Origin of the sequence: Pseudoalteromonas sp. DL-6 (assembly GCF_004328665.1) — a bacterium.
Classification (GTDB): Bacteria; Pseudomonadota; Gammaproteobacteria; order Enterobacterales; family Alteromonadaceae; genus Pseudoalteromonas.
Genome location: NZ_CP019770.1, coordinates 807402 through 1038087 on the forward strand (window position 1 = coordinate 807402; position 230686 = coordinate 1038087).

At 40.3% G+C, this 230686-nt stretch carries 225 protein-coding genes and 2 riboswitches (2 of these 227 only partly in view); of the genes, 152 read left to right on the forward strand and 73 right to left on the reverse strand.

Going from position 1 to position 230686, the window contains the following annotated elements; translation table 11 throughout:
- Window positions 1-76 carry the final stretch of an SIS domain-containing protein gene (locus B1F84_RS03700; RefSeq protein ID WP_008115583.1) on the forward strand. 515 nt of this gene lie to the left of the window's left edge, so 76 of the gene's 591 nt are visible here — the last part of the coding sequence; the start codon falls outside the window, past its left edge; its stop codon occupies window positions 74-76.
- On the forward strand, window positions 76-1515 hold the full coding sequence (gene hldE, locus B1F84_RS03705; RefSeq protein ID WP_131690607.1) for a bifunctional D-glycero-beta-D-manno-heptose-7-phosphate kinase/D-glycero-beta-D-manno-heptose 1-phosphate adenylyltransferase HldE: 1440 nt from the start codon (window positions 76-78) through the stop codon (window positions 1513-1515). The genes B1F84_RS03700 and hldE overlap by 1 nt, the downstream gene beginning before the upstream one ends.
- A 67-nt stretch (window positions 1516-1582) precedes the next feature.
- Here the strand turns inward: hldE and B1F84_RS03710 are convergent, their stop codons facing one another.
- Entirely contained in the window at window positions 1583-3130 is a 1548-nt protein-coding gene (locus B1F84_RS03710; RefSeq protein ID WP_131690608.1) for a capsule assembly Wzi family protein, read from the reverse strand.
- 189 nt (window positions 3131-3319) lie between these two features.
- On the opposite strand from B1F84_RS03710, the gene B1F84_RS03715 reads away from it, so the two are divergent.
- On the forward strand, window positions 3320-4393 hold the full coding sequence (locus tag B1F84_RS03715; protein ID WP_131690609.1) for a glycosyltransferase family 1 protein: 1074 nt from the start codon (window positions 3320-3322) through the stop codon (window positions 4391-4393).
- The gene (locus B1F84_RS03720) at window positions 4390-5475 is read left to right on the forward strand and encodes a glycosyltransferase (protein ID WP_131690610.1); all 1086 of its coding nucleotides are present in this window, start codon (window positions 4390-4392) and stop codon (window positions 5473-5475) included. The genes B1F84_RS03715 and B1F84_RS03720 overlap by 4 nt, the downstream gene beginning before the upstream one ends.
- A 3-nt stretch (window positions 5476-5478) precedes the next feature.
- On the opposite strand, the gene B1F84_RS03725 is transcribed toward B1F84_RS03720, so the two are convergent.
- Window positions 5479-6201, reverse strand: coding sequence for a 3-deoxy-D-manno-octulosonic acid kinase (locus tag B1F84_RS03725; RefSeq protein ID WP_131690611.1), 723 nt, complete (start codon window positions 6199-6201; stop codon window positions 5479-5481).
- 123 nt (window positions 6202-6324) lie between these two features.
- Between B1F84_RS03725 and B1F84_RS03730 the strand changes: the two genes are divergently transcribed.
- The 6 genes from B1F84_RS03730 (at window position 6325) to glpG (ending at window position 11592) form a co-directional block, all read left to right on the forward strand.
- On the forward strand, window positions 6325-7386 hold the full coding sequence (locus tag B1F84_RS03730) for a glycosyltransferase family 9 protein (RefSeq protein WP_131690612.1): 1062 nt from the start codon (window positions 6325-6327) through the stop codon (window positions 7384-7386).
- Window positions 7383-7952 carry a D-glycero-beta-D-manno-heptose 1,7-bisphosphate 7-phosphatase gene (gmhB, locus tag B1F84_RS03735; protein WP_131690613.1) on the forward strand — a complete coding sequence of 190 codons (570 nt, stop codon included), beginning with the start codon at window positions 7383-7385 and terminating at the stop codon, window positions 7950-7952. The genes B1F84_RS03730 and gmhB overlap by 4 nt, the downstream gene beginning before the upstream one ends.
- Window positions 7953-8115: 163 nt before the next feature.
- Window positions 8116-9312, forward strand: a complete 1197-nt coding sequence (locus B1F84_RS03740) for a glycine C-acetyltransferase (RefSeq protein ID WP_131690614.1) — start codon at window positions 8116-8118, stop codon at window positions 9310-9312.
- 52 nt (window positions 9313-9364) lie between these two features.
- Window positions 9365-10390, forward strand: coding sequence for an L-threonine 3-dehydrogenase (gene tdh, locus B1F84_RS03745; RefSeq protein ID WP_008115593.1), 1026 nt, complete (start codon window positions 9365-9367; stop codon window positions 10388-10390).
- Window positions 10391-10456: 66 nt separating this feature from the next.
- On the forward strand, window positions 10457-10774 hold the full coding sequence (gene glpE, locus B1F84_RS03750) for a thiosulfate sulfurtransferase GlpE (protein WP_033104018.1): 318 nt from the start codon (window positions 10457-10459) through the stop codon (window positions 10772-10774).
- Window positions 10771-11592, forward strand: a complete 822-nt coding sequence (glpG, locus tag B1F84_RS03755; RefSeq protein ID WP_131690615.1) for a rhomboid family intramembrane serine protease GlpG — start codon at window positions 10771-10773, stop codon at window positions 11590-11592. Before glpE ends, glpG begins: the two co-directional genes overlap by 4 nt.
- On the opposite strand, the gene B1F84_RS03760 is transcribed toward glpG, so the two are convergent.
- Window positions 11589-11987 carry a flagellar basal body-associated protein FliL gene (locus tag B1F84_RS03760; protein WP_008115596.1) on the reverse strand — a complete coding sequence of 133 codons (399 nt, stop codon included), beginning with the start codon at window positions 11985-11987 and terminating at the stop codon, window positions 11589-11591. The genes glpG and B1F84_RS03760 overlap by 4 nt on opposite strands.
- A 248-nt stretch (window positions 11988-12235) precedes the next feature.
- Here B1F84_RS03760 and B1F84_RS03765 point away from each other — a divergent pair, with 248 nt between their 5' ends.
- Both B1F84_RS03765 and ubiA read left to right on the forward strand, forming a co-directional pair.
- A complete protein-coding gene (locus B1F84_RS03765) occupies window positions 12236-12781 on the forward strand; it encodes a chorismate lyase (RefSeq protein WP_131690616.1) in 546 nt (181 codons plus the stop codon).
- A complete protein-coding gene (gene ubiA / locus B1F84_RS03770) occupies window positions 12778-13656 on the forward strand; it encodes a 4-hydroxybenzoate octaprenyltransferase (RefSeq protein ID WP_131690617.1) in 879 nt (292 codons plus the stop codon). The genes B1F84_RS03765 and ubiA overlap by 4 nt, the downstream gene beginning before the upstream one ends.
- Here ubiA and B1F84_RS03775 read toward each other — a convergent pair.
- From B1F84_RS03775 to B1F84_RS03785, 3 genes are all read right to left on the reverse strand, one after another.
- Window positions 13653-14273 carry a 2OG-Fe(II) oxygenase gene (locus tag B1F84_RS03775; RefSeq protein ID WP_131690618.1) on the reverse strand — a complete coding sequence of 207 codons (621 nt, stop codon included), beginning with the start codon at window positions 14271-14273 and terminating at the stop codon, window positions 13653-13655. The genes ubiA and B1F84_RS03775 overlap by 4 nt on opposite strands.
- A 94-nt stretch (window positions 14274-14367) precedes the next feature.
- Window positions 14368-15246 carry a LysR family transcriptional regulator gene (locus B1F84_RS03780; protein WP_131690619.1) on the reverse strand — a complete coding sequence of 293 codons (879 nt, stop codon included), beginning with the start codon at window positions 15244-15246 and terminating at the stop codon, window positions 14368-14370.
- 243 nt (window positions 15247-15489) lie between these two features.
- Entirely contained in the window at window positions 15490-15939 is a 450-nt protein-coding gene (locus tag B1F84_RS03785) for a DUF2721 domain-containing protein (RefSeq protein WP_131690620.1), read from the reverse strand.
- Between the two features lie 75 nt (window positions 15940-16014).
- Here B1F84_RS03785 and B1F84_RS03790 point away from each other — a divergent pair, with 75 nt between their 5' ends.
- Genes B1F84_RS03790 through tsaD form a run of 3 tightly spaced genes read left to right on the forward strand, consistent with a single transcriptional unit; the run spans window position 16015 to window position 18009 of the window.
- Window positions 16015-16377: a DUF2007 domain-containing protein gene (locus tag B1F84_RS03790; RefSeq protein ID WP_010391010.1), complete on the forward strand. Its 363-nt coding sequence runs from the start codon at window positions 16015-16017 to the stop codon at window positions 16375-16377.
- Window positions 16361-16951 (forward strand): YjaG family protein, encoded by a 591-nt coding sequence (locus B1F84_RS03795; RefSeq protein WP_008115608.1) that lies wholly within the window; start codon window positions 16361-16363, stop codon window positions 16949-16951. The genes B1F84_RS03790 and B1F84_RS03795 overlap by 17 nt, the downstream gene beginning before the upstream one ends.
- Window positions 16952-16995: 44 nt before the next feature.
- Window positions 16996-18009 carry a tRNA (adenosine(37)-N6)-threonylcarbamoyltransferase complex transferase subunit TsaD gene (gene tsaD / locus B1F84_RS03800; protein ID WP_008115610.1) on the forward strand — a complete coding sequence of 338 codons (1014 nt, stop codon included), beginning with the start codon at window positions 16996-16998 and terminating at the stop codon, window positions 18007-18009.
- Between the two features lie 23 nt (window positions 18010-18032).
- Here the strand turns inward: tsaD and plsY are convergent, their stop codons facing one another.
- Entirely contained in the window at window positions 18033-18638 is a 606-nt protein-coding gene (gene plsY, locus B1F84_RS03805; RefSeq protein WP_131690621.1) for a glycerol-3-phosphate 1-O-acyltransferase PlsY, read from the reverse strand.
- 207 nt (window positions 18639-18845) lie between these two features.
- On the opposite strand from plsY, the gene folB reads away from it, so the two are divergent.
- The 8 genes from folB (at window position 18846) to B1F84_RS03845 (ending at window position 24982) form a co-directional block, all read left to right on the forward strand.
- Complete coding sequence (gene folB, locus B1F84_RS03810; protein WP_076920180.1) at window positions 18846-19205, forward strand: dihydroneopterin aldolase; 360 nt, start codon at window positions 18846-18848, stop codon at window positions 19203-19205.
- On the forward strand, window positions 19206-19694 hold the full coding sequence (gene folK / locus B1F84_RS03815) for a 2-amino-4-hydroxy-6-hydroxymethyldihydropteridine diphosphokinase (protein ID WP_131690622.1): 489 nt from the start codon (window positions 19206-19208) through the stop codon (window positions 19692-19694).
- Window positions 19691-20491, forward strand: a complete 801-nt coding sequence (locus B1F84_RS03820; protein ID WP_131690623.1) for an undecaprenyl-diphosphate phosphatase — start codon at window positions 19691-19693, stop codon at window positions 20489-20491. Before folK ends, B1F84_RS03820 begins: the two co-directional genes overlap by 4 nt.
- A 145-nt stretch (window positions 20492-20636) precedes the next feature.
- On the forward strand, window positions 20637-21992 hold the full coding sequence (mpl, locus tag B1F84_RS03825) for a UDP-N-acetylmuramate:L-alanyl-gamma-D-glutamyl-meso-diaminopimelate ligase (protein WP_131690624.1): 1356 nt from the start codon (window positions 20637-20639) through the stop codon (window positions 21990-21992).
- Window position 21993: 1 nt separating this feature from the next.
- Window positions 21994-22617 (forward strand): flavin prenyltransferase UbiX, encoded by a 624-nt coding sequence (locus B1F84_RS03830; RefSeq protein ID WP_036956751.1) that lies wholly within the window; start codon window positions 21994-21996, stop codon window positions 22615-22617.
- The gene (locus B1F84_RS03835) at window positions 22614-23543 is read left to right on the forward strand and encodes an ABC transporter ATP-binding protein (RefSeq protein WP_010391021.1); all 930 of its coding nucleotides are present in this window, start codon (window positions 22614-22616) and stop codon (window positions 23541-23543) included. Before B1F84_RS03830 ends, B1F84_RS03835 begins: the two co-directional genes overlap by 4 nt.
- Complete coding sequence (locus tag B1F84_RS03840) at window positions 23544-24311, forward strand: ABC transporter permease (protein WP_010391022.1); 768 nt, start codon at window positions 23544-23546, stop codon at window positions 24309-24311.
- Window positions 24311-24982 carry an SAM-dependent methyltransferase gene (locus B1F84_RS03845; protein WP_131690625.1) on the forward strand — a complete coding sequence of 224 codons (672 nt, stop codon included), beginning with the start codon at window positions 24311-24313 and terminating at the stop codon, window positions 24980-24982. Before B1F84_RS03840 ends, B1F84_RS03845 begins: the two co-directional genes overlap by 1 nt.
- 1 nt (window position 24983) lies before the next feature.
- On the opposite strand, the gene B1F84_RS03850 is transcribed toward B1F84_RS03845, so the two are convergent.
- A complete protein-coding gene (locus B1F84_RS03850; RefSeq protein ID WP_131690626.1) occupies window positions 24984-26846 on the reverse strand; it encodes a GGDEF domain-containing protein in 1863 nt (620 codons plus the stop codon).
- A gap of 259 nt (window positions 26847-27105) precedes the next feature.
- Between B1F84_RS03850 and panP the strand changes: the two genes are divergently transcribed.
- Window positions 27106-28731, forward strand: coding sequence for a pyridoxal-dependent aspartate 1-decarboxylase PanP (panP, locus tag B1F84_RS03855; RefSeq protein WP_076920185.1), 1626 nt, complete (start codon window positions 27106-27108; stop codon window positions 28729-28731).
- Between the two features lie 251 nt (window positions 28732-28982).
- Here the strand turns inward: panP and argE are convergent, their stop codons facing one another.
- Window positions 28983-30128, reverse strand: a complete 1146-nt coding sequence (argE, locus tag B1F84_RS03860) for an acetylornithine deacetylase (RefSeq protein ID WP_131690627.1) — start codon at window positions 30126-30128, stop codon at window positions 28983-28985.
- 221 nt (window positions 30129-30349) lie between these two features.
- Here argE and argC point away from each other — a divergent pair, with 221 nt between their 5' ends.
- From argC to B1F84_RS03910, 9 genes are all read left to right on the forward strand, one after another.
- Window positions 30350-31363, forward strand: coding sequence for an N-acetyl-gamma-glutamyl-phosphate reductase (gene argC, locus B1F84_RS03865; protein WP_131690628.1), 1014 nt, complete (start codon window positions 30350-30352; stop codon window positions 31361-31363).
- Window positions 31360-32127 (forward strand): acetylglutamate kinase, encoded by a 768-nt coding sequence (argB, locus tag B1F84_RS03870; protein WP_131690629.1) that lies wholly within the window; start codon window positions 31360-31362, stop codon window positions 32125-32127. Before argC ends, argB begins: the two co-directional genes overlap by 4 nt.
- Window positions 32128-32134: 7 nt before the next feature.
- A complete protein-coding gene (locus B1F84_RS03875; protein ID WP_036956759.1) occupies window positions 32135-33067 on the forward strand; it encodes an ornithine carbamoyltransferase in 933 nt (310 codons plus the stop codon).
- Complete coding sequence (locus B1F84_RS03880; protein ID WP_076920188.1) at window positions 33064-34266, forward strand: argininosuccinate synthase; 1203 nt, start codon at window positions 33064-33066, stop codon at window positions 34264-34266. The genes B1F84_RS03875 and B1F84_RS03880 overlap by 4 nt, the downstream gene beginning before the upstream one ends.
- 52 nt (window positions 34267-34318) lie before the next feature.
- Complete coding sequence (gene argH, locus B1F84_RS03885; RefSeq protein WP_131690630.1) at window positions 34319-36184, forward strand: argininosuccinate lyase; 1866 nt, start codon at window positions 34319-34321, stop codon at window positions 36182-36184.
- 250 nt (window positions 36185-36434) lie between these two features.
- A complete protein-coding gene (locus B1F84_RS03890) occupies window positions 36435-36635 on the forward strand; it encodes a hypothetical protein (protein ID WP_010391035.1) in 201 nt (66 codons plus the stop codon).
- Between the two features lie 15 nt (window positions 36636-36650).
- Window positions 36651-37187 carry a hypothetical protein gene (locus B1F84_RS17990; RefSeq protein WP_131690631.1) on the forward strand — a complete coding sequence of 179 codons (537 nt, stop codon included), beginning with the start codon at window positions 36651-36653 and terminating at the stop codon, window positions 37185-37187.
- 641 nt (window positions 37188-37828) lie between these two features.
- A complete protein-coding gene (locus tag B1F84_RS03905; RefSeq protein ID WP_346427239.1) occupies window positions 37829-38197 on the forward strand; it encodes a hypothetical protein in 369 nt (122 codons plus the stop codon).
- Complete coding sequence (locus B1F84_RS03910) at window positions 38197-38718, forward strand: hypothetical protein (RefSeq protein ID WP_131690634.1); 522 nt, start codon at window positions 38197-38199, stop codon at window positions 38716-38718. Before B1F84_RS03905 ends, B1F84_RS03910 begins: the two co-directional genes overlap by 1 nt.
- Window positions 38719-38738: 20 nt before the next feature.
- Here B1F84_RS03910 and coaD read toward each other — a convergent pair whose 3' ends face one another.
- Window positions 38739-39230 carry a pantetheine-phosphate adenylyltransferase gene (coaD, locus tag B1F84_RS03915; RefSeq protein ID WP_024601870.1) on the reverse strand — a complete coding sequence of 164 codons (492 nt, stop codon included), beginning with the start codon at window positions 39228-39230 and terminating at the stop codon, window positions 38739-38741.
- Between the two features lie 177 nt (window positions 39231-39407).
- On the opposite strand from coaD, the gene B1F84_RS03920 reads away from it, so the two are divergent.
- Window positions 39408-40061: a TetR/AcrR family transcriptional regulator gene (locus B1F84_RS03920; RefSeq protein WP_131690635.1), complete on the forward strand. Its 654-nt coding sequence runs from the start codon at window positions 39408-39410 to the stop codon at window positions 40059-40061.
- Window positions 40062-40161: 100 nt separating this feature from the next.
- Window positions 40162-41619, forward strand: coding sequence for a tRNA uracil 4-sulfurtransferase ThiI (gene thiI / locus B1F84_RS03925; RefSeq protein ID WP_010391044.1), 1458 nt, complete (start codon window positions 40162-40164; stop codon window positions 41617-41619).
- Window positions 41620-41645: 26 nt separating this feature from the next.
- Here the strand turns inward: thiI and B1F84_RS03930 are convergent, their stop codons facing one another.
- Together B1F84_RS03930 and B1F84_RS03935 are read right to left on the reverse strand one after the other, a co-directional pair.
- On the reverse strand, window positions 41646-42548 hold the full coding sequence (locus tag B1F84_RS03930) for a 2-dehydropantoate 2-reductase (RefSeq protein ID WP_131690636.1): 903 nt from the start codon (window positions 42546-42548) through the stop codon (window positions 41646-41648).
- Window positions 42541-42891, reverse strand: coding sequence for a VanZ family protein (locus B1F84_RS03935; RefSeq protein ID WP_131690637.1), 351 nt, complete (start codon window positions 42889-42891; stop codon window positions 42541-42543). Before B1F84_RS03935 ends, B1F84_RS03930 begins: the two co-directional genes overlap by 8 nt.
- 151 nt (window positions 42892-43042) lie before the next feature.
- On the opposite strand from B1F84_RS03935, the gene B1F84_RS03940 reads away from it, so the two are divergent.
- Together B1F84_RS03940 and B1F84_RS03945 are read left to right on the forward strand one after the other, a co-directional pair.
- Complete coding sequence (locus tag B1F84_RS03940; RefSeq protein ID WP_008113183.1) at window positions 43043-43525, forward strand: YajQ family cyclic di-GMP-binding protein; 483 nt, start codon at window positions 43043-43045, stop codon at window positions 43523-43525.
- 350 nt (window positions 43526-43875) lie between these two features.
- A riboswitch (cobalamin riboswitch) is annotated at window positions 43876-44041 on the forward strand.
- Between the two features lie 36 nt (window positions 44042-44077).
- Entirely contained in the window at window positions 44078-45925 is a 1848-nt protein-coding gene (locus B1F84_RS03945) for a TonB-dependent receptor (protein ID WP_131690638.1), read from the forward strand.
- Window positions 45926-45999: 74 nt separating this feature from the next.
- Here the strand turns inward: B1F84_RS03945 and msrA are convergent, their stop codons facing one another.
- The 3 genes from msrA to B1F84_RS03960 form a co-directional block, all read right to left on the reverse strand.
- Window positions 46000-46536, reverse strand: coding sequence for a peptide-methionine (S)-S-oxide reductase MsrA (gene msrA, locus B1F84_RS03950; RefSeq protein WP_054202003.1), 537 nt, complete (start codon window positions 46534-46536; stop codon window positions 46000-46002).
- Window positions 46537-46612: 76 nt separating this feature from the next.
- Window positions 46613-49711, reverse strand: coding sequence for an efflux RND transporter permease subunit (locus B1F84_RS03955; protein WP_131690639.1), 3099 nt, complete (start codon window positions 49709-49711; stop codon window positions 46613-46615).
- 3 nt (window positions 49712-49714) lie between these two features.
- On the reverse strand, window positions 49715-50767 hold the full coding sequence (locus tag B1F84_RS03960; RefSeq protein WP_131690640.1) for an efflux RND transporter periplasmic adaptor subunit: 1053 nt from the start codon (window positions 50765-50767) through the stop codon (window positions 49715-49717).
- Between the two features lie 247 nt (window positions 50768-51014).
- On the opposite strand from B1F84_RS03960, the gene B1F84_RS03965 reads away from it, so the two are divergent.
- The 6 genes from B1F84_RS03965 to B1F84_RS03990 all read left to right on the forward strand — a co-directional run bounded on the left by B1F84_RS03965 (window position 51015) and on the right by B1F84_RS03990 (window position 56435).
- Window positions 51015-51719: a DUF2982 domain-containing protein gene (locus B1F84_RS03965; protein WP_008110912.1), complete on the forward strand. Its 705-nt coding sequence runs from the start codon at window positions 51015-51017 to the stop codon at window positions 51717-51719.
- 35 nt (window positions 51720-51754) lie between these two features.
- Window positions 51755-52087: a hypothetical protein gene (locus tag B1F84_RS03970; protein WP_131690641.1), complete on the forward strand. Its 333-nt coding sequence runs from the start codon at window positions 51755-51757 to the stop codon at window positions 52085-52087.
- 67 nt (window positions 52088-52154) lie between these two features.
- Complete coding sequence (locus B1F84_RS03975) at window positions 52155-53798, forward strand: DUF1566 domain-containing protein (RefSeq protein WP_131690642.1); 1644 nt, start codon at window positions 52155-52157, stop codon at window positions 53796-53798.
- Between the two features lie 9 nt (window positions 53799-53807).
- Window positions 53808-54323 carry a DUF1566 domain-containing protein gene (locus B1F84_RS03980; protein ID WP_131690643.1) on the forward strand — a complete coding sequence of 172 codons (516 nt, stop codon included), beginning with the start codon at window positions 53808-53810 and terminating at the stop codon, window positions 54321-54323.
- Window positions 54324-54477: 154 nt separating this feature from the next.
- Window positions 54478-55398, forward strand: a complete 921-nt coding sequence (locus B1F84_RS03985) for an AAA family ATPase (protein ID WP_131690644.1) — start codon at window positions 54478-54480, stop codon at window positions 55396-55398.
- An 11-nt stretch (window positions 55399-55409) separates the two neighbouring features.
- Window positions 55410-56435, forward strand: a complete 1026-nt coding sequence (locus B1F84_RS03990) for a general secretion pathway protein GspB (protein WP_131690645.1) — start codon at window positions 55410-55412, stop codon at window positions 56433-56435.
- Between the two features lie 7 nt (window positions 56436-56442).
- Here B1F84_RS03990 and B1F84_RS03995 read toward each other — a convergent pair whose 3' ends face one another.
- Both B1F84_RS03995 and putA read right to left on the reverse strand, forming a co-directional pair.
- Window positions 56443-57636 (reverse strand): HD-GYP domain-containing protein, encoded by a 1194-nt coding sequence (locus tag B1F84_RS03995; protein ID WP_131690646.1) that lies wholly within the window; start codon window positions 57634-57636, stop codon window positions 56443-56445.
- 109 nt (window positions 57637-57745) lie between these two features.
- Window positions 57746-61549 (reverse strand): bifunctional proline dehydrogenase/L-glutamate gamma-semialdehyde dehydrogenase PutA, encoded by a 3804-nt coding sequence (gene putA / locus B1F84_RS04000; protein WP_008110901.1) that lies wholly within the window; start codon window positions 61547-61549, stop codon window positions 57746-57748.
- 169 nt (window positions 61550-61718) lie between these two features.
- Here putA and B1F84_RS04005 point away from each other — a divergent pair, with 169 nt between their 5' ends.
- The gene (locus tag B1F84_RS04005; RefSeq protein WP_016899359.1) at window positions 61719-62201 is read left to right on the forward strand and encodes a winged helix-turn-helix transcriptional regulator; all 483 of its coding nucleotides are present in this window, start codon (window positions 61719-61721) and stop codon (window positions 62199-62201) included.
- Window positions 62202-62290: 89 nt separating this feature from the next.
- Here B1F84_RS04005 and B1F84_RS04010 read toward each other — a convergent pair whose 3' ends face one another.
- Complete coding sequence (locus tag B1F84_RS04010; RefSeq protein WP_131690647.1) at window positions 62291-62896, reverse strand: TIGR04211 family SH3 domain-containing protein; 606 nt, start codon at window positions 62894-62896, stop codon at window positions 62291-62293.
- A gap of 212 nt (window positions 62897-63108) precedes the next feature.
- Between B1F84_RS04010 and B1F84_RS04015 the strand changes: the two genes are divergently transcribed.
- Together B1F84_RS04015 and B1F84_RS04020 are read left to right on the forward strand one after the other, a co-directional pair.
- The gene (locus tag B1F84_RS04015; protein WP_131690648.1) at window positions 63109-64629 is read left to right on the forward strand and encodes a CYTH and CHAD domain-containing protein; all 1521 of its coding nucleotides are present in this window, start codon (window positions 63109-63111) and stop codon (window positions 64627-64629) included.
- Entirely contained in the window at window positions 64629-65321 is a 693-nt protein-coding gene (locus B1F84_RS04020; RefSeq protein WP_131690649.1) for an START domain-containing protein, read from the forward strand. The genes B1F84_RS04015 and B1F84_RS04020 overlap by 1 nt, the downstream gene beginning before the upstream one ends.
- Window positions 65322-65369: 48 nt before the next feature.
- Here B1F84_RS04020 and B1F84_RS04025 read toward each other — a convergent pair whose 3' ends face one another.
- Window positions 65370-66887: a carboxypeptidase gene (locus B1F84_RS04025; protein ID WP_131690650.1), complete on the reverse strand. Its 1518-nt coding sequence runs from the start codon at window positions 66885-66887 to the stop codon at window positions 65370-65372.
- Between the two features lie 213 nt (window positions 66888-67100).
- On the opposite strand from B1F84_RS04025, the gene B1F84_RS04030 reads away from it, so the two are divergent.
- The 4 genes from B1F84_RS04030 to mrcB all read left to right on the forward strand — a co-directional run bounded on the left by B1F84_RS04030 (window position 67101) and on the right by mrcB (window position 72192).
- Complete coding sequence (locus B1F84_RS04030; RefSeq protein ID WP_010391069.1) at window positions 67101-67883, forward strand: response regulator; 783 nt, start codon at window positions 67101-67103, stop codon at window positions 67881-67883.
- A gap of 257 nt (window positions 67884-68140) precedes the next feature.
- Window positions 68141-68479 carry a P-II family nitrogen regulator gene (locus B1F84_RS04035; protein ID WP_010391070.1) on the forward strand — a complete coding sequence of 113 codons (339 nt, stop codon included), beginning with the start codon at window positions 68141-68143 and terminating at the stop codon, window positions 68477-68479.
- 9 nt (window positions 68480-68488) lie between these two features.
- Window positions 68489-69718 (forward strand): ammonium transporter, encoded by a 1230-nt coding sequence (locus B1F84_RS04040; RefSeq protein ID WP_054202014.1) that lies wholly within the window; start codon window positions 68489-68491, stop codon window positions 69716-69718.
- 140 nt (window positions 69719-69858) lie between these two features.
- On the forward strand, window positions 69859-72192 hold the full coding sequence (gene mrcB, locus B1F84_RS04045; protein WP_076919983.1) for a penicillin-binding protein 1B: 2334 nt from the start codon (window positions 69859-69861) through the stop codon (window positions 72190-72192).
- A 64-nt stretch (window positions 72193-72256) separates the two neighbouring features.
- Here the strand turns inward: mrcB and hemL are convergent, their stop codons facing one another.
- The 4 genes from hemL to B1F84_RS04065 form a co-directional block, all read right to left on the reverse strand.
- Window positions 72257-73537 (reverse strand): glutamate-1-semialdehyde 2,1-aminomutase, encoded by a 1281-nt coding sequence (gene hemL, locus B1F84_RS04050; protein WP_069440337.1) that lies wholly within the window; start codon window positions 73535-73537, stop codon window positions 72257-72259.
- Between the two features lie 38 nt (window positions 73538-73575).
- Window positions 73576-74592, reverse strand: coding sequence for an aspartate carbamoyltransferase (locus tag B1F84_RS04055; protein ID WP_008465459.1), 1017 nt, complete (start codon window positions 74590-74592; stop codon window positions 73576-73578).
- A gap of 112 nt (window positions 74593-74704) precedes the next feature.
- A complete protein-coding gene (locus B1F84_RS04060) occupies window positions 74705-75139 on the reverse strand; it encodes a CopD family protein (protein WP_008111866.1) in 435 nt (144 codons plus the stop codon).
- 16 nt (window positions 75140-75155) lie between these two features.
- Window positions 75156-76838 (reverse strand): chloride channel protein, encoded by a 1683-nt coding sequence (locus B1F84_RS04065; protein ID WP_010391078.1) that lies wholly within the window; start codon window positions 76836-76838, stop codon window positions 75156-75158.
- Between the two features lie 237 nt (window positions 76839-77075).
- On the opposite strand from B1F84_RS04065, the gene erpA reads away from it, so the two are divergent.
- Entirely contained in the window at window positions 77076-77414 is a 339-nt protein-coding gene (gene erpA / locus B1F84_RS04070; protein ID WP_002958911.1) for an iron-sulfur cluster insertion protein ErpA, read from the forward strand.
- A 56-nt stretch (window positions 77415-77470) separates the two neighbouring features.
- Here erpA and B1F84_RS04075 read toward each other — a convergent pair whose 3' ends face one another.
- On the reverse strand, window positions 77471-77659 hold the full coding sequence (locus B1F84_RS04075; protein ID WP_010391080.1) for a hypothetical protein: 189 nt from the start codon (window positions 77657-77659) through the stop codon (window positions 77471-77473).
- Window positions 77660-78027: 368 nt separating this feature from the next.
- Here B1F84_RS04075 and B1F84_RS04080 point away from each other — a divergent pair, with 368 nt between their 5' ends.
- Window positions 78028-78267 carry a helix-turn-helix transcriptional regulator gene (locus B1F84_RS04080; protein WP_008111877.1) on the forward strand — a complete coding sequence of 80 codons (240 nt, stop codon included), beginning with the start codon at window positions 78028-78030 and terminating at the stop codon, window positions 78265-78267.
- 65 nt (window positions 78268-78332) lie between these two features.
- On the opposite strand, the gene B1F84_RS04085 is transcribed toward B1F84_RS04080, so the two are convergent.
- The 4 genes from B1F84_RS04085 to B1F84_RS04100 are packed head-to-tail and all read right to left on the reverse strand — an operon-like array spanning window position 78333 to window position 82096.
- Window positions 78333-79712, reverse strand: coding sequence for an MFS transporter (locus B1F84_RS04085; protein ID WP_131690651.1), 1380 nt, complete (start codon window positions 79710-79712; stop codon window positions 78333-78335).
- Window positions 79713-79763: 51 nt separating this feature from the next.
- Entirely contained in the window at window positions 79764-80384 is a 621-nt protein-coding gene (locus B1F84_RS04090) for a peptidylprolyl isomerase (RefSeq protein WP_131690652.1), read from the reverse strand.
- A gap of 2 nt (window positions 80385-80386) precedes the next feature.
- A complete protein-coding gene (locus B1F84_RS04095) occupies window positions 80387-80947 on the reverse strand; it encodes a YajG family lipoprotein (protein WP_008111881.1) in 561 nt (186 codons plus the stop codon).
- Window positions 80948-82096 carry a methyltransferase gene (locus tag B1F84_RS04100; RefSeq protein ID WP_131690653.1) on the reverse strand — a complete coding sequence of 383 codons (1149 nt, stop codon included), beginning with the start codon at window positions 82094-82096 and terminating at the stop codon, window positions 80948-80950.
- A gap of 43 nt (window positions 82097-82139) precedes the next feature.
- Here B1F84_RS04100 and B1F84_RS04105 point away from each other — a divergent pair, with 43 nt between their 5' ends.
- The 17 genes from B1F84_RS04105 to cyoE all read left to right on the forward strand — a co-directional run bounded on the left by B1F84_RS04105 (window position 82140) and on the right by cyoE (window position 97903).
- Complete coding sequence (locus tag B1F84_RS04105) at window positions 82140-82739, forward strand: alpha-ketoglutarate-dependent dioxygenase AlkB (RefSeq protein ID WP_131690654.1); 600 nt, start codon at window positions 82140-82142, stop codon at window positions 82737-82739.
- Between the two features lie 69 nt (window positions 82740-82808).
- Window positions 82809-83120, forward strand: a complete 312-nt coding sequence (locus B1F84_RS04110) for a BolA/IbaG family iron-sulfur metabolism protein (RefSeq protein WP_131690655.1) — start codon at window positions 82809-82811, stop codon at window positions 83118-83120.
- 109 nt (window positions 83121-83229) lie between these two features.
- Window positions 83230-84423 (forward strand): enoyl-ACP reductase FabV, encoded by a 1194-nt coding sequence (gene fabV, locus B1F84_RS04115; RefSeq protein WP_131690656.1) that lies wholly within the window; start codon window positions 83230-83232, stop codon window positions 84421-84423.
- A 355-nt stretch (window positions 84424-84778) separates the two neighbouring features.
- The gene (locus B1F84_RS04120) at window positions 84779-86122 is read left to right on the forward strand and encodes a Na(+)-translocating NADH-quinone reductase subunit A (protein ID WP_076919990.1); all 1344 of its coding nucleotides are present in this window, start codon (window positions 84779-84781) and stop codon (window positions 86120-86122) included.
- A gap of 1 nt (window position 86123) precedes the next feature.
- Window positions 86124-87329, forward strand: a complete 1206-nt coding sequence (locus B1F84_RS04125) for an NADH:ubiquinone reductase (Na(+)-transporting) subunit B (protein ID WP_008111893.1) — start codon at window positions 86124-86126, stop codon at window positions 87327-87329.
- Window positions 87322-88071, forward strand: a complete 750-nt coding sequence (locus B1F84_RS04130) for a Na(+)-translocating NADH-quinone reductase subunit C (RefSeq protein WP_076919991.1) — start codon at window positions 87322-87324, stop codon at window positions 88069-88071. The genes B1F84_RS04125 and B1F84_RS04130 overlap by 8 nt, the downstream gene beginning before the upstream one ends.
- Window positions 88071-88703, forward strand: a complete 633-nt coding sequence (locus tag B1F84_RS04135; protein ID WP_006791491.1) for an NADH:ubiquinone reductase (Na(+)-transporting) subunit D — start codon at window positions 88071-88073, stop codon at window positions 88701-88703. Before B1F84_RS04130 ends, B1F84_RS04135 begins: the two co-directional genes overlap by 1 nt.
- A 10-nt stretch (window positions 88704-88713) precedes the next feature.
- Entirely contained in the window at window positions 88714-89322 is a 609-nt protein-coding gene (nqrE, locus tag B1F84_RS04140) for an NADH:ubiquinone reductase (Na(+)-transporting) subunit E (protein WP_006791490.1), read from the forward strand.
- 17 nt (window positions 89323-89339) lie between these two features.
- Complete coding sequence (nqrF, locus tag B1F84_RS04145) at window positions 89340-90563, forward strand: NADH:ubiquinone reductase (Na(+)-transporting) subunit F (protein WP_008111899.1); 1224 nt, start codon at window positions 89340-89342, stop codon at window positions 90561-90563.
- 99 nt (window positions 90564-90662) lie between these two features.
- Window positions 90663-91685: an FAD:protein FMN transferase gene (locus B1F84_RS04150; RefSeq protein WP_131690657.1), complete on the forward strand. Its 1023-nt coding sequence runs from the start codon at window positions 90663-90665 to the stop codon at window positions 91683-91685.
- A 97-nt stretch (window positions 91686-91782) separates the two neighbouring features.
- Window positions 91783-91995: a (Na+)-NQR maturation NqrM gene (gene nqrM / locus B1F84_RS04155; RefSeq protein ID WP_010391098.1), complete on the forward strand. Its 213-nt coding sequence runs from the start codon at window positions 91783-91785 to the stop codon at window positions 91993-91995.
- A 326-nt stretch (window positions 91996-92321) separates the two neighbouring features.
- On the forward strand, window positions 92322-92750 hold the full coding sequence (locus B1F84_RS04160) for a hypothetical protein (RefSeq protein WP_010391099.1): 429 nt from the start codon (window positions 92322-92324) through the stop codon (window positions 92748-92750).
- A 329-nt stretch (window positions 92751-93079) separates the two neighbouring features.
- Window positions 93080-94033 carry a ubiquinol oxidase subunit II gene (gene cyoA / locus B1F84_RS04165; RefSeq protein ID WP_076919993.1) on the forward strand — a complete coding sequence of 318 codons (954 nt, stop codon included), beginning with the start codon at window positions 93080-93082 and terminating at the stop codon, window positions 94031-94033.
- A 2-nt stretch (window positions 94034-94035) separates the two neighbouring features.
- Entirely contained in the window at window positions 94036-96024 is a 1989-nt protein-coding gene (gene cyoB / locus B1F84_RS04170; RefSeq protein ID WP_131690658.1) for a cytochrome o ubiquinol oxidase subunit I, read from the forward strand.
- Window positions 96021-96653: a cytochrome o ubiquinol oxidase subunit III gene (gene cyoC, locus B1F84_RS04175; RefSeq protein ID WP_008111916.1), complete on the forward strand. Its 633-nt coding sequence runs from the start codon at window positions 96021-96023 to the stop codon at window positions 96651-96653. The genes cyoB and cyoC overlap by 4 nt, the downstream gene beginning before the upstream one ends.
- Window positions 96653-97009 carry a cytochrome o ubiquinol oxidase subunit IV gene (cyoD, locus tag B1F84_RS04180; RefSeq protein ID WP_008111918.1) on the forward strand — a complete coding sequence of 119 codons (357 nt, stop codon included), beginning with the start codon at window positions 96653-96655 and terminating at the stop codon, window positions 97007-97009. The genes cyoC and cyoD overlap by 1 nt, the downstream gene beginning before the upstream one ends.
- Before the next feature lie 9 nt (window positions 97010-97018).
- Entirely contained in the window at window positions 97019-97903 is an 885-nt protein-coding gene (gene cyoE / locus B1F84_RS04185; RefSeq protein ID WP_131690659.1) for a heme o synthase, read from the forward strand.
- Between the two features lie 78 nt (window positions 97904-97981).
- Here the strand turns inward: cyoE and B1F84_RS04190 are convergent, their stop codons facing one another.
- The 4 genes from B1F84_RS04190 to ettA form a co-directional block, all read right to left on the reverse strand.
- Complete coding sequence (locus B1F84_RS04190; RefSeq protein WP_008465482.1) at window positions 97982-98650, reverse strand: hypothetical protein; 669 nt, start codon at window positions 98648-98650, stop codon at window positions 97982-97984.
- 60 nt (window positions 98651-98710) lie between these two features.
- Entirely contained in the window at window positions 98711-99619 is a 909-nt protein-coding gene (locus B1F84_RS04195) for a histone deacetylase (RefSeq protein WP_109875603.1), read from the reverse strand.
- 57 nt (window positions 99620-99676) lie between these two features.
- Window positions 99677-100039 carry a PilZ domain-containing protein gene (locus tag B1F84_RS04200; protein ID WP_054202042.1) on the reverse strand — a complete coding sequence of 121 codons (363 nt, stop codon included), beginning with the start codon at window positions 100037-100039 and terminating at the stop codon, window positions 99677-99679.
- 137 nt (window positions 100040-100176) lie between these two features.
- A complete protein-coding gene (gene ettA / locus B1F84_RS04205) occupies window positions 100177-101850 on the reverse strand; it encodes an energy-dependent translational throttle protein EttA (protein WP_008111928.1) in 1674 nt (557 codons plus the stop codon).
- Between the two features lie 225 nt (window positions 101851-102075).
- On the opposite strand from ettA, the gene metA reads away from it, so the two are divergent.
- The 5 genes from metA to B1F84_RS04235 all read left to right on the forward strand — a co-directional run bounded on the left by metA (window position 102076) and on the right by B1F84_RS04235 (window position 108597).
- Complete coding sequence (gene metA / locus B1F84_RS04210) at window positions 102076-103023, forward strand: homoserine O-succinyltransferase (RefSeq protein WP_008111930.1); 948 nt, start codon at window positions 102076-102078, stop codon at window positions 103021-103023.
- On the forward strand, window positions 103013-104083 hold the full coding sequence (locus tag B1F84_RS04215) for a homocysteine S-methyltransferase family protein (RefSeq protein ID WP_131690660.1): 1071 nt from the start codon (window positions 103013-103015) through the stop codon (window positions 104081-104083). Before metA ends, B1F84_RS04215 begins: the two co-directional genes overlap by 11 nt.
- Window positions 104084-104093: 10 nt before the next feature.
- On the forward strand, window positions 104094-106724 hold the full coding sequence (gene metH, locus B1F84_RS04220) for a methionine synthase (RefSeq protein WP_131690661.1): 2631 nt from the start codon (window positions 104094-104096) through the stop codon (window positions 106722-106724).
- A gap of 561 nt (window positions 106725-107285) precedes the next feature.
- Window positions 107286-107981, forward strand: a complete 696-nt coding sequence (locus tag B1F84_RS04230) for an aspartate/glutamate racemase family protein (RefSeq protein WP_131690663.1) — start codon at window positions 107286-107288, stop codon at window positions 107979-107981.
- An 85-nt stretch (window positions 107982-108066) separates the two neighbouring features.
- Window positions 108067-108597 carry an ankyrin repeat domain-containing protein gene (locus tag B1F84_RS04235; protein WP_131690664.1) on the forward strand — a complete coding sequence of 177 codons (531 nt, stop codon included), beginning with the start codon at window positions 108067-108069 and terminating at the stop codon, window positions 108595-108597.
- Window positions 108598-108707: 110 nt separating this feature from the next.
- Here the strand turns inward: B1F84_RS04235 and B1F84_RS04240 are convergent, their stop codons facing one another.
- The 5 genes from B1F84_RS04240 to flgA all read right to left on the reverse strand — a co-directional run bounded on the left by B1F84_RS04240 (window position 108708) and on the right by flgA (window position 112831).
- Entirely contained in the window at window positions 108708-108905 is a 198-nt protein-coding gene (locus B1F84_RS04240; RefSeq protein ID WP_008111942.1) for a CsbD family protein, read from the reverse strand.
- A 336-nt stretch (window positions 108906-109241) separates the two neighbouring features.
- Window positions 109242-110759 carry a DUF3360 family protein gene (locus B1F84_RS04245; protein ID WP_008464416.1) on the reverse strand — a complete coding sequence of 506 codons (1518 nt, stop codon included), beginning with the start codon at window positions 110757-110759 and terminating at the stop codon, window positions 109242-109244.
- 507 nt (window positions 110760-111266) lie between these two features.
- On the reverse strand, window positions 111267-111689 hold the full coding sequence (flgN, locus tag B1F84_RS04250; RefSeq protein ID WP_131690665.1) for a flagellar export chaperone FlgN: 423 nt from the start codon (window positions 111687-111689) through the stop codon (window positions 111267-111269).
- Window positions 111686-111976, reverse strand: coding sequence for a flagellar biosynthesis anti-sigma factor FlgM (gene flgM / locus B1F84_RS04255; protein WP_131690666.1), 291 nt, complete (start codon window positions 111974-111976; stop codon window positions 111686-111688). The genes flgN and flgM overlap by 4 nt, the downstream gene beginning before the upstream one ends.
- 93 nt (window positions 111977-112069) lie before the next feature.
- Window positions 112070-112831: a flagellar basal body P-ring formation chaperone FlgA gene (gene flgA, locus B1F84_RS04260; RefSeq protein ID WP_131690667.1), complete on the reverse strand. Its 762-nt coding sequence runs from the start codon at window positions 112829-112831 to the stop codon at window positions 112070-112072.
- Window positions 112832-112890: 59 nt separating this feature from the next.
- Between flgA and flgB the strand changes: the two genes are divergently transcribed.
- From flgB to B1F84_RS04465, 41 genes are all read left to right on the forward strand, one after another.
- Window positions 112891-113310, forward strand: coding sequence for a flagellar basal body rod protein FlgB (gene flgB / locus B1F84_RS04265; RefSeq protein WP_010391142.1), 420 nt, complete (start codon window positions 112891-112893; stop codon window positions 113308-113310).
- A complete protein-coding gene (gene flgC, locus B1F84_RS04270; RefSeq protein WP_010391144.1) occupies window positions 113310-113726 on the forward strand; it encodes a flagellar basal body rod protein FlgC in 417 nt (138 codons plus the stop codon). Before flgB ends, flgC begins: the two co-directional genes overlap by 1 nt.
- 4 nt (window positions 113727-113730) lie before the next feature.
- Window positions 113731-114384, forward strand: coding sequence for a flagellar hook capping FlgD N-terminal domain-containing protein (locus tag B1F84_RS04275; RefSeq protein ID WP_131690668.1), 654 nt, complete (start codon window positions 113731-113733; stop codon window positions 114382-114384).
- 18 nt (window positions 114385-114402) lie between these two features.
- Window positions 114403-115731: a flagellar hook-basal body complex protein gene (locus B1F84_RS04280; RefSeq protein ID WP_010391149.1), complete on the forward strand. Its 1329-nt coding sequence runs from the start codon at window positions 114403-114405 to the stop codon at window positions 115729-115731.
- A gap of 11 nt (window positions 115732-115742) precedes the next feature.
- Entirely contained in the window at window positions 115743-116474 is a 732-nt protein-coding gene (gene flgF, locus B1F84_RS04285) for a flagellar basal body rod protein FlgF (RefSeq protein WP_131690669.1), read from the forward strand.
- A gap of 14 nt (window positions 116475-116488) precedes the next feature.
- Window positions 116489-117274, forward strand: coding sequence for a flagellar basal-body rod protein FlgG (gene flgG / locus B1F84_RS04290; protein ID WP_010391154.1), 786 nt, complete (start codon window positions 116489-116491; stop codon window positions 117272-117274).
- 2 nt (window positions 117275-117276) lie between these two features.
- A complete protein-coding gene (locus tag B1F84_RS04295; protein WP_013464383.1) occupies window positions 117277-117999 on the forward strand; it encodes a flagellar basal body L-ring protein FlgH in 723 nt (240 codons plus the stop codon).
- Between the two features lie 18 nt (window positions 118000-118017).
- Window positions 118018-119127, forward strand: a complete 1110-nt coding sequence (locus B1F84_RS04300; protein ID WP_010391158.1) for a flagellar basal body P-ring protein FlgI — start codon at window positions 118018-118020, stop codon at window positions 119125-119127.
- Window positions 119128-119138: 11 nt separating this feature from the next.
- On the forward strand, window positions 119139-119600 hold the full coding sequence (locus B1F84_RS04305) for a rod-binding protein (protein WP_131690670.1): 462 nt from the start codon (window positions 119139-119141) through the stop codon (window positions 119598-119600).
- Between the two features lie 6 nt (window positions 119601-119606).
- Window positions 119607-120914 (forward strand): flagellar hook-associated protein FlgK, encoded by a 1308-nt coding sequence (gene flgK, locus B1F84_RS04310; protein WP_131690671.1) that lies wholly within the window; start codon window positions 119607-119609, stop codon window positions 120912-120914.
- A gap of 11 nt (window positions 120915-120925) precedes the next feature.
- A complete protein-coding gene (flgL, locus tag B1F84_RS04315; RefSeq protein ID WP_131690672.1) occupies window positions 120926-121822 on the forward strand; it encodes a flagellar hook-associated protein FlgL in 897 nt (298 codons plus the stop codon).
- A 26-nt stretch (window positions 121823-121848) separates the two neighbouring features.
- Window positions 121849-122874: a flagellin gene (locus B1F84_RS04320; RefSeq protein WP_131690673.1), complete on the forward strand. Its 1026-nt coding sequence runs from the start codon at window positions 121849-121851 to the stop codon at window positions 122872-122874.
- 234 nt (window positions 122875-123108) lie between these two features.
- The gene (locus tag B1F84_RS04325; RefSeq protein ID WP_131690674.1) at window positions 123109-123948 is read left to right on the forward strand and encodes a flagellin; all 840 of its coding nucleotides are present in this window, start codon (window positions 123109-123111) and stop codon (window positions 123946-123948) included.
- A 124-nt stretch (window positions 123949-124072) separates the two neighbouring features.
- Window positions 124073-125371: a flagellar filament capping protein FliD gene (gene fliD, locus B1F84_RS04330; protein WP_131690675.1), complete on the forward strand. Its 1299-nt coding sequence runs from the start codon at window positions 124073-124075 to the stop codon at window positions 125369-125371.
- A gap of 6 nt (window positions 125372-125377) precedes the next feature.
- Window positions 125378-125761 (forward strand): flagellar export chaperone FliS, encoded by a 384-nt coding sequence (fliS, locus tag B1F84_RS04335; protein ID WP_131690676.1) that lies wholly within the window; start codon window positions 125378-125380, stop codon window positions 125759-125761.
- Between the two features lie 229 nt (window positions 125762-125990).
- On the forward strand, window positions 125991-126326 hold the full coding sequence (locus tag B1F84_RS04340) for a hypothetical protein (protein WP_131690677.1): 336 nt from the start codon (window positions 125991-125993) through the stop codon (window positions 126324-126326).
- The gene (locus tag B1F84_RS04345) at window positions 126323-127603 is read left to right on the forward strand and encodes a flagellar hook-length control protein FliK (protein WP_131690678.1); all 1281 of its coding nucleotides are present in this window, start codon (window positions 126323-126325) and stop codon (window positions 127601-127603) included. The genes B1F84_RS04340 and B1F84_RS04345 overlap by 4 nt, the downstream gene beginning before the upstream one ends.
- Before the next feature lie 25 nt (window positions 127604-127628).
- Entirely contained in the window at window positions 127629-128060 is a 432-nt protein-coding gene (locus B1F84_RS04350; protein ID WP_131690679.1) for a flagellar basal body-associated FliL family protein, read from the forward strand.
- A 9-nt stretch (window positions 128061-128069) separates the two neighbouring features.
- Window positions 128070-128792 (forward strand): FliA/WhiG family RNA polymerase sigma factor, encoded by a 723-nt coding sequence (locus B1F84_RS04355; RefSeq protein WP_131690680.1) that lies wholly within the window; start codon window positions 128070-128072, stop codon window positions 128790-128792.
- 17 nt (window positions 128793-128809) lie between these two features.
- On the forward strand, window positions 128810-129673 hold the full coding sequence (gene motA / locus B1F84_RS04360) for a flagellar motor stator protein MotA (RefSeq protein WP_010391179.1): 864 nt from the start codon (window positions 128810-128812) through the stop codon (window positions 129671-129673).
- Between the two features lie 2 nt (window positions 129674-129675).
- Window positions 129676-130671, forward strand: coding sequence for a flagellar motor protein MotB (locus B1F84_RS04365; RefSeq protein ID WP_240702011.1), 996 nt, complete (start codon window positions 129676-129678; stop codon window positions 130669-130671).
- Window positions 130664-131077: a PilZ domain-containing protein gene (locus B1F84_RS04370; protein ID WP_131690682.1), complete on the forward strand. Its 414-nt coding sequence runs from the start codon at window positions 130664-130666 to the stop codon at window positions 131075-131077. Before B1F84_RS04365 ends, B1F84_RS04370 begins: the two co-directional genes overlap by 8 nt.
- An 18-nt stretch (window positions 131078-131095) precedes the next feature.
- Window positions 131096-132001, forward strand: coding sequence for a FliM/FliN family flagellar motor switch protein (locus tag B1F84_RS04375; protein WP_131690683.1), 906 nt, complete (start codon window positions 131096-131098; stop codon window positions 131999-132001).
- A gap of 3 nt (window positions 132002-132004) precedes the next feature.
- Window positions 132005-132337 carry a FliM/FliN family flagellar motor switch protein gene (locus B1F84_RS04380; RefSeq protein WP_055011667.1) on the forward strand — a complete coding sequence of 111 codons (333 nt, stop codon included), beginning with the start codon at window positions 132005-132007 and terminating at the stop codon, window positions 132335-132337.
- Window positions 132338-132341: 4 nt separating this feature from the next.
- Window positions 132342-133094 (forward strand): flagellar type III secretion system pore protein FliP, encoded by a 753-nt coding sequence (gene fliP, locus B1F84_RS04385; protein WP_131690684.1) that lies wholly within the window; start codon window positions 132342-132344, stop codon window positions 133092-133094.
- Entirely contained in the window at window positions 133091-133360 is a 270-nt protein-coding gene (locus tag B1F84_RS04390; protein ID WP_010391187.1) for a flagellar biosynthetic protein FliQ, read from the forward strand. Before fliP ends, B1F84_RS04390 begins: the two co-directional genes overlap by 4 nt.
- The gene (fliR, locus tag B1F84_RS04395) at window positions 133357-134136 is read left to right on the forward strand and encodes a flagellar biosynthetic protein FliR (protein ID WP_054202068.1); all 780 of its coding nucleotides are present in this window, start codon (window positions 133357-133359) and stop codon (window positions 134134-134136) included. The genes B1F84_RS04390 and fliR overlap by 4 nt, the downstream gene beginning before the upstream one ends.
- A 4-nt stretch (window positions 134137-134140) precedes the next feature.
- Window positions 134141-135271, forward strand: coding sequence for a flagellar biosynthesis protein FlhB (flhB, locus tag B1F84_RS04400; RefSeq protein ID WP_054202069.1), 1131 nt, complete (start codon window positions 134141-134143; stop codon window positions 135269-135271).
- A gap of 16 nt (window positions 135272-135287) precedes the next feature.
- Window positions 135288-137363 (forward strand): flagellar biosynthesis protein FlhA, encoded by a 2076-nt coding sequence (gene flhA / locus B1F84_RS04405; protein WP_131690685.1) that lies wholly within the window; start codon window positions 135288-135290, stop codon window positions 137361-137363.
- 140 nt (window positions 137364-137503) lie between these two features.
- Window positions 137504-137586: riboswitch (cyclic di-GMP riboswitch) on the forward strand.
- A gap of 97 nt (window positions 137587-137683) precedes the next feature.
- Window positions 137684-138556 carry an OmpA family protein gene (locus B1F84_RS04410; protein ID WP_131690686.1) on the forward strand — a complete coding sequence of 291 codons (873 nt, stop codon included), beginning with the start codon at window positions 137684-137686 and terminating at the stop codon, window positions 138554-138556.
- A gap of 20 nt (window positions 138557-138576) precedes the next feature.
- Window positions 138577-139890, forward strand: coding sequence for a sigma-54 dependent transcriptional regulator (locus B1F84_RS04415; RefSeq protein ID WP_131690687.1), 1314 nt, complete (start codon window positions 138577-138579; stop codon window positions 139888-139890).
- Window positions 139891-139907: 17 nt separating this feature from the next.
- Entirely contained in the window at window positions 139908-140231 is a 324-nt protein-coding gene (locus B1F84_RS04420; protein ID WP_010391195.1) for a flagellar hook-basal body complex protein FliE, read from the forward strand.
- Between the two features lie 8 nt (window positions 140232-140239).
- Window positions 140240-141967, forward strand: a complete 1728-nt coding sequence (gene fliF, locus B1F84_RS04425) for a flagellar basal-body MS-ring/collar protein FliF (protein ID WP_131690688.1) — start codon at window positions 140240-140242, stop codon at window positions 141965-141967.
- The gene (locus tag B1F84_RS04430; RefSeq protein ID WP_010391197.1) at window positions 141948-142967 is read left to right on the forward strand and encodes a FliG C-terminal domain-containing protein; all 1020 of its coding nucleotides are present in this window, start codon (window positions 141948-141950) and stop codon (window positions 142965-142967) included. Before fliF ends, B1F84_RS04430 begins: the two co-directional genes overlap by 20 nt.
- 2 nt (window positions 142968-142969) lie before the next feature.
- The gene (locus B1F84_RS04435; RefSeq protein WP_131690689.1) at window positions 142970-143602 is read left to right on the forward strand and encodes a FliH/SctL family protein; all 633 of its coding nucleotides are present in this window, start codon (window positions 142970-142972) and stop codon (window positions 143600-143602) included.
- The gene (locus tag B1F84_RS04440; RefSeq protein WP_131690690.1) at window positions 143595-144944 is read left to right on the forward strand and encodes a FliI/YscN family ATPase; all 1350 of its coding nucleotides are present in this window, start codon (window positions 143595-143597) and stop codon (window positions 144942-144944) included. The genes B1F84_RS04435 and B1F84_RS04440 overlap by 8 nt, the downstream gene beginning before the upstream one ends.
- Window positions 144937-145353, forward strand: coding sequence for a hypothetical protein (locus B1F84_RS04445; RefSeq protein WP_010391201.1), 417 nt, complete (start codon window positions 144937-144939; stop codon window positions 145351-145353). Before B1F84_RS04440 ends, B1F84_RS04445 begins: the two co-directional genes overlap by 8 nt.
- 48 nt (window positions 145354-145401) lie before the next feature.
- Window positions 145402-147828, forward strand: a complete 2427-nt coding sequence (hrpB, locus tag B1F84_RS04450; protein ID WP_131690691.1) for an ATP-dependent helicase HrpB — start codon at window positions 145402-145404, stop codon at window positions 147826-147828.
- Between the two features lie 220 nt (window positions 147829-148048).
- Entirely contained in the window at window positions 148049-148600 is a 552-nt protein-coding gene (locus B1F84_RS04455) for a heme NO-binding domain-containing protein (RefSeq protein ID WP_131690692.1), read from the forward strand.
- Entirely contained in the window at window positions 148593-149552 is a 960-nt protein-coding gene (locus tag B1F84_RS04460) for an ATP-binding protein (RefSeq protein WP_131690693.1), read from the forward strand. The genes B1F84_RS04455 and B1F84_RS04460 overlap by 8 nt, the downstream gene beginning before the upstream one ends.
- A 48-nt stretch (window positions 149553-149600) precedes the next feature.
- The gene (locus B1F84_RS04465) at window positions 149601-151166 is read left to right on the forward strand and encodes a diguanylate cyclase (protein WP_240702012.1); all 1566 of its coding nucleotides are present in this window, start codon (window positions 149601-149603) and stop codon (window positions 151164-151166) included.
- Here B1F84_RS04465 and B1F84_RS04470 read toward each other — a convergent pair.
- A complete protein-coding gene (locus B1F84_RS04470) occupies window positions 151163-151384 on the reverse strand; it encodes a hypothetical protein (protein WP_008108632.1) in 222 nt (73 codons plus the stop codon). The genes B1F84_RS04465 and B1F84_RS04470 overlap by 4 nt on opposite strands.
- A 192-nt stretch (window positions 151385-151576) precedes the next feature.
- Between B1F84_RS04470 and B1F84_RS04475 the strand changes: the two genes are divergently transcribed.
- Together B1F84_RS04475 and B1F84_RS04480 are read left to right on the forward strand one after the other, a co-directional pair.
- Complete coding sequence (locus tag B1F84_RS04475; protein WP_131690694.1) at window positions 151577-152290, forward strand: DUF1499 domain-containing protein; 714 nt, start codon at window positions 151577-151579, stop codon at window positions 152288-152290.
- 117 nt (window positions 152291-152407) lie between these two features.
- Entirely contained in the window at window positions 152408-153454 is a 1047-nt protein-coding gene (locus tag B1F84_RS04480) for an NAD(P)-dependent alcohol dehydrogenase (protein ID WP_131690695.1), read from the forward strand.
- A gap of 54 nt (window positions 153455-153508) precedes the next feature.
- Here B1F84_RS04480 and B1F84_RS04485 read toward each other — a convergent pair whose 3' ends face one another.
- Window positions 153509-154717 carry an MFS transporter gene (locus B1F84_RS04485; RefSeq protein WP_131690696.1) on the reverse strand — a complete coding sequence of 403 codons (1209 nt, stop codon included), beginning with the start codon at window positions 154715-154717 and terminating at the stop codon, window positions 153509-153511.
- A 341-nt stretch (window positions 154718-155058) separates the two neighbouring features.
- Between B1F84_RS04485 and B1F84_RS04490 the strand changes: the two genes are divergently transcribed.
- From B1F84_RS04490 to B1F84_RS04500, 3 genes are all read left to right on the forward strand, one after another.
- The gene (locus B1F84_RS04490; RefSeq protein ID WP_131690697.1) at window positions 155059-155481 is read left to right on the forward strand and encodes a hypothetical protein; all 423 of its coding nucleotides are present in this window, start codon (window positions 155059-155061) and stop codon (window positions 155479-155481) included.
- Window positions 155478-155675: a helix-turn-helix transcriptional regulator gene (locus tag B1F84_RS04495; protein WP_131690698.1), complete on the forward strand. Its 198-nt coding sequence runs from the start codon at window positions 155478-155480 to the stop codon at window positions 155673-155675. Before B1F84_RS04490 ends, B1F84_RS04495 begins: the two co-directional genes overlap by 4 nt.
- 87 nt (window positions 155676-155762) lie before the next feature.
- On the forward strand, window positions 155763-157889 hold the full coding sequence (locus tag B1F84_RS04500) for a TonB-dependent receptor (RefSeq protein WP_131690699.1): 2127 nt from the start codon (window positions 155763-155765) through the stop codon (window positions 157887-157889).
- Window positions 157890-157968: 79 nt separating this feature from the next.
- Here the strand turns inward: B1F84_RS04500 and B1F84_RS04505 are convergent, their stop codons facing one another.
- Window positions 157969-158850: a LysR family transcriptional regulator gene (locus B1F84_RS04505; protein ID WP_131690700.1), complete on the reverse strand. Its 882-nt coding sequence runs from the start codon at window positions 158848-158850 to the stop codon at window positions 157969-157971.
- Between the two features lie 108 nt (window positions 158851-158958).
- On the opposite strand from B1F84_RS04505, the gene B1F84_RS04510 reads away from it, so the two are divergent.
- Complete coding sequence (locus tag B1F84_RS04510) at window positions 158959-159939, forward strand: TDT family transporter (RefSeq protein WP_131690701.1); 981 nt, start codon at window positions 158959-158961, stop codon at window positions 159937-159939.
- Window positions 159940-159942: 3 nt separating this feature from the next.
- On the opposite strand, the gene B1F84_RS04515 is transcribed toward B1F84_RS04510, so the two are convergent.
- A complete protein-coding gene (locus B1F84_RS04515) occupies window positions 159943-160125 on the reverse strand; it encodes a DUF2986 domain-containing protein (RefSeq protein ID WP_055011686.1) in 183 nt (60 codons plus the stop codon).
- 162 nt (window positions 160126-160287) lie between these two features.
- Between B1F84_RS04515 and B1F84_RS04520 the strand changes: the two genes are divergently transcribed.
- Window positions 160288-161775 (forward strand): dipeptidase, encoded by a 1488-nt coding sequence (locus tag B1F84_RS04520; RefSeq protein WP_131690702.1) that lies wholly within the window; start codon window positions 160288-160290, stop codon window positions 161773-161775.
- 67 nt (window positions 161776-161842) lie between these two features.
- Here the strand turns inward: B1F84_RS04520 and B1F84_RS04525 are convergent, their stop codons facing one another.
- The 4 genes from B1F84_RS04525 to B1F84_RS04540 form a co-directional block, all read right to left on the reverse strand.
- Window positions 161843-162604: an EAL domain-containing protein gene (locus B1F84_RS04525; RefSeq protein ID WP_131690703.1), complete on the reverse strand. Its 762-nt coding sequence runs from the start codon at window positions 162602-162604 to the stop codon at window positions 161843-161845.
- A gap of 202 nt (window positions 162605-162806) precedes the next feature.
- The gene (locus B1F84_RS04530; protein WP_131691902.1) at window positions 162807-163235 is read right to left on the reverse strand and encodes an OsmC family protein; all 429 of its coding nucleotides are present in this window, start codon (window positions 163233-163235) and stop codon (window positions 162807-162809) included.
- A 124-nt stretch (window positions 163236-163359) separates the two neighbouring features.
- A complete protein-coding gene (locus tag B1F84_RS04535; protein WP_076921450.1) occupies window positions 163360-163494 on the reverse strand; it encodes a DUF2256 domain-containing protein in 135 nt (44 codons plus the stop codon).
- A 2-nt stretch (window positions 163495-163496) separates the two neighbouring features.
- On the reverse strand, window positions 163497-165005 hold the full coding sequence (locus tag B1F84_RS04540) for a deoxyribodipyrimidine photo-lyase (protein WP_131690704.1): 1509 nt from the start codon (window positions 165003-165005) through the stop codon (window positions 163497-163499).
- Window positions 165006-165110: 105 nt separating this feature from the next.
- Here B1F84_RS04540 and B1F84_RS04545 point away from each other — a divergent pair, with 105 nt between their 5' ends.
- Entirely contained in the window at window positions 165111-165719 is a 609-nt protein-coding gene (locus B1F84_RS04545; RefSeq protein ID WP_131690705.1) for a flavin reductase family protein, read from the forward strand.
- 41 nt (window positions 165720-165760) lie between these two features.
- Here the strand turns inward: B1F84_RS04545 and B1F84_RS04550 are convergent, their stop codons facing one another.
- The 4 genes from B1F84_RS04550 to B1F84_RS04565 form a co-directional block, all read right to left on the reverse strand.
- On the reverse strand, window positions 165761-167062 hold the full coding sequence (locus tag B1F84_RS04550; protein ID WP_131690706.1) for an MFS transporter: 1302 nt from the start codon (window positions 167060-167062) through the stop codon (window positions 165761-165763).
- A 172-nt stretch (window positions 167063-167234) separates the two neighbouring features.
- Window positions 167235-168077 (reverse strand): glutathione-dependent disulfide-bond oxidoreductase, encoded by an 843-nt coding sequence (gene yghU, locus B1F84_RS04555; RefSeq protein ID WP_131690707.1) that lies wholly within the window; start codon window positions 168075-168077, stop codon window positions 167235-167237.
- Between the two features lie 17 nt (window positions 168078-168094).
- Window positions 168095-168700, reverse strand: a complete 606-nt coding sequence (locus B1F84_RS04560) for a rhomboid family intramembrane serine protease (protein WP_131690708.1) — start codon at window positions 168698-168700, stop codon at window positions 168095-168097.
- A 113-nt stretch (window positions 168701-168813) separates the two neighbouring features.
- Window positions 168814-169497 (reverse strand): type 1 glutamine amidotransferase domain-containing protein, encoded by a 684-nt coding sequence (locus B1F84_RS04565; RefSeq protein WP_131690709.1) that lies wholly within the window; start codon window positions 169495-169497, stop codon window positions 168814-168816.
- Between the two features lie 147 nt (window positions 169498-169644).
- Here B1F84_RS04565 and B1F84_RS04570 point away from each other — a divergent pair, with 147 nt between their 5' ends.
- Window positions 169645-170565 (forward strand): LysR family transcriptional regulator, encoded by a 921-nt coding sequence (locus B1F84_RS04570; RefSeq protein ID WP_131690710.1) that lies wholly within the window; start codon window positions 169645-169647, stop codon window positions 170563-170565.
- On the opposite strand, the gene B1F84_RS04575 is transcribed toward B1F84_RS04570, so the two are convergent.
- From B1F84_RS04575 to B1F84_RS04595, 5 genes are all read right to left on the reverse strand, one after another.
- A complete protein-coding gene (locus B1F84_RS04575) occupies window positions 170545-171294 on the reverse strand; it encodes a dienelactone hydrolase family protein (protein ID WP_008108782.1) in 750 nt (249 codons plus the stop codon). The two genes, B1F84_RS04570 and B1F84_RS04575, sit on opposite strands and share 21 nt — an antisense overlap.
- An 84-nt stretch (window positions 171295-171378) precedes the next feature.
- Window positions 171379-172704 carry a glycerophosphodiester phosphodiesterase family protein gene (locus tag B1F84_RS04580; RefSeq protein WP_131690711.1) on the reverse strand — a complete coding sequence of 442 codons (1326 nt, stop codon included), beginning with the start codon at window positions 172702-172704 and terminating at the stop codon, window positions 171379-171381.
- A gap of 53 nt (window positions 172705-172757) precedes the next feature.
- Entirely contained in the window at window positions 172758-173618 is an 861-nt protein-coding gene (locus tag B1F84_RS04585) for a carboxylate/amino acid/amine transporter (RefSeq protein WP_131690712.1), read from the reverse strand.
- An 88-nt stretch (window positions 173619-173706) separates the two neighbouring features.
- On the reverse strand, window positions 173707-175137 hold the full coding sequence (locus B1F84_RS04590) for an amidohydrolase family protein (protein ID WP_131690713.1): 1431 nt from the start codon (window positions 175135-175137) through the stop codon (window positions 173707-173709).
- 150 nt (window positions 175138-175287) lie between these two features.
- Window positions 175288-177423 carry a M3 family metallopeptidase gene (locus B1F84_RS04595; RefSeq protein ID WP_008108778.1) on the reverse strand — a complete coding sequence of 712 codons (2136 nt, stop codon included), beginning with the start codon at window positions 177421-177423 and terminating at the stop codon, window positions 175288-175290.
- A 366-nt stretch (window positions 177424-177789) separates the two neighbouring features.
- Between B1F84_RS04595 and B1F84_RS04600 the strand changes: the two genes are divergently transcribed.
- The 5 genes from B1F84_RS04600 to yegD all read left to right on the forward strand — a co-directional run bounded on the left by B1F84_RS04600 (window position 177790) and on the right by yegD (window position 184170).
- The gene (locus tag B1F84_RS04600; protein WP_008108776.1) at window positions 177790-178662 is read left to right on the forward strand and encodes a mechanosensitive ion channel domain-containing protein; all 873 of its coding nucleotides are present in this window, start codon (window positions 177790-177792) and stop codon (window positions 178660-178662) included.
- Between the two features lie 349 nt (window positions 178663-179011).
- Window positions 179012-181291, forward strand: coding sequence for a TonB-dependent receptor (locus B1F84_RS04605; RefSeq protein WP_131690714.1), 2280 nt, complete (start codon window positions 179012-179014; stop codon window positions 181289-181291).
- A 115-nt stretch (window positions 181292-181406) separates the two neighbouring features.
- On the forward strand, window positions 181407-181706 hold the full coding sequence (locus B1F84_RS04610; RefSeq protein WP_008109576.1) for a hypothetical protein: 300 nt from the start codon (window positions 181407-181409) through the stop codon (window positions 181704-181706).
- 177 nt (window positions 181707-181883) lie between these two features.
- Complete coding sequence (locus tag B1F84_RS04615; RefSeq protein WP_131690715.1) at window positions 181884-182726, forward strand: DNA ligase; 843 nt, start codon at window positions 181884-181886, stop codon at window positions 182724-182726.
- Window positions 182727-182805: 79 nt separating this feature from the next.
- Window positions 182806-184170, forward strand: coding sequence for a molecular chaperone (gene yegD, locus B1F84_RS04620; protein WP_131690716.1), 1365 nt, complete (start codon window positions 182806-182808; stop codon window positions 184168-184170).
- Between the two features lie 4 nt (window positions 184171-184174).
- On the opposite strand, the gene B1F84_RS04625 is transcribed toward yegD, so the two are convergent.
- The 4 genes from B1F84_RS04625 to B1F84_RS04640 form a co-directional block, all read right to left on the reverse strand.
- Window positions 184175-184639, reverse strand: coding sequence for a methylglyoxal synthase (locus tag B1F84_RS04625; protein WP_008464686.1), 465 nt, complete (start codon window positions 184637-184639; stop codon window positions 184175-184177).
- Window positions 184640-184654: 15 nt separating this feature from the next.
- Window positions 184655-185287, reverse strand: a complete 633-nt coding sequence (locus B1F84_RS04630) for a LysE family translocator (protein ID WP_131690717.1) — start codon at window positions 185285-185287, stop codon at window positions 184655-184657.
- Between the two features lie 145 nt (window positions 185288-185432).
- Complete coding sequence (locus B1F84_RS04635; protein WP_131690718.1) at window positions 185433-187274, reverse strand: S8 family serine peptidase; 1842 nt, start codon at window positions 187272-187274, stop codon at window positions 185433-185435.
- A gap of 226 nt (window positions 187275-187500) precedes the next feature.
- Window positions 187501-188676, reverse strand: coding sequence for a multidrug effflux MFS transporter (locus B1F84_RS04640; RefSeq protein ID WP_131690719.1), 1176 nt, complete (start codon window positions 188674-188676; stop codon window positions 187501-187503).
- A gap of 184 nt (window positions 188677-188860) precedes the next feature.
- Between B1F84_RS04640 and B1F84_RS04645 the strand changes: the two genes are divergently transcribed.
- Entirely contained in the window at window positions 188861-189334 is a 474-nt protein-coding gene (locus tag B1F84_RS04645; protein WP_008464694.1) for a hotdog fold domain-containing protein, read from the forward strand.
- An 82-nt stretch (window positions 189335-189416) separates the two neighbouring features.
- Here the strand turns inward: B1F84_RS04645 and B1F84_RS04650 are convergent, their stop codons facing one another.
- The 5 genes from B1F84_RS04650 to B1F84_RS04670 form a co-directional block, all read right to left on the reverse strand.
- Window positions 189417-189899: a polymer-forming cytoskeletal protein gene (locus B1F84_RS04650; protein WP_008109555.1), complete on the reverse strand. Its 483-nt coding sequence runs from the start codon at window positions 189897-189899 to the stop codon at window positions 189417-189419.
- On the reverse strand, window positions 189889-191052 hold the full coding sequence (locus B1F84_RS04655) for a M23 family metallopeptidase (RefSeq protein ID WP_131690720.1): 1164 nt from the start codon (window positions 191050-191052) through the stop codon (window positions 189889-189891). Before B1F84_RS04655 ends, B1F84_RS04650 begins: the two co-directional genes overlap by 11 nt.
- 143 nt (window positions 191053-191195) lie before the next feature.
- Entirely contained in the window at window positions 191196-192509 is a 1314-nt protein-coding gene (fahA, locus tag B1F84_RS04660) for a fumarylacetoacetase (RefSeq protein WP_055011705.1), read from the reverse strand.
- 211 nt (window positions 192510-192720) lie between these two features.
- On the reverse strand, window positions 192721-193767 hold the full coding sequence (gene hppD / locus B1F84_RS04665) for a 4-hydroxyphenylpyruvate dioxygenase (RefSeq protein ID WP_131690721.1): 1047 nt from the start codon (window positions 193765-193767) through the stop codon (window positions 192721-192723).
- 512 nt (window positions 193768-194279) lie between these two features.
- Window positions 194280-195779: a peptide MFS transporter gene (locus tag B1F84_RS04670; RefSeq protein ID WP_008109550.1), complete on the reverse strand. Its 1500-nt coding sequence runs from the start codon at window positions 195777-195779 to the stop codon at window positions 194280-194282.
- Between the two features lie 742 nt (window positions 195780-196521).
- Between B1F84_RS04670 and tyrR the strand changes: the two genes are divergently transcribed.
- Both tyrR and B1F84_RS04680 read left to right on the forward strand, forming a co-directional pair.
- Window positions 196522-198078, forward strand: coding sequence for a transcriptional regulator TyrR (tyrR, locus tag B1F84_RS04675; protein WP_008109548.1), 1557 nt, complete (start codon window positions 196522-196524; stop codon window positions 198076-198078).
- Between the two features lie 112 nt (window positions 198079-198190).
- A complete protein-coding gene (locus B1F84_RS04680) occupies window positions 198191-198727 on the forward strand; it encodes a thioesterase family protein (RefSeq protein ID WP_008109547.1) in 537 nt (178 codons plus the stop codon).
- A gap of 52 nt (window positions 198728-198779) precedes the next feature.
- On the opposite strand, the gene B1F84_RS04685 is transcribed toward B1F84_RS04680, so the two are convergent.
- Entirely contained in the window at window positions 198780-199433 is a 654-nt protein-coding gene (locus tag B1F84_RS04685; RefSeq protein ID WP_131690722.1) for an OmpW family outer membrane protein, read from the reverse strand.
- 272 nt (window positions 199434-199705) lie between these two features.
- Here B1F84_RS04685 and B1F84_RS04690 point away from each other — a divergent pair, with 272 nt between their 5' ends.
- A complete protein-coding gene (locus B1F84_RS04690; protein WP_131690723.1) occupies window positions 199706-201124 on the forward strand; it encodes an MATE family efflux transporter in 1419 nt (472 codons plus the stop codon).
- Window positions 201125-201195: 71 nt separating this feature from the next.
- Window positions 201196-202386 (forward strand): succinyl-diaminopimelate desuccinylase, encoded by a 1191-nt coding sequence (dapE, locus tag B1F84_RS04695; RefSeq protein WP_131690724.1) that lies wholly within the window; start codon window positions 201196-201198, stop codon window positions 202384-202386.
- 67 nt (window positions 202387-202453) lie between these two features.
- Here the strand turns inward: dapE and B1F84_RS04700 are convergent, their stop codons facing one another.
- The gene (locus tag B1F84_RS04700; RefSeq protein ID WP_131690725.1) at window positions 202454-204184 is read right to left on the reverse strand and encodes a lysophospholipid acyltransferase family protein; all 1731 of its coding nucleotides are present in this window, start codon (window positions 204182-204184) and stop codon (window positions 202454-202456) included.
- A 161-nt stretch (window positions 204185-204345) separates the two neighbouring features.
- On the opposite strand from B1F84_RS04700, the gene B1F84_RS04705 reads away from it, so the two are divergent.
- Window positions 204346-205266, forward strand: a complete 921-nt coding sequence (locus B1F84_RS04705) for a glyoxylate/hydroxypyruvate reductase A (protein WP_131690726.1) — start codon at window positions 204346-204348, stop codon at window positions 205264-205266.
- A 259-nt stretch (window positions 205267-205525) separates the two neighbouring features.
- Here B1F84_RS04705 and smrA read toward each other — a convergent pair whose 3' ends face one another.
- The 3 genes from smrA to B1F84_RS04720 form a co-directional block, all read right to left on the reverse strand.
- On the reverse strand, window positions 205526-206107 hold the full coding sequence (gene smrA, locus B1F84_RS04710) for a DNA endonuclease SmrA (RefSeq protein ID WP_131690727.1): 582 nt from the start codon (window positions 206105-206107) through the stop codon (window positions 205526-205528).
- Between the two features lie 131 nt (window positions 206108-206238).
- The gene (locus B1F84_RS04715) at window positions 206239-206484 is read right to left on the reverse strand and encodes a hypothetical protein (protein ID WP_008114416.1); all 246 of its coding nucleotides are present in this window, start codon (window positions 206482-206484) and stop codon (window positions 206239-206241) included.
- A 106-nt stretch (window positions 206485-206590) separates the two neighbouring features.
- On the reverse strand, window positions 206591-207010 hold the full coding sequence (locus B1F84_RS04720; RefSeq protein WP_131690728.1) for a hypothetical protein: 420 nt from the start codon (window positions 207008-207010) through the stop codon (window positions 206591-206593).
- A 108-nt stretch (window positions 207011-207118) separates the two neighbouring features.
- Between B1F84_RS04720 and B1F84_RS04725 the strand changes: the two genes are divergently transcribed.
- Window positions 207119-207502, forward strand: coding sequence for a response regulator (locus B1F84_RS04725; RefSeq protein ID WP_008114419.1), 384 nt, complete (start codon window positions 207119-207121; stop codon window positions 207500-207502).
- Between the two features lie 67 nt (window positions 207503-207569).
- On the opposite strand, the gene rpsT is transcribed toward B1F84_RS04725, so the two are convergent.
- Window positions 207570-207830 carry a 30S ribosomal protein S20 gene (gene rpsT, locus B1F84_RS04730; protein WP_008114420.1) on the reverse strand — a complete coding sequence of 87 codons (261 nt, stop codon included), beginning with the start codon at window positions 207828-207830 and terminating at the stop codon, window positions 207570-207572.
- Window positions 207831-208083: 253 nt separating this feature from the next.
- On the opposite strand from rpsT, the gene murJ reads away from it, so the two are divergent.
- From murJ to B1F84_RS04785, 11 genes are all read left to right on the forward strand, one after another.
- Window positions 208084-209664 carry a murein biosynthesis integral membrane protein MurJ gene (gene murJ / locus B1F84_RS04735; protein ID WP_276319960.1) on the forward strand — a complete coding sequence of 527 codons (1581 nt, stop codon included), beginning with the start codon at window positions 208084-208086 and terminating at the stop codon, window positions 209662-209664.
- 74 nt (window positions 209665-209738) lie between these two features.
- Window positions 209739-210665: a bifunctional riboflavin kinase/FAD synthetase gene (gene ribF, locus B1F84_RS04740; protein WP_131690729.1), complete on the forward strand. Its 927-nt coding sequence runs from the start codon at window positions 209739-209741 to the stop codon at window positions 210663-210665.
- Window positions 210666-210694: 29 nt separating this feature from the next.
- Window positions 210695-213523 carry an isoleucine--tRNA ligase gene (ileS, locus tag B1F84_RS04745; protein WP_131690730.1) on the forward strand — a complete coding sequence of 943 codons (2829 nt, stop codon included), beginning with the start codon at window positions 210695-210697 and terminating at the stop codon, window positions 213521-213523.
- Between the two features lie 12 nt (window positions 213524-213535).
- Complete coding sequence (lspA, locus tag B1F84_RS04750) at window positions 213536-214036, forward strand: signal peptidase II (RefSeq protein WP_131690731.1); 501 nt, start codon at window positions 213536-213538, stop codon at window positions 214034-214036.
- Window positions 214033-214473, forward strand: coding sequence for an FKBP-type peptidyl-prolyl cis-trans isomerase (fkpB, locus tag B1F84_RS04755; RefSeq protein ID WP_010391275.1), 441 nt, complete (start codon window positions 214033-214035; stop codon window positions 214471-214473). Before lspA ends, fkpB begins: the two co-directional genes overlap by 4 nt.
- Window positions 214473-215402, forward strand: coding sequence for a 4-hydroxy-3-methylbut-2-enyl diphosphate reductase (ispH, locus tag B1F84_RS04760; protein WP_131690732.1), 930 nt, complete (start codon window positions 214473-214475; stop codon window positions 215400-215402). Before fkpB ends, ispH begins: the two co-directional genes overlap by 1 nt.
- Window positions 215403-215845: 443 nt before the next feature.
- Window positions 215846-216406, forward strand: coding sequence for a type IV pilus modification protein PilV (pilV, locus tag B1F84_RS04765; RefSeq protein WP_008114431.1), 561 nt, complete (start codon window positions 215846-215848; stop codon window positions 216404-216406).
- A gap of 1 nt (window position 216407) precedes the next feature.
- The gene (locus B1F84_RS04770; protein WP_131690733.1) at window positions 216408-217403 is read left to right on the forward strand and encodes a PilW family protein; all 996 of its coding nucleotides are present in this window, start codon (window positions 216408-216410) and stop codon (window positions 217401-217403) included.
- Window positions 217391-217876: a hypothetical protein gene (locus tag B1F84_RS04775; protein WP_008114436.1), complete on the forward strand. Its 486-nt coding sequence runs from the start codon at window positions 217391-217393 to the stop codon at window positions 217874-217876. Before B1F84_RS04770 ends, B1F84_RS04775 begins: the two co-directional genes overlap by 13 nt.
- A 1-nt stretch (window position 217877) precedes the next feature.
- Complete coding sequence (locus B1F84_RS04780) at window positions 217878-220985, forward strand: PilC/PilY family type IV pilus protein (RefSeq protein WP_131690734.1); 3108 nt, start codon at window positions 217878-217880, stop codon at window positions 220983-220985.
- Window positions 220986-220994: 9 nt separating this feature from the next.
- Window positions 220995-221414, forward strand: coding sequence for a type IV pilin protein (locus B1F84_RS04785; RefSeq protein WP_131690735.1), 420 nt, complete (start codon window positions 220995-220997; stop codon window positions 221412-221414).
- Between the two features lie 9 nt (window positions 221415-221423).
- Here the strand turns inward: B1F84_RS04785 and B1F84_RS04790 are convergent, their stop codons facing one another.
- Both B1F84_RS04790 and B1F84_RS04795 read right to left on the reverse strand, forming a co-directional pair.
- Window positions 221424-221957 (reverse strand): GspH/FimT family protein, encoded by a 534-nt coding sequence (locus B1F84_RS04790; RefSeq protein ID WP_076918952.1) that lies wholly within the window; start codon window positions 221955-221957, stop codon window positions 221424-221426.
- Between the two features lie 69 nt (window positions 221958-222026).
- Complete coding sequence (locus B1F84_RS04795; protein WP_131690736.1) at window positions 222027-222569, reverse strand: GspH/FimT family pseudopilin; 543 nt, start codon at window positions 222567-222569, stop codon at window positions 222027-222029.
- Window positions 222570-222725: 156 nt separating this feature from the next.
- Here B1F84_RS04795 and B1F84_RS04800 point away from each other — a divergent pair, with 156 nt between their 5' ends.
- Window positions 222726-223064, forward strand: a complete 339-nt coding sequence (locus tag B1F84_RS04800) for a P-II family nitrogen regulator (protein WP_008114445.1) — start codon at window positions 222726-222728, stop codon at window positions 223062-223064.
- Between the two features lie 58 nt (window positions 223065-223122).
- Here B1F84_RS04800 and B1F84_RS04805 read toward each other — a convergent pair whose 3' ends face one another.
- Complete coding sequence (locus B1F84_RS04805; protein ID WP_008114446.1) at window positions 223123-223887, reverse strand: outer membrane protein assembly factor BamD; 765 nt, start codon at window positions 223885-223887, stop codon at window positions 223123-223125.
- Window positions 223888-224028: 141 nt separating this feature from the next.
- Between B1F84_RS04805 and rluD the strand changes: the two genes are divergently transcribed.
- From rluD to clpB, 3 genes are all read left to right on the forward strand, one after another.
- Complete coding sequence (gene rluD / locus B1F84_RS04810; protein ID WP_008114448.1) at window positions 224029-225006, forward strand: 23S rRNA pseudouridine(1911/1915/1917) synthase RluD; 978 nt, start codon at window positions 224029-224031, stop codon at window positions 225004-225006.
- Window positions 225007-225008: 2 nt separating this feature from the next.
- Window positions 225009-225740 (forward strand): peptidoglycan editing factor PgeF, encoded by a 732-nt coding sequence (gene pgeF / locus B1F84_RS04815; RefSeq protein ID WP_131690737.1) that lies wholly within the window; start codon window positions 225009-225011, stop codon window positions 225738-225740.
- A 96-nt stretch (window positions 225741-225836) separates the two neighbouring features.
- The gene (clpB, locus tag B1F84_RS04820) at window positions 225837-228413 is read left to right on the forward strand and encodes an ATP-dependent chaperone ClpB (RefSeq protein WP_008114452.1); all 2577 of its coding nucleotides are present in this window, start codon (window positions 225837-225839) and stop codon (window positions 228411-228413) included.
- A 57-nt stretch (window positions 228414-228470) separates the two neighbouring features.
- Here clpB and B1F84_RS04825 read toward each other — a convergent pair whose 3' ends face one another.
- Window positions 228471-230018 (reverse strand): PAS domain-containing methyl-accepting chemotaxis protein, encoded by a 1548-nt coding sequence (locus B1F84_RS04825; protein WP_131690738.1) that lies wholly within the window; start codon window positions 230016-230018, stop codon window positions 228471-228473.
- 427 nt (window positions 230019-230445) lie between these two features.
- Between B1F84_RS04825 and gshA the strand changes: the two genes are divergently transcribed.
- Window positions 230446-230686, forward strand: partial view of a glutamate--cysteine ligase gene (gene gshA, locus B1F84_RS04830; RefSeq protein WP_131690739.1) — the 5' portion only. It continues 1337 nt past the right edge of the window; only the first 241 of its 1578 coding nucleotides appear in the window; it begins with the start codon at window positions 230446-230448; the stop codon falls past the right edge of the window.

Below are 230686 nucleotides of genomic sequence, written 5' to 3' on the forward strand. Positions count from 1 at the left end.
TATTCAAGAAGCTCATATGTTTATCGGCCATTGGTTGTGTGAAGCCATGGATATGGTTGTTGCGGAGCAGCAATAATGGATTTATCGCTATTAAAAAACTTATCAGCAGCACGTATTCTAGTGGTTGGCGATGTTATGCTCGACCGCTACTGGTATGGTGATTCTGGCCGTATTTCGCCAGAGGCACCAGTACCCGTTGTAAAAGTTAGTAAATTTGAAGACAAAGCTGGTGGTGCTGCCAATGTGGCTAAAAATATAGCCCGTCTAGATGGCAAAGTAGGTTTGCTCGGTCTAATTGGTGAGGATGAAAGCGGACAAATTTTAGAAAACATTCTAGAAGGTGAAAAAATAAATTCACAGCTTGTGAGTGTATGTGATTTGCCCACTATTTCTAAAATGCGGGTGATTAGTCGTCATCAGCAAGTTGTGCGTTTAGATTTAGAAGAGGCTTTCAATGAGTCTCATAGTCAGCTTTTATTAAATCGATTAGAGCTGGTGCTTGATAATTATGACTTTATTGTATTTTCTGATTACAACAAAGGGTCACTAGCGTTAATCAAAAAAATGATTTCGGTTGCTAAAAAAGCAGGTAAAACCGTGCTTGTCGACCCTAAATCATCTGATTTAGAGTTATACCGAGGGGCTGATTACATAACCCCTAATTTAAATGAGTTTAAATTGGCAGGTGGTCAAGTTGGTTCAGAAGAGTTACTAGCTAGCAGTGCGCGTACTCTGATTAGTGATGCGGGTATTAACGCCATGCTACTAACACGCTCAGAACAAGGTATGTCGTTAATTGATGCAACGCAAAAGTATGACTTTGCAGCGCAGCAGCTCGAAGTAAGCGATGTAACCGGTGCGGGCGATACTGTTATTGCTACCCTTGCTGTTATGCTAGGTGCGGGTATGACTGCTAAAGATGCAGTCGAAATTGCAAACTTAGCAGCCGGTATTGCAGTAAGTAAATTGGGAGCGGCTACCGTTTCTCCTGAAGAGTTGAGTCGCAAGTTAGGCCAATATTTACAAGCCACCGGCGAGCATTATCAAACACCATTTGATGATGTATTACAGCATATCGAATTTGCAAAGCAAAATGGCGAAACTATTGTATTTACTAATGGTTGTTTTGATATTTTGCATGCAGGCCATGTGCGCTATTTAGCGCAAGCTAAAGCGCGAGGTGATAGACTAGTGGTTGGTTTAAATAACGATGAATCCATTGCACGTTTAAAAGGCCCAGAGCGCCCAATTAACCCATTAGACGAGCGTGCTATGGTACTAAGTGCGCTTGCCTCCGTTGATTGGGTTATTCCGTTTGGCAGTGAGGATGAAAATGACACACCAGCAAAGTTAATTGAGCAAATTAGCCCAGATATTTTAGTCAAAGGCGGTGATTATACCGTTGAGCAAATTGCTGGTGCTGAGCATGTGTTGCGTCATGGTGGGAAAGTAGAAGTGCTTGAATTTTTAGATGGTTGCTCTACATCAAAAGTGATTAGCAAAATTAAAAGCTAGTTAGCTAGTTAGTGAAATAAAAAAGGGGATAAACGTTGGTTTATCCCCTTTTTTATTACTTGTAAAACTAAAAGTTATATTCGAACTTTGCAAATGCAGACGTGTCGTTTTCTGCTCCATCATTATTAGAGGCAAGGCCACCTAGAGTTAAACGCCCCCCCATGGCAAGCATTCTATAACGCACTTCAATTTGCTTCGAGTTAAACCCTGTTTTGGTAATCGAGTTACCTAAATCTGGGTTATTTGGGTATCTATCACGATTGTCGCTGTTGTAGTCAATATCACGCAGCTTTACTTGCCAGTCAGTTCCGCTTGAGAGTTGCCCAAGTACAGTTAGTACTAGCGACTGTGAGTCATTGTCATAAGTAGAGCCGATAGGGCGGCCATGGTAACGATATCCTGATTGGTAATCTGTGTGCTCATAATAGCAATTTTCGGTCGTTGACCCTGCAGAGCAAGACACACCTGTGTCAATATATTCTAAGTTGACTAGTAAATTCTGCTCGTAAACACGATGGGTTGTTTGTAAACCAAACAAGTAAGCTCTATCAGCTGGCTTAAATTGTGAACTCGCATCTTCACCAATGGTGCTGGCATATACCGCATAGGGTTGATTAAATAATGTATCTGACCAACGAATATCAATACCTGCTAATTGATTACCTATTTTTGACTCTAACTGGCTATCACAATTAGTAGTGCCATCAACACATTTTGTATCACCGGCAATCATATCAATAAAGTCACTAGCTGAATTTGGTTGTCCTTTACCAGCCCATTGTGCTGACCAGCTCAGTGCTATTTCTAATTGTTGAACGGGGCGAAAGTTGACCCGAGTGCTCCACAATAACGCATCAGGAATAACGCGGGTTGACTCAAGTTTAGCCATTTGTGCAGTAAAGCTCCACTGACCAATCCAGCTCAACCAAGGTGTTTCAAAGGCTGTGCTTTGTTCTCGAGAAATACTAATGGCAGGTAAAGGCTTTGCATTACCAGACATAATTAGGCTGTTATCTACACCAGGGCCCCAAAATTGCTCAACGGCACCCGCTCTTACAATCCAATTACCCATACGATAAGCTAAATAACTGTCATCGAGAGAGGTATCATTGCAGTCTGCTAATGCTTGCTCGTTTTGAGCTATGTCATCAGTTTTTTTACCTGCAACTAAGCAGTTTTTGCCATCACTACGATGATTAAGCGCAATCTTTGCGGCAAAGTTATGTCCTAAATAAGCGTAGGCGGCAGTTAACTCTGATTCTTGGCTATTGGTGGCTCCAAAGCTAGTGGCTGCAAGAGGATCTGAGCTGGCAAATGCCGAAAGCTGTACACTATGCGAACCACTATTCTCTGACTTATAACGATGTTTTACACGCAATAACGCATCTTGTAGGCGAGCAGGTAATTGTTCCAACGAAGTATTGTCTATATCGTTAATAAAGCTTTTCCACATTAATGGATACGTTGTTACTGGCGCTAAAATAATGCCTGCATCGGCAAGCTGTTGAATATCTGCTCTCAGAGCATAGTCATCAGGCTTTACCCAGGGTTCAGCATTCACAGTTGTGGTTACGGCACAAAAAAGCGAAGAAAGTATAAAAATTTTGTTTCGCAAAGCTCAGATCCTTGTGATTTAAATTGCGGCTAAGTTTAGCAATCTACGCTCTTTATTGCAGTAATTAAATCAAGTCATTAAAGAGGGTTTAATTATAAATTACATTATGAAACATATTAAAACACTGTGGCTCTATCGTAAAAAAGGTGGCGTTGATATACTCGCTGCAAAGGAAAAGCAGAGATAGTAATGAGTAACAAACGACTTTTATTTATTCCCGTGTCATCACCAGAAGGTATTGGTGAATATATGCGCTCGTTACAGCTGGCTCAGACTCTTAACACAGAGTACGGCAAGCAGTTAGATATACATTTCATTTTAAATAAGCATACTGCTTATGCCAAAAGCTGCCCGTTTCCTACTTTACTGTTAAATCAATCGGCAACAAAAGAAAATACCCTCGTGTGTCAGTTCATCGAGCAATACAAACCAGATGTGGTGCTATTTGATTGCGCAGGACGAGCAGAACAAATGAAAGCCGCAAAAAATGTCGGTGCTAAAGTGGTTTTTATTTCTCAACATACAAAAAAACGGGCAAAGGGTTTAAAGCTTAATCGAGTGGGGCTTATTGATACTCATTGGGTGGTTCAGCCTGATTACTGTATCGATCCTCTTTCATGGTATGAAAAGCTAAAGCTTAATATGCTGCCTTTAGCTTACCCTGATAATGTCGGGCCATTTACAGTATTTGCATCAGCGCAACAAAAGCGTGATGTACTGTCACGTTATAACTTGAAAGAAAAAGAATTTTTTATTGTGAATGCAGGCTCCGGTGGGCATACCCTTAATGGACAAAACTGTGCTGATATCTATTATAAAGCAGCACTGATTATTGCGAAAAAAACGGGTTTAAAAGGGGTTGTGGTGTTTGGTCCTAACTATACGAGCCCATTACCAGAAACAGATGAACTTACTTGTTTAGCAAGTCTTCAGGGGGAAGAGTTCTTAGCCTTACTAAGTCAGGCTAAGGTGGCATTATTAAGTGCGGGTGATACTTTACTCCAAGCCATTGCCTTGCAAACCCCCACTATTGCCTGTGCTATTTCAAAGGATCAAGGTGAGCGCCTTACTCGTTGTACTCGCACAGAAGTCGTTTATCACGCACAGCTTGATATTGCTGATATTTTTGCAAAAGTGCAAACATTACTTTCTGAACCACTTTATGAAAACACCGTTAAAAAATACTCAACACTGGAATGTATGCATAGCTTTAATGTCATAACAAATGGTGTAAAAGCGCTTTTGCAGGGAAAAATAATATGAATGTCATTATTGTTATCGATTCGCTTGTTGGAGGAGGAGCGGAGAAAGTAATGCTTACTTTGGCACAAGAAATGACCGATAAAAAGCATAATGTCTTGATTTTGTCATTAGCCGATAGTGTCGAGTATGATATTCACAAGAGTTTGACTGTTGATAGCCTATTTTCTGGGAGAGCATCAAAGGTCGATCGTTTTTGGCATAAAAAAAATAGTATTAGGGCATTAGAATCGTGGTTTGATAAAAAGCGATTACAACTTGGTTCTATTGATTTAGTACTTTCAAACTTAGATAGAAGCAATAATTTACTTGCCCAAAGTACGATTGAAAATGTTCACTTTGTAGTACATAACTCAGTTAATGCTGAACTTGCTAGGCAAAAAAAATTAGGTCCATTTTCTTATTTATATCTTAAAAGAAGCAAACAAAATTTAAATGGGAAGTCTTTGATCTGTGTTTCAAAAGGTGTTGAAGAGGAAATACGCCAGAGCCCTTTAATTACCCCCAGCGCAATGACAACTATTTACAATCCTTTTAATTTTAAAATTATGAATGAGCAAGCAAATGAGGTAAATATCAACATACCGACCTCTCCTTATCTTATTCATGTTGGACGATTTGCTAAGCAAAAACGTCATGATGTTCTATTTGCTGCATTTGCTAAATTAGATAAAAAATATAAATTAGTATTATTGTGTAATAAGAAAGAGAGAGCATTTAAGTTAGCCAAACAATACGGAATTGAAAATCAACTTATTGTTCCTGGATTCGAACAAAATCCTTATAACTGGATTAAGCAGGCTAAAGCTCTTGTATTAAGTTCTGACTTTGAAGGGCTACCAACCGTATTAATTGAAGCTATAGCCATAGGTACACCTGTGGTAAGTACTAATTGTAATTTTGGTCCTAATGAAATATTAACCGAAGAATTAAGCAAATATCTGGTACCAACAGAGCAAAGTGACTTATTAGCAAAGGCCATTGAAGACGTTTTAATTGATAGCCCCGATATGAAAAAGGCCACTATTTTGAAAAAGGTTTCTGCAGATGCTGTAGCAGACCAATATTTAGCAATGGCGCGCTGAATATTAGCATTCGAGCTCTTGGTTATAGTCATTATGTAATGTTTGCCAATCGTTTTGCTGCCAATGAAAGTGACTATTGCGGCTTTGCTCTTTTAAAAAGGAGCGCTGTAGGCGAGACATGTTGCTTTGTTGCCATTTTATATCGGGTGTTTTTATTTCGCCACGGTCAAAGTCGATAATGTAAACGTTACCAGAGTCATCAAATAAAATATTATTAATATTTAAATCAGCGTGATACACCCCTTTTTTGTGAAATTGGGCAATGGTTTGTGCTATTTTTTTTACCTCTGTTTCACTCAATGCGCGTTCAATCAGCACGTCCAATACGCTTTTAGCGCCGCTGACTGCTTCAGTAATAATATCACCTCGGTAAATAAAACCATATCGGCTCACTTTAGCTGCAATGGGTTTTGGTACATTTAAACCTAACTCCATTAATTGAGTCATTAAACTAAATTCTTGATAAACACGCGTATGCTCCAGTCCCCAATATAAATATTGGTCACTAAGTAGCTTGCCTATGAGGCCGCCACGCCAATAATGGCGTAACACAGCCGTTAAATCTGCGTGTTTAAAAAACCAAGCAGTTGCACGCCCTTTTTTAGCCCCGACAATTTTTTGCTGTTGTTGCCAGAAATCGGGGTCAAACCAATCTAACTCTATTTCGGTGCTATATTGAGGGTGGCTTAAAATGACATGGTTATTTTTGATGTGTTGATTAAACATAGCTCATAGGATTCGCTTAAATATGTGCACATATTAACGTGTTTTCAGGCTAAGGATAAGTACTTGCAATGACGCGATTATAATTTAAGATCGGGTTTTATTATTTTACTCCCAAGGAAACGTGTGACTTCAGCGCCTACTTACACTTCAATTTGTATTTTACGTCTTTCTGCTATTGGTGATGTATGCCATGCAGTGAGTGCGGTACAAGCAATTCAAAAAGCGCATCCAAATGCTAAGATCACTTGGGTGATAGGGAAGGTCGAGGCGATGTTGTTAGCAGATTTGCCTGGCGTTGAGCTTGTTGTATTTGATAAAAAACAAGGTAAAGCGGCACTGAAACAGTTAAAACAAACCTTTAAAGGACAGTGTTTTGACGTACTGCTTAATATGCAAGTGGCTTTAAGAGCAGGTTTTGTTGCTCGCTGTATTCCTGCCAAAGTTAAAATTGGTTTTGACTGGGCTCGTTCAAAAGAGCTACATAGTTTATTTATTAATAAACGCATTAAAGCCCAATCTCAGGCGCATGTTTTAGAGGGATTTAAAGGCTTTGCCCAAGCGATTGGTGTTGATGATTATGTCCCTGTATGGAATATGCCCTTTACCTACAAAGATCAAGCTAAAGCTGATGAGCTGTTAGGTGACGATTATTTATCAAATAAGTTATTTGTTATTTCGCCAGCGGCAAGTAAAGCACAGCGTAACTGGTTAGCCGAACGCTATGCCGTGCTTGCTGATTATGCCAATGCGCAAGGTTTTAAAGTAGTGCTAACCGGAGGGCCGACGGAACTGGAAATTAATTTAGCAAATAACATCATTAAACACTCTGATTCACCCATTCTGAACTTGGTGGGTAAAACAAAACTCAAAGAATTATTGTGCGTACTTAAGCGTGCAGACTTAGTACTGGCACCTGACACAGGGCCTGCTCATATGGCGGTGACTGTGGGCACACCGGTTATTGGCTTATATGCGCATTCAAACCCAGCGCGAACGGGGCCTTATTTATACCAAGATTACGTTGTTGAGGTTTATCACCAAAACTTATTAAAGCAAACAGGTAAAACCGCCGAGCAATTACCTTGGGGTACTCGGGTTAAGGGCGATGATTTAATGAGTCAAATAACTACGGATACAGTAAAAGAAATGTTTGACCATGTTGTTAAAAAAGAGTCGTTATTATGAATGGTAAACACACAAATAAGGCGCTTTTTTTAGACCGTGATGGTGTAGTAAATGTTGACCATGGCTATGTATTTAAAAGCGAAGAGTTTGAATTTATAGATGGTGTGTTTTCAACGTGTAAAGCATTTTATGACGCGGGCTATAAAATAATTGTTGTAACTAACCAATCAGGTATTGGTCGAGGTTATTACTCAGAAGCCGATTTTTTTGCCCTTAACACATGGATGAAAGCGCAGTTTAGTCATCATCAAATTGAAATTACTGATGTTTATTTTTGTCCACATCATCCTAAAAATGCATTGCCAGCGTATTTAACAGATTGCGATTGTAGAAAGCCAGCGCCCGGGATGTTGTTACAAGGAATAAAAGATCATCATATAGACCCTACACTGAGTGTCATGGTAGGGGATAAATTAGGTGATATGCAAGCTGCTATTAGTGCCAATATACGCACTAAAGTGCTAGTTCGTTCGGGGCAAACGTTTGACGAGCAAGCCGCAAAATCTGCAGACTATGTTTGTGACTCAATCAAGGAACTACCTGTTTTGCTTGCTGATCTCATTTAATATATATCTCATGCCTGTAAACTGGCAGCTTTTCCTGCCAATTAGCTAATTTGCGACGAATGACAAACAGTGCAATTTGGCGCTTAAACTTTTACAATACCCCCATTATAAATAGCAGCAACGCGTCTGCTGTTTAACCCGTTCAACCAAATGGAGATCACAGATGAGAGCATCTGCTTTTTTTAGCCAATTACAACAGCAAATTGAAGACGTTAAAGCTGAAGGTTTGTACAAAAATGAACGTGTTATCACTTCACAGCAGCAAGCTCAAATTGAAGTGGCATCAGGCGATAAAGTTATTAATTTTTGTGCTAACAACTACTTAGGTTTAGCTAACAGCCCAGAACTTATTAAAGCTGCGCAACAAGGCTTAAATGATCATGGCTTTGGTGTTGCCTCAGTGCGTTTTATTTGTGGTACCCAAGATATCCATAAAACGCTTGAGAAAAAAATCAGTCAATTCTTAGAAACTGAAGACACCATTTTGTATTCATCATGTTTTGATGCGAATACGGGCTTGTTTGAAACTATTTTAGGTGCAGACGATGCGATTATTTCTGATTCATTAAACCATGCATCTATTATTGATGGCGTGCGTTTATGTAAAGCAAAACGTTTCCGTTATGCAAATAACGATATGGCAGATTTAGAAAAGCAATTAATTGCAGCCGATGAAGCCGGTGCTAAAACTAAACTAATTGCTACTGATGGCGTGTTCTCAATGGATGGCGTTATTTGTAATTTAGAAGCAGTGTGTGATTTAGCCGACAAATACGACGCACTCGTTATGGTTGATGATTCACATGCCGTTGGTTTTGTTGGCGAAAACGGTAAAGGTACACCTGAGTACTGTAATGTACTCGACCGTGTTGATATTATTACTGGTACCTTAGGCAAAGCGCTTGGTGGAGCCTCTGGTGGTTATACCTCAGGTAAAAAAGAAATTGTTGAGTGGCTTCGTCAACGTTCACGTCCATACTTATTCTCAAACTCATTAGCGCCTTCAATTGTAACGGCATCAATCAAAGTGTTAGAAATGCTTGAAAATGGCGGTGAGCTTCGCGCTAAGCTATGGTCAAATGCTAAATACTTCCGCGAGCAAATGGAAGCGGCAGGTTTTACCTGTGCAGGTAAAGATCATGCGATTATTCCAGTGATGCTAGGAGACGCCAAAGTAGCGTCACTTATGGCTGATAAGCTATTGGCTGAAGGGATTTATGTAACTGGCTTTTCATTCCCTGTTGTACCAAAAGGTCAGGCGCGTATTCGTACCCAAATTTCTGCAGCGCACAGCAAGGAACAGCTTGATATAGCCATTGCAGCCTTTACCCGTATTGGTAAAGAGATTGGTGTTATTTAATTTTCTTGTTAAATCGCGGCTAAAGTCGCGATTTTTTAATTGAGTGTGGATTATGAAAGCATTATCAAAGTTAAAAGCAGAGCCAGGCATTTGGATGACAGATGCACCAAAGCCTGAAGTGGGTCATAACGATCTGTTAATTAAGATTCGTAAAACGGCTATTTGTGGTACCGATGTTCATATTTATAAGTGGGATGAGTGGGCACAAAATACCATTCCTACGCCTATGGTGGTTGGCCACGAATATGTGGGTGAAGTAATTGACATGGGCCAAGAAGTGCGCGGTTTCAATGTTGGCGACCGTGTATCAGGTGAAGGTCATATAACCTGTGGTCATTGTCGTAACTGTCGTGCTGGTCGTGTTCATTTATGCCGTAATACAACCGGTGTGGGTGTTAACCGTGAAGGTGCATTTGCTGAGTACTTAGTTATTCCAGCATTTAATGCATTTAAAATTCCAGATAACATTAGCGATGAACTTGCCTCTATTTTTGACCCGTTTGGTAATGCAGTACATACCGCTTTATCGTTTGATTTGGTGGGTGAAGATGTATTGATCACCGGTGCAGGCCCTATTGGTATTATGGCAGCCGCAGTAGCTAAACATGTGGGTGCACGCCATGTGGTTATTACCGACGTAAATGAATACCGCCTAGACTTAGCGCGTAAAATGGGCGCCACCCGTGCTGTTAACGTCGCGAATGAAAAGCTTGAAGATGTAGCTAAAGAGCTGGGTATGACAGAGGGCTTTGATATTGGCCTCGAAATGTCAGGTGTTCCGAGTGCATTTAATGCCATGCTAAATAACATGAATCATGGCGGCAAAATTGCTATGTTAGGTATTCCACCTTCAGATATGGCGGTCGATTGGAATCAAGTTATTTTTAAAGGCTTAGTGATCAAAGGTATTTACGGTCGTGAGATGTTTGAAACCTGGTACAAAATGGCCAGCTTGATTCAATCAGGACTTGATTTAAAACCAATTATTACTCATCAATATTCAATTGATGACTTCCAAGCAGGCTTTGATATGATGATTTCAGGCCAATCAGGTAAAGTAATTCTTAACTGGGATTAATTATTCCCTTGTTAAGAAAATTAAAGGCGGCATTTGTCGCCTTTTTTGTAATTATAAGAGAGTACTATGGCATTTAAACATATATCAATCGCACAAACCCTCGAACTACTAGACAAAGAGGATGTGGTGATTGCCGATATTCGCGATCCTAATTCGTATCAGGCAGGGCACATTCCTGGCTCTGAAGCACTTTCAAATGCAAATATCGCCCAATTTATGATGGAAAAAGAGTTTGACCAGCCGATTATTATTGTTTGTTATCACGGCATGAGTTCACAGGGCGCTGCAAGCTACTTAGTAGAGCAAGGCTTTGAAGATGTTTATAGCATGGATGGTGGTTTTACTGCATGGGAAGCCGCTTACAAGGATAAAGTAGCACGATGATAGAGCTAGGCAGCCTAACTAATCCCCGCGCTGCACAGGGCTTTATAGATTACCTAAAAAGCCAAGGGCTTTCAGGGCAAATTCGTACTGAGGATGGCCATACGCTTGTTATTAGTGTGGCACCTGAAGACTTTCATGCAGTGCAACCTTTATGGAACGAATTTGCTAAAAACCCTAATCATGAGCGTTATCAACAAGCATCATGGCAAGTGGGTACTACGCAGTCACCCTTAAAGTATCAGGGGCAGTCGCTTAATTTAGTCGCCCGTTTTAAAGCGTTAAGTTGGCTTAATCAAGGTGTTAGTATTCTCAGTATTGTAGTTTATGTTGCCTTTTTATTTGGTGCGTTTGAACCTATTTACATGGCGTTGCAGTTCAATCCTGCGTCACCACTTACTTGGTTAACACCTGCTATTGTACATTTTAGCGCTATGCATATTGTGTTTAACTTAATCTGGTGGGTATCGCTGGGTGATAACATTGAAAAACAATGCGGTAAGTCGAGTTTAATCGGGCTGTTTTTAGTTACCGCTTTAATAAGTAATTGGGCACAATACTTAATGGTCGGTCCTAACTTTGGTGGCCTTAGCGGCGTTGTATATGGGTTGTTAGGCTTTTGTTGGATTTACAGCGCGCTTAACCCTAAACAGCCTGCACTGGTAACAACCTCGATTGTTGGTTTTATGCTGGTATGGTTAGTACTTGGGTTTGCAGATGTATTATTTGTTGGAATGGCTAATTGGGCACATTTAGGTGGGCTTGTTAGCGGTATGGCTTTTGCTTATACCGCTCAGCTTTTTAAAACAAAAAGCGCCTAATGATATAAATATTTAGTAAATAACAGGTCTCGGATTATTTCTTGGCCTGTTTCTTCCTTAAGTAAGCTTTTTAGTTTTTCTGCGCTTTTAAGGCGAATTTGCTCACGCCCTGTTAAAGATTTTATTTTGTTTTCAGGCTCTTTAGATAAAATCTCTACTAAAGCATCACGTAACAGCGGGGTGTGGTGTTCTACAATGGCAATGTCGGATGTTTTATTTAGCATTAAATCAACCGTGACACGTACGTAGCCCATTTTTTTACTAGATGGACCAATATAATTGGTAATAATATCTGGCTCAAACCCAAAATAACCCACAGTAGACTCAGCGCGTGCTGATAAGCTAGTTAGGCTGACTAAAAGAATAAAAAGGCCTGTAAATACTGTTTTTTTCATTTCAAAAGCGTTTCCGTAAACTGGTTACAAATAGTTTATACTTATTAGTAAATAAGATACAGCAAGATGCTGTTATTTGTTGTGTTTGTAAAAGTACTCTGGACTCAAGTTTGGGATAGGCAATAGCGAGAGTCAAATGCTAATTAGCGTTTTATAATATAGGGTGTGCTTGGTGGTGAGCAAATCGCGCTTTTTCAAATTCGTTGGCAATGTTATGATCTCACTGATTTTTATCAAATAGAGCTATTGTGATTACTTTTCCTCTTTCTTTATCTGCTGATTGGCAGAATACTGCTCAAGTCAGTGGCTTATCTAGCGCTGAGCAAGAGTGGTTATTTGAACCCCATTCTTTAACGGCTAAATTAAAAAGTCAGTCTCAGCACTTTGCTGTAAAAGTGTTGAGCGAGCAAAAAGTAGACCTTTCGCAATCACAGCAAGCGTTATTAAGTGAACAGGTAAACACGGTGCTTAACCGTGAAGTGTTACTGTTGTGTGATGAACAACCGATTGTTTATGCTCAAAGTTGGTTGCCAATAACAAGTAACAATACAAACAATCAGCTGCACAATATGGGAGAGCGCCCGTTAGGTGATGTGATATTTCAAGATCCTGCGTTAAAGCGGACCGATATTGAAATTGCGCGCTTTGATGATAACCACTCATTGCAGTCACTGGTGAGCGAACTTAATTTACCGAACCGTCCCTTACTGGGAAGACGCAGCGTATTTTCTTTACACAACTATCAATTTTTGGTTTGTGAGGTTTTTTTACCAGGAGCTTATTTATACTCATGAAATTAGCCGCTTTGTCAGTTCATCATATTCCCTTTTACATCCAGTTAATGCGAATAGATAAGCCCATAGGCACTTTATTGCTGCTTTGGCCAACTTATTGGGCACTGTGGATTGCGAACGAAGGTCTGCCTAGCTTAACTAATTTCATTGTGTTTACCCTTGGGGTAATAGTTATGCGCAGCGCTGGATGCGTTATTAATGATTTTGCAGATAGAAAAATTGATGGCTCAGTAAAACGTACTTGTCAGCGTCCGCTAGCGACCGGAGCGGTAAGTAGTGGCGAAGCAATTAGTTTGTTTTTATTACTCGTTGCCATCGCCTTTATATTAGTCTTAATGCTTAATACCAATACTATTTTGTTATCGTTTGGTGCGCTTGGATTAGCGTTTTGTTATCCCTTTATGAAACGTTACACGCAACTTCCTCAAGTTGTATTGGGCGCGGCTTTTGGCTGGGCAATCCCTATGGCTTTTATGGCGTCAACAAACTCTCTCCCCGTGCAGGCATGGTTGCTATTTATTGCCAATATTTGCTGGACGGTGGCTTACGACACTATGTACGCCATGGTTGATAGGGACGATGATTTAAAAATAGGAGTTAAATCAACCGCTATTTTATTCGCTAGTTATGACCGCCATATTATAGCGCTACTTAACTTGAGCTTTTTTGCGTTGATGGTTTTAATAGGCGGGATAAGTGACGTTGGTTTTAGTTTTTGGGTGGGATTAGCAGTTGCTGCAATGCTACTAATATATCAACAGCGCTTGATTCATTTACGCCAGCGAGATAATTGTTTTAAAGCATTTTTAAATAACCATTATGTGGGATTAGCTATTTTTATGGGTTTATTATTTTCTTACCCCGTTTTAGTTTAACGGGGTGGGTCGATAATACCACTAATTGACGCGTTCTTTCTGAACCAGCCAGCAATTGAGTAGCGGTTGTCAACAGCCGGAAGTACCTCATGTACGAAGCGTTCGCTTTCAAATAATACCAAGGTGCCTGCAGTGGGTTTTATCACTATTTCTATGTCTTTACTTTTAGGCTTGTAAATAACCAGCTCTCCGCCTTTCTCAGGAGAGTTCAAATACAATACAGTAGTAAAAACACGGTTTGAACGACCTTTAAATGCATCCACATGTTTTTTATAAAAATCACCTTGGGTATATTTTGCATAGTGACATTCATAATCAAACAAGCCCATAAAGAAATTTCGATTAAGCGTATTACGAACTGCTTCCATTAATTGCTGGTAGCCAAGTTGTGCATTTGAACTGCCATCAAACCAATAGGTTTTGTCTTTACGAACAGTATCATCGATTTGCAAATTATTTAATCGACCAATACCGGCAAGGCTAAAGTGGGGGTTTATTCTATAACAATCAGCCATTAGCTCAGACATTAAGTCACTATCAATAGCGTTTTCAATAATGGCATAGCCATGCGTTTCAATGTGCTCTAAATAAATTTCAGTAGCGGTAAAGTTGTTCATCAACGCTAGTCATAATAGTAGGGAGCGTTAGTGTAGTGTAAAAAAACTTTAAAGCTACAAATTTATAGTGATCATCAAATCGCATGGTGTATTGTTATGCTCTTGAAACTTTCTTGATTAGCGAGAGTAGGTGGTCAACATGCTCACCTGCCTCAATCTGCTGGCTGGTTTGCACAATAAGTTGCTCATGGCTAATATCGTTATTGGTCTTAAGCTGAATTAGATTGTGGTTTTCTGCCACAGAGCTAGTGTGTTCAATACCGGCAATGGCAAAATGGTCTGATTTTTCAAGTCCAGCCATTACCTGCTCAATACTGCCCACTTTAATTGTTGAAACTTTATTTAATGAATCAATCACTTCATTCAGCATTGATTGCACTTGTTTTGACTGTGAAAAACAACTGAACATTGGATAACTTTCGAGTTCTTTTTTACTAATATCGCTTTTATTTGCTAATGGGTGTTGTTTTGAGCAAAACAAAATAAGCTGATCAGGTAATTGTATGTCGCTACCAATACTATTGACTATTTGCGAGCATACACTAATGTCAATTTCACCTTGAAGTAACTTTCTATGAAGCTCAGTTTTGTTTTGCAGCTGCATTTCAATTTTAATATGAGGGTACTGGCTTAAAAACTCACCGCAGGTAATTGGCACTATGCTGCTGGTTGTTGTGGTGTAACCAATGACTAGTTTTTTCTCTTCAGTGCCATTAATCGATTGAAAAGCGCGGTGTTTTATTTGCTCTAACTCATTGAGGGTATTTTTAGCAAAGTCGAGGAAAAGCTCCCCAGCTTGAGTTAATTTAACCGAACGAGTAGAGCGGGTAACAAGTTCGTAGCCAAGCTCGGTTTCAAGAGTTTGAATACTACGAGTTAACGCAGATGTGCTGATTTGGGTTTGTTCTGCAGCTTGCCTAAAATGACGAAGTAGGCCAAGCGCTACAAATTGTTCTAATTGTTCAAATCTCACTATATAGTCCTTTTTTATAGGTAAGCTAGGGGAATTACAGATTTAATACTGACTTTATATCCCTATAGTTCAGTTGAAGTAATGTTTTTAACCACCTCATTAGATTAACTTTCTTTTTGCCTTATTTAAAGAGAATAGTTGCTAAAAGTTGTTATACCTTTGGGTAATGTTAAGTAACTGTTGGGTTTTATCATTAGCCTAATTTGTGCAATTTTATAACCGTTTTCTTAGAATTTCGGTTTGTTAATTGCTGTTTTTGCTTTTAGAGTTAGGCTCAATAAAATTTTTACTCACTCTGTTGCTTAAAGGCTTATTTTCAATGTTTTGTAATTCAATTTCTATGGCATCACACGAGATGTGAATTTCAAATAAGGAGGTGAGTAAAGACAAGCTTAAGCAACTTAAACTGACACCAAATAAAATAATGCCCGTGGTATTAAATTCTATAAATAATGCGAACATAGATAGCGTACATAATAAAAAAGCAGCCACTCCGTATACTTGCATGGTTCTTATTAATTTTATTCGCTTTCTAAGGTTGGTTATTTGCGCCACCACAACAGGACGAATTGACTCTCCTTCACGCGCATTCAGTTCTCGTATTAGTTGCGCTAGCACTAAAAATCGGTTTGTATAGGCGAGTAACAACAACGAGATTGCTGGAAAAAGTAAACCTGGAGTAGTTAGCGTCATAATGTGTCCTTAAATCATATTATTTGCTTTAGGTTACGCAGGCAAATTGTACACATAAAGTAAATGAGGTGGATATTGCAAAATATTAATAATAGCGATTCAAATATAACATCATTTGATTGGGTTACGCTTTATAACGCAGAAAATAGTTTAGAGGCCAATATAATAAAAGGATTGATTCTTAATGCGGGAATTGAGTGTCAAATTAAAGGCGAAATGCTGCAAGGTGCAATGGGCGAGATCCCGTTTGAGCAAACACAAGTAAGTGTGCAGGTTTATGCGATAAAAGAGCGCCATGCACGCGAAATATTGGTAAACTATCAGCAAGTAAAACAATCCGCTCCAGATTGGGTGTGCCCTAACTGTAATGAGCATAATGGATCAACATTTGATTTTTGTTGGTCATGTGGGACTTTAAAGAATGACAAAAGCGAATAATTTTCAGCGTATTAGAGAGTTAAATTACCTACAAAAAGCGGTATTGGCCAGTGCGTTAATAGAGCGTATGTTGCCTAATTATGGACTATTTAGTGAGGCTACCGGTTTTGGCGATGAGGTTATTTTACGTAATGCTTTAAATGTATGTTGGGAAAAGATACTGCTTCCTAAAAGTAAAATTGACTTAGAAAAGCAAGTCGAAAAAATTGAGCCTAATGTACCTGAGCTTGCTGATTTTGATATGTTTGGTACTTACCCTGCCATTGACGCTGCCACCTCATTATTGAGCTTAATGCATGGCCTTTTAGCGCAAGACGAGCAAGAATTTGTTAATGTGAGTAAAATATCGCAGGCAACTGTTGCTCGCTTTATTGAGTATCAAATGACGGTTGAAGGGGATGTTGCTGATAATAAAGCAGTGCGTGAACACCCACTAATGCAATACGAAATTGAGGTATTAGGTGAATTAATAGATTTTGTAGAGGCAATGGGGCGTATCACTGCTGAAAATGTAAAAGCATTGAAAAAGCATGTCCTTGCTGATGGCCAAACTAACATTGGTTTAGCACTTTAAGTAATTTGTTTTAAACACCTTGTTAGGTGGCAGGAGAATTAACAATGCGAATTTTAGGCATTGAATCATCATGCGATGAAACTGGTATTGCTATTTATGATGATGAAAAAGGGTTACTAGCCCATCAATTATATAGCCAAGTAAAAGTACATGCTGATTACGGTGGTGTGGTACCTGAGCTTGCATCTCGCGATCATGTACGTAAAACATTGCCGCTTATCGATGCGGCATTTGCACAAGCTGGCTGTGGACCTGAAGATTTAGACGGTATTGCCTACACGGCAGGGCCTGGTTTAGTGGGGGCATTGTTGGTAGGCACCTCAATTGGTCGCTCTTTAGCGTATGGTTGGGATATTCCAGCGGTGGCAGTGCATCATATGGAAGGGCATTTATTAGCGCCAATGCTTGAGGAAAACGTTCCCGAATTCCCATTTATTGCTTTACTGGTTTCTGGCGGTCATACCATGATGGTAAAGGTCGCGGGCATTGGCCAATACGAAGTATTGGGTGAGTCGGTAGATGACGCTGCAGGTGAAGCATTTGATAAAACAGCTAAATTACTTGGGCTTGATTACCCTGGCGGCCCTCGTTTAGCTAAAATGGCTGAGCAAGGGGTTGCCAAACGATTTGTTTTTCCACGCCCGATGACAGATAAGCCTGGTCTTGATTTTAGTTTTAGTGGCCTAAAAACCGCCGCTTCGATTGCTATTCGTGAAAATGATAGCGACGAGCAAACTAAAGCAGATATTGCCCATGCATTTCAAACAGCTGTTATAGATACTTTAGTGATTAAGTGTAAAAGAGCACTAAAGCAAACGGGTATTAAACGTTTAGTAATAGCCGGTGGTGTGAGTGCTAATACACAACTACGTTTGCAATTAGAGCGTGTGATGCAAGGTATGAAGGGCGAAGTGTATTACCCTCGCACTGAGTTTTGTACCGACAATGGCGCAATGATTGCTTATGCTGGTATGCAGCGTTTAAAAGCGGGGCAGTTTGCTACGCTTGATATGAAAACTAAACCGCGCTGGCCAATCGATAGCTTAGAAGCAATATAGTTAACCAGAACTTAAGTTAGTTATTACTTCTTATCATCTGTAGGGACTTGTTTAGTCCCTACTTTTGGTTCTTCACCCTTAAATAAACGTACAATATTAGTACGATGCCTAATAATGATCAGTAGCGTAATAAAGGTCACCGGTAAGGTATATAACGGCTTTATCCACCATGTATATAAAGGTGCTAGCGTCACAGAAACTAACGCTGCAAGGGATGAGTAGCGGGTAATCGCGACAATAATCAGCCAAGTACCAATCAATAATCCACCTAAAGAAAGTCCTATCGGTAGTAATGAGCCAAATGCTGTTGCGACCGCTTTCCCCCCTTTAAAACTAAAAAATAATGGGTACATGTGCCCTAAGCATGCTGCAACCGCAATTAAACCGAGCTCTAGCGGCTCAAGTTTTAAAAAGTAAGCGCCCCAAACAGGGATAGTGCCCTTTAAAATATCAAATATTAATACTAAGCATGCGGGGAATGCCCCACCTAAGCGGTAGACATTGGTTGCTCCTGGGTTGTTGGAGCCATTTGTGCGTGGATCGGGAAGTTTGAATAGCCGCGACACTAAAATGGCCGATGAAATCGAGCCGAGCAAATAGGCTAATACAAACATTAAAATGACTAACACGCGCTTCCTTATTTTTTAATCATTACTTTTAAGCTATTATTGGCGTCAAAATTTACGGGCTTCTTAAATTACTCGCAATTTTGTAACTATTCTATTGTAGAAGTAATTTTAGTATATTTAAACACTGATTAAAGTATATACAGTATTAATTTGATTGATACAATATGTAATTAACTCAGTGACTTGTTACAGTCATTTGGAGTATCAATGGACAAGGTATTTATATCACAATTGCATGTCGAAACGATTATCGGGGTGTATGATTTTGAAAAGAAAAGTAAACAAAGCCTGTACTTTGATATTGAGATGCTAAGCGACATTAAGCCCGCAGCACAAAACGACGATATTAACTTAGCATTAGATTACGCCAAAGTGAGCGAGCGAGTCATCGAGCACAGCACGGCTAAACCAGTTGAGCTTTTAGAAACGTTGGTGGAGCAATTAGCGCAAATTATTTTAACCGAATTTAATACACCTCAAGTAACGATAAGAGTTAGCAAGCCCGCCGCAGTTTCACAAGCGCAAACTGTGGGTGTAGAGATAACCCGCAACAAGGCTTCGGCTTAAATGGCGCAGATATATATTAGCCTTGGTTCAAACATTAACAAGGCAGAGCATATTCGTCGTGCTCTAGTGGCGTTAAATCAGCACTTTGAAAACACACAGCATTCATCAGTATTTGAAAGTGAAGCTGTAGGTTTTGCCGGTAATAACTTTTATAACTCAGTACTTGCCGCCACCACTAACATGGCGCTGGTTGATGTGTGCGCGTTATTAAAACAAATAGAACGCGACAACGGCCGCCAAGCAAATGATAAAAAATTTAGCCCACGTACACTGGATCTCGATTTACTTTTTTATGATGATGTAATTTGCGAGAGCCCAGCACAACTACCGCGTGATGAAATTACTAAAAATGCCTTTGTTTTGCAGCCTTTAGCCGAGGTGGCGCCTAACTTTTATCATCCGGTAGCAAAACAAACGATTGCCCAAATATGGAATGCATATAACAACCCTCAACAAAAACTATGGAAGGTGGAGTTTTCTAACCCATGAGTATTATAGAAATAATTGTTTTAGCCCTAATTCAGGGATTTACTGAGTTTTTACCTATATCGAGTTCTGCACACTTAATTTTACCGTCACAAGTTTTAGGTTGGGAAGATCAAGGTTTAGCATTTGATGTTGCCGTGCATGTAGGCACTTTAGTTGCGGTTGTTATTTATTTTCGTAAAGAAGTGGCCGATATACTCGGTGCTTGGTTTAAATCGTTTGGTGCGCAAGGCACAACAGATGATAGCAAACTAGGTTGGTGGATCATTTTAGGTACTGTGCCTGCGGCTATTTTAGGCTTATTGCTAAAAGACTTTGTTGAACTGTATTTACGCAGCGCATGGGTGATTGCAACCACAACGATCGTATTTGGCTTATTACTTTGGTACGCCGATGCCAAAGGTAAGCAGATAAAAACAATTTATCAGCTAAACTGGAAAACGGCCCTTATTATTGGCTTTGCACAGGCCGTTGCGATGATCCCAGGTACTTCACGCTCAGGTATTACTATGACTGCGGGTTTAATGTTAGGTATGAACAAACAAAGTGCAGCGCGCTTTTCGTTTTTATTAGCTATTCCAATCATTTCGATGATGGGTCTTTATTACACCGCAGAGCTTGCCCTTGGCGATCATATCGTAGATTGGACGGCATTATTGTTAGGTGTAGTGCTGTCGTTTTTATCAGCTTATGCTTGTATTTTTATGTTTTTAAAAGTGATTGAGCGAATGGGAATGCTGCCATTTGTTATTTATCGTTTATTATTAGGTATAGGTTTAATATTCTTTTTAATGTTATAAGCCATTAATTTTTTAAAGGCCTCCCAATTCGGGAGGCCTTTTTATTTGCGCCAAGGGTTAATGGTAACTTAAGCTAAATTTTGGCATTATAGCGCCATTAAACTTTGCCTTAGAGCAAACCCCGCGCAGGATGAAAGGATAGTAAATGCATATACATATTTTGGGTATTTGTGGCACATTTATGGGTGGTATTGCCGCTATAGCTAAATCATTGGGTCATCACGTTACTGGGTCGGATCAAAACGTTTACCCACCAATGAGTACCCAGTTACAAGAACTGGGTATTGAACTAACGCAGGGCTATGATGTATCTCAACTAGAGCCAGTACCAGACATCGTTATTATTGGTAATGCAATGAGCCGTGGTAATCCGTGTGTTGAATATGTATTAGATAAAGGCCTGCCTTATACTTCAGGGCCTGAGTGGCTAAAACATAACTTATTACAAGATTCATGGGTGCTGGCTGTGGCGGGAACTCATGGTAAAACAACCACCGCCAGTATGTTGGCGTGGATACTTGAATATGCGGGTTTAAAACCGGGCTTTTTAATTGGCGGAATTGTACAAAACTTTGGTCTTTCTGCGCGAGTTGGGGAAACGCCATTTTTTGTGATAGAAGCCGATGAGTACGACACGGCCTTTTTTGATAAACGCAGTAAGTTTGTTCATTATTTACCGCGAACGCTTATTTTAAATAATCTTGAATTTGATCATGCTGATATTTTTGAAGATTTAAACGCGATTAAAAAACAATTTCACCATTTGATGCGTACATTACCGCAAAGTGGCAAAGTGTTGTGGCCTAAAAATGATGAAGCACTGAGCGATGTTATAGCAAAAGGGTTGTGGAGCGAGAGCGAAACTCTAGGCGATGACTGGGATTATGAATTACTTAAAGCCGATGGTTCTCAATTTAATGTGTTATTAAACACGCAGCTGCAAGGCGAAGTTAACTGGCAGGCAATTGGTGAGCATAACGTTAAAAATGCCATGATGGCTATTGCAGCAGCACGCCATGTGGGAATTGCAATAGAGCACAGTATTAAAGCTTTGAGTGAGTTTATCAGCCCAAAAAGGCGGATGGAGCTTAAAGCAGATATTAATCATATTAAAGTGTATGACGATTTTGCCCATCACCCAACGGCAATACAAACAACGCTTGCGGGGCTGCGTGCTAAAGTGGGCGATGAAAAAATCATAGCGATTTTAGAGCCGCGCTCTAACACCATGAAAATGGGAGTGCATCAATTTACACTTCTCGATTCACTTCGCGATGCAGACGACGTACTGTTATTTGAGCCAGAGAACTTAAACTGGTCACTTAAAGAGCAAGCTGACAAAGCGGGTATGCAGTGCTTTGATTCTACAACCGCCATTATTGATACATTGCTTGAGAATATTGAGCCAAAGCAACATGTTTTAATTATGAGTAATGGTGGTTTTAATGGTCTGCATCAGCAACTTGTTGATGGTTTGGCCGATAAATACAGCGGAGAATAATGTGCAATTTAAAGATACAATCACCTTAGCATTTAGCGGCGCATCAGGCGCACCATATGGGTTGAGGCTGTTGGAAGTGTTGCTTGAGCAACAATTTCAAGTGTATGTGCTTATTTCAAGTGCTGCGCGCGTAGTTTTTGATACCGAGTCCAATGTAAAGCTATCAGGGAATGAAGACAAAGCCACAGAGCAATTAAGCGCGTTATTTAACGCCAAGCCTGAACAATTAAAGGTGTTCGGCAAAGATAACTGGTTTAGTCCTGTAGCTTCGGGCTCTGCAGCGCCGAAAAAAATGGTAGTATGTCCATGTAGCGCAGGGTCTGTGTCTGCGATTGCAGTCGGCGCATCAGATAATTTATTAGAGCGCGCCGCCGATGTGGTGATAAAAGAGCGAGGCCAGCTTATTCTAGTGCCACGCGAGACGCCATTTAGCGAAATTCACTTAGAAAATATGCTTAAATTGTCGCGTTTAGGGGTCACTATCATGCCCGCTGCACCTGGGTTTTATCATCAACCACAAAGCATAGAAGACTTAGTTGATTTTATGGTGGCGCGAATTTTAGATCATTTAAATATTGAACATAATCTCACAAAGCGCTGGGGTTATGGTGAGGGTAAGAAATGAATAAGCAAAATATTGCTTTAAATATTGAAGGCCTTACCAAGGTTTACAAAAATGGGGTTGAGGCAGTAAAAGGTGTTGATTTACAAGTGCATGAAGGTGACTTTTTTGCACTGTTAGGTCCAAATGGGGCGGGTAAGTCAACCACTATTGGGGTGATATCTTCTTTGGTTAATAAGACCAAAGGTAAAGTTGAAGTATTTGGTCATGATATTGATACCGACCTTGAAGCGGCGAAAGCCAACTTGGGCTTAGTGCCACAAGAGTTTAACTTCAGTCAGTTTGAAACCCTAACCCAAATACTCGTTAATCAAGCAGGTTACTACGGTGTACCGCGCGGCGAAGCGCACAAACGTGCTGACAAGTACTTAGCACAGCTTGGGCTACTTGAGAAAAAAGATAAGCAAGCGCGTACCCTTTCTGGTGGTATGAAGCGTCGCTTGATGATTGCACGTGCCTTAATGCATGAACCAAAGTTACTTATTTTAGACGAACCAACAGCGGGCGTTGATATAGAGCTGCGCCGCTCAATGTGGGACTTCTTAAGGCAAATTAACGAACAAGGTGTGACCATTATTTTAACCACTCACTACCTTGAAGAAGCCGAATTACTGTGTAAAAACATCGCTATAATTGATACCGGCCGTATAGTTGAAAACACCACCATAAAAGCCTTGTTGGCTAAATTAGACAAAGAAACCTTTGTATTGGATTTAAAACAGCCTACCAATCCGGTGACGCTTGAAGGGTATAATTTTACCATGACTGATGATCACACCATTGAAGTTGAGGTGGCTAAATCACAAGGGCTTAATGCTGTATTTAGCGCGTTAACCGAACAAGGTAATACTGTGCTAAGCATGCGTAATAAAGCGAATCGATTAGAAGAGTTATTTGTAGGTTTATTAGAGCAAGGGCGGGGCGAATAAATGTTTAAATATGGTGTAGCCTTAAAAAGTATTTGGATTAAAGAGTGTATTCGCTTTTTGCGTATTTGGGTGCAAACCTTAGTGCCGCCAGCGATTACTATGAGTTTATATTTTGTTATTTTTGGTAACTTAATAGGTTCGCGTATTGGTGATATGGGCGGCTTTAGTTATATGGAGTTTATTGTTCCTGGCCTTATTATGATGTCAGTCATAACAAACTCTTACTCGAATGTGGCTTCAAGTTTCTACTCAACTAAGTTTCAAAAAAGTATTGAAGAGTTATTGGTTGCACCTGTGCCTAATTACATCATTGTATTGGGGTATATGGGGGGAGGCATGACACGAGGCATTATGGTGGGCTTTATTGTAACGTGTGTTTCTTTATTTTTTGTTGATATACAAATACATAATATTTTTGTGATTATAGCCACTGTTATTCTTACCTCGGCGGTGTTTGCTTTAGGCGGGTTAATCAACGCTATTTATGCAAACAGCTTTGATGACATAAGTATTATTCCGACCTTTATTTTAACTCCCCTAACTTATTTGGGTGGGGTATTTTATTCAATCACTCTACTGCCTGATTTTTGGCAGATGGTATCGCAAATAAACCCAATTATTTATATGGTTAACGCATTCAGATACGGATTTTTAGGTGTTTCTGATGTTGATTTAACAGTTGCGATTGCGGTTTTGTTGGTGTTTATCAGCGTATTATTTACTTTAGCACTGACGCTAATTAAAAAAGGTGTGGGGCTAAGACACTAATGAGCGATGCAAATTCACGTAGTATTGTATCTAATCAAGCGGGACTTCACGAAAAGCTTGATGAAATAGTTAATAAACACTTACAAGCCGAGTTTAAAAAGCCAATTGCAGCGCATACTCAAACCGCATTTGATGAAGTTAATGCTAAGGTGCAAGCTTTTGATGGATCGCTTATCCTAGACTCCTGTTGTGGGGTTGGTGAAAGCACTGCTAATTTAGCGAAAGGTCATCCTGAAGCGTTAGTGGTAGGCATTGACAAGTCATCTCATCGACTTGATAAGCACGATGTTGAGTATAAACAAACTGAGAGTGGTCAATACATTTTGGTGCAAGCTGACTTAAATGACTTTTGGCGTTTAGCGGTGGCTGCTAATTGGCAGCCTAGCCATCACTATTTGCTTTACCCTAACCCGTGGCCTAAGTCTAAGCACATTCAACGGCGCTGGCATGGGGCGGCTATCTTCCCGTTTATTGTAAAGCTAGGTGGTTTACTTGAAGTGCGAAGTAATTGGGATATCTATGTTAAAGAGTTTGCCAGAGCGCTCGAATTAGCAGGCCATCCATGTGAAACCGAATTGTTTGAATCAGACGAAGCAATTACACCTTTTGAGCGAAAGTACTGGGCCAGTGGCCAGCAAAGTCACCGCTTAATCATCAATCTCAATAGTTAACTCATTGCTTTTTAAAGTGAGTCACATGTGGCGTTGGTTTGCCAAGGTAACTACCTTGCATCAGCGTCACATTTAGTTGGTTGAGTAACTCTGCAACCGTATTATTTTCTACCGCTTCAACAACCAATTCAAGTCCAAGTTGCCGGGCTATATCAGCGATATAGGCTATAAATAGCGACGTGTTTGCATCGTTTACTAGCTGCTTAGTGATTGCACCATCGAGTTTAATGCCATCAACCTCAACCTTTAATGTATTAAGGGTATTAATAAACTCATTCCCCCAACAGTGCATCACCACCTTTGCCCCTTTACTTTTTACCATCGCAATAAATGATTTTATTTCGTAATAATGTGAAATAACCTGCGACTCCAAAATTGAAATAGTAATATTTTCAGGATTTGGGTAGCGATGAAGCTCATAGGCAATATGATCATAAATAGTGGGATCTGCAATATTTTCAGCGCACAGCGTTAACTCCCAACAAATTGCCGATTTACGAAAACGCGAGACACATTGAGTAAATAGGGTGCGGGTTAACATGCCATTCATACGCAGTCTATTTACCGCATTCGTAAAGATATCAGGGGTTAAAATCTCCCCTTGTGAGGTGACTATCCTCGGTGAGCAGTCATACCTAATAATTTCATCGGTATGCGTATTAATAACCGGTTGAAAGTAAGGAACAACACGGTGAGCATCAAATGCTTCGCGAATCTCTTTGGCTATTTCAACATTATATAAATATAGAGATTTAGCGTCGTTAATTGCCTCACAATAGTTAACTATGCGCTGATCGCCTTGCTTTGATTGCAGTAACGCAATATGAGCATTTTTAAGTAGTAATGATTTATTACCTCTTGCCACACCGGCGTTAAGGGTAATATAAATGAACGGCTGATTTAAAAACGGTATATTTTTATTATGCGATTGAATGATACTGTATAGCTCATCAGAGGGAGTTTCTTTATCAGTCAAAATAGCGAGTTTATTAGTTGCAATACGATAAATACGTGCGTGCAAACGCACTTGCTGCTTAAAGTGAATAAGCAGCTTTTTCATCACTTCATCGGCTGTTTTTGTGCCAAAAAAACGACTGATATTATCAATTTCGTTCACTAAAATAATCGCAATTTGCAAATGATGCTCATTACTTTTTTTCAGTCGTTTTTCTAAAGCGATATGATTTGCAAATCCGCTTGCATGGTCCCTCATTAATGAACGACGTACCCCATAATAATAAAAAATATACACTATTAATAAAATAATAATTACGCAGCCAAAATGAAACACAGATTGATACAACTCTGTGTTCAACGCACTGCTAATTTTATCAACGCTAATATCTGCAGCCGTAATATAAGTTCTGCCATTTTTTGCCAGATGGGGAATATACACTGTTTTAGAATGACCGCGATGCGCTGTTGAAGTTTCAAAAATAGGGGCCGTTGATAAAAATGCAGCCGTAGTGATTGGCGTGGCTTCAGGGTATAGATCTAAAAACTGAGTAACCTTACCGTTATTTTGATCATCTTGGGTGTAGCTAGAGGCAGTAAAGTAAACGTTTTCATCAATCAGTACCATTGAATATAAATAATCTATATTTAAATCGTTGGCTAATGCCGAAAGTTGGTCGGCTTTATTTTGATAGCTTGAAAAACTGATTTCTTGCGCTATTTTATCGTGATAATCACTACCTAAAATATACTTTACGCTGGTGGCGGCATTTAACAGGCGATTATCAATACTGCGTATCACATCATTATTGATAGTGGTGTAGGTGTAGTAACTGTAACTTATTAAGCTGACTAAAAAAAAGACGGTACCGAGCGCCAACCGTGTTAATTTTAGATTTCCTTTTAGCATGTAACATCCTTATTGTTTGTTAGATTTATTATACTTAAAAATTATAAATGCCCAATATTTTAATTACCCTTTGTACTAAATATAAAAAATAGTGAGATGTTATCTATTTTGTATTGTCTTTTATGGCTTAAAACGAGACATTTTTGTCATATTGCAGTAAAGTTAGCGCAATTTTTTAGAAATGCCGTTGCTTAAAAACACCTTAAATTAGCGTGTTTTACAAACTAACAGGTGTTTTAGTCACACACTAGGTATGAAGATGGATCAAAAGCGTTGTGCCGTCGCCTCTAAAGAAAGCCTCAAACGGATATTTACCGTTCCAGAGGCCCCTGACTCAACTTTGAGCAAAATAGAGCTTGAAATTTCGAGTAATTTAGCAGGTTTCTTAAACGAAAATATCGCGGCAATTGAAAAACCATTACATGAAATAGAAAAAGATTTTCAATCGGCGGCTATCCCTGAAGAGCCAACGTTTGTGTCTTGCTATGCCCAAGATATTATGGAACAGCTGGTTGCTCATTCTGTACATACCGCAGCGCCAAGCTTTATTGGTCACATGACATCTGCTCTGCCACACTTTTTACTGCCATTATCGAAATTAATGGTTGGGCTAAATCAAAACCTTGTAAAAATAGAAACCTCAAAAGCGTTTACTCCATTAGAACGTCAAGTTTTAGGAATGATGCATCATTTAGCTTATGGGCAAAATGATGGCTTTTATTCTAAATGGATGCACAGTGCAAAAACCTCTTTAGGAGCATTTTGCTCTGGCGGCACCGTGGCTAACATTACTGCGCTTTGGATTGCCCGCAACCGCTTATTAAAAGCAGATGGCAACTTTAAAGGCATTGCTGCGCAGGGTTTAGTGGCGGGAATGCTTCATTATGGTTACAAAGGGCTGGCAGTTTTAATTTCTGAACGAGGTCACTACTCGTTAGGCAAATCGGTAGATTTATTAGGCATTGGCCGTGAGAATTTAATTGGTATTAAAACATCGGCTGATAATAAAGTTGATGTAGATGCTATGCGTGAAAAAGCGCTAGAGCTTGAAGCGCAAGGCATTAAAGTGATGGCAATTATTGGTGTAGCCGGGACGACAGAAACCGGTAATATTGACCCACTTGAAGACATGGCTAATTTAGCACACGAAATTAATTGCCACTTTCATGTTGATGCAGCATGGGGCGGAGCTACTTTACTGTCTAATACCCATAGGCATTTATTAAAAGGGATTGAGCAAGCAGATTCAATTACCATTGATGCACATAAACAAATGTATGTGCCGATGGGGGCTGGTTTGGTGTTGTTTAAAGATCCTGCTGCTACCGATGCCATAGAACATCATGCTGAATATATTTTACGTAAAGGCTCTAAAGACCTAGGCAGCCATACACTTGAGGGGAGTCGCCCTGGAATGGCGATGTTAGTGCATGCTTGCTTACGTGTTATTGGTCGTAAAGGCTATGAAATGCTTATCGATCGCAGTATTAAAAAAGCCCGTTACTTTGCTGATTTGATAAAAGCAGATGAAGATTTTGAATTAATATCTGAACCTGAGTTGTGCTTATTAACTTATCGTTATGTCCCTAAGCAAATTAAAAATGCGATAGCACAGGCAGATGCACAAACCCGTTTAGATATTTTTGCCGCGCTTAATCGTTTTACTGCTAGTATGCAAAAACGGCAACGTGAATCAGGTCGCTCATTTGTATCGCGTACACGTTTAACGCCAATTCAATATGATAATCAACCAACTGTGGTTTTTAGAGTGGTGCTTGCGAACCCGCTTACATCAGGTGCTATTTTAAAAGAGATATTAGAAGAGCAGAAAGAGTTGGCACAAACAGATCCGGTATTTAAAAAATATTTACGAAAATATATGTAACTAACCTGAACTCTGGTTAAGAGATTTACTAACATATTGAGTCAAAAAATGATGTTTATGTTTATTTTCACTAGCCAGAGATTTTCAGTGAAAACAAGGCGAACTTACGCGTCAATAGCTAGCCTATTGCAAGTAAATTCAACGCAGTTAGCGCTGAAAATAGCTGCTTGAGATAGATTTATTATTCAGAGTTCAGGTTAAATATAAATGCTATAAAAAAAGACGCGATTAAGCGTCTTTTTTGTTACTGATTAAAAGCAACTCGCCTTTATGAGGTTGCTGATAATTTGTTGCGAAGGCTTGATTTTTTCCATCGCTAAATATTCATCGGGCTGATGCGCTTGGTTAATTGAACCCGGTCCCATGACGATGGTTTCACAGCCCAGTTGTTGTATAAATGGTGCCTCAGTACAGTAATTAACAGCCACCGCTTTTTGCCCTGCTATATTTTCGGCTAGTTTAACTAAAGCGCTGTCGGTGCTTCCTGTAAATGCTGGAATTGGCTCATGTAAATCAATCACACTAACCGAATTAGGGTATTGCTGGTTTATATCGAAGGTTGCATCAAGCAGCAATGCTTGCAGCTCTTGTACACTTAAGCCAGGTAGAGGGCGCATATCAATGTGCATTTCACAGCAACCGCAAATTCTATTAGCATTATCGCCCCCATGAATATTGCCTAAATTGAGCGTTGGGTAAGGAATTTCAAAGTGATTTATTGAATATTTATTCTTAAGTTGTTCTTTTAAGATTAGCAATTTTGTAATCACTTTATGCATCACTTCGATGGCGTTAAGACCCCGTTCGGGATCTGAGCTATGTCCTGAACGGCCAACGACTCTTATCGCTGAAGTCATATGACCTTTATGAGTAAATACTGGCGTCATATCAGTAGGCTCACCAATAATACAGCGACTTGGTTTTAAATTTGGGTGCTTACAAATTTGTTGTGCACCAGCCATAGTGGTCTCTTCGTCTGCGGTGGCTAATATTAAAATTGGTTGTGTTTGTTGCTTTTCATCAAGCTCACTAATAGCCTGCAATACAAAAGCAAAAAAACCTTTCATATCAATACTACCTAAGCCATATAATTTATTATCGAGCTCGGTTAATTTAAATGGGTTTTGATTCCAACGACTATCATCAAATGGCACTGTATCAGTGTGCCCTGCCAGCATTAAACCGCCGTCACCTTGACCGCGTTTTGCTAATAAGTTGTAGCGACCCTTGTTGCCTTCTAACTCTATTATTTCACAGTTAAAACCTAAGCTTTCACACCATTGCGCTAGCAATTCAATGACACTTTTATTACTCATACATAAATGATCTTCAATGGCACTGATAGAGGGGGCAGCAATCAATTGCTGGTACATCGAAATAAATGACGGCAGAGACATAAAAAATTCCAAAATAAGTATTCATTTTAATTGCATAACAATATAAAAGTATTTATGATGAATATCAATTCACTTTTTAAGCATAAATATATTAAAGTTACGCCATGAAAATAATACGACGATAGTTATCACTCATAAATTTAATCTGTTTGGCTGGGTTATACCCTAGTGTAAACAAACAACATGGAATGTGGTCACTAATTTTAGATAAAGAGTAAATAATGAACGTAGTAATTATAGGTGCCAGCGGTTACAGCGGCGCAGAACTGGCTAGCTTAGTAGCAAAACATCCAACTCTTTCGCTAACTGGTTGTTATGTATCAGCGCAAAGTTTAGATAAACATAAATTGCTTAGTGAATTGTATCCTGAGCATTTAGGATTACTTGATTTACCTCTGCAGCCATTAAATGAACATGCACTTGCTGATATCACTCATTCAGCAGATTACGTTTGTCTGTGCACCGATCATAAAGTAAGTGTGGATTTAGCGCCTCAGTTTTTAGCGATGGGTAAAAAGGTATTTGACCTTTCCGGTGGCTATCGTCTTGAAAGTAATGATGATTACCTTACTTATTATGGCTTTGAACACCAACATCCAGAACTACTCAATCAAGCGGCATATGGTCTTGCTGAATGGAATAGTAAAGCCATTACTGATGCTCAGCTAATTGCTGTTGCTGGCTGCTATCCAACGGCTGCATTAAATGCATTAAAACCTCTTCAGCAAGCGTGTTTGTTGAGTGATGAAAAAATTATTATTAATGCGGTTTCTGGCGTAACGGGCGCAGGGCGTAAAGCCAGCCTAGGGACTCATTTTTGTGAGATATCACTTGCACCCTATGGTTTGTTTAACCACCGTCACGGGCCTGAAATACAACAGCATCTAGGTCATGAGGTGTTATTTACTCCTCATTTAGGTAATTTTCCGCGCGGTATTTTAGAAACTATTTATGTGCAATTAAAGCCGGGTGTGACCAGTGAGCAAGTAGCTAAAGCTTATCAAGTATTGGCTGATGAGCCATTAATTCGTTTGCTTGGCAGCAAAATTCCTTCGATTAAAGGGGTGGCCAAACAACCTTATGTAGATATTGCGTGGCAGCAGCAAGGCTCACAGTTAATAGTAATGGCAGCAATTGACAACTTATTAAAAGGGGCAGCTGGTCAGGCTTTGCAATGTATTAATTTATCAATGGGGCTTCCCCACACTACAGGTCTAATAGGAGCGTTTAGATGAGCAGTAAAACGTGGGTTATTAAACTCGGTGGTGCAGTACTCAATACTGAAAATGCCGCTAAAGCATTATTTGAAATACTCGACGAGCAAGATGATGCACAGTTTGTGATTGTGCATGGTGGTGGTTCATTAGTTGATAGCTGGTTAAAAGAGGCTGGTTTTGCCAGTGCTAAACACCAAGGTTTGCGTATTAGCCCTAAAGAACAGATGCCTTATATTGTTGGGGCCCTTGCGGGTGCGGCAAATAAACAACTCATGGCGCAAGCAATTAGTGTTGGTCATAAGCCGGTGGGATTAAGTTTATATGAAGCAGGGATCACCGCCTCGCAAAAATTAAAAGCATTGGGTCAAGTAGGTCAATGTCACAACAATGCAGATTCTATTATTAATGATTTACTCAGTGCTGGCCGGTTACCAATCATCAGCTCTATCGGCTTTGATGAGCTGGGCTTGTTATACAACGTTAATGCTGATGAAGCAGCAGCCGCAATAGCTAATAATTTAAATGCAGAACTTATTTTTATGACAGACGTAGAGGCGGTACTTGATGCCAATAAGCAGCCTTTACATCAACTTGACACAAAACACATTGATACTTTAATTGCAGAGGGAGTAATTTTGGGCGGGATGGAGGTCAAAGTTAAGACCAGTCTTCACGCTGCCCAACATTTACGACGCGGTGTGTACATTTCCAGCTGGCAAAAGCCAGAAAACTTAACTGCTTTGCTGCAAGGCGAGCATGTCGGAACTAAAGTAACACCATAGGTTGAACATGTTTAAAGATTTTTTAACGGGTCTAGAATTAGACCAACAAGGCGCACTAAATTTATTAAAATTAGCGCAAGATATTAAAGAAAGCCCGAGTAAATATAGCCAAGTACTAGCTGGTAAGTCAGTGGTTACTTTGTTTGAAAAGCAAAGTTTACGTACACGCCTTTCATTTGATATTGGTATAAACCGTTTAGGGGGCCATGCGGTTTACCTTGACCAACAAAATGGTGCAATGGGTGCTCGCGAATCAATAAAAGATTTTGCCTTAAATATTTCGACTTGGGCCGATGGGATTGTTGCGCGGGTTAATCAGCACAGTACATTAACGACACTCGGTGAGTATTCATCCGTTCCTGTGATTAATAGTTTGTGTGATTTATATCACCCATGCCAAGCATTAGCTGATTTTTTAACGCTACAAGAAGTACACGGTGATGTTAGCCAGTTAAAGCTTGCCTACTTAGGTGAGGGCAATAATGTAACGCACTCATTGATGCTGTTAGCCGCTACTTTAGGAACCGACTTTGTCGCAGTAACACCAAAAGGGTGTTCACCTGATTCGCAAGTGCTTAAAAAAGCAGAGCAAATAGCAGCGATGAATGGCGCTTCTGTCATGGTAAGTGACAGGGTTGAGGCTGCAGTAGGTGCTAATGTTGTTTACGCCGATACTTGGGTATCTATGGGGGATACAACTCCCCTTGAGCAAGTAAAAGAAAAATACATGCCTTATCAATTAAATCAGGCATTGTTAGAAAAAACCGGTGCAACTACGGTATTACATTGCCAACCGGCACACCGTGAGTTTGAAATTACCTCTGAGGTAATGGATGGCCCTGCATCAAAAATTATACAGCAAGCAGAAAACCGCATGCATGCGCAAAATGCGCTATTAGTTACATTGTTAAATCCAAATTTTGTTAAGGAACACCTATGAGTTCAATTAAAAAAGTCGTTTTAGCCTATTCAGGTGGTCTTGATACATCGGCTATCGTGCCATGGTTAAAAGAGAACTACGGCTGTGAAGTGATTGCTTTTGTTGCCGATGTTGGCCAAGGTGCTGAAGAACTTGAAGGCGTGGAAGCTAAAGCTATAGCGTCTGGTGCATCTGAGTGTTACGTGGTTGATTTAAAAGATGAGATGGTAAGCGATTATATTTACCCAACGCTTAAAACGGGTTCTATATATGAAGGGACTTATTTACTTGGTACTTCTATGGCGCGTCCAATCATTGCTAAAGCGCAAGTTGAAATTGCACGTAAAGTAGGTGCCGATGCACTTTCTCATGGCTGTACGGGTAAAGGTAACGACCAAGTACGTTTTGAGTCATGTTTTGCCGCACTCGCACCTGATTTAAAAGTGATTGCGCCATGGCGTGAGTGGGATTTATCAAGCCGTGAATCATTGCTTGATTACCTAGCTGAACGTGACATTCCATGTTCTGCGTCAGCAACTAAAATTTACAGTCGTGATGCTAACGCATGGCATATTTCACACGAAGGCGGCGAGCTTGAGGACCCATGGTGTGAACCAAGTGAGCAAGTATGGACCTGGACTAACTCTCCAGAGCAAGCCCCAGATAAAGCTGAACACGTCACTTTATCGGTTGTTGAAGGTGAAGTGGTTGCTGTAAATGGCGAAGAGCTTAAACCTTATGATTGTTTAGTTAAATTAAACGACATTGCATCACCACATGGTGTTGGTCGTGTTGATATTGTAGAAAACCGTTTAGTGGGTATGAAATCGCGTGGTTGTTATGAAACGCCAGGCGGTACTGTGATCATGGCAGCGCTTCAAGCAATTGATGAGTTAGTACTTGATAAAGCGAGCCGTAAATGGAAAGAAGTACTCGGTGGTGAATTTTCACACTTAGTTTACGACGGTCGTTGGTTTACGCCGCTAAAAGATTCTATTTTAGCCGGTGCAGAAGCGCTGTCTACACTAGCAACGGGCGAAGTGGTACTTAAGCTTTATAAAGGCCAAGTCACTGCGGTTCAGAAAAAATCACCTAACAGTTTATATAGCGAAGATTTTGCTACCTTTGGTGAAGACGATGTTTATGACCAATCGCACGCAGAAGGCTTTATTCGTTTATTCTCGCTATCAAGCAGAATTTCAGCACTAGCTAAAAAGTAACTTTTTATGCCCCTTGGAATTAAGGGGCTATTATCGGGTTTGGAGAGATTTCATGGCATTATGGGGCGGACGTTTTTCTACGGGTCCAGATGAAGCGTTTAAACAGTTTAACGATTCACTTCCCTTCGATTATCAATTAGCAGAGCAAGATATCATTGGCTCTGTTGCATGGGCTGGTGCACTTGAACAAGTGAATGTGTTATCTAACGACGAGCACAAAAAACTGGTATCGGCACTTTATGAGTTACTTGAAGAAGTAAAAGCAGATCCACATGCGGTTGCCACCTCAGGTGCTGAGGATATTCATTCTCATGTTGAAGCTGCGCTAATTGAAAAAGTGGGTGATTTAGCTAAAAAATTACACACAGGTCGAAGCCGTAACGATCAAGTTGCTACCGACTTTAGGTTATGGTGCCGCGATACTGCTGATCATATTTTAAAAGCAATTGCACAATTAAAAGCTGAATTTATTAGTTTGGCTGAACGTGAGCTTGGCACAATACTGCCAGGTTATACGCACTTACAGCGTGCACAGCCCGTACTGTTTAGTCATTGGTGTATGGCTTATGTAGAAATGCTTGAGCGTGATGAAAGCCGATTACAAGATGCCCAAGCAAGAATGAACTACTGCCCACTTGGCAGTGGTGCACTTGCTGGCACTGCATACCCAATTGATCGTCATGCACTTGCACAAGGGTTAGGCTTTACCGGTGCGACTAAAAATAGTTTAGATGGCGTGTCTGATCGTGACTTTGTGGTTGAGCTATTAAGCTGTGCGTCTATTTCTATGATCCATTTATCGCGGATGTCTGAGGACCTGATTTTTTATAACTCGGGAGAAGCTGGCTTTATTGAACTAGCGGATAATGTGACCTCGGGTTCATCTTTAATGCCACAGAAAAAAAACCCAGATGCATTAGAGCTAATTCGTGGTAAAACAGGGCGGGTGTTTGGTGCGTTTAGCGCAATGATGATGACCTTAAAAGCACTGCCACTTGCTTACAACAAAGATATGCAAGAAGACAAAGAAGGCATTTTTGATGCCATGCCAACGTGGCTTGCGTGTATTCATATGGCACAAGCGTGTATTAAAGGCATTAAAGTTAAAGCAGATAAAACACTTGCAGCGGCAAAAGGTGGCCACGCAAATGCAACCGAACTGGCTGATTACTTAGTGGCTAAAGGTGTTCCGTTTAGAGAAGGGCACCATATTGTAGGGGTATTGGTGCAACTAGCCATTAGTGAAGATAAAACGTTAGAGCAACTTTCTCTAGAGCAGTATAAATCAGTAAACCCAGTATTTGAGGATGATGTCTATCCGGTACTTGAAATTGATGCCTGTATAAAAGCACGCCAAGCGCTTGGCGGTACATCATTAGAGCAAGTAAGCAAAGCGGTGAAAGACGCGAAAAAAAAACAGCAAATAACGGTTCGTGATGCCAATTTAGATGACGTGGAAGCGATTGCTAAACTCGTACAGCACTGGGCTACAGTCGGCGAAAACTTACCGCGTGCTAAAAGTGATATGGTGCACTCAATTAATGAGTTTGCCGTAACTGAGATAAACGGTCAGGTATCGGGTTGTGCTTCACTTTATATTTACGACACAGGATTAGCTGAAATACGTTCATTAGGCATTGATCCTAAAAGCGCAGTAACAGGGCAGGGACGGGAACTGGTCGAGCATTTGTTGGTAAAAGCCAAAAAATTGGCACTCAATCGTGTCATCGTTCTGACTCGTGTTCCTGACTTTTTCGAAAATCAGCGGTTTAGTTTCTGTAGTAAAGAGAGCCTACCTGAAAAAGTGATGAAAGATTGTGAGTTATGTTTACGTAAAGAAAACTGTGATGAAGTCGCAATGGAATATATGTTAAAGCCAAGTAATAGCATGGAGATCCCCTGTAAAAACGTGGCTTAAGCAATCCCTAGGATAAAAAACGCACGGTGACCCCGGTGCGTTTTTTTTTGAGTAAAATAAAATAATTTTTAAATTAACATACTATTAATTTAAAGTTGGCATATCGTTTGCTTTTATTATTCTGTAACGTGTTGTTGAGTCAATTAATCAACGTAGGCAATACGTTACTGCAGTTATTTAGTAACTGCTTCAGATGGTGTGATTTAAATTTGCGCCAATAATAAATTTAACACTCAAAAGGATTAATCACATGCAAATTTCAGCGAACAGCCAAGTTCAAATGCAAGCATACAATAAAACGCAACAATTAAAGCCTGCAATGGAACAAACTGCTAGCCCTAAAACCCTACAATCTGATACAGTAAGCTTTTCTAAAGAGGCGATGACGGCTGCTACTGCGGATTTACAGCGAGGTGGTGGTACTGTTATACCAACATGGAAACCTAAATAATTATAAAGGTTTTAAATGATTCTAACTGAGCTTTTTGGGTTGTTCTCACTGTCTGCTTTTACGATGTGGGGATTTCTAATGACTTTCTTTTTTAATGTATTTGTATATTCATTAGATGTAAAAAGGGGAACAACTCTCTTACTCAGTTCATTTATCATGATGGCATCTTATACCCTTTCTGATTATTTTTATACGTGGCTATCGATGAAAGATTCAATTTATCTTGATTGGGCCATGTATGATATTGTCACGATCATCGCCCTTGCATGTATCTATAAAATTATAAAGAAAACAACCCCATCTTTTATATATTTAATTATTGGTCTATCAATAAATTCAATCCTTTTTCTTTGCATGTATTTAGATATCTATATATTAAAAAACAAAGAACCATGGTTTTTGTGGGATGCTTATACATATACAGTTAATCTTGTAGACTTCATTATGATAGTTGTATTAATTGTTGATAGAGATTTCTTAGGATTACATAAGTTTAAAAATAAAATACTATCGTCATTTCAAAGACCAAAAATAGCAAGGGATTGTAACTAAGTTGTATATCGATTACAGCATGGTTGATTACGTAAGTGCCTTCACTCAATGGGATTTTTTAATGGCGTTTTTATACTCACTTGTTTCGAGTATAAATAAGGCAGACAAGTCGTTAACATACTTAGCCGCTATTATGTTTTTCTCTTACTTTTGTAGTGATTTTTTTCCGATATTAGAAAATGTATATTTAGATTGGATCCTCTTCGATTATATAACCATTTCTATTATTCTCATTTTATTGAATTTCTGCCTTAAAGCTCCCCTCGCTAGCTATTATATTATCTCAGGCCTACTAATAAATAGTCTGCTAACATTTTTCATTTATTATGACCTATTTGTACGTGATAATATTGATGAATGGTGGCTTTGGAGTGTTTACTCTTTAGGAGTAAACTTTATTGATGTATTAATGATTATTTCTTTGGTAATAAATACAAGTATCTTAAAAAAACGACAGGTAAAAAAGCAACTTAATTTAGCTATTCGAAATAATGCTTCAAATGGATAATTTTTTGCTCAACCCATATGTATCTCTTTACCTAGGCGCATTTGTTCAATGGGGTTTTTTAATGGCTTTTTTATACTCATTAGTAACGAGTATAAATAAACCCAAAAAAGAGGCCTTATGGCTGTCGCTAATTATGTCAGTTTCATATTCTTCAAGCTTGTTTATTGATATTCAAAATATTTCTTACATGCAACTATTACTTTTTGATCTAATGACTATTTTGGCTATTTTGATTGCAAGTAACTTCTTAAATAAAAACATCATATCTTCTTATCTATTATTAGGGCTAAGCATAAACTCACTGTTATTTTTTGGCATGCATCTAGATGTACTTGTTTTTAGTAACAGCTCACCATGGTGGTTCTGGTCATTTTATTCTTTGGGAATTAATCTTATGGATTTTATGATGATAGCCATTTTATTTATCAATAAAGACTTTTTAGGGCTAATGAAACTTAAAGGTCGTTTATTTAGATCACGCACTGAGTTTAAAAGCCTATAATGACTGATCTATTATGGCTGCTTGTTAAAGTTGGCGAGAATTTAGGTAATTTTATATTGTGGTTATTTTTAATCGCTTTTCTATTTAACCTTTCTTCGAGCATTAATAAACAAGATAAAAGTTTACTGCATATTTCATTAATAATGATGATCTCTTATTTTCTAAGTGCATTTTTAAGCCTCGAAACTTCTACGTATAAAGATTATTTCATATTTGATCTCACAACTATTTTGATACTTTTTTTGTGGCGAAAAATAACGTTGCAAAACACGCCTATTGCTTTTTATTACTTAATTCTGGGGTTGGGAGTTAATACCTGTTTATTTTTGGGGATGCATTATGATGTTCAAGTTAAAGGGAACATTGATTACTGGTGGTTTTGGGCTGTATACGGGTTTGGCGTTATTCTCTTTGATTTTATAATGGCCTTGGCACTATTTATCAATAAAGATTTTTTGGGCTTAGTGAGGCTTAAGAACGTTCTGTTTCTAGCAAGAGCGAAGCTACCTAGCGCAATGTAATGATACGCTAGGTGTTGTGTTTAATGCTTGGTTTTCCCCAGCCTAGATTGCAGGGCTTTCATTACTATGGTGTCAACAAACTCACTCACATCCCCGTTATGGCGCGCAACTTCTTTTACCAAGGTTGATGATATAAAAGTATTACGCTCAGCAGGTGTTAAAAATACACTTTCTAAATCAGGGTTTAAACGGCGGTTCATATTTGCGAGCTGAAATTCATAATCAAAATCAGAAACCGCTCTTATGCCTCTGATCAGTACATTTGCATTATGGTCGCGAGCCAGATCAGCTAGCAGCCCTGAAAAGCCAATGACCTTTACATTATCTAAATGGCTTAAAATTTCATTCGCTAAATCAACGCGTTCTTCTAAAGTAAAACACGGTTTTTTACTTGGGTTATGAGCAATAGCAACAATAACGGTATCAAACATCTTAGCCGCACGCTGAATTAAATCAGTGTGGCCGTTGGTAAGAGGGTCAAATGTGCCTGGGTAGATTGCGGTCACTTTCATAATATTTACTGTGTTATTATTTTTAGCCGTAGTGTAGCAGTGTTTAGTGTGCAAAGCAGCCTTGTAAGTAAATTGTGAAGAACTTCATGCCTTGATTGTTTTAACGCTGACTATTTGTTTATACTAGTGGATTGTTTTAATGCAGCATCGTATTTTCGAAAATTGAGTAATGAGTATATGAATACCAAGGATAAAATAATTCAAACCAGTATTTCATTGTTTAATGAACATGGTGAAAGAGCAATATCAACTAATCATATTGCATCGAGTTTAGGCATGAGTCCGGGTAATCTGTACTACCACTTTAAAAATAAAGAAGACATTATTCGCCACATATTTGCACTTTATCGTGACCATTTAAGTACTCACTTTAAGCCAGTCAATAAAGGTGATGATGCTTTTGAACATCTCGGCCCTTACTTAGATTCGCTGTTTGAATTAATGTGGCGCTACCACTTTTTTTACGACAACCTCGGCGATATTCTCGCTCGCGATAGCCATTTAAAACAAGGTTACATTGATTTTCAGCAGGAGCTACTTGAGCAAGTGCGCAACATTATTTTGGCCTTGCGTGACAGTGAAATTATTGCCATTGATGAACAAGATGCCATTGAACTTGCTCATACGCTAAAATTAACGGTTAGCTTTTGGACACCCTATATGAAAGCAAGAAGACTAAGTGGTGTGCTGGTTGAGCAAGATATATACCCTGGTATTGTAAAAGTACTGACTTTATTTAAGGCGTACAGTACAGAAAAAAGCGCAAATAAAATTAATCAGTTAAGAGACAAGTACGCACTTTTAGCAAATGCTGCCCCCCAGAATCCTTAAGCCTGTTGAGTTGGTTAGTTCCTAGGCGTTAAATTTTTTGCTATAATCCGCCGCGCCCAATACCTGGGTGCGCGAATTCCCGCAGTCTAAGAGTTAAACTATGCTTAAATTTATCGTCAAACTTCACCCTGAAATAGCCATTAAAAGCCGTTCAGTCCGTAAACGCTTTACCAAAGTGTTAGAAAATAACATTAAAATTGTATTGCGTCGTGTTGACGAAAAAGTACAAGTACGTAATAACTGGGATAATATTTCAGTTGTTACAAAACTAGATGATGCTCAAACTCGCCTTGATTTTATTGATAGCTTGCAGCGCATTCCTGGCATCGTACAGTTTATTGAAGTGACCGAAACAGACTTTAAAACTCTTGATGACATCTATCAAAAAACCATTGCGTTAGTTGGCCACACTATTATTGGTAAAACCTTTTGTGTACGTGCTAAGCGCATAGGTCAACATGATTTTACTTCAACTGAATTAGAGCGCTACGTTGGTGGCGGGCTTAATCAACACGTTGAAGGTGCGCGAGTAAAGCTAAGCCGCCCTGAGGTAACAATTCGTTTAGAAATTAAAGACGAAAAAGCTTACATAGTGACGCAAACCCATTTAGGAATGGCGGGCTTTCCTCTGCCAACACAAGACGATGTATTATCGCTTATGTCTGGTGGGTTTGATTCTGGCGTTGCCAGTTACCAGATGATCCGTAAAGGCGCTCGTACACACTTTTTATTCTTTAACTTAGGTGGTGCTGCCCATGAAATTGGGGTTAAGCAAGCGAGCTACTACCTATGGAAACAATACAGCTCTACGCATAAAGTTAAGTTTATTACTGTTGATTTTGAACCAGTTGTTGCGGAAATTTTAGAAAACGTTGAAAACAGCCAAATGGGTGTTGTGCTTAAACGTATGATGATGCGAGCGGGTAGTGCCGTTGCTGAAAAACTAAATATTCAAGCTTTGGTAACGGGTGAAAGTATAGGTCAGGTGTCTAGCCAAACCTTAGCTAACTTAAGTGTTATTGACCGTGTAACCGAAACGCTGATTTTACGTCCTCTTATTCAACATGATAAGCAAGAGATCATCAATATAGCGCGCCAAATAGGCACTGCAGAAATGGCTGAGACGATGCCTGAATACTGTGGTGTGATCTCTAAAAAGCCGACAGTTAAAGCCAAAATTGAAGTCATTAAAGCAGAAGAAGAGAAGTTTGATTTTGATGTATTAAATACCGTTATTGATAACGCCCGTGTTATGGATGTGCGCGATATTGATGTTGAAGCTAAGCAAGAGCTTAAAGAGGCTGAGTCAGTTACAGAGTTACCTGAAGGAGCGGTTGTTGTTGATATTCGCTCACCTGAAGAAGAAGATGCCGCACCGCTTGAAATTGATGGTATTGAAGTTATTCATTTACCGTTTTTCCGTTTAGCAACTAAGTTTGGTGATTTACCTAAAGGCAAAGACTATTACTTATATTGCCAAAAAGGGGTAATGAGCCAGTTACAAGCGCTTATTCTTCACGAAGAAGGCTTTACCACTGTAAAAGTCTATCGTCGTTAATGGCTAAATATTTTAAAAGCGCGGATTTATTCCGCGCTTTTTTTTACCAGAATTTCAGCAAGTAAAGCGTCATTATACGGGGTCGCAATATTATGTCGCTTGCCTTGCTCACTAATATAACCACAAATTGCCATGATCTCAGTTTGCCTATTGTGCATAACGTCTTGATGCATAGATGAGTAATTCTCTGCGGTTAAACTCATTACCTTGTAGGCGCGCTCGAGAGCATCGATAAGCTTAATATTAAGTTTAAGCGCGGTCGCAATATGGCACGCCTCTGTTAATAAATTAATAATTGAGCTATTGAACTGTGGCGCACGCAACTGGCCATTTTTTATATTGTACAGAGCGGTTAATGGATTTATGGCAATATTAACTAGTAGCTTTTCAAACCTAAGTTGCTCAATATTGTTGCTGACAATTAATTGCGGAATAGTGTGTAATTGCGCACTAAACTGTTGAAGATTTTGAATAGCTAGTTGATTACAGCCCCCTAATACACTTTGCCCGTTTCCAGTATGCTGCACAATATTAGGGTTTGACTTAAATCCAGCCATGCTGGTGGTTAAAAAGTACAACGATTGCTGCTGTGTTAACTGTGCATTTAATTGTTCAACATTACCCATGCCATTATGACTTAGTACAATATGGGTATTATTGCCTAGATAAGGTTTTACTTGGGCGTAGGCTTGTTGCACTGCAAACGCTTTAACAGTGAATAAAACAATTTCAAATTCAGGAGCTTGAGCTAATTGCTGTTGTGAGATGAAAGTAGCGTTAATTTTTTCCGAAGGGGCATCACCACGGCTATAAAAGCGCGTATTGACTGTGCCCTTTTTGGTAAGGATGTAAACAGTGTGATGTTTCGCTAAAAAATAGCTAAATAACAAGCCTATAGCACCATCACCAACAACGAGTATGTTAGCCATAATGCTTCTTTGTGCGCAGAGTTAATAGTGCTTTAGCTAAAAAATAGCTCGCTGCACCAATAAAATCGGCAACAAAATCGGCCAGTGATGCTTGTCTGTAAGGGAGGCTATCTTGCATAATTTCCATTGCGGCACCATAGCCGGCTAACAGCAATATTTGTGCATATAAAGGCAGTTTAAAGGCTTTATCCATAATAATGGCAAGTAAAAAGAAAATACCAAAATGCGCCACTTTATCTACATGCGGAAATAAGTTTGCAGCGCCTTTTACCTCTTTAGCAAATAAGAAGGTAAATGCGACAATACTAATCAAAAAAATAGCTTGGTAAACACGCCTCGTCACAAAAAATCCTAAAATCGTATAAAAAAGAAGCCTCAGTATATCAAACTAAATTAGTATCGCACCTGAACAAGATGCAGAAAAGTGTAAAGATTTATCATTTTAACGTTATAATTGCCGCATAAAATTAAGATTAGCTAGTTAGGAGAACATCATGCCTTCATTTGATATTGTATCTGAAGTAGAAATGAACGAAGCACAAAACGCGGTTGATAACGCCAATCGTGAATTAGAGACTCGATTTGATTTTAGAGGGGTCGATGCCTCAATTGAATTAAACGATAAAACAATTAAATTAAAAGCTGAAGCAGATGCTCAGGTTATGCAGTTGTTTGATATTTTAGCTGGTAAAGTTTCTAAGCGTGGGATGGATGTTGCGAGCCTAGAACTTCAAGAGATTTCTCGTGCAGGTAAAAATGTTTTTCGTAACGTTGCACTAAAGCAGGGCATCGAAAAAGACATGGCTAAAAAAGTAGTAAAAGCCATTAAAGATTCTAAAGTAAAAGTGCAAGCGGCTATTCAAGGCGAAGAAGTACGCGTAACGGGTAAAAAGCGAGATGACTTACAAGCTGCTATGCAAGTTGTGCGCACTGCCGATTTAGGTCAGCCATTTCAGTTTAAAAACTTCCGCGATTAATTTATTGTTTCGAGCTAGGCGCTACAGGCGCTTAGTTCAAAGCAACATGTATTTAGCCAAACACGTTATATTGTTTGGCTTTTTTATTTTTGGACCTATGATAATTACCGAACCCCGAACCCCGAACCCCGAACCCCGAACCCCGAACCCCGAACCCCGAACCCCGAACCCCGAACCCCGAACCCCGAACCCCGAACCCCGAACCCCGAACCCCGAATCCCGAATCCCGAACCCCGAGCCCCGAACCTCGAACCTCGAACCTCGAACCTCGCAACCCAACTTGTAGATGTTTAGACGTCCGTTGACATTTTTAAGTAAACAGATAACAATAGCAGCCTATTTTCAAGGTGCTTGCTAAACACTTCAAAGGTGTGATTTTTTTAGTAGGATAATCGGGAAGTTGGTGCGTTTTCATTGATGAAGTCAATCCCAACACTGCCCCCGCAACGGTAAAGTTATGCTGTATTTTATTATGGTAACTGAGTCCGGAGACCGGCCTTGATGTAATCTTACTTACTAACATCTTTGCGGTGGGCAGAGATAGGGAACATCATGATAAATAAAACTGCATTGGGTGTGGCCATTTCGGCTGCGCTGTCTTTTTCTGCATCTGCAGAACAAACCATTGAAAAAATAACCGTTACTGCTAATAAATTTGAACAACCTATAAATGATGTATTAGCAAGTGTGGCAGTTATCGACCGCGCTGATATTGAAAAAGCGAATTACCGAGACTTACCTGCAATATTAAATACCATAGCTGGGATTGATATTGTCCGTAACGGCGGTTTAGGTCAAAAGGCAGATATATTTGTTCGCGGTGCCAGCGCTAAATATACCTTAGTACTGGTTGATGGTGTAAGAGTGAGCGATGCAAGCTCAGGTAGTGTATCGCTGACGAATATTCCAGTTAATAGTATCGAGCGTGTTGAAGTTATTAAAGGTGCCAGAGCAGCTATTTATGGCTCTGATGCGGTAGCCGGAGTAATTAATATTATTACCCGTAAAGCCTCAAATAACTCGCTTTCGGCTACTTTAGGCAACCATAGCTACAGTAATTATCAGCTTGCTGGTGGGCTTGTAAAAGAGGCGCTTAGCTTTAATTATAATCTAGGCTACGAAGAGACAGATGGTTTTGATGTTACTGGCAAAGACCCTGTGGCTGAATACACCAAAGATCACGATGATGATGGCTACAAAAATAAAAACATTGGCTTTAATTTAGCGTATGAACTGGCTGAACTAGGTGAGTTGAGCTTACAGTCTCAGTACAGTGAAGGTGAAGCGCAGTATGACAACGCATGGGGTAACGATGCTTACGACTTTGAAAATTACACCGCTAAGCTAGGTTGGAAAAAAGCCTCAGAAATATATACCCAAAGTACTTCATTGAGTGTATCGCAAGAAGAAAATACCCAAACTGGCACCGATGTGCAACAAGTGTATAGCACAGAGCGTGTTGAGTTTGAATACCGAGGGCTTTATAGCCTAACGAAAGAGCTTGATTTATCTGGTGGTTTTAATTATTTGTCTGAGGATTTATCAAACTCATCAGCAACGTCATCAGAAGAAAAACGCGATAACAACGCATTGTTTATAGGCGCGTTTTATAGTCATCAACAATGGTTAGCAAATGCGGTTATCAGAACAGATGATTATGACTTCCACGGCCGTGCAAATACTTACAGCACTGGGCTTGGATATAAAGCGAATCAGTATGTAACGGTACGTTTAAATCATGGCACTGCATTTAGGGCGCCGTCTTTAATTAATGCGTTTGTAACTAACAGCCCATACTACCTGCCAAATAATAATATTAAGCCTGAGGAAGCCTTAAACAATGAATTTGGTGTTACCCTAGAAACTCAATGGGGGCGTTATGATATTGCTATTTTCGATAACCGTATCAATAATTTAATTAGTAATAATTATGATGCAGACTCAGGTAAATATATTGCAACTAACATAGATAAAGTATCTATGCAGGGGATAGAATTGTCGGCTGAGTTTTCAGCGTTAGGCTTTGAACACTCTGTTAATGTTAGTTTTTTAGATGCTACAGATGAAAAGACGAATACAGATTTACCACGCAGACCTTCTGAATCGTTTAATTATCAACTCGCTAAATCATGGGGCGATTTTGATGCCAGTTTAGATATGCAATATCGCTCATCGCGTCCATCAATTGCGTATTATGATTCTGAACTCGCTGGCTATACGGTATTTAATTTAGCAGCCAATTACCAGTTGCTTGAGAATTTATCGTTAGCTGCTCGAATAGAAAATATTACTGATAAAGAATATTTTACTGCAGCAACATGGTTTGCTGCCAGTGGTGAGCTATTAGGTTATAACAGCGCAGGAAGAACTTTCTTTGTGGGGGCAAATTACCAGTTTTAATTATCACTTTTAGTTGCCGAAAAACAAATAGCCCAGCAAATTGCTGGGCTATTTGGTTAGCGCTTTAAAGCATTTTATTCACTTAAAAATTCGCTAAATTCGGTTTCAAACTTGTGCAACTTAGGCGCAATTAAAATACTACAGTAGCCTTGTTCTGGGTTTTCATTGTAGTAGTCTTGGTGAAAACTTTCAGCAGGGTAAAAAGTGGTTGCTGGGCTTACCTCGGTTACTATAGGCTCGCTAACATGAGTCTGCAGCTCTGCAATAACGGCCTGTGTTTGTAATTGTTGTTGCTGATCATGGTAATACACAACGCTGCGGTATTGAGTGCCTATATCGTTACCTTGGCGGTTTAACTGGGTAGCATCATGCAAAGTGAAAAACATCGCGAGTAATGTTTCAAAGCTGATAATGCTGGCGTCAAATTCAACCTTAACCACTTCGGCATGCCCGCTATTGCCTGTGCAAATAGCTTTGTAGGTCGGGTTATCAGTGTGCCCGCCTGTGTAACCAGAACATACACTGAGCACCCCTCTAACACGCCTAAATGCCGCGTCAATACACCAAAAACAGCCGCCGCCTAGTGTTGCTACCTGTGTGGTCGAACTCATAAGTACTTCCTCAATTGTATGGTTATATGCACCAGAAAATAGCGCCGTAACAGCTAATTACGACGCTCAGAGTGAGTTAGATCTCTTTAAGTGGTTTTTCAGCTGCTTGTTTATCCAGCTTTTGCTGTAAAAACTCTGGTGATTGCGTATTACGTGCTAAGGCATAATAAGCAGCAGGTACAACAAACAGAGTCAGTATGGTGGCAACTGTTACACCGGTAAATACCACCACACCAATAACCATTCTGCTTTCTGAGCCAGGGCCTGAGGCCAACACCAAAGGCACAGCGCTCATAACTGTGGTCAGTGAGGTCATAATAATAGGACGTAAACGCTGGGTAGCGGCCTGCAAAATAGCTTCACTAAATTCCAACCCTTTATCACGTAACTGATTGGTAAATTCGACAATCAGTATACCGTTTTTAGCGCTTAACCCAATGAGCATCACAATCCCTATTTGACTGTATATGTTAAGTGTTAAGCCCATACTCCATAGCCCAAACATGGCGCCCATTAACCCAAGCGGAACGGTAAGCATAATAACAAACGGGTGCATAAAACTTTCAAACTGAGCAGCGAGCACTAAAAAGGTCACGGTCAATGCCAACACAAACACATAGGTCATGGCTGAGGCACCTTCATAAAACAACTGCGACTCACCTTTGTAGTCAATGGCACCATCAATGTCGTTTTCCTCTGCGGCAACATTGTTTAAAAAGTTTAGTGCTTGTTCTAGTGTGTAACCATCAGCTAGGTTGGCACTTAAGGTAATTGCACGCATACGGTTATAGCGGTTTAAACGCGAGGCGGTAGCTTCTTCTTTTAAGCTTATTAGGCTATCGAGTGGCACGAGTTCATTGCTACGAGATTTAAGGTAAATATTTGAAATATCAGTTGGGTTTGCAAAGTCTTCTTTGGTTCCCTTTAAGATTACATCGTATTCTTCACCGCGGTCAATAAAGGTGGTTACTCGGCGTTGACCAAGCATGGTTTCAAGTGTACGCCCCACATCTGAGACTGATACGCCTAAGTCTGCAGCTTTATTTTTATCAATACTCACCAAGAATTGTGGAAAGGTTTCTTTATAATCATGGTCAATTCGCACTAATCCAGGGTTTTTTTCAGCACGTTTAATAATTCTATCGCGCCAATCAGCTAGCTGAGCATAATCATTACCTTGTAAAACAAACTCTATTGGTCGTGATGAACCACCACCGCCAATACCACGGCGCATAATTGCAAAAGCACGTACATCGGTGACCTCTCGCATTTTACCGCTTATTTCATCCATGACTTCCCAAGTTGAGCGTTTGCGTTTATCCCAATCCGCCATACCAACAATGGCTACACCACCACTGCCACCCCAGCCAGGAACTCGCACTAAAACTCTACTTAGTTCGCCAGATTCAGAGTAAGGCATTAAGCGCTCTTCAATTTTTGCCATATTGGCGGCATTATTCTCATAACTAGCGCCTTCAGGGCCATTCATAAGCACAAAGAAAGTGCCACGGTCTTCTTTAGGGGTAAGTTCAGACGGTATTTGTAAAAATAATGAATAACTAACAAACCCAGCCAAAACTAAGCTCAGCATTAAGCCCCATTTTCTGGTCATGTTTGACGCTAAAGCGTTACGGTATCCATTTTCTAATTTAGTAAAAAAGCGGTCCATGACTTGGCTAAATTTACTTTCTTTTTCAGAGGCCTTTAACACCTTTGAACACAATGCCGGAGAGAGTGTTAATGCAGTAATGCTGGAGAAAAACACGGCAGCACTCACCGCCATTGCAAACTCTGTAAATAGTGCGCCTATTCGTCCTTCCATAAACACTAATGGTACAAACACAGAGATCAGCACTAGGGTGGTGGCTATAATTGCAAAGCCCACTTCGCGGGCGCCGCGATAAGCCGCTAATAAAGGCGGTTCACCAAGTTCAATGCGGCGGTGAATATTCTCTAGCATTACAATGGCGTCATCTACCACTAAGCCTATTGCTAATACCAGTGCTAGTAGAGTTAATAAGTTAATTGAATAACCCATTGCTAATAAAAACATAAAACTACTGACTAGAGCCACCGGTACGGTAACCGCTGGAATAAGTGTGGCGCGAATATTACCTAAAAATATAAAGATAATAAGCACGACTAACCCCATAGAAATTGCTAAAGTTTTATAAACCTCATTAATTGACTCTTTAATAAATACCGAAGAGTCGTAACTGTCTTCTATGGTGGTGCCTTCTGGTAGGTTACGCTTAATCTTTTCCAGTTCACTGCGGGCATTATCAACTACTGTAAGAGTATTTGCTTTGGCTTGTTTAACAATACCCATACCTATCATATTACGGCCATTTCCGCGGAATAAACTTTCATCATCGGCGGCTTCTAATTTTACGTCAGCCACTTCGCCAAGACGTACTAAATAGCCATCTTCACCTCGTTTAATAACCAGGTTTTGAAAATCGCGTTGATTTTTGTAACTGCGTGCGGTGCGCACAGTAAAATCACGGTCTACCGATTCAATTTCACCCGCCGGAAGCTCTACATTTTCACTACGCAGTGTTTGCTCTATATCACTAGAGGTAATACCACGGGCTGCCATTGCTTGGCGGTTGAGCCATACTTTCATGGCATACTTTCGCTCACCCCCAATACGCACATTTGATACACCATCAACAACAGCTAAACGGTCAACAATAAAACGTTGTGCATAATCAGAAAGTTGTAACGAGTCCATGGTTTCACTATTAAGTACAAACCATGCAATAGGGCTTTCATCACTGTTTGACTTTGATACCTCAGGAGGGCGCACTTGCTCTGGTAGACTATCAAGTGCTCGCGCAACACGCTCACGCACATCGTTAGAGGCATCGTCTATGTCACGGCTAATATTAAACTCAATGGTAATGTTTGAGCGGCCATTACGACTCGATGAATTAATGCTTTTAATACCCTCAATACCCGAAATTCGGTTTTCGATAACTTGGGTTATTTTGGTTTCAATAATCTCTGCAGATGCACCGGTATATTCAGTACTAATATTTACAATTGGCGTTTCAATATCAGGGTACTCGCGCAGTGGCAGCATACTAAAAGCAACTAAGCCAAAAGTGAGTAGGAGTAAGTTAATAACAATCGCAAAAACGGGGCGTTTAACGCTAGTATCGGTAATTTTCACGTGTTACCCCTTAACGCTTACTTTGCTACCAGAGCGAATTTTAATAATTCCCTCGGTAACAATCTGCTCGCCATTAGTTAGCCCTTTGTCTATTGCAACCCAGCCATTGTTTCTACTTGCAACATGCACTTCTATTCGTTTTGCGATGCCATCTTCAATTTGAAAAACATAGTGTTTATCTTGAAGTGGAATAATTGCTTTTTCAGGAACCATAAGCGCTTGATTGCTGCTTAGCTCTAGTGCGGTATTAAGTAGCATTCCTGGACGCAGTAAACCCGACTTATTGGCAAAACTTGCCGTTACTTCTATGCTGCGAGTGATTGAATCGATACGTGAGCTTATATGGGTTACTTTACCGGTGAATGTTTGATCAGGGTAAGCATCGTTTTGAGTGCGAACCGTCATTCCGTTTTTCAGTTGAGCTAAATACTTTTCAGGCACTTTAAAATCAACTTTTATGATACTGATATCATCTAAGGTTGTAATTACCGTGCTGTTATTAACATAGGCACCCACTGAGATTTCACGTTTGCCCAATAGCCCTGAGAAAGGGGCGGTAATAGCCATTTCATTAAGTTTGGTTTTGGCACTTTCTAGTTGTGCTTCGCTGGCATCAACGCGGGCTAGTTGTTCTTCAAGTAATGACTTTGCTGTCGCTTGTGAGCGAGAAAGTTCAGTAAGTTTGGTTAGTTGGCGTTTTTCTTCTTGTAAATTAATGCTAAGTTCTTTTACTGCAAATTGTTCTTGTTGGTTTTGCAGTTGCACTAATTTTTGCCCTTTGCTGACCAAGTCGCCATCTTCGAAGTAAATGTTGGTAACATAATCGTTTTGTGCGCTTTTAATATAGATAGCCTGATTAGCTCTGGCACTGCCGATGGCTTCAATCATAATAGCATTTTCTTGCGACTCTACAGTGTGTGCAGATACTTGCGTTGCCATTGCTGAGTAATCAGCTTGCTCGCCTTGTGATGCGGGCAAGTATAAATAAACACTAAAAATTAATAGTAACGAAATAATAAATGGAAATAGGGCTTTACCTGATTGTCTTGAGTGCATTGTTTTCATACCTGAAAATTAATTATAAGTATTGTACGAAATCAGGACAAAAAAAGGCGGTTATGTGTCTCATTAATTTGTGCGTTAGGCGTAAAAATAAATAATACTTATTAATTGTGTAGTGAGATAAATGATTATAGGAGTTAATTGGTGAACTTCAAAACATCATGCAAACGTTGTTTAACACTGAGAAAGTTAGTCTTGTGGGCTATTATTATGTTTATATTTTATATGGCGTTTTTTCAGTATGGCTAATATAAAAAAACAAACACTCAAATACCGAGCGCAAGGCGCTAAAAATGGGATTGAAATACTGGTAGTAGGAAGTATTGGCTTAATATTTATCATGCTATTTAATTTATTGCGCCCAGGTGAAATCAGTATTATTGAAATTTTTTTAGTAAGTTTATGTATTGCAGCAATTTTAATAGGTTTTTTTAAAACACAAGAACCTTTTTATAGTATTATTTTAACTGAGCAGCAATTAACATATCAGCATAAGTACGGGCAGTGGACTTTAAACCAAGAAAACATGCACCATTGTGGTATTCCTAAAGTTGATAATGGTATTGATCACCTTGAGCTTAACGCGATTGGTATTAAACTTAACGATGTAGATACATTTTTAGCTGCTTTAGCTCCAAGAATGGCGGGTAAACTACTAATAGAGCAGCGGCACTTTTTTATGCAAGTTGTTCAAAAAAATTGCAAGAATGGGCATTGCCCATCAGAATGGTTAGTTGAAGATAATAAATATAGGTCAAAAAAAGGAATTGACTATAATGGACTTATAGCAATGTTTGCTAATAGGGCTAAGCATCTTCAGCTTTTAACAGGGTATGACTTACTATTACCTGCAAGTGTAATAGAAAGTGATATTTGGGAATTTAGCGCAAATTTAAATAAATGGAAGCGTGATCCTTCTCAGTTTATAAAGTCGCAGTGTGAATAATAATATAACGACTCTCTGCGGAATTAGGAATAACTATGAGCCAAGACAGATCTTTCATTAAAAGTGGTCGAAATACCATTATACATAAAGATAGAAAGCTAGATTTAGTGATTGTTAATGGTGACAATCACCCTCGAATCAAAGTAACAGGAAATGGTCTTGAACCATTTAAAGAAGAGCTGCCAAAAAACCGCCGAGATGCAAAAGAGCGTTACCTAGATATAGTTTATATTTCTAGTGCTGATGTATTTAGTGAAGAAAAGCAGTTGTTGTTTATCCAATCCTTAGATGGCCGCGAGTACAAAGTAGATTACAGTAAAGTTGGCACTAAGCTATTTGTCCGTATTCATCAAGATAGCTATTTATAACACTACACTGGCACTTTTATTGCTAGATTGTCTTATTGGATAATTTTAGGATACAAAGGTGCTAAGTATGAGAGCCATTTCGTTAATACCCCTTATGTCATGTTTGCTTTTAGCGGCATGTGGAGGAGGTGGTAGTGATAACAGCGATATTAAAACGTCAGTATTTGCAGGTAACGACCTTCAAGTTGTAGAAAAATCAGACTTTACTATTTCTGCGAAAGGCTCACCCGCAGACGGTACATTTACTTGGCAACGTGTGAGCGGCCCCATTATAGATGTTTTTCCGCTTGAAGGGGCTGAACAAACCATTACTGCGCCAGATGTAAAGTCTGATAGTGAATTGGTTCTAAGAGTGAGCTATCAAACGTCAGATGGTAGTTTAGTGAATGACGACTTGAGTGTTTTTATTGCCTCTAATAATCAGCTTCCCCTTGCGGTTGTTACTCAAGTTGCCCCTGAAAATTTACCCTCAGTTTATAATGACACCGTGACTCTCAGTGCTTTAACATCAACGGATCCTGATGAAAATGGCGAAATTAACAGTTACTTGTGGCAATTATTGTCTGGGCCTGATTTAACAATAGACAGTTACACCAATTCAACCCTAAGTTTCAACCATCCATTATTAGAAAATAACACCAACTTAAAATGGCAACTCACCGTAACTGATGATGAAGGCGGAGTATCTGCATCACAATTCGATATGACTCTTAATAAAACAGCACAGGTCATTATTGCCAATGCGGGGGCTGATCAAACTGTAGAAGAGTTTGATAAAGTGATTTTAGATGCCACTGCTAGTGAGGCGGCAACTCAGTCTTATCAGTGTAGGTGGCAACAACTTACCGGAAATAGTGAAACTTTAACCGACTCACAGTCATGTAAAGCCAACTTTTTTGCTTCTGACATTGATTTAAACGCAACCCTTAGTTTTGAAGTGCAAGTTATGGACTTAAAAGGACGGACTGACACAGATACAGTATTTGTTGATATAACTCCCAAAGCGCTTGGATTAATAAACGACACTGGGGTTGGAGAGTGTTATAACAATACTCAACGTATTAATTGTAATAATGATGAGTTTCCAGCTCAAGATGCTGATCTTGGCAGAGATAGTTTTGCAAATCGGTTAGGTAAAGTGGGTAAAGGTAATCTAGCTTTTGATTACACCAAACTTAATGAGTTCGCTGATGAGTTGTTAGATGACGCACAAAACTTTAGCTGCATTCGCGATAATACAACCGGTCTTGTTTGGGAAGTAAAAAGTTCCTATTCCGGTGTGTTACCAAATACTTCGCTGCGTGATGGACAAAACCGTTATATTTGGCAAGGGACTGTCAATAGTGGCGATGTAACGGGTAGTGCTAACACCACGTGCCCAAGTAATAGAAATTGTGGATTGCAAACCTATATAGATGAGGTTAACGCCCTTGATTTTTGTGGTGGTAGTAACTGGCGTTTACCCACTTATACTGAACTTTTAGGTTTAATTGATTACGGTAAACAAGGGCAAAATATATTAATAGATACTGCTTTTTTCCCTAATACACCACCCAGCAATATTTTAGGACATTTACGTTACTGGACTTCACAAACCGCGGTTGATGGCAGCAGTTTATCTCAGGCTTATACTATCGATATGGTGGATGGTAACGACTTAGCTTACCCCAAAGATAATGTCGCTTATGTGCGCTTAGTTAGAAACCGTTAGGGGGTTATTATGAAATTAATTAAAGTTTTTATGTTGTTCGCTTTGGGATTGAGCTCACCACTTGCAGCGCAGCAGTGTTATCAGGAAGTTGCAACTAGCGATGACACCGATAGATTTGTGATTAATATTGATGGCACTGTATCAGACACTAAAACGGGGTTAATGTGGCAGCGTTGTAATTATGGTCAAGTTTATAATAGTGAAACAAATCGCTGTGACGGTGATACTCAGCCACTAAATTGGCAGGCGTCACTCAAAGGAGCATTCAACGACACTTCGGCAGGTTATAACGACTGGCAAGTACCAAGTATTAAAGAGTTGGCCAGTATTGTTGATCACCGTTGTACAGAGCCAAGCATAAATGTAGGTGTGTTTTTAGCAACGCAGTCGCAAAATTACTGGTCTAATACTTCAGGTATTAGCAATATGAATTCGGCATGGGTTTATCAATTTGCCAGTGGTTTAAATAGCTTACATGCAAAAACAAGTAACGTGTATTTACGGCTTGTACGTTATGAAAATTAATCAAATGAGATAGCTTGTAGCCACTAGAGCTGAGGTTATTTAATCTAAGCTCTAGTTATTTACACTATTTTAATAATAAAGCTTGGTTGTAGTTGTCACCCAGGCTATTTTTTTGCCATTATAGGCCGTGAATTAATGACCAAGGACTATAAAGGTGTACTTAAGCTATTTTGGTTTACAAGAAAAGCCATTTTCAATTTCGCCGAACCCTCATTACTTATTTTTAAGTGAGCGCCACAAAGAAGCCTTAGCACATCTTACCTATGGGCTAGGTGAAGACGGTGGCTTTGTGTTGTTAACTGGTGAGGTAGGGACAGGTAAAACCACCATAACACGAAGTATGTTAGAGCGGTTGCCTGAAAACACCCAAGTCGCCATGATCCACAACCCCGCTTTATCAGAGTTAGAATTACTGGCTAGTATTTGTGACGAACTACAAATTACTTACGATGCCCAAAATGCCACATTGAAAAGTTTAACGGATGTCATTAAAAAGCACCTTGAGTTTAATAATAAAGCGGGTGGTCATACTATTTTAATTATTGATGAAGCACAGTTGCTTGCCCCCGATGTGCTTGAACAATTGCGCTTATTAACCAATATTGAAACGGATCATAAAAAATTACTACAAATAGTATTAGTAGGTCAGCCTGAGTTACAAGTACTTTTAAAGCGCAATGAATTAAGGCAGCTGGCACAGCGAATTACCGCTAGATACCACTTATTAGCTTTAACACCAGGGCAGACTATTGCCTATATTCAACACCGATTACATATAGCGGGTTGTGATAAGAAAGTATTTTCTATGGATGCTATGCAGATGGTGCATCAACTGACAGGTGGTGTACCACGGTTAATGAACCTTGTTTGTGAACGTGCGTTAGTAGGCGCTTTTTCCAAGCAGCAAGAGCTTGTTGATAGCGACATTATTAAACAAGCAGCAAGTGAATCTTTACCTATCGACTTTATTGCAACTAATAATAATAAGCCCAGAAAAACGAGTTCGATTTGGCCTTATAGTGCTGCAGTGTTAACGCTTTTTGGTGCAGGGATTGGCCTGTCTTTTATTTTTTAGTTAGGTGGTTCATGTCTTATTTATTAGATGCGTTAAAGCAATCAAAACACGAAACTATGAGCGCAGAGCAGTATGACTTGCAAGCGCAACAATTAAAACAACAACGTCAATTGTTGACCTATCGCCGAATTAGCTTTTTACTCGCAGGTAGTCTAGTTGCCGTGGGTATACTGGTTAGTGGCTTTTTTGTCGGTAAATGGTTACAGCAAGAAAATGCAGCGATAAACAATAGCCATACACAGAATGAAATTTCTCAAACTACTCTCGTGCAAAAAAAGCCTGAGATGTTAAAAGAAACGCCTTCAAGTGAAGAAAAAGCCTCAGAAACGGTTAGTTCAGTAGAAGTAACGTCTCCAGAGCTAAGCCAAACGGCTGTGCCTAACAGTACGCCAACAATAGCAGGGCAGCTAATTTATGTTCAAACTCCAACCGGTGTGCAGCAAATGTTGCTTACGCCACAAGGCCAGTATTTGTCTATGAGCACTGCTCAATCGCCTCAAATGCAAACGCAAAATTATTCGACGCAGAATAACGTATCACCTAGCTTTCAACCGAGTAATCAACCGCAAAGTGTGCAAACTCAAACAGCGAAAAGAACACTCAGTGCCGATGAGCTGAGTAAATATAAAGTGTTAGGCAAGCCGCTGAATCAAACTGTACCCGAGCAACGGCCATCATCGCCTAGTGAACTTGATGCTGTTCCCGACACGCTTAAAAATGCGTTTGCGCAAGCGGTGAATAACACAGAGAAAGCAGCTGACTACGAAGTAACCCAAGGCTCTCGTCTTTCATCACGAGTACAACCTGTTGAGCTACTGCCTGATGGCCTGCAAAGTATGTTACCTAGTATTAAGTATCAGGCGCATATTTATTCTTCAACGGCAGATAAACGCTGGATAAAGCTCAATGGTAGAGAGTTATATGAAGGGGAGTCTATCGGTGCGTTGAAGGTGCTAGAAATAGCGCCTGATCAGAGCGTACTTGACTTTGATGGTTATGAGTTTAGCTTAAAAGCGCTGCAAGATTGGCCACAATAGTGGCCAATTAGCTAAAGATAGAGTGCTTATAAAAGCCCTCTAAATCTATATTATATTCTTTGGGTTTTACTGCTGACTCAAGTGTGTCTTGCGTTCTTTTATTTGATAAATCAACATCTTTAACTTCAGTGTAATGCCCATGTTTTGCATTGAAAAACGTTTTTACTACCGGTTTTAATGGCGTAGCTGGATTGCTTTGGGTAACGAGTCCCACTTTTTGGCTGGAAAGTTTTACCAGTGTGCCTACTGGGTGAATACCAATGCATTGAATAAACTTATTCAGCAGTGCGTCATCAAAGCTATCTGGGCAACCTTGTTTTAATATTTTAAACGCCCTAATAGGCTCCATACCCGCTTTGTAAACGCGTTCAGCCGTTAATGCATCATAAACATCAACAATAGAGGCCATACGAACGTACTGGCTTATTTCATCGCCCTTTTTACCAAAGGGGTAGCCTTTGCCATCTAAGCGCTCATGGTGCATACCTGCGATATCAACGGCAATTCCCGTTAACCCTGCGTCTTCTAATATTTCTTTGCTAAAGCGAGCATGGTTTTGCATCACTTTAAATTCTTCGTCACTGTAGCGACCAGGCTTGTTAAGAATTGCGTCAGGTATTTTTATCTTTCCCATATCGTGTAACAGGGCACCTGTGGCAAGTTCTTCAATAATTGGTTTTTCAATATCGAGATGTTTTGCAAAAATACTCATCAAAATAGACACATTTATCGAGTGCTCTAACAAATAGGCATCTTTTTGGCGCATTTGTGTAATGCACGCCAGCGCATCTTGATTTCTAAATACGGAGTCAATAAACCCACTAGCCAGTTCTTTAAAAGGCGCAACATCAACAGTACGCCCAGACTCTATATCGCCAAAAGCTTTGGTTTGCAGGTTTTTTGCTTCATCGTAAAGCTTTTTAGCTTTACTCATTTCTTGCTCAGCACTGTGGGTAATTAACCAAGGATCGCGCTTTTTGATTTCGTGCTTAGCGGTTGAAATTTGTTGTTCGGGTTCTTCAGATGCGAGCATTTTATCAGGATCGATTTCAACTTCTAAAATCCCTGCTTTTATTAACTTATCAATTCCTGTTTGAGTTTTAACCCAGCCTTGGTTTTTTATTCTAATGCTGCCGGTTTGTTTAATAACTTTTTGTACAAACATGCCGGGCTTTAGCTGTGAGGTAGGAATGGTTTTCAAAATTAGCTCTGGTTAACAGTTATGATTTGATAAATTAACAAATAAATACTTAGATAGGAATAAAAAAGGCATCAAATAGATGCCTTTATTTATATTAATGAATTAATTGCTATTCATCATCTTCAACAAGTGTCATCAGAGAAGTATTACCGCCTGATGCTGTTGTATCTATACTGATGGTTTTTTCAGTAATTAAGCGCTTAATTAGCGTGTCGTAATACTCAGAGCTGATCACTGGCAGTATAGCGCCTTTACGTTGTGCAAGCTGTTGGCTGAAGTAGCCTAAGCGAGAAGAACGTGCAGCAACTACCGCACCGGCTAGGTGAGGATGCGCCAAAATAGCTTGTAACTGGTTTGGTTTAGCTACTTGGAAAACACCTTCAGCAACGCCGGTTGCGATAAACTTATCTCTAAAAGCAACGGCTTCATCATAAAATATTTCAGATGCTACCGTTATTACTGTGTTACCAGCAGCAAGTGCGGTAATAATTGATAGTGCCCAAAAGTTAAATGAGGTGCTTTTATCTGCGTAACATACTACACAGCCGCGTGCTTCAAGGTGAAGTGTGTTCGACTCACCTGTTGGCCCTGGTAAGGTTGTATATTTGCGCATGTGCTTTTCTAAGCGGTTTAACTGAGCGCGAGCATCTGCAAGTGTTAATGCTAAATCGTCCGCGAGGTCGTCAATAATTTCAACCGTCGCTACTTTCGCTAATAACTGACGTACCGCAGAAACACGGTCGTTAAGTGGCGTTGCACGCCAGATTTTTTCATCGCGCATAGAGTTAACCATCAGCTTTTCTACTTGCTCATTTGCGCCACTGTAGTGGTGTAAATCAAGCTCGTCTGGCGTTAGGTTAGTCATTTGTACGTTATCTGGTGATGCTTTTTCTTTTATTAAGCGTTGTAAGTAGTTTGGTCCACCGGCTTTAGGGCCAGTACCTGATAGTCCACGGCCGCCAAAGGGTTGCACGCCAACAATCGCACCAATCATATTACGGTTTACGTAAACATTACCTGCGCGCGACATTTTAGCTAAGTGTTCACAGCGCTCTTCAATACGAGAATGAATACCCATTGTTAAGCCGTAACCGGTGTTGTTAATTTGGTCGACAACACTATCAAGCTCACTTGCTTTAAAGCGGATCACGTGTACACACGGGCCAAATACTTCACGCTTTAATACCGATAAGTCTTTGATTTCGTATAAACGTGGGGCAAAGAAAAACGCACCGTTTTCGCTGTTATCAGGAATTTTACACTCATAGTGAAGTGTTGCATTACCCTTTAGGTATTCAACATGGTCGTTGAGTGTTTTCAGCGCTTTTTCATCAATTACAGGGCCTACGTCTGTAGAGAGTAATGATGGGTCGCCAATGTGCAACTCAGCAAGTGCGCCTTTAAGCATATCGATAATGCCATCAGCTACGTCTTCTTGAATAAAGAGTACGCGTAATGCTGAACAACGTTGACCTGCACTTTGGAAACCAGAACTGATAACATCATCAACAACTTGCTCAGGAAGCGCTGTTGAGTCAACAATCATACAGTTTTGGCCGCCAGTCTCTGCAATTAAAGGCACCTGAATATCGTTACGTGCTGCTAATGTTTGCGAGATAAGCGTGCCCGTTTCAGTTGAACCTGTAAACATAACAGCTTGAATACGCTCATCAGGAACAATGGTTTTACCTACTTCGCTACCGCGAGCAATCACAGGCTGTACAACGTGCTCAGGTAAACCAACTGATAGCATTAATTCAATGGCACGAAGTGCGATTAAGCTGGTTTGCTCTGCTGGTTTTGCAATAACCGTGTTACCGGTAACAATGGCCGCTGCAACTTGACCCAAGAAAATAGCGAGCGGGAAGTTCCATGGGCTAATACATAAAATAACACCACGGGCTTCAAAGCGCTCATCTTGCGCAAGCTCTTCAGCACGGGCTGCGTAGTAACGACAAAAATCAACCGCTTCACGAACTTCATCAATACCATCTTGTGCTACTTTACCTGCTTCTTTAATACAGATAGCAACAAGTTCATCATGATGACGTTCTAAGATATCAGCAACGCGACGCAATAAATTAGCGCGCTCTTTTACAGGTGTTTGCGACCATGATTCAAATGCGGTTTCAGCGTTGGCTAGCAACACTTTCATTTCATCGCTATTTTGTAATTTAATATGGCCAATAATTTCTTTATGGTTTGCTGGGTTTTTAACTGCCAGTGCACCCTCAGGTACTTGGCTTTCTTCAATTAAGTGTTCTTCAAACCAAGTGTCTAAATTTTCTTTAAACGGGGTGATCACGTTAATATCAGTTAAATCCATACCTTTTGAGTTGGCACGTTCTTCACCGTATAAATCAATTGGCATTTTTATTTGCGTGTTGTACTTATTACGTAAACCTTGCAGCGTTTCAACAGGATCTGGTAATAATGCTTCAACCGGTTGAGTGGTATCTACAATGGCATTTACAAATGATGAGTTAGCGCCATTTTCTAGTAAACGACGAACAAGGTAAGCAAGCAGGTCTTCGTGTTGGCCTACCGGAGCATATACACGACACTGAATTTTTTCTTCATTAACGATTTGGTCAAATAAAGATTCACCCATACCGTGCAAACGTTGGAATTCAAAACCTTGGTTATCACCTTTCGCTACTTCTAAAATAGTCGCAGCAGTATAGGCGTTGTGTGTTGCAAATTGCGGGTAAAGTACATCACGTGCTTCAAGCATTTTAATCGCACACGCTTTGTATGACACATCTGTGGTTGCTTTACGCGTAAACACCGGGAAAAAATCTAAACCATCTTGTTGTGTGGTTTTGATTTCGGTATCCCAGTATGCGCCTTTTACTAAACGCACCATCATTCTGCGACCCACGCGGGTTGCTAGGTCTGTTAACCATTCAATTACAAAAATAGCGCGTTTTTGATAAGCCTGAACCGCTAAGCCAAACCCTTGCCAATCGCCAAGGTCGTCATCGCTAAATACCGCTTCAATTACATCGAGTGAAATATCTAAACGGTCTGCTTCTTCAGCATCAACAGTAAACCCGATGTCGTATTTTTTAGCGGCAAGTGCAAGTTCTTTTAGTTTTGGAACGATTTCTTCCATTACGCGTTCTTTATGAGTGAATTCATAACGCGGATGAATAGCCGATAACTTTACAGAAATACCCGGGCTTTTAATCGGGCCACGACCATTCGCCGCTTTACCGATAGCATGAATCGCATTCATGTAGCTATCAAAGTAACGCTTAGCGTCTTTCATTGTGCGAGCGCCTTCACCTAGCATATCGTATGAATATACATAGCCTTTTTGCTCTTTTTCAGCAGCGCGCTCAATTGCTTCGTTAATGGTACGACCCATTACGAATTGCTTACCCATTATCTTCATCGCAAAGTTCACAGATTTACGGATAACAGGCTCGCCTAAACGACCAATTGTTTTTTTAAGTATGCCAAACTGCTGCTCTTTCGTTTTGTCGTTATAGTTAACCATTTTACCGGTTACTAATAATCCCCAAGACGAGGCATTAACGAATAAAGAATCACTACTACCTAAGTGAGAGCTCCAATCGCCATTTGCTAATTTATCACGTATTAATGTTTCTTGAGTTGCTTTATCAGGAACGCGAAGCAGTGCTTCGGCTAAACACATTAATACCACACCTTCTTCACTCGATAGTGAAAATTCATTTAATAGCGCATCAACACCGCTTTGACCATCTTGGTCTTTACGAATGTTTAAAACTATTTGGCGAGCTCTTTCCCATGCACGGCTTCGTGCTTTAACACCGACTTCTGCAAGTGGTAAAATGTGATCAATAACCGCATTTTCATCAATACGGTAAAAGTCACGGATCTTTTGTCTGATCGGACAAGTCGTTGTTAAATCGCCATTGAATAACATAAGCAACCCTCAGGAGTGTTAAGACTTAGGATAATTGTTAATTATCGCTAAATGTTGTTGGTGTAAAGCGTGCATTCTAATTAAAATCCAGCAGAATATGCTGGTTAATTTTGCCGTTTTACGATAATTTACAGGGCATATTATTAACTTATCCATATAAAATACTGATATGACTAATCCGAATAGATTACGCCTGCTTGATCGTATCGATATATCAATTTTAGACGTTTTGCAGCGCAATGGTAGAATTTCAAATGTTAACCTCGCAAAGCAGGTTAATTTAAGCCCCAGTCCCTGTTTAGATAGGGTTAAACGTTTAGAGCAAGAGGGCTATATTGAGGGTTACTTCGCCAAGCTAAGTGAGGAAAAACTTAACCAAAGCTTAGTGGCCCACGTACAGGTATCGTTAGTCACCTCAAATACAGCGGTATTTAAAGTATTTCGTGAGCATATTCTTAAAATTAAGCAGGTTGTTGAATGTGATATGGTAGCCGGTGGCTATGACTACTTATTAAAAATTCGCGTTTCCAACATGGACGAATACAGAGAAGTATTAGGTGATTTGGTTGATATCCCAGGAGTCGGAACTCATCACACGTACATGGTGATAGAAAAAATCAAACAAGACCCTGGACTGCGTTTAGATATGTAATGCAGAGTATTTTATTAAAAATAAACTATAGCAGGCATAAAAAAAGCATCAAATGATGCTTTTTTTATGCCTGCTATAGTAAGTTAAGCTTATGCCCAACCTTCATAGCGTTTTCTACGTGATAACACGATAGTTAAGATAATTCCTAAGAACAAACCTAAAAATGCAATGGCTCCGCCATATGTAAGTAACTGGCGTTTTTCTTTAGCACTGGTTGCTTGTTTTAGTTGTTGCTCTTGAGAAAGTTCACCTTGTAGTTGACTAATTTGTGCTAATAGTTGCGCGTTTTGTTCGGTTAGCTGTGAGTTTTGCTCTTGCAGCTCAGGTAAATCAACTTGCGCTTGGCGAAGTCTATTCTGAATAGTGCTCATTTCGTTATTAAGCGCTTGGTATTGTTGTTTCAAACCAGCTGATTCACTGATAAATTTTGCCTCTACCCAGCCTTCACGGTCTTTATCATCTTTAACTTTTATAAAGCCGTTTTGTTCATCAGATAACAAAGTGAGTTGTGTACCTGCATCTATTGAACCGAGTAAGCGATAGTCTTTACTGGCACCTGAGCGCATAAAAGTATACAAGTTATCGATTATATAAGCTGTTTTAGCATTAGTTGGCGACGTTGATTGAGCTTCCTCTGCTTGGCTCATAAACGGGGCGGCTGTTAAAAGCAGCCATAGTAAACAGTGTTTTAGCATTTATCTACCTTGTTAATCTAGCAGTGTCCGTTGTGAACGTGATTTTTATTTCGCATAAGTATATAGATAGTATGGATTTAATAGTTTAATAGCAAGACAGATATTGTAACCAGGGTATTTTGCATGCGGGTTTATGACTAAAAAATTTGCAATATAGGGCTGCTTTGTTTATTTTGAGCACTTATTAATTTTAAGGGTAATCCGCAAGCCTAATGGATACTGAGATAGAACTGAAATTTTTGGTATCAGATGACGTCATTCCACTGATCCCCTCATTAATTACTCAATTTGCAAAAACAGTCACAAACAAACCTTCTAAAAGTTTGCAAAATGCTTATTTTGATACACCAAGCAGAGAGCTAAGAGCACTCGATATTGGTTTTAGAACGCGTTGTACAGACGAGCGCTGTGAGCAAACAATCAAGCTGGCAGGAGAAGTAGTAGGGGGCTTACATCAGCGCCCAGAATACAACCTTCCAATAGAAACAAATCGACCAAATCTAATGGCGTTTGATTCATCAATTTGGCCTCACGGTATGCAAATAGATGCCATATCACAAAATCTATATCCTATATTTAGTACTAATTTCATTCGCCGTACGTGGTTAATTGAAACGCAAAATGGTGCCAAAATTGAAGTGGTATTAGATAAAGGTGAAGTCGCCGCGTCAGGTAAAGTAGAAATCATCAGCGAGCTTGAAATCGAGCTGGTTGAAGGCAGTCGTGAGGAGCTATTTGCTTTTGCCGATGTATTAGTGAGCCAAAATAATATTCGTTTAGGACTCTATTCAAAAGCAGCAAGAGGTTATCGTCTTGCGGATGACTCACCGTTACAACCAAGTAAATCAATCGGTTTTGTTAAACTCAATAAGCAAGCGACTCAAGAGCAAGCCCTTATTGAAGCTATGGGTTTTGGTATTCGCTTTGTGCAAAAACACGAGCAATGCTATTTCGATAAGCCGAGCTTAAAAACATTAAAGCGCGTAACCGATGGCATTAGTTTAATTCGCCATAACTTTTGGCTGTTTGACGATATTGTGAGTAAAGAAAGTACCGAGCATCTTAGAACCGAACTTAAGTGGTTATTAAGCGAATTAGCATGGGTTGAAAATGCAATTCAGTTAAAAACTTATACCTCAAAGCGCCACGCTTTTTATAAAAAAATAAATAGCGCCCCAGCGTTAACGCAAGTTATTAACGATTTAAAAGAGTTACAGCCGAGCATTGACGATATTTTTTCGCTCTTTCATAGTGCCCGCTACAACCGTTTATTGCTGAGCTTAACCACATGGTTAATAAACAAGCAGTGGCGTAAAGATTGGAGCCAAGCAGAGTTACAAAATGCAGAGCAACCTATTGTGGATATTGCTCATCGCTTATTTGATAAAGATTGGAAAAACTTACACCGTTTACTCCCTAAAGAGCAAAGTTTAGCCGGTAATGATTACTTAAACTTTCGCACTCAATTAGAAAACAGTTTACTCAGTGGTAACTGTTTAGGCGCACTATTTAATAAAGATGAGCGATTAGAGTTTAGGCTTCCTTGGCTGGATATTTCTCATGGTATGTATGAGCTAAGCACGCTTGATTATTTAAAACAGCTGTGTGGCGGGCAAGAAGATGCTCAACTGGCAAAAATACAACTATGGTTAGAACAAAAATCTGACTTTTTAGTCAGTGCCATGGAGCAAAGTCGACACGCTTCATTTGATACAGAACCCTATTGGCTTTAATGACTAAGCACTTTTGTGGCCGGACTTTGCTGCAAAAGTGCATGATTTTTTCACTTTTGTGTTTTGCTATAAAAGCTGATTCACAGCCTGCTTGGCAATTGTACGAAAGCAAACAAGGTGTGAGTGTTTATTTTCAGCGTTTAACTGACGATACCTTGAAAATGAAAGCTGAAACGGTGGTTAACAATGTCACCGCAGAGGATTTAGTTGCTTTACTCAGTGATACCGATACAGCTCCTAGCTGGATAGAAAATATTACTAAGGTTACGTTACTCAAAAGTTTGAACCCTTCAGAAAATCTTGTTTATAGTTATATTGACTCCCCTTGGCCTGTTAGTAACAGGGACGTGATTACTTATTCGTGCTATACAAAAGTGAATGACTTGCAAACGCAACTTAGTATTCACGCGCGCCCAGATTTTTTACCTCAAACTAAAGGGGTAATAAGAATAAGCACCTTAAATGCAACGTGGTTGTTAACTCAGCAGGCGAAAAATTTACACATTAGTTATCAAGTGTATGCGTTACCAGGCGGCAAGATACCTACATGGTTAAATAATCGGGTCGCTTTAAAAAGCACCCTTAAGACGCTAATAAATTTAGCTGAAATACTTGCTACTAAGCAGTACACAGCAAAGTCAACCGTCATCCGTACTGGGGATTGTACACATGGCGAATTGCCGCGGTTATAAGCAAAAAAGTGACCTAAGTGGTCACTTTTTTAAGTGGATATGGGCTAATTAGTATTTAGCAGATTCACCGTCTTTGGGTAAAGACTGCATTATAAACTCGCGTAAATCGTTATTAGAGCTTTCTAAATCTGCATGGCGTAGATACATCATGTGGCCACTGCGGTAGCCTTTAAAGCTTAATCTATCTTGCATTTTACCACTTGGATCTAATTGCCACATGGTGTACTTGGCATCAAAGTAATTGGTTGCACCGTCAAAATAACCCGCCTGAACCATCACATTTAAAAAAGGGTTTTGAGCCATAGCTAAGCGTAAATTTTCACCGGTATTGTTGCCGCTTCTGTCCCATGGGTGAACGTTACCAAATAGGTTATATTTGATATCAGTTTTGTAATTAAGCTCTTCGCGAAGGTAATAGTTAATTGCAGGAGTGAAAGAGTGCAGCCATGATGTAAGCTCTGCCCAGTAATCCGGTGATTCACCGGCATCGCGCTTATCTATACCTAAATAACGCGAATCCAGTCGCCCGACCATTTGTCCGCGCTCACGTAATAACTCTTTCCAAAAAAACTGTGTTGGAATATCTAAGTTGTTTTGACTCACAAATGTTTCAGATAAACCTGCATATTCAGCCATTTTTTTAATAATACGACGTTTTTCTTCTGGCGCAATAAAACCGCCTTTTGCAAGCGCTGGAATAAGCTCATTAACAGTAAACTGTTCAACCTCTGGTAATAGCTCGTCTAAGTCTTTTGCTTGTAAATCGGCGTTTAGTGCTTTGTGATACCACGCTGTAGCTGCAAAGTAAGGTAGGCGATTAGCTGCTTTTACTGGACCGTCGCGTTTAATACCAATATCGGTAGGTGAAACGAGTACAACACCGTTAACGTACATCCACTGACTATTTTGCAGCTCATGCGCTAAACCCGATACACGCGTTGTACCATAGCTTTCACCTATTAAAAATTTTGGAGAGCGCCAACGTTCATTTCGAGATACAAAAGTATTAAGCCATTCTGCTAGGTATTTTATATCGGCATTAACGCCAAAAAATAACTCTTTTTGTTTGTCTTTAGGTAGAAGGTTACCGTCTTTATCTTCTACAACACGTGAATAACCTGTATTTACAGGGTTTACATAAACGATATCGGCGACATCTAAGACTGAATAAGGGTTATCTTTTACACCATAAGGTTGAATTGGGTAGCCTTCGTCGTCAATTTTTAAAACACGAGGGCCGGTGTAAGCTAAATGCATCCAAACCGATGCTGAGCCTGGGCCACCATTAAATGAAATAAGTAATGGACGCTTTGTTCTGTCATCTACTTTATCGCGGGTGTAGTAAGTGTATTGAAGGGTTGCGATGGCATCTCCCTTGTTATCCCATACTGGTTGTGTGCCTGTTGCTACCGTATACGAAAATCGTTCGTTATTTATTTTTGCTTTATGCTGAGTAACCACTTTACTGTCGATATCAATACGGCGTTGATTATCGGCAAATGTTGCACTTGTAAATGTGAGTGCAATTGCGGCAATGGGTAAAAATAGACTTCGACTAAATTTCATAAGAAACCCTTTTTATTTTATGTACTGCAGTTATAGCGATATTTGAGTAAAAAACAAAAGTAATGAGACTAGCTGCCGATAATAATCGTTGAGTCTATGTAATTACCGATTAAGTTTTTTAAGTAATCAGTCGCTAAGCTTTACTTTATATCAAAGTGATTTTTAAAAAACGCACAAGCACCTTAAAGGGTGAACGTAAATGAAAGGGAGTTTATGCAACGGGTTTTAATTGTTGAAGATAATATAAGGGTACAGCAGGTACTCAAACATATTGCTGCGCATTACCTTGATGTGCGGGTTGATTTCGCTCAGTCACTTACTCAATGTAAAAAGTTACTAAATCAAACTAGTTATTCGCTTGCGTTGGTTGATTTATCTGTTGGTGGTCAAATCGATACTGATATAACCCGCTTTACACTGTCGCAAGGTATCCCTACGTTGGTGATGACAACGCAAACAGATGAACATACACGTTTAAAAATGCTGGAATTAGGTATTATCGATTACGTCATTAAAGATAATCGCGACTCTTATCTTTACGCCATAAAATTTGTAGCACAGTTATTGCGTAACCAGGGGCGCAAAGCGCTGGTTGTAGATAATTCCTTATTGAGCAGTAGCTTGGTTAAGCAAATGCTCGAAAAACAATTGTTTGACGTCATTACTGTTGATAATAGTGCGCAAGCTCTTCATATACTTGAGCATGATCAGGCTATCAACTTAGTGATCACTGACCATAACTTATCAGGTATGAATGGTTTTGAATTAATTAGAGCTATTCGTAATATTAAAAGCCGTGAGCAATTGGCCATTATTGGTTTAGCTGATGTATATAGTTATGGCGTTGCTGCACGATTTATTAAATCAGGTGCGAATGACTTTTTAACTAAACCCTTCACCCATGAAGAGTTTCACTTTCGAGTGGTGCAAACTATGGAGTCAATATGGCTAAGTGATGCTAAAAAACCGGCTTTGTCTTTCGATGCGACAGAGTAACTTTAATCTTAAATACATTATCAATGTGTATTTGGCGAGAGTGTAACGGTTAGTTAAAGACGATTATTTGCGTATTTATCGACTCGCACCAATTCTGTATTTTGCTTAAAAAAAGCGCACCTAAATGGTGCGCTTTTTTGTTTTTTATATTATTTAATTTAATAACCCTCTGTTTTTATTTGTAATTTAAAGGTGGCACAAAGGTTGGATTGCATAGAGCAAATACAATAACAAGCTAGTGTCCTAAGGGGGCCTTTGTGAAAATGATCAGTGCAATAATAAAGCCATTCAAACTAGATGATGTGCGTGAAGCACTCGCTGATTTAGGCATCGAAGGAATGACCGTGGTTGACGTTAAGGGGTTTGGACGTCAAAGAGGTCATACGGAGTTATACCGTGGTGCAGAGTACCAAGTTGACTTTATACCTAAAATTAAACTTGAAATTGCCACTCGTAGTGAAAATTGCCAACGCGTTGTAGAAACCATTACCAAAGTTGCTGGAACGGGCAAAATTGGTGACGGCAAAATTTTTGTTTACGACTTAGATCAAATTGTCCGTATTCGTACTGGCGAACTTGATGATGATGCTATTTAAGGGGGCAACATGGAAAATACAATTATAGAGCTGAAGTTTTCGCTCGATACGTTTTACTTTTTAATCTCTGGCATCTTAGTTATGTGGATGGCAGCTGGTTTTGCAATGTTAGAAGCAGGTTTAGTGCGCTCAAAAAATACCACAGAAATTCTAACTAAAAATATCGCACTTTATTCTATCGCTTGTACTATGTTTTTGTTGGTCGGTTACAACATTATGTATGTAGACAACGTTGAAGGCGGAATAATTCCTTCATTTGGTGGCCTAATAGGTAGTCAAGCGGCAGACGCCGATCATTCACTAGAGTCTGATTTTTTCTTCCAAGTAGTATTTGTTGCAACGGCTATGTCTATTGTATCTGGCGCCGTAGCGGAGCGTATGAAGTTATGGGCTTTCTTAGTGTTTACAGTAGTACTAACAGGATTAATTTACCCAATTGAAGGTTACTGGACATGGGGTGGTGGCTTCTTATCTGAATTAGGCTTTGTTGATTTTGCAGGTTCTGCCATTGTCCATGCAACCGGTGCAGCTGCAGCGCTTGCGGGTGTAATTCTACTGGGTGCACGTAAAGGTAAATATGGTAAAAATGGTGAAATTTACCCAATTCCAGGTTCAAACTTGCCACTTGCTACATTGGGTACATTTATTTTATGGATGGGTTGGTTTGGCTTTAACGGTGGATCACAGTTATTAATTTCAGATAAAGAAAATGCAACTGCAGTAGGTCAAATACTACTTAACACCAATGCTGCTGCAGCTATGGGTGCAATATCAGCCTTGTTCTTATGTAAGTTATTATGGGGTAAGGCAGATTTAACCATGGTACTTAATGGCGCACTTGCAGGCTTAGTGGTTATTACTGCAGATCCATTATCACCATCACCATTAATGGCGTGTTTATATGGCCTACTAGGTGGATCTTTGGTTGTACTAAGCATTGTGGCACTTGATAAAGTGAAAATTGATGATCCTGTAGGTGCCATCTCTGTGCATGGTGTATGTGGCATATTAGGTGTGGTATTAGTGCCGGTTACTAATGCCGAGGCTAACCTTGTGGCACAGTTAATTGGTTTACTATGTATCATTGGCTTTGTGTTTATCGCTTCATTCATTGTTTGGGCAGTCTTAAAACAAACCATGGGTATTCGTGTTACCGAAGAGGAAGAGCTAAACGGTATGGATCAACATGATTGTGGTATTGATGCTTACCCAGAGTTTGTTTCAGTAAGAAGTAATTAAAAGTAAAAGTATTGTGTGTTCAATCAAAGCCCTACTGAGTTAGGGCTTTTTTGATTTCAGGGAGGGTTAATTTTTCAGGTGTTAGAGTAATGTGATAAGCTCTTCGCGTTAAATCAACCTTTGGAATATATTACACTTAAATGGCTGAAAAAAAGAAAACACCGACCAGTAAATCCCCGACTAAGCGTGCTACTAAGTCATCTAAAACATCAGCGCGAAAAAGTGCTGCAAAAAAAGCCGCAAGTTCGGCTAAACGGCCATTTTTAAAAACGTTGTTTTCTATTTTTTGGAAACTAAGTCTGGCGACTTTCATCGCTGTAGCACTCTATTTTATTTATCTTGATGCAAAAATCACCCGCCAATTTGAGGGCAATAAATGGCAACTTCCAGCCCAAGTGTATGCGCGTTCAATGACCTTTTTCCCAGGGCAGTTTTTATCTGAGCAAGAAGTTTTATGGGAGCTTAAACGTTTAAATTACACGGCAGTTAATCGCTTGAGCCGCACAGGGCAATATATTAAAGCAGCCAATAGTATTAAGATTTTTCGTCGTGATTTTGAATTTTATGATGGTTTAGAGAGCGCTCATGTAATTGAACTGCGCTTTTCTGGAGAAAAGGTTGCCAGTATTAAGGATAAATTTGGTCGTCGCTTAAACACTGCCAGATTAGAGCCTGTACAAATAGCCCGTATAGGTAATGACTCAAAACAAGACCGTGAATTTGTGCCATTAGATAAATTTCCAGACATGCTTAAAAATGCTTTGTTAGTGGTCGAAGACCGCGATTTTTATGAGCATCACGGGGTATCGGTATTTTCTATTTTACGCGCTTTGTATACCAATATTCGCGCAGGAAGAACCGTACAAGGGGGCAGCACACTCACGCAACAGCTAGCTAAAAATATTTACCTTACTCGCGAACGTTCGTTAGTACGCAAAATCAATGAAGCCTTTATTGCGCTTATTCTTGATTATCGTTACTCAAAAGATCAGATTCTCGAGGCCTATTTAAACGAAGTCTACCTAGGTCAGTCTTATAACCAAGGTGTGCATGGTATGGGATTAGCGGCCGAGTTTTACTTTGCAAAACCCGTTGATGAACTCGAGTACGACCAAATTGCCCTGCTGGTGGCCATGGTTAAAGGCCCTTCTTATTACAATCCACGACGTTACAAAGAACGTGCTATGGAGCGTCGTGACTTAGTGCTGCGTTTAATGGTCGATAATAAACTTATTTCCACCAAAGAGTATCGAGCCTCGTTAAAGCGCGCCATTGATATTGCGCCAATGAAAGCCAGCTTGCAAAAGTCTTACCCAGGTTACTTAGAGTTGGTTAATCGCGAACTGAAAAAACTGCTACCTGATCAAGAAGTATTAGATGCGGGAGTACGCGTATTTACCTACTTCGATTTGCAAAAACAAACCGCAATGGAAGAATCGATTCAGGCCAGTTTACCTTACTTGGAAAGACGTCCAAATACCAAAGAATTAGAAGCGGCGATGATCTCCATTAATGTTGAAAAAGCTGGTGTATCAGCGCTAGTATCCGGACGTGATGTGCGCTATTCAGGGTTTAACCGCGTGCTCGATACCAAACGCAATATTGGCTCATTAGTTAAACCGGCAGTGTATTTAAGTGCACTGCAGCTTCCTCATTATAATTTAGCGACGTTGCTTGATGATTCACCTGTTCAAGTCACTAATGAAGAGGGAAATATTTGGCAGCCTGAAAACTTTGATCGTCAATATCGAGGTGCTGTGCCACTTTATAAAGCATTTAGCCACAGTATTAATATTCCGGCAGTTAACTTAGGGCTTGATGTTGGGGTCGATAAAGTCGCTAACACGCTCAGGGGCTTAGGAGCTAAAGGTTATATTAATGAATACCCATCGTTGTTATTAGGGGCTATTGAAATGTCGAGCTTTGAAGTGGCGCAGCTTTATACCACTATTGCTGCAGATGGCGAATATAGAGAGCTGACGTCTATCTCTGCGTTAACCGACTCGGTTGGTAAAGTACTTTATAAGCATAAAGTGAGTAACGAACAACGTTTTGCTAAAGATGCCATGTATATGACCAAATACGCTATGAAGCGGGTAACTAAAGATGGCACCGCTAAACGCTTAAATTTACATTTTCCGTCGATTCAGCTCGCAGGTAAAACAGGTACCAGTAACGAATTACGCGACAGCTGGTTTGCTGGGTTTGATCAAAATACAGTGACGGTTGCATGGCTTGGCCGTGACGATAATAAAAGCACCGGTTTGACTGGTAGTGTAGGGGCGCTTGAAACCTATATTCGTTATTTAAAACCGCTAAATCCGCAAGCTATTGCCGATACGCGTCCGCCTTCAATTCGGTGGGCATTTGTTAACGAGCAAACAGGTAAGCAAGCACCACCAGGCTGTGGAAAAGTGATTCAACTACCACTCAGAGCCAGTGAGTTTAAACCAAGACCCCAATGTATTCGCTAAGGAATAAAAACAAAAAAAGCCCGAAAGGGCTTTTTTATGAGTAAGCATTCATATGAGCTAAACGTTATAGCTTAGCAAAAGCGCGCTCTGCCGCTTCAATTGTTGCTTGAACTTCTTGCTCTGTGTGCGCAGCACACACAAAACCGGCTTCAAACGCTGATGGTGCTAAATAAACTCCTTCTTCAAGCATTAAGTGGAAGAACTTTTTAAAGCGTTCTAAATCACATTCAGTGGCTTGTTGGTAAGTAGTTACTTTTTCTGCATCAGTAAAGAAAAAGCCATACATGCCGCCAGCGTAGTTAGTCGTTAAGGCAATGCCTGCTTTCTTAGCTGCAGCTTCAAAGCCTTCACAAATCGCTTTACTAATAGCTTCTAATTTTTCGTGAACGCCAGGTGCACTTAGTAACTCAAGTGATTTTAAACCTGCAGCCATAGCAATTGGGTTTCCTGAAAGTGTACCCGCTTGATAAACTGGGCCTACAGGTGCGATGTAATCCATAATTTCTGTTTTACCACCAAACGCGCCTACTGGCATGCCACCACCAATTACTTTACCTAAACAGGTTAAGTCTGGTTTGATGTTGTAGTAAGCCTGAGCGCCACCAAGGGCTACACGAAAACCTGTCATTACTTCGTCAAAAATAAGCACAGATTGGTACTGATCACAGACTTCACGCAGTCCTTCTAAAAAGCCAGGTACTGGTGGGATACAGTTCATGTTACCTGCAACTGGCTCAACAATAATACACGCGATTTCATCGGCGTATTTAGCAAAAATAGCTTTCACTTCTTCAATATTGTTAAACGATACCGTGAGTGTATGCTTAGCTAAATCTTCAGGAATGCCCGGAGAGTTAGGTACACCCATAGTTAATGCACCAGAGCCGGCTTTTACTAGCAGTGAATCTGCATGGCCGTGGTAACACCCTTCAAATTTTAAGATTTTGTCACGACCAGTAAAGCCACGGGCTAAGCGAATTGCACTCATTGTTGCTTCGGTACCTGAGCTTACCATACGTACTTTTTCGATTGATGGTACTAGCTCTTTAACTTTTTCAGCCATTAAAATTTCAGCTTCAGTAGGCGCTCCGTAGCTTAAACCATTTTCTACCGCATCATGCACTGCTTGTTTAATTTCAGGGTGATTGTGGCCCATAATCATTGGACCCCAAGAGCCAACATAATCGATGTAACGGTTGCCATCAGCATCAAATGTAAACGCGCCCTGTGCTTTAGTAATAAACAGCGGAGTACCACCTACACCATTAAAAGCACGCACTGGTGAATTTACCCCACCAGGAATAGAGTCTTGAGCTCGTTTAAATAAGTCTTGGCTAATTGTCATGAAAAATCCTATTGTTTTATCACTTTAAAAATAAGAGCTTAGCTATCGCGTTTGCGGCTAAACCAAGGAACGTCTACTTCATACTGCTCAACTTTGTTTTCTACGCCGAGGGTTAAAGCAAACAGTGCCATACGAATAAGAACGCCATTTTGTACTTGGCGGAATATTGCTAGATTGTCGTTAGCATTTAAGTCGTTATCAAGTTCGTTTGCCTCTAAACGGCTATCGCGAGGAAGCGGATGCATTAATACCGAATTAGGTTTGCAATGGCTATTGTAAATAGACTGGCTAATTCTAAATCCACCACGGTACTTGTTGGCTTCTTCTTGCGACGGAAAACGCTCTTCTTGAATGCGTGTTTGATAAACGATATCGGCTGCTAAGTTACCTTCCATTTTATCGACCAGCTCAATTTTATGTCCTGCATTTTCAACGGCAGATAAAATCGAGTCAGGCATTTGTAAGCCATTAGGGGCGACCATTGAAAATCGAATGTCTTTGTAATGGCATAATAACTTTGATAGCGAGTGAACGGTACGACCATATTTTAAATCGCCGACTAGCGCAATGTGCATACCATCAATATTTTGATCGAAGCGGCTAAGTTCACGCTCAATGGTTAGTAAATCAAGCAGTGCTTGAGTAGGGTGCTCATTAGGGCCATCGCCACCGTTTATTACTGGTACGCTGCAGCCTGTTGCAAATTCAGCTACAGAGCCTGAGTCAGGATGGCGCATTGCAACCGCATCAGCATAGGCTGAAATAACACGTGCGGTATCATATAGAGACTCGCCTTTAGCAAGCGCTGAGCTTTGCATACCGGTGGTTTCACGAACTAGTCCACCGAGTAAATTAAACGCAGTGCCAAAACTAACACGAGTACGCGTACTAGGTTCAAAAAACAGGTTCGCTAAAATAGCGCCTTCAAGCACATTGGTACGCTTTTGTTTTTTAGCGTATGGCTCCATTTTTTTTGCCACAGTAAATATACGTTCAATACAGTCTCGATCGAGTTGATTAACAGAGAGTATATTTTCACCTTGGAAACTGAACATGGGGTTATTCCTAGTTATTCAAAAAGGCGCGATAATCCATAAAGGAGCACGCAATCGCGCGTATTATACAAACTTAGTTTGCGACTTGGCAGTGTAATTTATAATCCTGTATTTAAAAGCTTGGCTTAATTATGGCTAAGGCAACTATTACGAGTAACGCTAAAACAGGTAGTTCGTTGAAAATTCGGTAAAACCGATCGCTTTTAGTATTTCTATCGTGTTTAAAATCAGCTAATAACTTGAAACAGTAGCCATGATAAATATATAAAATGATTACCAGCACTAGTTTGTAATGCAACCACATGCTGTAACGAAACCATTCGCGGCCGTATTCAAAGATGGTTAACACGCCAAATACTGCGGTAAGCACAGCAAAGGGAGTAACAAAATAAAGTAGCCGACGTTCCATTACTTTTAGCATTGAGTTACACGATTTTTCTTCACTCATAGCGTGATAAACAAAAAGGCGAGGTAGGTAAAAAATACCGGCAAACCAAGCAATCATAAAAAATACGTGCAAGGTTTTGTAAATTAATAATGCGCTCATACTGTTCTCATTATTGTTAAAGTAAACTGTTGCGTATGGTTAGAATATGGTGGATTTGATCCCACCGTAGTAATCCCATAATTTGTTGATTATCTAGCAAGTTATACACATAAAGCGCGCCACTGCGTTTATCATTTAAAATTTCAAATGCATCTGCAAGGGTGGCTTGGCTGCTAATACCTTGTAAGCTAATGTATTTTATATTGACCGCCTGATCAGACATTAAACTTAAGTCATATTCAGCTAGGCGATAACCATTTTCTTCGTCAAACACAATTAACGGTGTTTGGCTGTCCATGGCATCTAGGCTGTTTTTTATTTGCTCTTTATCATCGGAGTAGAGCAGTTTAAAGTCTTCATCCATATCATCCATCACCCCTACTTTTTGTAGGGCTTCAGTGGCGGGAGATACATGGTAAGGTAATCCCTGAAAGTCTAATTGCTGTAAAAATATAGAGCGGTTACCAAACACCTGCAAAGCTGTAACGTAGGCGGTGGTAATGACGATCATCGCCGGTACAATAATTTCCGGTGAAGAGGTCAGCTCCATCACGGTAGTTAGTGCCGCTAAGGGAGAGTGCAATGTGGCAGCTAGTAAGCCTGCCATGCCGAGCACCCCATAAGTACCAGCTATGTCAGTTCCTGGGCTAATAAACTGGGCAAAAAATGCCATTAAAGTGCCGGTTAAAACGCCAAGTCCAATAACCGGACCAATTAACCCACCAGGAATACCTAAGCCAATAGCAAACAAGGTGGCTAATAACTTAGCAATTAAAATAGTGGTAAGTAGTTGCATGTTTTCAGGTGACTCTACAGCAATAGTTATCGCACTCATCCCTGAGCCCATAGCTTGTGGAACTGCATAGGCAATTAAGCTGGCAATACACCCTGCAATTATTAAACGAGGAAACATACTCAGTGGTTTAAAGGTTTTAATAATCAGCATTAAGTTTTGATTAAAAGCATAAGCCACCGCGCCCAGCCCCATGCCGCACAAAATTAAATAGGGGTAATGCCACCCACTTAAGGGGGCAATGCTTATTAGCGCAAGTTCTGAGCCTTCACCAAATACAAATTGAGTGGCTAATGCACCGGTAACGGCTGCGAGCATTATCGGCACAAAAATATGCACTTTGTATTCTCTGAGCACCACTTCCATTACAAATATAACCGCAGCAAGCGGGGTATTGAACGACGCAGCAATTCCCGCGGCAACGCCACAACCACTGAGGGTACGCATAGCGTTGTGAGGTAAGTGTAATTTATTTGCTAATATGCTCGCCCCTGCTGCTCCCATGTGAACTGATGGGCCTTCGCGGCCAACAGAAAAACCGCTGATCAGCGCCAGTGCACCACCAACAAACTGATTAACCGTGTTATACAGTGGCATTTGCCCGTAATGGCGCTTGATTCTGTGTATTACAAAAGGAATACCTAAGCGGTAATGTTTAAAGCCAGTGAAAGCGGCAAATGTAGCTATTAATAACGCTGCGACTAAAGGCATTAATACCCGTTCTAAAGTGGGTAGGGTGGTAAAATCGTCAGGGGTTTCTAGAAATAAACTTTGAAAAAATAAAATGGTTAAGCGGAACAGTATAATAAAAAATGCAGCAATTAATCCGGCACTTACGCCTAATAAGCATAATTGTACGGATGTTTTTGGTTTTGCTAATCGACGTCTCAGTCGCTCAAGCCACATGCTTTATTTCCCCGTAGCATTTTTAGGCGTCAAGTTTATCAAAATAGTCTAGGGAAGTCCTTGAGATTTTTAACAACAGATTAATTTAAATTTAATTTATACTGCACCTATTCACAGAGTGAGCTAAACAAGCCATGTTAGCATTGGAGCGTAGAAGCAGGATTAACTATACTTGATTAAAACACTCAGGTATTAGATAATCTCGCGCATTAGTATTAAGGTATTGAGGGTTATAAGATGTCTGAAGAATTACCCATTAAGTTTAGCGACGCAGCCGCTGTGCGTGTTAAACAGTTAATCGACGAAGAAGAAAACCCAGATCTAAAACTGCGTGTTTATGTCACAGGCGGTGGGTGTTCAGGTTTTCAATACGGTTTTACTTTTGATGAAAAAGCGAATCCTGGCGATTTAGAAATTGTTAAAAACGGGGTTACCTTAGTCATTGACCCTATGAGTATCCAGTATTTAGTTGATGGTGAAGTTGACTACACCGAAGGATTAGAAGGGGCACGCTTTTTTGTCTCTAATCCTAATGCGACCACCACATGTGGCTGTGGCGCTAGTTTTAGCGTATAAAAATATCGTTATTCAAAAAAACCGCTTAATTAGCGGTTTTTTTATGTCTGTAGTAATTATAACTCAGTTGGGCTGTATTCTGTTATTTGCATCATCAACACAAAAAAACCAAGTACAAACGCTGAGAAGGCTAAAATATAGATAAAGCCTTTTTTACCCTGCTTTAATGGAATTGCATAATGACGCAAAAAAAAGTACCACCCCAAGCATAAAATAATAGGCAGTAAAAAGAGTAGTCTAAACATGATTTAATCTCTATTAGCTAGGGACAATAAACCCTAATAATAAACAGCTTATTTTTAAATGAAACAAAAAAGTTATAAAAATATTTAACCTTATTCAGACTTGGTAAATATTTGTTGTTAAACTTTAATCGCAGAATTACTAATTAATCATTCAGATCAACGGTGAATGGTATATAATGTATCCAAGAATGAAACGGGCAAGGTTTCATTTTTCACAATAATAAAGAGTTAGTACATATTTGAGAGTTTTTTGTTGGCTGAATTGTAAGCGTTTACACTGCGCCTTAGTTAGTGGCAGTGAGTTTATGGTGTTGACGACGATGAGCACTTGGCAATATGTACAGTTAAACAACGAGTAGGAGTTGTATATGATGGGTAAAACCGTATCTTCGGAAGAAAATGCAAAGTTAACAAAGTGGCTTAAAACTAAGCGCCATGAAAAAGGCTACACAATGCGCAGCTTAGCGCAAATTTTGGGCACGCCACATTCTTTTATAGGCAAAATAGAAAACCAAGAGCGTCGCTTAGATGTGATTGAGTTTGTTCGCTATTGTAATGCATTAGAAGTCGACCCGTATGAAGCATTAAGCTTAATCAAAGCTGATTAACGCTTTTAGGCTGTAATTGCAAAGCTAAGCTTAACGTTTACAGCCAACACTAGTGCAGGGAAGCATTAGGTATTTTTATGATAATTTTTCTCTAGCGCATATAGTTTGTGTCTTATTAGGTATAAAAATACTAATGAAGGTAACACCATAAGCGCTGTTAAAACAAAGAATAATGACCAATTCCCCATCAGCCAATCATCAATAACCACGCCGCTGTAACTCGATAATAACGTACGCCCTAAGTTCCCTAAGGATGCCAATAGCGCATAATGAGTGGCGCTAAATGCTCTATCACACAGCATAGATATAAAAGCAACCATTGCCACTAAAGACCACGCTTGGGTAAAACCATCAACCACAATTGCCATTGCATATAAGTGTTCTTGTGGCCCAGCTAAAGCAATCCAAGAGAACATTAAGTTAGATGCTGCCATGGCTACACCACTAATAAACAAGCCTTTTACTATGCCATATTTGTGGTTAAAAATACTGCCCAAAAAGGCAAATATGATAGTAATTAAACCTGTGCCAAGCTTGGAGTAATTTGCTATTTGGGTATTGCTAAAGCCGACTTCTTTATAAAATACAATCGACATTCGCGCTAAAAATGCTTCACCAATTTTAAATAAGAAAATAAACGCCAGCAGTGCTAGTGCAGTTTTAACCCCATTTTTAGCAAAAAAGGTTTTAAATGGGTCAACCACGGTAACCCCTAGCCATGCGAGCGTTTTTGTAAGCGGTGTTTGTTTAGTCGTTGCGAGCTTTTCAAGGTAAACACGTTCTAGCTCGGCATGAACAGCTTCACGGTTTGATTTTGGTTCTTTAGCCCAAAACACACAGCTAATTAATAACAGCATAATCGCAGATAAAAAATAATAGACCTGTGGCCAGTCAATATTTGGCATATCAGCCATATAAAAGGGCACAGCCCCTAATAAAGCATAACCTGTCCACCAACCTGATGTAGCCATTGCGGCGGCTGCGGTAGCTTTATGAGATTCATTTTCACTAAGAGTGTCTATTCGAAAAGCATCTATAGCAATATCTTGCGTTGCAGAGGCTATGGCGATCAGCAAGCAAAGTGCGGCGGCAATCGCTAGGTTTGCTTTTAGATCAAGCCCTGCAAGTAGTAACGTGCCAAGTAAAATAAAGCTTTGGCAAAATAAGATCCAACTACGGCGCTGACCAAGCCAGTTGTACAAAAAGGGCAGTTTAGTGCGATCTATTAAAGGCGACCATAAAAAATTGATACTGTAGGCACCAAACACAATGCCAAATAAGCCTATCATGCTGCGACTCAAACCTTCATCTTTAAGCCAAGCCGACATTACCGAGCCAATTAACACCCACGGAAAACCACTGCTCATTCCAAATATAAAAACATTAATCAAACGTTTATCTTTAAAATAAGAAAAGTATTCGCGAACAGAAAGTGTGCTATTCATAGGGGCTCATTGGCTCATAGAAAGAGCAGCCAAAGCTGCTCTGATAAAAAGTTATAAAGGGACTTGCTCAAGCACCTTGATATTTAATATAACAACCGGTTTTTCAGGGACAAAGTTGTAGCCAATTTTGTCATTAAAACCCGTTTTTACAGCCATGATTTTATCGAGCGTCTCATAACCTTCCATAACACTGCCAAACACTGCAAATCCCCAATCACGTCCAGGGTTTAAATGGTCATTGTCATCCATGTTAAAAAAGAACTGACGCGTTCCTGAGTGTGGTTCTCGATCTTGATAGGCCATAGCAATGCTATACATATCGTTAGTTAAGCCGTTACCGCTTTCATTAAAAATAGGGTCGTTTTCATGCAGGCCATCGTAATCTTTATCATAACCACCGCCTTGAATTACAAAGTCACGGTCATTTTCTACATCGCGTTCTACACGATGAAACACACTGCCTTGATAGCTTTTATCAGACACGTAAGTCAAAAAGTTATTGACCGTAATAGGGGCTCTTGAGCGGTCTAGCTCAACCATAATACTGCCCAACGATGTCACAATTTCTACTCGAGGGAAAATATTATCTTTTTGCACAAAGCGGCCTTCTTGTGCCGCTAAACTATTTACGCTAAAAAATAAGCTTACGCAGATTAAAAAAAGTTGCTTCATTATTAACCTTCTAAAAATGCAATTAATTCAGGGTCAGATACAATGCGGGTAATTAACTGCTCAGTCAACTTATTGAGCTGACCTTCAATTTTTGCCCTATCATGACCAAGTGGTCCAGATAAATTAGCATTACCGCTATAACGCTTACTGAAATTACTTGTAGGGCGAATCACTCGTACTTCAAATTCAATCTTGGCATCACTGGTATGGCTCATTAGCTTTTCTGTAACCACAGCTTGCAGTGCATGAATATCTAACTCAAAGCGCAATTGCGCTAAATTAGAAATGCTAGCGCCATTGCGACTAAGCGCACTGTCTAGCGCACTTTTAACTGACTCAGTAATACCCGTGCTGGCAATGGTTTTTGTTTTGCTTGATTCAATAAGCTTTAAGGTTGCACTGTCACCACGTAAATCAATCACGCTGGTGTTTAAGCTGTTATTGATTGAGCTTATTTGCCCACTTTTATACACAGGATTGAGAATAAGCTGATTAGGCTGATTGGCACATCCCGAAAAAACCACTAAAGTACAACAGCTCAATAATATCTTTATGAGTTTCATTTATAACGTTCCACTATTTTTAGTTGCGCTGAGTACCACAAACTTTTTATTAGAGCCTAATAAAGTACAGTTACCAAACATACGGTTTAGTTTGTCGTGGTAATCTAAATGACGATTACCAATAATACGCAGCTCGCCACCTTCTTTTAATGTGTCTTTTGCTTGTTTAAACATTTGCCACGCGATGTGGTCGGTAACCGCTTGTGCTTGGTGAAATGGCGGATTACACAATACAATATCGGCACTTTCACGTTCAAAGTCGGTTAAACAATCATTCTCTATAAAGGTACATTGTTCAAACTTGTCTTCCATGTTTAATTCAATGTTGAGTCGAGCTGATTCAACCGCCATATACGACTCATCAACAAAGCTAATACGAGCATTAGGGCAGCGCGCTAATGTCATTAAGCCAACCACGCCATTACCACAGCCTAAATCTATAATATTTTTGGCTTTATTTGTTTGTGGCAAATAATTAAAAAAGAAGCGCGCACCTATATCAAGTGAATCACGCGAAAACACATTTGCATGATTGCTTATTGTAAAATCAGTGCCTTCAAGTGGCCAGCTGACTGGGAAATCTGCGCCTTTATAACCGCCAGCGGCTTGGCTAATAATTAAACGTGATTTTTTTACTGCAAGACTTGTTTTCGTCTCACCAATAAAGTTTTCAAATGCTTTAATAGTAGAGTTATGCACGTCTTTAGTTTTTGCAGCACCAATAACTGGCGTATCTGGCGCGAGCACCTCGCTTAATTCAGATAGCTGATATTGTAAAAAAGCCAACGTGCGTGGTACTTTTACCAACACTAGGTCTACTTGCTCAGGTAGAGCCGATAAACTATCAAGCTGGCTAAACGCAGTCGTCGCGATTTTGTTTTCCGCTAAGTTATAAGCAGCTGCCTGATGGCTAATATATGAGTCGTTTACTGAACAAACTGTTAATTGTTGCTTGCTAAAGTAACAGCTAAGTGCACCAAAACTGTCGTTTAAGATCAGTAACGAGCGACAATCAGGGTAGTGTTCATTAACATAGTCAATAAGGTATTCGTCTGCTGAATCCCACGCTTGTAAGCTGCGGTTTTTTTGATCCAAAGGAAAGCGTTCAAGAGTAAAAGTGTTATCGCCGAGCGTAGCTTGCGTAGTCATAATAGTTTAATGATCGGTAATCAAATGATAGGTAAATTCTAACATGCAACCGCCAAACGCCAACCCCCAACTGTTACCAAATGGCTTTTCTTATCAAAGTAAGGTACTTAGCGCACAAAAAAGCCTCGATTTATTTTATTATTTGCAGCAAAACCTAAATTGGCAACAGCCAAACATTACAGTGTTTGGTAAAACGGGGCCAATACCTAGGCTACAATGTTTTATCAGCGAAGAAAATCTTGAGTACGGTTATTCTGGGCATAAACTCGACTTAGAGCCTTGGCCAGACGTATTACTTGCCATGCGAACACGTTTAGAAAATCACCTACAGCAACCATTTAACTCAATTTTGGTTAATTATTATCGGGATGGCCACGATTGTATGGGTTGGCATAGCGATGACGAGGCTGAGCTAGGGCCTGAGCCTACCATAGCGTGTGTGTCGCTTGGTGCAGAACGGTTATTTAAACTTAAACACAAAGTAAGCAACAGCATTACTAACATCAAATTACAAAGTGGTAGTTGTTTAATAATGAGCGGCCAAAGCCAACAAAATTATCAACATGCGCTGCCTAAACAAACAACACTTAAACACCCGCGGATCAGTTTAACGTTTCGCTATATTAATAATAATTTCAGTTAAATAGCATTAGCCATGCTATAGCCGCAGTTGTTATAGTAACCATATAACTGAATTTTGAGGATGGTTTTTATGTCAATGCAACAACAAATACGTGACAAGCTAGCAAATGCCATTGCGTGTAAGCATTTAAATGTTATTAACGAAAGCCATATGCACAGTGCGGGGACTGAATCTCACTTTAAAGTGATTGTAGTCAGTGAAGAATTCGCCGGTAAGCGACTATTGCAGCGTCACCGTGAAATTAACGAAATTTTAAAAGATGAGTTAGCAAATCACATTCACGCACTTGCTATGCACACTTACACCCCTGAAGAATTTACCGAGCACGACGGTGAGGCACCGCAATCGCCTAATTGTATGGGTGGCTCAAAAATTGGATAACAGGTAGCTAGAAGGTAGTTTGAGCATTTGGTAACTGATCAGATCAGTTTTTTTTGTTTTAGCCTTTAAACTAGCGCTAATTTTTATTGTAAAAGATATAGGATGATCAATGGTCATTAAGCCTAAAATTCGCGGATTTATCTGCACCAATGCACACCCAGTTGGCTGTGCAGAGCATGTTCAAGAACAAATTAATTATGTTAAGCAGCAAGGAGCATTAAAAAATGCGCCTAAAAATGTATTAGTTATTGGTGCGTCTACAGGTTATGGCCTTGCATCTCGTATTACTGCTGCATTTGGTGGTGGCGCTAAAACATTAGGTGTATTTTTTGAAAAAGAAGGCACTGAACGTAAAACAGGCTCTGCGGGTTGGTATAACACGGCGGCATTTCAAGCAGCCGCTGAAGCTGAAGGCTTATGGTCTAAAAATATTAATGGTGATGCGTTTTCTAACGAAATCAAACAAAAAACAATCGACACCATTAAAGCTGAATTAGGTAAAGTTGACTGTATAATTTACAGCTTAGCATCACCTCGTCGCACTGATCCAAATACAGGCGAAGTGTTTTCTTCAACACTTAAGCCAATTGGTAATGCAGTAACCACTAAAAACTTAAATACGTCAAAGCGTGAAATCGATGAAGTAACCGTTGAAGCTGCAAACCAAGACGATATCGACAACACCATTAAAGTAATGGGTGGCGAAGATTGGGAAATGTGGATTGACGCCCTTAAAGAGGCAGATGTATTAGCAGAAAACTTTAAAACAACGGCTTACACATACATTGGTAAAGAACTAACTTGGCCAATATATGGGCATGCAACCATAGGTAAAGCGAAAGAAGATTTAGACCGTGCCACTGCAGCTATTAAAGCCGCTACCCAAGATTTAAACGGTGAAGCTTATGTTTCTTCACTTAATGCGGTAGTTACTCAAGCAAGCTCGGCAATTCCAATTATGCCGCTTTACATTTCTGCATTATTTAAAGTAATGAAGGCTGATGGCACTTACGAGGGCACTATTGAGCAAATTCATGCACTATTTAGTGAAAACCTATACGGTGATTCACCACGTTTTGATGAGGGTGGGCATTTATTCCAAAATTATAAAGAACTGGAAGATGACGTTCAATCTCGCGTTCAAACCATTTGGGACAGTGTAGACACAAGTTCAATTGATGAGCTTACAGATTACGTTGGCTACCATAATGAGTTTTTACGCCTGTTTGGTTTTGGTATTGATGCTGTTGATTATGAGCAAGACGTAAACCCTGTTGCGCCAATTGCAAATATGATTGACTAAATATTGCCATGAACAAGTTGTTATATTAAAAGTCGCCTTGTGCGACTTTTTTGTTTTTTAGCTTTGATTTGAAAAAATATTTGTTAATTGATGGTTTATTTACCACTTTGGTCTAGCTTGTATTTTATTAATTATGAATTACAAAACTAAATAAACGTTTCTCTCGTATAATTTTCATAAATACACTCGCATAGTCAGTCACAATAATGTTAAAATCAAAGCAATATGTGAGGAGTTTTACTGCGCTGCTTGTTTGGTATCTATAGCGAGTCATTTTATAGCTTGCAATAATACAAATAGCGGCGTGGTTGGTACGATTTTTCAGTTTCTTTCCGTTAATGTAGTGCAAGTGCGTATGATCAATATAAAAAAAGGTCTGGATTTACCCTTAGAGGGCGCACCTCAGCAAGTTATTCATGATGGTTCTGCCGTCAAACGTGTAGCTGTGCTAGGTGAAGAGTTTATCGGTATGCGTCCAACCATGCATGTTCGTGTGGATGACCAAGTCAAAAAAGGCCAGGTACTTTTTGAAGATAAAAAGAACCCAGGCGTATTATTTACTGCACCAGCTTCTGGTACAGTAAAAGAAATTAATCGCGGTGCTAAACGTGTTCTGCAATCTGTTGTTATTGAAGTAAACGGCAGTGAGCAAATCACCTTTGGTTCTTTCTCGGAAACTGAGCTTAACAGCTTAGACCGTGAAAAAGCTAAAGAAGTACTAGTTCAATCGGGTCAATGGACAGCACTACGTGCTCGCCCATTTAGTAAAATAGCGGCGTTGGATGCAAATCCTAGCTCTATTTTCGTGACAGCTATCGATACCAATCCACTTGCTGCAGATCCTGCAGTAATTATTGCTGAAAATGCGAAAGCGTTTGAAGCAGGTTTGGCTGTTGTGTCACGTTTAACCGATGGCAAAGTATTTGTTTGTAAGCAAGCAGGCAGCCAAGTTCCTAGTTCACCTATCGCTCAAGTAGAAGTACATGAGTTTGGTGGCGTGCACCCAGCTGGCCTTGTTGGCACTCATATCCATCACCTTGACCCAGTATCTGCTAGTAAGCAAGTTTGGCATATCGGTTACCAAGACGTTATTGCGTATGGTCACCTTTTCCTTACTGGTGAAATTTACACAGACCGTGTGATTTCGCTTGCAGGTCCGCGTGTTAAGAATCCTCGTTTAGTGAAAACACAATTAGGTGCTTCTCTAGATGACTTAGTTGCAGGTGAATTAGAAGACGGTGATAACCGTGTTATTTCTGGTTCTGTACTTGCAGGTGCTACGTCGTCTGGTGTTCATGCATTCTTAGGTCGTTACCACGTTCAAGTATCTGTATTACTTGAAGGTCGCGAAAAAGAGTTGTTTGGCTGGATTGCACCAGGTAGTGATAAATTCTCTGTAACGCGTACATTCTTGTCTCACCTTACACCGAGTCGTTTATTTAAAATGACAACGTCTACAGGCGGTTCAAAACGTGCCATGGTTCCACTTGGAAGCTATGAGCGTGTTATGCCACTTGATATTTTGCCAACGCTTTTATTACGTGACTTATTGTCTCGTGATTTAGACAGTGCAATTTCATTAGGTGCGCTTGAATTAGATGAAGAAGATTTAGCGTTATGCACCTTCGTTTGTCCTGGCAAATACGAGTACGGCGCAGCCCTACGCGATTGCTTAACTACGATCGAGAAGGAAGGCTAAAATGGGCTTAAAAACTTTCTTAGAAGATATCGAACCACATTTTGAACCAGGTGGTAAGCATGAAAAATGGTACGCGCTGTATGAAGCTGCTGCGACTATTTTTTACACGCCAGGTTATGTAAATAAAGGTTCAACTCACGTTCGTGATAACATCGACCTAAAACGCATGATGATTTTAGTGTGGATGGCGACGTTCCCTGCCATGTTCTTTGGTATGTTCAACATTGGTCATCAAGCGGCAATTGCACTTGGTAATGGCTTTGAGCTAGCGAATATTTGGCAAGTAGGTTTATTCCAGTTACTTGGCGGTGAATTAACCGTTGATGCAGGCTGGGGTGCGAAAATGTTCTACGGAGCCTGTTTCTTCCTACCTATATATGCAACTACCTTTATTGTTGGTGGTTTCTGGGAAGTGTTATTTGCTTCTGTGCGTAAGCATGAAGTTAATGAAGGTTTCTTCGTAACGTCTGTATTGTTTGCATTAATTCTGCCTGCAACGATTCCTTTATGGCAAGTTGCGCTAGGTATTACTTTTGGTGTAGTTATCGCAAAAGAAATATTTGGTGGTACAGGCCGTAACTTCTTAAACCCTGCGCTTGCTGGTCGTGCGTTTTTATTCTTCGCATACCCTGCACAAATTTCAGGTGACACAGTATGGACTGCCGTAGATTCATTCTCTGGCGCGACTATGCTTGGTCAAGCGTTTGCTGGTACGTTAAATTACGCGACTGATATTGAGCTTTGGTGGAATGCGTTTTACGGATTCATTCAAGGTTCTATGGGCGAAACGTCTACGCTAGCTGTACTAATTGGTGGCTTATTCCTAATCTACGTGCGCATTGCGTCTTGGCGTATCGTGCTAGGTGTATTCCTAGGTATGGTGGTAACCTCATCAATACTGAACACTATTGGTTCTGAAACCAATGCAATGTTTGCTATGCCTTGGTACTGGCACATGGTATTAGGTGGTTTTGCATTCGGTATGTTCTTTATGGCAACTGACCCTGTATCTGCTGCATTTACTGATAAAGGTAAATTAGCATACGGTGCGCTTATTGGCTTTATGGTTATCATGATCCGTGTTGTTAACCCTGCATACCCAGAGGGCATCATGTTAGCAATCTTATTTGCTAACTTGTTTGCACCTTTATTCGATCACTTTGTAGTGCAAGCTAATATCAAGCGGAGGTTGGCACGTAATGTCTAGTAATAACGAATCAATTGGCAAAACGCTAGCTGTTGTTGTCTCATTATGTTTAGTGTGTGCAGTTATTGTATCGCTAACATCTGTACAACTTCGCCCTCTGCAAAAAGCAAATAAAGCAAAAGATATTCAAAGCAATATCTTAGCTGCTGCTGGTATTAGCAAAGTTGATAACGTTGCCGAAACGTTTGAAGCTAAAATCGAAACCCGCTTTGTTGATATGCAAAGTGGTGAGTTTGCTGAGCCGGTAGAAGACTTTGACTTTGAAAAAAGCAAATACGATGCTGAGTTAAGCAAATCTTTAAAAGAGAGTGGCATTAAGGACATCGCCGGTATTCAACGTATTACCAAGCGTGCACCTGTTTACATCTCTAAAAAAGACGATGGCTCTACTGATGCAATCATCCTTCCTATTCAGGGTTATGGTTTATGGGGCTTAATGTACGGTTTTATCTCGCTTGAAAGCGATGGCGAAACAGTTAAAGACATCATTTTCTACAAACATAACGAAACACCTGGTCTAGGTGGTGAAATTCAAAACCCACAGTGGACTGCAACGTGGGAAGGTAAAGAGTTACCAATCCAAATCGTTAAAGGGACTGCTGCCGGTGATGAGCATAAGATCGATGGTCTTTCAGGTGCTACATTAACGTCTAACGGTGTTGACCATGCAGTTGATTTTTGGACTGGCGAAAATGGCTTTGGCCCTTTCCTTGCGAAAGTACGTAAAGGAGCATTGAACTAATGGCTGATACTAAAGAAATGAAGGCGGTCCTATTTGGTCCAGTTTTCGCTAACAACCCAATCGCATTACAAGTACTTGGTATCTGTTCTGCGCTAGCGGTAACGTCTAGCTTAAAAAATGCATTAATCATGTCAATTGCATTGACCTTGGTAACTGCATTCTCTAGCCTTTTTATCTCGACTATTCGTAACCATATCCCATCATCAGTACGTATCATCGTACAGATGACGATTATTGCATCATTAGTAATCGTGGTTGACCAAGTACTACAAGCTTTCTCTTACGCTACGGCAAAAGAGTTATCAGTATTCGTTGGTCTAATCATTACTAACTGTATCGTAATGGGTCGTGCTGAAGCTTATGCAATGAAGTCGCCGCCATTAATGTCTTTCCTTGATGGTATTGGTAATGGCTTAGGTTACTCTGTAGTGTTACTTACTGTTGGCTTTATTCGTGAGTTATTCGGTAAAGGTTCACTGTTCGGTGTTGATATTATTCCATTAGTACAAAATGGTGGTTGGTACCAACCTATGGGTCTATTGATCTTACCACCGAGTGCATTCTTCATTATTGGTTTATTCATTTGGGTACTTCGTACTTATAAGAAAGACCAAGTAGAAGCTAAAGCGTAAGGGGCGATAAGTGGAACATTATATTAGTTTATTTGTAAAAGCCGTTTTTATTGAAAACTTAGCGTTAGCATTCTTCCTAGGTATGTGTACTTTCTTAGCCGTGTCTAAAAAAGTAACTACATCAATTGGCCTAGGTGTAGCGGTTATTGTTGTATTAGGTATTTCAGTACCGGTTAACAACTTGGTTTACCATGCGGTATTAGCACCGGGTTCACTAGAGTGGCTTGGTTACCCAGAAGCAGATCTTAGCTTTTTACGTTTCTTAACTTTCATTGGTGTTATTGCAGCACTAGTGCAAATTCTTGAAATGGCATTAGATAAGTTCTTCCCACCGCTTTACAACGCATTAGGTATTTTCCTACCACTAATCACAGTTAACTGTGCAATTTTTGGTGCGGTAGCCTTCATGGTTGAGCGTAACTATAACTTCGGCGAGTCTGTTGTTTATGGTATTGGCGCTGGTGTGGGTTGGGCGCTTGCAATTACATTACTTGCAGGTATCCGTGAGAAAATGAAGTATTCAGACGTACCAGATGGTTTACGTGGTTTAGGTATTACCTTCATCACTGTTGGCTTGATGGGTCTTGGCTTTATGTCATTCTCTGGTATTTCACTGTAATAATAGCGAGGTCAATCATGGATATTTTCTTAGGCGTTGGTGTTTTTATCGCTATCGTTGTAATACTAGTTTTAATCATCATTGGTGCTAAATCTAAGCTAGTTGCAAGCGGTGATATCATCATCGGCATTAATGGCGATGCAGACAAAGCCATTAAAACATCAGCAGGTAGTAAGCTATTAGGTGCACTATCTGAGTCAGGTATTTTCGTATCTTCTGCATGTGGTGGCGGTGGCTCTTGTGGCCAGTGTCGCGTACACATTAAAGAAGGCGGCGGTGATATTCTGCCAACTGAACTTGACCACATCTCTAAAGGTGAAGCACGTGAAGGTTGTCGCCTAGCGTGTCAGGTTAATGTTAAAAACGACATGGAAATTGAACTTGAAGAGTCAATTTTCGGTGTTAAAAAATGGGATTGTGAAGTTATCTCTAACGATAACAAAGCGACGTTCATTAAAGAACTTAAGCTACAAATTCCTGATGGCGAGTCAGTGCCGTTCCGTGCGGGTGGTTACATCCAAATCGAAGCGCCAGCTCACCATGTTAAATATGCAGATTTCGATATTCCTGAAGAGTATCGTGGCGATTGGAACCATTTTGGTTTCTTCGATCTGGAGTCAAAAGTAGACGAAGAAACAATTCGTGCTTACTCAATGGCTAACTATCCAGAAGAAGAAGGCATCATCATGCTTAACGTGCGTATCGCTACGCCGCCGCCAAGAAACCTAAGCCTACCATGTGGTAAAATGTCTTCGTACATTTGGTCACTTAAAGAAGGCGATAAAGTAACTATTTCTGGTCCATTTGGTGAGTTCTTCGCTAAAGACACAGACGCTGAAATGGTATTCGTAGGTGGTGGTGCAGGTATGGCACCAATGCGTTCACATATCTTTGACCAACTTAAGCGTTTAAACTCTAAGCGTAAAATTAGTTTCTGGTATGGTGCGCGTTCTAAACGTGAAATGTTCTATGTTGAAGATTTTGACGGCCTAGCTGAGCAAAACGAAAACTTCGTTTGGCACACAGCGCTTTCAGATCCGCAACCAGAAGATAACTGGGAAGGCTACACTGGCTTTATCCATAACGTGTTATTTGAGAACTATCTTAAAGATCACGAAGCGCCTGAAGATTGTGAGTTCTACATGTGTGGTCCTCCAATGATGAATGCGGCTGTTATCACTATGCTTAAAGATTTAGGCGTAGAAGAAGAAAACATCTTACTAGATGATTTCGGTGGCTAATACCCAAACTGATTAAATTTAGTTAAAATACCAGCCTCGTCGCATTTTATGTGACGAGGCTTTTTTATATTAATTTTTAACCTATTAAGTAGGGTTGTTATGAACAAAGTAAATACTCCCCAGGGCATAATCGCCTTATTTATAATCACGCTGACTTTGCTGTTATCTGGGTGTGGAAAATCAGTCCCAGAGGAAACCTACTTAGAAGGTAAAACGATGGGGACAACTTACCACATTAAGTTTTACGCTGAGCAAGTTGACCCTCAAGCAGTACAAGCAGAAATCGATGCGATTTTAGTTGATATCAACCAGTCTATGTCGACCTATATCGAAGATTCAGAAATAAACACCTTTAACCGTTTAGATGCCAACGAAGTAATGCCAATCAGTGATGACTTCAGGGCTGTTATTAGTGAATCTATGCGTATAGGTAATTCAACTAAGACCCTAGATGTGACTATGGGGCCGTTAATAGATTTATGGGGATTTGGCCCGGATAAAAAACCAACAAAGCGCCCAACGGATGAAGCCCTGGCAAATATGATCAATAACATTGGTATAGATAAGCTGGTCCTTAACGAGCAAGGCTTAGCAAAAACGATGGCTGATTTAGAGTTGTCGTTTTCAGCTACAGCAAAAGGCTATGGTATTGATAAAGTGGCAGAGCTATTACAAAGCAAAGGCATTACAGATTACATGGTTGAGATTGGCGGGGAGTTACGTATTGCTGGTACAAAACCAGACAATCAAGCATGGCGAATAGCCATTGAACAACCTGATGCAAACCCAGGTGAGCGAAAAGTACACCGTGTACTTGCACCAGGTAATAATGGTATTGCCACCTCGGGTGATTATCGAATCTTTTATACTATGGATGGTGAAACCTATACTCACCTTATTGATCCTATGACAGGGATGCCAATTAAGCATGACTTAGTTTCTGTCACAGTTTTACACCCTAGCGCCATGACGGCCGATGGTTTAGCGACTGCTTTAACGGTTATGGGTATGGAAAAAGCACAACAGTATGCGCAGCAGCATGATTTGCCAGTGTATTTAATTGCTAAATCGGCACAGGGTTTAGTCACTTATTCAAGTCCTGCGTTTAAGCCTTATTTATAGTCTTTAGGTTTATATCCTTAGCATGAGGGTATATAATGTAAGGAGCTCAAATAGCGTATTTGAGCTCATTTTATTGCTGAACAATAGGGGCTAAGCAATGTCACTTTTTTTTCTAACCTTTGGCTTACTTATTTTAATTGTCGCTGCGATGGCGATAGGCATGATAGTTCAAAGAAAATCGATGGCGAGTAGCTGCGGAGGCTTAGGCTCTGTAGGTATTGATAAAGCATGTGATTGCGATGATCCATGCGATAAACGCAAAAAGCGTCTAGCCAAAGAGCAAGTATGGAAAGAAAACCAAATTCTTTAAATAGATTTATTTCTGTTTAAACAAAAAACCTCTCGTAGCTCACTACGGGAGGTTTTTTATTTATATCGCCATAAATAAATCACCAGCTGATAAAATAATCGTGTTTTTATCTTGAACAGAAAACTCTCTTTGTTATACTCATGCCCGAACTTTCAGTAAGTTTTGAAAGTTCTATTGATGCGGATCAAATCTAGCTTAGCAAAATAGTGCTAATGCGTTGAGACTGTATTTCATGTCACTGTATAAGGCTTTACGGCTGCAACTTGTTTTTGTTGCCACGGTGTATACCTAATTTTGTTATTAGTCATTTTAATAGGTTAATGTTTTTGAACTCATTTTCTTTGTTTCATACCAGCGCTTTGCTTACCTTAGGTAAGTCAGTGTTGCATGAGCGCTTTAATAAAGCGAAAAGAGGCGTGAGTGTGGCTGTAACATTATTAGTTTTTAATGCCGTTATGTTGCTTAGTGGCGCTATCGAGGATGCCTTTAGGCTTGAAGCATTGATCAGTGATGGCTTTTTTATAGAGCCATTATTACTGACTATTGCCGAATTTTTAGCTCATCCTATCTTATCGTGTCAGTTACTTATTGGCCTTTGTTGGCTATTGTTCCACATGTTTCCAGCGCGTCGTGCTGGAATAATCCTCCGTAAAGCAGCCTTTGCTTTTAGCGAGGCTAAAGTTCAGCAACCCGTGCAAGCTGCACATGGTTGTCGTGCTCCACCTAGCTTTACAGGTTGTCTGTTTACCCATTAATTTTTATGGGTATAGGTTACACCTGTGGTATCTAATTATTTATTCTTGCTGTAAATAACGATTACTTTCATTGTAGCTTAGTGTTTTTACTCACTCTCAGCCAACCACACCTCACCCAAGTTAATTTTTATTGCGTTATATTAATGTGTTTAAAAAAGCTGGGTTGGTTCTGCTAAGTGTTTTTTATTAAGCCAGTAGTCAATACTTCATGCTTGCATTCGCTCTGCATTATTTGTAATTCAATCTTAATTAACTTGGGTTTTTATCAAATATCGTTGCTAAATATTTTTGGCAGCTAATAAAAACTCTTTAGGTTTTAGGATAGTCCCTTGTTAATTCGTAACCTTTTTAATATTGCTTTAGCTAGTATGGCGCTGATTTTATCAGGCTGTAATGGCGGGGTACTCGACCCAAAAGGGCAGATAGGTATTGATGAGAAAAATCTGATCATCATCGCCACTGTGCTTATGTTGTTAGTTGTGATCCCCGTTATTGTGATGACTTTATATTTTGCTTGGAAATACAGAGACACACAAAACCATGAAATTTACGCACCAAAATGGGCTCACTCTAATAAGATTGAGGCTGTTGTATGGGCGGTTCCTATTGTTATTGTTGTTATTTTAGGTGTGATCACCTGGCAGTCAACTCAAGAGCTTGACCCTTATAAACCGATAGAGGGTAAAGGTGAACACTTAACTGTTGAAGTGGTGTCACTTAATTGGAAGTGGTTATTTATTTACCCTGAGCAAGGTATTGCTACGGTAAACGAATTGGTATTTCCTGCTAATGTTCCGGTTGAATACAAAATCACGTCAGAAAGTACCATGAACTCGTTTTTCATTCCCCAGTTAGGTAGTCAAATTTACTCAATGGCGGGCATGGAAACTAAGCTGCATTTAATCGCTAATGAGCCAGGCACGTTTAAAGGCTTTTCGGCTAATTACAGTGGTGCGGGTTTTACTGGTATGAAATTTAATGCCATCGCAACACCAACAAAAGCTGACTTTAGCCAGTGGGTTGAACAGGTTAAAACCAACGCTAATAGCCTTACTCATGCCAATTATGTTGAGCTTGCCAAAGCGAGTGAAAACAATCCCGTCGCTTATTATGGCAAGGTTGATGACGGTTTATTTCATACCATAGTGATGAAATACATGCAGGCGCATGGCGATATGAACAAAAAACATCACTCGATGGGTAAACATCAGCAGATGAGTAATGAGCATCAGGCAATGGGTAATCATTCAATGCCATCATCACACGGCCAGGGCGAGGAATAATCATGTCGTTTTTAGGTAAATTATCTATAGATGCAATTCCGTTTCATGAACCTATTATCATGGTTACCATGGCGGTGATTGCTATTGTCGGGCTTATTATAGCCGGACTAATAACAAAATATAAAAAATGGGGTGTGCTTTGGCGCGACTGGATCACCTCGGTTGATCATAAACGCTTAGGCGTCATGTACATTTTATTAGCGCTAATCATGCTGTTTCGTGGTTTTTCTGATGCCATTATGATGCGTGCGCAGTTAGCGCTTGCTACCAGTGGTGCACCAGGTTACCTGCCGCCAGAACATTATGACCAAATATTCACCGCCCATGGCGTTATTATGATCATCTTTATGGCAATGCCATTTATGATTGGTTTAATGAATATTGTTGTTCCACTGCAAATTGGTGCTCGCGATGTGGCTTTTCCATTTTTAAATAATTTAAGTTTTTGGTTTACTGCCAGTGGCGCCATTTTAATAAATCTATCACTTATATTTGGTGAGTTTGCTAAAACAGGCTGGGTTGCTTACCCACCGTTGTCGGAGTTGACCTTTAGCCCTGGGGTGGGGGTCGATTATTATATTTGGGCCTTGCAAATATCGGGGCTCGGTACGCTATTAACCGCTGTTAACTTCCTAGTGACAGTATTTAAAATGCGTGCCCCTGGTATGACACTGATGAAAATGCCAATTTTCACATGGGCATGTACCTGGGCAAACATCTTAATTGCGGCATCATTTCCAATTTTAACTGCCGTGCTGGCCATGCTAACGCTAGACCGTTATTTAGATTTCCACTTCTTCACTAATGAAGCCGGCGGTAACGCCATGATGTATATCAACCTGTTTTGGGCATGGGGTCACCCAGAGGTATACATTTTAGTATTACCAGCTTTTGGTATCTTCTCTGAAATAGTATCGACCTTCACTGGTAAACGCTTATTTGGTTATAAATCGATGGTATATGCCAGCGGTGCCATTTCTATTCTTGGCTTTATTGTATGGTTACACCACTTCTTTACTATGGGGTCAAGCGCGAATGTAAATGCCTTCTTTGGGGTGATGACCATGGTCATAGCTGTGCCTACTGGGGTTAAGTTATTTAGTTGGTTGTTTACTATTTACCGTGGCCGTTTGCGCATTACTGTACCGGTACTTTGGACGCTTGGTTTTATGGTTACCTTCAGTATTGGTGGTATGACGGGGGTATTACTGGCAATCCCTAGTGCCGATTATGTATTGCATAACAGCTTATTCTTAATCGCTCATTTTCATAACACCATTATTGGTGGCGCAGTATTTGGCTACTTAGCGGGTTTTGTTTTTTGGTTTCCAAAAGCAATGGGCTTTAAGCTTGATGAGCGTTGGGGTAAAGCGTCATTTTGGTGTTGGTTAATCGGTTTCTTCGTAGCCTTTATGCCATTGTACGTACTCGGCTTTTTAGGCATGACGCGTCGCTTAAACCACTCTAATAATCCTGATTGGAATATCTGGCTTTATATTGCTGCAGTGGGTGCCGTGATTATTATGTTCGGTATTATTTGCCAAATTATTCAGCTATATGTGAGCTTTAAAAACCGCGAAGCGCTTGATGATACCACTGGCGATCCTTGGAACGGTCACACCCTTGAATGGTCAACGTCATCACCACCGCAATACTATAACTTTGCTGAAATCCCGCATGTTGATGATATTGATACATGGACTGACATGAAAGAAAAAGGCTTAGCTTATCAAGGTAAATCTAGCTATAGCCCAATTCATATGCCAAAAAATACCGCATCGGGTGTGCTTATTGCTGCGAGTTTAACGGCGTTTTGTTTTGCCATGATCTGGCATATTTGGTGGCTAGCAGGGCTTGGTTTTATTGGCGCGATTGCGCTGTTTATTAACCGTGCTTATACCAGTGATGTAGATTACTACGTGCAAAACGATGAAATATTACAAATTGAAGGCGCGCATATTGCCAGTAACACGAAGGAGGTAAGCGCATGAGTACGTTATCTGCAACTCAAGGCCATGTAAATTTAGAGCCTCATAGCGTAAGTCATACGCATGAACATCACGATACCTCAGGCGATACAATCTTTGGCTTTTGGCTTTATTTAATGACCGATTGCCTTTTATTTGCCTCATTTTTTGCAACCTACGCAGTGCTTTATATGAACACTGCAGGCGGTGTATCGGGCAAAGATATTTTTGAGCTTGATTTTGTTGCCGTTGAAACTGCGGCGCTACTTATAAGTAGTATTACTTTTGGTTTTGCCATGATTGCCGCTCAAGGGCAAAAAAAGGCGCTGACGCTTGGTTGGCTCGCGGTCACTTTTTGTTTAGGCGCGGTGTTTATTGGTATGGAAATTTATGAGTTTCATCATTTAATTGTTCATGGCAATGGTCCACAGCAAAGTGCTTTTTTAACATCGTTTTTCTCATTAGTGGGTTTACATGGTTTACATGTAACTGCAGGCCTTATCTGGATGAGCATAATGATGATTGAGGTGATTAAGCGCGGTTTAGGTAAACAAACCGTCACGCGCTTAAGTTGCTTAAGCTTATTTTGGCACTTTTTAGATATTGTGTGGATTTGTGTATTTACCGTTGTTTATTTAATGGGGGCAATGTAATGAGCCATAGCGAAACACATGCTTTAGAGCAAATGCAAAGCCAACATCATGATCAGTCACATGGTAGTGTTAAAACATACCTGATTGGCTTTGTATTGTCAGTGATTTTAACGGCCATTCCATTTTGGATGGTGATGGAGGGTGACTTTTCAAAGGTCACCACGCTTTGGAGTATTGTTACTTTAGCAATCGTGCAAATTTGGGTGCATTTAAAATACTTTTTACACCTTAATTTCACCACTGATGAAGGTAAAGCGAATACCTTTACCTTCTTGTTTAGCGCGTTGATCATCGTCATGGTGGTTGGACTGTCTGTTTGGATCATTTATGAATCAAACGCAATGATGATGTACTAGAGGTTTCAGATGTTTCGTCGTTATTTAGCTGTTACTAAGCCAGGTATTATTATGGGGAATTTAATCAGCGTTGCCGGTGGTTTTTTACTCGCCGCCCGCGGTGATATAGACTCATGGTTAATGTTGGTTACCTTGGTTGGTTTATCGCTTGTTGTTGCATCGGGATGTGCCATAAACAATGTTATTGATAGAGACATTGATGTTGCCATGGCGCGCACTCGCTCGCGTGTGACTGTAACGGGCGAAATGTCTGCAAAAGCCGCTTTAAGCCATGGCGTGTTATTAGGGTTAATTGGCTTTGGCTTATTAATCGCCTTTACCACTCAAGCGGCGGTATTTTTTGCCGCCTTTGGCTATGTCATCTATGTAGGGGTTTACAGCCTCTACATGAAACGCAACTCTGTTTACGGCACCTTTATTGGTAGTCTGTCGGGCGCAGTTCCACCTGTTGTTGGCTATTGCGCCGTTACGGGTGTGTTCGATATGGGCGCATTAATACTGCTGGTGATGTTTAGTTTGTGGCAAATGCCGCACTCATATGCAATTGCTATTTTTCGCTTTAAAGATTACCAAGCCGCTAATATTCCAGTATTGCCCGTGGCACAAGGTGTTAATAAAGCTAAGCGCCATATTGTGCTTTATATTGCCGTATATGCTTTAGTGGTGATGCTATTGCCAATTAGTGGTTATACCGGTGCTGCCTTTATGGCCGTTGCCTGTATTACCAGTTTTTGGTGGTTACTCATGGCACTTAGAGGGTATCGCTACAACATAGACACCACCCGTTGGGCACGCCAAGTGTTTGCGTTTTCAATTATTAATATTACCGCTTTGAGCATTGCCATGGCGGTAGATTATCAAACAATTGCGCCACAATTAGTGGCGCTAAACTGATCTTATCTGATCAATGAACCGAGTTAATTCCCAAAGTTAACCAAAGGCTCTGAGCATTGCGAGGAGCCTTTTTTCGATTTATTTTAATTTTTCTGCATCGTAATACATGGGTTTTAATGTGCCACAATTTATAAACTTATAATTGAGTTCACCAGCAGAAGGCACTTCGGTTGAGGTACGGAACTTTTGTAAGCAGGCGCCATTTAAATCAACAAACATAATATGATGAAAGCTGGGCGGTTGGGTTATTTGATGAATATAAATACGGTTATTGTTTTTTAGCGTAACCATATCGTACTGCTGCCATTTTGAGGCTGGATTTAAATCGGTTAGCTCACGCGTAAACATTTGCTCGCTGAGCTCTATCAGTTTATCACTGTAAACTAAGCTACCCCCTTGCTTGTAATCACCAAGGTATACATCGGCGGTAATCGCGACTTCTTCGCCTCGCATTAAGCGTTGAATATTAAACGGCTTTGGTTTTACTGTGATTAACTCAGCATCACGTACTAGATCTAAAAACGGAATATCCGATACATCCACTTTGTACATAACGTGCATATTATAAGGAAGCTCATAGCTTGGAATATTAATGGCGTAGACACTTGAACCATGGTTAACCAGTACCATGGCATGCTCTGCTTCATATTTGGGATCTAATGGCGGAAGCTCAGGTGGGTCTTCAGCCAGAGCGCTTATCGGTAAAACTAAACAGATAAACAATAATATAAAAGTGAATAACCGCATAATAACCTCAATTAATTTATAAGCTTAAAGTATAGCTTAGTTTATATATTTATTTTTTATTTAAAAACTGGCCGCTTGTTCTATAACAATGCCATGGCGTTTTGCAAGGCGCTGATGATCTCTGTCATAGCCTCCACCAATCACAGTGGCAACAGGTGTATTATTTGCAAGGCAGCGTTTAAGCACTAAGTGGTCGCGCTTTTCTATTCCTTGCCAACTAATATCCAGTTTGCCTAAGCCATCCTCTTGCCAAATATCAACGCCAGCATCGTATAAAACCAGATCCGGGTTAAGCTCGTTTAATAAAAATTGCAGGGTATCGTCAACAATACCTAAATATTCAGCGTCTTGCATATTATTGGCTAAACCAATATCTAAATCGCTTGGGGACTTTCTAAATGGGAAGTTTTTCTCGCAGTGTATTGAGCAGGTAAACGCATAAGGTTGATGAGCCAGCATAGCTGCGGTGCCATCGCCTTGGTGAACATCTAAATCAAAAATCAGTACGTTGGTCACTTCACGATTTTGAATTAACGTTTGTGCGGTAAAAGCTAAATCGTTCACCATACAAAAACCTGAGCCAAAATCACTATGAGCATGGTGAGTGCCGCCCGCTAAATGGCACGCAAGCCCATTTTCAAGTGCTAAACGCGCAGTTTGAAGTGTTCCTAGCGGGGCGGTAAATGTGCGGTTCATTAGTGCTTGTGACCAAGGCAAGCCAATACGGCGCATGGCTCTTTCATCTAGGCGGTTATGCCATAAATCGTGAATGTAGTTTTCACAATGTACTATTTCTAGCTCTTCTACACTACCATGTGGTGGTTCTGTGATATTACTGCCAGCAAGTCCAAGGGTTTTAACATGCTGGTGTAGCTGAGCAAATTTACTCATTACAAAGCGATGCTTGGGATCAAAACTAAACGAGTAGTTAGGATGATAAACTAAAGGTAGATTGGGGTTTAAACTCATATCTGCGTCGTTTAATTATTTTTGATTATGGTAATAAACTTCACGCAGTGCGTCTATTTATGTTTGGTGAATAAGCGTTTCAAGCTCGCGGTGTAATAATGTTTCATCAGCAAGGTTTAGCTCAACTAAACGCTTTAAATGCGTGATACTGTCTATATCAATACTATGGCATTTAAGACCAATATGATTTTCTTCTATGTGACGAATAACCACCGGCATTTTTATTTCAATATCGCTTTGTGGCAAAGTAAAACGTAGTACTGCTTCGTCATTTTTGTTCCCAGTAAATGTATCGCTTTTAGTAATAAGCGCACCATGTAAAGAGATATCTAATAGAGTGCATTCATACTGGCTGCTAGCCATAACTAATTGCGCTGCAGTAGAGAACATAATACGAGAAAATTGCCGACGGTTTTGCATAATAATCTTATAAAGCTGTTATTTACAATAAGCATAGCTGGTAATGCCCAACACGCCAATTTGCTTAAAGATAAAAATAGCTCGCATAAAAAAGCCCCGCATTAAATGCAGGGCTTTTAACTTATTCACTGTGGCTGTTAGCCAATTTTTTTATACTTTATGCGCTTAGGCTGTGCAGCTTCTGCGCCAAGAGTCTTTTTAAGCCACTCTTCGTATTCAGTGTAGTTACCATCAAAGAAGTTAATTTGGCCTTCGTCGCGGTAATCTAAAATGTGTGTAGCAATACGGTCAAGGAACCAACGGTCATGCGAGATACACATTACACAACCTGGGAATTCTAAAATAGCATTCTCAAGAGCACGTAATGTTTCAACATCCAAGTCATTAGTTGGCTCATCCAGAAGCACCACGTTGCCGCCTGCTTTTAACAGTTTAGCTAGGTGTAAACGGTTGCGCTCACCGCCAGATAAGTCTTTAACAAACTTTTGCTGATCGTTGCCTTTAAAGTTAAAACGGCTAACGTAAGCACGGCTTGGGAACTCAAAGTTACCAATTTTTAGTACATCTTGGCCGTCAGAGATTTCTTGGAATACCGTTTTGCTTTCGTCCATGTTGCCACGGAACTGATCAACAGTTGCTAGTTCTACTGTTTCACCAATGCTGATATTACCGCTATCTGGCTGTTCTTCACCGCTTAACATTTTAAATAGCGTTGATTTACCTGCACCATTGGCGCCAATAATACCCACAATAGCGCCCTTAGGCATGCTAAAGCTTAAGTCATCAATTAAAACGCGGTCGCCAAAGCTTTTACGTAAGTTGTTTACTTCTAATACTTGGTCACCTAAACGTGGGCCAGGTGGAATAAACAATTCGTTGGTTTCGTTACGTTTTTGGTAATCAGACTGTTGTAGCTCGCTAAACTGCGCCATACGTGCTTTTGACTTAGCTTGACGACCTTTAGGGTTTGAACGCACCCACTCAAGTTCTTGTGCAATTGATTTTTGACGTGCTTTTTCAGATTTTTGCTCTTGTTGTAAGCGGGCATCTTTTTGCTCAAGCCAAGACGAGTAGTTACCTTCCCACGGAATACCTTCACCACGGTCAAGCTCTAAAATCCAACCTGCTACATTATCAAGGAAGTAACGGTCATGCGTTACTGCCACAACAGTGCCTTCGTAGTCATGTAAGAAGCGCTCTAACCAGGCAACCGACTCAGCATCTAAGTGGTTAGTTGGTTCATCGAGAATCAGCATGTCTGGTTTTTCAAGTAACAAACGACAAATAGCAACACGACGGCGCTCACCACCCGATAGGTGCTCAATTTTAGCATCCCACTCAGGTAAACGAAGTGCATCGGCAGCACGCTCTAATACGTTATCGATATTATGACCATCGTGCGCTTGAATAACCGCTTCTAATTCACCTTGCTCTTTAGCCAGTGCGTCAAAGTCAGCGCCTTCCATTGCGTATTCGTTATACACTTCGTCAAGGCGGTTAAGGGCATGTTTTACTTCACCTACAGCTTCTTCAACAATTTCACGAACTGTTTTGCTTTCGTCCAAAACAGGCTCTTGCGGTAAGTAACCAATTTTAGTGCCTGGTTGAGGGCGAGCTTCACCTTCAAACTCTTCATCAACACCCGCCATAATGCGAAGTAGTGATGATTTACCAGAACCATTTAAACCTAGCACACCAATTTTTGCGCCTGGGAAAAAATGCAACGAAATATCTTTTAAGATAGTGCGTTTTGGTGGCACAACCTTAGATACTCGACTCATCGAGAATATAAACTTATCAGGTAAAACCATGGAAGAAGCCTTCAAATAATAATAAAAATTTCAATGCTGTATTGTAGTGGCTCACAGGTGAAACAGTCAACGAATGGCACTGTTTTAAAGTACATATTCAATTTATACAAACCGCGTGAATAAATTTCATTTAGACATCTATACATCTAGAGGTTGATATTTTTGGCGTTGTGTTCATAATGAGAGCGTATTAACTCTCGGTTTTTATGAGCAGGAGCTTTAAGAATGCCAATTACAGTAGAAGACGAATTGCCAGCTATTGCACGTTTACGTCATGAAAACGTGTTTGTAATGCCAAAAACGCGTGCAAAGACCCAAGAAATACGCCCTATGCGTTTGGCTATTCTTAATCTTATGCCTAATAAAGTAGAAACCGAAGTACAGTTTATTCGCTTGTTGGCTAACTCTCCGCTGCAAGTAAATGTTGAGCTATTGCGCCTTGATACGCACCGCAGCAGTAGCAACTCAGAGCAACACTTAGATACTTTTTATCGTTATTTCTCAGAAGTAAAAAACAACAACTACGATGCACTGTTAATTACCGGTGCACCGCTCGCGCATTTAGAGTATGAAGAAGTAGCTTACTGGGAAGAGCTCAAAGTAATTATTGATTGGGCCGAGCAACATGTAACTTCTACCTTGTTTTCGTGCTGGGCTGCCCATGCAGCTTTATACCACCGTTATAATTTAAAGCGCGATTTAAAAGACAATAAACTTTGCGGAGTGTTTACCCATCAATGCTATTTTGCCCATGGTGCACTTACCCGCGGCTTTGATGATACCTTTTTAGTCCCCCACTCACGCTATGGCCACATAGATATTAATAAAATAAACGCCTGTGAAGAGCTGGTGGTATTAGCGGGCTCTGAACGAGTAGGGGCGTATTTACTTAAAAATAAATCGGGCAGCCAAGTGTTTATTACCGGCCACCCCGAATACGATGCCGACAGTTTAAAAGCCGAATATGAGCGCGATTTACAAAAAAGCCCCGATGCGCCAAAGCCCGAAAACTATTTTCCTGATGACGATGCCAGCAAACAACCGTCTAAAACATGGCAAAGCCACGCGTTTTTACTGTTTTCAAACTGGTTAAATTATTACGTTTACCAAACCACACCCTATGATATTAACTTAGTTAGCCAAGACGTAAGGACTAACAACTATGCCGAATAATTCTCAAAACAATAAGCATGAACAGCTGAGCACTGCGCTCAAACAGCGCATTTTAATTTTAGATGGTGCAATGGGAACCATGATCCAAGCGCATAAGCTTGAAGAGCAAGATTACCGGGGTGAACGTTTTAAAGATTGGCACGTGCTTATTAAAGGTAATAACGATTTATTAAGCCTAACCAAGCCTGAAATTATTACTGATATACACCGCAGTTTTTTAGCCGCCGGTGCCGATATTATCGAAACTAACACCTTTAACTCGACCACTATTTCGATGGAAGATTACGACATGGCGAGTATAAGCCGTGAAGTTAATTTAGAGTCAGCTAAGTTAGCCCGTGCTGTATGTGATGAATTTAGCGCTAAAACCCCAGAAAAACCGCGCTATGTAGCGGGTGTTTTAGGGCCAACATCTAAAACCTGTTCGTTATCGCCGGATGTAAACGACCCGGGCTATCGTAATATCACCTTTGATAAGTTAGTGACTGCGTATGTGGAGTCGACCCTTGCGCTTATGGAGGGCGGTGTAGATATTATTTTAATCGAAACCATATTCGACACGCTTAATGCAAAAGCCGCCTCATTCGCGGTAGAAGAGGCGTTTGAACAAGCAGGGCGTAAATTACCAGTAATGATATCAGGCACTATTACCGACGCCTCAGGCCGCACGCTTTCAGGGCAAACCACCGAAGCATTTTATAACTCTATTCGCCATATTAAGCCGCTTTCAATTGGCTTAAATTGCGCTCTTGGGCCAGATTTACTTCGCCAATACGTTGAAGAGCTATCACGCGTGTGCGAAACCTTTGTTTCTGTTCACCCTAACGCGGGCTTACCCAATGAGTTTGGAGAATACGATTTAGAAGCAGGCGACATGGCAAAAGAGATCATAGATTGGGGTAAATCGGGCTTTATTAATATTGTTGGCGGTTGCTGCGGCACTACGCCTGCGCACATTCGCGCTTTTGCCAAAGGGCTTGAAGGGGTAAAGCCTCGCGCATTACCAGAGCTTGAAGTACGCATGCGTTTATCAGGCCTAGAAGCCTGTAACTTAAATTAAGGAGCCGCCAATGACCCAACAAATTGCAGTATTTACCAATGTCGGCGAGCGTACTAACGTAACTGGCTCGGCGATGTTTAAACGTTTGATCATGGAAGAAGACTACGAGACCGCCCTTAATGTAGCCCGCGAACAAGTAGAAAATGGCGCACAGGTTATTGATATCAACATGGACGAAGCCATGCTGGACTCAAAAGCCGCCATGGTTAAGTTTTTAAACTTAATTGCCTCAGAGCCTGATATTTCTAAAGTACCTATAATGGTCGACTCCTCTAAATGGGAAGTTATCGAAGCAGGCTTAAAGTGTATTCAAGGCAAGGCCATTGTTAACTCCATTTCACTCAAAGAGGGTGAAGAGCCGTTTATTCGCCAAGCTAAAATTATAAAACGCTTTGGCGCCGCCGCTGTTGTGATGGCGTTTGATACCGAGGGCCAAGCCGATACCGCCGATCGTAAGTTTGAAATATGTGAGCGCAGCTACCGTATTTTGGTCGACGAAATTGGCTTTCCGCCAGAAGACATTATATTCGACCCCAACATATTTGCCGTTGCCACCGGCATAGAAGAGCACGACAACTACGCCGTAGAATTTATTGAAGGCACCCGCCGCATTAAGCAAAACTTACCCCATTGTAAAGTGTCGGGTGGGGTGTCAAACGTATCGTTTTCATTCAGAGGTAATAACCCGGTACGCGAAGCGATTCACTCGGTATTTTTATACCATGCTATAAAAGCGGGCATGGATATGGGCATAGTAAACGCAGGGCAACTTGCGGTTTACGACGACATCCCCGAAGAACTCCGTAAAGCCGTAGAAGATGTAATTCTTAATACCGACCCAGGTGCGGGCGAGCGCCTTGTTGAACTTGCACCTAAATATTCAGGCATGGCACAAGCTGAGCGGGTAGAAGATTTAGAATGGCGCACTTGGCCGGTTGAAAAACGCCTAGAGCATGCCCTTGTAAAAGGTATAACCACCTTTATAGATGAAGATACAGAAGAGTGCCGTGCTGGCGCCGATAAACCTATTCACGTGATTGAAGGGCCACTCATGGACGGCATGAACGTAGTAGGAGATTTATTTGGTGCCGGTAAAATGTTTTTACCTCAAGTTGTTAAATCGGCTCGGGTAATGAAACGCGCGGTCGCCTACCTTGACCCATTCATTGAAGCCGAAAAAGAAGAGGGCGCGACCAACGGTAAAATTGTTATGGCTACCGTAAAAGGTGACGTGCACGATATAGGTAAAAACATTGTAGGCGTAGTACTGCAATGTAATAACTACGAAGTAATCGACTTAGGCGTAATGGTACCTGCCGAAAAAATACTGCAAACAGCAATTGACGAAAAAGCCGATATTATAGGCCTTTCGGGCTTAATTACCCCATCGCTTGATGAAATGGTACATGTTGCCAAAGAAATGAAGCGTCGTGGCTTTGAGCTGCCGCTAATGATTGGCGGGGCAACCACCTCAAAAGCGCATACCGCAGTAAAAATAGAGCCGCAGTACGACAAAGGCGTGGTGTATGTAAATAATGCCAGCCGCGCCGTGGGTGTGGTGTCTAATTTATTATCAAAAGAGCATAAAGCAGAGTTTTTAGCTAAAACCACCGCCGAATACGACAAAGTACGCGAACAACAAGCACGCAAAAAGCCGCGCTCAAAACCAGTTACCATACAGCGCGCCCGCGATAATGCTGCAAAGCTCGATTGGGATAACTACACCCCACCCGTGCCGAAAAAGCTGGGTGTGACCGAGTTTAAAAATGTATCAATCGCGACTCTACGCAAATACATAGACTGGACGCCGTACTTTATGACCTGGTCAATCGCCGGTAAATATCCGCGCATAATGACCGACGAAGTAGTGGGTGAACAAGCACAAAGCTTGTTTAAAGACGCCAACGACATGCTCGATGAGCTTGAAAAGTCAGGCACTTTGCAGCCATTAGGTGTTATTGGTTTATTCCCAGCTAACCGTGTGGGCGATGATATAGAAATTTACACCGACGAAACGCGAAAAGAGCTATTAACTACCTCATGCCATTTACGTCAGCAAACCGAAAAAACCGACTTTGCTAACTACTGCCTAGCCGATTACATTGCGCCAAAAGGCACACCCGATTACTTTGGTGCGTTTGCGGTAACAGGCGGTTTAGAAGAGGACGACCTCGCCAATGCGTTCGATGCCAAGCAAGACGACTATAATAAAATAATGGTAAAAGCCGTAGCCGACAGACTCGCTGAGGCGTTTGCAGAATACTTGCACGAACAAGTGCGTAAAGAGTATTGGGGTTATGCACCGGATGAAAACCTGGGTAACGATGAGCTAATCCGCGAAAATTACCAAGGTATTCGTCCAGCACCGGGTTACCCAGCGTGCCCAGAGCACACCGAGAAAAAGAAAATTTGGCAACTACTCGATACCGAAAAACGCATAGGTATGCAGCTCACCAGCTCATACGCCATGTGGCCAGGGGCTGCGGTATCAGGTTGGTACTTTTCACACCCACAAGCTAAATACTACGCGGTAGCGGCAGTACAACGTGACCAAGTAGAGGATTACGCCAAGCGAACCAACATGACGCTCGCAGAAGCCGAAAGGTGGTTATCGCCTAACTTGGGGTATGATCCAGAATAAAAGAGCAGTGGTCAGTTTTTAGCTGTCAGCTATCAGTAAAAACAAAACGAGCCTAATTAGGCTCGTTTTTCTATTCTAGGAACTTGGTAGTTTACAAATAGTTTGTTTAGTGAAATATTAATCGATTTATAAACTCCCGTGCTAGGGGGGGAACTAACCACAATAATTACACTGGTTAAGCTATTAGTCTTTTTTAAAAAAGGATTTACATGAAGAAAAAAACTTCAAACTTAGTTGTTATATTTTTATCTGCATTCATTACATCGTTTGTTAGTCGCTATTTAACTGACTCAATAATAAACCTAAAAGATCTACCTTTTTATTTGGAGTTTTTACTTTTCCTAGCTATTTATTTAATAATTTATTTCCCACTAAATTGTGTATTCGAAAAATTCGTTGTTAAGTCAACACCTGATAGTTAGCAAAACAGCAAGGCAGAATAAAATATAATGAGTCAGGGGTTCGCTATACAAGACTTTACAGGTATTTTAGCTTATTGTTTTGTCGCATAGCTGTGTAGCAATTGGCTTGCTCTTAACCACTTTTAAACAAGGCAGTTTTATGAAAACAATCGGTATGTTAGGGGGCATGAGTTGGGAGTCAACAACCAGCTATTACAAAGCTTTAAACGTAGGCGTTAAAAACTCATTGGGTGGACTACATAGTGCCAAAATTTGCATGGTGAGTGTTGATTTTGCGGAAATTGAAACGCTACAGCATCAAGGTGATTGGCAACAAACAGCTAAGTTACTCACCGAGGCGGCTAAATCTGTAGAGGCTGGTGGTGCCGACTTTTTGCTTATTTGTACCAACACTATGCATAAAGTGGCCGATGAGATTGCCAGTAATATTACCATTCCTATTTTACATATTGCTGATGCCACCGCAGAGCAACTAAAACTCGATAATATTTCGCAAGTAGGGTTGTTGGGCACGCAATTTACAATGGAGCAAAACTTTTACAAAGAGCGTTTAACCGATAAGCATAACATTGAGGTATTAATACCTCAGCCTAATGAGCGAAAGCGAGTGCACGAGGTTATTTATTCGCAGTTATGCCAAGGGATTATTGATGACGATTCGCGAGCTGATTATATACGTATTATAGAGCGCTTATTTGCACAAGGCGCACAGGCCATTATTTTAGGCTGTACTGAAATCGCCTTGTTGGTAAAGCCACAACATACGCAGGTCCCGCTTTACGATACTACCAAAATACATGCCGAAGCAGCAGTAAAACTAGCGCTGGCTAAATAAATAAGGTTGAGCTTAATTCTGTAAATAATTACTTCGTTATGCTTGCATACACCGATGCTAATAGTTTAGGAATCTGGGGGTAGAGGTGAAAAAGCTTACTATTTATTTGTTACTTTTATTATCTGTTGGATATTCTGCAGTTGCTTTATATTCGCTTATTAATAGTGATATTGAAGATGTTATTATTTGCAGCGCTGATGAGAATACTCATTACATCCGAAGTGACGCTTGTGAATATTACTTACTTAATTATAGAGCAGATAAGAGTGATATTGAATCACTTGAATCAGGCGCTGGTCTAGCATTTTTATTTGAAATTAAAGATATAGATAAGCGCGATGCTTATATCGAATACTTTATTTCTAAAGGAATCAAAGTAAATACGTTAAATCACATAGATGGTTTATCACCTCTACACTCGGCTATTTTGCTTAATGACTTTGGTTTAGTGCAACTTTTAATGGATAAAGGCGCGAGTATTACTATTAAAGAAAAATCACATGGGCTTACACCTTTAGAGTTTATTCATAAACTGAGTGAAAAAAATGCTCAGATAGATAGGCAGCTGATATCTGAACTTTTGACGTCGATTTCAAATAATAAACAGGCTGGTTAATTCAAAGAATTACCGAATATGTTAAATCTAGTGATTCTATTATTTACCAACAAAAAAACCGCCAAATGGCGGTTTTTTATTAGCAAGTAAAGCTGTTAACACGCTTTATATTAATGACCTTTCTCAAAGTCATTTACTTCGCGCTCGGCTTCATCTTTGGATTTACCGTATTTTTGCTGAATTTTACCAACAAGCTCGGTACGGCTACCTTCAATTTTATCTAAATCATCGTTGGTAAGATCGCCCCATTTTTGCTGCGCTTTACCTTTAAGTTCTTTCCAATTTCCTTCGATACGATCGCTATTCATAATTAGCTCCTTATTAAAAGTGATGATTTTTCATTTTAAAAGCGTTACTAATAAAATAATTTTTAACGTTCACTTATAAAGTTGCAAAGGCTACACCAGAAAGTAAAACGCTTAATTTTATTTATATATCAACTAGTTGTGGTTTTTTGATGCGTAGAGTTTTTTAGCCGGTGGCGAGCTTTATAAAAATTCTGCAGGGTGGCTTGTAATTATTGCAGGGACTTTTACTTCAGGGGCTGTTACTTCAGGGGGGATTATTGCAAGTACACTGTGCTGGTTTTTATAAGTACAAAAAAAGCGAGCTATTAAAGCTCGCTTTGGTGTTTAATAAAGGAATTAATGTCTAAAGCTTGGCATTAGCGCAGGAATGCCAGGTAGCATACCTACCAGTGCCATTACACCGGTTAATAGCACAAACATTATAAGTGGGATGACCCAGCGACTCATTCGCGATAAATCAGCACTTCTTTCTTTACAGCCAATAAGGCCTAAGTTATCAAGTAGCATAGTTAATGACCAACCAAATGCTGGGTTTACTAGGCTTGATGCAAACACCACAATAGCTGCCGACTGCGTGGTTTTACCTTCACGGGTCATTTCCATACCCGCTTCAAGTAGTGGAATAAACACCCCTACAATTAAGGCAACACATAATACTGGCTGCCAAATAGCTAAGTCCATTGGATAGCCCCAAACACCGGCGATAATACAAAATAACGCAGTTAAAATAGCGCCTGCAGGAATAGGGCGTTTTGCAATAGCAGCAGGAACAATGTAAGTGCCCCAAGATGACGCAAAGTTAGCACCGCCTAATAGCGAGCCAAAGGTTTGTCTTGTTGATGCGCTAAGCATGGTATCGTCAATATTCATTTGTACTTTTTCAGTACGCTCTGGGTAACTAATTTTTTGAAATACTTGATGGCCTAAAAAGTCAGGCGACCACATAGCAACAGCTAAAACTGCAAAAGGAAGTACAACCACAAAGCTTTCTGCTGTTGGTAAGCCAAGCATCCAACCAGTGTTTTCGCCCCACCAGTACATAGGGTTCATGTTTGGTAAGCCCGGTGCAGTATGAAACTCAAATGGTGCACCCAATGCAAAAGCAGTAAAACCACCAATTAAACAGCTCAGTGGCACGGCTAACCAGCGTTTTTTGTAATGCTCCAATAAAGCATAAAGTAAAATTGTGGCTAAGATTACGATAAAGGCAATATGGGTCATTTGAATTTCTTCAGCCCATGCAAATAGTTTTTTAACCTGAGAAATGGTACCCACAAAGCCTAAATAGAGGAGTAGGCCACCACATACCCCTTTACTGGTGAGCTTGGCCATGAGACTGCCGCCTTTACTGAATGCTAATATCAATCCAAAGGCACCTATGAGCAAGCCAAAGGCCATCGGGTGTCCGCCTGCGGCAACCACAATAGGAATTAATGGAATGAGTGGGCCATGGGTACCCGCTAAGTTAGCGGTCGGTAAAATAAAGCCCGAAAATAATAAAATAAATAACGAAACAATTAACAGCTCGTAGCGTACGTTTTCAAGTACAAAGCCATCACTCAACCCCAAAGGGCCTGCAAACGTGGCAGCAATGGCTGCAACCATCACTACTTTACCTATGGTAGCGGCCATCGCTGGAATGGTGTCTTCAAATTCAAAACGATAATCTCTAAACGGTAAATTTGGACGCCAGCGTTTTGGCTGCATAATTTGCAGTTCGTGCTCTAGATAAGCGTCGCGGCTTTCAAACTCAGAGCTGGGTTTATGAAGATTTTCATAGCTATCGGACACGGTTTGAGTATCCGCTCCTGGTATAGCATCAGATGAATTATCATCTAGCGGCTTGGTGGTCATGACTTCTCCTGCAACTTAGTTGCTAACTCAAAATAAAAATACAGCTTTTACAAAGCAAATGAACGTTGAGTGCGCAGGGTAAAACAGCTTGCTACAGATTGTAATTAGGCAAAAGGTCGTGCATAGCCCAGTTTAACGCTTTGTAAGTGTTAACAAAAATAGCAAAGGGATGTGTTGTAACTGGCTTGTTAAATTTAAAAGGTCTTTAAATTCAGTGGTTTATTGTTTTGTTTTTACAGTGTGATCTTGTCATGCAGAATAGCGAAAAGGTCATAAAATCAGCAGATTCAGCAGCAATTATTCTTTAGTCTAATAAAGGTGACGTTAGCCGCTATTTGCTTATTATAAATACAATTAGCCGCAAAGTTGCACAAAAGCTAATAATACTAAGTTATAGCGGAACAACTATCTTTGGACTCAAGATAGGGTTTTAAAAGGTAATAATAGGAGTAAAGTAAAAATATAGCGCAAAGTGACTAAACAAGGAAAAGCCTTTATGTAACGTATTTATAAAGGCATTTCTGGGTAAGCTTGTTTGTTTTCACCGCCAGTTAAGCGCTGTAATAACCGACGTTGGCTTGAGAGTAATTGCCCTGAGCGTTCATTCATTATTTTGCAGGTTTTAGTTTTTAGCTCAAGCTGATGCAATAGCTTCGTAGTAAGGGTGTTTATATCAACAGGTAGAAGCGCGGTTAATTGTGCTAAACCTTCTTTGCCACCTTGCAAGCCTAAACTCACCAAAAAGCCATCGCGCTGGTTGTGCGATTCATTTAAGCTTTCTAAAAAGCCGAGCATTTTTTTATTGTGCGTTTCTAGCTGCACATCACGTTGGCTTAGCAATTCGTATTGCGTTTCAAGTAATTCAATTAACGCGTCTAGCTTGGTAATGTCTTGTTGCAGACTTACAATATACTCTTTTACAGTTTTCATTTTTTATGAAGTTCAACCATAGCGTTAACGGTCTCATCAATATTAATTTTAAATTCACCACTGGCAATTGCCGCTTTCATCATGGCTACTTTATCCATATCAACGTCTGGCTTTGCAGCTAAATCTTGAAATGTTGAGTCTATTGATTTACTTAATGCACTCACTGAGTTTGCTTGCTCTTGTTTAGTCGCTACAGGTTGTTGCTCTGGTTTTGCATCCAGTGAAGAACGCTGGTTTGTTTTTTGGCTTTGTTCAACCGCAGTGGTTGTTATTGCACTTATATTCATTGTTTATTACCTAATTCGTTTATCGAATTTATATTGCTTAGTTTATATCAGCGACCAAGTACAAGCATTACTTAACTTTTATTTCGACATTTTTTAAAGTGCCGCCTCTGCCACACCTTGCGCAATTACTCTGCCTTGAACTACTTTTTTTGATGATAAATTTTTTACATTTATAACCTCACCAAGCTGGCCATCTTCAAGAGCAATGGCTTTAACATTAGCAGAGAAAGTAGCGGTATTTACTTGCAGTGAAATATGCTCATTTTTATTGATTAAATACTGCTTTTCAAGGTATCTATTTGAGATCACCGTGCCTTTATCAATCTCGCGTTTAACGGTGAGTCCAACTAGCTGATCAATACCGGTTTCGCCTTGATGGCGGTGCTTGCCTAAATCCACGCTTTTATATTCTAAGTCTTGCTTATTAAGCACTTTACCTCGGTTTAAAGTGTGTTTTGCTGCCACTAGGTTTATCCACACACTTACTTTGGCACTGGCTCTAAAACGCCAAGCAGGCGATGGGCAAGATACAGAAATACTCACTCTGCCTGCAGGTGGCGTGTGATTTTGTGAGCGAGTGATTTGCAATTCATCACAGCTTAAATTTTCGCTGCCTTTAGGAATAAATAATTCTATATCTTGTCGCTGACTTTGCGAATTAACCGAGCGCAAATAGCTCTTAATTTCAGTGTGCAAAAACTGCCGAATTTCTTTATCAAAATTAATGGGGATGGCCATAGCATGAGCTGGCAGAAGTCCAATAGTTAAAAGCAAGCGGAAAAGCCAACGCTTCCCTTGGGGAAGTTTAGCTTCCGTGTGTTGGGCTGTTTTTTGCTCTTTTTTTATGTAAGTCATTGAAAAAATATACTTTTAAAAGTTGGCATAAAGGTTGTTATACACAAGGTAGAAAGTGTATGCGAAGCGCGAAAGCATACAAGAAACAAAAATTAGAGGCAACAATGGAACTATTTGATAAAGCGTTAGGTGTTCATCCTTTTTCAATGAAATTAAGGTTAGACAGAGCAGAAGTCATTGCCAGTAACTTGGCTAATGTTGACACGCCTGGGTTTAAATCTCGAGATGTAGATTACCGTCAAATTATGCAAAGTGTTTCATCCAGTTTTTCGCAAAACAGAGATGTTGATTTTGCTGGTGTACAAACGGATGAACTTAAATATCGCGTTCCTTATCAACCATCAAGTGATGGCAACACTGTTGAGTTAAATATTGAGCAAGCAAAATTTGCCAGCAACAGTATGGATTTTCAAACCAGTTTGACCTTCTTAAATATGAAAATAAATGGCTTACATAAAGTTATTTCAGGGAAATCATAATGTCTTTTAATTCAATTTATGACGCTAGCGGCAGCGCCATGCGCGCTCAAGTTATTCGCCTCGATACCATTGCATCTAACCTAGCCAATGCCGATACCGCAGCCGGTTCAGAAGCCGACGCTTACAAGGCACTTAAACCAGTATTTTCTGCTTTGTACAAACAAACACAAGACAGCCAATCAATTTCAGCCTCGGTTGATGTATTAGGGATCACTGAGTCAAATCGTGCGGTAGAGCAGCGCTACGAGCCAAATAACCCAATTGCTAACAACGATGGTTATGTATTTTACTCCAACGTAAATGCACTTGAAGAAATGGCCGACATGATGTCTGCAAGTCGTAGCTACCAAACATCTGTTGAAGTTATGGGGCGTGTAAATAGCATGCAGCAAAGCATTCTTAAGTTAGGACAATAATTTTATGCAAGTTAATTCAGCCGTTCCAAGCGCAGCCGACGGGGCAAAAAACACTACGAATATTGCCGGTAATAGCTCAGCAGATGAAATGTCGACCATGTTTTTAGAGTTACTTGTTGCGCAAATTAGTAATCAAAATCCATTACAACCTATGGACGGCACTCAGTATGTGAGCCAGCTTGCGGAGTTTTCTAATGTTGAGTCATTACAAAGTATTCGCCAAAACACCGCCGATGGTTTGGATTATGTGAGCAGCTTAGCGGTGCTTGAAGCCACTAATATGGTTGGTCAAACGGTTGATGTGCAAGCAAGCAGTATTGCCCTTGAACAAGATGGCAGTGTCTCTGGCATGGTTAATTTAGGGGAACCCGCAGACTCTGTCACTGTGCAACTTTATAACCAACAGGGTGAATTAGTTGAAGAAAAACAACTGCCTTATTCTGGAGTTGGTTCGCTGCGTTTTGAATTTGAAAACCAAGAAGCCGGTGCGTATGCAGTGAGAGCGTATGCCACTACTGAAGAGGTACCAAAGCAGCTTGATACTTGGCTAAGTGGTGAGGTTGAGCGTGTTTCTGTAGGTAAATCGTTAGAAGATATTTTATTGCAAGTCGATGGTTTGGGTAATTTTGGTATCACTGAAATTAATCAAGTGGCATAAATAAGAGGAATAAATAATATGTCTATGTTCAATATAGGATTAAGTGGTCTTAAAAGTACCCAAACAGGATTAGAAGTAACCAGTAATAATATTGCTAACTCGGGTACTGCTGGTTATAAAAATAACACCGCAGAATTTGCCGCAGTGTATAACGGCAGTCAACGCGGCGGCGTTAAAGTTGCCAATGTTAAAGAAGATTTTGTCACCGGTGGTGAAATTGTGCGCACCGGTAATGCGCTGGATATTGCTATTGATGGCCAAGGTTTTTTTGCCATATCAGAAAACGGCCGTACGGCTTACACCCAAGCAGGCCAGTTTCAGTTAGATAACGACTTAAATATTGTTAATGCCAACGGCGGCAAACTGCAAGGTTTTGGCGTGTCTCAGGTTGATGGTGGTGATCCGACAATTGTACCGGGTGTATTAACCGATTTAAAAATTGAAGCCTCAAACATAGAAGCACAAGCCAGTACCAATATTAACTTTAACGGTAACTTAAGTTCTTCTAGCGACGTGATTGCTTATCCTACAGCTCCTGCGGTATTTGATCCTAAAGATGGTAGTCAATATAACTTTTCTCAATCTACCGAAGTATTCGACTCCTTAGGTAACAGCCATGTAATGACCCAGTATTTTAACCATACGGGTAGCAACGAATGGCAAGCTATGTTTTTCTTAGATGGTAAACCCCTTACTCAAGCTCAGCTTTCAGCGCTTGGTGCGACGACAGGTACTCAAGCTATTGATGATGGTGCGGGTGGTTCAATTAACGCCGGTACCATTACACTTAACTTTGATACCGATGGCCAAATGGTGCCGTTTTCAGGCGACTTAACGGCGGTTGATTTAGAGGTACCTATTACTTCAACGCCAGGTAATGCAGAAATAACCAGTGGCGCAGCAGCATTAAATATCGCGCTTAAATTCGATGGTACAACGCAGTTTGGTTCAAGTTTCAGTGTTAACGAAAACGATGCCAACGGCTATACCTCAGGGGCGTTTTCTGGTGTAAAAGTTGAAGACGACGGCCGTGTATTTGCAACATTTACTAACGGTGAATCTAAATTACAAGGTCAGGTTGTACTTGCCTCGTTTGCGAATGTTGATGGTTTAGAGCAAGGCAGTAATACCGTGTGGTATCAAACTGAAGAGTCAGGCTCTGCACTTTATGGCGAGCCAGAAAGTGGCTCACTGGGTAAATTACTGTCGGGTTCATTTATGGGCTCAAATGTTGATATTAGTGAACAGCTGGTTGGCTTAATGTCATTTCAACAAAATTACCAAGCAAATGCTAAAACCATCAGCAGTGCTGATGAAATGATGCAAATTTTATTTAGTAACACCTAAGGAAGCTGAGCGTGGAAAAGTTAATTTATACCGCCGTTTCGGGTGCTGAACTTAATAATACCGCCTTACGCGTTGCTGCAAATAACTTAGCAAATGTTAGCACCGTAGGTTTTAAGGCCGACTTAGAGCAAGCGCAATCAATGATGGTACAAGGCGAGGGCTTTCGTACTCGTTACCACGCGCAACTAACACCAGTAACTACTGACTTATCGTCAGGGCCAATCATGGATACTGGCCGTAATCTTGATTTAGCACTGAGCAATGGCGGTTATTTAGAAGTGATGGATGACAATGGCGAACCGGCTTATACCCGCGCGGGTAATTTAGTGGTTGATGCCGATGGCTTTATTACTGTTAATGGCCGACGTGTGCAAGGTGACGGTGGCGATATTCAACTTCCTGAGTTTGGTGATATTGAAATTGGCTCAAACGGTATGATCAACCTAACCCCCATTGGCGGCGGTGTAATTGCAGAAGATGCGCAAATTAAATTAGCCAGTACCGATGCAAACTTAATTAAAGGTGCAGATGGTTTACTCAGAGCTGACGATTTACAGCCTCTTGAGGCCGACGAAACGATCACAGTAAGAACCGGTGCTTTAGAAGGTTCTAATGTGAATGCGGTAGCTGAAATGATCAAAACAATGAATATTAGCCGTCAATTTGAAATGAACGTAAAAATGATGAAGTCTGCTGACGAATTAGCGACCAGCGGCAATAAGCTTATCAGTGGACGTGGGTAAATAGGAAGCCAAACATGAATTCAGCATTATGGGTGAGTAAAACCGGTCTTGCAGCGCAAGATTTAAGAATGACAACAATATCGAATAACCTAGCGAACGTGAGCACTGCCGGTTTTAAAAAAGACAGAGCGGTATTTGAAGATTTATTTTACCAAGTACAAAAACAGCCTGGCGCGCAGGTAGATGAGCTTAATCAGCTGCCGTCTGGGATTCAGGTGGGAACCGGTGTTCGTATTAACGGTACGCAAAAGCAATTTACCGAAGGTAGCTTTGAAACAACTAGCAATCAATTAGATGTAGCCATTGCTGGGCAAGGTTTCTTTCAAATTGAAAGTCCTGATGGCGAGTTATTGTTTACTCGTAACGGCCAGTTTCAGCTTAACTCAGAGTCATTACTGGTAAACAGCAACGGCTTACCTTTGGCGCAAAATATTGCGCTACCAGAGGGCACCACTAAAGTGAGTATTGGCACCGACGGCACCGTTACTGCGGTAGTAGGTAAGGATGCGCAAGCGGTTGAGCTAGGCCAAATGTTAACGGTTAACTTTGCAAATCCTGCAGGCTTACAAAGCTTAGGTGGCAATTTGTACCGCGAAACAGCAGCATCCGGCGAACCTGTTGAGGGGATCCCCGGTGAAGATGCTTTTGGTGGCTTGCAACAATTTACTATTGAAGGCTCAAACGTGAGCGTTGTTGATGAAATGGTAAGCATGATTGCCGTACAGCGCGCTTACGAGATGAACGCTAAAGTGGTCTCTGCGGCAGATGAAATGCTGCGCTTTATAAACCAAAACGTATGATTATGATGAATAAGTTAACATTATTTTTGCTGCTTTTGGGTGTTGCTGGTTGTAGCAATACCCCATCAAAAACTCAAATGGTGGAATGCGAAGTGGTGTATGGGGAAGTGAAATGTCCACAAAACACCACTCAAAAATCAGTTCAAGACTATGAAATAAGCCAAGATGCCTATGCACAGGGTTTGAATCAGCAAGATGGTAGCTTATTTCAAGATAACTATATGTTTTCTTTGTATGCAGATAAACGTGCTTACCGAGTTGGCGATATTTTAACTGTGGTGCTTAACGAGCGCACGCAATCAAGTAAAAGTGCCGATTCGAGTTTAGATAAAAGTACCGACTTGGATGTTTCAGTGCCAGTTGCTGGTGCACTCAATGTAGCTGATTTTAATTTGGGTATAGGCTCGAGTGCCAAGTTTGACGGTGAAAGCAGCGCCAGCCAACAAAACTTCCTGAGTGGCGCTATTACCGTGCGGGTTAATCATGTTTTATCTAATGGGTCGCTGGTTATTAAAGGGCGTAAGCAAATTAAACTTAACCAAGGCGATGAATACATTGAAATTGAAGGGCTAGTTCGCCCTGGCGATATTGATGTAAGTAACCGTGTTTCGTCGCTTCGTATTGCTGAAGCGCAAATAAGCTATACCGGCAAAGGCACATTGGCTGATGCGAATCGTCCAGGTTGGTTTACCACTTTATTTACCCGATTCTTAAACCCGTTCTAAGGGATTACTGAGGTTTTAATGAAATATTTACTATTAATGCTAGTGTGCTTTTTTAGCCTATTAGCGCCTGCAACTGTGACCGCCAAAGCACGTCCATTATTAGATATTGTTGATGTGCTAGGTGTGCGAGAAAACCAACTCGTGGGTTACGGTTTAGTAGTGGGTTTGCCGGGTTCGGGTGATAAAGCCCAAGTGAAATTTGCCGGCCAATCGCTAAGTAATATGCTAAAGCAATTTGGTGTCTCTGTAGATGAAGAGCGATTACCAAAATCAAAAAATATAGCGGCTGTTGCTGTCCATGCTACGTTGCCGCCAATGGGAAGTCCAGGCCAAGCGATTGATGTAACTGTGAACTCATTAGGCGATGCAAAAAGCTTACATGGTGGCAGCTTAATGTTGACCCCGTTAAAAGGGGTTGATGGCAAAGTGTATGCGCTAGCACAAGGTAATTTAGTGGTGGGCGGCATTAATGCTAGCGGTAAAAGTGGCTCCTCGGTGACTGTTAATGTGCCTACTTCAGGGCTTATTCCTAATGGTGCAATTATTGAGCGCAGTGTTATGGCTATGTATGAAAGTCAAAGCGATGTAATTCTTAATTTAAAAGATCCAAATTATCAAACTGCCCGCAATGTTGTACGTGCTATTAACAAAGTATTTGGGCCTGATGTAGCTACTGCTGAAAACTGGGCGCGCTTAGTGGTTAGTGCGCCAAGCGATGCCAATAGTCGCAACACGTTTATGTCGATGCTACAAGATATTACGGTAGAGCAAGGTTCTGAGCGCCCTAAAATTGTATTTAATAGCCGCACAGGTACTGTCGTAATGAACAATACAGTGCGAGTTAATCAGGCTGCGGTTAATCATGGCAACTTAACCATTACCATAAGTGAACAAGAGCAAGTGTCGCAACCAGGGCCGTTTTCAAATGGCCAAACTACGACCACGCAATCAAGTGATATCACAGTAGATCAACAACAAAAAAATATGCTGTTGTGGCCTGAAGGCACCTCATTAGATGAAATTGTAAAAGCGGTAAATGCACTTGGCGCAACGCCAGCCGAGCTTATGTCGATATTAATTGCACTTGATAATGCTGGGGCTCTAGAAGCCGAGCTATTAGTTATTTAAAGGAAATAGCCATGAAAATAGAAGCGTCACCCATATTATCTCAGTCATTAGCGATTGATCCGACCCATCTTGAAAACATTACCGGCAATAGTGAAGCAGGCGTGAAACAGGCAGCAGAGCAGTTTGAAGCCATTTTTTTACAGCTGGTATTAAAAAGTATGGATAGCACCACCAAAACTATGGCCGGTGACAATGGTTTATTTAATAGTAACGAGCAAGCGCAATTTAGAGATATGCATAATGCTCAAACCGCCCAGCATTTAGCGTCAACTCATCAACTGGGTTTAGCCGAAGCGATTGTTAAGCAGTTTGATGAGAAAATTGCCCCCATAGAAAATACATTTAAGAATAACCAAAGCTTGGTCGCTAATGATCAACATAAAGGTGCTGAAAACATTGAACCGCCCCAAAGCTATGATATTTATGCAGGGTCGGCATTTGTTCAGCCATTGAATGCTAATACGATTAGGTAGTTAATTATGTCTATGTTAAATAACGCGTTAAGCGGCCTCAATGCAGCTAATATTGCGCTGACTGTGTCAGGACAAAATGTGGCGAATGCAGCCGTTGAGGGTTATTCGCGTCAGCAAGCTCAATTTAAAACCTCTAATGTATATTTAGGTGGGGTTGAGGTGGCATCTGTTGACCGGGTTGTTGACGCTTTTTTAAATGATGATATTTGGCGTACTAATTCCGATACCAATTTTTATGAAAACAAACAGTCATACCTAGGTTTTATTGAGCAAATCATTGGTACTGATTCACTGAACTTAAATAACTCCCTTGCCAGCTTAACAGATGCACTCAATGCTGCAGCAACCAAGCCTGATTCACAGGCTTTCAGGCAACAGTTTTTATCCTCTGCAGAGGGCTTTATGCAAGATATTGCGCAAATTAATGGCGCTTTGGCAGGACAAGCAACAAAGTTAAATGCACAAATGAGTAATGTGGCGCTTAATGTGTCTTCTATTACTAAGCAAATAGCCGAAATTAACAGCAGTATTGGGTTAGCAACAGCAAACAAGCAGTCAACCGCAGAGTTAAAAGATAATCGAGAACGCCTAGTAAACCAGTTATCAGGGCATATTGGCGTATCTATTGTTGAGCGAGATAATGGCTTTATTGATATTAGTACCTTAAGTGGTGCCCCGCTGGTGGTAGGCAGTAAAGCCGCATCAATCTCGGTAAATGGTACAACAGTAACGAGTAACTTTATTGGTCAAGAATTCACCCTTGATAAAAACGTTGGTGGTCAATTTGGTGGCTTAATTAGCGTTGATAATGATGTAATTAAACCAACCCTTGCAACCTTAAACGACTTAGTTGCTGACCTTGCTGATGATATGAATGGTGCATTACAAAGTGGCTTTGATTTAAATAACGACCCCGGTGAAGCACTGTTTACTTACAACCCACTAAACCCATTAGGGACGATTGATCTTAATCCTGCTATCACCACTGATAAACTTGGTTTTAAAGACAGTAGTACCTCAGGGCCTGGGGATAACTCTAATATTGCTAATATTGTTGCTTCAATGGCAGGAAAAGGCGATAAGTTTACGTTATTAGTAGGAGATCTTGCTATTACCAGTAAGCAAAATTTAAGTAGCATTACCACCGCCACTAATTTAAGTGAAAACGCCATTGCTGCACGCGATAGCTACAGCGGTGTAAACCTTGATGAAGAAGCGGCAAATTTAATGCATTTTCAACAAATGTATAGTGCCAATGCAAAAGTAATTAGCACGGCAGATCAAATGTTTAAATCTTTACTGCAAATGTTTTAAAGGGCAATGTTATGCGAGTTAGTAGTCACCAGTTTCATTTAAATTCAATTAAAAACATTCAAAGTAATACTGAAAACTTTAACGAAAAGTCAATTCAGCTGGCAACCAATAAGCGAATTCTTAAGCCCTCAGATGATCCGCTTGGCACCGTGATGATCATGAACTTAGGTTCAGAAATTAAATCACTAGAGCAATACAAAACCAATATGGATGCGGTTAACTTTTCATTAGGTCAACAAGAAGTACAGCTAACCGGTATTGTTAACCAAATATATTCACTGCAAAGTTTAATTACCACCGCCGCCGATGGCTCAATGGGTGAGGCTGAAATAAAAGCACTCGGCCAAGAAATGAGTGTGGCTTTCCCGGCGATTGTTGATTTACTAAATGCTACCGACAGCGATGGGCAATATTTTTTTTCAGGCAGTAAAACCGATGAAAAACCCTTTCAAATTGATGCCACGGGTAATTATGTTTATGCCGGTGACGATATTGTCAGAGAAGTCGCTGTATCTGACGACTCAAGTGTAAAAAACAATATTGTAGGTAATGATTTAGACCCAGGTGCAAGTTTCTTAAATGCCATGCAAGACTACCTTTTTGATGTAAATAATCCGCCTGCGGGTGGTGTTGGCAATCAATCACGGGTGATGATAGATAAATTGGCTGATTTTTTAGGTACTATTAGTAGCCAAGTGACCACTATAGGCTCTACTATGTCGTCGCTTGATTCTATTACAACGAGTAATCTAGATATCACCACATTTACGGTTAATTTGCAGGACGATTTAAGTGCTGTAGATTATCCTGAAGCGTTTATTTCGATGAATGAGTCTATGGCGGCGTATGAGTCATCGATGCAGGTTTACTCAACGGTAAGTAAACTTTCATTGTTTTCATACATTTAAAATTTTAATACTTTCAGGAACTAACTATGCTGGTTAAAAGTAGCGAAAAAGCGCAAGCAATTGACTTGGTTAATACCAATAAATCGGATGCACTCGTTACCTCATCAAAAGACTCTGCTAATAATTTGTGGAAAAATAAAATTGTTGCCAGAGAGGACCAAGTTAAAGTACTGACTGGCTGGGCGCAGCGCGGAGCGCTTAGTCAGGCGTTGGCAAAAGCCGAGCAAAGCGAAAGCACTATTCGTAATTTGTATATGGGACTTGAAAAATTAGCACAACAATTAAATACCCAAGCTGCTAACACTCAGCCACAACCGATGCAACAACAGCAAATTAAAGTGCAAATAGCGTCATTACAAAACACAGCAAATAAAAAAGGCTCAGGACTTGATACCCAGCTAAAAATAACCGATCCAAATCGTGCTATAAGCAAACAGTTAAATGTAAATATAGACCTACTTAGCGCGCGTCCACATGAAGAAAACATCCAGTTAGTAATGGGGCGATCGGGTAAATCATTAAGCTTAAAGCTACCAGCTTATCAAGACGAAAAGACCAATTTAACTGCCATTCAAAATGCATTTGCCCCTCACCATATTAATGTTGAGATCAATCGTGAAAACCGCCTGCTTTTTAGTGCGCAAAAAGACAACGCGGGCCCACTATTAGAACCTTGGGTGATGAGTGGTCAAGGTGTGCGCGTTGCGGCGGGTAACCCGATTTCGTTGCAGCTTAATGACTTAGATAACCCATTAAAAGAACTTGCTAAAATAGCTGATAAAAATGCCACTATTGCTCAGTATCGTGAGCAAATTCAAGCTACACAGCGCCATTTAAAAGCAAATTTAATAAAAATTCAGGCACAAAAACAACAATTACAAAGCCAACTAGAGCAGCTTGACTCTGCTAGTTCATTAGGCAACACCGATGAACTGCTTGCTTTAAGTTTAGGGGTTAAACAGCATATGCAAAACCCAGGTGTTAATAGTGTGGCTGCAATTATGTCGCAAGCAAACATTACCCGTAATATGGTGCAATACTCACTTACTTAAATTTTGTAATGCAGCAATCTAGTATTGCTGCATCGTTTTTTATTTCTACTATTCCCCTTATCTGCTTTTAGCCAGTCAAAACGCTTAATTTACTTTTTTTGAAAACATTGCTTAAAAAAATAAAAAATAATTAGAAAAAAGTTTAGGTAATTAAAAATATGGTCGCTCTTAGTTATTAGAAGGTGATTTAGGTTCACTAATTACTTTAGCTATTAATTCAAAGAGGAAATAAACATGGCTTTATCAATTCAATCAAACATGGCTTCAATGTCAATTCAAAACCAACTTGGTCGTAGTAACAACGATTTATCTACAGCGCTTGAGCGTTTAGGGTCTGGTTTTAAAATTAACTCTGCAAAAGATGATGCAGCTGGTCTACAAATCGCTTCACGCTTAAACGCACAAGTACGTGGTCAAGACGCTGGTTTATACAACGGTAACAACGCTATGTCTATGATGCAAACTGCTGAAGGTGCGTTTGATGAAATGACTAACATTGCTTACCGCATGAAAGAACTTGCTACTCAAGGTTCAAGTGATACAAACGGTGCAAAAGAATGGACTGCACAAAGCACGGAATACATGGCGCTGTCTGCTGAACTTGCAAATATCATGACTAACACCTCATTTGGTGACGGAACCAATCTTTTAAGTGCTACTGGTAAATTTGGCGCAGGTGCGGTTAACTTCCAAGTAGGTGCAAGTGCAGCTGAAACACTAAATGTTGATATTTCTACTCAGTTAACTGCTGTAACAACAGCACAAGGTACTGCTGCTGCATTCACTGATGTTGCAACTGCGCAAGCTGAAATCACTAAAGTTAATACAATTATTGACAACATTGGTGCGGCACGTTCATCACTAGGTGCGTCTATGAACCGTCTTGACCATACTATGACCAACGTAACCAACATGAAGCAAAACACTCAAGCAGCTGTAGGTACATTAATGGACGCTGATTTTGCTGCTGAAACGTCAAACATGACTAAGCAACAGTTGCTAATGAACTCAGGTATTTCTGTACTAAGCACAGCTAACAGCACAACACAAATGATTGGTTCACTACTTCGTTAATAGTGATTAATCAATTAAGTATGCATAGCTACACCCAAGGGTGTAGCTATTATTGTTTATAGTCATAAGTAAAAATATTTACCTTAGATTTTTTTGCTTATAACTAAAATGCTTGGAGATTAAAATGAGCTCTGCAATAGGAATCAATCCTGGGCAATTAGCCTCACAATATACACAAATTGAGCGTGGCGCTAAAGATCAGCAATTAAGTACTAAAAGTAGCCTTTTTAGCAATCAAATTAAGGCATTTGATAGTCTAAAAGCTAATTTATCAAGTTTTTTTGATGACCTACAAACCAACCTAAAAGACACAAGTAGCTTATTTGCTAACACGGCTACGGTGAGTAATCCATCCGCATTAGCTGTAACAGCAAATGGCACGGCTGCCAGTGGTGAGTATGATGTATTTGTCGAGCAACTAGCACAAGCACACCAAGTGGCATTGAGTTTTGATCCGGCTAAAGCTTTAACCACTGATGGTGAGTTAAGTATTGATTTGGCAGGCAGTGCGTTTAGTGTTGACTTTGCAAGCCTTGGCGCCAATGCATCATTAACTGATGTTGCTAATGCCATCAACTCACATGTTGATAATAGCGGTGTTAAAGCTTCTGTTGTGCGCTCTGGTACAGAAACCTTTTTAACCTTAACCAGCGCAGAGTCCGGTGCTGCTAATCAGGTGGGGGTGAGCTTTTCACCAGGTGCTGATGCCAATGGCAGCGATATCACCAGTGCCATAACTAACAAACAAGATTTAACCTTAGCGCAAGATGCGATTGTGAAGCTAGGGGCTAACTCAGCACTTACAATCACCTCAAGCAGTAATAAACTCGATACGGTTATTGATGGGGTAACGATTGATTTAACGCAGGCGCAGTCGCCGGGCGATCAGCCAATTCATATATCAATTAACCAAGATCAAGACAGCTCTAAAGAAAACATTCAAAGTTTTGTGGATAAATTTAATTCGCTCACCAATGGCATTACCAGTAATCAGTACTTAAAACGAGACAATATGGCTGCCGGCCTTGCTCGCTCTTTACGCAACGATTTTCAGGGTACGTTTGAAGGTAAAACCTTGTTTTCTGTGGGTATTGAGTTTGATCGTAGCGGTAACTTAAAAATAGATAATAAAAAACTTGAAGAGGCCATGGCGACTAATCCTGAACAGTTAACCAGCATGTTCACAGGTGAAAACGGGTTGTTATCTAAGCTGGAAACCCGCGTAGAGCCTTTCACTAAAAGCTATGGTTTGATGACGGATAAAAAGCAATCATTGCAGGCGAGTTTAAATATAGTCAATAGACAACAGAAAGACCATGAAGTGTCGATGGAGCAAGTGTACCAACGTTACTTGTCGCAGTTTACACAAATGCAACAGACTATTGCACAATTAGAATCTACAATGGGTCAATTTGGAGGCTAAACATAGATGTTAGATTTAAATGATGGCTTTTCAGCCTATAAAAGTACATCGGTAGATGCTAAAGCAGCCAGTGCCGATATTCATAAATTAGTATTGATGTTGTTTGATGGTTTTTCGGATGAGCTTGAAAGAGTAACTGGCCATATAAAACAAAAAAGACATGATAAAAAAGCCGAAAGTATTGAAAAGCTAATGCGCATTTTAGGCGGGCTTGAGGCCTCATTAGACCTTGAAAAAGGCGGTGAAGTAGCGCAAAACATGCAAAACCTTTATCAGCATTGTGGGCAAGCATTATTGCAAGCGAGTATAAAAAACGACTTGAGCTATATTGATTCCACCCGTGTGGTGATGAACAACCTGCAAGAAGGGTGGCAAGGGTTAGGTACATAATAAACAAATCTAAACCAGCTACCAATAGCTGGTTTTTTCATTTTTAACACCGCTATTTTATATCTCCCTCCTACTGCCTAAATAATCATTCTATTTATTATTAATAAGACATCACTTCCTTCCGATGTGGAAGTTCCGCTTCCGCTTTTTGGGATTTTATTTTATTTGTTATTATAAATCAATGATTTAAAGTTGGCTTGTTTTTTGCTAAATGAAATGTGAACTTATAATGAATTTAGTATTGCTAATGGAACACTCTCAAAAATACGCAGCGCAAAAAATGGAACAATTACTTAGCACCATGGAAGATGCTATTCATGAGAGTAATTGGTATGAGGTTAAATCAGCCGATAAGCAGTTACTTGCATTTTATAATGAGCTGCAAAGTATGCCTTGCTTTAGTTCAATGAAAGCTGAACAAGAAAATTTAAAAGCACGCTACGCAGACTTAATTGAGTTAGTGGGTCAAAAGCAAGCGGCCATTAAAGTGCAAATGCAGCGCCATCAGGAAGATAAAGAAGGTTTAATTGCCTATAAAAAAGTACAACAAGGACAGTCACTGTGAGTATCCAAGCAAATACTATGGCGACAAAGGCTGACTTTGTCAGTGCCACTAATAAACCAACCATATTAAAAAGCAGTAACCCTGTAGATGCGCAAGGACAACAGAGCGAGCTTGAGCCATTTTCACTTCCTGCAAAGCAAAAGCAAGCAAAACAGCAAGATGTGCATGTTGAACAACCTCAAGAAAGTTCAGAGCAACTAGAGATCACGGCAGAAACACAAGAAATAATCAATCCGTATTTTTTTAGCACCGCAAATTATAACCTTGATAACAACAAAGTAACCGCGCCTGTTACAACGTTACTTAATCCAAATAGTAACCTTGTTGTTGATAGCGACACTGCAGCAGTGGAAACACCACAAGCACAGTTTGTTATTGATGAGCAGATAAAGAGTAAGCCTTTAGAGACCCAGTTCGAAGAAGGTAATGTAACTAAAGAGCCTGCTAAAACTGCGCCTGTTCAAAACATGACAGCGAATATAGCCACCACAGCTGCGCCTAATGCGGCCATAAATGTAACGCCTGCGAATGCGGTAGTTGATAAAGAATTAAACTCGCTCGATTTAGCCAAAACACCACAAGCACTATATTCACAAGCGCTTTTGAATCGATTAAATCAACCTTCAGTAATATCGAACACTTATGGACAGGCGCAATCAAGTAGTTTAACCAATGAGCAAATAGCCACACAACCGAGTGTGTCGCTGAGCAAACTTGAGCTTGCTGCGTTGCCACAAAACGCACAGTCTAAAATGCTCAACATTGAAAACCGTGAAGGCAGCAGTCAAAAATCAGCATTAGTGAATGCTTTTTCATCTGCCGCCACCGCGCCAGAAACATTTGAGTGGCAAAAAGAGAAATTAAAAGAGGCTCCCAGTGAATGGGGGCAGCGCTTATTGCATGTACTTGGCGACAAGGTAAAGCTGCAAATAGGCCAGCAACTTCAGCGCGCGCAAATTAGATTAGATCCTCCAAACCTAGGCAGTATTGAAATATCTATCAATATTGAAGGTGATAAAACCTCAGTCAGTTTAACTACGAGTAATGCGCAGGTGAGAGATGCTATAGCGCAAACCTTAGAGCAGTTACGCCAGTCTTTGTCGCAAAATTCAAACACCACAGTGGATGTTAATTTGAGTGATAAACAGCAGCAATCTCAACAGCAAAGCGGCAATAACGACATTGCAAATAATCACACCGAGACACCTTTAATAAATGATGACAACAGCACTCGCACACCTAAGTCGCCATTAGATTGGTTGGATTTATTAGTATAACTACCTTGGATTAAGAGAGATAAAAGTGAAAAAAATAATAATAGCCCTAACTGGAATTGCACTTATTGCGGCTGCATTTTTTGCGGGACAGTTTTTTAACAACAGTGACTCATCACAAGCAGCTCCGCAAGCAGATATAACAAAAGTTGAATACCACGAAATGGAGCGCTTTATTATAAGCGTATCAGAGGACTCAATTGCCCGTTATTTAGTGCTCGACTTGGTGCTTGTTACTTCACCCTCTGTATACAACACAGGCACAGAGGCGATGGAGCCGCTTGTAAGAAATGTACTGGTAAAACAGTTTGCAAATATGAGTCATAGCCAAGCAAAAGCCGCTTTTAAAGATATAGATGCGGTACAAAAAAACTTATTAGAGCAGTTTAATTTAGTGTTAGCTAATACGGTATCGGTTCGATTGGATAACGTGCTTGTTACGAACGTCTTCATTCAATAGGCCATCGCTATGATGCTGCAAGAAGAGTGGGGCGAGTTAATAACAGAACCACCAGTGACCTTAACGCCACAAAAAGAGACGCTACTATTATCGCAGTACGCTCATTTGGTGAATCGAGCGGCTGCGCATATGCGCACTCAAGTGGGCGTTATTGTTGATAACGACGATATTTATCAAATAGGCATCATTGCGCTGCTTTCGTCTATTCGTCGCTATGGTCGGGACTTAGATGAGAAGTTTGCTGCATTTGCGTTTAAGCGTATTCGTGGAGCCATGCTAGATGAATTTCGACGTGTTGATTGGCGACCGCGTCAACTAAGGCAGCAGTCTCATCAGTTACGCGATATGAGCCGTTCACTGCAAAAAAAGCTTGGTCGTGATGCTACAGACACCGAAATGTGTGAAGCATTAGGCATAAGCCATAAAGAGCTTATTCAACTGCATTACAGTGAACAAGCTGAGGCCTTTGATAGCCTCGAAGCGCTTCTGGAAGCTAACCCTAATTTAGCGCTTACCTGTGCACATACACACGAAAAAGAAGAGACAGCGGCCACGCTAAAAGTGGCCATGAGCAAACTCAATACCCGAGAAAAGCTGCTCTTACAATTATATTACATGCACGAAATGAATATGAAAGAAATAGCGTTAACGCTCGATTTAACCGAGGCACGTGTTTGCCAACTTCATAAACAAGCACTTGAAGCGCTTACACAAACGCTTCAAAAAATCTAATACCTAAGGAATAAAGAATGCAAAGAGTTATAGGGTTAATAGTAGTACTTGCAACAGTATTAGGTGGTTTTGCGTTTGCGGGCGGCAACATCGCCACTATGTGGCAGCCATACGAGTTTTTAATTATTTTTGGCGCTGGCTTAGGGGCGCTAATTGTGGGTAATTCAAAATATGTACTGACAGAAATGCTATCGCAATTAAAGTATCAATTTATTAGTGGTAAAGGAACCGACACCTCTGAACTTTATCATGACTTGCTACTGGTTATTTACTCTTTATTAGATTTAGCCAGAGTGAAAGGCATTAAGGGGTTGGATGAGCATGTTGAAAACCCAGAAACCAGTTCTATTTTTCTTGCCTACCCTAAAGTGTATGAGTTCCCTCAGTTAGTCACGTTTATTTGCGATAACTTACGTTTGTTTAGCATGGGGAAAATAAACTCGCATGATTTTGATGCCATGTTAGAGCAAGAAATTTACACCATTGAAGAGCAGCGTCTTAAGCCATCTCACTCACTGGCTAATATAGCTGAAGCTATGCCTGGTTTTGGTATTTTAGCAGCGGTTGGCGGCATTATTATTACCATGCAACACCTTGATGGGCCTTTAAGTGAAATTGGCTATCATGTAGCAGCCGCGCTAGTAGGCACCTTTATTGGTATTTTTGCCTGTTATTGTTTAATTGCACCGCTTGCTTCTGCGATGGAGCAGTATGTAAAAAAACAAGTGGCGATGTTTGAGTGTGTGCGTGCCATGTTAGTCGCTCATGCCAAGGGCCACGTGCCAATTGTAGCGACTGATTCAGGCCGAAAATTAATTAATGAAGAAATTAAACCGACCTTTACCACCATGGAAGAGTGGATCACTAACAAGGCGGCTTAATAATGGAAAACAAAAATCAAGAAATCGTCATCAAACGCTCACGTCGAAGAGCAACCGAAAAGCCTCATGGTGGTGCTTGGAAGGTTGCTTTTGCGGATTTTACTTTGGCGATGATGGCGTTTTTTATGGTGATGTGGATTATGGCGATCACCAATGAATCTGAGCGTGAAGAAATTGCACACTACATGCGAACTCACTCAATTTTTGATGGTGGCCCTGCTATTTTTGACCCTCAAAATAGCCCGTTCCCCGTTGATTTAGGAGGATCTCCTTCTGTAATTAAGCACTTAGAGTCGGGAATTACGCCGCCGGACTCTCCAAGACCTGGAATGAGCGAAGTTTTACAAGTGCCCGATGGCACCGTTGAGCCTAAAGCAGGACAAGGCGAGAAGTTAAATTCAGCGATTGATAGCCAATTTGAAGCCTCATCTGAGCTGAGCTTATTACTGGAAAGCATTGATGAACTCAGTAAAGAAGAGTTACTAAAAAATAACTTATTAGTTGAAGAAGTGCCTTTAGGGCTAAGAGTGATCATTAGAGACGACAAGCACCACCAAATGTTTGAACGCTCAAAGTCGCAAATGACCCCATTTTTTGAAGATCTGTTTTTATACCTTGGTGGCTTAGTAAAAGACATCAATAACAAAATTATTATTTCTGGGCACAGCGATGCCAGCCTGTTTATTGATGGTAGCTCTCGGAACTGGGATATTTCTGGCGATAGGGCGCAACAAGCAAGAAAAGTGATGACCATGGGCGGAATGCCATCAAGTCAGGTGCTTCAAGTAAATGCGTTTTCATCAAATCGGCCAATTAATAAAGAAGATAAAAAAGCCAGTGAAAACAGACGTGTTGAACTGCTGATCTTAACCAAAGATGCGCAAGATAAATTTAACCAACTATTTGATGATAGCAATATTAATAACCCAGTAAAAAAAGCGGCTGGTGCGGCAACGGCCAATAAACCCGTGCTACGCCTTGAAGAGAATTATGAGTAACCAATCAGACACTAAACGAAGTTACAAAAGGTGGAACTTAAACCTCAAAGATAATTACGAGCCTGAGTCAGTTCAGCTTGGCGGGGTAGGCGTGCAGTTATTACGCCGTTGTTTTATTGATATTTCACTATGCCATGGTGTGGCAAAAGACATTAGCGTGGGCGGTGTGGGGTTATTAGTACCTGCTGAAAAGACGATCCCCAATAAAATTATTGTGGTGTTTGATAAAACCAATCGATTGGCTGGCAAGGTGATGTATCGCCGTGCAGTGAGTGAAAAATTAATGTTTTTAGGGGTTGAGTGGATAAGCAAAAATGAGCGCTTACGCAGCGATATTGTTAATCGTTTACAGCTACAAGCCCAATTGAAAAAAGCAAAAAAACGCACAGAAGCTGAATATAAATGAATCAGGAAAAACAGTGGTATGAGTAAAACGTTAAACGCTAAAACAAAGTTAATTAAAGCGAAAGATTCTGAGCATATTACTCCATTTGCACTCACGCTAGAGCAAAGAGCATACGAACAAGCACAACAAAAAGCAGCGCACATAAACGTGAATATTCGCAAAACATTGGAGTTAGAACTAGCCCAATTATTTAACGACAGCCGTTTTGATGTAGAAATTTCGCCTTGTTCACATGCGGTTATTAGCAGTTGGTTTAAAGAATCACCAAGAATATTTCTTGCCTGCCCTTTATTTGCACCTACTCAAGGTGAAGCCTATTTAGCGCTTGATTATCAAAGTGCGTATAAAACAGCGGATTTATGCTTAGGAGGGCAATTTAATAATGTGAGCAGCACAGAGCAAACCCCTGCTGATGCGAGTAACGAATTAAGCTCAACAGAAAGCCGTATTTGTGGCCGTTTATTACAGCGCCAGGTGCAAGGTATTCAAGGCTTATTATTTAGAGAGCGCTCAGCATTATTAGGTGAGATACAAAAATCTCATACCTTACCTGAAGCATTACAATATTTAGCTTTTAAAGTGCGGTTTATATTAGAAAACCAAGTAATAAGTTGGTTTTTATGGCTGCCAATTAGCTTTTTTTGCACAGCCGATAGCGAGCAAGACTCAGCAAATAACGAAACACTCAATACTGAGATGTGGGCACAGTTTGCGGTGCAAGGTCAGATTGAAATGGCGAAGAAAAAAGTCACTTTAAAGCAATTAAAGGCCTGTGTAGCCGGCGGGGTATTACCAATTGAGCTTAACGAAGCTGCGCTATTTAACCTAGGTCATAAACAAATATTTAAAGGCCAAGTTGTTGAGCAAGAGACTGGCTTAGCATTTCAAATCACACAATTATCAAACAATACAACGAGTAACTAAATTATGAACGAGAACCTTGATAGCGCCTTAGCGGGCTTAGAGCTTGATGCTTTTGATGGATTTGATGATAAATCTGCTGATAAAACTAACGAAGGAAATATGTCATTTTTTCAAGATGTTCCTTTACTCGTTACTCTTGAAGTTGCAAGTACTGAAATTACTTTAGGCGAGCTTAGTCAAGCCAAAGAAGGCGATGTGCTTAAGCTAGACAAAGTAGCTGGTGAAGCGCTTGACGTAAAAGTGAATGGGGTATTTTTTGCTAAAGCAGAAGTGGTAATGGTTGAAGGGCAGTATGGTTTGAAATTTGCTCAAACAGATACCGCAAAGGATCAGTAAACAAATGAATAAACGCGTAATTTTTAAAGTTAGCCTATTGTTGATCATGTTGTTTTTACCAAGCTGGCTAAATGCAGAAGAACTTACGCTGTTTTCTCTAAAAGATACGGCCGACGGACAAGACTACAGCGTTAAATTGCAAATACTCTTATTAATGACGGTATTGAGTTTATTGCCTGCGCTACTGATGGTTTTAACGTCGTTTACCAGAATCATCATTGTATTGGCGATTTTGCGCCAAGCTATGGGGTTACAACAAAGCCCACCGAATAAAATTTTAATTGGCATCTCACTGATGCTCACTATGTTGATTATGCGACCGGTTTGGCAAGATATTTATCAAAACGCGTATACGCCTTTTCAGCAGCAAACCATAGGATTAGAGGAAGCTTTACTCACCGCAGAAAAACCTTTGCGTGCTTTTATGCTTAGACAAACTCGCGAAAGTGAATTACGCCAAGTGTTATTAATTGCCAATGAGCCAACTACACTCACCGAGCAAGAGATTCCATTTGAAGTGTTAATGCCTGCGTTTGTATTAAGTGAGCTTACTACCGCTTTTCAAATTGGCTTTATGTTGTTTATTCCTTTTTTAATTATAGATTTAGTTGTCAGTAGTGTGCTGATGTCTATGGGTATGATGATGCTATCACCGCTGATCATTAGCTTACCGTTTAAGTTAATGGTGTTTGTACTTGCTGATGGCTGGTCAATGATAGCAGGTACGCTGGCAGCAACATTTGGAATGTCACCATGACCCCAGAAATGTCGGTAGAGCTTATTTCAAGCGCGGTTTATACCATCATAAAACTGATTTTAGTCTTAATTGTGCCGGGTTTAATACTTGGTATTGTGGTGGCCATTATTCAAGGGGCTACTTCTATTCAAGAGCAAACACTAACCTTCTTACCACGCATGTTATTAACCTTATTAATGGTGGTGTTTGCGGGGCATTGGATGCTACAAATTTTGATTGATTGGTTTGATAAGCTCAAATTTATGTTACCTGGAGTATTTGGTTGAGCTCATTACTTGCTTTAACGTCTACTGACTTAGTCAGCTGGATGGGCACGCTTTGGTGGCCATTTGTACGTTTTTCTGCACTTTTATGGTCTATGCCGGTATTTGACAATCCGGCTGTAACGCCGCGCTCTCGTATTTTAGTGTCTATGATGTTGGCTTTTTTAGTTGCTCCGCAGTTACCACTTGCACCTGCTATTGACTTGTTTTCTTTAGATGCCGCCATCTTAACCTTCGAGCAAATTATTTTTGGGGTAATGATGGGGTTATCGCTGCGTATTTTGTTTGAAGTAATGGCAATGATAGGGCTGATCTTATCCATGCAGATGGGCTTATCAATGGCGCTTGTTATGGACCCCGGTAGCGGTAACCAAGTGGCATTATTGGGACAGTTATTTTGGATTATGTGTGCATTACTGTTTTTTGCCGCAGATGGTCACTTAATAACTCTACAAGTTATGGTAGAGAGCTTTCATAGCTTTCCGATTGGTCGCAGTATTTATGAGTTTGATATTCAGGCAATTATTATGTTGTTTGCGTGGATGTTTTCCTCTGCTTTATTGCTGTCGCTACCAGGGATAGTCGCCATGTTATTGGTTAACTTAACCTTTGGTGTAGCAAGTAGGGCGGCGCCTTCATTAAATATTTTTGTATTGGGTTTTCCTATGTCGCTATTGATGGGGTTTTTCTGCGTATTTATGACCCTAGAGTACACAGGAAGTGCGTTTTCAAGGCTAACGTATCATGTGCTAACAACCTTTGCACAAGCGATGAGGTAGCGGTATGTCTGAAAATAGCTCGCAAGAAAAAACAGAACAACCCACAGAGAAACGGCTAAAAAAAGCCAAAGAAGACGGCCAAGTCGCGCGCTCAAAAGAGCTCAATACCGCTATTTTACTCATGGTTAGTATTGCTGGGCTATTGTGGTTTGCCAATTTATTTTACAGCTTATTTGTTAACTTAATGAACAGCACTATGGTGCTGGATCATACGATTATAAATAATAAAAAAATGATGCCCATCGCGTTGGGCGACGCCATTATGAATATGCTATCAACCCTTACGCCGTTTTTATTATTAAGCTTTTGCGCAATGTGGATCACTGGGTGTTTACCTGGCGGGTTTGTGTTTTCAAAAAAACTCGTGGCGCTAAAAATGAGCAAGCTCAACCCACTAACCGGGTTAGGCAAAATGTTTGGTAAACAGTCGTTAGTTGAGCTACTTAAATCAATACTAAAAATAACCTTACTGGCGATTTGCTTATATACCTTTTTAACTAAGCTGTGGATGCAGCTGATGATGTTACAAAACTTAGATATAAAAGTGGCGATAGGCCAAGGCATTGAGTTGTTATTTTTATCGTTAATGATCACGGTAACTTTACTACTTTTTATTGCGGTTATTGATGTGCCTTTTCAGCAAAAACAGATTGCCGATAAAATAAAAATGACCCACCAAGAAGTAAAGGAAGAGCGTAAATCTTCAGACGGTAGCCCTGAGATAAAAAATAAAATTCGGCAAATACAATATCAGCAATCGAATAGAAAAATTGAAGAGCGTGTACCCACTGCCGATGTGATTGTCACCAATCCAACTCATTATGCTGTGGCAATAAAATACAGTGAAGAAGCGGCTAAAGCCCCTTATGTTGTTGCTAAAGGCGTAGATGAAATGGCGCTGAGAATACGTGAAGTGGCCCGTATGAATAACAAAGAAATAATAGAAATCCCTGCATTAGCACGGGCTATTTATTTTTCGACCCGGGTCGACCAAGAAGTGCCCAACGGCCTATACAGCGCCGTTGCCTATGTACTGACCTATGTATTGCAACTAAAAGCATATAAGCAAGGGCGTGGGCAAGCACCCGCAGCCTTACCTGAATTAACAATCCCTAAAAACTTACAGAAACCTTAGATGTTGGAGTTATAATTTGAACTGGCGCAGTTTTACTCAACCTTATACCGCTATTCCTATTTTGCTGTTAGCTGTTTTGTCGATGGTTATTTTGCCATTACCAGGATGGCTATTAGATGCATTGTTTACCTTCAACATTGTATTGTCGGTGATTGTATTGTTAGTCGCTGTGTCTACTAAAAAGCCGCTCGATTTTTCTGTATTTCCGACGATTTTGTTAGTCGCCACCTTGATGCGTTTAACCCTAAATATTGCCTCAACACGGGTAGTATTACTACACGGTCATGAAGGCTCAGATGTGGCAGGTCGCGTTATTCAAGCGTTTGGTGAAGTGGTTATAGGCGGTAACTACGTCGTTGGTATTGTGGTGTTTGTTATTTTAATGGTGATTAACTTTGTGGTTATTACCAAAGGCGGTGAGCGTATTTCTGAGGTGGCTGCACGCTTTACTCTAGACGCCATGCCCGGTAAACAAATGGCAATTGACGCGGATTTAAATGCCGGATTAATTGGCCCTGAGCAAGCAAAAGAGCGACGCAGTACTATAGCCCAAGAAGCCGATTTTTATGGCTCTATGGATGGTGCATCTAAGTTTGTACGCGGTGATGCTATAGCTGGCTTAATTATATTAGTGATCAACCTGTTGGGCGGTGTTTCAATAGGTGCTTTTCAACATGGTTTAAGCTTAGCCGAAGCGTTTCAGCGTTTTGCACTGTTAACCATAGGTGATGGCTTAGTTGCGCAAATTCCTTCGTTATTACTCGCGGTTGCTGCTGCAATTATTGTTACGCGTATGAACGATGAAGGCGATGTAAGTGAAGCTGTAGGTAAGCAGTTACTTGCCTCTCCACGTGTTATTTTTACTGCTGCTTTGATTATGGTTACGCTTGGTATTGTGCCTGGGATGCCCACTGTCGCCTTTTTAGGGTTTGCCGCGCCATTATTTTATGTTGCTTGGCGATTACAGCGCTCTCTCCCCGATAACTCTTTAATTGAAGCCGAACAAATGACCGACACTATTTTAAGTGAGCAACAGGCTAACTTAGAATGGGGAGATATTTCTCATGTTGATAAGTTGTCGGTTGAGCTTGGCTTTCGTTTGGTTTATTTAGCCGATAAAGATAAAGGGGAAGAGCTGGTAAAAACCTTAAGAGGTGTGCGTAAAAATCTCTCTGAGCAACTTGGGTTTTTATTACCGGAGATCAGAATAAAAGATAACCTAAAATTAAACCCACAAGAATACAAAGTAAACTTAGCCGGTGTGCCTGTTGCAAGTGCTAATGTAAACGCCAAAGAGTTACTGGCGTTAAATACCGGTGATGTATACGGCAGCTTAGATGGAGAATTAACTACTGATCCTGCTTATGGGCTTGAGGCCGTTTGGATAAAAGATGACAGCAAAACCCAAGCATTGAATATGGGTTACTCAGTGGTTGATTTAGGCACCATTATTGCTACTCATACCGGCAAAGTGATCAAAGAACATTTAGATGAGTTATTTAGTTATGAAGACGTACAAAAGCTTAATGAGCGACTAAAAGAAATCTCACCTAGCTTAGCCGAAACCTTCGAAAAAGCATTACCAACCAATTTACAGCTTAAAGTGATTCGTTTACTGCTAAAAGAACACATTAGTATTAAAGACATAGTCACTATTGCTGGCACGTTAATAGACAGCGTAGAAGTAACAAAAGATCCGATTTTGCTGGTGTCAGATGTGCGCTGTGCATTGCAAAAGGTATTGGTGAAACAGGTAATGGGTAATCGTGATGAACTTAGCGCATACAGCTTAGATGAAAAACTAGAAAGCACTTTACAAAGCTCACTTGATCAAGCGATGCAGGCCGGCAAAGTTGTACTGGATAGTTTTTCGGTAGATCCTAATTTATTGGGGCAATTTCAACGCACAATGCCGATGATAGTCGAAGATATGAAATTAAGAGGGGTGACCCCCACATTAATCGTAGTTCCACAGCTTCGACCGCTATTAGCTCGATACGCAAAAACCTTTACTAAGGGCAGCTTAGTGGTTCTTTCTTATAATGAAATTCCAGATACTATTCGGGTTGATATACTCGGTTCGTTAGGATGATTGACTGTAAAATGAGCATAAAATGAACTGACTATGAATTTTATAGGGTTATATTTGCATTTAATGATATTTAACTATAGTCTGTTGTTTTTATTGTACATAGTTACTAGTTTTTATGTTGGTTTAAAATAATGCTTAAGTAAATTAAATGGCAAACTATGCGAAAGCATAGGACGCAAAGCTCCCAGTCTAAGGCAATTGCTATGATCGTGGGGTTACATTAACTTAGTGATATTCATTAATACTGTGTTTGTATTTGTTGTATTTCGCTATTGATTTAAAAAACTTAATTGTTCTATTTAACTTTATACGGAATATACATGAATAGATTAACTCAGCTTATTAAATTCGCATTGCCCTGTGCTGTGTTTATGTTGCCGCAGGGGCATGCAATAGAGCAAAACCTGGTACAAAGTTACGAAAATTCTACCTGGTCAGTAAATAGCAACCCGTTTGCTTGCTCACTTAAACAGCGCTTTGAAAATTATGCGCTACTTGAAGTAAAAACCCTCCCAGCACAAACACAACAATTGGAATTCACTTGGCTTTTACAAGATAAGCCAATAATAGGTTTACACGTTTTATCCCGTAAAGCGGATTGGCAATCAGCCAATACCGTTCTTACTGCCGTTAATTTTGTATCCACCAACGTTGAAGATAACAAGGTGCAATTTTCTTCAGATATGACCCCATTACTTCGCGTCATTAAGCAGGGCGGTTGGTTAGACAGCGTTATAAGCTTTGGTGATGAACAACTTCGCCTGACCTTTACTAATACCCATAGCGATGAAATAGTTGCCGATTATCAACAGTGTTTAGCTAATTTATCGCCGCTTTCTTGGGAGCAAGCACGCGATCATCAATTACAGTTTGCCAGTGGGCAGCGCACAGTAACAACGGCTAAAGATCTTAAATTTTTAAAAGATTTAGTGCGTTACATTTCTTTAGACAGTCGCGTAAGTAAAGTGCTAGTTGATGGCCACACAGATAATACGGGCTCGCCGCTGTCAAATCGGTTGCTTTCAAAAGAAAGAGCAGATGACGTAGCTGCCAGACTCATTGAATTTGGATTACCCAAAGACATGTTAGAAGTAAGAGCGCATGGTCAACGTTATCCCATTATAAAAAACTCGGAGCAGGGCGCATCGTCTAATCGCCGTGTTTTAGTTCGTCTTTTCCGACACTCAAGTTAATTGCACTGCAAAGGAAAAATATGAGTCAAAGATACCTTTTATGGATCAGTGAGCAGCAGCCAACGCCTGAGATTCAGCAAGTTGTATTTGCCGAAAATTTTAAGTTTCTGCATACAAACTCCATCAGCGATGCGGTTAGCCACTGCCTTATAAGTAAGCCAGAGCTTGTGTTTGTTGATGCGGATACTCAACAACTCGAACTGGTTGAATTAGTAAAATTACTGCGTAAAACATGCCCCACTTCGCAAATTGTGACGTTAGTCGATTCTTCACAAAGTGAAATTGCTTCAAAAACAATTAATAATGGTGGCGCTGTTGATTACTTATTAAAACCTTTCTTTGCTGAGCAGCTTAAAAAAACAATCAGAAACACTGATTCAATGAAGCATGGGTTTGAAGATTTAATCGCTGTTTCAACTAAGTCACAACAAGTACTGCGTTTAGCTAATCGCGCAGCTCAAACCGCCGCAGGGGTGTTAATCACCGGCGAATCGGGAACAGGTAAAGAGAAGTTAGCGCACTTTATTCATAAAGCTTCAGAGCGAAGAGATAAGCCATTTATTGCGGTTAACTGTGCCGCTATTCCTGAAAATATGCTTGAAGCCATGTTATTTGGTTTTAATAAAGGCGCGTTTACCGGCGCAGTGAATGCTCAGCCAGGTAAATTTGAACTGGCCAATGGCGGTACTATTTTACTGGATGAAATTACCGAGCTACCACTGGATTTACAAGCTAAGTTACTGCGGGTATTGCAAGAGCGCGAAGTTGAAAGACTCGGTAGTCATCAAAAAATAAAATTAGATATACGCATTATTGCTGCCTCTAACCGTGTATTGCGTGAGCAAGTTGAGCAAGGCACATTTCGTGAAGATTTATTTTATCGTTTAGATGTATTACCGCTTAGTTGGCCTGCACTTCGGGATCGTGTTGATGACATCATTCCATTGGCTTACCACTTTATCAAAAAATATGGCAACTCTGAGTTCCATATTAGTAAACAAGCAGAAGATGTGATGCTTTGTTACAACTGGCCGGGCAATGTACGGGAAATTGAAAACGTGATTCAACGTGCATTAGTGATGGCCAGAGGTGTTGAAATTCAGGCTGAAGATTTAAATTTACCGCAATGTTCACCTGCGGCTGCGGCTTTTTGTGCCACCCAGTTAAAAGAGAATAAAAAGCAGGCTGAGTTTGATTACATATACAGTTTATTGAGTCGATTTAAAGGACACCGTACCCAAACAGCACAGGCGCTTGGCGTAACTACCCGAGCATTAAGATACAAAATTGCCGCTATGCGTGAATGCGGTATTGATATTGATGCAATTGCATAATTTGAAGGAAAAAAAGAATGTCGCCAATTGAAAGTCAACAAATGATGCTGGGCAAAATGATGGACATGCAAAAAATTGCAGGTCCAGAGAGCATAGAGCCGGCTGCTATCAGTAATCAAAATGTAAATATTAGTGAAGACTTTAAGCATGTTATTCGCTCTATCAACGCCCAACAAAATATTGCCGGTGAAATGGTTAAAGCCGTTGATACTGGTGAAAGTGAAGATGTGGTAGGTGCGATGATCGCCAGTCAAAAAGCGGGGCTTAGTTTTTCTATGCTGATGGAAATGCGCAATAAAGTGCTCAATGGCATTGATGATGTCATGCGCATGTCACTGTAGAGGCTAATATGAAAGGAGAATTAGCAAAAGTACCTGAGCAAAATGAGAGCAACCTAAAAGAAAGAGTGGTTAATCTCTCCAACAAATTAAACTTCGGCAACTCAGGTGACAGAAGTGTCGCGACCATTGCTCTACTAGCGACATTAGTAGCGGCTACTATAGTCCTTATTTTATGGACCTCGGCTAAAAACTACGTACCGCTTTACGGTAATCAAGAAAGCTACGATAAAGCCAATATTTTAGAAATTTTAGATAAAGAACAAATCACGTTCCGCATCGATACCGATAGCGGTAATATTTTAGTGCCGCAAGAAAAATTGGCTGATGCGCGAATCACGCTTGCGGCCAGAGGAATAAAAGCCTCTATGCCTGAGGGTATTGAGAATATTAGCGACAAAGTGTCTATGGGCACCAGTCAATTTATCGAATCTATGCAATACCAGCATGCCTTGGAAGGTGAGTTGGCACGCACCATTATTAACATGCAAGGCATACGCAATGCGCGGGTGCACTTGGCAGTCCCTAAGCGTAGCTTGTTTGTTGGTCGTACTGAGCAAAAAACCGCAGCGTCTGTGATGGTTGATTTAGCGCCAGGACACGAACTTAAACCAGAGCAAGTGGAAGCCATTATTGCACTGATTATTGGCAGTGTGCCTGGGCTTGATTCTCGTTCTGTGTCGGTGGTGGATCAGCGTGGTAAATTACTCAGCGGCGACTTATTTGATACCACCCCAGTAGGCAAAGAAACCGATAAAAAGCTCGCCTTTATTGAAAAAGTTGAGCGCAACATAGAGCAACGCGCCTCTATTATGTTGTTGCCAATTTTGGGTGAAGGTAATTTTAGAATTCAGGTTTCTAGTGATGTTGATTTTAGTGTGGTTGAAGAAACACGTGAAATGGTTGACCCACAAAATGTATTAACACAAGAGTTTATTAAATCTGATAGCACCCTAGATCAGCTGGCGGCTGGTATTCCGGGCTCTTTAGCTAATGAGCCACCTGTGCCTAACGAACAAGCTGAAGATGAAAACAACGAGCGAACTTCACAACGAAATGAGAGTAAACGACAGTTTGAAAATGGTCGCTCGGTAACTCATACCCAATTTGAAGTAGGCCGCATTAAAAACATGAGCTTATCGGTACTTATTAATGAGCAAGTAGCTGGAACAGCTGATGGCTGGAGCGAAGAAAAGCTCGTCTCATTAGGTGAAATGGTAAAAAAGGCCACGGGGTTTAACGACGCACGCGGCGATCAATTCAACATTACTAGTTTTGCCTTTTTAGAACAAAAAATACTAGCCCCAGGTGAAGGTCTTGAATGGTGGCAAATGCCTGAGCTTAAAGAGTATGCCCGTTATATTGTGGGTACTTTAATTAGTTTATTGCTGATTTTATTTGGTGTGCGCCCTTTAGTTAATCACTTAATAAAAGGTAAAAGTAACGAAGCAAACAATGCCATGGCAACCGCTGATAATGAGGTTAAATCAGCCTCTACAACAGAAAGACAAAGCAGTCCGCTTGATGATGCCATTAATGCTAAATCGCAAATAGAAAACTTAACCGGCAAAGAGGGCGCAAGCGAACATCAAAATATGTCGTTACCGCAAATAGGCAATGACTTTGAAGAACAAATAGCGCACATGCAGTTACTTGCTAACAAAGAAACCGAGCGTGTTACGTCGGTAATAAAATATTGGGTAGAACAAGGAGTTGAAATTGAATCAAGAAAAGCTTGATAAAGGCTCACAATTACCGGCGTTAGATCGCGCCGCTATTTTATTGCTAAGTATGGGCGAGGAAAATGCCGCCAGTGTTATTCGTAAATTAGGCCGCCGTGAAGTACAGGCTATTTCTGAGCGCATGGCTAAAATTTCAAACGTTACTCAACAGGATGTTGCAGGCACCTTGAGTGAATTTTTTGATTGCTACCGCAATGAAAGTGGCGTCAATGGCGCGTCGCGTGTGTATTTAGAGCGAGCACTTGATAAAGCTGTCGGCCGTAAGCTTGCCAAAACTATGCTTGATGATATTTATGGTGGTGCAATGAATGACGATTTACGTCGTTTAGAGTGGATCCCGCCAGAGCTTATTGTACGCTTTTTAGATCAGGAACATGTGCAAATGCAAGCGCTGTTTTTGGCCTTTTTACCCCCAGAGCAAGCCTCAGCCATTATTGTACTGTTTCCAGAATCGAAGCATGATGATTTACTGTATCGTATTGCCAGCCTTCGTGAAGTGAGCGAACACGTTATTGATGATGTGCGTTTAACGCTTGAATCGTGTATTGAATTTGTTGGCCGCCAAGTAGGTGCACAAGTGAATGGTGTCGATAAAGCGGTAGAAATTATGAATCGTTACAACGGTAATAAGAGCCAAATTATCGAACTAATGAAAAAACATAACACTAACGTAGCTGATGAAATACAAGAGAAAATGTACGACTTTGATGGCTTAATTAAGCAAACAGACGAGACACTAACCTTGTTGCTTAATGACATTCCAGATGAGTTATGGACGATGTCGTTAAAGGGTGTAAACAGTGAGTTTTTAGCGCGTGTTTTAGGTGCATTACCTAAACGTTTAGCGCAGGTGTACCAACAACAAATTGATGGTTTAAGCGCGCAACCACTGAGCAAAGTGATTGCCGCCAGAAAAGAAATTATGTCGATAGTAAGAGACATGAGCAAACAAGGTGATATTGAATATCGCTTATTTGAAGAAGAGACCGCAGGCTAACTATGAGTCAAGTATTTAGGTTTCCCACTTTAAATAAAAATGAGCAACATCAAACGCTGCAAGAGCGTTTAGATGCTGCTCAGCGTTTTGGTTTGCAACAGGGCTTTGAAAAAGGTCTTGCGCAGGGGGCAGCCGATAAGCAAAGTGAATTAGAGCAGCAAATGGAGCAACAAATAGAGCTACGGGTTGCTGAACGTCTTGAAGCGCAAAAAACACAGCTTATTGAACGTTTTAACACTTTATTTGATAAAGCTAATAATGAGCTACTTAACTTTAATGATGAGTTTAAACAAGACCTTGCCTTAATGATAAGCACCTTGGCTGAGCAAGTTATCGACTGTGAGCTAAAAGTACGCCCCGAAATACGTACTCAGTTGATTGAAAAAGCTATTTCCTTACTTAGCGACCGTGATGTAATAACTAAAATTATGTTCGCAGGCTCTGATCGTCACTGTTTTGATGATGCACGTTTAGCTGAGTTTTCGGTGCCGACTTATTTTGACGAAGCTCTAAGCAGTGGCGATGTTGAATTGGTGGCAGAGCAACAAACACATCGATTTTCTTTTTCAGAGCGATTACAAAGCCTTTTGGATGAAGTGATACCTGAAATTTTAAAAGCGCAACCGCATGACTAACCCACTTCATACTTGCTTAAAGTCTGCGCTGACAGCGCTAACCCCGCCTGAATTAGTTAAAAGCTATGGCCGCTTAACACGAGTTAATGGTTTAACGCTTACCGCTACCGGTGGGCAATTTGCTATGGGTGAAAAATACCAAGTAGAAAGTGTTGATGGCCACTGGTATGACGCTGAAGTAGTAGGTTTTAATCAAGATGAAGCCTATTTAATGCCCCTGAAAAAAATACAAAATTTATATTCAGGTGGACGCGTTAGGCCAGTTATAAAAAACACTCATGTGGCTATTTCTGAAAAGTTATTAGGGCGTGTGCTCGATGCGCAAATGCAGCCGATTGATAACTTAGGCCCACTTGAACAAGACAGCACAAAAAACGCCAGTAAATTGGGTAACGATTATTCTTTAACGCCGCTGGAGCGCAAAGGCGTTATCGAGCCGTTAGATGTGGGTATTCGCGCCATTAATAGCTTATTTAGTGTGGGAAAAGGCCAGCGTTTAGGGCTATTTGCAGGTTCGGGTGTAGGTAAAAGTAAGTTGCTTGGCATGATGACCCGCTTTACCTCTGCCGATGTGGTTATTGTAAGCCTTGTCGGTGAGCGTGGTTGGGAGGTAAAAGATTTTATTGAGCAAAGCCTTGGTAAAGAAGGCTTAAAAAAAGCCATTGTAATAGCATCGCCAGCAGACGATTCTCCCTTATTGCGTATTAAGGCGGCCGAGCTTAGCCATAAATTGGCGGCCTATTTTAGAGATAAAAATTCAAATGTATTGCTGTTGATGGACTCATTAACCCGTTATGCGCAAGCACAGCGAGAAATTGGTTTATCGGTAGGTGAGCTGCCTGCATCCAAAGGATACCCGCCATCGGTATTTAGTAAATTGACTCAACTGGTCGAGAGTTCGGGTAATAGTGAAAAAAGCAAAGGCAGCATGACCGCCATTTATACAGTATTAGCTGAAGGCGATGATCAACAAGATCCAATAGCCGATAACGCCCGAGCAATTCTTGATGGCCATATAGTATTGGATCGCACCTTAGCAGAAAAGGGCCACTATCCGGCGATTAATATTGGTTCATCGATTAGCCGAGTAATGCCAAATATAGTAAGTGATGAGCAGCTAAGCTTTTGTTATAAATTGAAAAAGCTTTATAGCCGCTATATGCAAGTGCATGAGCTTATTCCTTTAGGGGCGTATCAAGCAGGTAAAGATCCGGAACTCGATAGTGCGGTAAATTTGTACCCACAAATCGAATCATTTCTATGCCAAGGGTTGAACGAACAAGTGGATTTTTCACAGTCAATAACTCAATTAAATGCAGTGATGGGTAAACTGAATGCTTAATAAATTTTTAGGATTACAACAACAAAAATTAGATAAAATGCTGGCCGAGCAAACTCAGTTGCAACAAAGAAGTAACCTAGAGCAGCAACGCTTATCGCAGCTTCAGCAGCACATAAACAGTATGGATAAAAACCAGCAAATGAGCTCGGCGCTGAGCTTACAAAATTTATCAGGGATGAAGCGTATTTTGTCTGGCTTATCGACGCAGCAACAAGCGCGCATTGATGATTCACAGCAAGATGAATTACGTCAGCAGCAAGCTTGTTTTAAGCAAATGAGCTTCACCAAAGGCATAGAAGGGATAGTGAGTAATAGGCATCGTGCTGATCAAAATAAAGCGCAGCAGCAAGAGGCTAAAACGTTAGATGAAATGATCAGCCAAGCACATAGTCGTACTCTGCATAAATAACTGCTAATTTTTGCTACAATGGCGGCAAAGTAATTTAGGGTAAATAGCGTGCTGCCGGTTCAAGAAATATATACTTCACTCATTGATGCTTTAAAAGCCAACCCAATCACCTTACTGCAAGCGCCGCCTGGTGCTGGTAAATCAACATGGTTGCCATTACAGCTTATGCGCGATGGGCATTATAAGCACATCGTCATGTTAGAGCCGCGGCGCTTGGCTGCAAGAAATATTGCTAACTATTTAGCGCACTGCCAAAATGAAACGCTAGGGCAAAGTGTCGGTTTACGGGTGCGAGGTGAAAGTAAAGTCAGCACACAAACTCGCCTTGAAATAGTTACCGAAGGCATGCTTACGCGCATGTTACAAAATGATCCTGAGCTTAATGATGTTGATTTACTTATTTTTGATGAGTTTCATGAGCGTTCCATCGCAGCAGATACCGCACTGGCTTTTGCTTTAGAATCGCAAGCGGCACTGCGTGAAGATTTAACCATTATGTTGATGTCGGCCACCCTTGATAGCGAACGCTACACTGGGTTTTTTAATTGCCCAGTAATTCAATCAAACGGGCGAAGTTACCCCATTGACGAAATATATTGCCCAATAAAAGATGAAAGCCGCTGGCTTGATGCTATTCCACCAATAATAAAACAAGCACTCAATGAGCAAACAGGCAGTGCGCTGGTATTTTTACCCGGCCAGCGTGAAATACTGCGAGTGCAGCAAGCGCTGAGCGACTTGCCCAATGATTGTATTGTTGCCACATTATTTGGCGAACAAGATAAAGCCAATCAACAAGCAGCAATTGCACCAGCGCCTCAAGGGATGAGAAAAGTAGTATTAACGACCAATGTTGCCGAAACAAGTTTAACCATTGAAGGTATTAGAATTGTTGTTGATAGCGGCAAGCGCCGTGCAGCCAGCTTTAATTTAAAAACCGGTGTCACTGAGCTCACTACGCAAAGTATATCGCGTTCATCGGCAGTACAACGCGCAGGGCGTGCAGGACGAATAGAACCAGGGGTTGTGTATCGGTTAGGTTCCAAACAAACTTTTGAAAGACGAAACAGCCACGATAACCCTGATATTCTTACCTCAGATATTAGCCAACTGATGCTTGAGGCGAAGCAGTGGGGCGCAAGTATTAGTGAACTCACCTTACTTGACCCGCCGAGTGAGCAACAATCCAGCCAAGCTACTAATTTATTATCTATGCTTGAAGCCATAGATAGTAACGGTAAGCTCACTACGCTGGGTAGTAAAATGTTGGGCTTTGGTGCCGATATTCGCTTAGCGCATATGTTATTAAAAGCGCAAATGTTAGAACCACAGTTAAGTGGGATTTATCGCTTAGCTATTTATTTAGTGGCCTTACTAGAAAGCCGAGTTAGCACTGCCAATGAGCTCAACCTAGCACTGCATAGTCAACAGCAGCGTCCGCATCCTGTGTTTAAGCAGCAATTAAGTTATTGGTTAAAACGCTTAAAATTTATCGACAGGGGCACAGATTTAAACACTGAACATTTAAGTTTATTAGTATCGCTTGCCTACCCTGATCGCATCGCTAAAAAACGTGGCAATGGCTACTTATTAGCAAATGGCGCAGGGGCCGAGCTAAACCCTGACTACTGGCATAATGACGAATACATAGCTATTGCCAGTATGGGCGGACATAAAGGCGGACGTATTTTTGCGGCCACGGCGCTAAATCCATTAGCGCTTAAAGAGTATTTACCGCATTTATTCACTGAGTTGACCCGCTGCGAGTTTGATGAAAAAGCCGCTCGGTTTATTCATCAAGATGAAGTAAAACTTAGGGAAATTACCCTTAGTAGCCAACCAAGTAAACATAAGCTTGATAAAACAGAACGGGCCAAGGCATGGCTTAGTTTGTTTGCCAAACAGGGCTTTTCACTGTTTAACGAGCAAAAAGAAAGTGAGCAACTGCTTATTAGAATGTGCCTAGCTAGCAAATTGATGCCAGAACAGTTTCCTGTTACTAGTCAGCAGCAGCTAATTGACTCAGCAGGTGATTGGTTAGGGGTATACCTTGAAGATATTAAAACCCTTGAGCAGCTTAAAAAGTTTAATTACTTTGAGGCACTACAAAACTGCTTCAATTGGCAACAGCAAAGCGAGCTTAAATCTTTACTCCCACTGAGACTAACAGTACCAAGTGGTTCTAATATAAAGATTGAATACCAACTTGATGGCCCCGCCAAGCTTAGTGTGCGCATGCAAGAAGTATATGGTTTAACCAGTACGCCTATGTTAGCTAACGGTAAATTAGCATTGCTAATGGAGTTGTTATCGCCAGGTAAGCGTTCACTACAGTTAACTCAAGACTTAGCACATTTTTGGAATAGTAGTTACCGCGAGGTACAAAAAGAGATGAAAGGGCGCTACCCGAAGCATTTTTGGCCAGACGATCCTGCCAATAGCGTTGCCACTAATAGAGTAAAAAGCAGAATGTGATCACGCTTTCTTAACTTTACTTAATGTTAAATGTTGACCATGCAAATAACGAACTTTTTTGGGCGTTTTACAAGCGACTAAGCTACTATTACTTTAATGCTGACATTTTACAGAGTAAGACTTACTACGCTAGTGTAAATATGAGCCGTAAGGTAGCGAGCGTTTGTAACTAATTGAAGGCGCAGCTAACAATCTAAAAGTGATAATAGAGGGAACATGCATGAAAGGCGTTATCTTTAGAGGGCTTGAGGCACTGGTTATTGAAAAATGTGGCATGGCTGCATGGGACGACTTGCTTGAAAAAAATGCACCTGAAGGTCGTGTTTATATTTCTGCAGAAAGTTATCCAGATGAAGAAATAGTTGGTTTGGCACAAGATGTAGCAACTGCACTTTCTATGTCTATGCCAGAGGTATTAAAGGCCTTTGGAGAGTATTTGTTCTCTCATTTGAAGGGGCGTCATCCTAGTATTGTTGCTAACTTTAATTGTTTTGCTGATCTTATTATTGGCATTGATAAAGTAATTCATGTTGAAGTAGCTAAGCTTTATCATGAGCCAAATTTACCTGAAATTGACGCCCAAATTATTGAAGACGGGTTTATTTTAATGCGCTACAACTCTAAGCGACAGCTTTGTATGTGCGCTGAAGGGCTTATTTTTGGTGCTGCGTCTCATTATGGAGTCGATGTTAAACTTAACCATGCTCAGTGCATGCATGATGGGTTTGATTCGTGCTTAATTGAAGTAAACTATGGGACTCACCATGGCTGAAGACGACTACAATTATAAAAAAGCGTATTTGCGCGAAAAATCAGCCAGAGATCAATTAGAAACCCTACTAGAAGACAAAACACGGGCATTATTTATTGCTAATCAAGAGCTGAAAGAAAAGCTCGAAACGGTCAAAAACCAACAAATAACTTTAATGCAAAGTGAAAAAATGGCCACGCTAGGCACACTCTCTGCTGGGATGGCCCACGAAATAAATAACCCGCTTGCTTATATAACCAGTAATGTAGCAAGTATAAAATTTATAAAGCCCATGTTGGTTACGTTAATGACGGCAGCTCAACAATTTGTAGATAAATCGATTTCAGTATCGCAGTTAGAGTCTATTTTAGTTCAGCTCAATCAAGAGAACGATTTAAGCTTTATTGTGGACGATATAGATGACTTAGTTGATGATACTCAAGAGGGCTTAGAGCGTATCGCTTATATTGTTAGCAACCTTGTCGACTTTGCGAGCCTAAAAGATAACGTAACAACAATGGCAGACATTACAGAATCATTAAATGGCACGCTAAAGTTACTCGACAACCAGTTAGGAACGTGTGCTATAGAGTTACATATAGAAAAAATACCTTTAACACAGTGTAATTTATCATCGATGAAACAAGTATTTGTAAACTTATTAATTAATGCGAAACACGCCTGTGATAGCCAGTTCGATCAGCAGGGAAAAATCACCATTAAGCTGTTTGCTAATAAAAATAATATTTATATTGAGGTGGCAGATAACGGCTGTGGGATGGATGGCGACATACTTAAACAAATATTCGATCCTTTCTTTACTACTAAACCCGTAGGCCAAGGCACTGGTATGGGAATGGCTATAGTTTACAACATACTTAAAGAGCACAACGGAACTATAGAGGTTGAAAGTGAAGTTAATAAGGGGTCTTTAATACGTTGTGTAATACCTATTTCAACAAAGTGCATGTAAGCTTTAAACTTAAAGCTTACATGCAGCTGTACCTAAAATACAGAGCTTATGTCACTTAGATACTTTGTAATAACAAGCATATTAATTTTAATGACCATGGTCACTGGTTTACTAGTTGGTTATCGCTACTTTTTTAGTTTACCTAACATTGAGCAAAGTATTGAAGATTACCAAAACAGAGAGTTACTAAGCGTAAAAATTGCCTTAGACCGTGAGTTTGTATTTTTAAAAACGCTAAATTATGATTACGCTGTGTGGGACGATAGTTATGAGTTTTTACAAACGCTAGGCTCTCGTTACATTAGCTCAAACTTTGTTGATGATACCTTTAAATCGTTGAAAATTGATGGCGTATTTATTTATGATATGAACTTTAATTTGGTTTACTCTAGAACACATAATTATGTACAAGTTAATGATTTTGATGCCCCTGAATTTAACTTACAAACACACAAAAAAAATAAATCAATTTTACCTCTCAACTATATCACCCCACAAAATAACAGCTTACAACATTCTGGTTTTTTAAAAACTCAATATGGACCAGTGATGTTTGCATCTCATATGATCAGAAAAACCAATAACACGGGTGAACAAATTGGCGCTATGGTTTTTATAAGAAAAGTACGCCCATCGTTTATACAAAAAATTGCCAGTGTGTCACAGGTTGACCTTACCCACTCTATTCCAGCCGATGGACAGTTTGATACGCACCTAAAAAAATTAACGGGTAGCTTACAAGGCGGTAAAATTGCTACTCAAAGGCGAAGAGTGTTACTCGACATTAATAATGAGCCACTTATGCTGATAGATATTAAACATTATCATCAACAACTACCTACTTTATTAGACCGTGATTTGTTGTTAACACTATTAATGTTTTTGCTTATTTCGTTGCTGGGCTTATTTATTATTAATCGTTATTTTATTCGTCCTTTAATAAGCGGAGCTGAGGCATTAAATAAAATGCTACTTCGTAACACGTTAAGCCCATTAAGAATGAGTAATCAGTTTTTAGAGCTGCAAGTTCTGATTAAAGGTTTTAACGCTTTGTTTATGCAAATAAGTGAAAAAAATAAAGAGCTTGAGAGAATTAGTAAAATAGATGGGCTCACTCATTTATTTAATCGTCGTGCATTTGATGAAATATTTGATCAGCAGTGGAGCGAAGCAAAAAATGAATGTAGTACTTTAACGATATTACTGGTTGATGTGGATTTCTTTAAACAATTTAATGATGTGTATGGCCATCAAGCGGGTGATGCCGCACTGCAAAAAGTGGCTAATGTTTTAAATAAAACAGCGTTGCTTTATCAGGGGGTGGCAGCTCGTTACGGTGGCGAAGAGTTTATTCTTTTATTTAATCGACTCAGTGATGAACAAGGTGTTGAGGTATCAAACTTGTTGTTAAACGCCATTATTGATTTACATATTGATCATATTGGCTCTGATATACAAAATCAGCTAACTATTAGTATTGGCTGCGTGAGTATCAATGCAAACAGTATAATTGAGCAAAATATACAACCTAAATCGGTGATTAAAACAGCAGATGAGTTATTGTATCAAGCAAAAAAAGAGGGACGTAACCAGATTAGGTTTAAGTCGATTTAACTCGATACCTCTTGTCCGCCGTGTTGCTCAGCTAAATCATCAAGTTCGGCAACGGTATAATCAAATCCGCTTTCATCATATTCGTAGCTTACTTTAACGCTGTCGCCGCCATTGAAAAGGCGTGTTTTTACGTCATTGACTGGCCAATCTTTTAATTCATGTAAAAAGCGGTTGGCCACTTGTGATGACTCAAATCGGTAACTAATCTCTGTTTTCATAAATAATAATACCCTGATAATTTTACCCCCGTAGTTTGTTGATTTTTACCAAGGAGTCAAGTTATCTACTTTAAAAGAGCAATAAATTATGACTTTATAGATACTTATCGGTCATAGTAATCTAAATTGGAGTGTTAACAGTATAAAGCTGTTTAAAAAAACAATAACCATATAACAATAACGGAGTAGGCAATGAAACATTTAGTGACCTTAGTTGGGCTTATCGCTTTTTTAATGGTAGTACTACCGGGACCCCTTTATAAATTTAATATTGTTGAACTAGGCACTGCTTTTGCTGGTTTTAGATTAGGTGTTTATGTTGGTGGGGCAGCATTAGCCTTATTATTAGTTCAAGTGCTATTCATGCGTAAAACAGTAAGCCTAGCCAGTGTAGTGATCACGGTTATTTTTGCAGCTGTTGCTATTGCAATGCCGCTTAACATGATGAATACCGCAAAAAGTGTTCCGCCAATTCATGATATTTCTACCGATTTAATTAACCCACCTGAGTTTGTTGCGGTTGTGCCTTTGCGTGCTGATGCACCTAATCCTGTAGCATACGCGGGAGAAGAAACGGCAGCGCAACAACGAAAAGCATACCCAGAGCTAAAACCGCTCGAGTACAACCAAACGCAACTAGAGTTAGTGGCAGCCACAACAAAAGCCATGGAAAACCTTGGTTGGGAACTGGTTAATAGTGATGTTAATAATGGTATTGTTGAAGCCACAGACACCACAACCTGGTTTGGCTTTAAAGATGATGTTGTAGTGCGTATTAACGACAAAGGCAGTAAGCGTGTGGTAGACATACGCAGTAAATCTCGCATTGGTAAAAGTGATTTAGGCAAAAATGCCCAGCGTATTAGTGCTCTGATTGACGAGTTAAACGCCGTTGTGGTGCAGTAATTAATAAAAATAGCCCAGCACTATGCTGGTTTTTTTGCAGTTGCTACGTCAGTTCATGTTCAGAGCTGATAATGCATACTGTGTGAGTTATAAATTTTAATAAACTATGGAGTTATTATGAAAACAGTCGGATATGCAGCAAAAAGCCAAGGTTCTGAACTTACAGAGTTTTCTTTTGAGCGCCGCGATTTACGAAATAACGATGTAGCAATAGAGATTTTATATTGTGGTGTCTGTCATTCAGACTTACACGCAGTGCGAAACGATTGGGGTGGCAGTAAATACCCATTAGTACCAGGGCACGAAATTGTTGGTAAAGTAATTTCGGTTGGTAGCGATGTTACTAAATATCAGCAAGGCGATACCGTTGCTGTAGGCTGTATGGTTGACTCATGTCAAAGCTGCGACCAATGTCATAATCACGAAGAGCAATTTTGTCGTGAAGGCATGGTTGGCACTTACAGTGGCAAAGACAGAATAAACGGTGAAATGACTCAAGGTGGCTACTCTAAGCATGTTGTAGTTCGCGAAGAGTTTGTGCTTTCAGTACCTAAAAATTTAGAGCTATCGCGAGTGGCGCCTTTATTGTGCGCTGGCATTACTACTTACTCTCCGCTGCACAAATGGGGTGTTAAAAAAGGCAGCCGCGTTGCAGTTGTCGGCCTTGGTGGGCTTGGCCATATGGCGGTTAAAAATGCTGTGGCAATGGGTGCAACGGTTACGGTTATTGGTCGTACAGAGTCTAAAAAAGAAGATGCAATTAAGCTAGGTGCACAGCACTATTTAGTGTCGAACAACGATGATGAAATGAAAAATGCGCAATCAGCGTTTGATGTCATTATTGATACTATACCAGTAAAGCATGACCTATCACTGTATACACCGCTACTTGATATTGATGGCACGTTAGTGATTGTTGGCCAAGTAGGCCCTGTAGATGAGCTAAACACAGTGCCATTGTTAATGGGTCGTCGTCGTGTGGCAGGATCCTTGATTGGTGGTATTGCAGAAACACAGCAAATGCTCGATTTTTGTGGTGAGCACAATGTATTACCTGAGTGTGAAATGATCAATATAGATGAAATTAACACCGCCTATGAGCGCATGGAACGCTCAGATGTGCGTTACCGTTTTGTTATTGATATGGCGTCGATTGACGTGTAATTAATTAAAGTAATGAATATAACAAGAGCCGCTATACGCGGCTCTTTTTTATACTTAATACGCTGCAGCCGTTTGTTTCGCGTTATTATTGTTTATTTGTATAAAGCTTAGCCACCACATAAATAACCCGCCTAAAAATAGTGCTCCGGCAACATAGCCGGTCTGATTCGGTTGTGCACCTTGCGCAATAGCAATGCCACCCACCCAAGGGCCAATCGCGTTAGCAATGTTAAAAGCACATTGCACGAGAGCACCAATCATGGCATGGCCATTGGGCGATACATCCATTAACAGTGTTTGCACTAAAGTAGAAAGCCCTAAGCTACAACCAATAAAAAAGATCACCAGATAAAGTAAGTAAATATTATAGCTGGCACTCACATACGCAAATGCAAAAATAATAGTTGAGGCAAGGGTTAGTCCCGTGGTTTTAATTGCCGATTTATCAGCTGCTTTTCCTAGTATGTAATTACCGAGTGTGGAGCCAATACCAAACATCACCATCGCAATTGAAATAGTATAGGCGGGTGATTGGGTCACATCTAAAATAGTGTCGGCCACGTAGGTATAAATACAAAATACGCCACCAAAACCAATAATAACAATACCCAAAATAGACCAAACCAGTTTATTTTTTAATACCCCTAACTCGTTTAGTAAATTAGATTTTTGAGTATTTTTAACATTGGGTACCACATAATAAACAAAAATAAAGGCAATAAACGCCAGTACACCTGCCCCAGCTAAACAATAGCGCCAGCTCAAGTTTTGCCCAACGAGGGTTACTACGGGTACGCCTACAATGGTTGCGACCGTCAGCCCCATAAATACTTTTGACATAAAGCTAGCACGCTTTCCAACAGGCGCTATATCTGAGGCCAATAACAAGGCTGCGCCAAAATATGCGCCATGGGGTAAACCACTTAAAAACCGAAACAGCACAAGTTGCTCTAATGAGCTAGCTAAGGCGCTTAAACTATTAGCAATACACATTAAACTTAAAAATAGTAACAGCGCTTTTTGTTTACGCATGTTGGCTGTTGCCAACATTAAAATAGGCGCGCCAACAACCACTCCAATAGCATAAGCACTAATGGCATAACCACTTTGTGATGGGGTACTACCAAATGCTTCACTAATTAATGGCAACATAGGCATCATAGAAAATTCAGATAAACCCAAAATAAAAGTGCCTAGTGCAAGCACTACTAAAATAGCGGCTCTATTGGGCTGACTCGACGGCGATATAATATCAACGGCCATGTAAAATCCTTGAAGGTATTGAATAAAATTTGATAACAAATAAAACGCCTGTATGTTTAAAAAATAAAACACACTCGTTTATTTAAAATTGAATATGGGAATGAGGAATAAAGAGGCAGGCATTTTAAATTAAAAGCCTTCCCCAGTCATGGCCTAAACCATAATTAAAGATGAATAAAATTTAACTTGAGCAAACGAAAGGCTGGTTTATATAGCTTTGCAAGCCACTCGCTCATTAAAAACAAGATATATTAGATTTAAATGTAATGCTAACTTGACTTTTTGTATGGTATGAATGACATTTGTAAAGTAAACATTACTTTTGAAACAGGATTAAAGCAATGAAAGCAGAATTAAATTTAAAACAACGCCAAATTAAAAATACTAGCTACTTAGCTAAATGTACCTTGATTTGGTTACTCACCTTAGCGTTATGTAGCTTTGGCCCGACATTAATTTGGGATCGCGCAGAGATAATTAGCGGCTTTTTTATAGTTGTAAATGTGGTAGCCGGTATTGTAATGATTTTGGCTAATAAGCGTTATTTACAAGGTATGGACGAGCTGATGCAAAAAATACATCTCAGTGCTATGGGGTTTACTCTAGGTGCAATATTGGTCGGTGGGCTTGCGTACACTAATTTGCAATTGAGTGGCTTAATTGATTTTAAAGCACAAATACCCGATTTAATGTTTTTAATGGGAGCAGTATACTTAATTAGCGTGTATGTGCTTAATAAACACTATTGCGCAGGTGATGAATGAAAAATCGGCTAAAGGTATTAAGAGCAGAGCATAACTACACCCAAGCAAGGTTGGCCGAGCTGCTTGATGTTTCTCGCCAAACCATTAATGCCATTGAAAAAGGTAAGTTTGACCCCAGCTTGCCACTGGCCTTTAAAGCTGCGAGGTTGTTTGAGTTAAAAATAGAAGATATTTTTGACGACGAACAGGATTAAAATTAACAAAGTGCGACAATATGTCGCGCTTTTTAGATTGCTACAGCACGTATAATTTACCCACAAAAATTTTGTGGTAAATCAATAATGACTGATAAAAAAAATTCTTTAACCTCTTATTTATTATCCCCTTTAGCGCTTGTTATAAGTAGCGTATTATCGCCAGTTGCTTTTGCAGATGACACCTCAATTGAAGTGATTGAAGTGCACGGCCAAGCACAAAATAAACACCTATCATTAGGCTCATCTGAATCGTTATTAACCGATTTAGGAGTGGACTTTTCTGCCGCTGGTGGCATGGCCAATTTACCTGTTTTAAATGGTTTAATGGGCGATAGAGTGGCGGTACTGGTTGATGGGGCGCAAATCACCGCCGCCTGTGCTAACCAAATGAACCCGCCACTGTCTTATATTTCAGCTAATCAAATTAGTAGCTACAAAGTGGTTGCAGGTGTTTCTCCAGTAAGCGCGGGAGGCGATAATATTGCAGGTGTGATTGCTGTTAATTCTATTTCACCTCAGTACAGCGAAAACAGCGAACTTGCATGGCATTCAGGTTATATGTCAGCCCAGTACAACACCCTTGATAACGCCAAAAAGGTCGGCGCAGGTATGCGCATTGCCAGCGATGTACTTAGTTTTAATTATCAAGGTGCTTTTAGCGATGCCAACAGTTATGAAGATGGTAACGGCGATTTAGTGCTCGATACCCTATACCGCGCTCAAAACCATAGTTTAAGTGCTGCCATGCGCGATGATAAGCAACAATTAGTGGTTAAGCTAAGCCATCAAAAAATACCCTATCAAGGCTTTGCTAATCAATATATGGATATGACAGATAACACCAGCTATGGCGCTGTTGCTCAGTATCAACGTGCTTTTACAAGCAGTGAGCTTGAAGCGCAGTTAAATTGGCATAACGTAAAGCATGAAATGGGGTTTTTTAGCGCAGAAAAAGCCGGAAAAATGCCCATGAAAACCGACGCCGAAGATATAAGCACCCAGTTAAAATGGCGACTAGCGCTTGATAACAACAGCCAGTTACTACTCGCACAAGAGTATCACCACATGAAATTAGATGACTGGTGGCCTGCAGTTGAGGGCTCAATGATGATGGGACCAAATGACTATAAAAATATTAATAATGGCCGACGTCAGCGTATTGCAGTGCTTGGAGAATATGAAAGCCAACTAAGTACTCGCTGGTGGGTAAATGCAGGCATTCGATTTGAAAATGTAATGACCAACACTGATGATGTACAAGCATATAATGCAGGCATGGCTGCAATGAATGCGATGGCCATGGCGATGCCAAGTGATGCAATGGCGGCTAAAAAGTTTAATAACCAAAACAAAAAACAAACAGATAATTTAGTTGATGCAAACGTGCTGATTAATTATCAACTAAGCAATAACGACGAACTACAAATTGGCTTAGCCCGTAAAAATCGTGCGCCTAATTTATACGAACGCTACAGCTGGGGCGTAGGTAATATGGCCACCACTATGATTGGATGGTACGGCGATGGCAACGGCTATATTGGTAATATAAGCCTTAAACCAGAAACTGCGCACACGCTTAGCAGCACGTACACCCGTATGGCAAAAGATGACAGCTGGCGTATAAGTGCTAATGCGTGGGTGAGCGACGTGAATGACTATATTGATGCCAACATAGTAAGAAGCTTTAACCGCACAGCGCTTGCTGCCAATACCCGTAATGTACTTATGTTTAATAACGTAGATGCCAGGCTTTATGGTGTAAAGCTAGATGCGGTTTTAGCACTGCACGAGTCTAAGCAGTATGGTAACTGGTCATTAAAAGCGAATATTAGCAACACCCGTGGTAAGCGCGATGATACTAATCAGCCGCTTTATCAAATTAAGCCGCTGCAAACCCAATTTGCCATTAACCAGCAAGTTGGCCGCTTTGAAAACGCACTCACGTGGCAGTGGGTCGATAGTAAAACTCGCGTAGATAGCAACCGCCTAGAAAACCAAACTGAGCAGTATCATTTACTTAATTTAAGCTCAAAAGCCAGTTGGGATGCACTTACGGTGAGTGTTGATATTATCAATCTGCTTGATGAGTATTATGAATTACCATTAGGTGGCGTAAGTATTGCTGAGTTTAAACAAGATATGTCGCAGGGCTTTAATCAATTAGCAGGGCAGGGGCGCTCTATAAATTTAGCCATGAGTTACGCGTTTTAAAGTGAGAGAGTAAGTGAGTACCAGCCGTTAGATTCGATTTTAGCTTAAACCGGATCTGACGGTTTATTGCCATTAATTTTTAAGTCTGCTTGTGACAAAAATCAATAAACTGCGTTAATAGCGGGTTTTTGTATTTGTCTTTATGCATTACTAACCAGAACTGCCTTTGCATGGGGTGGTTTAAATTAAGATGTGTAACGCGTCCATCTTTTAGGGCATATTGTGCGGCGAGTGATGATAAGCATCCTAAACCCAAGCCATTCGCTACACAGTTTATAAGCGCTTCAGTGGTGTTGAGCTCCACGCTTTGTGCCCAATTTTTTATATGTGGTGCAAGGCTATGTAAAAAGAAGGAACGCGAGCCAGAGCCCGTCTCTCTTAATACCCATTGGCTACTATTTAAGTCGTTAAAGCTAAGTTGCTTTTTTGCAGCCAGTGGGTGGTTTATTGGCGCAATAATACACATAGCGTCATGGCTAAACACATTAGAGACTAAATCGCCTTGATGGGCTTGGCCTTCAATAAGTGCTATATCGAGCTCGTAATCTATAAGCTTTTGACAAATAAGCGCCGAATTAGAAATCAGTATTTGTTGCGAGTAATGCTGTTGCTGCGCTCTGAATTTGCTTAGTAAAGCAGGCAATAGATGATTACCTATAGTATCGCTGGCACCAATTTTTAAGGTTCCGCTGGCAGGGGCGTTGTCTAAAAACAAGGTGTCGATAGTGTTTGCCCGATTTAATAGCTCATCAGCGAGGGGCAGTAGCTTTTGCCCTTCTTGATTTAATAGTAATCGGTTATTTACACGATCAAATAACGGATGGCCTAACTGCTTTTCAAGTTCGCTAAGCGCCATACTCACCGCCGCTTTAGATAAAAACAGTGACTCAGACGCCGCTGTAAGTGTGTTGTGCTGGGTTATGCCTACAAACACCTTGAGCTGTTTAAGGGAAATATTCATGATTTTATGTTTGGTTTATATGAACGAGTGTTCTATATAATTAGATTTAACTAAACGAAATGCAAGCGTAAACTTCTCTGTAAGTTACAACCACAGGGTGGAATAGAGATGTTTAAACATATAAAAACAAAAGTATCAGGCGCACCAACACCAATGGGCGGCTTGGCATTAGGTATTGCCAGCCTAGGTTGGGCTTGGGAGAGTATGTTTAGCCTAAATGGCGTAGCACAATATACAGGCGCCGCTATTGCGAGCGTATTATTGCTATTGTTAACACTTAAGTTTTTATTGCATCCTCAGCTGCTTAAAGCCGATTTAGCCCACCCAGTTGTAGGCAGTGTGGTGCCTACTTTTGCTATGGCTACTTTAGTGGTGTCTAATTCTTTAGGGCAGTTTTACTCCCTTGCGGGAGATATGCTTTGGGTTGGTGCATTTTTATTGCATGTGGTGTTTTTAATCAGCTTTATTGCTCATCGCGTGATTGAATTTAAAATTGAGCATATGGTGCCAAGCTGGTTTGTACCGCCGGTTGGGATCATTGTTGCCGATGTCGCGTTTTCAGGGAATCCGGCTCTGCTATTTTTAGCACAAGGGGCGCTTTATTTTGGTATGCTGATGTATGCAGTTATGTTGCCTATGATGATTTATCGAATCATTTTTGCTGCGCACATTCCTGATGCTGCACAACCTACACTGGCTATTTTAGCGGCGCCAGCAAGTTTATCGTTAGCTGGTTACTTTACAGTTATCAGCGAGCCGTCACCGGTTATTATTGGCTTGTTATTTGGAATTGCGGTACTGATGACCTTTATAATTTACGTCGCATTTTTTAAATTACTGCGCCGTCCATTTTGCCCAGGTTACGCTGCGTTTACTTTTCCTATGGTCATTGGTGCTACCGCGTTATTTAAACTTGCCGCATGGATGCATGCAGAGGGTATTGATTTGCAGTTTGTTAAACAAATACAGTATTTAGCAACGTTTGAACTGATTGTGGCAAGTGGGGTAGTTTGCTATGTGGCGGTTCGTTATTTGGCTCACTTTAAGCTTTTTAACACTCAATTTAAGCCTCTCACCCTATCACAATAACGATTAAACGCTTGTTTGCACTACCTCGTTAGCCTCGTGCTCAATTGCTTGTTCGGCATCTTGCTCAGCAAGCTTTGCGCGCTCTGCTTTTGAAACATAAGCCGGTTTGTTGCTTTTATGTAGCTTGGCATTAGCACGCTTATCTTTGTTATTAAATTTTGTAATGATCTTTTTTCTGCGATTCATGATTCACCTCGTAATTTTGAGCTGCGCATTATACAGGCATCTTGTTCAAAGCTGTTAGACAAATTATAAGCTTTGCTTGTAGGTCTGCCGCAAAGCGCTGTTTGTCACTTTGCAAGGAGGTTATAATTAGAGCTCTTTATTGTTAATTAAATGGAATCTGTTTTGAACAAGCTCGCTTTAGCAAGTATTGCCTTATGTGCATTTAGCGCTCATGCACAATTAAATAAACACAGTGAAAGCGTGGCCGATTACGCAGTTAATAGCTACCAAAATGCACAGGTGCATACGCTTACTAATTTAGTATCGTTTCCTACGGTGAATAAAAGTGAGATCAGTGCGCCACAAAATCCTGATTTTATTGGCTTTAAAGCGTTATTAAAAATGAAAGCCGCTGAACTTGGCTTTGACTACCAAGATTTAGGTTATACGGTACTCATAGGTATGGGTGAGCAAAAAGAAAAAGTAACCATAGTGACTCACGGCGATGTACAACCCGCAAACGCCAGTAAATGGAAGCAAAGCCCATTTATTATTGATACCTCAGAGCCGGGTAAATTAATTGGCCGAGGTACCGAAGACGATAAAGGCGCTATTGCCACTGCTTTATATGCGATGAAAGCCATAAAAGATAAAGGTATAACCCTTGATAACCGCATTGAGCTGATGGTTTATTTAGCCGAGGAATCTGATTGGGGGCCTTTAACCGAGTTTATGAAAACTTATGAGCAGCCAAAGTATGCGGTCACCATTGATGCCTCATATCCCGTGGTGGTTGCTGAAAAAGGCTGGAGCTTAATTTCGCCTACGTTTGCAGCTACATCAGCGCAAACCGGTGTGTATGTAAGTAATGTAACGGGTGGTGCCTTTGCGAGCCAAATTCCTGAAGATGCCAGCTTAACCTTGCATAACGCCAGTGCTGAATTAGTGACTCAATTAAAACAAACCGCCACGGCTCTTAAGCAAGTAGAATTTACCTTTGACGAACAAATAAATGGAACTTTAATTAGTGTAAAAGGGGTATCGGCACATTCATCTGAACCAGAATCAGGCGTTAATGCCATTGCTTATTTGGCTGAACTATTTAAAGCCGTCGAGCTTGAAAACAACAGCGATGGGCAGCTCATTAAGTTTGTAAATCAGCTAATAGGCCTAGATATATACGGTAAACAATTTGGTGATATTGCGTATAAACATGACTTTATGGGGCCAATGACAGTAGCGCCCACGGTTATTGAACGAGACGGTAATAACCTAACGTTAGCGGTTAATGCTCGTCGCCCTATGGGTAAAGAGGCTGACTTACTTGAGCTGCAAATTAATAGTGCGCTTACCCAATGGCAAGCTGATAATAAAGTAACATTGGCAAATGTTAAAACTACCATTGGCACACCCATGCTGCTTGATGGAGCGCCTCATGCGCAGAAGTTACTTGATATTTTTAAACATTTTACTGGCGATCAAGACGCAGGTTTTGTGTCGATTGGTGGTGGTACCAACGCTAAATTATTTGATAATGCCGTATCGTTTGGCCCATCAATGCCGGGTAAACGCTACACAGGTCACTCAGAGCATGAATTTATTACTCTTGAGCAACTAGCACTTAATTTACGTATGTACACCGCAATGATGATAGAGCTGGGTAATATGTAATTTGGGTTATTGCATAGCAAATACGAAAAAACCGCCTTTGTGGCGGTTTTTTTATAACAACTAAATGTTATTGAAAATTAACGTCTGGTAAGCACTCAAAGCCCGGTTTGGCAAACAAGTAGCCTTGCATTAAATCAATACCGGCATTTTTTAACCAGTGATATTCTTCAACTGTTTCAATGCCCTCAGCCAGTGCCATTACGTTTAGCTCTTTAAACATATTTAAGCAGTTACGCACAATAGTTTGGCGTTTTGTATCTTTGTCGATATTGCGTATAAGTGCCATATCGAGTTTAATAATATCTGTTTGAAAATCAGCTAGTAAGTTTAATCCAGAGTAGCCTGAGCCAAAGTCATCGGTGGCTGTTTTAAAGCCCAGCTCTTGGTAGTAGCTTACAACCCGTTCAACGTGGCTGCTATCCTCTATTTTTTCAACTTCAGTAAATTCAAACATAATATTAGTTGTAGGGAAGTTGTACTTTTTAGCCGCTTCTAGGGTGGTACGAATACAGCGCTCAGGCTTATAAATAGCGTTGGGTAAAAAGTTAATGCTTAGCATGGTGTTTATGCCTAGCTTAGAGGCAAGCGCAATGGCTTTTATTCTACACAGTTGATCAAAGGTATAGCGATTGTCGTCGTTTACTTGGGAAATAATAGAGAAAGCCGACTCGTTGTTTAAACCACGAACTAAAGCCTCATACCCATAAATAGTGTTACTTTTACAACTTATAATAGGCTGAAATGCCATGGTAAAGTCAAAGTCTAGCTCGCTAGAATCAGCGCAGTTGCTACAAGATACTTTTTCGCAACTTTGTGATTTCTCGTTCATTCATCCACCTTTTTTATTAACCCACACTAAAAGGTGGTTAAGTTTTGGTAATCCTAACAAAGTATTGAGATTTTACATAATTATATTAGCTAACATTAATGTAACTCATAATTAAGTTTTTATTCAACTCATGAAAAATCAGCAATAAGGTTATGCTTATATAACCTTATTGCTACGCTAAAAGTATAGTAGGTTTGCAAAATTAGTTAAGTGTTGCGGTTAGTTTTATGCTGGTATTGAGTAATTTAGAGATAGGGCAGCCTTTTTTAGTGTCTTCACACAGGGTTTGAAATTGCTCATTTGAAATATCAGTAATTTTTGCATTAACTACCAATTCAATTTCACTCACCGCAAAGCCATCGTCTACTTCATCTAAGCTTACTGTTGCTTTGGTGCTTATATCGTCAGCAGTATAACCCGCATCTCCTAACGCCAGCGATAACGCCATGCTAAAGCAAGCACTGTGGGCTGCACCAACTAGCTCCTCTGGGTTAGAGCCGGGCTTATCTTCAAAGCGAGTATTAAACCCATACGGCTGGTTATCGAGAGCACCACTTTGAGTTGATATAGTGCCTTTACCACTTTTAATATCGCCAGACCAATTTGAGCTTGCCGTTTTTTTGATTGTCATCATGTTCTCCTTGTTGCGATTAATGTAAATTTTTCAGCATTGATATCGGTTGTATGTAAATTAATCCGATAATTGCTTAAAAATGTACGTAGTAACATAGAGGCTGCAAGATAAACGCCAATCTCTATTTGCTACGTTTACATCGCTCAGAACAATAAATAACGTTATCCCAGTCTCGTTGCCATTTTTTACGCCACGCAAACGGTTTATTACACACAGGGCATATTTTTTCAGGTAGAGTTAGTTTTTTATGTGCCATAGTTATTTGCCTGACTGCTTTTTGGATTTACGTACCGAGGGAGTGATGGCTACATGTTTTTTTAGTATGGCATGAATAGCACGTTTAACATCGCTACGCTCTCGGTATTGCCATAATCGCTCGCGTGCCTCTTTAGATGCTCGAGTTAAATCAAGCATCGGCTCTGGGTAATCTTCACCAAGTTTAAAGTCATTAAATAATGCTTCCATGGGCGTTTGTTCCCAAGGTTGATGTAAATATTCAATGGGGAGCTTTTCAAGTTCGGGGCACCATTTTTTTATAAATGCGCCGGTTGGGTCTTGATCTTCAGATTGTTTAATGGGGTTGTAATGGCGAATAGTATTAATGCCAGTAACCGATGCCTGCATTTGTATTTGCGGATAATGAATACCTGGCTCAAAGTCTAAAAAGTAATTAGCCAGCGGAAAACTTGCCTGTTGCCAGCTGATGTTTAAATGATGGGTTACAAAGCTCACCAGCATAGCGCGCATTCTAAAGTTAATATAACCGGTGGCTTTTAAACAGCGCATGCAGGCATCAATAATAGGAATACCGGTTTGCCCCTGCGCCCAGCGTTCAATATCGCTAGTAACCTTAGCGTCATCACGATACGGAAATGCATGGTAACCCGGATTTAATGCTTTAAATTCCATGCTGCATTCGCTTTCAAACTTTTGCATAAAATGGCAATGCCAATGCAGGCGAGAGATAAACGCAGCAAGCGGGCGCTTCCAGCCTTTTTTATCGGGATGGGTGGAATGGTATGCGTCTATCGCCATTTGATACACCTGCCTAAGGCTAATATTTCCCCAGGCTAAATAGGGCGAAAGTCTAGAACAATGCGTGCGGCTCAAGCTTGGGCTGGAGATCCCTTTTTGATAGCCTTTACCGCGCTCGGCAAAAAAACTGTGTATAACGTCGCGGGCAAGTCGTGGCCCTCCGTGTTGAAAATTGTCATCGTCAGCTGTGTAACTACTTGGTAATTTTGGCGATTGGTAGTGTGTGAGTGTCACTGTTTTAATGTGCTTCCAATCTGGAATGGCAATTGGCGCTTGCATTGTTTGTTGCCAGTATTCATTCCAATTATTGCGATTTTTTTTACCGCGAATGACAGCCCCCGTTGGTGACTCTAACCAGTTAATCTGATTATGTTGGCACCATGCTTTAATCGCTTTATCGCGCTCAAAAGTATTATTTAAGCCAATTTCTTGGTGACTAAAGAGATTAATTATTTCAAACTGGGTATGTAGCTCTTCAAGCAGTCCCTGCATTTTTTGTTTAAATAGGTACACGCAGCTATTAAAGCGAGCAAGTTGTTGGTTTAAATCACATACTGACTGATACACAAAGCGCCAATGTCGCTCGTTATAATGACCATCTTCGAGTAACAGCGGCTCAAAGTTATACAGCAATAATGTTGGAAGTCCGTTGCTAAACGCATTTTTAAGTGGTTGATGATCGCTTAAGCGTAAATCGCGTTTAAACCAGACAATATTTATTTTTTGGCGCATGTAATTAAATTATTTGCTAGCAGTGTAATGTAAATTAAGACTTAGCTTATAAGTACGTATTGCCTAGGTGTTAGGGTTTAGTTTTTAAGTTAAAAGTGAGAAACAATGTTTTTAGATTTAATGCAAAACAGCAGCCGCTCTGTGTATAGCTACTTAGTTGGCGGCATTAGCCCACGACCGATTGCATGGATAAGCACCCTAAGTAGTGAGGGGGTAACTAATATTGCACCTTACTCTTTTTTTACCGTAGCAAGTTGTCAGCCTGCAGTGTTAAGTGTTACTCAAGTTAACCCCAGCGATAAAGCCAATAAAGATACACTGACAAATTTACTAGCCACCAAAGAATGTGTGGTTAATATTGTTAGTCATGCCTTAGTAGAGCAAATGAACCAAAGCTGCGCTAATTACCCTAATAATGTCAGTGAGTTTGATGAGGCCAGCATAGAGAGAGTCCCAAGCCAGTTAGTTAATCCGCCGAGTGTTGCAGCTTCAAAAGTACGCTATGAATGTAAGCTTCGAGAAGTGATCACTATTTCAGATGAACCAAGCGGTGGCAAAATGATGCTCTTAGATGTAGTGGGAATTTTTATAGATGACGCCACGTTGGTAAATGGCTACATAGATCCGACACGTTTAGATGCAGTAGGTAAAATGGGCGGCGATTACTTTAGCACCACTAACGATAAGTTTGTATTAAAACGCCCACAACTTTAAAGGTGAGCGTTTTAATTACATTAGGTTAAACAGCGCGCTATTTACTCTGTTTTTGGTAAAAACAGTGCACTCATTGCTCCCAAAAAACCTAATCCGCTGTAAAGCAAAATAAGCTCTGCGGTTGATAAAAACGATTCTAATAAGCCTATACTGCCTAACATCAGTAATAAAACCCCAATAACGGTATTACTGACCGACACATAATCGGTGCGTTTGTTACCCTCCGCCATATCGACGAGGTACGTTTTGCGTCCTAAGCGCACTCCCTGGTGCGCAACTGAGAGTAAAAAGTACAAAATAGGCATAGCCCACCAGCTCAGTAGCAGCTCGCCATACCAAGTTGCAATAACAAATACAGCCAGCCCATTAATGGTAACTAAAGCGGCACTGAGTACTAGCACTCGCTGGCTAGATAAGTCGCTTAAGCGTCCCCAAATCGGCGCTGAGACTAGGCTTGCAAAGCCGGAAACGGCAATAAAGGTGGCAAGTAAAGAAAATTCAAACGACTGTTTACTGGCTAAAATAATATAAAATGGAGCACTTAGTGCTGAACAAAGCAATAAGGCACGTGTAATAACAAAATGCGCAAACTGTTTGTCTTGGTATAAAATTTTTAACTTTGAAAACGCGTGCAATAGGCCATTATTCGCACCTTCGGTAGCGCCACTATATTCGTTAATTTGTGCATAAAAAAATGCGGCAATCAGCCACATTAATGCACCCAGTAGTAAAGCGATGATCACAATGTCTTGATCTTTTTGCTGCGAAAAAAACCACATCATGAGGCCAAACGTTAGTGTAGCAAAACCGGCAATACTTGCAGCAAGCCCGCTAATATTACCGCGTTGCTGTTTAGGAATAACTTTGCCCAGCACATCTTTTGCAGCGACAGAGTTAAACCCTCTGGCAAGGCTAAATAAAATTAATAAGCCAATAATGGCATAACCTGCTTGTGCGCCCTTTAGGGTGAACGCCACCGCAACCATGGCTAAAATGCATCCTGCTTGCATCACTGCACCTATTACCCATACCCATTTACGAACGGGGAGTTTGCGAATAACGTTTGCAATAGCAAGTTGGGGCAGTAACGAGCCCGATTCTCTGATTGGCACTAACCAAGCAATAAAACTCGCGGGTACATTTAAGCTTTGCATTAACCAGGGCAGGGTGATTTTTGGATTAAGCAGTGCATCGGCAAATTTACTAAAAAGCTGACTAAGGAGTAAAATAATAAAATTACCGGGTACTTCCTGACAGGCATTGTCGTCAATGGCTTTGCAAGCTCGTGCGTCTTCCTCATTGTTTAAACGTTTATAGATTTGTTCTTTTGTCAGTTTTTTCACAATTAATAACTACGCTATCAGTGTAAATATTTAGATATATTAAGATGGTATGCTTAACTTTTCTACTTTTAGGGTTAAAAAGTCATGTTACCTGCTAAGAATGAAGGAGCCCCTAATAAACACAAAAAAATCAGCTAAGCGCTGATTTTTTTATTTTTACTAAACTGGAGCCTTATTCAAAATCACGAGCACTGTGGCGCTCTGCGAGTTGTTCCTCTTCTGCTCCCCAAGTACGATTAACGCGGCGGCCTCGTTTTACGCCTGGACGCGCTGCTATTTGCTTAGCCCAACGGACTACATGTGTATAAGATCCGACATCTAAAAACTCGGCGGCGTCGTATAAGTCGCCTAATACCAATGAGCCATACCATGGCCATATGGCAATGTCGGCAATGGAATATTCACTGCCTGCCATGTATTCGTTGTCACTTAAATGGCGGTTAAGCACATCTAACTGACGTTTAGTTTCCATGGTGAAACGGTCAATCGGGTATTGCATTTTGGTTGGTGCATAACTGTAAAAATGACCAAAACCACCGCCTAAATAAGGCGCCGATCCCATTTGCCAAAACAGCCAGTTACGACATTGTGTTTTAGCTTGAAAGTCATTAGGAATAAGCGCATCAAACTTCTCGCCAAGGTATTGTAAAATAGCGCCAGATTCAAACACAGGAGTCGGTGGCGTTGTAGAATGATCCATCAACGCAGGTATTTTTGAGTTTGGGTTTATATCAACAAAATCAGAGCCAAACTGATCGCCTTCACCAATGTTAATTAAATAAGCGTCGTACTCAGCCTCAGTAATACCAAGCTCTAACAGCTCTTCAAACATAATACTGACTTTTTGCCCGTTGGGGGTCGCTAATGAGTAAAGCTGAAATGGATGTTTACCAATGGGCAATGTTTTATCGTGGGTTGCCCCTGCAATTGGGCGGTTAATGTTTGCAAATTTACCGCCACTTTCATTGTCCCATGTCCATACTTTTGCTGGGGTGTAGTCGTTGTTATCACTCATAAATAGCCTCTAATCGTTTAAACGTGCGTATTTGCTTTGCCCGTTGTTGCTTTTAATTTATCTGCTTTTGCTAATTTATACCCTAAAAAGAATCCACTTAATGCGCCAAACAGATGGCTTTCAAACGAGATATGCAACCGCTGTGGTAACACGCCCCAAATAAAGCCGCTGTATAAAAAGGCCACCACCACGGCTATAAAAATAGATTTAAAAGAACGTCTTACAATGCCATAGCATAAAATAAAGCCCCATAATCCATAAATAACGCCACTTAAGCCGACATGAATATTGCCACGGGCAAACATCCATACCAGTAATCCACCGACTAATGCGGTGAATAAAAATACGCTATAAAAACGCTTTACGCTGTATTGGCAAATTAACCAGCTTAAAATAATAAAGGGCAGCATATTACTAGCAAAATGCCACCAGCTACCGTGTAAAAAGGGAGCGCAAAGAATCCCAATCAGCCCTTGAATGCTGCGTGGGTAAATACCTAAACCATTTAAACTAATGCCTGGCAGGCTATTAATTAGTTGCAACACAAAACAAATAGTCACAATGCTTATAATGGCAAAACGGGTGCTGCTAAGTAACGACAAGGTGGATGGTTTATTTTGCATACGGTGCCCTTATTTATATTAAGAGTGGCCAGTATAGGAATAGTGGTGAGTAATGAAAAGCAAATTAAAAAGCACAGCGATTAAACTGTGCTTTTTATACTGATTAATTGTAATTAACCAAGCTTGGTAAGTAATTTTTTAGCTGCTAGCTCAGAGCTTGCAGGGTTTTGACCGGTGATCACTAAACCGTCTTCAAGCGCAAGAACGCCCCAGTCGTCGGTTTTTTGATAGTCACCACCTTTTTTGATCAGCTCGTCTTCGACTAAAAATGGCACTACATCTGTTAATTGTACAGCGGCTTCTTCAGTGTTACTAAAGCCGGTAACTTTTTTACCCGCAACCAATGCATTGCCATCAGCATCTTTTGTATTTAAAAATGCGGCGCTCGCATGACACACTGCTGCCACTGGCTTTTGTAATTTTACAAAATCTTCGATAAGCGAGATTGAATCTGTGTTATCCACTAAATCCCATAATGGGCCGTGGCCGCCTGGGTAAAATACCGCATCAAAATCAGAAGCATTCACTTCACTTAATACTTTTGTATTTGCCATTAATGCTTGTGCTGAACTGTCGTTGTCGTACCGCTTGGTAGCATCAGTTTGGAAGTCGGCTAGTGTACTAGTTGGATCGATTGGTGGTTGGCCACCGTTTGGTGAAGCTAGGGTTATTTCTGCGCCTGCATCAACAAATGCATAATAAGGGGCGGCGAATTCTTCTACCCAAAAACCTGTTTTTTCACCGGTGTTGCCTAAATCAGCGTGTGAAGTAAGTACCATTAATATTTTCTTAGCCATTATTTTTTCCTTCTGATGATTTAAAATTGTAATCTTTGCTTAGCAGTTACTATATGTACTAACGTAACTTTAAACAACGATGATAAATTTAACTTTATTGATTTAATAATTGATACAATGGTTTAAGGCTACAAGTAGGATGCAGTGATGAAAGTTTCGTTTGAACAATTAAAAAGTATGGTGGTGTTTGCACAAATAGTTGAGCAGGGCAGTTTAACTGCAGCAGCAAAGCAACTAGGTTTAACGCGGGCAGTAGCCAGTTATCATTTAAAAAAGCTAGAAACGCAACTTGAAGTAACCTTGCTTAACCGCTCAACACGTACCATGGCGCTTACTGAAGCCGGTATGGCTTACTATGAGCGTTGCCGCGTTATTACCGAGCAGGCTAATGCTGCCAATCAACAAATAGAAAATATAAAAAGTGAGCCCCAAGGATTATTAAAAATTAGTTGCCCGGTTAATGTGGGGATGCAATTAATAGTGCCTGCAATTAATACCTTTAAGCGCCAATACCCCAAAATTGATATAGATTTACAGTTAACCGATGACGTGGTGGATATTATTAAACACGGGTTTGATTTTGCAATTAGAGGGGTTGCGCTGCGCGATTCAAACCTACAGGCAACTAAGTTAACCACAATGAGTACCTGTATTTGTGGCGCGCCTGATTATTTTTCGCATTATGGCAAGCCTACTACGCCCGATGAATTAGCACAGCACCAATGGGTGGTTTATCAGTTGGGGAGCAAAACCTTGACCTTGCAAAAAGACGGTAAAAAAGTCGACATTACCATGCAAGGATCGCTCAGTACTAATAATGCCGCTGCACGGACTGCATTTGTGGAGGCAGGACATGGCATAGGGCGTATACCGCTATACGATGCATGGCCAAAAGTACAAGCGGGTTTGCTGCAAATTATAATGGACGACTACAAAAGCAAAGACATTGAGTTGTATGGGGTTTTCCCGCCGGGGGCGACGGGATCTAAAAAGTTACGTTTGTTTATTGATTATTTAAAAGCGTACTTTGTAAAACAGCATACGGCATTAGGTATGCGTAAGGGCTAGCGCTCGGTTAAATAAGGCAACAGCCTGTTGATACATTGCTATGGCGAGAGCTGCATCGTATCGCTCACCTTCATCACGCATAAAGGCATGTTGCGCGTTAACTTCTTGCCATTGGTAATTTATACCAGTACGAACAGCTTGCTGGTATATTTTGTCTCGGCCATCTTGTGGAACATGGGGATCTTGTTTACCCCAAATAAAATGAATTTCACCGAGTATATCGGCCATACGTTCAAACGAGTTATTTCCGGGTTGTGCGGGCAGTGTATTACTGTGTATATCGGTGGCGTATAAACAAAATGCAGCTTTTATAAGTGGGTTTAATGCGGCTCTGTAAGCTAAATGCCCACCAATACACACTCCCATAGCCCCAACATTTCCTGAACAATAACTCTGGCGTTTTACAAAGTCGATAAGGCTTTGCGTATCGCTATCATGATGCTCTAAAGGTTTAGCCCATTTATCGCTATTACCCTTATCTTTGCCTTCGTCATCATAAGCAAGCACTGTCCCAATTGGGTTAAGCTCATGAAATACTTCTGGCACAAGTACGATAAATCCATGACTGGCTAAAATAGCTGCACTACGGGCAATGGGTGCCGTTTGCTGAAAAATTTCAGAATAAAAAATAATGGCAGGGTATTGCCCCGATGTTTGTGGGCGGTAAATGGTAGTTCGCATTAACCCTGTAGGCGTTGGTAAGTCAGCGTTATGGTGTTGAATGATCATAAAAGCGCTCAGTAAAATGAATATAATAGCTGAGCGCGGTAAAATAAACGAATTTTGCTACAAATTAACTAACCTAAACTGTGCTTAAATAGCGGCAGGCATTTTATTGCAGCTGGCGTAATAGCTAACTGTAGCTGGCCAGTCAGAAAATATACCGATTACACCAACCTCTTTTGCAAGCACATCAACCACAGTCATCATGTCACCATCGTTATCTATAACATCACTAATTGATTGGTAATAGTAACCGCCACCGTTATTTAGCGGCCCAGATCGTTCAAGACTCCATGCAATAATATTAAGCCCAGCAGCTTTAGCATCAATAGCGTACTGCGATGGCACAATATTACTTTCATTATCTATGGTTAATAGCATCCAAATGGGTGGAGCAATAATTTTAACGCCGTCATTAAAAAGCGCAGCCATACTAGGCTGCCATGTATCGGCGTTATTAGGATCAAACCCTGCATCGCTATCTCGGCCATCTAAATAGACGCTTTGCGTTGCAAACGCGGGGTTGGTGTTAATCCAATATTTTACGTCATCTAAATTAAACGATTGCGGAAAAACATGCTCAGCGGGTACGTCCATTTGCGTGTATTCATCTAGCATTTTTTGCGCGTATTGCTGTTGTGTCATACCATCAAAAGGCATGCTCACTTGAGGCGATTTAAGCTCTGGCGTCATTTTTACCCCTAGCTGTTTAAATAGCGCAATACTTTGTTTGTGGGTCATTAACGTGCCGCTACTTGCATATAAGTCAGTGCGCCAGTTTGGGGTGCCTTGTAAATATTCAGCAACGCTGCTTGCTTGAGGATTAGCACCATCCATTTTACCTTCAAGGGTTAAAAATTCCGCCAGGCTAATGTCACTGGTACAACATTTAGCAGAAGCAGGCGTGCCACTGTTCGAGTCTGCTGGTGTAAAGGGCACACTGCATTTAGCGGCAAGTTCTGGAATAGCTAAAATATTAGTGGTGGTATGTAAATCGCATTGTGAATGGCGACATACCAGCTCTTTGTCATTAGTAAAGGTGACATCGCATTCGACGATACCGGCGCCCATACGAGCAGCCGCTATGTAAGACTCTTTTGTGTGCTCTGGGTATTGCATGGGGGCACCACGATGGCCGATTGAAAAGTCAGTACGATAAAAAGCACCGTCTTTGCACGATGCTAATTTTGTTTTTAGTGCGCCGTCGGCCATATCCTCAATTAAGTAGTCGGGGCGAGTACCTAGTTGAATATTAGTGCCATGCGCCACTTCAACAATAACCGGGGTAGGAACCTCAACAATTTCAACCTCAGTGTTAGTAACAACCACTTCTTTTTCGACTATTTCAACATCATCATTGCAGCCAGTAAGTGCAGCTAACAATATACAGGCAGTGAATAGGGGAAGTCGCTTCATTATTTGTCCTTAAAAATAAAAGTAGCCCCTACCTTAACCTTAAACAGTGACAATTAAACGACAGCGGGATTAACTTTTCGCTTTGCTAGCAGTTGATTGACCACTAATGCTAGTAACATAATAACAGCACCGATTGTTAATCGGGCTATGTCCGCATCTCGATTCCAAATAAGTACATTAACAATAATACCGGCAGGAATAAGCAAGTTATTCATCACCGCCAATGCACCAACATTAACCAGTGTTGCGCCTTTATTCCACATAAAGTAGCCCAAACCTGAGGCTACAATACCTAAGTAAATAAGAATGCCCCATTGCGTTGAGCTGGAAGGTAACTTCTCGGTATTGCCAAACAGCGCATAGCAAGCGCTGGCTATAACAAGCGCACCAATAAAAAACCAGCCAAATACGGTTTTGTCATCCAGTTTTTGATTAACCATTAAACGCTTGTAGCTTACTTGCCCTGTTGCAAAACTAATATTAGCGCCTTGAACTAATAATAAGCCAAGTAGAAAGTCGTTGGTTAGGTTTTCATACCGAATGGTGATAGCCCCTAACACGGCAATAAAGGCAACAATAAAAAATTGCCAGTTGAACTGTTTATTCAATGCATCGTTTAAAAGCGTAATGTAAAGCGGCGTCATTACAGTAAATAACAGCACTTCTGGTACGGTTAAAAATAAAAATGAGTGGTAATAAAAGCCGTACATAATCCCTAGCTGCAGTGCACCTATTAGCATCAGTTTGCACGCAAGGGGGAGAGGGGTTTTCTTTAAAAACGGCAAAAACACTAAGGTAGCTAAAGCCACACGGATTAACACACTGAACCACGCATCAACTTGGCCTGCTAAATACACACCAATTAAACTAAACGAAAAGGCCCAAAGTAAAGTAACGGCAAATAAATAGCCCATAGTGTTGTTTGCTCCAAACTAAAAATGCGAGTGTATACCACAACGAGTATGAAAGGGAGGGCTCAGCAAGCTAAGCCCATTAGTTGATTTACTGTTGTGAGCTTACGAATTGCTTGGCTTGTGCTTTAAGGTTTTCCAATGCGGCTTTATCGTAATAGCGATTGTGGCTGATCACCCCTTGTAATGATTGGGTATTACGCACGTTGATTAATGGATTGCTATCTAAAATAATAATATCGGCCACTTTACCAACCTCTAAAGAACCAAACTGTTGTGCTTTATCTAAAAAAGTTGGCCCTGCTTGGGTCGCACTGTGTAGTATTTGTTGAGGGGTAAGGCCATAGTCACTAAAAATAGCCAGCTCCTGATGAAGCGACAGCCCAGGGTAAATATAAGAATTTAAAAAGCCTGCATCGGTGCCCGCAATAATAGGCACACCCGCCTCTTGTGCCCAAGATAGTAGTTGAGCGGTTTGAACAAAGCGTTGTTTGCGCGCTTTTATTTGTGCGGGGGTATCTTTATTTGCGCGATCAACACGCCACTGGTAGGTGTCTTTTAAACCTTTACCTAAGTAATTTAAAAACTCATCTTGCTGGTGGCTATCTTCGTCAATATAAGCGGTAACTTGGCCGCCAATTAAGGTTGGTACAACCGCAGTGTTATTTTTGGCTAAAAGACGGTACTTTTTCATTGCGGTGTCTTTATCTATGTTATCCATCACAACGGGTAAGGCGCTGCGATAGCTCAGTTCACCCGCTTTTACTTTAGCTGAAATATCATCTTCGTTTTTAGCTGCCGCCTTGAGTAAATAAGTCATATGCTCTATTGCGTCTAAACCTGCGCTAGATACATCAGTAACGGATAAAGAAAACGGAATATGACCTGATATTTTGTAACCACGCTTTTTAACTTCTTTTACTGCTTGTAAATAAAGTTCTGGAGTTAATGCGCTATCAGTAATTTTAACAAAGTCGACATTCATCGCATCTAGTTTATCAATAGCTGCATGCATTTCTTGGGTTGTTTCAACCTCAAGATCGCCTGGCCAAATAGAGTCTTTACCCTCTAGTTTTGGTCCTGAGGTATAAATAGTGGGACCTATTAGCTCACCTTTAGTTATTTGCTCACGCCAGCTTAAAACCGAGGGGCTTAAATCGGCAGCCGCATCACGCACTGTAGTAACGCCGTAGGCTAAATATAAAGGCAGCAATTGTTTGTTTTCTTCAATTAATGCGTCGCCACCGCCAAAGTGTACATGCATATCCCAAAGGCCTGGCATAACAAAGCCCCCTTGAGCATCTATTTGTGTAGTGGCATGGTAATTTAACTTAATAGCGTCATCGCCACGGGCAATAATTTTAGCATCGGTAATAGCAATAGTTTGATTGGGGATCACCACTGCATTTTTAATATCAACCACATTGGCATGATGAATGAGTAGGTCGACATGTTGTTTTTCATTAGCAAAACTCAATGTACTTAGTAACAATGAGAATGGGAGTAGGAGAGTGTATTTCATAAAGGCACCTTAATTTTTTATTAAGGTTAACATGGGCAAGCTAGGTTGTGAGTAAGTTTGAGTTTAAGTGTGTTGTAAATCAGCTAAAGTGTTTGATATACATAAAATAAAAGCCCGCGAGCGGGCTTTTATTAACGACATTATGGTTTATTAGTCAACTAAACCACGGCGCTTAAGCAATGCGTCAGTCGTTGGTTTTTGGCCTCTAAACTCAATGTAGCTTTGCATTAAGTCACGGCTGTTACCTTTTGATAGGATTTCTTTACGGAACTTATCGCCATTTTCGCGCGTTAAGCCACCGTTGTTCTCCATGTGAGCAAAGGCATCAGCGGCGAATACTTCAGTCCATAGGTAAGCGTAGTAACCTGCTGAGTAACCACCTGCAAAGGTATGGCTAAAGTAGTTTGATTTGTAACGAGGTGGTACAGGGTAGTAATCAATACCGTGTGCCTTTAATGCCTCACTTTCAAACTGTTGTACATCAGCTACTTTCTTATCAGAACCAAATGAGTGCCATTCCATATCCAGTAGTGCTGCAGCTAAATATTCAGTGGTACCAAAGCCTTGGTTGAATTTTTGCGACTCAAGTACTTTATCAAGTAGTGCTTGAGGAATTGGCTCACCTGTTTTGTAATGCTTAGCGTAGTTAGCTAATACACTTGGCTCAATCATCCAGTCTTCATGTGCTTGTGATGGAAATTCAACAAAATCACGCGCTGTAGCAGTACCCGCTAGGCTTGGGTATTTAACGTCAGAGAATAAACCGTGTGCCGCATGACCAAACTCATGGAACATAGTCGACACTTCGTCAAACGTCATTAGCGTTGGTTCGCCTTCAGCTGGCTTAGGAATATTTTGCGCATTATAAATAACCGGTTTAGTGCCCTTTAAGCCGCTCTGACTTACATATGCACTCATCCATGCACCGCCACGCTTACCTTCACGTGCATACGGGTCCATGTAAAATAAACCAATTGCGCTGCCATCGGCATTAAATACTTCAAATGCCATTACATCATCATGGTAAACCGGTAGGTCTTTACGCTCTTTAAATGTAATGCCGTAAAGCTTTTCCATTGCAAAGAATAAACCGTTATGAATAACCGATTGCATTTCAAAGTAAGGCTTAACTAAGGCTGGATCTAGGTCGTATTTTTCAGCACGCACTTTTTCTGCGTAGAAAGACCAATCCCATGGCTTAAGTTCAAAGCTTTCGCCCGAATCGTTAATTACTTTTTGAATCGCTTTTGCTTCTGCTTGCGCTTTTTCCACTGCTTTTGGTGCAAGGTCATCTAAAATACCGTACACGTTATCAGTAGTTTGCGCCATGCGTGAAGTCATTACATACGAAGCCCAATCTTTAAAGCCTAACAGTTCTGCTTTTTGTGCACGTAAGTTAGTTTCTTTAATAATAATAGGGCCGTTGGTTTTAGCTGCACGATTGGTTGACGCTTTAAAAATTTGCTCACGAAGCTCGCGATTTTCAAGGCTTGCTAAGATTGGCTGTTGCGTGGTGTTCACTAGGGTGATCATGTAGCCGTCTTTGCCGGCTTTTTTAGCAGCAGCTGCAAGGCCTGCAATTTCACCTTCAGATAAACCAGCCAGTTTGCTTTTATCTGTTACTAAAATGACGTCTTCTTTAAACGATTTTAATACGTTTTGAGAAAACTCTGTTGATAGCTTTGCAAGTTCAGCGTTAATTTCACGCATTTTTGCTTTTTCAGCATCGTTTAATTTAGCACCGGCTTTAACAAACTGTTTGTAGTAAAAATCAACAAGGCGTTGATCTTCAGCGCTTAATTTATCTTTGTTGTCGTATACTGTTTGTACACGAGCAAACAATGCACCGTTTAGGTAAATGTCATCAGAGTGTGCAGAGAACACAGGCGCCATTTTTTTATCAATGCGTTGGTACTCATCGTTAGAGATAAGACCTGATAAGTTGTAAAAGGCAGCTGATGCGCGGTTTAATAGCTCACCTGCAAGTTCCATTTCTACCAGCGTATTTTCAAAAGTAGCTGGTTCTGGGTTATTGGCAATTGCCATAATTTCTGCATTATGTTGTGCAATACCTGCATCAAATGCGGCTTCGTATTCAGTGGTACCAAACTTATCAAACTCAGGAGCCATGTATTGTAATGGGCTTGGTTTAAATAATACATTGCTTGCATTGATATCTTGCACTTGTGTTGTGCTTTGTTGTTTTGTTTCTTGAGTGCTTTCAGAAGAACAGGCAGATAATAAAAGTGCACTAGCAATCGTAGTGGCGATCAGTGTTTTACGCATAATAACTCCATAAAAATAGTAGCCGAAATAGGCTTTTCGAGTCGAAAACCCAGTTAACTTACCAAATTTTGACTTATATACAACAAAGTTTATCGATTTAAAGCGGGATTTAAACGCAAATTAGATTATATAAGCTCGATATGTAGATAAAAACAGCAGTAAAAATCATCAATAAAGTGTATACAGCCTTAGCAAGCACCGACCACAATACAAAACATAAATGCAAGTAGCGGGGTTCAGAGTGCTTAATTGGGTGGTTATTTTAAATTTGTAAATATAGATTTAAGCTAACCGCATGCTAAACTTGGGGTATTACTAGCACATAAAAAACAATTATTTGCGTGCGACTTTATACATGGAAAATCAATGAACTTAGAACAAATAAATCACATTCTCGCCTTCGTATTGTTTAGCTACAACGACATTCACATTACCGTAGCAAAAGTCATTCAAGTCCCCCTTATTTTGTTTACCATGTGGTTTGTAGTGACGCAGATTGGCAAGTTAATTAAAAAGTCATTATTAGCTCGAAAAATGAGCCCTGATGCTGTGCATTTATTTACGCGTTTTTATTTTATTTTAAGTATTGCGATTTTGCTTTTTACCTCCCTCGAAGTGCTTAATATTCCACTAACCGCCTTTGCGTTTGTATCGGGCGCAATTGCTATTGGTGTAGGCTTTGGTGCGCAAAACATTATTAATAACTTTATTAGTGGTTGGATACTAATGTGGGAACGGCCAATTCGTATTGGTGACTTTTTAGAAGTTGGCACTGCCAAGGGAGTGGTTGAAACTATTAATACTCGCTCTACCCGTATTCGTAGAAACGACGGTGTTCATATGTTGATACCCAATAGCCAGTTATTAGAAAACACAGTAACCAACTGGACGCTAATTGATGGCAATGCGCGCTCATCAGTGAGTGTTGGCGTGGCTTATGGCTCTGATGTATTGCTTGTTAAAACGTTAATTCAGCAAGTGTTAGATGAGCATGAGGCAATATTAGCAACACCTCAATCAACCGTATTATTTGATGACTTTGCAGATAGTTCATTAGTTTTTAATGCTATTTTTTGGGTCTGCGCTGAATCAGAAACTCGCTTAAGGCAAGTGCGCAGTGATATTCGCTTTAGTATTTATGAGGTGTTTGAACAGCACGATGTGGTTATTGCATTTCCGCAGCGAGATATTCATATAGATGGCGAAATCGCATTGACGCGTTCTTTAGTTAAAAAGTAGTATTTAAAAAAATCGTCACATTATTTGCTATATTTTTTAATGATTCATTGTAAGGACATATGTCCGCCTTTTGTGCTTTTTGTTGTTAAAAAGGCAGTAAAAGAGTTGATAGTGCCGTTAAGTGTTAAAAATAAGTTTACTTTTTTAGGGCTCAATATGCGGTAAATTAATTACAGCATGGTATAATCTGGCGCATTCAATCAGCCTTATTTATGCCGTTTTTGTACTCTCGGTAATAAGGTCCGCGCCGCATAGAGCAAGTCGCGAAAAATTGACTGAATCCGTAATTATTTAATTGCGCAACACATCAACCGTTGAACAAGAGTGCACTAAAAAGGTTAACCCCGACATGAAAGCAATGAAAAGATCTACGTTAGCAACCCTTATCAATGCAACGTTGTTCTCTGCCGTAGCAGGTACGTCAATTTCAGCCGTAGCTGCTGAGCAAGAAACTACTGCTAAGAAGAACCAACTAGAAGTTATTCAAATTACTGCTCGTAAACGAGTAGAAAATGCCCAAGAGGTTCCTGTCGCCGCTTCTGCACTACAAGGTGATGGTTTAGAAGCTGCAAGTTCAGCTGGCATGGATATTCGTTTTTTAAATGCGAAAATTCCAAGTTTAACTGTTGAGTCTTCATTTGGTCGTTCATTCCCACGCTTTTATGTACGTGGTCTTGGTAACTCTGATTTCGATTTGAACTCATCACAGCCTGTGTCACTTGTGGTTGATGATATTGTTCAAGAAAGCCCTATATTAAAAGGTTTTCCAGTTTTTGATACTGGTCGAGTTGAAGTGCTTCGTGGTCCTCAAGGTACCTTGTTTGGCCGAAACACACCGGCTGGTTTAGTTAAAATTGATTCTGCACGTCCAACACAAGATTTTGAAGGTTATGCTGCAGTATCATATGGTTCATTCAATTCTATTGATTTTGAAGGCGCTGTTAGTGGCGGGTTAACTGATCACTTATCTGCTCGAGTGTCTTTATTACGTCAAGAGCGTGATGATTATATTGATAACCGCTTAGAAGGTAATGAAATTGACGATGCAACGGGTGGTTACCAAGAAACGGCTGCGCGTGTTCAATTTCTATATGAGAAAGATAATTTAAGTGCGCTGCTAAATTACCATACTCGTGATTTGAATGGTAAACCTATTGTATTCCACGCTAATGCTATTGAAGCCGGTACAAACAAGCCTATTGCCGGTTTTGACCCTGAAGTTATTTACCAAGATACAGTTCAGTTTGCAACTCAAAACGTTAACAGCCAGGGTGCTAATTTAAAGCTTGAATATAGTTTTAATGATTACACATTAACGTCAATTAGTGGTTGGGAAAGTGCAGAAATTTTCTCTCGCGCAGATGTTGACGGTGGTTATGGTTGTGGAAACAACTTTGTTCCAGGCTGTCCGACAGCAGAAATGGGTCCTGGCTTTATTTTCTTAGCTTCTGAAACTGCTGATGCGCTACCAGAGCATAATCAATATTCGCAAGAGTTGCGTATTTCAAGTGATTTTGCTGGCGACTTCAATTATCAAGTAGGTGCTTTTTATTATAATGAAGAGCAAGTTATTGAAACATATGGCTATGATGGTTTGGGTGCAGACTTTTTGACTGGGTATGTTCGACAAGATCAAGACACAACAGCTTGGGCTGTATTTGCATCTAGTGAGTATCAATTAACAGAAAAACTAGAAATTACAGCTGGTTTGCGTTATTCAGATGATGAACGAGATTTTACAGCATCGCGTTATACTTCTCCTGAATCAAGTATCGCTAACTTAACTAAATCCGTTGCACCAAAAGATAGCCACGTATCTTGGGATTTAGCTGCCGCTTATAAATATTCTGATGATATTAACTTATTTGTGCGTGCGGCTAATGGTTTCCGAGCTCCAAGTGTTCAAGGCCGTATTTTGTTCAGCGATGATGTAACTATTGCTGATTCTGAGACTATTAACTCTATTGAAGCGGGTATCAAATCTGATGTTTTAGATGGTAGTGGTCGTGTTAACGCAACTGTTTTCTACTACCAAATGAGTGATCAGCAATTAACTGCTGTAGGCGGTGATTCAGGTAATACTGCACGTTTAATTAATGCAGACAAAACAGTTGGTTATGGTTTTGAAGTAGATACACAGTGGGTATTATCTGATAATTTTGATGCTACCTTTAACTTCAGTTATAACAATACTGAGTTACAAGACGATAATCTATTTTTAGCAGGTTGTTTCGCTTGTACAATTACGGATCCAAAAACAGATCAAGGCTACAGCTTAGACGGTAATAGTTTACCGCATGCACCAGAATGGATTGCTAACTTTATCCTGCGTTATACTCGCGAGTTAGGTGATGGTGAATTTTACGCTTATACAGATTGGTCATACCGTAGTGAAATTGACTTCTTTTTGTATGATTCTGTTGAATTTACAGGTGAAGCACTTCTTGAAGGTGGTTTACGTACTGGTTATAAGTGGTATTCAGGTGATACTGAATACGAGATTGCCGCATTCGCTCGTAACATAACTGATAAGCAAGTATTTATTGGTGGTGTAGATTTCAGTAATAACGCAGGTATCGTGAATGAACCTCGCTTTATTGGCGCTGAATTTAAAGTTAACTTTTTCTAATCGATAAATTTAACGTTAAATTGTAATTATTGATAAAAGCCTGCCTAGTGCAGGCTTTTTTATTTTTGTAGAGCTGCTAAAGTAGCGCCCATATGTTTATTAAAGAGAAAAAGTAATGGCTGGATTTTGGAATTACCGTGTAATTTATTGTGAAGCAACCAAAGATGAAGCGGCGCAATATCAAATACACGAAGTGGAATATAACTTAAACGGTAAAGTAACTAACTGGTCAGAGACTGGTGCCGCACCATTTGGAACCACATTAGATGCGTTAAAAGATGATGCTGAGCGCTTAAAAACCGCCTTCGAAAAGCCGATACTTAAAGTAATGCGCAAAGCCCGAGGTTATGAGTTAGTTGATGTAGATACCGGCGAAGACGCTTATGCTGAGCCGCCAGCGGGATTAGCTGAGTAAACATTATTACTAATAATTAAAGGTGCTTAGGCACCTTTTTATTAACGAACAAAATAATTACACAGGAACACGACTTTAGTAAAACAACACAGCAAATGCAAAGCCTTGAAGAATTTTGGCAATGGCTTCAATCTCAACTATAGTTTAAGCCATATTAAAATTTGCAAGGATGCAGCAATGGTGATGATTAAAGCAACGCTGTTTACTTTTTTAATCCTTTTTAGTGCTAGCTTATTGGCGCAATTGCCTCCAGTGCAACTTGCTAATGTTTACGATGAAACTAAGCATGAGGATATTCGCCAATACTTGGTGAGTGAAAAGTTTGATGGAGTTAGAGCAATCTGGACGGGAAAGCAGTTTGTAACCCGTCAAGGCAACTCCATAAACCCGCCTGAGTGGTTTACCGCTCCTTTGCCAGATATTTGGTTAGATGGTGAGTTATGGACCAAACGAGGTCAATTTTCTGTACTCAGTGGTATTGTCAGAACAAAAATACCCAACGATTTGCAATGGCAAACCGTTACTTATCAGGTGTTTGATATGCCAGATACAAGCATGCCTTTTCACCGTCGTTATCAAAATTACTTGTCACTAATTACTAAGCTAAATAGTCCCCATATTAAAGCGGTTAAGCAATATCAATTTAGCGACAATCAGCAACTCAGTAATTATTTTAATCAGGTTACTAAACAAGGCGGCGAGGGCGTTATGCTTCATTTAGCAGAGGCTAAGCATACAACTGGTCGCTCTAGTGCATTGTTAAAACTCAAGCCTTATTTAGATGCCGAAGCGTTAGTGATTGAACATTTACCGGGTAAAGGTAAATACGCAGGAATGCTTGGTGCATTGAAAGTACAGACAAAACAAGGGCTGACATTTTCTATTGGTACGGGTTTTAGCGATAAAGAGCGAAAGTATCCGCCAGCTATAGGCTCAACAATTACTTATCGATACCACGGGTACACTAAAAATGGCTTGCCGCGTTTTGCCAGCTTCTTACGGGAAAGACCCGAAAAATAAAGAGTGTAGGCCAATTCAGTATATATTTTTTAGCAATTATGCTAAATTGCGCGGCCTTTTTAGTGATGTTTGGTGATCTATGTTTGTTGGTTTTGATTATGGTAGTTCTAATTGTGCTATGGGTGTTTTAAACGAAGAGCGTGTTCAGCTCATTCCTTTAGAGCAAGGCAAATACTATCTTCCATCAACGTTATACACCCATCATAGTGCTTTAGTCGTTGATTTTGTAGCGCAGCATTTAAACGGTTCAGATCATGAGCATGCCTATAAAACCGCGCGCCAACCATTACTTAATACGCTTGCGCGAATTAAATCAGACCTAGACCTACAAGCCGGCGATGAGACTCTATTTATTGGCCGTGAGGCGATTAGCGAATATGTACAATTTCCCGAGGAAGGTTATTTTGTAAAATCACCTAAGTCTTTTTTTGGCGCTACTGGCTTAAAGCAAGGGCAAATTAATTTTTTTGAAGATATTGCCACAGCAATGATTTTAAAAATAAAACAACGTGCCGAATCATCGTTAGGGTATACGCTAAGCCAAACAGTTATTGGTCGCCCAGTGAATTTTCAAGCGGTTGGTGGTGAGCAGTCAAACCAACAAGCCGTGGGCATTTTAACACGCGCAGCAAACCGAGCCGGCTTTAAAGATGTGGAATTTTTATATGAACCACTTGCCGCTGGGATTGACTATGAAAGTGATTTAACGCAAGACCAAAAAGTGCTGGTAATTGATATAGGCGGTGGTACAAGTGACTGTTCATTTGTACAAATGGGACCCAGCTTTAGAAATAAACAACAGCGAGATGCAGACTTTTTAGCACATAGCGGAAAGCGAGTAGGTGGTAATGATTTAGATATTGCTCTGAGCTATCATGGTTTAATGCCGTTACTTGGTTTAGGAAGTACTTTTAAATCGGGTTTACCTTTACCGAATCAAGCATTTTGGCAGGCATGTAAAATTAACGATGTTAATTTACAAAGCCAGTTTTATAGTGCCCAGCACTATCGTGAATTAAGCGCCCAATTACGCGATGTGAGTGCCCCTGACTTATATAAACGGCTCATTCATTTACAGCAAAATAAGCAAGGCCATCAATTAGTTCAACAAGCTGAAGCGGCAAAAATTGCACTAAGCTCATCTGAAAACTTTAATTGTGATTTAACATTTTTAGATTCATCACTTGATAAAGATATCTCTATTAATGAATTAGCATTAGCCGTTGACGACAGTATTAGCCAAATAGTGACATTAGCAAAACAGGCCATTGCAGATGCAAACACCACCCCAGATGTAATTTATTTAACGGGTGGTAGTGCGCAATCACCACTGATCAAAGCGGCTTTAAAAACCCACTTAGGCGACATTAAAATGGTTAATGGTGATCACTTTGGCAGTGTTACCGCAGGCCTGACTAAATGGGCGAATATGCTTTATAAATAAGCGGCTATAAAGAGATTTGTCGGGTTGCGAGGTACTTTTCGTAATCTGGCAAAGAACGCTCAAATTCGGTGTCCATAAGTGGTGAGCTTAGTAACATATCAGCGCTTACTTCATTACAGGCAACAGGAATGTTCCACACCGCGGCCAAACGAAGCAATGCTTTTACATCGGGGTCGTGCGGCTGAGAAGCCAGAGGATCCCAAAAAAAGATTAACACATGAATTTCATGTTCCGCTATTTTAGCCCCTAGCTGCTGATCGCCACCCATAGGTCCACTGAGTAATTGCACGACATTCAAACCAGTGGTTTTTTCTATTAAATGTCCGGTTGTTCCAGTACCGTATAACTTATGTTTACTTAACATTGGGGTGTGTTTTTCACACCACAATTTTAACGCGGCTTTTTTTCCATCATGTGCAACAAGGGCTATGTTTTTCTTAGCTGGAAGAGATTGTATTTTTTGGTCCATGCTGATTCTTATTAGTTAGAGTAATAAATTGATAGCCAAGGCAATAAATACAATGCCTGTGAACCTATCTATCCAAAGTTGGCTATTAGGGTGACTTTTAAAAAACTGGGCTATTTTATCGCCGAAATAAATATACGTGCAGTCGATAGGAAAAGCAAAGATTGGATACAGTAGCCCAAAAAACGCCAGCTGAAAGGTCGCCGAGGATAAGCTAGGGTCAACAAATTGTGGGATAAAAGCAATAAAAAACAAAGCGACTTTTGGGTTAAGTACTTCAGTCATCATAGCTTGAAACATCACGTTTTTGTTTTTACTGGTGGTAACATGAGGCTTATCGTCTTGCTCGCAAATGGGGGGCTTGAAGGTGCCTTTAAGCATCATAAACCCTAAGTAACATAAATAGGCTGCTCCTGCATATTGCACGCTGGCGTAAGCCGTTTCAGAGGCCTTTAATATAGCGCTTAAACCGACAACCGCAAAAAATGTATGTACTACGCCACCTAACGCAAAGCCAAAAGCACTCTGCATACCTGCTTTTCGCCCATTTGCAAAAGTTTGCGCCATTAAAAACGCGTTTGATGGCCCAGGCGCAACGGCCATTAAAAAGCTAGCGAGTAAAAATGAGAGCAAAAAGTCGGGGTTGATCATTAAATAGTACGAAAAAGAAGTGGTAAGTGATTTTATCAAGCAATGAGGAAAATAAAAAGCGGGCATATTGCCCGCTAAGTTGAGGATACTAAGTTCTTTTAAAACTAGTCGTTATGCTTTTAAACATAATGAAGTGCTAAATTTATTAAAAACTAACGGTGATATTATTTGAACACACCGTAGTGCTCAGCGCTTCACACACTTGATATGTATAGGTGCCGCCACCCTTAGTATTAATGCTGTCGGTGTAGGCATTAGTATTTGCAGTGGTAATGACTTTGTTACCATTGCGGTAGATATCAACTTGGCTTGTTGCCGCGCCATTCCAACTTAAATCAACAAATTTAGTGCCTTTTGATTTGTAACCTGAAGCGCTAAGAGAGATAGCATCTACGCCTGGCTCTGGATCAACACCACCAGTATCGCCACCCGCACAGCCGTTTGCTGTAAGGTAAGCATCAGCGTCAGCCGCTTTTACAATACCGTAGCCAAAGTAATCATCACGACCAGCAGCCCCTTGATCTTGCGCAGTTGCCTTTAACGCATCGCGAATTTCTGTGCCTGTACAGTCACTATGATTAGACCATACTAGCGCAGCAATACCTGAAACCGCAGGAGTTGCCATTGACGTTCCACTCATAAAGCCATAATCAGTTGCGCCAATATTAATTGTCACGTTTGTACTAGCGACTAATGCACTACGATCTTCAAATGCAGCGCCTACAGCGGGAATTGTAGTATCGTTGGTATCACCTAGTGTTGCGTATAACATGCCAGCTTCATTGTTGATAATAACCGCACCTACACCGCCTGAGTTTTCACAGTTAGCGACTTTGTCATAAAATGAAATAACGCCGCGGTCAATCATACATACTTTACCAGCCGCCGCTGGATCAACTGTTTCGCCAGTTCCCATAAAGTAGGTACTCGCAGTGATTTGACCTGCATTTTCCATTGCTGATGAATTATATGCTGTGCCATCAGCCGACATACTCGCTGCTGTTGCCATGCCCGCAGGGTAGGTCGATAGAGTATCAACACCACCAGCAGTTACTTCAACACAAATTGTTTCATCATTAGTTGCGCGTTTACCACGGCCAGATGAACAGCTTGGGAATTGTGAAAAGTCAGCAATTTGATTATCGGCATCATTAGCGCCGACCATCATCACCGATGAGTAGCCCGCAGGATAAGAACGTACGTTATTACCATCGTTACCCGCTGCAGCAACTACAAGGCCGCCAGCATTAGTAAAGTTAGCAAACGCATTTGACTCTGTACTGTTTGAGCCACCGCCCCCTAAGCTCATGCTAATAATATTTGCACCTGCTTGAGAACATAAATCAGCCGCTTGAGCTAAATCAGATGAGTAACCCCAACCCGCTTCGTTAAATACTTTAATAATGTGCATTGCCACACCCGGTGCCATACCCACAACACCGAGGTTATTATCTGCAGCACCAATCGTACCGGCGACATGCGTCCCGTGTGGACCGCCATTATCAAACCAATTTCCAGTACCGCTGTCGTTATCGCCAGTAATGTTACCCCAAACAAAATCAGGGTTTGAGCTATCTAAGCCTGAATCGATAACACATACTTTCATGCCTGCATTGGCATCAAAAGTAACTTGATCAACCTGTGATTGATAAACCGCATATGGCGTAATTTGTTGCTGCATGGCATCACCTACATCATCGTTAAATAATGACATAGGAACGCGCTTATGATCTTCTTCAATGAGTTTAATATGCGGGTTGTTAAGCAGGCCTTTTAAGCTACTTAAATCTTGTCCAGTAAACTTGGCTGCAATGAATCCATTGCCATCTACTTTAATGTCACCACCTAGTTTTTTAGTCAGCGCTTTAACAACACCTTTTTTATTATTATCAACTTGGATGATGAAGCGATCATTGGCAGCATGGGCTGTACCGGCTGCACAAATACCAGAGAGAACTAATGCTAAGGCGAGTTTATTCTTTTTCATATTATATTATCCTAGAATTAATTGGTTAACTAATTGTTAACTTTAGCAGACAGTAAAATAATATAAAGCAGAAAACAAGCTATTTTATCTACAAAAACAAAACTATTTAACTTTAAAGTAGCCAGTATTAAACAAAAAATATACATTTGTATTTGAATTAGGGGCGGCTAATCAGGTAAAACCTGAATTAGCCAAAATTGAAGAGTAATAGAAAACGCTTTAGCGGCTAAGCATATTTAGTATAACGAAATAGTAAGTAAGAAAAGGGAATTAATAATAAAAAGTGTGTGCCTATAAGCTCGGGTGTAGATAAGTTTAAATATTGAGTAATAAACACCAATAAACTTGCACCACTCATTTGCATCGCTCCCAAAAGGGCTGAGGCGGTGCCAGCTTGTTTAGGGAACAAACTTAAAGCTCGTCCAGCGGCAGAGCCAAGTGTTAAAGCAAAACCAAAGGCAGCAATAAACATAGGGATCATTAATGCTAATGGGGTTTTATATTGGCTTAACAACAGCATAAGTAAGCCTGCACTCACTAACAGCAAAAGGCCTACTTTTAAAGCCATTTTTGGTTGGCGTTTAATATAAATAGGCATAATAAAACTAGCAAGAATACTAAGCACTGCATTGAGCGAGAACCAAAAGGTAAAGTCGGCTACGCTGCCACCTAATTCAGTAATGAGCCAACCTGGAGCCAGTGTTACAAACACTAATATAGCCGACATAGTCACCATACATAACAAGCTATTAAATAAAAATAACGGAGTTGAAATAATAGGGATAAAGCGTCTTAAATCTAATATATGCCCCTGATAATGACTGTCTGCTGGGCGTGTTTCTCTGAACAAGAATAAGGTGACAATAAACCCCAATAATGCAAAGCCAGTTAAAAATAGAAAGTTCATTTGCCAACCAAACTGCACGGTTAACCACGCACCTAAAATGGGTGCTAACGCTGGAATAAAGCACACGATCCCGTTTAGGTAGGTAATTATTTGGCCACTGCGTTCACTACCAAACTTATCTCTTACTATTGCAAAAGCAACAACAAAGGTGGCGCATGCGCCTAACCCTTGAATTGCACGAGCAAACATCAGTATTAAAAAGCTAGGAGCATAGTATGCACCTAATGCCGCCAGTCCATATAAAGTTACACCGGTTAAGGCTACCGGCTTACGTCCAAAACGATCAGCAAGAGGACCTGCAATTAATTGTCCCAAACCAACAGTAAGCATAAAAATAGCCACTGTTTGCTGTACTTGTTTTTCGCTCACTGAAAATTGTTCTGCAATAGTGGGAAAAGCAGGTAAATAAATATCAATGCCCATAGGACAAAAAATGACGAGTAACGCTAAGATCAGTAATAAAATTAAGTTTGGTTTAGCGGGCTGTGTTTGCATCAGGTCTCCTTTTGCCGGCATTTTAAGTGGTGACTGATGAAAAAGAAAGGGCTTATGGCCGATGCATCAGCCAAGTTACTTACTTTTTTCTTTATTATGATTATTTTTGTTGAAGTATCACACTTCTTTAAACTGATCCGATGTGTTAATTTGCTTTTTAAGCAAAGACAATGGAAAAACAATAATGAGTAATGAGTCTGCACTAATAAAAACATGGCATAAATTTAAAAAGCTGCCGTTTGGTAATTGGCTGTTTAGTAAAGCCGTATGTTTTAAAGCGCCTTACTTTGGCTCTATGAAACCGACGATTTTAGATTTAAAAGCAGGGCACTGTAGTGCTGTGGTTAAAAATACTCGCCGTGTGCACAATCACATTGGCACTATCCATGCGATTGCACAATGTAATTTAGCTGAGCTGTGCGCGGGGGTAATGGTTGATGCAACGGTACCTTATAAAACCCACCGTTGGATCCCTAAGGGAATGACAGTACAGTACTTGGCTAAGGTCGACACTGATGTTACTGCTATCGCTGAGATTGACCTGCCTCATCAGTGGGTTGATAAAGAAGATTTAGTCGTACCGGTAAAGCTTTACAATACGCGTAACGAACTGGTGTTTACCGCAGACATAACCATGTATATAACGCAGAAAAAGTAAGCGTATAAGCCGCCCAAGGGATTTTAAAGAGGTGATTAATGGTTTAGCCAACAGGCAGGCTAAACCATTTAAACTAATACAACTAGCTTTTGGCTGCAGGTTGCTTGTTTACAAACGAAAGCCCGCTGTCTTCATTATCAACAATGGCTTTTACGTCGTGAGCTGGTTTTGGCTTATCTTTAGCATGCTCAATCACTTCTTTTTCAAAGCGCTGCTTTAAACTGCCTTCAATAATAGCACCTGCTTCTATGCTCAGGGTGTCATGAAATATATCGCCAAGTACATGAGCATTATTTTCGATCTTTACTTCACTTGCATTTAAAGAGCCGATGATTTTACCCTTAACAACGACACTGCTTGCCTCAACAACGCCTTCAACAACACCTGAGGTGCCAATCACTAAATGTTCGGCCTTAATGTCACCATCAATACGTCCGTCGAGTTGTACTTCACCTTGGCTTACCAAAGAGCCCGTTATACGCACATCATTAGAAATGATTGAGGGAGTGTGACTCACTCTCTTAATAGATGAGTCTGTTTTTGCTTGTTTATTTTTACCAAACACGAGAAAGCGCCTTTGTTATTTTTAGTGGATTGACATGCTTGTCGTCTATTAATACTTCATAGTGTAAATGAGTACTTGTACTTCTTCCGGTACTGCCCATTAAGCCAATGACATCGTGCTTTGTGACTAATTGACCTTTTTTAACATTAATTGTGTTTAAGTGACCAAAGCGCGTTACAACACCGTTTTTATGCTCTAACTCTATAAAGTTACCATAACCGCCATTACGGCCAGCTCGACGAACCGTGCCATCGGCAGGGGCAAAAATTTCTGTTTTATGCCACCCAGCTAAATCAATGCCTTTATGAAAAGCGCGCCTTTTATTCATTGGGTCTTTTCTAAGTCCAAAATTACTGGAAATATAATATTTTGCAGCAGGTAAGGGCAGGGTATTAGGCAGTGCCGTTAAAAAGCTCTCTAGCTGGTTTAACAATAACAACTTATCTGCAATGACTAGAAAGTTACTAGGAATTTTACTTTCATCGAGTATATCTAGCGGGCCACCTTGCGCCGTTGTTTGCGTGCTTAACGCGAGATGTTGTGCCAGTGCATTTTCAAGACCCGTGCCTTTGAGTATTTCTATAATCGCATCATGGCGCTGATTAATCTGCGCAGCCAATAACGTGAAATTAGTATCGTACTGCTGATTTAGCATGATGTAGCGCTGCTCAAAACTGGTTAAACTGTTTTGTGCATGCTTATTTTGTGTTTTATCTTCTTCGAGCGGCTCATGAAATTCGCTTTCGTTCTCATTAATAGGAGAAGATTCAAGCTCACCCTCTAATTTTATTACATCTTTGCTGATAGAAGCTGGGAGTGATTCAATCATACCTTGAAGTAAAGCTTGTTTTTGTTCAAGTTCAGCTAACTGTTCTTGCTGCAATGCGTAGCGTTGTTGCTGTTGCTTTACTTTTTGTTGCCATTGTACTTGCTTATCAAGCTGAGTTTGCTCGATATGAGAGATTTGGTGTGTTTGCATATAAACACGGATACTCGAAACACTGATCCATGCAATAGCAATGAAAATAATAGCAAGCGCAGAAACCTGTAACCAAGGCGCCAAAACAACATGCTTTACTTCACCATTTTGGCGAATGAGCAGCTGACGAGCTGGGAAATGTTTATTAAAAAAAGACTTTATAAATACAGGCATGTCACATAAATACTGGCTATTAACGGATTCAAGATAGCAATTTGAACTAAAAAAGCCAGAAAAAAATTGTAACTTCGGCTTAATTAATAAAAAAGGGCTGCTTATTCAACAACCCTTTTTTACTAGTTTATTGATTTTATATATTATTTTGCTGGTAGTACGGTGCTCTCTACAAAGCCAAAGCCAATACGTGCAAAGCCTTCTTTTTCACACCAGCCACGCATTATAACGTTGTCGCCATCTTCCAAGAAGCTACGCTGCTCGCCGTTGCTTAAAGTAATCTTTTCTTTACCACCACGAGAAAGCTCAAGTAATGAACCCGCTTCTTCGTGAGTAGGCCCTGATTGCGTGCCAGAGCCCAGCATGTCGCCTGGCATAAAGTTACACCCGTTTACGGTATGGTGAGTTACCATTTGCGCTACAGTCCAGTATGAGTGCTTAAAGCTAGACTTAGACACTTGAGTTGGGTTGTAGCCTTCATCACGCATTTTTTGTGTTTGAATTTTAACATCCATTTGAATATCAAATGCACCTTGATCACGGTTAGCCGTTGATTCTAAGTACTCGAGTGGCTGCGGATCATTTTCATCACGCGTCCAGCTTGTTCTGTATGGTGCAAGTGCTTCGGTGGTAACAATCCATGGAGACACGGTTGATGCGAAATTTTTCGCTAAGAATGGACCAAGCGGTTGGTATTCCCATGCTTGTAAATCACGTGCTGACCAATCGTTGAAAACACAAAAGCCGAATACATGCTTTTCAGCATTTTCAATTGCAATAGCATCGCCCAGATCATTACCTTTACCTAGGTAAATACCTAGTTCCAGCTCATAATCAAGGCGCTTACATGGACCAAATGAAGGAACTTCTGCATCTGGCGCTTTAGTTTGTCCTTTAGGGCGATGAAACTGCTGACCAGACACGCCAATAGACGATGAGCGACCATGATAACCAATCGGCACCCATTTGTAGTTTGGTAGTAATGGGTTATCGGGACGGAATAAACTTCCTACGGCAGTCGCATGATAAATTGATGTGTAAAAGTCAGTGTAATCGCCAATGCGACAAGGTAGAGCAAATTCAATTTCGCTTTGAGGTATAAGCGCTTGTGCTAGTTGCTCTTGATGAGCAGAGCCTTCACGTAATGCTTTAGACAGTGCTAAACGAAGCGCTGACCAATATTGCTCACCTAATCCCATAAACTCGTTCAAAGTCGGGTTACTTGCAGATGCAACGGCTGTTTGGGCGTCACCTGAAAAAATACCGAGTTCATTTACTTTTGCTAAATCAATAACCTGATCGCCAATGGCAACAGCACCACGAAAAGCTTCATTGCTATTTTTGCGACGTACTTCTGCAAAAGGTAGGTTTTGAATAGGGAAGTCACATTGTGCATCATTTGCTGATGCTACCCAGCTAGTTAAATTTATATCATGGGTTTCGTTAATTAAACTCATTGCATTTCCTTTGGTTTAGTTGGTCGCGCTTATCAGTATAAATATCAATTTATTAAATAAGAATATAGCACCCGTTAATTTCATCTATTACCTAGCTATATGGTGATGAAAAGCGCGATTTAAACACACAGAGAGATAGTTTTACCTCTCAATTACGATTAAACGACAAAAAGCAGCGAAATACGCTGCTTTTTAAAGTTACTTTATTTGCTTATAAAACGCCGCGGCGCTCTTGATCACGTTCAATTGATTCAAACAGTGCTTGGAAGTTACCCTCACCAAAGCCGCCATCATCAACACGTTGGATCATTTCAATGAAGATAGGGCCAAATAAGTTTTTAGAGAAAATTTGCAGTAAGTAGCAATCTTCGCTTTGGCTATCAACCAGAATTTGATGCTCACGGATTTTTTCTTTGTCTTCTTTAACCCATGGCACACGGTCAAAAATAGTATCGTAGTACTCTGGAATAATATCTAAAGTAGCGATAGTTGATTTATCTAGCTTATCTAGTGAGCTAACTAAGTCGTCAGTTAAAAACGCCAAATGTTGCACACCTGGGCCATTGTATTCACCTAGGTATTCATCAATTTGGTTATTATCGTTACCTTTACCTTCATTGATTGGAATAGAGAAGGTGCCACATGGTGATTTTAATGCATATGAAAGCAGGGCTGTTTTTTGGCCTTTAATATCAAAGTAACGTACTTCGGTAAAACCAAACACGTCTTTGTAAAAGTTAGCCCATGTTTCCATAGTACCTTTATATACGTTGTTGGTTAAGTGATCGATACGTAAGAAGCCTTTACTCTCTACTTTGTTTGGCTCGCTCAGATCTTCGAAATCATTATCGTAAATAGAGCCTTTATCTCCAAATTGTTCAATAAAGTAAATTAAGCTATCGCCAATGCCGTAAATAGCAGGGTATGGTAAGTCTTTATTAGCTGCATCAGTGGCAGGCTTAGCGCCACGCTTAACCGCTGCTTCAAACGCTGCTTGAGCGTTATCTACACGCCAGCCCATAGAACAAATTGCTGGGCCATGGTTTTTAGCAAACTCAGCTGAAAAGCCGTCGCGTTCATTATTTAGTAAAAAATGAATATCGTTTTGGTTGTAATAAACAATGTCTTTACCTTTGAATTTTTTTAATTTTGAAAAACCAAAATCGGTAAACACTTTGTCCATGTAATCGGCATCGGGTGTTGCGTATTCAGTAAACTCAATACCAACCAAACCTAAAGGATTATTTACTTCACTCATTATAATTACTCCCGCAATTAAGCACTGCGATTATTAGTTATCGTATTGCCTGCATGATTAACCAGATTACTGCTTTGGGGAAGAGGGTGTTGTTATTTAGTAAATAGCGCGTGTGTAAATTTTACGGGACGGTTAGCAAGGTATGATATTTATTTACATACGTGCCGAGGTAAGTAAAAATTAACCAGCTCGGATAATGTACGTATTTTTCATTTATGTTATTGAATTTATTGTTTTTAAATTTAATTACCCATCTGTTTTTTTAGTTTTTTCATACTAAAAAAAGAGTGGTTTTTGTATTTTATTGTTTACACTCAACCTGAGCGTAGCTGCTCACAACATTAACAAAGCAATAGATACTGAGGATTTGATTCACTAACTTCATTTACTGTGTAGTATTACATTGTAACAATTAGGTTAGTTAGCCATAAAAATACCCCCTGCAGTTAGCTGCAGGGGGTATTTAATATCATTAGTCAAAGCGCATAATTACGCGTTGTGATTAATTTAAATTATTGTGCTGGTGCGGTTTGTTCTAAACCTTGTTTTTCCCATACCTTAGCTTTGAAGCTCATCAGTACTAAGATGATACCTACACCGATACTAAATAATGCAATTTGTAAGTAAAGGTTAGGAATTTCTGCAACATTGTTAGGATCAAAGTTACCAGCAAGTAAGCCTGAAATTACGTTACCAATTGAGTATGTCAGTACAAATACACCCATCATTTGACCCGTATAGCGACGAGGAGATAATTTACTTACCGCACTCAATGCGACTGGGCTTAAACAAAGCTCACCCACTGTATGTAAGAAATACGTTGTAACCAGCCAGTAAGGAGCTACTTTTAAGCCTTCAGCTGCGTAATGTGCTGCCATAAACATAACTAAAAAGCCTGAAGCCATAATAACTAAGCCCAACGCACATTTTACGCTATAAGTAGGCGATACCATTTTCTTAGATAAATTAATCCAAAGAGCGGCAAAAAATGGTGATAGGGCAATAATAAATAGCGAGTTTAAAGATTGGAACCAAGTCGTTGGAATTTCAAATGTGCCAATAAGACGGTCTGTGTAGTCACGAGCAAATAGGTTTAATGAAGAACCCGCTTGTTCAAAGCCAGACCAAAAACACGCAGAAGCGACACAGACTAAAAATAGCGCCCACATTCTTTGCTTTTCAGCGTCGGTTAGTTTGCCTTTGAAATAAACAAGGCCAAAGTAAATGAAAAAGATAACAGTAAATACAACTGCTGTGTAACCTGCAACAATAGTCGGGTTAATAACTATAGCGCCTGTCATCGCAGCAGCAGTCACGCTGGCAACAACAATTACAAACGCGGCAATACCGCCCCAGGCGCGTGAAGCACCTTTAGGGCTTAATGGATTCGCAGGTAACGAGCTATGTTCTGGTAAGTTATTAAGTGTACGTTTGTATTGTATTAAACCAATAGCCATACCTACAGCAGCTGCACCAAATGCCCAGTGCCAACCTACGTTTTCCATAAAGTAACCACAAACGTAGTAACCAATTAAAGAACCTAAGTTAATACCCATGTAGTAAATAGCGTAACCACCGTCACGGCGTTCATCTTCGTCAGTATAAAGCTGACCAACCATGGCACTGATATTAGGTTTAAGTAAACCTGTACCCGTTGCGACAAAGATTAAACCAATGAAAAAAGAATATTCATGCGGAACGGCTAAAATAATGTGGCCACACATGATGATGATACCGCCGTACCATACTGCTTTTTGACCACCAAATAATCTATCTGCTAACCAGCCACCAGGTAAACCTAAAAAGTATACTGAACCTGTGTATAAGCCATAAATTGCAGCAGCAGAAGCAACGGTAAATCCTAAGCCTTCTTGTTGTAAACTTGCTGTCATAAATAATACGAGCATAGCTCGCATACCGTAGTAACTCATTCGTTCCCACATTTCTGTGAAAAACAGGGTTGAAAGTCCTTTAGGGTGACCAAACCAGCCACTGTCAGAATTTGAACTCATATTTACTTCCTAATTCATTATTGTTTTGATGACCTTGTGGTTTTTTATTTAGCTAAATTGGTACTTTTTAAAAGTATAATAAATGCTCGATCATCAGTGTTTTTATGCAGCTAAGGTAATGGTTTGCTAAACGCAGCTATACGTTTAGGTAAGAGTCACACCCTTATCCTAGTTACAATTGCGCCTAAGTATACATAGACCTTTGTACGAGGGGAAGTATTGAGCGCGCTATCACACATCCGTTATGTAATTGTTAAATAGCAACCGGTAAAACCCTCGTTGTTGCGCTAAACACTTAAGCTCATCCAAAAAGATATTTAACAACACAAGTAACATTGTCATTGCAAAGCTTTCTTTTACCCGGTTTTAAATTCTATTAAAAAACATAAAACCGCTTTATTTACGGTGGGTTACAGGCACCAAGTTATTCAACAATAGTTAACCTTTACTACTTTATTTTAATAATCACGGTTTAGATTAAACATGAGCAAATATTAGCGTATGCACAGCAATGATTAACCCATTGCAGAATATAATTTATACAAGGCCAGCTTGACTAAATTGAGTTGCAATAACCCCGACTTTTAGTGAACAGCCAAGCTTGAATGCGTTAAGTGCTTGAAAAAGCCCTCTAGTTAGTAAAAAAATATTTTTTCGTCCAAATTTCTTTACAATAAACTATGCTCGTAAACAGAGTTAGCGTATTATTCACGCCAACTAGTTTTTCCTTACCTGAGGGTGTATGCGTTTAGATATTCACTGTGCAGACCGAGTTGGTATTGCTCAAGAGATTCTTAATATTTTAGTTAGCTACAATGTTGACTTGAAAGGAATTGAAGTCGACTCAGTAAATTGTCGTATGTATGTGAGTTTTCCTGAGATTGAATTTGAACAATTTCAAAAAATTATGCCGTCTATTCGCTTAATCGATGGTGTACATGATGTACGCACAACCGCGTTTTTACCGTCTGAACGTGAGCACAATGAATTAAACACCTTATTAAGAGCACTTCCCGATGGCGTTATATCTATTGATGCTAAAGGCTGGGTGCGTCTGTGTAACGACGCGGCGTGTAAAGATTTACAGCTAACAGAAAAAGAAGTTATTGGCGCCAACATTAATAACTTACTCAAAGGCTTTAACTTTACCCGTTGGTTAGAAGGTAAAGAAGTACTTGGGCAAACTACCCGGGTTGAAGTAGCAGGCGAAGACTTTATTGCTGATATTCTGCCTATTGCTGTGCCACAAGGCAGTGAGGGTGATGTGTTAGCGGGCGCGGTAATAAATATAAAATCGCAAAGCCGTCTAGGTCAACAAGTGAGTGCGTTTAGACGCTATGGCCAAGAAAGCTTTGCGACAATTCACAATTTTAGTACGGCGATGCGTCGTGTTGTACGCGAAGCGCGAAAAATGGCGCAACTTGAAGCCCCTATTCTTATCACCGGTGAAACCGGCACCGGTAAAGAGTTATTAGCGCGAGCTTGTCACTATGCATCTAACCGCTCAGTAAAGCCGTTTATCGCTTTATCGTGTGCCTCGTTACCAGATGATGTTGCCGAGTCAGAACTTTTTGGTTACGCCGGATATGAAGAAAATGCAGCGCCTAAACGCGGTGTACTTGAACAAGCGGATGGTGGAACGGTATTTTTGGATGAAGTGGGTGAAATGTCGACTCAGCTCCAAACTAAATTACTGCGCTTTTTACAAGATGGTACGTTTCGAAAAGTAGGCGACGAAAACGAAGTTAAAGTAAATGTTCGCATAGTTGCTGCTACCCAAAAAGATTTACCTGCAATGGTGCAAGAGGGCGTATTTAGAGAAGACTTATACTATCGCATTAATGTACTAACGCTAGAAATTGCACCACTGAGAGATCGTAAAGCCGATGTTGGCCCACTTGCTGAGCACTTTATTCAAAAATATGCCCAGCAAAATGGCCATACTGTGCCTGAGCTATCTGAAGAATGTTTAACGTTTTTACAAGATTACCCATGGCCAGGTAATGTGCGCCAATTAGAAAATGCGATTTACCGTGCGGTATCCTTGTTAGAAGACAGTGAACTGCGAGTTGAGCATTTACAACTGCCGACCTTTACCCATGATTTAGGCTATTTAGAGTCTGATTTTGAGGGCTCGCTTGATCAAGCGGTTAAGCGTTTTGAAGCTACCTTATTGCGTAAGCTTTATCCAGCTTATCCAAGTTCACGTCAGTTAGCTAAGCGCTTAGGGCTGAGTCATACAGCAGTAGCTAATAAACTACGTGATTACGGTATTAATCGTAAAACGGTTAAAGTTTAAAGATAGATATTAAAACAACCTTTCTTAGTGATTGACCCCTTGGTGTAAAAATACCCTAGGGGATCAATTGCTATGATACACTCACAAAAAACAAACTGGTAAGACCTCTACTGTGAACTTATATTTTAGACTGCTGCTATTATTTTTCAAAATTAAACGTAATCGTGATTATCAATCATTGTTAGACACGGTTGATATAGACTACAAAGCACTGCCAAGTGACTGTGATATTAATTTGCACTTAACTAATTCACGCTATTTAGCAATGATGGATTTATCGCGCACATGGATGACCGAGCGAGTTGGTTTACTAAAGCAAATAATGAAGCGTCGTTGGTTTCCTATTGTTAATGCAACCGCCATTACTTATATCCGTGATATTAAGCCTATGCAGCGCTTTACCATTAGTACCCGTTTAGTCGGCTGGGATCATAAATACTTTTATATTGAACAAAAATTTCATTCAGAGCGTGGCTTACATGCAATTGCCTATGTACGTGGCGTATTTAAAAGTAAAAAAGGGGTGGTAAGCGTTGAGCATATGCTGGAAGTTGCTGGTTTTGAAGGCGTAGCACCTATTTTACCGGCAGAAATAATTCATTGGAAAGAAATGCTTGAGCAAAAAAAAGTAAATAACTTACCTCGTTAATTACACGCAAAAAAAAGGCCTTACGGCCTTTTTAACACACACATAATCGTTATTAAAACGAGTATTTAAGACCAAACATAGCTACAACAGGGTCAAGTGACACGGTTGAAGTTAATGCTTTTGCGCCATTAGCATATACAGTCGCATCAGTATCAATATCCATGATAGATACCATAGCGTGTAGGCCCCATTTCTCATCAATCTTGTAGTTAGCACCTACTTGAGCAACAAAACCAAATGAATCATCTAGTTTTACTTCCACGTCGTCAGTATTTAAAGTTGCTTTAAGTGCTACAGAAGGCTGCTCGTCAAAAAACGTCGTATAGTTAATACCTACACCAACAAATGGACGAAGTGCGTAGCTGCTGTCTAAAAAGTGGTATTGTGCAACCAGTGATGGCGGTAAATGTTTAATGTCGGCAATTTTATTACCAGCTAAACCGCCTGTACCTTCTACATCATGAGAAAACGGCGTTGCTGCAATAAGCTCTAACACCCATTGGTCGTTAAATGCATAATCTACAGTAATACCTAACTGAGTATTTGAATCACCTTTTAAACCAAGAGTAGGTGCTTCGTTAATCTTTGAGCCATCGTTATCAGGGTTAACATTAATTGCGCCAACATTAACGCTAAAGTTAGCGTGTGCTGCAGGAGAAAGAGCTAGTAAAGAAGTAAGTATTGCAATGCTTAGTTTAGTTTTCATGTTGTTCTCCGTGAACTACTGTGTGACTATTTGTTGATTGAGGCTATTATCGCTCGAGTTTAAAAATAAAAACCTGTTCTAGATCAAAGTTTCAAAAGCGTATAAGTAAAGAGCCTCTATTTATTGATTTAGATTAAACTTTTACTTACTTAGTGCTCAAAAATTATTGACTGATCACTTGATACCCGCCGTAAACGAAGTATTCAGAATATAATCAGCTAGTTTTGTTAAACTAAGGCTATGTTCACGGTTTAATAAAAGTAAGCGGCCTCATGACTCCCTCTGGTCAACTATTTCTTCAAGGCTCTATTGCCAAAGCGCTATTAAAATTAGGCATTCCTATTATCCTCATTAATATTTTGCAGTCTGCTTATCAGCTTACAGATGCTTTTTGGGTTGGCCGGTTAGGGGCTGCGCAAGTGGCTGCTGTATCTATTAGTATGCCTGTCACATTTTTAGTTATTGCGATAGGTTCAGGATTTGCTATGGCTGGGGCGATTTTATCAGCCCAATACATGGGGGCAGGACAACAAGATAAGGTTAACCATGTTGCCGCGCAAACGGTGTTAATGGTGACATTAGTTGCACTATTACTTGGGTTACTAGGCTATGCATTATCACCTTATTTTTTAACCTTACTGGGGGTTGAAGCGGCCGTATATAGTGATGCGCTTAAGTTTATGCATGTATCTTTTATTGGCGTTATTTTTGTGTTTATTTATGCCATGTTTCAATCGCTAATGCGGGGTATTGGGCAAACTAAGGTGCCGTTAATTATAGTCAGCACAACCGTGTTACTTAATTTTATACTCGATCCGTTATTCATATTTGGCTATGGTCGTTTTGAGGGGCTTGGTGTGATGGGCGCTGCGCTAGCAACATTGGTTACACAGAGCTTAGCTGCGCTTGCGGGCATCATTATATTTTTACGTGGTCGCCATGGTATTCAATTACAGCTAAAAAGCTTTTACCCCGACTGGCACTATATTAAGCGCGCTTTTTTCTTGGGAGCGCCTGGCTCTATTGAATTATCGACACGTGCATTTGGTTTGATCATCATGTCATTTCTAGTTGCCAGCTTTGGTACAACGACAATTGCTGCTTATGGTGTTGGCTCTAATATTTTGCAAATGGTAATGATCCCCGCTATGGGCTTATCAATGGCGGTATCAACCTTGGTTGGGCAAAATATGGGGGCTGGTAATATCAAGCGGGCTGAGCAGATCACTAAACTTGCTAGTGTGTGGGGGTTGTTAGGGCTCTCATGTGTTGGCGCCATTGCATATTTATATGCAGATTCATTAGTTGCATTTTTTATTCCTGACGATAATGACGTTATTACTAATGGGGCGCAGTTTATTCAAGTGATGTGCTTAAGTTGGGGTGGAATAGGGGTGCAACTTTGTATTGTTGCTGCTTTTCGTGCCTCAGGTAATATGCTCAATGCAATGGTTATCGCGTTATTATCACAATGTGTAGTGCAGTTCCCTGCCGCTTATATTCTTTCTAATCATACTGAGCTTGGTGATCAAGGCATTTGGTATTCTTTTGCAATTACTAACATAACCATCGCATTGATAGCATTTGCATGGTTTATGCGTGGCTCTTGGAAAAAAACCAAGTTAACTAAAGAAGATAAGCACATAGTACAGGTTACACGAGAAACATTAATAGAAGAGGGCGCACGTTAGCTAGTAAATTCATAATGCGGTCATAAAAAGTCGTTGTAATAAATACACTGCTAAAACGAGGTGTGTTTATTATGACAAAAGCTATCAATACAAAAGCACAAGCGCCGTACTTAACTATTGCACAGTTAAAAACAGTGAGTCACTTACAAACTCTGATCCGATTTAAATCGATTACTCCTAATCCAGCTGGTGGCATTGAGTGGCTTGCGAACCACCTTACTGAGTTAGGCTTTAGTACAGAGCAATTTAGTTCTAATAATGTGACAAACTTAATTGCAAAAATAACCTTTGGGGCAGGCCCCGTGGTGGCATTTTCTGGCCATATTGATGTAGTACCCGCAACGCAAGGTGGCTGGTTAGCCGATCCGTTTAGTGGACACATAATTAACGATGCAATTTATGGGCGTGGTGCCGCCGATATGAAAGGAGGCATTGCCGCGATGCTTAGCGCAACGCAGACGTTAATAAACAGCGCGCAGCAAAAGCAGGGAACATTATTTTGGCTGATCACCTCAGATGAAGAAGGTGAGGCGGAGCATGGCTCTGTGTTGATTGCCAAGCGATTAGCACAACAGGGCGTTGTGCTTGATGGCTGTATTGTTGGTGAGCCAACCAGCCACCTGCAGGTAGGTGACACTATAAAAAATGGTCGACGTGGAGCCTTATCTGCGCGATTAACTATTCAAGGAAAGGCTGGGCATGTAGCCTATCCTGAGAATACCATTAATGCTGCGCACATCAGTGCTGAAGTAGTTAACAGGCTCACACAAATAGACTGGCCTTTAGATGAACTTAGTTCAAAAACAACGCTGCAAGTCACCGGTATTAATATTGATAATGTGCTAGATAACCTCGTGCCAGCCCAGTGTGATATTACTTTTAATATTCGCTATAGCCATGGGTATAAAAGTAAACATGTTAAGCAACGTGTGTTTGCTGCACTGAAGGATTTCAGCGAGCATTTGGTTATACAGTGGGAGCGTCCATGTGAACCCTATTATACAAGCCATAAGATTGAGAGTTGCTTACTCGCTCAGTTAGAGCAGGCAATTTTTAAAGTGACGGGGAATTATCCTTTATTAAGCACCAGTGGTGGGACGTCGGACGGACGATTTTTTGCACAGAAAAAAACACAAGTCATAGAGTGTGGGGTACGAAACCATAGTATTCATCAGGTTAATGAACATGTACCGATTTGCGACTTGTTAGAAATAGAAAAAATTTATACGCAATTACTCCATGGTATTTTTACTCAGCCTTGAAGTATTAATAACTATTAAAGCGCCGCATAATGCCGCTTTAATAGTTATTCGACTAAGGGTTAACGCTTTAACTTGCTGATGCTGATTTATCAGTACCCAAGTAGCGTTTTGCTTTGCTTGGTTTTACTTTTTCAAGATCAACCAATACTAGGCCATCAATACAATTATTGAATTGTGGATCAATACTAAAGCTTAAAAATTTAACTCCATTTGGTTCGCATAGCTCTGTATATTGTTTAAATAGTGTGGGTACATGCGTCCCCATATTAGCGAGTATGTGTTTAAGCTCTACAAAATCTTCTTTTATATTGTTACCCTCGAACAAGTTAGTGCACTGAGTTTGCTGATCAGGTGTGTGACGAAAAGCATTGTTAGGCGTTGCGAGTGATTTTTCACAGCCATAATAGTGCTGATAATAATGCACTAATAAAGACTTTGCCTGCTCAGGTAGTGCGTTTGACACACTCACCGCACCAAATAAGTAACGGTATTGAGGGTAGCGATTTATAAAAGCGCCAATACCATACCATAAGTAATCGAGACTTTTTCTGCCCCAATATTTAGGTTGTACAAAGCTTCGCCCTAGCTCTATGCCTTGTTTAAAATAAGGAGTCATATCTTGGGTATAATTAAATAGGCTATCGGTATAAAGCCCACTTTGTGAGTGTTGTTCAATCACATCCTGTGCACAAGCTAATCGGTAAGCACCCACCAACTCTAGTGCATGTTCATCCCACAATACTAAGTGCTGATAGTGCATATCGTATTTATCTATGTCTCGGCGGTTTCCACTACCTTCACCTACAGCCCGAAAAGCGATTTCTCGTAAGCGGCCCAGTTCACGAAATAAGGGAGAGCTTCCTTGGTATTGGTACAAATAAATCACCATGCCATCACTGGTTTTACCTAAATGTTCGCAGCATTCTATGGCTTTTTTTAATTCTTTTTTACATTCAGGAGAGGCGATCGGAGCATGAGTTTTTAATGGTAGCGTTTTTTTTGTGGTTAAACGGTATAGTTGCTTACGGATTAGCTCAACCACTTCTTTGTCTTTTAAGTCTGGGATTAAATAAGACTCAGGAGCAATAGAAGCGCCAATTTCAAACTCGAGTGATTTTTGACGTTGCTTAAACATTTCTTTTACCAGTAATAAGCTAGCCAGTGGTTTATAAAGCATTGATGCGCCGTAAAACAGCGGGCTATTTCTGGCTTTAATATAGATAGGCAAAATAGGGCTGTTAGCCTTTTTAGCAATGCGTAAAAAGCCGCTGTTCCATTTGCAGTCTTTTATACCCGTAGGACGAAGTCGAGAAACTTCACCGGCAGGGAAAATAAGTAACGCTCCTTCATTTTTTAAGTGCTGGTGGATATTACTCAACTCTTGTTTTTTACTTTGCCCTGATAGGTTATCAACGGGCAGCAATAATGAATGCATGGCGTCAACGGTCATTAACATACGATTAGCCACTACTTTTAAATCGGAACGCACTGTTGATAACACATTAATTAATGCAAGTGCATCTAAGGATCCGATAGGGTGGTTTGCAATAATGACAATTTTCCCTTCACTGGGAATGTTTTCTATTTGCTTAGCTTTGTAGCGAGTTTCAAAGTCAAGTTCATCAAGCACTTGCTCTACAAATTCTATTCCTTGAAGGTGGGGATAGGCAGTTGCAAAGTTTGTAAATTCTTGTTCATGTAATAAGTAGCTAAGACTTTTCTTTACCATTTTTTTTATTTTAAATGAGTTAGTTAACTGTGGTAAATTGGTTGCTATTACTTTATCTACACTGATCATACGCACCTCTTTTTTTATACTAGGCTAAGGCCAATATGTTTAGCTTAGAGTGCAGATATGACAATACGCGGTCAGTTGTGTGACTTTTTAAAACCGTTTACTTACTATTGAATTTAACCATATCAGTACTATTATTTACGGTTACTTTTTAAGGAATCATCATGTCAGTTTTAGTCGCGATTACCGGTCGAGATAGCACAAAATTAATTGCAAAAATGCAATCACAATTACCCAATATTCACATTGAGCAGCTTGATGATTGCCAAGATTTTGCAAGTGTGGAATTTGTACTGGCTTGGAATGCGCCCGCGTCTTTATGGCCAAAGTTGATAAATTTGAAAGCGGTGTCATCGTTTGGTGCTGGGGTTGATAGTATCGATTTATGTTTACTACCTGCACATGTTGAAGTAGTGCGCATTGTCGATAAACAGTTAGCCAACGACATGGCTGAATATGTACTTACTCATGTATTAGCGCAAAAATTGCGATTAAAAGAATATTTCTTAAAACAACAGCAAAGTGAATGGAAGCCCAAAAGAGCGTATAGGCACGATCGAGTCAGTATTTTAGGGTTTGGCGAATTAGGCCAAGCCTGTGCCTACAGGTTGGCTAATAATGGCTTTAAAGTTAATGCTTGGAGCCGAAGCCCTAAAACATCAACGATAGCAGCACTCTACCATGGTGATCAGGGCTTAAATGATATGTTAGTGAATACAGATTATTTAATCTGCCTATTGCCACTTACTAGCAATACCAAAGGTATTATTAATCAACAGTTGCTTAAGCAACTTCCTGAGCATGCCGTGGTTATTAATGTGGCCCGAGGTGAGCATGTCGTTGAAGCTGATTTGCTCGATGCGCTCAATAACGCACGTTTACGAGCAGCAACGCTTGATGTATTTGCCTGTGAGCCACTACCAAGCGAACACCCTTATTGGCAGCACCCAAATATTACTTTAACGCCGCACTGTGCTGCGTTGTCAGATCTAGATAGTGTTATTAAGCAAATAGCAGAAAATATTTTGCGTTTGAAAGCGAGACAACCATTAATAAATTGTATTAATAAGCAGCAAGGTTATTAATTTAGAGTTATTGGCCTTCAAGGATTAAAATTTGTTTAATTTTTAACAGAAACAGCTTGTTAACATTTGTAATTTTTACTATTGTTAAAAGCTGTTCTAACAAAAATAATAAATAGGATGAATTATGAAACCCAATCAAGGGGGCGCAAAAATTAGCATTGTGGTTGTATCTATCATTATTTTAGGAATATCTGCGTGGTTTAATCAAGCTAATGCGGCAGCGTTGATGCTTAACTAACCCTTATTAGCACAGCAAGATTTAACTGCGCTTGCTGTGAATTTCTCTGTTTTGATGCTTTTTATCATCACTCTTCTTTAGTAAGACATATGTTGCCCCACTTCCTCCATGCTGCCTGAGTGCAGTGTGAAATGCTAAAACACAAGGAATTGTTTGCAGCCACTGATTTACGTAACTTTTTAAAATACCCGGTTTGGCTTTATTTTTAATGCCTATTCCATGACGAACAAGAACCATTCTTATATTGCGATTGTGGCAATCTTTAATAAAGGCCTGCAACGAAGCATGGGCATTTTTTAAAAGTTGCCCGTGTAAATCTAACGTCGCATCGAGCTGATATTTAGCTAATCTTACATTTTTAAAAACCGGGCTTTGCACGCCATCTCGTTTAAAGCTTAATATGGCGAGTGGGTCGAGCAATTCAAGTGGTTCATCTAACGGATTAAATTGTTCACTGTTTAAATTTGATTGTGCAGCTTTGTTTTTTTCTTGCTGTGCGATAACCGTTTTATGGCTTTTAGATGGTAATGTCACGGTGTCATGACTGATAGGGGTAACATCCTCCATAGAGGATAAGAATAAATCGAAATCTGACAACGGCATGGGCTTATCTCAAATTAGGCTAATACGAGATAAATTTTAACTTAGTTCAAACTAAGACCCAAGATTTTTAAAGCTGTGGAATAAAAAAAGCCCAGATAAACTGGGCTATAAAATATTCTAAGGGGAAGTAATTAGTGTTGAGATACAGTAAATTGCCCAAATGTATAAACTTTGAACAAGTAAAATGTGTTGATCAAAACTAAACTCATATTTGAAATAATACTCGACGACATAAGATCTAAGCTAAATGATAGGAATAACAAACCACAGGCACTAATCGCAGCAACGCGAAGCAGTGTCAGTTGGTTAATAAAGAATGCACCTAAACCTAGTGCAAGTAGTAATGTATTTAAAAGCCAATCTAGCTCGTTTAGCATGGTCGTTTCAATAGTTCAGTTGTTGAAAAAAGGAGCGCCATTATGTTGATCTTTTGCACAGCTTTCAACCAAGTAATTTTAAATTTTCAGATTAGTTTTTTTAATGTTAAAAGTAAGTGAGTAATACTGAAAATATTCCCTCTTCAGCAATAATTCGGTATTTTTGGCAGCTTTGCGGTTGCTGTAAATCAATACATAAATAAAGTGTTCTTCGCTGCGTATCAAGTCGCGGATGTAGGGTTGAGTCCATTAGCTTTGGTTCGCTTGAAAATCCCCCTGGCCAATACACACTTTGGCTCACCATAGACGATTTTTTATAAGTAAGTAAGCTTGGCTTTGGCACTAAAACAAGTATAAGTAATGATATCGTGAAAAGAAAAAACAGGGTCAGCTTGATACCACGCTTAGTGTTCTTTGATTGCGGCTTTAATTGTGAGCCAAGGTTTGCAAGCTTATTAGTGGGTGTAGGTTTAACAGTAATCGTTTTATTTTTTTTGCGGCGACTCTTTTTTGTGGTTTTCGACATAAAGCAAATCTGGCCTTTTTAGCTTAGCTCTCTATAATAAAGTAAATATTTGTATTTTAAGCAAATCACCAATTTCGCAGACATGGCTTTAGCCTATAAGGATTATATATGAATACGCAGCTATCTATTTTGATTGTTGATGATGTTAGCACTGTGCGTAGCTTTTTGAGTCAAACCCTGATGCATTTAGGGATAGAGAATGTAAAAGAGGCGTCAACGGCCGCGCAGTGTATTAGCGAGTGTCGTGCAGCCAATTTTAATATTATATTTTTAGATATAGAGCTACCTGATGGCGACGGTAAAGAGCTTATTGCGCAAATTAATGAGTTATCACCAGAGACAAACGTGGTGATGGTGTCGGCGCATTCAGGCGTTGAAAATGTGAAAGATGCGATAGATAGAGGGGCAAAAGGATTTGTGGTTAAGCCCTTTTCTCCAAAGAAAATTGCGGCGATGCTGAAAAAGTTTTATCCAGAGCTGGATAACGTTTAAGGGGCGCATTTATTTTGGGCAAAAAAAAACCGGCAAAAGCCGGTTTTTTTAATCTTGCAAAAACAAATTATAGCGCTTTAATTTTAGCAGCTAAACGGCTCTTATGACGAGCAGCTTTGTTTTTGTGGATTAGACCCTTAGTTGCGTAACGGTCTAGGATAGGTGTAGCAACAGAAAAAGCTTGCTGTGCAGCTTCTTTATCGCCAGCTTCAATAGCTACGATTACTTTTTTGAAGTAAGTACGCATCATTGAACGACGGCTTGCGTTGTGCTGACGGTTTTTTTCGCTTGTGATAGCGCGTTTTTTTGCAGACTTGATGTTAGCCAAGGTTTGCTCCTAACAATCTTAAATAAAGCTTAAATTAAAGGCCGTGGAATATGCCTGTTTTTATCATGAATGTCAATTTAATTTTAACAATCCAAGAAAAACTGCTCCTTATAACGAACATCAATTTGCCGCTTTAGCAGTTAATAGCGCTATTGTAACAAAGCAAGGGGCTCCAGCCTAGTGCTTTAAAGCGATTTATAAAAAAGACTATGGCATAATTAACTTAATTGCTGATTTTTAATATGGATTCATAGTGTCAAAAGGTTTGTTTCGTTCTGGGATGATTGTAAGTGCAATGACAATGATCTCGCGTATTTTAGGGCTAGTACGAGATGCCGTCGTAGCTAACTTGTTGGGCGCAGGCGCTGCGGCCGATGTATTTTTATTTGCTAACCGTATTCCTAATTTTTTACGCCGTTTATTTGCCGAAGGGGCTTTTGCGCAAGCATTTGTACCGGTATTAAGTGAAATTAAACAGCAGCAAGGCGATGAGAAGGTCAGAATATTTGTTGCCCAAGCCGCCGGCACGTTAGGCACTATTTTACTGATAGTGACGCTCTTTGGTGTGATAGCGTCACCTGTTATTGCTGCTTTATTCGGCACTGGTTGGTTTATTGATTGGTGGCAAGGTGGCCCTGACGCAGAAAAGTTTGAGCTTGCCAGTTCGCTATTAAAACTCACTTTTCCTTATTTGTTTTTTGTAAGCCTTGTGGCGCTCAGTGGCGCTGTGATGAACGTTTATAATCGTTTTGCCGTTGCGGCTTTTACCCCGGTTTTACTCAATGTATCTATTATTAGTTGTGCCATTTTATTACATGATCAGTTTTCTGTAGGCGCTTATGCGTTAGCTGTTGGCGTGTTTTTAGGAGGCGTGGTACAGCTATTATTTCAACTGCCGTTTTTGTATAAAGCAAAAATGCTAGCGCGCCCGCGCTGGGGTTGGCAAGATGAAAATGTGAAAAAAGTACGCAAGTTAATGCTCCCAGCCTTATTTGGTGTATCAATTAGTCAAATTAACTTATTACTCGATACGGTAATAGCTTCATTATTGATGACAGGCTCTATCGCTTGGCTGTATTACTCAGATAGACTGATTGAATTCCCACTTGGTTTATTTGGCATTGGTATTGCGACGGTTATTTTACCTGCGCTGTCAAAATTACACAGCAGTAAAAAAAGTAGCGACTTTCAACATACCCTAGATTGGGGAGTGAGGTTTGTGATTTTTTTAGGGCTTCCAGCAATGATAGGATTGATGATTATAAGCCCACTTATTATTACCGTGCTGTTTGATCATGGCGCTTTCAAAGAAGCGGGTATTGATCATGTTAAGGCGGTGAGCTTGGGGGTTGTTGCTTACTCAGTGGGATTAGTCAGCTTTATGTTAATTAAAGTGCTCGCGCCAGGGTTTTATTCTCGCCAAGATACTAAAACACCGGTACGCATTGGTATTATTACTTTGGTACTAAATATGGTGTTTAACATTATGTTAGCGCCATTTATTGGCTATTTAGGCTTGGCACTGGCAACCTCAATGTCAGCCAGCTGTAATGCTTATTTACTTTACCGACAACTAAAAAAAGAGAATGTTTATCAGTTTTCCAGCATGAGTGGCTACTTCACTTTGAAGTGCTTGTTGGCAAGTGTAACGATGGGCGCATTGGTTTGGTTTACCAGTAGACAATATGACTGGGTTAGTTGGCACTTTAGCGAACAAGTTATGTTATTGGTTGTGTTATTAATTATTGCGATGGTTAGTTACTTTTTTATGTTGTTTTTGATGGGTGTTAGACTAAATACGATAAAAAGTGTAGCAATTACTGAATCAAATTAAAAAAAAGATTATAATCGGACACTCTGCGGCCCGAGGTCGCATTTTATCGCTCGCTGAAAAAGGCATTAGGTGGCATGGAGTTAATTAGAGGTATACACAATATACGCCCACAACACTTTGGTTGTGTGCTGACCATTGGTAATTTTGATGGTGTTCATTTGGGTCATGCTGCCGTATTAAAAGGGCTTTTAGCTGATGCAAAAGAAAATAATTTACCCAGCACCGTAATGTTATTTGAGCCTCAGCCACAAGAGTTTTTTGCAAAGAGTAACGCTCCGGCTAGGCTGACTCGACTGCGTGATAAACTACGCTTATTGAGTAACTTAGGAATTGAACGCGTTATTTGTATTAGCTTTAATCAGGCTTTTGCAAACATGCATGCCGAGCAGTTTGTTAGCGATATTTTAATTAAAAAGCTGGGCGTTAAAGCATTAACGGTTGGTGATGATTTTAGGTTTGGTAAACAGCGCCAAGGTAACTTTAGTCTATTGGCAACTATGGGCACCCAAGCGGGAATGAGTGTTAAAAGCACTGCCAGCTTTAGGCAATTAAATGCTAGAGTAAGCAGCACCTTGATACGAGAAGCGCTTGCTGAAGGTGACCTAGTTAGTGCAAAAGTTATGCTTGGGCATAATTATGCAATATCTGGACGTGTTATTCATGGCTGGAAGAAAGGCCGCGAACTGGGTTTTAGAACGGCAAATATTGCGCTAAAACGTCAAGTTTGTCCGGTCAATGGTGTATTTGCGGTTCAAGTGATGATCGCAGGAAAGCAAGTTTTTGGGGTGGCTAACATTGGAAACAAACCCACGTTTAATGGAACTCGTGCCTTATTAGAAGTTCATCTTTTTGATTTTGCACAAGATATTTATGGACAATTTATGCATGTGGAGCTAATTGAAAAACTCCGCAATGAGAAAAAATTCGAGACATTAACACAACTGACGGCACAAATAGCAACCGATGTTGCCGCCGCTAAGCAGTGTTTTGGTTTAAATTAGGTAGCCGATAGAAACGGAAAGTAGGATTAATGAGCGACTACAAACATACTTTGAATTTACCGGAAACAATGTTTCCAATGCGTGGCAATTTGGCACAACGTGAACCAAAAATGCTTAAAGCATGGTATGAAGACGACCTATACGGTCAAATTCGCAGCGCGAAGAAAGGTAAAAAAACTTTCATTTTGCATGACGGCCCTCCGTATGCAAACGGCGATATCCATTTAGGCCACTCAGTAAATAAAATATTAAAAGATATTATTGTTAAGTCTAAAACCTTATCAGACTTTGATGCGCCATACGTACCAGGTTGGGACTGTCATGGTTTACCAATCGAGTTAATGGTTGAGAAAAAAGTCGGTAAACCCGGTGTTAAGGTAACTGCGGCAGAGTTTCGTGAGAAATGTCGTGCCTATGCTAAAAAGCAAGTGGAAGGCCAAAAAGTAGACTTTAAACGTTTAGGCGTTTTTGGTGATTGGGATAAACCTTACCTAACCATGAACTTCGACTTTGAAGCTAATGCCATTCGTGTACTGGGCCGCATTATAAAAAATGGTCACCTTCATAAAGGCGCTAAGCCTGTGCATTGGTGTACAGATTGTGGCTCAGCATTAGCTGAGGCAGAAGTTGAATACCAAGATAAACAGTCTCCAGCTATTGATGTGCGTTTTACTTTTACAGATCAAGATGCGGTAGTTAACGCATTTGATTTAGCGGCTGGCCATACAGGAACAGGTAGCGTAGGAACCGTTATTTGGACTACGACACCATGGACTTTACCTGCGAACCGTGCGGTAGCTGTGCATGCTGATTTAGAATACGCGCTAGTACAAGTAGAAGATGAAGGCGTTCAGCAACGTCTTATTATTGGCTCTGAGCTGGTTAAAGATGCGATGGATCGTTTTGGCTTTAACCATTTCCATATCCTTGGCTATGTTAAAGGCGCAGCACTTGAAAACTTAACCGTAGCACACCCTTTTTATGACTTTAATGTTCCTGTTATTGTTGCAGAGCACGTAACAACTGATTCAGGTACGGGCATCGTGCATACTGCACCAGGTCATGGTCAAGAAGATTTCGTGGCTGGTCTTGAGTACAACCTTGAAGTAGCTAACCCTGTTGGCGCAAACGGTGTTTACTTACCTGATACTGAATTATTTGCCGGTCAACATGTGTTTAAAGCCAATGCGAGTGTAATTGAGGTATTAAAAGAAAATAATGCCCTAATGCATCATCATGCATTAACGCACAGCTACCCACATTGCTGGCGCCATAAAACACCTATTATTTTCCGTGCCACACCACAATGGTTTGTTAGCATGGATCAGGCTAACTTGCGCCAAGATTCACTGGCTGAAATTAAAAATACTCAGTGGTTACCTGAATGGGGCGAAAGCCGTATTGCTAACATGGTTGAAGGCCGCCCTGATTGGTGTATTTCACGTCAACGTACGTGGGGTGTTCCTATTGCATTGTTTGTTGATAAAGACACGGGTGCATTACACCCAAATACTCAAGAGCTGATTGAACAAGCAGCAGCGCTTGTTGAAAAGTCAGGTATTCAAGCATGGTATGACCTAGAGCCAGCTACTTTACTAGGTGAAGAAGACGCACAACAATACATGAAAGTGCAAGACACACTGGACGTGTGGTTTGACTCAGGTGTAACGCATGCCTGTGTTGTTGATGCGCGTGAAGATTTAACCGGTCCTGCTGATTTATACCTAGAGGGTTCAGATCAACACCGTGGTTGGTTTATGTCATCAATGATGACCTCAGTGGCAATTAATGGTCATGCACCTTACAAGCAAGTGCTTACGCATGGCTTTACGGTTGATGAAAATGGCCGCAAAATGTCTAAGTCATTAGGTAATGTTATTTCACCACAAAACGTGATGAATAAACTAGGCGCTGATATTTTACGTTTATGGGTAGCATCAACTGATTACACGGCAGAAATGACGGTATCAGATGAAATATTCAAACGTTCAGCAGATCGCTACCGCCGTATTCGTAACACCAGCCGTTATTTGCTTGCTAACCTTAGTGGTTTTGATCCAAAAACAGATCAAGTTGCTGTGGATGATATGGTTGAGCTTGATAAGTGGATTGTAGGGCGTGCTGCACAGTTACAAGATGACATTTTAGCGGCGTACGATAGCTACCAAATGCTATTAGTGACGCAAAAGTTAATGAACTTCTGTACCGGTGAGCTTGGTTCGTTCTACTTAGACGTTATAAAAGATCGTCAGTACACGGCAAAAAGTGACAGTCATGCACGTCGTTCTTGTCAAACCGCGCTGTACCACATTGCTGAAGCAATGACGCGTTGGATGGCACCAATCATGAGCTTTACAGCACAAGAAATTTGGGAAGCACTTCCAGGTGAGCGCAGCGACTATGTATTTACTTCAACTTGGTATGAGGGCTTACAAGCGCCAACTACGACCAAGTTTAGTAATGAAGATTGGCAAGCTATTTTAAATGTGCGTGACGAAGTGAACCGTCTGCTAGAAGCTGCACGTAAAGAAGAAGTGATTGGCGCTACATTACAAGCAACGGTTAATCTTTTTGCAAGTAAAGAACTTGCTACAAAACTGGCTGCACTAGGTGATGAACTTCGCTTTGTGTTACTTACTTCAGCTGTAAATGTTACTGAAGTAGAGAGCCAGCCTGCAGACTCACAAGCAACCGAAATTGAAGGTTTATACATTAGCGTATCAGCAACTGATGCTAAAAAGTGTGAGCGTTGCTGGCATTATAGTGAAGATGTAGGCGTTGAGCCTGCGCACCCTGAAATCTGTGGTCGTTGTGTTAGTAACGTTGACGGTGAAGGTGAAAAGCGTCAATTCGCTTAGGAGTTGTTTTTAGTGAGCAAACTAGCCCAAAAAAGTGGTTTAGTGTGGCTTTGGTTGAGTCTATTACTACTAGTAATAGACTTTGCCAGTAAAACACTGGTTGTAAACACCATGGCCTATGGTGAGTCAATTAATCTACTGCCTGTTTTTAGTATCACTTATGTACATAATTACGGTGCAGCTTACAGCTTTTTAAGCGAAGCGGGTGGCTGGCAACGTTGGTTTTTAAGTGTAATAGCAATTGCAATTAGTTGTTTGTTGGTATGGTGGTTAAAGCGCCTTCCTGCGTCTAATAAAGTATTGTGCGGTGCATACTCGTTAGTGTTAGCGGGTGCTATTGGTAACTTATACGACCGTGTTGCTTATGGTTACGTTATTGACTTTTTACATGTGTTTTACGAAGACTCACATTTCCCCGTATTTAATATTGCAGATTGTGCTATTTGTGTAGGCGCTGCGTTATTACTATTTGACGCCTTTACAGGCGAAGAACCAAAGGAGCATAAAGCATGAGCCAAGCTGTAATTGGTGAAAACTCAGACGTTATTTTTCATTTTTCTATTAAACTAGAAGATGGCTCTGCCGCTGACTCAACAAAAGTGCATAACAAACCTGCTAAGCTCACTATGGGTGATGGCAGTTTAACCGCTAACTTTGAAAAATGTTTGCTTGGCCTAACCGCGGGTGAAAGCAAAACATTTGAGCTTGAGCCTGAAGATGCTTTTGGTCAACCAAACCCAGATAATATTTATTATGTAGATCGTAGTAAGTTTGGTGCAGAAACACCGGCTAAAGTAGGTGCGATTATTGCTTTTACTCAACCTGATGGTACTGAGCTTCCTGGTTTGGTGCGTGAAGTGCAAGGTGAGTCAGTCACTATCGATTTTAACCACCCATTAGCGGGTCAGCGTTTAACGTTTGAAGTTGATATTATTGAGGTGCAGGGTTAATGGAAATATTATTAGCTAATCCACGAGGCTTTTGCGCTGGTGTTGACCGCGCAATCAGTATTGTTGAGCGCGCTTTAGATATTTTTGAAAAACCAATCTATGTGCGACACGAAGTGGTGCATAACCGTTATGTGGTTGATGGCTTAAAAAATCGCGGCGCCGTATTTGTCGAAGAACTAGATCAGGTTCCTGATGACAGCATTGTTATTTTTAGTGCTCATGGTGTATCTCAGGCTGTTCGCTCAGAGGCTAAACGCCGAGAGTTAAAAGTATTTGATGCAACCTGTCCGTTAGTGACTAAAGTGCATATGGAAGTAACTCGTGCTAGTAAAAAAGGTATTGAATGCATCTTAATTGGCCACCACGGACACCCTGAAGTTGAGGGTACCATGGGTCAATACGATAACGAACAAGGTGGTATTTACCTTGTTGAAACGGTTGATGATGTATTAAAGCTTGATGTGAAAAATGCAGATAACCTTTTTTACTGCAGTCAAACAACTTTATCAGTAGATGACACTGCAGATGTGATTGATGCTTTACGTAGTAAATTTCCTGCTATCGATGGCCCACGTAAAGACGATATTTGTTATGCAACGCAAAACCGTCAAGATGCGGTTCGTGATTTAGCTGATAAAGTGGATGTGCTATTGGTTGTGGGTGCTAAAAATAGTTCCAACTCTAATCGTTTACGGGAACTTGCTGATAAAATGGGTACGCAAGCCTATTTAATTGATGATGCTAGTAATGTTGAAGCATCATGGTTTGATGGTATCAACAGTGTGGGTGTGACTGCCGGCGCCTCAGCTCCTGAAGTATTAGTTCAGCAAGTGATTACTCGATTAAAAGAGCTAGGTGGCAAGCAAGTAATTGAGAATCCAGGTGAAGAAGAAAACATCGTTTTTGCTGTACCAGTAGAGCTGCGTTAATTTTTTAAATGATGAAAAAGCTGAATGAATTGGTAACTGACACGCACTGGATTACTTTCATTCAGCCTTTTTAATCATTTTTTTAATATTTTTTGTTATTTTTAATATTCCTAAAAATAGCAATAAAATAAACCACTTCCATTTCAATGCGTGCTTCTGTTTGGTTTATGGCTTTGAGCTAAATAAAAGCGCCATTTACTTTTTCATTAAACAAGTCTATAACCGGATTCCATCCTTACTAATTTTTATCTCTTTGAGGCTTAAACGCTTTTTACTGTTTTTCAAAATGTTTTACAGATGGAAAAACAGCGAAATACCCCAAAATACAGTACTTAAACGCTGATTATAGTAATAGCCAACTATTTCATTGTGCGAGCGGTTGTTTATTGAATATGTTTCGTAAATGTATACAATTACACCAATCAACATTTTTTGGCTACCTTATGTTTGCACACCAGATTAAATTTTCAAAAGGTTTTACACTTATAGAAGTGCTCATCGCCTTTATTATTCTCAGTTTTGGTTTATTAGGCGCAGTTGCCTTGCAAGCTAAAGCAAAGCAAGCGAGCTTTGACTCAATGCAACGTGCAGCAGCCGTGGCACTTGGCAATGATATTATTCAACGAATACGCGCTAATGACACACCGCAACTAGCGACTCTTTATGATGTTGACTTTAATAGTGATACTGGCAAGAACTCATCAAATACGTGTTTTACAAACTCTTGCACTAATGCACAAATTGCTGCCTTAGATATTGAGCAGTGGAAGCGTGCTATTCGTGCTCGCGAAAATACAGGCTCATTAGATGATGCCTCGGTATGTATTAACCCTACAGCTGTTGCCAGTGCTGCAGGTAATGCATTTAATGTTGAAGTAATTGTAACCTGGCAGGGGCGCCAAGAATTTAAAGCGAGTGAGGCTACTGGAAATATTAGCTGTGGCGTAGCAGATAAAAAACGCCGTTTGGTGGTGTTAAACAGTTATGTTTATGTCAGGAGTTAAAATGAAGCAAGCCGGATTTACCCTAGTTGAAATGATGATTTCACTTTTTATTGGTGGCTTGATCCTCGGTGGTGTGATGTTTACTTATATTGGCATGAAAGTGACCACCAAAGACACTATGACCATAGGCGAGTTACAAGAATCAGGTCGCTTAGCCATTAACATTATGCAACGAGATATTGAACAAGTTGGTTTTTGGGGGACTTTTTATGATGATTCATTTACCGCTATAAATACCACCACATTAGCAAGCCCAACAGGTGATTGCTCTGAAGGTGATAACAATGGTAGCTTCCCTAATTTAGCGAGTAGTAGCAACTTTAAAGGTCTATTTGCCAAGGTAGCAGTAGATTCAAGTGAGCTTAGCTGTATTAATAATCCGCTAGCAGGAACTGACATTTTACAAGTAAAGTTTTTGCAAGGTCGTCAACTACAGGTAGAAGCGGGTGCCAATCAAACCCAAAGTGATGAAAACTATTTTATTGCTGAGCAAGAAAGTGCTCGTTTTGTTCGCGGTGTTATTGACCCGGCTACTGTGAATCTTAATGCCAGTATTTGGCCGTATAGCCATCATAGTTACTATATTTCAGAGCAAACTTATACAGTAAATAATAAAAGTATTACGGTTCCTGCATTAATGCGAAAACGCTTGGTCGGAAATTCGATGACAACGGAAACCATTATGGAAGGCGTCGAGAATATGCGCTTTGTGTTTGGTTTAGATACCACTAGTGATAGCCGTGTAGATACATACAGAAGCATTGATGATATGAGTATTGCACAGTGGGAAAATCAAAAAGGTGTTTTAACCGTTCAAGTTTTTTTATTGATCAGAGCATTACAGCCAGATCCTGGGATTTCTATAAAAAACCAAACCTATATTCTTGGTGAAGATGCTAACAGCCGAACGTTAACGTTTTCAGACAATTTCAGACGTACTGTTTTTACTACAACAATACGTTTAAACAATGCAGGATCGAATTTATGGCGCATTTAAGCCCTACGAGGAGTAAGCAACAGGGTGTTGTGCTTATTACGGCACTTATTATGGTGATAGCTGTGACAGGGATTGCGGTAACTTTAATGAGCAGCAGTAGTATTGATATTAAGATCACTAATGCCGCACAGGAACGTGAAGTCGCTGAAAATCAATTAATTGGTGAAGTACAGCGGATTATTGCTGATGAGGTAAGTAAAGGGGCTGCTAATCAGTTCTTTTTGACTCCCGATGAAGTCACAGATAGCGGTATCGAAATTGCTAACCGTAATGATATGACAAGCAATATGGTTAATTTAAATAACGGCATGCTTGATTTAAAGTGTCCTAGACGCTTTAATTTTACGACGGGGATCTCCTGCAATATGGTTCAGGTATCAACAACCATAGACTATGGCTCTAAAAGTAAACACCAAATCACTATAGTAACCGGTGTCGCTCAAGAGATGGCTAGTATAAGTAAAGGTATTTAAGATGAAATTTAAATTAAAGAATATGTTACCTGTGTTACTTGGCTTAGCTGCGAGCGCACCTGCAGTAGCCGAAGATATAGAGTTATACGTTAACCATAATGTTCAAACAGATGAAAATGCACGTGTTTTGTTTGTGTTTGATACTTCCGGCAGTATGGCTTTTTCTACTTTGACTGGTAATAATTGTGGTTATGACAACAGAAAAAGACGATGGATATTGTGTGATGATAATCGCTTAAATGTTGCCCAAAATGCAGTGAAGAATTTAGTTAACAGTAACAAGGATGTTGATTTTGGTTTGATGCGATTTGCAGGCAGTGATGGCGGCTATGTGTTGTCGCGTATTCACAGTAACAATACAAAAATATTAAAAGCAGTTGATGATTTGCCCGCTGATGGCGCGACACCAATTACGGAAACATTATGGGAAGCCTATCTCTACATGACAGGCCAACAAATAGACTTCGCAGACGGTATTCAGGACCGTGACAAAGCTGTAGATAACAACAAGTACTACAAATCACCATTTCGAAAAGATGATAAAGGCAACAAAGAATTGCTGCGTTGTGATAACTCGATTAATGTGATCTTAATGACTGACGGCGACCCAAGTAACGATAGCGACAGAAACAGTAATATAAAAAAGCTACATAACTCAATTTTTATTGATGCTATTCCTTTTGAGTCAGGTGAGTACAAAAATAGTTACTTAGTTGCCCTAGCAAAAATTTTACACGGTACCAAACAAACGCAAGTTGATTTGTTCTCTGAAACGCCAGACATAGTTGATACCGCGAGAGTATATACCATTGGTTTTGGTACGGGCATGAGTCAAGGTGGTAAAGATCTCCTCGATATGACAGCCAGAGTGGGTGGAGGTAAGTACCTTCATGCTGATACAGCCGATGAACTTTCTAAGGCGTTAAATCAAACAATTTCACAAATACGAGAAGAAAACAGCTCATTTACTTCACCGTCGTTTGCCAGTAATAACGTTGACCAAACACGCAGTAAAAACGCAATTTACTTCACAATGTTTTATCCCGAAATTGGTACTCGTTGGCAAGGTAACTTGAAAAAGCTAGAAGTATCAGGTAATAAAATAGTCGATACCAAAGGCGTAAAAGCACTTGATAGCAACGGTCTAATCGATAAAAACGCGCATACCTTTTGGCCAGATGCTGATAGTGCAGCAGATGGTAATGCTGTAAAACAAGGGGGCGTGAATGCCGCGCTTGCTAGCAGCAGCAAAGAGCGAAAATTATTTTCTGATGGCCCATCAGGACAGCTAATTAATTTTGATTACGATACGATAAGTGAAGTCTTCAACATTGTTAATAAGCAAAAGAATAAGCCATCAGTAGATGATTTGCTTGTTAGTGATGTTCAGCTTGAAAGCACAATAAATTGGGCTCGTGGTATTGATGTTGACGATGAAGATGGCGATGGCTCTTCACAGGACAAACGCAACGACATATTTGGCGATCCGTTACATTCTAAACCGTTGGCTATCGATTATGGTAATAATGATGTACGCATTCTAATAGGGACAAATGCAGGGTTTTTGCATATGTTCAAAGACGATAGCAAAAATAATAAGGTAGAAGAAAGTTGGGCATTTATCCCCTCAGCCCTGTACTCAATTCTTAACCCTTTGCGTTCAAAGGAAAAAGGCAAAGAATATGGGATGGACGGACCTATTAGTGTTTATTTCAACAATAAAAGTTTAAATAGTGAAGGCCTAAATGATGGCACTATCAATGCCAGCAGCGGAGATGAAGTGTGGGCTATAGCCGGTATGCGCCGTGGTGGTCGTAATTATTATGCTTTTGATATTTCTAATCCAGATAACCCTAAAAAACTGTGGAAGAGTCCAATTAAAGGTGGCGATAAAGGTTTTGAGGAATTAGGGCAAACATGGTCTAAACCACAAATAGCTTACATTAAAGCATGGGGTGATGAGCCTTTACTGGTATTTGGCGCAGGCTACGATACCAGTAAAGACAACACTCGAGATGCCGATACAATGGGTCGAGATGTTTATATTGTAAAAGCTAAAACCGGTGAGAAAGTATGGTCACTTAGAAGTGATAATGCTTTTAAAGGCAAGCACAGTATTGCTGCTGACGTTAGTTTACTCGATTCAGATTATGATGGTTATATTGACAGAATTTATGCTGCCGATACTGGTGGCGGGGTGTGGCGTATAGATATGCCTGGAACCAGCACTAATGCATTTAGTCATTACAAACTCGCTGAGTTAGGTGCTGATACCGACAGACGTTTCTTTTATAAGCCGGTAGTGGCAAGAACCGTGTTTAGTAAAGTGACTATTAGTAAAGGGGTAACTTCACGCTTAGATACACCCTATGATGCGGTACTTATTGGTAGTGGTAATCGCTCAAACCCTTTAAACAGTAGCAGTGCTGATCAGCTATTTATGGTTAGGGATGAGAATACCATCACTAAATCATTCAAAAATAATGCACCCGCTGCAATTGTGCCGAATGATTTAATGTCAATGAACGAAGACTTATTTGGCAAAGCGCTGAATAATGTGGGCGACTTTAATGCATTAGAAGCCCAGCTATCTAATGACTTTAAAGGATGGCGTTATAAATTAAATAGCGGTGAAAAATCACTCGCAGCGGCAACTGTTGTTGGCGGTGTGGCTTATTTCACTTCGTTTACACCTGGCTCTACTGGGGCTTCGAGTAACCAATGTTCATTAGGTGCAGGTGGCGGCTCGCTCTATGCGTTTCACTTACATTATGGCACTAAGGTGTATGACAACTTAAAATTTAAAACAAGTTACGAGATGCCAGATACGCCTCAGCTTTATTTTGGTGATAGCTGTGCTGATGGAAATAGCGACGGTAAGTGTGATGACAATACCAATGAAAATGTAAAAAGTCAGTTTTACCTGATTGGTCCAGGTATTAATGGCAGTGAAACAGCGAACCCGTTAAAGCCGCTAGAAATAACGGGACCAGGCTTAAAAGTTGTAGATAAAAAAATCCAGTTGGTAAACGATGACTCCGTTGGTTTTGGCTTTAGAACACAGCAGACTTATATTTATAAACGTGAAGAAAATGACGAGGGTAATTAGGGATTATTAATGAGTAAAAAACAACAAGGATTTACCTTAATTGAATTAATGATAGCCGTGGCCATTGTTGGCATTATCGCCGCAATTGCAGTGCCTAATTACAGTGAGTATGTAAAAAGGGCATCACGTGCAGAGGCCGCATCAGCGCTTTTAGATGCGGCAAACAAGCAAGAACAGTATTTTGTTGATAACCGTGCTTATACAGCCTCGTTTGATGACTTAGGGATAAATAGTAAAACTGAAAATGGTAGTTTTGAACTAACAATTAAAGTGGTTGATAATAATGCATTTACTGTCACCGCCAAGCCGATTGCAGGCGCTGTAAAAGGTGATGCTGATTGTACGTCATTAACCATTAATGATGTAGGTTTAAAAGGAGCAACAGGTAGTAAAGGCGATACCGACATTAACTATTGCTGGGGTCGATAAACACAGCGCTTATTGTTGGCATTTGTTGGTAGATTTTATTCTTATTCGACCTGTTTGACTAATAGACAAAGCAAGCCCCTCAAGGCTTGCTTTATCACTATTTGGGCAATACACGAAAGTGCCGTTCTGAAATCCATTTAACGAGCCATCAGGCCTAAAAGTAATGGCGGTACGAGGATACTCTAACGTATCGGCATTATGAGTATACTCAAAAGTACTAATTAACAGTTCATCATCATCAAGTGATGTTGACCTGTCATTATCAATAAAAAGAGACACACCCGTGTGCCACTCACCCTCTGAACACTGTTTATCTTTTAAAGCGCACAGCGTTACGTAGCTGTCATGTTCTATAGCGTAAAGGCGTGCAAAATTAATATTTCGGTGTAGTAAAGAGATTTGATTGTCAGCTCGGTTTTTCGCTAAAAAGTCGGCAAAAAACCAGAGTGAAATTTGCGCTACGATCACAAAAACCACAATTGCTACCATGAGCTCAATTAGTGTGAAGCCACTATGTGGGTGATAACCTGTATTTAACCTCATCCCTGAAGCCTTGATTTATCCGTCCATGATTAAAGTTTAGACAATAATTAGCAAATTACAAAATAGCGATTAACAACTGCTTTTGGTGTCGCCAACATAAAAGGCGGTTCCTGATAGTGCTAGCGTTAAAGCCTTATTATTTTCAGTGCCATTATTAGGGCAAAAAATAAAATTGCCTGGTGTTGTGGTAATACGTCCGCTGGAATTAAATCGTATACTGTTATCTGCAAATGAAATACGATCATTGGGACTAATTTCTTCCATTACTCTAATAAGGCTATCTGTTGCCTTATCATATTGACCATCATTATTTGCATCGATGAAGGTGATTACTATTTTATCAACATCCCATCCATCCGTGCATGTAAGAGTATCGTCATTGTTTTTTACTTTTGTTTTTGAGGCTGCACATACAATGACTATTTCGTCAGTACTGGCTGCTTGTGAACGTGCATAACTAATATTGCGCTTTAGTTCCAATAAAAAGTTTTCCCCACGGTTTTCTTCCAGCATATCGCCACTGTTCCACAAAGCAATAGTGGCAATAATGCCAACAATGGCCACGGTGACCATTAATTCTAATAAGGTAAATCCACGGTGTTTAGTTTTCATATGAATCTCAATAATTAGTTGTTTTAAGCTAAGCATTATTTATGAGGATAATCATACCATGATTATTTTTCACCTGTGCTATTCAATCACTTTGTTTGCTATGAACCTCATGATTGTCTAAAATCGAGGCAACTGAGGCTTTCAAAAGTAACTAATATGAAAAAAATAGAAGCAATCATTAAACCGTTTAAGCTCGATGATGTGCGCGAAGCACTATCTGATGTTGGCATTACGGGTATGACAGTAAGTGAAGTAAAAGGGTTTGGACGTCAAAAAGGCCACACCGAGCTATACCGTGGCGCAGAGTACATGGTTGATTTTTTACCTAAGGTAAAGCTAGATATTGTGCTTGGTGATGAAGATGTGGAACGCGCTATTGATGTGATTGTTAAAACCGCACAAACAGGCAAAATTGGTGATGGTAAAATATTTGTTACTGAGGTAGAGCGTGTTGTGCGTATTCGTACCGCAGAAGAGGATGAAGACGCGATATAATCGTAGTCTTGAGTAAAAAAAGGCGCTACTTTTATTTGAAAGTAGCGCCTTTTTCGTATCATTTATTTCTGCTATTGAATTTACGCGTTTGCGCTGCATTCTCACTTAATTCAGTTAATCCAAGCTTATCGTAGCTTTTTTCCATCATGGCTAATGCCGCATCCAAGTAGCTACTTTGCGAGTAATGCTCTACCACAAACTTACCGCGATTCGCGGCTGCTAAATAAGCTTCACGTTCATAATAGTAAGTCGCAACTTTTAGCTCATAACGTGCCATGCGATTTAATAGCCAAACTAAACGACGTTTTGCTTCTGGCGCATAATCACTTTGTGGAAAACGTTTAACTAAGGTTGATAGGTCGGTATAGGCTACACGGGTACGTTTAGCGTCTCTGTCTGCTCTATCTACACCAAAGTACTCTTGGAAAGCATTTTTATCCGCTTTAATATTAACCAAGCCACGCATGTAGTACATGTAATCTAAATCTTTGTGATTTGGGTTTAAGCGAATAAAACGGTCAATGGTAGCAAGTGCCTGCTCTGTATTACCTGATTGGTAATGTGCGTACACTAAATCCATCTGTACTTGCTTTGAAAACGGGCCAAACGGGTAGCGAGAATCAATTGCCGCTAACAGTTCAATTGCACGTGCGTATAAACCAGAATCAAGCGTTTGTTTTGCATCTTCGTATAGAGCTTGTGCTGATCTGTTTGGTACTCGTTGAATGTCTTCTTGGTCAGGCGCAGACGAACAAGCCCCTAAACTAAGCACTGAAACTGAAAAAACAATGGCGAATGCACGTTTCCCTATTTTATTTATCATTTTATTTGTTACCTTCGATGTCTTCGGCTAGGCCAAGTGGGTAAAACCGAGTAAACTATGCGTATTATGTTATGCTTTTATTAAAAGCGATTCTAACCCAGTCAAGCAAAGCTTGCACTGGTAAATTGGGTAAAGTTACTAATGTCAGAGCAAATATCTCTCCAAGCCGAGGTCCCAACAGACTTAGGTGGTAAACGTCTAGACCAAGTATTAGCACAATTGTTCCCTGATTATTCACGATCACGGATAAAAACGTGGATTTTAGATGATAAAATCACCGTTGACGGCGAAATTTTCAACACCCCGCGTGAAAAATTACTCGGTGGTGAAGTTGTAGCTGTTGAAACAACAATAGAAGCACCTCGTGAATACGAAGCACAAGATATCAAATTAAACATCGTTTATGAAGACGATGATATTTTAGTGATCAATAAACCAATGGGATTAGTAGTTCATCCTGGTGCAGGTAACCCTGACGGTACTGTGTTAAATGCATTACTTCATCACTTCCCAGAAATTATTAACGTACCACGAGCGGGTATAGTGCATCGTCTTGATAAAGACACAACCGGCTTAATGGTTGTAGCTAAAACCATTCAAGCTCAAACTCATTTGGTTAAAGCCTTACAAAAGCGCGAAAATTTCACACGTGAATATGAAGCGTTATGTAATGGTACTATGACTGCCGGTGGTATGGTTGAAAAAGCGATTGGCCGTCATCCAACTCAGCGTACGCACATGGCTGTTCATGAAATGGGTAAACCTGCGATTACGCATTACCGTGTAGCAGAAAAGTTCCGTGCTCATACTCGTTTGCGTTTACGCCTTGAAACCGGACGTACGCACCAAATTCGCGTGCATATGGCGTACTTAAATCATCCCTTAATTGGCGATCAATCTTATGGCGGCCGTCCTCGTCCACCAAAAGGGGCAACGCCTGAGCTGTTTGAGTTACTGCGTAGCTTTAAGCGTCAAGCGCTGCATGCCGTTAAATTAAGCATTGCTCATCCAATTACCGGTGAAATGATGACCTGGCAAGCACCTATCCCTGATGATATGGTTCAGATGACTCAAGCATTGCGCGAAGATACAAAAGCAAATCCAGACATAGCTAGTTAATTATGTCTGGCTTATCAGCTACATGGCAATCTATTCAGGGTGTAGGCACATTGAGTACTACACGAGATGGAGGCGTATCAAAGCCACCATTTGATAGCTTGAATTTAGGATTGCATGTAGGTGATAACCGCCAAGATGTATTAACCAATCGAGCGCATGTAAATACCCACTTACCTAACCCGGCTGTTTGGTTAAATCAGGTTCATAGCGCCGACGTAATTAGAGTGGATGAAGGGTTTGACGCTAAACAAACTCTGACGGGGGATGCGCTTTATACGCAGTTAAGCAATCAACCTTTAGCTATAATGACCGCTGACTGTTTACCTATTTTACTTACCTCAAGCGATGGCCAAGAAGTGGCTGCCATTCACGCCGGTTGGCGAGGGTTAGCGCAAGGAATCATTAGTAATACAGTTAGCTATTTTAAACATGCACCAACGAACTTACATGCTTGGTTAGGTCCTGCAATAGGGGCTAATCGATTTGAAGTCGGCCAAGAGGTTGTTGCAATATTTACAGCCAATAATCCTGCTTTGCACGACGCGTTTAAACCTCAAAATAACGATAAATATTTAGCTGATATTTATCATATAGCGCGTATTTTGCTAAACCAACGGGGTGTTGTGAATATTAGTGGTGGTGAATACTGTACTTTTTCTCAAGATAATCAGTTTTTTTCTTATCGACGAGATGGCCAAACCGGTCGTATGGTAAGTTTGATCTGGCGCAAGTAAATAACCATTAAGTGATTATTTTTCCCTCAATACCTTGAACAAACCCGCTAACATACCCATTTATTAAGTAATTCGTTTTTTTATAGGTAAACCCTCATGCGTTTAGATAGATTTACAAGTAAATTTCAGTCTGCGCTTTCAGATGCGCAATCATTAGCGCTAGGTCGCGATCATCAATTTATTGAACCCGTTCACCTTATGTATGCTTTATTAAAGCAAAGCGGCTCAAGTGTGCGTGCTTTGTTTGCACAAATGGGCATTAGCGTTGACGAGCTCAATACCAAACTCTCTCAAGAGATAGAAAAATTATTTAAAGTGGAGGGTGTTGGTGGCGATGTACAATTGTCAAACAACATGGTTTCACTTATTAATTTATGTGATAAGTACGCCCAAAAACGCAAAGATAAATATATCTCAAGCGAACTGTTTGTATTAGTTGCATGCGAGGATAAAGGACCGCTTGGCAGTGTATTTAAAGCACTTAATATCACCGCTAACAAAGTTGAAACTGCTATAGAGGCAATTCGCGGTGGTCAAAAAGTTGATGACCCTAATGCTGAAGAAACTCGTCAAGCACTTGAAAAGTATACTATTGATCTAACTGAGCGGGCAGAGCAAGGTAAGCTTGACCCTGTAATTGGCCGTGATGATGAAATTCGTCGCACCATCCAAGTATTACAACGTCGCACCAAAAATAACCCTGTGTTAATTGGTGAGCCTGGGGTGGGTAAAACCGCAATTGCCGAAGGGCTTGCACAACGTATTATTAATGGTGAAGTTCCAGAGGGCTTAAAAAATAAACGCGTACTCTCACTTGATTTGGGTGCATTAGTTGCGGGCGCCAAATACCGCGGTGAGTTTGAAGAGCGTTTAAAATCAGTACTCAATGAGTTGGCCAAAGAAGAAGGCCAAGTAATTTTGTTTATTGATGAAATTCATACCATTGTTGGTGCTGGCAAAAGTGATGGCGCCATGGATGCGGGTAATATGTTAAAGCCTGCACTAGCACGCGGTGAACTCCATTGTGTAGGGGCTACAACGCTGGATGAATACCGTAAATACATTGAAAAAGATGCTGCGCTTGAGCGTCGTTTTCAAAAAGTATTAATTGAAGAGCCATCGGTTGAAGACACTATTGCTATATTACGTGGCCTAAAAGAGCGCTACGAATTGCACCATTCAGTGGAGATCACCGATCCGGCAATTGTTGCTGCAGCACAGTTATCACATCGCTATATTAGTGATCGCCAATTGCCTGATAAAGCAATTGATTTAATTGATGAAGCGGGCTCATCTATTCGGCTGCAAATTGATTCAAAACCTGAAGCCTTAGATAAGCTAGAGCGTCGTATCATTCAGTTAAAAATTGAAGATAACGCCTTGGCTAAAGAAAAAGACGAGGCCAGTCAAAAGCGCCGTGCTGAAATGGTTGAGCTGATCACTGAGCTTGAAGTGCAATACCGTGAGCTTGATGAAGTATGGAATGCTGAAAAAGCCTCTTTGCAAGGTACGCAAGTCATTAAAGCAGAGCTTGAACAGGCACGACTTGATTTAGAAGTGGCACGCAGAGCAAGCGATTTACAGCGTATGTCAGAGCTGCAATATGGCCGTATTCCCGAGCTTGAGCGTAAGCTTGATTTAGCATCGCAAGCCGAAATGCAAGAAATGAGCTTACTTAAAAACCAAGTGGGCGAAGACGAAATTGCCGAAATTCTATCACGTTGGACCGGCATTCCGGTGGCACGCATGCTTCAAGGTGAACGTGAAAAACTATTGCAAATGGAAGAGCAATTGCACAATAAAGTGATAGGGCAAGATGAAGCGGTGGTTGCTGTGGCCAATGCCATCCGTCGTTCGCGTGCAGGACTTGCTGATCCGAATCGTCCTATTGGCTCATTTTTATTCTTAGGGCCAACAGGGGTGGGTAAAACAGAGTTAACAAAAGCGTTGGCTGGCTATATGTTTGACACCGAAAGTGCCATGGTACGCATTGATATGTCTGAGTTTATGGAAAAACACTCAGTTGCGCGTTTAGTCGGTGCGCCTCCCGGTTATGTAGGTTACGAAGAAGGTGGCTACTTAACGGAAGCTGTTCGTCGGAAGCCGTACTCGGTTATTTTGTTGGATGAAATAGAAAAGGCGCACCCAGATGTGTTTAATATTTTATTACAAGTTCTTGATGATGGACGCTTAACAGATGGACAAGGCCGTACTGTCGACTTTAAAAACAGCGTAATTATTATGACCTCAAACCTTGGCTCAGATATTATCCAAGAGCAAGCGGGCAATAATGACTACGATGAGCTGAAAAATAAAGTGATGGGTGTGCTGCATAACGAGTTTAGGCCTGAATTTATTAACCGTATTGATGAAACAGTAGTGTTCCATCCGTTGGCACATAGTCATATTAAAGAAATTGCTGATATTCAGTTAAGTAAGCTGCGTGAACGATTAACAGAGATGGGTTATTTACTGGAATTGACTGATGCTGCGCTTGAGCGAATTGCAGCCAGTGGCTTTGATCCTGTTTATGGCGCTCGCCCACTTAAGCGTGCTATACAACAGACCATTGAAAACCCATTAGCACAGAAGCTGCTTAATAATGATTTTCAACCCGGTTCTATCATTGTTATTGATGCGAATGCAGAAGGCTTAGTATTTACTAGTCGTTAATTACACAAATAAACAAGCCGCTGTTAACAGCGGCTTGTTTGATTTTAAATCTTATTGTTAAACTTTAAAGGTAAGCAGTAAATCATTTACTTTTCGTGAGCCTTCCACCAATTCAGCAGCACCATGCGCTACGCTATAACTGAGTTGTAAATTGTCATCCCCCAAACCTTTAATTTTTTCAACATTGCTGCCAATATCTCTACTTACCACCTGTTGTTGCTCTGCGGCGGCTGAAATATCGGTAGCAAGTTGTGAAATTTCACTAATTTGAGTAAAGATACTATCCAGCTCTTGTTGTGTTTGCCCTGTGGTGTTAACACAGTCATCGGCTTGTTGTTTTGTGCTCTGCATGATTTTAGACCAGCTAAACAAAGTATCTTGAATCTCTTTAATTGAGCTGTGAATTTGAGCTGTGGCGTTTTGAGTACGTGAAGACAGTGCGCGTACTTCATCAGCGACCACCGCAAAACCTCGACCATGCTCACCAGCTCGGGCAGCTTCAATTGCTGCGTTAAGTGCTAACAAATTGGTTTGTTCTGCAATGCCTTCTATTTCACTCATTACCTGACCAATTTTATCGGCCTCAGAGGCAAGTCCTGTGGCTGTGGTTGCCGCTTGCTCAACTTGTACTGCTAAATCAGATACCATCTTGCTGTTATCGGCAATATGATTTTTTATATCAGAGCAGCTTTGATAGGTGATCCCTACTTTATCTGCGGTATTATTGGTATTATTAGAAATTTCACCAATCGTGGTGCTCATTTGCGACATCGCAGTGGCTATTTGCTCAAGCTGAGTTCCCTGAGAAGAAATTCCTTGCTCGGTTAGCGTCGATTGCTGATCTAAGCCTTGGGCAATAGTATTAAAACTCAAGGTTGAGTCTTTAACACGCCCTAGTACCGTTTTTAACTTGGCGCAAAGCATTTGCTCTCGGTAATCACTAATACTGTGAGGCTGTGAGCCACTAAATACATAACGAGATACTGAATCCGCCTCGATTTTTTGCTGTTTTAGGGTACCAGGTGTCGCTATTAGCTCATCATAATTTAATGCTAAAATGATTATACACACTATCAGGTTAACTGCTGCAATCGCCATAGAACCCCAAATAGCGACACTGGCTAACCAGACTAAAACACCGGCTACGCTCAAGCCCTGTCTGAGTGAGGTGCGCTCACGCCAGCTAAATAGTGACTTATTAGCGTTAATTTTGGCATACAGTTTCTGCGCTCTACGTTTTGCGCGTTGCGAGAGTTTTACACGCACAGACTGATAACCAATCAATTGGCCATGTTCGAAAATAGGTGTTACAAATGCATCGACCCAATAGTAACGGCCGTCTTTACATAAATTCTTTACAGCACCTCGCCACGAATGGCCTTGCTTTAAGGTGTCCCACATTTCTTTAAATGCCGCTTTAGGCATATCAGGGTGGCGAACTATATTGTGGTTTTTATTGATGAGTTCATCCATTTCATAGCCAGCAATACTGCAAAATTCATGATTGGCATAGGTAATAACCCCCCGAAGATCGGTCGTTGAAACCAACTCTTGGTGATCTTCAAAGGTGACCTCTTCATCTATTAAGCTTTGATTACGACGCATAGTAACTCTTTATCATTCTTTATTAGGATGGCTATTGTAATTACTAAAACTAACGTACGTTAGTGATAAGTTTTAAATAGCAGTAGTAAGGCATTTTTTTTGATATTTTTATGATCTTTATCAATTTTAAGGGTAATTGAATTTTTTAATTATGACAAACTTTTAGCAAGGGATTCACTCTTTCGTATTGGGGAAATCATGCGTTGGGGGCAGTAGAGGATTGTGGCAAATAATATGTAAAAGAAATTGTATATTGCTGGTGGCAATGGCAAGATTATCTTTTATAGCGTGAAACAAAGCGTGTTTAAAATTCATAAAAAACTATATCTAATAAATTCATGTAGTTTTTTCTTCATTTAATCTTGAGTAAAGGTAATTAGACCCCATAACCTTATGATTAAGCCACTTGGCTCGAGGAAACTTTTTTTTGGCAACTTATAATTTAAAGAACACGCTCAACGCGTTATCTAATGCAGATAATCAGCATGCTATTAAAGGTATTATGCGCGGTATTGAGAGAGAATCACTAAGAATTAAACCCGATGGTTCTATTTCTAAGCAAGCTCACCCCGAAGGCGTAGGCTGTGCGCTTACCAACGGACATATCACGACTGACTTTTCTGAGTCCTTACTTGAGTTTATTACACCTGTTAGCGAGTCATCAACGC

Excerpts from the sequence above, each read along its gene's own strand:
- hldE (WP_131690607.1), top strand. The coding sequence starts at position 76 with ATGGATTTATCGCTATTAAAAAACTTATCAGCAGCACGTATTCTAGTG.
- B1F84_RS03715 (WP_131690609.1), top strand. The coding sequence starts at position 3,320 with ATGAGTAACAAACGACTTTTATTTATTCCCGTGTCATCACCAGAAGGT.
- B1F84_RS03720 (WP_131690610.1), top strand. The coding sequence starts at position 4,390 with ATGAATGTCATTATTGTTATCGATTCGCTTGTTGGAGGAGGAGCGGAG.
- B1F84_RS03725 (WP_131690611.1), bottom strand. The coding sequence starts at position 6,201 with ATGTTTAATCAACACATCAAAAATAACCATGTCATTTTAAGCCACCCT.
- gmhB (WP_131690613.1), top strand. The coding sequence starts at position 7,383 with ATGAATGGTAAACACACAAATAAGGCGCTTTTTTTAGACCGTGATGGT.
- B1F84_RS03740 (WP_131690614.1), top strand. The coding sequence starts at position 8,116 with ATGAGAGCATCTGCTTTTTTTAGCCAATTACAACAGCAAATTGAAGAC.
- tdh (WP_008115593.1), top strand. The coding sequence starts at position 9,365 with ATGAAAGCATTATCAAAGTTAAAAGCAGAGCCAGGCATTTGGATGACA.
- glpE (WP_033104018.1), top strand. The coding sequence starts at position 10,457 with ATGGCATTTAAACATATATCAATCGCACAAACCCTCGAACTACTAGAC.
- glpG (WP_131690615.1), top strand. The coding sequence starts at position 10,771 with ATGATAGAGCTAGGCAGCCTAACTAATCCCCGCGCTGCACAGGGCTTT.
- B1F84_RS03760 (WP_008115596.1), bottom strand. The coding sequence starts at position 11,987 with ATGAAAAAAACAGTATTTACAGGCCTTTTTATTCTTTTAGTCAGCCTA.
- ubiA (WP_131690617.1), top strand. The coding sequence starts at position 12,778 with ATGAAATTAGCCGCTTTGTCAGTTCATCATATTCCCTTTTACATCCAG.
- B1F84_RS03775 (WP_131690618.1), bottom strand. The coding sequence starts at position 14,273 with ATGAACAACTTTACCGCTACTGAAATTTATTTAGAGCACATTGAAACG.
- B1F84_RS03785 (WP_131690620.1), bottom strand. The coding sequence starts at position 15,939 with ATGACGCTAACTACTCCAGGTTTACTTTTTCCAGCAATCTCGTTGTTG.
- B1F84_RS03795 (WP_008115608.1), top strand. The coding sequence starts at position 16,361 with ATGACAAAAGCGAATAATTTTCAGCGTATTAGAGAGTTAAATTACCTA.
- tsaD (WP_008115610.1), top strand. The coding sequence starts at position 16,996 with ATGCGAATTTTAGGCATTGAATCATCATGCGATGAAACTGGTATTGCT.
- folB (WP_076920180.1), top strand. The coding sequence starts at position 18,846 with ATGGACAAGGTATTTATATCACAATTGCATGTCGAAACGATTATCGGG.
- folK (WP_131690622.1), top strand. The coding sequence starts at position 19,206 with ATGGCGCAGATATATATTAGCCTTGGTTCAAACATTAACAAGGCAGAG.
- B1F84_RS03820 (WP_131690623.1), top strand. The coding sequence starts at position 19,691 with ATGAGTATTATAGAAATAATTGTTTTAGCCCTAATTCAGGGATTTACT.
- mpl (WP_131690624.1), top strand. The coding sequence starts at position 20,637 with ATGCATATACATATTTTGGGTATTTGTGGCACATTTATGGGTGGTATT.
- B1F84_RS03835 (WP_010391021.1), top strand. The coding sequence starts at position 22,614 with ATGAATAAGCAAAATATTGCTTTAAATATTGAAGGCCTTACCAAGGTT.
- B1F84_RS03840 (WP_010391022.1), top strand. The coding sequence starts at position 23,544 with ATGTTTAAATATGGTGTAGCCTTAAAAAGTATTTGGATTAAAGAGTGT.
- B1F84_RS03845 (WP_131690625.1), top strand. The coding sequence starts at position 24,311 with ATGAGCGATGCAAATTCACGTAGTATTGTATCTAATCAAGCGGGACTT.
- B1F84_RS03850 (WP_131690626.1), bottom strand. The coding sequence starts at position 26,846 with ATGCTAAAAGGAAATCTAAAATTAACACGGTTGGCGCTCGGTACCGTC.
- panP (WP_076920185.1), top strand. The coding sequence starts at position 27,106 with ATGGATCAAAAGCGTTGTGCCGTCGCCTCTAAAGAAAGCCTCAAACGG.
- argE (WP_131690627.1), bottom strand. The coding sequence starts at position 30,128 with ATGTCTCTGCCGTCATTTATTTCGATGTACCAGCAATTGATTGCTGCC.
- argC (WP_131690628.1), top strand. The coding sequence starts at position 30,350 with ATGAACGTAGTAATTATAGGTGCCAGCGGTTACAGCGGCGCAGAACTG.
- argB (WP_131690629.1), top strand. The coding sequence starts at position 31,360 with ATGAGCAGTAAAACGTGGGTTATTAAACTCGGTGGTGCAGTACTCAAT.
- B1F84_RS03875 (WP_036956759.1), top strand. The coding sequence starts at position 32,135 with ATGTTTAAAGATTTTTTAACGGGTCTAGAATTAGACCAACAAGGCGCA.
- B1F84_RS03880 (WP_076920188.1), top strand. The coding sequence starts at position 33,064 with ATGAGTTCAATTAAAAAAGTCGTTTTAGCCTATTCAGGTGGTCTTGAT.
- argH (WP_131690630.1), top strand. The coding sequence starts at position 34,319 with ATGGCATTATGGGGCGGACGTTTTTCTACGGGTCCAGATGAAGCGTTT.
- B1F84_RS03890 (WP_010391035.1), top strand. The coding sequence starts at position 36,435 with ATGCAAATTTCAGCGAACAGCCAAGTTCAAATGCAAGCATACAATAAA.
- B1F84_RS17990 (WP_131690631.1), top strand. The coding sequence starts at position 36,651 with ATGATTCTAACTGAGCTTTTTGGGTTGTTCTCACTGTCTGCTTTTACG.
- B1F84_RS03905 (WP_346427239.1), top strand. The coding sequence starts at position 37,829 with ATGTCAGTTTCATATTCTTCAAGCTTGTTTATTGATATTCAAAATATT.
- B1F84_RS03910 (WP_131690634.1), top strand. The coding sequence starts at position 38,197 with ATGACTGATCTATTATGGCTGCTTGTTAAAGTTGGCGAGAATTTAGGT.
- coaD (WP_024601870.1), bottom strand. The coding sequence starts at position 39,230 with ATGAAAGTGACCGCAATCTACCCAGGCACATTTGACCCTCTTACCAAC.
- B1F84_RS03920 (WP_131690635.1), top strand. The coding sequence starts at position 39,408 with ATGAATACCAAGGATAAAATAATTCAAACCAGTATTTCATTGTTTAAT.
- thiI (WP_010391044.1), top strand. The coding sequence starts at position 40,162 with ATGCTTAAATTTATCGTCAAACTTCACCCTGAAATAGCCATTAAAAGC.
- B1F84_RS03930 (WP_131690636.1), bottom strand. The coding sequence starts at position 42,548 with ATGGCTAACATACTCGTTGTTGGTGATGGTGCTATAGGCTTGTTATTT.
- B1F84_RS03940 (WP_008113183.1), top strand. The coding sequence starts at position 43,043 with ATGCCTTCATTTGATATTGTATCTGAAGTAGAAATGAACGAAGCACAA.
- B1F84_RS03945 (WP_131690638.1), top strand. The coding sequence starts at position 44,078 with ATGATAAATAAAACTGCATTGGGTGTGGCCATTTCGGCTGCGCTGTCT.
- msrA (WP_054202003.1), bottom strand. The coding sequence starts at position 46,536 with ATGAGTTCGACCACACAGGTAGCAACACTAGGCGGCGGCTGTTTTTGG.
- B1F84_RS03960 (WP_131690640.1), bottom strand. The coding sequence starts at position 50,767 with ATGCACTCAAGACAATCAGGTAAAGCCCTATTTCCATTTATTATTTCG.
- B1F84_RS03965 (WP_008110912.1), top strand. The coding sequence starts at position 51,015 with ATGGCTAATATAAAAAAACAAACACTCAAATACCGAGCGCAAGGCGCT.
- B1F84_RS03970 (WP_131690641.1), top strand. The coding sequence starts at position 51,755 with ATGAGCCAAGACAGATCTTTCATTAAAAGTGGTCGAAATACCATTATA.
- B1F84_RS03975 (WP_131690642.1), top strand. The coding sequence starts at position 52,155 with ATGAGAGCCATTTCGTTAATACCCCTTATGTCATGTTTGCTTTTAGCG.
- B1F84_RS03980 (WP_131690643.1), top strand. The coding sequence starts at position 53,808 with ATGAAATTAATTAAAGTTTTTATGTTGTTCGCTTTGGGATTGAGCTCA.
- B1F84_RS03990 (WP_131690645.1), top strand. The coding sequence starts at position 55,410 with ATGTCTTATTTATTAGATGCGTTAAAGCAATCAAAACACGAAACTATG.
- putA (WP_008110901.1), bottom strand. The coding sequence starts at position 61,549 with ATGTTATTCAATGGCGATTTAACAACGACTTGTCCGATCAGACAAAAG.
- B1F84_RS04005 (WP_016899359.1), top strand. The coding sequence starts at position 61,719 with ATGACTAATCCGAATAGATTACGCCTGCTTGATCGTATCGATATATCA.
- B1F84_RS04010 (WP_131690647.1), bottom strand. The coding sequence starts at position 62,896 with ATGCTAAAACACTGTTTACTATGGCTGCTTTTAACAGCCGCCCCGTTT.
- B1F84_RS04015 (WP_131690648.1), top strand. The coding sequence starts at position 63,109 with ATGGATACTGAGATAGAACTGAAATTTTTGGTATCAGATGACGTCATT.
- B1F84_RS04020 (WP_131690649.1), top strand. The coding sequence starts at position 64,629 with ATGACTAAGCACTTTTGTGGCCGGACTTTGCTGCAAAAGTGCATGATT.
- B1F84_RS04025 (WP_131690650.1), bottom strand. The coding sequence starts at position 66,887 with ATGAAATTTAGTCGAAGTCTATTTTTACCCATTGCCGCAATTGCACTC.
- B1F84_RS04030 (WP_010391069.1), top strand. The coding sequence starts at position 67,101 with ATGCAACGGGTTTTAATTGTTGAAGATAATATAAGGGTACAGCAGGTA.
- B1F84_RS04040 (WP_054202014.1), top strand. The coding sequence starts at position 68,489 with ATGGAAAATACAATTATAGAGCTGAAGTTTTCGCTCGATACGTTTTAC.
- mrcB (WP_076919983.1), top strand. The coding sequence starts at position 69,859 with ATGGCTGAAAAAAAGAAAACACCGACCAGTAAATCCCCGACTAAGCGT.
- hemL (WP_069440337.1), bottom strand. The coding sequence starts at position 73,537 with ATGACAATTAGCCAAGACTTATTTAAACGAGCTCAAGACTCTATTCCT.
- B1F84_RS04055 (WP_008465459.1), bottom strand. The coding sequence starts at position 74,592 with ATGTTCAGTTTCCAAGGTGAAAATATACTCTCTGTTAATCAACTCGAT.
- B1F84_RS04060 (WP_008111866.1), bottom strand. The coding sequence starts at position 75,139 with ATGAGCGCATTATTAATTTACAAAACCTTGCACGTATTTTTTATGATT.
- B1F84_RS04065 (WP_010391078.1), bottom strand. The coding sequence starts at position 76,838 with ATGTGGCTTGAGCGACTGAGACGTCGATTAGCAAAACCAAAAACATCC.
- erpA (WP_002958911.1), top strand. The coding sequence starts at position 77,076 with ATGTCTGAAGAATTACCCATTAAGTTTAGCGACGCAGCCGCTGTGCGT.
- B1F84_RS04075 (WP_010391080.1), bottom strand. The coding sequence starts at position 77,659 with ATGTTTAGACTACTCTTTTTACTGCCTATTATTTTATGCTTGGGGTGG.
- B1F84_RS04080 (WP_008111877.1), top strand. The coding sequence starts at position 78,028 with ATGATGGGTAAAACCGTATCTTCGGAAGAAAATGCAAAGTTAACAAAG.
- B1F84_RS04085 (WP_131690651.1), bottom strand. The coding sequence starts at position 79,712 with ATGAATAGCACACTTTCTGTTCGCGAATACTTTTCTTATTTTAAAGAT.
- B1F84_RS04090 (WP_131690652.1), bottom strand. The coding sequence starts at position 80,384 with ATGAAGCAACTTTTTTTAATCTGCGTAAGCTTATTTTTTAGCGTAAAT.
- B1F84_RS04095 (WP_008111881.1), bottom strand. The coding sequence starts at position 80,947 with ATGAAACTCATAAAGATATTATTGAGCTGTTGTACTTTAGTGGTTTTT.
- B1F84_RS04100 (WP_131690653.1), bottom strand. The coding sequence starts at position 82,096 with ATGACTACGCAAGCTACGCTCGGCGATAACACTTTTACTCTTGAACGC.
- B1F84_RS04105 (WP_131690654.1), top strand. The coding sequence starts at position 82,140 with ATGCAACCGCCAAACGCCAACCCCCAACTGTTACCAAATGGCTTTTCT.
- B1F84_RS04110 (WP_131690655.1), top strand. The coding sequence starts at position 82,809 with ATGTCAATGCAACAACAAATACGTGACAAGCTAGCAAATGCCATTGCG.
- fabV (WP_131690656.1), top strand. The coding sequence starts at position 83,230 with ATGGTCATTAAGCCTAAAATTCGCGGATTTATCTGCACCAATGCACAC.
- B1F84_RS04120 (WP_076919990.1), top strand. The coding sequence starts at position 84,779 with ATGATCAATATAAAAAAAGGTCTGGATTTACCCTTAGAGGGCGCACCT.
- B1F84_RS04125 (WP_008111893.1), top strand. The coding sequence starts at position 86,124 with ATGGGCTTAAAAACTTTCTTAGAAGATATCGAACCACATTTTGAACCA.
- B1F84_RS04130 (WP_076919991.1), top strand. The coding sequence starts at position 87,322 with ATGTCTAGTAATAACGAATCAATTGGCAAAACGCTAGCTGTTGTTGTC.
- B1F84_RS04135 (WP_006791491.1), top strand. The coding sequence starts at position 88,071 with ATGGCTGATACTAAAGAAATGAAGGCGGTCCTATTTGGTCCAGTTTTC.
- nqrF (WP_008111899.1), top strand. The coding sequence starts at position 89,340 with ATGGATATTTTCTTAGGCGTTGGTGTTTTTATCGCTATCGTTGTAATA.
- B1F84_RS04150 (WP_131690657.1), top strand. The coding sequence starts at position 90,663 with ATGAACAAAGTAAATACTCCCCAGGGCATAATCGCCTTATTTATAATC.
- nqrM (WP_010391098.1), top strand. The coding sequence starts at position 91,783 with ATGTCACTTTTTTTTCTAACCTTTGGCTTACTTATTTTAATTGTCGCT.
- cyoB (WP_131690658.1), top strand. The coding sequence starts at position 94,036 with ATGTCGTTTTTAGGTAAATTATCTATAGATGCAATTCCGTTTCATGAA.
- cyoC (WP_008111916.1), top strand. The coding sequence starts at position 96,021 with ATGAGTACGTTATCTGCAACTCAAGGCCATGTAAATTTAGAGCCTCAT.
- cyoD (WP_008111918.1), top strand. The coding sequence starts at position 96,653 with ATGAGCCATAGCGAAACACATGCTTTAGAGCAAATGCAAAGCCAACAT.
- cyoE (WP_131690659.1), top strand. The coding sequence starts at position 97,019 with ATGTTTCGTCGTTATTTAGCTGTTACTAAGCCAGGTATTATTATGGGG.
- B1F84_RS04190 (WP_008465482.1), bottom strand. The coding sequence starts at position 98,650 with ATGCGGTTATTCACTTTTATATTATTGTTTATCTGTTTAGTTTTACCG.
- B1F84_RS04195 (WP_109875603.1), bottom strand. The coding sequence starts at position 99,619 with ATGAGTTTAAACCCCAATCTACCTTTAGTTTATCATCCTAACTACTCG.
- B1F84_RS04200 (WP_054202042.1), bottom strand. The coding sequence starts at position 100,039 with ATGCAAAACCGTCGGCAATTTTCTCGTATTATGTTCTCTACTGCAGCG.
- ettA (WP_008111928.1), bottom strand. The coding sequence starts at position 101,850 with ATGGTTTTACCTGATAAGTTTATATTCTCGATGAGTCGAGTATCTAAG.
- metA (WP_008111930.1), top strand. The coding sequence starts at position 102,076 with ATGCCAATTACAGTAGAAGACGAATTGCCAGCTATTGCACGTTTACGT.
- B1F84_RS04215 (WP_131690660.1), top strand. The coding sequence starts at position 103,013 with ATGCCGAATAATTCTCAAAACAATAAGCATGAACAGCTGAGCACTGCG.
- metH (WP_131690661.1), top strand. The coding sequence starts at position 104,094 with ATGACCCAACAAATTGCAGTATTTACCAATGTCGGCGAGCGTACTAAC.
- B1F84_RS04230 (WP_131690663.1), top strand. The coding sequence starts at position 107,286 with ATGAAAACAATCGGTATGTTAGGGGGCATGAGTTGGGAGTCAACAACC.
- B1F84_RS04240 (WP_008111942.1), bottom strand. The coding sequence starts at position 108,905 with ATGAATAGCGATCGTATCGAAGGAAATTGGAAAGAACTTAAAGGTAAA.
- B1F84_RS04245 (WP_008464416.1), bottom strand. The coding sequence starts at position 110,759 with ATGACCACCAAGCCGCTAGATGATAATTCATCTGATGCTATACCAGGA.
- flgN (WP_131690665.1), bottom strand. The coding sequence starts at position 111,689 with ATGAAAACTGTAAAAGAGTATATTGTAAGTCTGCAACAAGACATTACC.
- flgM (WP_131690666.1), bottom strand. The coding sequence starts at position 111,976 with ATGAATATAAGTGCAATAACAACCACTGCGGTTGAACAAAGCCAAAAA.
- flgA (WP_131690667.1), bottom strand. The coding sequence starts at position 112,831 with ATGACTTACATAAAAAAAGAGCAAAAAACAGCCCAACACACGGAAGCT.
- flgB (WP_010391142.1), top strand. The coding sequence starts at position 112,891 with ATGCGAAGCGCGAAAGCATACAAGAAACAAAAATTAGAGGCAACAATG.
- flgC (WP_010391144.1), top strand. The coding sequence starts at position 113,310 with ATGTCTTTTAATTCAATTTATGACGCTAGCGGCAGCGCCATGCGCGCT.
- B1F84_RS04275 (WP_131690668.1), top strand. The coding sequence starts at position 113,731 with ATGCAAGTTAATTCAGCCGTTCCAAGCGCAGCCGACGGGGCAAAAAAC.
- B1F84_RS04280 (WP_010391149.1), top strand. The coding sequence starts at position 114,403 with ATGTCTATGTTCAATATAGGATTAAGTGGTCTTAAAAGTACCCAAACA.
- flgG (WP_010391154.1), top strand. The coding sequence starts at position 116,489 with ATGAATTCAGCATTATGGGTGAGTAAAACCGGTCTTGCAGCGCAAGAT.
- B1F84_RS04295 (WP_013464383.1), top strand. The coding sequence starts at position 117,277 with ATGATGAATAAGTTAACATTATTTTTGCTGCTTTTGGGTGTTGCTGGT.
- B1F84_RS04300 (WP_010391158.1), top strand. The coding sequence starts at position 118,018 with ATGAAATATTTACTATTAATGCTAGTGTGCTTTTTTAGCCTATTAGCG.
- B1F84_RS04305 (WP_131690670.1), top strand. The coding sequence starts at position 119,139 with ATGAAAATAGAAGCGTCACCCATATTATCTCAGTCATTAGCGATTGAT.
- flgK (WP_131690671.1), top strand. The coding sequence starts at position 119,607 with ATGTCTATGTTAAATAACGCGTTAAGCGGCCTCAATGCAGCTAATATT.
- flgL (WP_131690672.1), top strand. The coding sequence starts at position 120,926 with ATGCGAGTTAGTAGTCACCAGTTTCATTTAAATTCAATTAAAAACATT.
- B1F84_RS04320 (WP_131690673.1), top strand. The coding sequence starts at position 121,849 with ATGCTGGTTAAAAGTAGCGAAAAAGCGCAAGCAATTGACTTGGTTAAT.
- B1F84_RS04325 (WP_131690674.1), top strand. The coding sequence starts at position 123,109 with ATGGCTTTATCAATTCAATCAAACATGGCTTCAATGTCAATTCAAAAC.
- fliD (WP_131690675.1), top strand. The coding sequence starts at position 124,073 with ATGAGCTCTGCAATAGGAATCAATCCTGGGCAATTAGCCTCACAATAT.
- fliS (WP_131690676.1), top strand. The coding sequence starts at position 125,378 with ATGTTAGATTTAAATGATGGCTTTTCAGCCTATAAAAGTACATCGGTA.
- B1F84_RS04340 (WP_131690677.1), top strand. The coding sequence starts at position 125,991 with ATGAATTTAGTATTGCTAATGGAACACTCTCAAAAATACGCAGCGCAA.
- B1F84_RS04355 (WP_131690680.1), top strand. The coding sequence starts at position 128,070 with ATGATGCTGCAAGAAGAGTGGGGCGAGTTAATAACAGAACCACCAGTG.
- motA (WP_010391179.1), top strand. The coding sequence starts at position 128,810 with ATGCAAAGAGTTATAGGGTTAATAGTAGTACTTGCAACAGTATTAGGT.
- B1F84_RS04365 (WP_240702011.1), top strand. The coding sequence starts at position 129,676 with ATGGAAAACAAAAATCAAGAAATCGTCATCAAACGCTCACGTCGAAGA.
- B1F84_RS04370 (WP_131690682.1), top strand. The coding sequence starts at position 130,664 with ATGAGTAACCAATCAGACACTAAACGAAGTTACAAAAGGTGGAACTTA.
- B1F84_RS04375 (WP_131690683.1), top strand. The coding sequence starts at position 131,096 with ATGAGTAAAACGTTAAACGCTAAAACAAAGTTAATTAAAGCGAAAGAT.
- B1F84_RS04380 (WP_055011667.1), top strand. The coding sequence starts at position 132,005 with ATGAACGAGAACCTTGATAGCGCCTTAGCGGGCTTAGAGCTTGATGCT.
- fliP (WP_131690684.1), top strand. The coding sequence starts at position 132,342 with ATGAATAAACGCGTAATTTTTAAAGTTAGCCTATTGTTGATCATGTTG.
- B1F84_RS04390 (WP_010391187.1), top strand. The coding sequence starts at position 133,091 with ATGACCCCAGAAATGTCGGTAGAGCTTATTTCAAGCGCGGTTTATACC.
- flhB (WP_054202069.1), top strand. The coding sequence starts at position 134,141 with ATGTCTGAAAATAGCTCGCAAGAAAAAACAGAACAACCCACAGAGAAA.
- B1F84_RS04410 (WP_131690686.1), top strand. The coding sequence starts at position 137,684 with ATGAATAGATTAACTCAGCTTATTAAATTCGCATTGCCCTGTGCTGTG.
- B1F84_RS04415 (WP_131690687.1), top strand. The coding sequence starts at position 138,577 with ATGAGTCAAAGATACCTTTTATGGATCAGTGAGCAGCAGCCAACGCCT.
- B1F84_RS04420 (WP_010391195.1), top strand. The coding sequence starts at position 139,908 with ATGTCGCCAATTGAAAGTCAACAAATGATGCTGGGCAAAATGATGGAC.
- fliF (WP_131690688.1), top strand. The coding sequence starts at position 140,240 with ATGAAAGGAGAATTAGCAAAAGTACCTGAGCAAAATGAGAGCAACCTA.
- B1F84_RS04435 (WP_131690689.1), top strand. The coding sequence starts at position 142,970 with ATGAGTCAAGTATTTAGGTTTCCCACTTTAAATAAAAATGAGCAACAT.
- B1F84_RS04440 (WP_131690690.1), top strand. The coding sequence starts at position 143,595 with ATGACTAACCCACTTCATACTTGCTTAAAGTCTGCGCTGACAGCGCTA.
- B1F84_RS04445 (WP_010391201.1), top strand. The coding sequence starts at position 144,937 with ATGCTTAATAAATTTTTAGGATTACAACAACAAAAATTAGATAAAATG.
- B1F84_RS04455 (WP_131690692.1), top strand. The coding sequence starts at position 148,049 with ATGAAAGGCGTTATCTTTAGAGGGCTTGAGGCACTGGTTATTGAAAAA.
- B1F84_RS04460 (WP_131690693.1), top strand. The coding sequence starts at position 148,593 with ATGGCTGAAGACGACTACAATTATAAAAAAGCGTATTTGCGCGAAAAA.
- B1F84_RS04465 (WP_240702012.1), top strand. The coding sequence starts at position 149,601 with ATGTCACTTAGATACTTTGTAATAACAAGCATATTAATTTTAATGACC.
- B1F84_RS04470 (WP_008108632.1), bottom strand. The coding sequence starts at position 151,384 with ATGAAAACAGAGATTAGTTACCGATTTGAGTCATCACAAGTGGCCAAC.
- B1F84_RS04475 (WP_131690694.1), top strand. The coding sequence starts at position 151,577 with ATGAAACATTTAGTGACCTTAGTTGGGCTTATCGCTTTTTTAATGGTA.
- B1F84_RS04480 (WP_131690695.1), top strand. The coding sequence starts at position 152,408 with ATGAAAACAGTCGGATATGCAGCAAAAAGCCAAGGTTCTGAACTTACA.
- B1F84_RS04485 (WP_131690696.1), bottom strand. The coding sequence starts at position 154,717 with ATGGCCGTTGATATTATATCGCCGTCGAGTCAGCCCAATAGAGCCGCT.
- B1F84_RS04490 (WP_131690697.1), top strand. The coding sequence starts at position 155,059 with ATGAAAGCAGAATTAAATTTAAAACAACGCCAAATTAAAAATACTAGC.
- B1F84_RS04495 (WP_131690698.1), top strand. The coding sequence starts at position 155,478 with ATGAAAAATCGGCTAAAGGTATTAAGAGCAGAGCATAACTACACCCAA.
- B1F84_RS04500 (WP_131690699.1), top strand. The coding sequence starts at position 155,763 with ATGACTGATAAAAAAAATTCTTTAACCTCTTATTTATTATCCCCTTTA.
- B1F84_RS04505 (WP_131690700.1), bottom strand. The coding sequence starts at position 158,850 with ATGAATATTTCCCTTAAACAGCTCAAGGTGTTTGTAGGCATAACCCAG.
- B1F84_RS04510 (WP_131690701.1), top strand. The coding sequence starts at position 158,959 with ATGTTTAAACATATAAAAACAAAAGTATCAGGCGCACCAACACCAATG.
- B1F84_RS04515 (WP_055011686.1), bottom strand. The coding sequence starts at position 160,125 with ATGAATCGCAGAAAAAAGATCATTACAAAATTTAATAACAAAGATAAG.
- B1F84_RS04525 (WP_131690703.1), bottom strand. The coding sequence starts at position 162,604 with ATGAACGAGAAATCACAAAGTTGCGAAAAAGTATCTTGTAGCAACTGC.
- B1F84_RS04530 (WP_131691902.1), bottom strand. The coding sequence starts at position 163,235 with ATGACAATCAAAAAAACGGCAAGCTCAAATTGGTCTGGCGATATTAAA.
- B1F84_RS04535 (WP_076921450.1), bottom strand. The coding sequence starts at position 163,494 with ATGGCACATAAAAAACTAACTCTACCTGAAAAAATATGCCCTGTGTGT.
- B1F84_RS04540 (WP_131690704.1), bottom strand. The coding sequence starts at position 165,005 with ATGCGCCAAAAAATAAATATTGTCTGGTTTAAACGCGATTTACGCTTA.
- B1F84_RS04545 (WP_131690705.1), top strand. The coding sequence starts at position 165,111 with ATGTTTTTAGATTTAATGCAAAACAGCAGCCGCTCTGTGTATAGCTAC.
- yghU (WP_131690707.1), bottom strand. The coding sequence starts at position 168,077 with ATGAGTGATAACAACGACTACACCCCAGCAAAAGTATGGACATGGGAC.
- B1F84_RS04560 (WP_131690708.1), bottom strand. The coding sequence starts at position 168,700 with ATGCAAAATAAACCATCCACCTTGTCGTTACTTAGCAGCACCCGTTTT.
- B1F84_RS04565 (WP_131690709.1), bottom strand. The coding sequence starts at position 169,497 with ATGGCTAAGAAAATATTAATGGTACTTACTTCACACGCTGATTTAGGC.
- B1F84_RS04570 (WP_131690710.1), top strand. The coding sequence starts at position 169,645 with ATGAAAGTTTCGTTTGAACAATTAAAAAGTATGGTGGTGTTTGCACAA.
- B1F84_RS04575 (WP_008108782.1), bottom strand. The coding sequence starts at position 171,294 with ATGATCATTCAACACCATAACGCTGACTTACCAACGCCTACAGGGTTA.
- B1F84_RS04580 (WP_131690711.1), bottom strand. The coding sequence starts at position 172,704 with ATGAAGCGACTTCCCCTATTCACTGCCTGTATATTGTTAGCTGCACTT.
- B1F84_RS04585 (WP_131690712.1), bottom strand. The coding sequence starts at position 173,618 with ATGGGCTATTTATTTGCCGTTACTTTACTTTGGGCCTTTTCGTTTAGT.
- B1F84_RS04590 (WP_131690713.1), bottom strand. The coding sequence starts at position 175,137 with ATGAAATACACTCTCCTACTCCCATTCTCATTGTTACTAAGTACATTG.
- B1F84_RS04595 (WP_008108778.1), bottom strand. The coding sequence starts at position 177,423 with ATGCGTAAAACACTGATCGCCACTACGATTGCTAGTGCACTTTTATTA.
- B1F84_RS04600 (WP_008108776.1), top strand. The coding sequence starts at position 177,790 with ATGAACTTAGAACAAATAAATCACATTCTCGCCTTCGTATTGTTTAGC.
- B1F84_RS04605 (WP_131690714.1), top strand. The coding sequence starts at position 179,012 with ATGAAAGCAATGAAAAGATCTACGTTAGCAACCCTTATCAATGCAACG.
- B1F84_RS04610 (WP_008109576.1), top strand. The coding sequence starts at position 181,407 with ATGGCTGGATTTTGGAATTACCGTGTAATTTATTGTGAAGCAACCAAA.
- B1F84_RS04615 (WP_131690715.1), top strand. The coding sequence starts at position 181,884 with ATGGTGATGATTAAAGCAACGCTGTTTACTTTTTTAATCCTTTTTAGT.
- yegD (WP_131690716.1), top strand. The coding sequence starts at position 182,806 with ATGTTTGTTGGTTTTGATTATGGTAGTTCTAATTGTGCTATGGGTGTT.
- B1F84_RS04625 (WP_008464686.1), bottom strand. The coding sequence starts at position 184,639 with ATGGACCAAAAAATACAATCTCTTCCAGCTAAGAAAAACATAGCCCTT.
- B1F84_RS04630 (WP_131690717.1), bottom strand. The coding sequence starts at position 185,287 with ATGATCAACCCCGACTTTTTGCTCTCATTTTTACTCGCTAGCTTTTTA.
- B1F84_RS04635 (WP_131690718.1), bottom strand. The coding sequence starts at position 187,274 with ATGAAAAAGAATAAACTCGCCTTAGCATTAGTTCTCTCTGGTATTTGT.
- B1F84_RS04640 (WP_131690719.1), bottom strand. The coding sequence starts at position 188,676 with ATGCAAACACAGCCCGCTAAACCAAACTTAATTTTATTACTGATCTTA.
- B1F84_RS04645 (WP_008464694.1), top strand. The coding sequence starts at position 188,861 with ATGAGTAATGAGTCTGCACTAATAAAAACATGGCATAAATTTAAAAAG.
- B1F84_RS04655 (WP_131690720.1), bottom strand. The coding sequence starts at position 191,052 with ATGCCTGTATTTATAAAGTCTTTTTTTAATAAACATTTCCCAGCTCGT.
- fahA (WP_055011705.1), bottom strand. The coding sequence starts at position 192,509 with ATGAGTTTAATTAACGAAACCCATGATATAAATTTAACTAGCTGGGTA.
- hppD (WP_131690721.1), bottom strand. The coding sequence starts at position 193,767 with ATGAGTGAAGTAAATAATCCTTTAGGTTTGGTTGGTATTGAGTTTACT.
- B1F84_RS04670 (WP_008109550.1), bottom strand. The coding sequence starts at position 195,779 with ATGAGTTCAAATTCTGACAGTGGCTGGTTTGGTCACCCTAAAGGACTT.
- tyrR (WP_008109548.1), top strand. The coding sequence starts at position 196,522 with ATGCGTTTAGATATTCACTGTGCAGACCGAGTTGGTATTGCTCAAGAG.
- B1F84_RS04685 (WP_131690722.1), bottom strand. The coding sequence starts at position 199,433 with ATGAAAACTAAACTAAGCATTGCAATACTTACTTCTTTACTAGCTCTT.
- B1F84_RS04690 (WP_131690723.1), top strand. The coding sequence starts at position 199,706 with ATGACTCCCTCTGGTCAACTATTTCTTCAAGGCTCTATTGCCAAAGCG.
- dapE (WP_131690724.1), top strand. The coding sequence starts at position 201,196 with ATGACAAAAGCTATCAATACAAAAGCACAAGCGCCGTACTTAACTATT.
- B1F84_RS04700 (WP_131690725.1), bottom strand. The coding sequence starts at position 204,184 with ATGATCAGTGTAGATAAAGTAATAGCAACCAATTTACCACAGTTAACT.
- B1F84_RS04705 (WP_131690726.1), top strand. The coding sequence starts at position 204,346 with ATGTCAGTTTTAGTCGCGATTACCGGTCGAGATAGCACAAAATTAATT.
- smrA (WP_131690727.1), bottom strand. The coding sequence starts at position 206,107 with ATGCCGTTGTCAGATTTCGATTTATTCTTATCCTCTATGGAGGATGTT.
- B1F84_RS04715 (WP_008114416.1), bottom strand. The coding sequence starts at position 206,484 with ATGCTAAACGAGCTAGATTGGCTTTTAAATACATTACTACTTGCACTA.
- B1F84_RS04720 (WP_131690728.1), bottom strand. The coding sequence starts at position 207,010 with ATGTCGAAAACCACAAAAAAGAGTCGCCGCAAAAAAAATAAAACGATT.
- B1F84_RS04725 (WP_008114419.1), top strand. The coding sequence starts at position 207,119 with ATGAATACGCAGCTATCTATTTTGATTGTTGATGATGTTAGCACTGTG.
- ribF (WP_131690729.1), top strand. The coding sequence starts at position 209,739 with ATGGAGTTAATTAGAGGTATACACAATATACGCCCACAACACTTTGGT.
- ileS (WP_131690730.1), top strand. The coding sequence starts at position 210,695 with ATGAGCGACTACAAACATACTTTGAATTTACCGGAAACAATGTTTCCA.
- fkpB (WP_010391275.1), top strand. The coding sequence starts at position 214,033 with ATGAGCCAAGCTGTAATTGGTGAAAACTCAGACGTTATTTTTCATTTT.
- ispH (WP_131690732.1), top strand. The coding sequence starts at position 214,473 with ATGGAAATATTATTAGCTAATCCACGAGGCTTTTGCGCTGGTGTTGAC.
- pilV (WP_008114431.1), top strand. The coding sequence starts at position 215,846 with ATGTTTGCACACCAGATTAAATTTTCAAAAGGTTTTACACTTATAGAA.
- B1F84_RS04770 (WP_131690733.1), top strand. The coding sequence starts at position 216,408 with ATGAAGCAAGCCGGATTTACCCTAGTTGAAATGATGATTTCACTTTTT.
- B1F84_RS04775 (WP_008114436.1), top strand. The coding sequence starts at position 217,391 with ATGGCGCATTTAAGCCCTACGAGGAGTAAGCAACAGGGTGTTGTGCTT.
- B1F84_RS04780 (WP_131690734.1), top strand. The coding sequence starts at position 217,878 with ATGAAATTTAAATTAAAGAATATGTTACCTGTGTTACTTGGCTTAGCT.
- B1F84_RS04785 (WP_131690735.1), top strand. The coding sequence starts at position 220,995 with ATGAGTAAAAAACAACAAGGATTTACCTTAATTGAATTAATGATAGCC.
- B1F84_RS04790 (WP_076918952.1), bottom strand. The coding sequence starts at position 221,957 with ATGAGGTTAAATACAGGTTATCACCCACATAGTGGCTTCACACTAATT.
- B1F84_RS04795 (WP_131690736.1), bottom strand. The coding sequence starts at position 222,569 with ATGAAAACTAAACACCGTGGATTTACCTTATTAGAATTAATGGTCACC.
- B1F84_RS04800 (WP_008114445.1), top strand. The coding sequence starts at position 222,726 with ATGAAAAAAATAGAAGCAATCATTAAACCGTTTAAGCTCGATGATGTG.
- B1F84_RS04805 (WP_008114446.1), bottom strand. The coding sequence starts at position 223,887 with ATGATAAATAAAATAGGGAAACGTGCATTCGCCATTGTTTTTTCAGTT.
- rluD (WP_008114448.1), top strand. The coding sequence starts at position 224,029 with ATGTCAGAGCAAATATCTCTCCAAGCCGAGGTCCCAACAGACTTAGGT.
- pgeF (WP_131690737.1), top strand. The coding sequence starts at position 225,009 with ATGTCTGGCTTATCAGCTACATGGCAATCTATTCAGGGTGTAGGCACA.
- clpB (WP_008114452.1), top strand. The coding sequence starts at position 225,837 with ATGCGTTTAGATAGATTTACAAGTAAATTTCAGTCTGCGCTTTCAGAT.
- B1F84_RS04825 (WP_131690738.1), bottom strand. The coding sequence starts at position 230,018 with ATGCGTCGTAATCAAAGCTTAATAGATGAAGAGGTCACCTTTGAAGAT.